This is a genomic window from Colwellia sp. (genome assembly GCF_013214175.1).
GTDB lineage: Bacteria > Pseudomonadota > Gammaproteobacteria > Enterobacterales > Alteromonadaceae > Colwellia.
This window is the reverse complement of record NZ_JABSPA010000004.1, coordinates 115344-282744: the sequence shown is the minus strand read 5'-3', so window position 1 is coordinate 282744 and position 167401 is coordinate 115344. Positions and strand designations below refer to the sequence as shown.

Genomic DNA, 167401 nt, shown 5'->3' with positions numbered 1-167401 from the left:
CGGCCGTTAGCTCAGCTGGTAGAGCAGTTGGCTTTTAACCAATTTGTCGAAGGTTCAAATCCTTCACGGCCGACCACTCCTAATTCAATTGAAAATATCCAAAGACCCCTAGTAATAATTCAAACTTCAGATTCATAAGCCACAGCTTTTAACCGTACAGCTAAGTTAATTCGAAGGTTCAAATCCTTCACGGCCGACCACTCCTAATTCAATTGAGAATATTTAAAGCCCTCCCTAGTGATAATTCAAACTTCAGATTCATAAGCCAAAGCTTTTAACCGTATAGCTAAGTTAATTCGAAGGTTCAAATCCTTCAAGGCCGACCACTCCTAGTTAACTTAAGAATATTTAAAGCCCTCCCTAGTGATAATTCAAACTTCAGATTCATAAGCTAAAGCTCTTAACCGTATAGCTAAGTTAGTTAGAAGGTTCAAATTTTTCACGGCTGACAATACCAAATAAATTAGCTCGTTATCAAATAGAATCCCAAATAATCATTGAAAGTAAGCTTGATATGTCGAGAACTCACCTAGTTACAACATCTTATTAGCACGTCTTGATATATAGATGATATTTACTCTATAACGAAGCGCCTATACAGACCATTATCTACTACACATTAGTGGCGCTTTGCCTTATAATTGTCGCGTTTTTACGTGTCCAGATTTAGAGAGAATCCATGAGTGTAAGTAATACCGCGGTAGATTTTGATTTCCAATTCCCAGCTAAGCCAAAGCCTTTAGAAAATGATGAAAAGGTGCAATACATAGAGAAAATTAAACAGCTCTTAGTAGAAAAAAATGCTGTCCTGGTTGCTCATTATTATACTGACCCTGTAATACAAGCGCTTGCCGAAGAAACCGGTGGTTGTGTTGCCGATTCTCTTGAAATGGCCCGTTTTGGTAAGCAGCACTCAGCAGAAACGTTAATTGTTGCCGGTGTTAAGTTTATGGGCGAAACCGCTAAAATATTAACACCAGAAAAAACTGTATTAATGCCTGAACTTGAAGCAACCTGTTCGTTAGATTTAGGTTGCCCTATTGAAGAGTTTTCTGCTTTTTGTGATCAACACCCTGATCATACCGTTGTCGTTTATGCAAATACCTCTGCTGCAGTTAAAGCGCGAGCTGACTGGGTGGTAACTTCAAGTATTGCCCTTGAGATAGTCGATATGCTTGATAGTCAGGGTAAGCCTATCTTATGGGGTCCTGACCGCCACCTAGGCGCATATATAGAAAAAGAAACAGGAGCCAAGATGCTGATGTGGCAGGGCGCTTGTATTGTCCATGATGAGTTTAAAGCCTCGGCATTACGTGACCTTAAGTTGCAATACCCTGATGCTGCTGTATTAGTGCATCCTGAGTCACCTGCTAATGTTATTGAATTGGCAGATGCGGTTGGTTCAACCAGCCAATTAATCAAAGCTAGTCAAGAAATGCCTAATGAGCACTTTATCGTTGCAACCGATAAAGGCATTTTTTATAAGATGGAACAAGCTAACCCAGAGAAGACTTTTGTAGCCGCACCTACCGGCGGTAATGGCGCAACATGTAGAAGCTGCGCTAATTGCCCTTGGATGGCAATGAATGGCCTTAAATCGATTCATGACGCGCTAGTAAGTCCAATAGGTAAAGAAATCAACGTAGAGCTCAGCGTTGCCGAAAAAGCATTAGTACCATTAAATAGAATGCTTAACTTTGCTGCAGAGAATCAGTTAAAAGTTAAAGGTAATGCTTAACTTAATTGCAAAAATTATTCATTTATCTAGATTTATGAATAAATAAGCAGCAGTTAAACTATTTTATCAAAATTAAACAGCGTTTTAGCTAAAATAGCCTTGCACCCGCGAGGCTTTTTTTTTACCATAGCGCTTGTTAAACAACAGTGCTGATAACACTTAAAATCTCATCACAAAATTGGTGAGCTGGCCGAGTGGCTGAAGGCGCACGCCTGGAAAGCGTGTAAAGGTTTATCCCTTTCGAGAGTTCGAATCTCTCGCTCACCGCCATATTTAATAAACGGGCACCTCATTAGAGGTGCCCGTTTTGTTTCAAAAAAGAACTTTCCTAAAGTTAATAAAAGCTAACAACTGTTCATCCGATTTAGTTTTTTGTATATTAGCAAATGAAAAACTAAACGTTGACGTGATCGCTGTAGACAACCCACCTTAGCTAGCCAGATCCCTAAGTATGGTTCTCATTATATGTTATGAAGGTGTACTCACATTATCGTTATTGAGGCACTAGCCTTAATATCACTATTCATTTAAGTTCCCCTTGATGCTATCACTAAAGCTGATGTTGTTGAAAAGCAGTCTAGACAACTCAAGTTACGACAATTGATTAAAATACAATAGAACTCAATATCGCTACAATACTCGTGAGACATTACTGTTCGTGGTGATAAAGGAGGCGATGTGCTTAGCGTTTAAAGGAGCAATGAGTTTACCATTAAAGTTCTTATGGCTATCCACCTGATTAGGCTGCCTTGGCTTACACAGGTATTAGTCAACGGCTTGCAATAAAAGTAACTGTGATGTTTTTGATACGAAATGATCATAAATTACGTAATCTTTCCCATGCCTGCCGATGTCAGTAATAAAATCATTAGTTGTTAGGGTAAAGAGCTCTTTTGGAGTCTCCTGGACCATTACACCCAGAGGAGTCGACATCACCTGAATACTTGTTGGTTTCTGTTCAACATAATATAAATGGTCGCTGTTATTATTTATCTTGATACTGTGTGGCCTGAATTGTAAAGCAACTCCCTTAAAGTCTTTGATAATTGACATGGTGCCATTTGCTTTCTTTACCATTAATTTTTGGCTTTTTATGTCACCGAAAATGAAACTTTTATCTTCTTGCTCCTCTGCTATGAGGCCCGCCGCGAGTAATATTTTTTTAGACTCTTTACTAACTATATTGAATTGCCAAATATCGTAGATGTTTTCGCTGGCAATGCTCATGTAAATAGAGTTACCTTTAGTTGACCAAGATAATAAATGCACCTCTTTATCAATGTTTTGATTAACTGTGAGCTGCCCAGTAGCTATATCATAGATCATAAGTTTGAGCTGATTATTTTTAGCAGCAACGAAAGCCAGTTGGTTTTTCTTCTCGTTTAAAATAGGTCGTCTAATACTGTCAGCCTGAATGCCGGTAAGTTTAGTATTCTTATGTCGGTTATGACTCCAAAGTTCATAGCTACCAGTGCGTTGTGATACAAAGTAAAGCGTATTGGTTGGTCTGGACCAAATGGCATTTAAGTCATTTGCATAACTATTAACTTGCTTTAGATCAATATGGTTAGCTAAACCTTGCGCACCAATATTAATGTTTGAGCTTTTTTTAAGATAAAACAATAGTTGTGACGATTGACTTGAAACCAATTCATATGCGTGGGTATTTGTTGGTATAGAAAGCGCTTGTGAAATTTCATTGGTGTTAAGGTTGAAGCGCCAAACCGAATATAGGCTGTCAATTTGACCGGCAATAAGCAAGTTAGCATCATCTTCTGAATGCAAGCTAGTGACTTTAGAGAATTTAGTAGAAATTATCCTACTGTGTTGACTTACTAAGTTGTAGCTATTGATTGTTGAGTGTGAATCTTTTTGTTGAACATAAAAAATAGCAGGCTCGATATTGTTAAATGTTGCTGCATAGTTACTTGCTTTATTATCAAGCTTTATCGGCACTTCTCGTTGTGAATCTAGCGATAATAGGGAGATAGACAGACGGTGTTTATTTATTGCTGTTAAAGCTAATGTTTTACCCTTTGCTGATAGCTTAATCGTCTTTAAACGCTTATTGGTTTTATATACCACTTGTAACTTGCCTGTATCGACAAATAGCTTATTTATCTTACATTCAGAGGTATTACATTGAATAAAATACCCTATATTATTTTTCTCAGTCCAAATAACTGAGCGGTACATCTCAGTACCTTTTTGTAAGATTGAATATTTATGGCTTTTCACATCTTTTAGTATCAATACTGATTCATTGGACTTGGCATCAGTTTGTATATAAAGCACTTTGGATCCATCAGCAGAAAGTGCAGCCGATTGAATGTTTTCTATACCGTCACTAAGAATAGTGGCTTGATAATTTTCTGGTTTTGTATTGCTGATTTGAAAATTTTTGAATAGTGCAATTGGGCTGATAAGTAAGAAGAAGGTAATAATAGTGAGCAGTAAGGCTGTCAATATTGCACTTTTATGGCCAAGTTTAACCAATAACAAACTGGGTAAATATGCTTGGCTTTTAGCTTTATTAATAGGCTCAGCCTTTCCTATAAAGCAGTAACCCTTTCTCGCTATTGTCTCTATATATTTCGGATTTTTAGCGTCATCGTTAAGCACCTTTCGAAGCTCAAAAATTGCACGAGTTATTACCTCTAAACCGACAATAGTATCAGGCCAGAGATTATCAGCAATATACTCTCTACTGAGAACTTCACCCTGGTGATGAACCATAAAACAAAGTACTTGAATTATTTTAGGTTCAAGAATTGTCACCTTATTTTCATTGGTGATTTTATTATGTTTAGGGTAAACCCTATAGTGATCTAGAAGGAAATTAACATTCATGACTTTTTAAGCTTTTGATTTTATGGATGAATAAAAAAATAATAACAACATTATAACACCCTAATTACACATATATATTAAATAGGATAGAAAATAATCCCCTATAAAAAAAGACATTGAAAATATGAATAAATTAATTTTGAAAGCGATAACCTTAAGTTGCCTCATTGGTACAAACTTCACTAGCATGGCGTTTAATGTAAATTTAGAGATAGTAGGTCAGGGACAAGTTGAAGCGCTGGATAAGACCTGTTCAAGTAACTGTAATTTCGCAACGGATAAATCTACTCAAACCTTAGTGGCTAAGGCATCCCCTGGCTGGTATTTTTCCGGTTGGCAAGGTCAAAAATGCGACATGGGAAACGGGGTGATTATCCCGTCAGAACAGACAGATATTAAAGGTATTGGCACTGCAAGTGGAGGGGCTAAATCATTAGAGACCTTAGACTTTAATAATGATGGTCTAGATGACCTGATAGGTATCAGCTTGTTTAATGGCCAAGTGCACAGTTATGAAAATTTAGGGAACGGTACTTTCGCGAGTAAAACTATTATTTCAGAACTCTCTTATCCATCATCCTTAGACAGTTTTGATTGGAATAATGATGGTTATAAAGACTTATTTGTCGCTGAGTTTAGTACAGACAACCGAGGTATTAGGTTGTATCTAAATAATGGTAATGGCGGCTTTATTTATGAAAAGACCTTCAAGTTTGAAAATTCTCACCCTTACTCTTTTTCTGTAATTGATTATGATTTAGATGGTTTACCTGATTTTGTTATCTCTTCGTTCGATGCTGACATTAGTGGCGATCTTTTTGTACTTGTTAAAAGCATAACCAATGAAAAAATAACTTGGTTCAAAAATACGACCGAAGGGCTAAAAGAACAAAAAATTATTGCTGAAAAAGCAGCGATAACATTAGATACTTTTCAAGCATCTCCAAATGCCATTCCACAGATCTTGACTGCAGAAATAAAACTAGGGGAAATTGCCATTTACTCTAATGAGAATGGTAAAGATCGAAAGGTCGTTTCAACTCAATGGGCAAGTTATGGTGCAGCCTTTGGGGATATTGATGAAAATGGGCATGTCGATATTTTAACGGCTCATTATCAACCTTCAAGACTGAGTTTGATTTATGGTCAAGGAGAGGGGGAGTACTCAAAACCTGTAGAGTTAGCTCGGCCGACAGAGGGACTAACTGCTACTGCCTTTGGGGACTTCAATAATGACTCCTTTATCGATGTCGCAACAGGGGAGTTCAATATTAAGCAGTTCTATTATTATGCAAGTGGAGGCTTTGAGCAGTGTATTGTTAAAAAATCATCTAGTTTAGAGTTAATTGCTACCTTTATACAAGTTGAAAGTATATCGAGTGATGGTGAAGAAAAGTCAGCAGGGGGTCTGCTTTGGCTTTTATATTTATTATTTCCTTTAGTGGTTGTACGATTTTTAGTAAGGAGTGATCACAGCCAAGTAGGGTGATTTGTCAGTGAATCGCTACAGCCATTTTATCATGTGCTGTAGCGATAATAGTGTTATTTTTCTATACTGGGTACCTGATAATGCATTGGTATAAAGGTGTAATTCACTACCATCACCACCTTTAGTTTCCCAACTGCTTAGTACTAATCGGAAGCGCTCTAATATATTATTTTTGCTAGCAGGTAACGTTGTTAAATTTTTGATTAAGTGCTCACGCCTTTATCTACACTCCCAGCTAAGGCATTGTGCGAGGTTTAACTTAATAATAGGCAAGGTATAAGAGGATTAGTGTCATGATATAAACCTGATAATTAATTTATTTGTTTAACCGATTCATTACTATGGCTAGTCTATGTGGCTGGTAGGTAGCTTGTTGATAAATAATGAAAAGTTGTTATGTTTGATGACAATGACAATGACAATGTCAATGTCAATGTCAATGTCAATGTCAATGTCAATGTCAAGGTTCAGGTCAAGTGGTCACTGTTTCTGGGAGCAAGTTCATGGCGCGATCTTAATTTCTGCTATGTGATAGTTATAAGTATAATGTTCAGAGTTCTTAGCTAGATGTCTGTATTTCTCTTGTTGTAGCGACTATGTAGTCAGACTGTGATTTTAAATTGTAATATTGCTATTTTTTAGCTAGTATGAAATTCAATCAATAATTGTATTAATGGAATAATAACAATGATTTATCGAAAGCTGATTTATATAGTAGCAGCTCTTACCTTAAGCACCATATCTCCAGTAACTCAGGCTATTCCGGTAAAGTCATGTATGGAAGATAGTTGTGTCATATTTTTCAATAAATGGCAGTCTATGGTTAAAGTGAAAGGAGCTCTAGCTCTTTCAGCGCTAGGTGAGCTTTATTACCAAGGCTACGGCACAGAAAAAAACCTGGAAAAATCGATTAAAAGCTTTCGTAAAGCCTCACATTATAAATTTGCCCATGCACAATACCGCGCTGGTGTGTTTTATTTAATGGAGGATAACTTTATTGATAATAAAGAGGGTATTAGATATTTGAGGAAGGCGGCCAGAAATGGTCATACAGAATCAGCTTTTTTATTGGCTATTATTTTTGGTACCGGCGAATTTGGCATCAAAGATGTTGGCGAATCAGACAAATGGCTGGGTAAAGCATTAAAAAACAAGCACTATGTGGCGCAACAATATGCGAGCTATTTATATAAAAGTGGTCAAGTAGATGAAGGTCACTATATTAAAGTAAACGAAATTATTAGTGAGTTACAAGCTAATATTCTTACCGGTAATAGTACCAGTACCGGTTCAGAGGGAAATATTGCTAAAACATTGGCTGAAATCCCTTGGACTAATCATGCTAATAAAACCACCAATATACCATCAAGCCCTTCGTTTGAAGATATGTTTGACCCTGAAGCCTTTAGTTTTAAAAGTACAAAGCTAGAGGCTGGAACTGCCTTAAGATCAAACAATAGAAGTTGTGAAAAAATATTTAGTTGCTACAAAGTGGAACAAGATGATTTTTGGCTGTCTGCACACTAGCCAGTGGCAGCAATAAGTAATTAAAAGACCAACCACACAAACTAGAATTAGCAAGTTTGTGTGATTCGCTTGAGCATTATTATTGTCGCATACTTATTTTAACTCACTAGCAAACCATGCAACGATGGTTTGTGTTAACTGTTTATCACTCTCAAGTAATGGATAGCCATGCATGCTGCCTTTATAAGAGATCATTTTACTCTTGGGATGTTTAGCGGCTGAAAATAGCAGTTTGGCACTGGTGAAGGTTCTACCATCGTCTTCTGAAGCTATGATAAGTGTAGGTTTTTCAACTAGTGTTTTACTATAGCGAGCAATATTTTCATCACGCTGGGATGAAGAGAAAAAGCTAATAGCACTAATACTTTCTTTTTCAGCTAGGGTGATGGCTTGGCTACCGCCGCAACTAGCACCAATTATGCCCACTTTACCATTTGTAGCTATTTTACTTTTTAAATAATCAAAGGCTATCTGTACGTCTTCGGGCCAGTGTGCTGACATTTTTGACCAAGCCTGTCTTCGCTCTGCTTGCGGTAATTTTTGGATTACATCGACGTTGTATTTTTCACTAATACTTTCGCCAAAACCTCTAAAGTCTAGACTAAGCGCATGAATGCCGCGTTGTGCTAATTGCTCGCCAATGGCGTTGTACATAGTGCGATTGTAATTACACTGATGCAGCATTAATACGGCGCGATTACTTAGTTTTTTCGTAATATTTTCCCCTGGATAATAATCCGCTTTCAGGGAGAAATTATCTGAGGTAGTTAAAATGATTTCAGTAGCGAAGCTAGTTACCGAAATAAGCAGACCGCTTAGTAATACCGAAGTAAATAAACGTGGCATAAAAATTCCTATTCTGGTGTTTTTATATTCTAGCCATCACGTTATTCTTATTATTCCAACTGTGACAGTTGAATGCGGCCAAGTGTTCTTTTAGTAAGCTATATAACCAATTTAATCTGTTTAATCTCAAACTAAGCAGCATACAGGTTAAATAAAAACAGATAGTATGAAAGTGCCATTGTTATTGCTCAAAGAGTATTGTCATAATATCGCCTTCTGGCGGACTGACTTTGAAAAAAATAGCTTTGGTGCCATTTGCATTAAAGTCAGTTACTCGAGACCAGTTAGGTAAGTCCATCAATATCTTACTGCGAGGAGTTTGATTATCATTTGTTATGGCATACCTCTCTATCTTTCTTTTAGGCCCGTCTTTTTTTACAGCAAAAATAGATTGTTCAACCGCTTTTAGTTCTCCAGGTCGTAGAAACTCTAAATTAGAAATTGAGCTGCTAAGTTGCGATATTGTACCATTAGTGATGTTTTTACTAATTAAGCCGCCTATCTTGTAATCAATAAATGTGAGACTTTCCCCATTGGTACTCTCTTGGGCAAAAAGCCCAGCTCTAGATTGTATTAATTTTGCTTTTAAAGTAACACTGTCGTATTGGTATATATTAACGTGTTTTTTGTGTTCGCTAATATATATGCTTTTATCATCTTTACTCCATATTAATGGGTATTTCATACTGGGAATTTTACTTTCATTCACAGGTTCCCCTGTAGTTAATGAAATTATGGAGAGCCATAACTCTTCTTTTTCATAGACAACAGCAAGCAGTTCTTCAGTATTAGATAAAGCGGGCTTATATATAAAACTTGCCTGTAATTGAGTCACTTGTGTGGTTATCTGAGAGTTAACGTTATAGGACCATAGCTCATAATAGCCGGTGCGATTTGAAACAAAATAAATTGTTTTATTGTCTTTTGAATAAATACCATAATATTCGTTGGCATCACTATTGAGTTTTGGTAAAAAATCAAAAGTTTGCTGTTTAATATCCGCTATTACTTGATTAGCCGAAGCTTTATAAGTGGCATAATAAATTTGACCTTGTTTGAATTTTGCTCGAGTAATGCGTTGTCCACTAGAGCTGGGTAGTAGACTTTTAATAGAATAGTCACTTAAGTTTAGCTGCCAAATACCCTTAGTTGCTGACACCTCTCCTGAAATAAGTAAGTTTCCTGAATCAAGCAAAGCTATATGTTCGACCCAAGAGAACTTGTTGGTGAGCGTTTTGTATTGGTTGCTCTTTAAATCTAAAGAGACAATTTCTTTTACCTGATCACTGTTGTTAAAAAAATAAAGAGTCTGACCGTCTAAAGAGTAGATCTGATATCGAATATCACTCGGTAAATGCAGTGTTGATTCATGTAAATAAGTTACTTTATTATTAATAAAATTTATTGATTTAATTTCATGTAATTTATTATGTTGGTAATTATCGTATTCAATAAAACTTATGGTAAATGGTGCATTTTCCCTTAGTGCTAAATTAAAAATGGCGTTATCAGATTCATAAATAACTTCAGCATTTTTTTGGAGAACATGACGGATAATTTGGAATTGGCCTGACTTTTCTCGGATATAGGTAAGCGTGTTTTTATCTAACCATAAGGGTGAATATTCAACCCAATCATCATTGGTAATTTGCTCTGAGCGATTTTGGCCTAATGTCTTCAAGTAGAGATCAACCCGTTTTTCCTGAGAGCTTATATAAACCATTTTTTTATGGTTTTCATGAAAGCTAAAATCACCTTCAACACCTATATCTTGGGTGACAGGCAAAATGTTCTGAATTTTTAAGTTAATAATACTCTTCTGTAAGTTGTCATTACTCACCAACCAAGCATAAAAAAATGGTGTGATTAATAGTAAGAAAATACTTACTAGCCATTTTCTGTTCAAACTAACTCGGTTGTTATTAGCCAAAATATTTGTTCTTTCTTTGCTCTCTATCGGCGTGATTTTATCTGTATTGGTTACTTTTATTTCGGCAATAAATCGATAGCCTTTTTTGGGGATCGTTTCGATATATTTTGGATTTTTTGCATCGTCAGCTAGCGCATTTCGTAATGAGTAGATGAGCTGGGAAATGACTTCATCACCTACGACAATATTTGGCCACAAAGCCGCTAAAATTTCACTACGTGTAACAACCTCACCACTTTTGCTAGCCAGTAGAATTAATAAGGACATCACTTTAGCTTCAAGGCGTTTTTTCTGTGATCTTTTAATTAACAAATTAGCTTGTGGGATAACTTTAAACTCACTAAAACTGAATTCATCATTAAATTTTGTTGTTGTCAATGTATGTAACCACTTGAATTAAAGGTAAATAAAATAATGATTTATTCTTTATTTTTTCATTATGTATTTTTACATCACATTAACACAAAATCGAATTGTGATATTAATTTTTATCAAATTCATTCACACAAACATTACGCGAATAGTATTAAGTTCGGAATTTATTAAATAAAATAGTCTACAAAAGGAAGTTAAATGAACATAATCAAGCTTGTTAGTATCATATTATTGTTAGGTGTTACCGCCTGTGCAGAGGAAGAAAAAGCCAATAAAGTTGTGGTTGAACAAATTTATACGGATGTGATTAATGGTTTAAATACCGGGTTAGTTACTTCCTTATATGCAGAAGATTTTATTCAGCATAATACCGAAATTGTAGCGGGTGTTGCAGGGCAAGAAGAGTATTTTGAGGCAATGATTACTAATAACCCGAATCATGTCGCCACGATTAAGCATATTGTTGCCGATGGCGATTATGTCGCAGTACATTGGCACTATGCACAAGATGTTGATAATGAGTTTATTGGAAGTGCTAGAGTTGACTTATATAAATTGTCAGACAGTGTTATTACGGAACATTGGGATGTTACTATGACTCCCAATATGAATACGGCAAGTGGTAACTCTGTTTTTAGCGATTTATATATTTACCCGACCAATACCTATGCTAATACCAATAGGAGTGTTGAAGAAATAAATAAACTTATAATTACTGATTTTTATTTGGACTTATTCAACAATAAGAACCTTGATTTAATTGATGAATTAGTCGACCCAAGCTACTTGCAGCATAATTATTGGGTTCCTAATGGTAGTGATGGATTGTATAACTTCGTTAGTGGCGGGGGAACTGGAGGTTTATCAATCTTTTTGACCTTGGCTGAAGGTGATCTAATTTGGACATTTTCGGGACCGGGAACCGATAATTTGCAAACGGTAGATTTATGGCGTTTAGATAACAATATTAAAAAAATTGTTGAGCATTGGGATGTGTTTTAAAAGCTAATCGAATAGCTATTGTATATCGGGTAAATTTAGTTTTTATAACCGGAATATATATAGTATTTGAAGGTAAAAAGGATGCTGAAGCATCCTTTTTACTCGTGTAACCTAGTTTAATTTAGCTAACGATAGAATACATGAACGTTACTAATCAGCTTTTATTGCAGGGCTCGGCTCGGTAGATAAATCACTGTAAAAATTCATCACCTGTTTACCTTGCTTGTTCTTATCAATAGTGAAATAGGACAGGCTGCCTTCATAGTAGAAACTATTGTCAGACATTGGCTTAATTACCCATTTACGGCCGTCATCACGTTGTGAATAAACGACATTATTTTCAAACGTTAATGTGCGTTGTGATTCACCACTTACTTGATAAGTACCCATCATAGTCTTTATTTTATGGCCTGCTAGCGTTATCGCTTTAAACTCAGGGATATTTAAATTTAGCGCTTTTGCTGCAAGCAGTAAGGCTATATCACGTGGATTACCATCAGAATCACTATTATTTAATACGGCGACATAAAGATCTTCTTCGGGTAAGTAAAAAGCGTGAGTAACAAAACCGTGAATACCACCGCCGTGACCAATTGCTGTGTACTTATTGACTTTAAACATGCCTAAGCCATAACCATACTCAGAGGTGCTTTTATCATTAAGCACAAAGGGCGTGATCATCTTTTGATAACTCGCTTTAGAAATTAAGGTGCCGTCGCGAAGGGCAGTAAACCAAATATTTAAATCATCAACGGTGGATAATAATGAACCAGCTGCGTGCGGCCACATCATATTAATAGGGTCAGCATTAACGACACTTTGCTCTGAACGAGAGTAACCATTAGCTCTATTCGTAATAAGTTGAGTGCCGCCAAAGTGGCTATTTTTCATGCCTAATTTGGCAAATATATCTTGTTTAATAAAGTCAGCATAATATTTTTTACTGGCAACTTCGATAATTTTACCTAATAAAACATAACCAGTATTTGAATAACGCATTGCTTCGCCGGTTTTTAATGGCATAGGATGTTTGGCAAACTCTTTCAGCATGTCATCAAGCGTTGTTTGTGTCGGGATCAGTTTATTCCAAACATGTTCATCTTCGGTATAATTTGCTATGCCTGAGGTATGGCTCAATAGGTTGGCAATAGTGACAACTTGATCTTCAGTTGGGAAATCAGCTACGTATTTATGAATATCATCATCAATAGATAATTTTCCTTGCTCAGCGAGCATCATAATAGCAGTAGCGGTAAACTGTTTAGTAATAGAGCCAAGACGAAAAATACTGTTGGTTTTTAAGGGGACTTGCAGCTCTATATTAGCCATGCCTAGCGCGCCTTTATAAAAGTACTTTACCGTGCTGGCTGACGATAGCGGCTGCACCTGGTCCTTTTGCATCGACAAAGGTAGACAAAACCTTGTCATAACTGGCTTTACTTATGTTTTTACCCGGTTGAGTTGCAGACGCGACATTCATACTAAGTATAAGTACAGCGCATAGTGTTATTATTTTTTTCATTTGAAATTCCATCTTATGTTATTAAAGTCTGATCAAAACGATTCACGATGTCACATCAGTACACAGGTGTTCAAGGCGTTTTTTGTCGCTAAATATTTCAACCGTTTCAATTTTATTGTTGAGGAATAAACAAATAAAAAGCAGATGAAAATATAGCTGCTTTTTGACTACAAAAGATAAAGTCGTATTGTTATTTAATTAAAGCTATTTCCATACAGAGGGAAGAATTATAGTTACCTTTAAGCCACTTCCAGGCTGATTTTCTGCGTATATCTCACCTTGATGTAATTGGATCGCTTGTTGGGCTATGGCTAGACCTAAACCTGTACCACCGCTACTGCGCTCTCTGCCATCGGCAACACGAAAAAATGGCGTGAAAAGCTTTGTTATCATTTCATTTGGCACACCAGGGCCATGATCAGCAACACTTAGCATTACTTGCTCATCTTGCTGGCTTAATTCAATAGTCACTACTTGCTGAGCGGGTGAATATTTCACCGCGTTATTAACTATATTGCTGATAGCACTGACGAGTAGTTTACTGTCGGCTAAAATAAAACCGCTAACTTTCCCTTGTAACGCTATGGTGACCCCCTTACTTGTAGCAAAGTATTGGCAGTCATTAACAACGTGTGTAACCAACCCTTGTAATTCGACCTCTTCGACAGTAAAGGTATTATGGCTATGCTCTAGTCTTGAAAGAGTCAGTACATCGGCAATCATTTCATCTAAACGATCGACTTCCTTTTCACAGCGGTTTAAATGCTTCTGTTGCTCAGCGTTATTGCCCATGTTTTTTTCGGCTAAAGCGACGGCTAACTGTAGACGAGTTAATGGCGACCTGAGTTCATGGGAAACATCGGCTAACAAACGCTGATGGGCGCTAATATTGCTTTCTAATTGCTTGGCCATTTGGTTAAAGCTACGGGCTAGATCGCCAAACTCATCAGAGCGTTGGTCAAATTGTGTTATACGGGTTGCCAACTTACCTTCACCTAATTCTCTACTGGCTTTTTGCAGCGCTATTAAAGGCTTAGTAAAGCTTTTAGCTAATAACCAGCAACATAAAAAGCTAATGGTTAATAAGAAAAAAAGACGTAAGGCAATAGGTAATTGGGAGACTAAACTCACTAAACGTTTTCTGTGTAACTCATTGGCTATAAATAGTTGAAACTGTTCACCATTAATTACTATGGGCTGAGAAGAGGTAACCTTAGTAAAATCAAAATCAATAGTAACCGGGTTATTAAGGGGGTGCCTTTTTAAGTAGTCTTTTACTTGTGACCAGCCGCGATTTCTCGGCGCATAAACCTTGTTAGTAGCTACTTTTTTTATGAGTAAATGTTGCTGATGTTTTCGGTGGAATTTGTGTTGTAATGCTTTAAGTTTTACGTGTGTTTTACCAGCTAGTCTTTGCTGATAAAGTGTTAATAATTTCAATTTTTGTGGATTAGCCTGTTCTTGGCTTGGGCTATGCCTAAATTGCATGGTGATTAAATAGCTAATCAGCACTGAGGTGATTATCACTAACCAAAAAGCGATAAATAGCTTTAAGCTAATACCTAAGGCAAACTTGTTCTGCCCTTTATTTTGTTTAAGCACTGTTACTGCTCTCCTTGTAAAAAGACATAACCTGCGCCACGCACTGTTTTCATCTTGTCTACTGGGTCTATAGCGAGCAACTTTCTACGGACATTGCCGACATGTACATCAACGGTTCTATCATATGGACTGAGTTTCCGTTGCAGTACTTGTTCAGATATCTCAGCTTTACTGATAATTTGACCGTGATGTTCAAGCATATAAACCAGCACTAAATATTCAGTACCGGTTAATTCAAGTAAGGTCTTTTGACAAAATATTTCACGGGTCGCTTGGTTAATCCTAACTTGGTTGACAATAAGTTGTTCTGTTGGCTCTTTTATCTCGGTAGTACTCTGGCTTTTGACAATGGTGATGCGTCTAAAAATGGCGTTAATACGCGCTAATAATTCCCTATGTTTGAAGGGTTTTGCTAGGTAATCATCGGCGCCTAATTCTAGCCCTAAGATTTTATCATTATCATCGCCCCTAGCCGTTAGCATTAAAATTGGGGTTTTATGGTTACCGCCCAGTGCCTTTAACACTTCAAAGCCATTGAGTACCGGCATCATGACATCTAGTAGTATCAGATCAAAACAATCATCAAACGCTTTTGCTAAACCACTAGCACCATCTAAACAAGAGGTTACCTTAATGTTTTCACAGGCGAGGTACTCGGTAAGTAACTCGGCAAGTTCTTGGTCATCATCTATTAATAAAATGTGTTTAGTTTGAGTAATGGCTTGGGTCATATGAGTACTACTTTATTAAGAAGAGGCATGACTGCCTGGATTTTAATTCGTTTCCTAGCAATTAGTTTACGTGATCTTAGCGACACAGAACATAACTTTACATAGCTTTACACAGCCTTGCACTGCTTTGCAAAATACCTAGATATACTAAAGCTGAACTGAAAAACCACTTAAGACAACTTAATTGAAGTTAATTTAACTCTTTGCCAAGAGGGTTAAAAATAGCTAACAAGGAAATATCAAATGAAAACTACCCTTAAAAATATTGCCATTGCCACGTCACTTTGTTCAGCTTTGGTTTTATCGCCTGTTAGCTTTGCTGGTAGCGATAGCAATCATAACCACCATAAAAGTGGTGATAGAAGCTATCAGAAAATGAGTGAAAAAAAATTCGCCAAGCTGACTCGTAAACTGGATTTATCAGAAACTCAGCAAGCAGATATTAAAGCACTTAAAAGTGAAGCTAAGGTGCAGATGCAAGCATTAAAACCAGCAATGGAAGCTTTTCGTCAGCAAGTTAAAACATTAATGTCTGCAGAGACCTTTGATGAGCAAGCTTTTAGTCAATTACATGCGAGTAATCAAGATGTCTTTGCTGCGATGGCATTAGTGAAAGTAAAAAGTAAATTTGCCATGAAGAGTGTATTAACAGAAGAGCAGTTAGAAAAGTTTTCCGCTATGAAGCATAAACGTTCAAGTCGTTAATACGTTGAAATAAGCTCATGTTCGTTAAGGCTGAAACAAAAAATCCGACCTAGTGTCGGATTTTTTATACATAATATTTGTCAGTAAAGTAGCTTATTCTTCAGGAATAACTTTACCAATATAAGGCAGGTGACGATATTTTTGTGCATAGTCAATACCTACACCAACGACAAACTCATCAGGAATTTCAAAGCCAATCCATTTTACCGGAACATCTTTTTCACGACGACTCGGTTTATCTAATAAGGTACAAATTTCAATTGAATTAGGAGCACGTAAACTTAAAATTTCGACAACTTTACTTAAGGTATTACCGGTATCAATAATATCTTCTACCAGTAAAACATCTTTGCCTTCAATATTATCATCAAGATCTTTTAGTATATGAACGTCACGAGAGCTTTCCATGCTATTGCCGTAACTCGATGCAGTCATAAAATCAACGCTATGATTAACGGTAATCTTTCTGGCTAAGTCGGCCATAAAAACAAAAGAACCACGTAGCAAACCGACCATGACTAAATTATCGCTGCCTTGATAATGTTCACTGATCTGCTGGCCAATTTGGGCAACGCGTTCTCTGATTTCTTCTTCTGAGATCATGACCTCAATAGTATGTTTCATCGTTATTTCTTTCTTGTTGGTTAATTAATAAATTCAGCGATTAGCTGTTCGTTGGGTATTGAAACTATATGAATAAAAAATTACAAATGCTAGGGCTGTTGAACTTTTACTGTCGAAATATTATACAAAGCAACCGTTTTATAATCATGCTAAGCAGATACCGCTCAACAGCCTCTTACTTTTTCTAACTATTGTACATGCAAAAAAAAGCCTTTGTGAACAAAGGCTTTTTTAGGTTTAGCGAATATTGTCTTTAGTTTAAGAAAATAAACTTAGCAATAAATAAAACAGTTAACGCCCAAACACCGTTAGATACTTGGTCTGATTTACCCGTACCTACTTTTAATACAGTGTAGGTGATAAAACCAAAGGCAATACCGTTAGCGATAGAGAAGGTAAACGCCATCATAATCGTAGTACACACGGCTGGTGCGTATTCCGTTAAGTCGTCCCAATCTAAGCCTTTAAGTGAGCTCATCATCAACATAGCTACATAGATAAGCGCGCCATCAACGGCAAAGGCAGGTAGCATTTTGGCTAGTGGCAAGAAGAACATACCAACAGCAAATAATAAGCCGATAGTTACCGCGGTTAGACCAGTACGGCCACCAGCAGCAACACCTGCAGCAGATTCAACATAAGAAGTTACCGGAGGACAACCAAAACCTGTACCAATAACAGAAGCGATTGAGTCAGCTTTTAAAGACTTGCTTAAGCCTTCAATCTTGCCATTTTTGTCTTGCAAGCCAGCACGCTCAGCAACACCCATTAAGGTGCCCGCGGTATCGAAAATGTTAACGAATAAGAAAGTTACAATAACAGGAATTAACGCTACTTGAAAAGCGCCGGCAATATCGGCTTTCCATAAGATAGGCTCAAGAGCAGAAAACTCAGGAACAGCGAGTATGCCACTATAAGAAACAAAACCAGATGCAGGAGCAAAAGATTTAGCTGCTTCAGAAATAACGAAGAAATCAGCAGGTAACACCCAAGTCATAACAAAAGCAAGTAAGGTTACTGTGGCAATACCAATGATTACCGCACCAAATACTTTACGATAGCTAAGCACCGCAATAAGTAAGAAACTTAAGAAACCTAATGCCGGTGCTTCTGGACCAAATTGACCAAAGCCAAAGTGAGTCATGTCGCCAAGAGCAACTACGTTATCAGGACTAGCAACAATAATGCCGGTGAAACGTAAGCCGATGAAACCTAAGAAAAGCCCAACACCTGCGGTCATGGCAAGTCGTAAGCTCATGGGAATACTATCAAGCATCCATTCCCTTAGTCGGGTAACACTCATGAATACAAAGAGAACACCGGAAAGGAAGACCGCACCTAGGGCAATTTCCCAACTGTAACCCATGCCGCCGACGACGGAGAAAGTGAAGAAGGCATTTAAACCCATGCCTGGCGCAAGGCCAACAGGCCAGTTAGCATACATACCCATTAATATAGTGGCAATAGCAGCACCTAAACAGGTGGCTAAGAACAAACCATCAAATGGCATGCCCGTATTTGACATAATTACCGGGTTTAAAAACATAATATATGACATGGTCACGAAGGTCGTAAGACCCGCCATAAGCTCAGTTTTTATCGATGTATTATGCTGTGATAGTTTAAAAAGACGTTCTAACAGACCTAAGTCTTTAGCTTTATCTTCTTGCTCTTCTTGCTTCTCGTAAGATTTACTAACCTGTTCCATAACTACAGTTCTCTCGTTGATTGATATTTAAGGTCGTTTATTTGTATTTTTAAAGTTGACCTACTTGTAATAATTTTAGTTATTGACCTTTTTGTTGCTGTGCTACCGATAAACTCGATAATGCCAGCGCTTGCTAGAAAGAGGCTGTGTTGGACCCAATTTCTGTTTAGCTGTATCATTAATACATAAATAAAAGTTAAAGTTAATAAGTATAGTTGCTTGTTAATTCCATATGGTGAAACTCTTCTGGACTATAGGATATTCGCGATACCCTATAAATTAAAGTTAACTTGATAACACGGTGAAAAGTAAAACATGCAAATTTCACCTGGTAAAATCAAGGTATATTCAATTCTGAATAATCCGAAGGTTTCAGCATAGCTCCCAGAATTTAGTTCTCGCAAATGTCATTATTAATTTTTGCTTTTTGTCTCATGAACAACACTTCATCCTATCCTTAAAACAGAAAACTTGTCAATAGTGTCAAGAAATGCTTTTTTAGTGTACAATTCCCCGTAAGCCTCATTCGAGCGACAGCAGTTTTGCTGTAAATCGTTTAGCAAGAGGGTTTTTCACGGCATTATTTGAGAAAAGTACGCGATATCAAATAGGCGGTAATACTTTCAGGTAAGTTAATGTCATTAACCATAAAATTAAATTAGGTAGCCATGCTCTCTCTAGCACATTTTAATCGACAAACCATTAAAGGTGATGTTTTTGGTGCGTTGACATCAACAATTGTTGCTTTACCTTTTGCTTTAGCTTTCGGGGTTACATCGGGAGCGGGCGCCAGCGCAGGTATTTATTGTGCAATTATAACCGGTTTATTTGCTTCTTTGTTTGGCGGCACTAATCAACAAATTTCTGGCCCCAATACGGGTTTAACCGTTGCCATGGTGGCCATATTAACTAGCTTTGTCGCGCAATCGCCCGATAATGGCATTGCGGCAGCATTTACCGTGGTAACACTTGCTGGTTTGTTTCAAATGTTATTTGGCTTTTTTAAGCTAGGTAAGTATTTTATTCTCGTATCATACCCGGTTATATCAGGCTTTACCTCGGGTATTGGCGTATTAATCATTCTTTCTCAAATCGAGCCATTATTTGGTCACTCTTTACCCGAATTACAGCTTTCGTTAGGTACCTTAACTAGCACTAATACCTTATTGGGCTTGGCTTGTTTAGCAATACTCTTTATCTGGCCGCAAAAATTTAGTCGTGTGGTACCAGCCAGCATTATTGCGGTAGCAGGTGCAACATGCTTTTATATCTTTTCTGGCGCTGAAATGCCCGTTGTTGGCGCGATTGCCAGTGAATTACCTTCTTTTAATATGCCGGTGTGGGAAAGCTCTTTAGCCAGTGAAATGATTAAATCGGCGTTATTAATTGCCACCTTAAGTACGCTTGATTCATTAATGACTTCATTAACAGTGGATAGTATTACCAATGAATTACATGACTCTGACCAAGAGTTGGTTGGTCAAGGCATAGGTAATATGGTTGCTGGATTATTTGGCGCATTACCTGGTGGTGGCGCAACTATGCGCACAGTAACCAATTTAAGGGCTGGTGGTACTACGCCTTTATCGGGCATTCTTCATGCGCTGTTTATCTTAGCTATCGTCTTATGGGCAGGGGAATACACCGCCTATATTCCAGTGGCTGTGTTAGCGGCAATTTTGACCCATGTTGGCATCAGTATCATTGATTGGAACTTCCTTAAACGCATCCATCAAATACCCTTGTTTAGCGTTGGTTTGATGATCTCTACCATGGTTATGTCGGTCGCCTTTGATCTAGTCACTGCGGTATTAGTTGGTGTGTTTTTAGCAAACCTAGTCACTATTCGCCGCTTATCAGAAATCCAACTCGATAATATAAAGCTCTGCACTGCTAAAGAAGCTGAACATTTAACTATTGCGGAAAAGCAATTATTTGAAGCGATGGATGACAGTGTATTATTGCTTAATATTTCTGGACCTATTGGTTTTGGTGTTGCTCGCGGCTTAAAACAAAGTGTTTCAGAGACGGATCAAAATAAAACTCTACTCATTGATTTAACCGATGCCCGCTTTGTTGGCATTACCAGTACTATCGCCATTGAAGAAATTATTGTCAGTTATCGAAATCAAGGACGAGATATTTTACTGTCAAATGTCTGTGAACGGGTACGTAATGATTTTAATAAATTGAAGCTGCTCGATAAAATACCAACAGAGCATGTTTTTGCTAATCGATTAGATGCACTTACTTACCTTAAAGAAAGAGTTAAAAACAGAGCTTAAATAACGTTCCTAAAGAAATAGTTTCGTTACCATCGGTTGTTTAGCAAAATGTGGTAATGAAACACTCGCTATTAAAGCTCTTTAGTAAAAGAAAACAGTGCACCACCTAAATACGATTCAGAGACGACAATTTTACCGGCCATTTTTGTCGCTGCAGCTTTTGCTATAGGTAGACCAAGACCTAAACCGCCAGTTTTTCGGCTGCGACTCTTATCCAATCGGGCAAAAGCAATAAAGATGGTCTCTCTGTCATCAAGCGGAATACCAGCACCATCATCTTCAACAGTTATAGACAATTGCTGATTACCATTAAAGCGAGTGACCTTGGCAGAAATTTTTATTTCACCTTGGGCATAGTTAAAGGCGTTTTTAATAAAGTTATCAACTAACAACCTTAGATAGAAAGGGTTGGTCGTTAGCTCTAGTGATTCACCAACGATTAAGCTGTACTCTTTGTTTTGGTTTTTTGCTAAAAGCTGCAATCTTGATTCGATAAATGCCTTTAGTTCAATCGTTTGAAACTGATCTACCTCACTTTCACTCTTTGAGATTGAGCCAGCAACGATAGTTGAATTTATTTTTGAATATTCCACAATCTGACTTATCAATTCATTAATATCGACCACATAGTTATCAACGTCATCAACTAATGCCAATATATCTAAATCAGTACTTTTTCTACGAATTAACCCTGATGCTAATTGAATACGACTTAATGGCGTTCTCACTTCATGAGGAATGGCTTGGGAAAAAGTATCACGCTCTTTTACATTGTCAGCGATTGCTTGCGCCATGTCATTAAAGCTATGAGCAAGCTTATCTAAAGGTTTTTGGATATCTTCATTGGCCTTAGCCTGCATATCTCCGGAGCCAAATTGCTGGTGAGTATCAATAAGTGCTTTAATTTGGTTTTGGAGATTTTTGATTGGCCAATAAATGGCAATGCCAAGAAATAATGAAGTGACCAGTATCAATGACAGGAATATCAAATCAATCTCCTGACCATATATTATACCTTCAGCTAATTCTTCCGCCAATTCTTCAGCTAAGTCTTTAGGTAAGTCCTCAGGGTTGAGTTCACTATTACTTTTCTCAATAATAATGATATTACTTTTTGCGTTAGGTAGTTTAAATTCGACTAAATACCCGCCATCATGTCTTTGATAATAATAAGTATTGTTAATGCTAGTGATTAATTGACATGAAGGGCAAACCTCACTATTCATTTCGGGATTAACGAGTTTAGCGCTAAGAAAGTTATCCAATGGAAAACCGAGTGGAATATCTTGTTGAGCACTATTTATTTGTCTTTGGGCATTTACCGAAATTTCTTTGAAAATAAAATTCATTTCAGCAACAAGCTCGTTAAAGTCTTCTTGCTCCTCAAAGCTATTCATAAAATATTTGGTTAATGAAATACTAATAATTACTGAAATAACAATAACTAAATAAAGGCGAGAGAATAAAGAAAGCGATAGGCTTTTTATTGCTAATTTACTCATTAATTAACTTATAACCTTGGTTTCTTATGGTAGTGATAACTTGATAGGGCATTTGATCATCACCTAATTTTTTTCGCAAAGCTGATATACGCATGTCGATAGAGCGATTACTAAAGTCATAATCTATGCCTCTTAGTGCCTGACAGCATTGTTCACGTGAAATCACCTTACCGACATTTTTGTGAAGTAATTTTAGCATTTCATATTCCGAGCCAGTAAGCGTTAATAACTTGCCTTGAAAGGTGACTTTATTACTGGCTTCACTGATTGTTAAAGCGGTTGCTGCAGCTGCTTGATTAGTTTGGGTACGTCTTAACAATGCTTCTATTCTGGCTACGAGCACATGCGGGCGTAAGGGTTTAACTAAATAATCATCGGCGCCCATTTTTAGTAAACTGACTTCACTGATATCATCATCACAAGCGGTGAGAATTAATATTGGTTGCTGGTAAAATTCTCGGGCTGCTTTACATATCTCAATACCGCTCATGCCGGGTAACATTAAATCAAGAATTATTAGATCAGGTTTAGTTCTTTTTATTGCCGCTAAGGCCAGTGAACCATCATCAATAACGGCAACTTGATAACCTTCAACGTCTAAATACATGGCGGTTAAGCGTGATATTTCAGCGTCATCTTCAATCAGTAATATTCGTGTTTTGTCCATTGTTTTTCTCTTTGTTTTCTTTTTTTTCAAAACAGGATGCAAATTTAACGTAAAAGTTCCCGCTAATAAAGTCTAGCTTACATGTGCTTACATAGGTTGGTTATTGCTTACACTGGCTTACTTTGTAAGGGGGGGAACAACCATGCTGCTCAGCCATACTGATTGAGAATTTATTTAGCCTTAAGCCTTACCTTTTAGCTAGGCGCGTAACTAAAAGCTCTTTCTATTGCTGACTTAGCAATCCTTTCTTATGCTACCATGACTACCATTAATTGATGCATGGCCTTATGGAGAAGATTCTTTGCATAATCAAAATTATCAGCAATTAATCGATAGCTGGAATAAAACCCTTGCGGTAGTTGCTAAACTTGCCGAGGTACCCGTTGCCTTAGTTATGAGAGTAGATCAGGAGCAGATTAGCGTTTTTAGCAAAAACGATTCTAGTGAAAATCCCTATAATATTGGTGATGCTGAAGTCCTCAATGGCTCAGGACTTTATTGTGAGCACGTTATTAAGTCTCAGCAGCAACTCCATGTGCCAAATGCCCTCATTGATGAAAAGTGGCAGAATAACCCTGACATAAAACTTAATATGGTGGCCTATTTGGGCTTACCCATAGTTGATGGTGAAGGTAGCCCCTTTGGCACTGTCTGTATTTTAGATAACAAAGAGCATGTTTTCTCAGAAACAACCATGGAGTTATTGGCAGCCATCAAGCAAAGTTTTGAGGTGCAATTGCAGCAATTACATTTTCAACGTATTGAAGATGAAAAACAGCAGCTTGAAGATATTACTATGTTGATCCAAGGCATTTCTCATGAAATTAATACCCCATTAGGGGTAGGAATTACCACTGCGAGTATTATCGAGTCAAACATAGAAAACATTCAGCAAAAATTAAATGACAAATCACTTAACCAAAAAACGCTAATTAACTGTCTTAATACCATGCAAGCAAGTGCCAAACTTCTTAGTAAAAGCTTAGGGGATTCTGCCGAGAAAGTAACGACATTAAGGGAACTATTAGCGAATGATTATTCAACCACTGGTAAGTCCATAGCTTTATATCCCTTAATAAAAGGTGCGCTAGATAAATATAAGAATGAGCTGAATAGTCATCAAGTAAAGTATGACATTGAGCATAATGAAAACCTTGATACTCAGGCATTTATTTCAGCTGAATTATTCCTGAAAGTTTTACATATCCTCTGCAAAAACTCCTTTGAGCATGGCTTAGTTGGCGTAGAAAATCCGGCAATAGAAATTAAATTTAAAAATTACCCTAAGGTTATCAAGCTACATTATTTAGATAATGGTAAAGGTATTGATGAGGCAGACCATAAGAAGATTTTTTCCCCATTCTATAGTACAAACCGGACGTCAGGCTGTATTGGTTTAGGGCTTAGTATTGCCAAAAGCATCATCACCCAGCAGTTACATGGCGACATATCAATATTAAAATCTGCTACAGGGGTACACTTTATTATTAGCCTACCCAAAGTGACTGCTCCAACAGCAAGTTAACCATGTTAGAACAGTTGTATCAGCAAAGTAGCCAGAGAAAATCATCATGCTAAGGCGGGTATCAGCTGTGATTGTATAGATGAAGTAATATCGTTTTGTTTAGCGTACAAATCACCGCGATTTATCAAGCACTTTAGCTTCTTTTCACTGAAACCCCCTCTATCTCATTGAATGCAAACAGCTAACCAAGTGCTTACAAACGCTTACTTGCGCTTACCCTAAAGCCCCTTTAAATAATTGATAATAACTCATCGCTTTTGTTGCGAATAACAGCTTTGCAAAAACACTATTGCAAACGACTAGGGCGCAACTATTAATTAGTAATGAAGGATATCTATCAATGATTAAAACAAATAAATCACTTATTGCTTTGGCAGTAATGACGACAAGCATATTAACTGCTTGTGGTGGCTCTGATGCAAAAAAAGAAACCACAATCACACCAACTGTTCCTGAAGTTAGCGCATATAAAGACGTTGAATGTAAGGATATGCTGTCAGCGCCACAATTATCACTTTTAACCTCAGGATCTAGTTGTGGATATCTGACAGTGCCAGAAAAACACGCCATATATGGCAAACCAGCCTCAACGAAAAATATTGAAATAGCGGTAATTAAACTAGCGTCTACTTCAGCCAATAAAAAAGCCGACCCTGTTGTTTATCTAGCAGGTGGGCCGGGTGGCAGTGCCAGCTCCAGTATTGCGCAAGTCGTTGCAACTGGCACCTTTATCAACGACAGGGATGTCTACTTAGTTGACCAACGTGGTACCGGTTATTCAAAACCAGCATTATTTTGTAGTGAATTTGAGGAAGCCGGTACAGCAGAGCAGTTAACAGCCTGTAAAACAAGGCTTGAAGCATCAGGTATTGATTTAGATGCTTATCGCAGCGTGCAAAGTGCTATGGACTTTGTTGAGTTAAGAAAGGTCTTAGATATTCCACAGTGGAATTTATATGGTATCTCATATGGTACTCGTCTTGCCACCACGATTATGCGAGAAAATAGCGAAGGTATTCGCAGTGTTATTCTCGATGGCATGTTCCCGATAGAAGTTAACGGTATTACGGATACGCCGTGGGCAAATTATGAGTCGTTAAATCAAATAGTAAAAAACTGCGACAATTCAGCTGACTGTCCTGCTGATGAGTTCAAAATGGTTATCGAAGATATTATTGCCCGTATGCACATTGAAGGCATGATTGATGAGAGTCGAGAGTTTATTCAAATATTACTTGAGCTTGGTACAGAGCCGGTAATTGTTGATTACTTATTAGCCGTGAATGAAGATGTTAGCAGCTATTTGTCTGTCATCGAAACTATGATGGCTGAGCAAGGTATGGGGGAAGGTGAAGGCTCTGCACAAGCCTCTGCACAAGCCTCTACACAAGATAACTCTCAAGATGAGGAACAGGGCTCAGAAGACAGATTTTACAACGCTATGGGTTTATCCACTATCTGCGCTGAAGAATATCCATTTTTAAATATTACCGCCTTAACGGGTGATAATAGTCAAGGTTGGTCGACAAGTATACAAGTTACGGTAGCTGATATGTACCATATGGGCTTTGATCAGGCTTCTTGTAACGTTTGGGATGTTACCCCAGCCAACGATATTGAGATACATGCCGTTAACAGTAACTTACCGGTATTAATGCTTAATGGTTTACAAGACACACAAACACCAGCAGCGTGGGGCACATTGGTTGCTAAAAATATGCCTAATGCGCAAAACATAACTAACCCACAAGGTGGTCATGGACAGCTGTTTTCTGACTCTAGTTGTTTTAATACTCTGGCTAGTGACTTTTTAGCTGAGCCAAATAAAGCGCTTGATACTAGCTGTGTAGATAAAATTCCAGCGTTAACTTATGAAAGTGAAGACGGTGGGGATGCAGCATTAGAGCAAGCCTTTTCGAAGAAAATTTCTGTATTTGGTATTCCAATTTACGGTACCGAACAAACCCCAGATGAAGCGATGTTACACGCCGCTAACGTGATGGCGCAATACCTAGATAATGATGGAGATGGTCAGCCAGATAATGCCTTAGTGGTAGAGCACATGCTTGAGCAAGGCGCGACCTTAATCATGACTAAAGATGAAGCGGAAATAGAGACTTTATTTGAAAAAATACCTGAGTCAGAAGCGTTACAAGATTTGTATGCCAGCGAAGTGGTTATTGCGGGGGCAGATGGCGGTTTTGATGCAACGATTGAAGAAGTTTTACACCTAATAACTCATGTTGGTTATGCTGGTGTTTACCCTGAAGTATTTGGTGAAGCGATAGGCTCAGACATCGCTAATGCTATGGATATCGCTCGTGGCGGTCAGTTTGAAACTATTCCCTCAAGCTACCCAGGTAGCGCTTGGTATACCTATGATGATGAAACTTGTAATTACAGCTGTATGGTCACTGAATATATGTATTGGTCATTAACCTCTATTTTAGGGGCTCAAGTAGGCGATGAACGTTTGGCTCAAATCAATAATGAGTGGCAGTTAAACACGCTGGAAAAAGTACAAAGTAAAGATCTAACGGTGCATGCTTTATTAACGAATGCTGAATATGGCTTGGCAACGTCATTACCAGATGGAAACTATTCAGCTCAAGATTTTATTATTAGCCCAACTGAAGCGGATACTGACGAAGGTGGCGGTGAAGAGGACTTTAAAGCGGCTTACTTTACTTTTAAAGACAATGATACTAGTTCAACTACAGTTTATATGAATGGTGTTATCGGCACTGATACTTTAGCTGTTATGCAGACATTATTTTCTACCTACCCACAAATTAACACGCTGGTAATGCAAAACGTGCCTGGCTCTATGGATGATGAAATTAATTTATTAGCGTCAATGGAAATTAGAGACCGCGGTATCAATACCCACATTCCAGCGGATGGCATGGTTGCCTCTGGCGGCACAGATATGTTTTTAGCGGGCGTCAAACGTTCTATTGCCCCCGGCGCTAAAATAGGTGTTCATTCATGGGATGATGGCAGTGGTAAGGCTGCATTAGATTACCCTCGTGATCATCAAGCGCATGTGAGCTATCTTGATTATTATAATGCTATCGGCATAACGACTGACTTTTACTGGTATACCCTTGAAGCTGCTCCAGCTGAGAGTAACCATTGGATGACAACAGCAGAAATGGTTTTATATGGAGTGTTAACTGAGTAATCATATTCATTACGTTGTTTTCAATCAGTAAAGGTGTGTATTTGTGTTTATTATATAATTAAATCGCTATTTATTGACTTCGGTGTCAGGTTATTTTACAGTTTATTTTGGTTGATGGCGCAATTGATTCCATGATTATCATAGGTCGTTGTAAGTAAAGCAAAAAAATAACTGGCACGAACTGTGCTAATGCCTAGGTGTTCTTAATATATAAGGCTCACTGTGTTCTTTGTATGTTGAAACGCACCTTTGGGGTGCTAATTAAATTATTGCCTATCAACTTTATCGATAGCTTTTACATGGAAACTTAAATGAAAAATACATTTTTAACCCTTGCTTTTGCAAGCTTCACCTTGTTTGTTAGTGGTGTGGCCAATGCTACACTTATCCAATGGGAATCTGCTGATGGTGGTAATGACCATTGGTATGAATTAACGACTGAAACAACAAATGAATTTGATGCTAGGATTATTGCGCTAACTAGTCGCCATAATGGTGAATTTGGTTATCTAGCAACAATTACGTCTCAAGAAGAGCAAGATTTCATTAAAGCATTAATTGGTAATACTCGAGCATGGATAGGAGCTAGTGACGCTGCTAGTGAAGGAAATTGGATTTGGATGGATGGCCCTGAAAGAGGACTGGCATTAAGTTATACTTTTTGGGCAGCAGGTGAGCCAAATAATTGGTCAAAAGGAGAAGATTACGCTGCAATTAATTGGAAGTCTAATGGTAGGTGGAACGATTGGGGAACTCCAGCTAGTCATCAATCCGTAGCTTCGGTAGTTGAATATAACAATTCAGTTGCTGTGCCAGAACCATCAAGCCTTGCTATTTTTGCATTAGGCATGATTGGTTTAGCATCACGTCGTTTCAAGAAGCAAGCTTAATAATTTTTAACTAAGCGCTAAGAAAACACCAAATTTAAAATTCTCAAGCCCTTTACTCTGGTTAACTAATCAGCCAAGTAAAGGGCTTTTTTATGACCACAGCCCGAAAGTCGCTAATTAGCAGTAATTAACTAGAGCACTCAACATAAATTTTATATCAATTCGATCAAGCCGATCTTTATCTCGCTACTAACCCTTTTGGCTGATTTTCTGCCCCATTCAAAATGATAAATACTGTCAATTTATTTCTCAGTTGCAAGCGTTTGTTTTAATAGATATATTCCAAGTGAGGTCTGGTTGCCTCTGGCGCCAAGATAGGTATTTACTCATGGTGTGACGTAGAGATAAGGCTGCGTTAGATTACCTTTCGCGGCATCGCTTACAAACGCTTACTTGCGCTTACCCTAAAGATTGTTCAAATAGTAGACAATGATTTATCGGTTAACACCGAGTACTTACTTTTGATTACGTTTGAATAGTTTTGGAGAAAATAATGACCCTAATGAATAAAGGCCCTTTGGCTAAAGGTTTTACAACATCTTTTACAAAAGTTGCTCTTGCCATTGTAATCAGCACAACGTTAGTTGCATGTGGTGGTTCAAGTAGTGATAAAAAAACAACCGCTGAGGAAACAGTAACGCCTCCGGCCACTATTACGCCAACAACTACACCAGCCAGTAATGATTTGGGCATTTCTGTAGTGCCAGATGAATTAAAGAATACTTATAGCGCGGCATTAAAGTTTGATCGCTATACCAAGGTTAATACCCCAAATGGCGGCGTAATTCATATCATTGCTCAAAATGAAATTATGGAAAATCAAATTGTTCGTGCCCGTGGCATTTTGCAGCACTATTTAACCGATTTTCCAGGATCTACTTATGGTGCAGACAAAAGTGCCGTTGCCAATAAAATGGCCGAGAATGGTGCGATATTATTACTGCTAAACGGTGTTGACGATGGGTCTAATGCCGGCGCTGAACTTGATGGCCAGCCATTATATTATGGTGAAATGCAAGTAGAAGGTCACAGCTGGTATATCACGCAAAACTATGAATATCGTGATGCTTCGTTTGAGGAGATTTTACACCTAGTACATGATTACGGCATAGGTGTTGACCAAGGTGCTGAATTTGATGGCGCGTTACCTAAATATCAAGCTGACATTCGCGCCGCGCAAGTAACAGCACTATCCGGAAAGCTTTGGGCTTGGTCAGCAGGTGAAGCAAGTTGGATAGCTGAGTTAACCGCTGAAAATAGTTTGTCACAAGAATATTTAGCATCAGTAGTTGATAGTTATTATGGCCTATGGGGCGCATTTACTGGTAAATATGGCATGTGGGGAATGTACATTGCTAAAACCCGCAGTGATATGGCTGAAAAAGACCCACAAGGATCTGCAATAATGGCTAATCAGTTTTTCCATCCTTACCTTACTTATAACGCCAGAATAGATGCAAGCTTTGTTGGTGATTTTAGCTTGAAATTTAACAGCAGCTTGTCTTATACCCATCACGCACAATATCTTAAAGATGTCACTTTGACCGGCAGCAAAGATAGCAATGTGGTGGTGAACCAATTTGATAACAATATTACCGGCAATGCTGGCGTAAATACCGTGGTTTTTGCTGGCCAAGCAGCGCAATATCAAATTACCAATAAAAATGGTGTAGTTAAGGTAGAAGACTTACAAGATGATCGCGATGGCATGAATACCTTAGCAGATATCGAAAAGTTACAGTTTTCAGATAGTACTATTGAAGTCTCTTCTCTTTAGTAAAGGTCTCTTTAAAAACTTAGCCAAATAAGCCTGAGGAAGTAAGCGCTATTTCATCGAGAAATCGCGCTTTAGGCAATTTATTTCATTATTGCTTAATTAATCCAAGACTAATGGCGCAAAAAATCCGATAATTAGCGCCATTAGAACCAGTCTATCGATTGGCTGCATACAACTTCGGAAATATATCAATGGAAATCAAAGTTAACTTTCTCGACAATCTTAGACTTGAAGCCAAGTTTGACGATTTTAGTGTCATCGCTGATCAACCTATTCGTTATAAAGGTGACGGCTCAGCACCAGGTCCTTTTGATTACTTCCTTGCGTCATCGGCTATGTGTGCAGCGTACTTTGTTAAGGTATATTGTAATTCTCGTGATATCCCAACCGATAATATTCGTTTATCACAAAATAATATTGTTGACCCAGAAGATAGATATAACCAAATATTTCAAATTCAGGTCGAGTTGCCTGACAGTATTTCTGAAAAAGATAAAAAAGGTATTTTAAGGTCAATTGACCGCTGTACCGTGAAAAAAGTCGTGCAGAAGGGACCAGAGTTTAAAGTTGAGGCCGTTACTAGCCTTGAAGAAGATGCTCAAGCTATGCTGATGCAACAACCGGAAGATGGCGCTAGCACTTTTATTTTAGGTAAAGATTTACCACTGGAAGAAACCATTGCCAATATGTCCGGCCTGTTAGCCGACCTTGGCATGAAAATCGAAATCTCTTCGTGGCGCAATATAGTACCTAATGTTTGGTCTCTGCATATTCGTGATGCCGCATCTCCTATGTGTTTCACTAACGGTAAAGGTGCAACGAAAGAAAGTGCATTGGCTTCTGCTTTAGGCGAGTTTATTGAACGCCTTAATTGTAACTTCTTTTATAACGATCAATTCTTCGGTACTGATATTGCTAACAGTGATTTTGTTCATTACCCGAATGAAAAGTGGTTTAAACCGGGGGTAGATGATGCACTGCCAAGTGATATTTTAGATGATTATTGTTTAGCTATTTACAATCCAGAAGACGAACTACGTGGTTCAAATTTAATTGATACCAACTCAGGCATGACAGAGCGCGGTATTTGCTCAATCCCTTATGTACGCCAGTCTGATGGTGAAACGGTATATTTCCCTTCAAATTTAATTGAAAACTTGTTTTTAAGTAATGGCATGAGCGCAGGTAATAACTTACCGGAAGCGCAAGTTCAATGTTTGTCAGAAATATTTGAACGCGCGGTCAAAAAACAAATTATCGCCGAAGAAATTGTTTTACCAGATGTACCAAAAGAGGTTATCGCTAAGTACCCAGCTATTTTAGCTGGCATTGAAGGGCTAGAAGCGCAGGGTTTCCCTGTAGTCGTTAAAGATGCCTCATTAGGCGGTAAATTCCCGGTGATGTGCGTCACTTTGATGAACCCAAAAAATGGTGGTGTATTTGCCTCGTTTGGTGCCCACCCAAGTTTTGAAGTCGCGTTAGAGCGTAGCTTAACTGAATTATTACAAGGTAGAAGCTTTGAAGGGCTAAATGATGTGCCTAAGCCAACGTTTAACAGCATGGCGGTGACTGAGCCGGAAAACTTTGTTGATCACTTCATTGATTCAACCGGTGTTATCTCATGGCGTTTCTTTAGTGCTAAGCACGATTATGATTTTGTTGAATGGGATTTCTCCGGCACCAATGAAGAAGAAAATTCCGGTTTAATGGCCATTTTAAAAGACCTTGGTAAAGAAGTGTATATTGCTGAATTTAATCAACTTGGTGCTACTGCCTGTCGCATTCTAGTACCTGATTATTCAGAAGTTTACCCGGTAGAAGACCTTATTTGGGACAATACCAATAAGTCGCTTGCTTACCGCGAAGACATCTTAAATCTGCATCGCTTAGATGAAGCGCAATTAACCAGTTTGTTTGACCGTTTAGAAGAAAGCCAGCAAGATAACTATATCGACATCAAAACTTTAATTGGTATTGAATTTGATGAAAATACTGTTTGGGGCCAGCTAACTATTCTTGAATTGAAAATTCTTATCTGCTTAGCCCTAGGCGCGCTTGAAGATGCCATTGAGTTAGTAGGTGAATTTTTACAGTACAACGACAATACCGTAGCGCGCGGTTTATTCTATCAAGCGGTTCATGCTGTGCTTGAAGTTACTATCGATGAAGAAATGGAACTTGAAGACTTTATCGGTAACTTCAATAGAATGTTCGGTGAAGAGAATATGGCTAATGTTGTTGGCTCAGTATTTGGCGACGTTAGATTTTTTGGGCTAACACCAACGAGCATGAAACTAGAAGGTTTAGATAAACATCAACGTTTGATTGAGAGCTACAAGAAACTGCATCAAGCACGTAAACTTGCTGCAGAAAAATAGTCGAACTCCCTAGTTATTAGGGCAGGAATAGATAAAGCCAATACTTGCTAACAGGTATTGGCTTTTTTTTACTTTTTTTCATCTAACTCTTTTACTAAATAGATTTTCATTTTGTCATCCAAAATGGAATTAAACTTCACTTACTCGATTTTTATTTATCCTATCAATACACTGCCAATAACCTTTAATTGTCATCATTAATTCAAATTTTATAGTAGTCAATTCATCACCATCATTCGTAAACGTAATAGCGAAAAAGTTAGCAGTATTGTCATTCATAACGATACTGTGTATTTATGTGGGCAAGTAGCCCTGATGTGACACAAAATATGGCAGAGTAAACCAAGTCAGTTTTTCACGTATAGATGAGTACTTAGCAGAAGCGGGCAGTGATAACTCAAAAATATTATCAGCGCTTATTCATGTTAAAGATAACAAAGATGTACCTTTATTCAATGAGCTATGGAATGCCTGGTTACCGGAAGGTTGTGCCCCAGCACGTTCATGTGTGCAATCAACTATGGCGCGAGATGTAGTGTTAGTGGAAGTTACCATCATTGCTGCGTTATAAATACCGATAAAAGGGTAATATTTACTGAAGCTCGTTGATTCAAGCTCAATTTTTTAGTCACTGGTTTGAGCAATAGTTAGATTTTAAGTGGTAAATTAAGACAATAAAAAAGCACCAAACTTGCGAGAGGTGCTTTCTGATCTATTTACTGATCTGTTTATTTTAAAAAAATAGATCAGTAAATAGTTAATTAATTAGTTCAGCTTACTACTTTTTACTTACTAGCATTGAATCGTCGAGAGACTAAACCCATAAGTCCTAAGGCGAAGATGGCAAGGGTAGTTGGCTCTGGTACTTTTTCAACAGCAACTAAGCTTGAAAAATTAATATAATTTGTTCCACCAGATTCACAACAGGAAGCGGTAAGTTTAAACGTTAAAGTATGCACTCCTTGACTTAAAAATATGTCAGTTGAACTCCCTTTAAAGTAACTACCTACAGAAGTGATTGAATCCCAGGCATACAAAGAGTTGTCCACATATAAGGCGAATTCATCACCTGGGGTATAGTTATCTTGAATAGAGACCAAAGACAAAACAGAATCTGTTGATACATTCCATTGCCATTGATCATTAACAAAATTTAAGCCGCTGCCCCAGTCAGTTAATAAACCAATATACTCAGTATCTTCATCCATAATAATCAGCCCTGCATTGGCCAAACTACTAACAGATAAAACTAACCCAGTAGCAGCCGCTTTTAACATTTTTATATTCATATTAAATTCCTCAGTATTATTTTCTAATAAACATTGTGGTCTTTAATCTTTCGGTACTTGGTTTGTTACGCATCAATTATGCCAAAGAATAAATATCCTTTTGTTCCAAATAGATAGTGACTTTGGTTTTTTATTTAATTCAAAAGTGTAAAGTAATTAGACATAAGTATGATGATAAATAGGCTTACTTCCAATAGTTCAACAAACCGCTTGGCTATTTATAGCTAAAGCCTAATAAATTTCACTACTAAAATACTTTTCATTTTGTCATCCAAAATGGAATTAAACTTCACTTACTCGATTTTTATTTCTCCTATCAATACAATGCCTATAACCTTTAATTGTCATCATTAATTTAAATTTTATAGTAGTCAATTCATCACCATCATTCGTAAACGTAATATCGAAAAAGTTAGCAGTATTGTCATTCATAACGATACTGTGTATTTATGTGGGCAAGTAGCCCTGATGTGACACAAAATATGGCAGAGTAAACCAAGTCAGTTTTTCACGTATAGATGAGTACTTAGCAGAAGCGGGCAGTGATAACTCAAAAATATTATCAGCGCTTATTCATGTTAAAGATAACAAAGATGTACCTTTATTCAATGAGCTATGGAATGCCTGGTTACCGGAAGGTTGTGCCCCAGCACGTTCATGTGTGCAATCAACTATGGCGCGAGATATAGTGTTAGTGGAAGTTACCATCATTGCTGCGTTATAAATACCGACAAAAGGGTAATATTTACTGAAGCTCGTTGATTCAAGCTCAATTTTTTAGTCACTGGTTTGAGTAATCGTTAGATTTTAAGTGGTAAATTAAAACAATAAAAAAGCACCAAACTTGCGAGAGGTGCTTTATGATCTGTTTATTTTTAATAAATAATTCAGTAAACAGGTTAGCTTACTGCTTTTTATTTACTAGCATTGAATCGTCGTGCAGCTAAACCCATAATCCCTAGCGCGAAGATGGCAATAGTTGTTGGTTCTGGAATTGCTTTAGTAGTGAAGCTAAAGTTATCGAAAACAACCCCATCTCCCGACACTGATGATATTTGAGAAAACTCAACTCGTCTTATTCCGCCAACGTCCAATGTTAATAAATGATTAGTTCCAACCCCTACTCCTGGACCTACAAAAGATATACTTTGCAAAAGGTTGCCACCAACTTGTGCATCAAATGCTTTCATAATAAATCCATTAGCACCAACGTCATAACCTGTAAGGCTAACTGAAGAAATTAAATCGCTAAATATGGCTACAATTGGGTTATCTTGGAAAAATTGATAATCACCTAATCTATTAATGCCATTCGGAGCTGACATTCCCGGAAGGCCTATTGAAACAATAGTTGCATCAACAAATTCCACACCCTGACTAATGTAATTAGCCCCAACAATTGTACCTGACGATAAATTATCAAAATCTATTTCAATCAATCCCGCATTGGCAAAACCACTAATAGATAAAACTAAACCAGCAAAAGCGCCTTTTAACATTTTCGAGTTCATATTTACTTCCTTATTAATACATTCTCAAAAAAGAGCTGCATTGTAATTATTGTTACCCTCCATAAGCATTTATTGCGCCAAAAAATAAATACATAATAATATCAAGGGTATGAATTTTTTTTAAAGTTATTTAACTAATGACTGTAAAGTAATCGGACACTCACACAATCGTAAGTCATTATATTTGCAGTAATTATTTTACCTGTGCAATAACTACCACACAATTCAGCATTGCTGTATAATCTCGCGCATTAAACGCTATCTTATTAAACGTCCTCAGTTTGTAATAACGATAACTAAACCATCACTTATTTAGCTTTAATTGCTCTTTTTAGAGATGTTAAAGTAGTAGAGCAGAATATGTCCGTAGAACAATTTGATCCACAAAGCCCAGAAAAAACAGTTACTAAAGAAACTTCTAAGGCAAGCAATAACATTGCTAAAGTAACCACAACCCTTGAAACACCTGTCAAAGTGATAGCAGAGCAAGAAATAAACACTAACAGTGAAGGCAAAGGTGCGAAAATCGGTTTTGTTTCACTAGGCTGCCCCAAAAATTTGGTTGATAGTGAGCGCATCCTAACTCAGTTACGTACTGAAGGTTACGATGTTACTAATAGCTACGATGATGCTGAGTTAGTGATTGTAAATACCTGTGGTTTTATTGATTCGGCAGTACAAGAATCTTTAGATACTATCGGTGAAGCATTAGCCGCAAATGGCAAAGTGTTGGTAACCGGTTGTTTAGGTGTTAAAAAAGATGAGATTATCGAACTTCACCCCAATGTATTAGGTGTTACTGGCCCACACGCTTATGATGAAGTATTAACACAAGTGCATAAACATGTAGCTAAACCAGTACATAACCCATTTATAGATTTAGTGCCTCCACAAGGGGTGAAGCTTACTCCTAAGCATTATGCTTACTTAAAAATATCGGAAGGCTGTAATCATCGTTGTACGTTCTGTATTATTCCGTCAATGCGTGGCGATTTAGATTCTCGTCCTGTTGGCGATGTATTAGGGGAAGCGAAACGCTTAGTTGATTCTGGTGTTAAAGAATTGTTAGTTATTTCTCAAGATACTTCTGCTTATGGCGTTGATGTTAAACATAAAACAGATTTTTGGGACGGTATGCCTGTTAAAACTCACATGCAGCAGTTATGTGAAGAATTAGCGAAGCAGGGCGTTTGGATACGTTTACATTATGTTTACCCTTATCCACATGTTGATAAAATTATTCCATTAATGCGTGATGGTAAAATACTGCCTTATTTAGATATCCCATTTCAGCATGCTAATAAACGCATCTTAAAATTAATGAAACGTCCTGGTAGCTCAGACCGAGTATTAGAGCGCATTGCTAAATGGCGTGAAATTTGTCCTGAATTAGTGATACGTTCAACGTTTATCGTCGGTTTTCCGGGTGAAACAGAAGAAGAATTTGAAGAGTTATTAGATTTTTTAGAAGAAGCACAATTAGACCGTGTTGGCTGTTTTAAATACTCACCTGTTGAAGGTGCTACTGCTAATGCTCTACCTGACCATGTTTCTCCTGAGGTAATGGAAGATAGATTACAGCGCTTTATGACAGTACAAGCGAAAATCAGCGCGGATAAATTACAAGCACGCATTGGTCAAGAATATCTCATTCTTGTTGATGAAGTTAATGATCTTGGTATTGTAGGACGCTCTTATATGGATGCACCAGAAGTTGATGGCAAAGTGTATTTGTCGGATGATTTTGATGCTAAGCCGGGCGATCTAATTTGGGTACAAATTATTCATGCAGATGAACATGATATTTGGGGCGTTCGCGTCGAAGATGAAGAGGTTTAGCTTTAGTCATTTAGAAAGGCTTAGCTACTCAGCTTAAGCCTAACTATTAAATTTATTAAAGCTATAAATTTAATAGTTTCAATTGTACTTAAAATGCTCACGAAATGGATTTAGATAAGGCTGCTATATGAACGTTATAGAGTTTATTAGAGAAAAAAGAAGAAATTTACAACACCAAAACGATCAGTTTATCGCCAAGTTAGAGCCTAAATTTAAGAATTTATCAAATTTATTCAATAACAAAATCACCATGCCGTTTCGAAATACGCTAAATAACCCCTGGTTCTCTCAATTTAGCCCTGTTGATGCTGAAGAAAGTAAAACCGAAAAGGTATTGATACAAGTACCTGAGGCAGAAAAAACCTACAAAAGCCTGCTTGAAAAAATGGATACAGTAACCTTTGTCGGCGAATGGCACGCGGTAGAGCAAGAGTGTATTGATCAATTTGCAGAGGTCACAGGTGACAAACAATGGATTCATACAGACCCTATACGTGCAGCGAAAGAGTCGCCCTTTAAAGCGACCATAGCACACGGATTTTTAACCTTATCATTAATCCCTAAATTAACTAATTCAGTTGATTTAGATAATAACCCTTATCCTGAAGCCAAGATGGTTATTAATTTTGGCTTGAATCAAGTACGCTTTCCATATCCGGTTAAAGCGGGTACACGTGTTAGGGCCAGTATTAAACTTGTTAACTTAGTGCCTATGAAGCGTAGTATCGAAGTTGTTAATGAAGTAAGTATTGAAGTTGAAAACAGTAAACGCTTAGCTTGTGTGGCTGAAACCGTCTTACGTTTATATTTTTAGTACTTATTTTCCTAATAAAATGGCTCAAGTTTTTAATCGAGTCCTTTTATTTCTAAGCCAAGCCTGACGATCAAATTTGGGTACAAATTATTCATGCTGATGAACATGATGTTTGGGGCGTAAGAGTAGAAGACTAATTCAAATGTCATAAATTAATACCGAGTAATAACGCTGGCTTGTTGCTTGGTATTATTGCTTTCGTTTCAAATCTTAGTACATATTTTATATGTTAACTCTGTAATACACAGGTCATAGTTTTTAGCATCGGCGAATCAATAACAATATTATTGTGTAAGTATTTCATTAAATACAACAATAGTTAACACTAAACACACCATAATAAAAAACATCGACAGCCACTTTCCCCTGCGCATATTTTTACTTGCAGCTCGCCAATATTTCGCTTGTGGTTTAGCTTCTTCTCTATTCACTTTCGCTATTCTCATACCGTATAGGTAAGTACCAGTTACAGCTAAGTTGCTTAAAATAAGACCAAAAATAAAATATATAATTTTTGAGGGAATACCGGAAAACGTACCAAAGTACCGGAATTAAGCGATTCTGTTGCTTATGAAATTCTTGTATGAATTGATAAACTTTCACCACGATTAAGTACTAATTGCTCACCAGAAATAAGATCAAAACTGATCCTGTTAGCGCGGGGGCGTACTAATTTGTGCTCGCTCTCCCTTGAAATATTACGCCGGTGCCATTGATCAGGGCTAAGAAAACTTTTGTGATTTCAAGATTAGGAAATTGTAGTCTCGTGGTAGCGAGCATTGTATTAAATTACAGCCAAACTCGGCATTGTTACTTCATCGTGGTTTCGCTGGTCTTGTTGGATATGCTGAGACAGTACTTTTCCGCGCTCAGGGTAGTTTGCTTTTAGCTCTAAGGATTCGACTAAATACCAGATACCGGTAATTGATATAACCAATACCAACCATAAACTCCACAGGCCAAATAAACGGTGGATATCAGCCCAGAAAAATTTACGGTGGCTGCGGCTAGCTTTCTGAAAAAACCTACCACCATCGTCGATACACAATCAAACGTGTGAACAAGAAAATTATCATCAGTATTGCGACAGTACTAACAATAGCTACGCCAATTTCTGTTGGTGGCATTAAATGACGATGAAAGCTATTTTTAGTTTTGTAGTAAACTATTTCTGCGCTAAACCATGGGTCTAAAGGAGCTTGAATATACGGGTTTTTTATCGGGATGTTGCGTTTTTATTTGTTGGTAAATGGCTGAGCAATTGGCTCTTTCTACTGCTGAACCATTTACAATTGAACCCTCTACGGTTGAAGTATCTAATCGGATTTCTGGATTTTCTAGCCAGTTAATTTAATGAGACAACACTGCTAAGATGCCGGTAATTAAAACAAAAAAAATAAATATAGAGAACTTAAACCTCACCCAAATGTGTACTTTGAACCATTTTGCTCTATTCACGTATTCTATTCATGGCGTTATTTACTTTTTGCTTTGTTTATACCAATTTAATTAAATTTCTTCCCAACTCAGAGCTATGCTCGATGTTCAATAACAAGGCAAGTTTTTTTCGGTTTAGTCATTATAAATCAAATAAACTTAACGACGTTAATGGGTATCGAGCAAGCTCCCAAAGGGTGAGTTTAAAAGGCTTACATGCGGCGTTATTGATTTTGCACAAGGGAGGAACCATTACCTTCAGTCAATGCCTTGCCTCTAAGCCTTTTAATTCTCACTGGGTGGGAAAGAACTTAATCAACTTGGTATCATTCATTGCGAAAGGTTAATTAGGCTAAATAATAAGACCCTAATTAATAGGGTCTTATTCACTCGCTAGCTTAAACTTAATAGCTTGGGCTATCGAACTTAGCTATTATTCAAAATGATAGGTAACAGACACGCCCACTTGACGAGGTGCTCCACCACGTACAAAACGGCTATCACCATTACCAGCAGAGTTCATTTGTAAGTAAAACTTGTCTGTGAGGTTAGTTACATAGGCGTCAATAGAAAAACTCTCTCCTTCATAACCGGCTTTTAAGTTAACCAGAGTACGAGCATTTAATTTAGTGGTATTGCTAAAATCAGCCCACATACTGTCTTGATAATTTATATTACCACTTAGGTAAAATGCCTCAGTTAAGTAAACACGAGTACCGATAGCAGCGGTTAAGTCAGGTGAATAGACAAAGTCTTTGCCACTAAGGTCACCTTCGCTTGGGCTAAAAAATTTAGTGAATTCATTGTGGGCATAACCGGTGCTTGCAAATACACTAAAATCATCAGAAACACTATAATGCAGCTCGGCTTCAAGACCGTATATTTCAGATTCACCAGCATTAACCGTTACACAGTCAAAAACATTATTTGGATCACATTGCGTAACTTGTTGGTCGGTCCAATCGCCATAATAAGCATTGGCATTAAAAGTAAGATCACCCTGTAACCACATTGAGCGGTAGGCAATTTCAAAATTATCTAAATACTCAGGTGCATATTCATTTTGATCGCCTACTAGTGTTAATTCAGCGCCCCCGGCACGGTAACCTTTTTTATAAAAAGCACTAAGCGACATATCTTCGTTTATGTCATAAGTAACACCTATTTGCGGTAAAAAGGCATCATATTCTGCATTACGTTCAGGAAAATTTGTTGCGCTAAGTTGCGAGCTTAACAGTGCATTTACTTGAGTAACACCACCTTGTACAACAGGACCTAAATCAGCTCCCGGAAATAAAAAATCAGCCATCTGGCCAGCTTCTACTGGATCTGGCAGCTCGCTACCCACAGCGAGAGTATTCGTCGAGTTAGAGAGCGAGTCTTGTGATTCGTTGTCATAACGGAAACCGGCAGATAAGGTTAAATTATCAAATAATTTATAATCCCACTCGGTAAAAAAGGCATAGTTAGTCGTTTGTTGTTCAAATGGATTTTGACGATTAATTTCTAATACGCTTGGATAAAAAGGTAATAAAGTCGCTGGTACACCAACCTCTGCAGGTAAAATATTAATTAAACCTCGGGTATCGTTAATTAACTCCACTTCGGTATAATACAAGCCAACTACACCTTGTAACTTGTCTGAATTGAAAGTTAAACGTAGCTCTTGTGCCCAGTTTTTATCTTGAGCCTCACGGCCTCGATAAGCATTACCACCTTCAGGGCCTTCATCATCATCGTCTATACGTGAATAATCACCATCAAGAAATGAAGTAATAGCAGTTAAGTTAAAGTGTTGGCTAATTTGGTAATCAAGCGCAAGCGAGCCAGTTGTTGCATCATAATCTTCTTTTGCAGCAATATTAGCGCTGCTGGTAAAGCTATCTTCTGGCTGTAAGTCGGCACGATAAATGTCTTGCCCACGCTTAGTGCTTGCATGACCTAAAGTTAAGTTGGCATTAAAATCTTCATTAAACTCAACATAATACTGAGCACGAATATTGGTATTTTCACGGGCATCAAACTCATCATCATCTAAGGTGACGTTATTGATGTAACCATCAGTTTTATACATTTGCGCCGAAATACGTAAAGCAGAATTATCAGTAATGGCAATATTGGCCATGCCTGAGCCCGTTTGTGAACCAAAAGTTCCTAATTCTAGTTTGACGCTTGCATAATTAAGGTCAAGCTCTGGGCTTTTGGTTTTTACTACCATAGCACCAACTAAAGCGTTACGACCAACGTTGGTTGATTGCGGACCTCGTAAAATTTCAACTTGTTCAACATCCCATAAATCTTTTGGATTAAAACGGGTTGAATAACCTGTGTAGGCAACATTATCAATATAAAGTGTACCTAAGGCACCATCGCCACCACCAGTTGAGGCTGAATTTTGAGAAATACCACGTAGACCAAAAGATTCACCGCCGCCCAGTGTAAAAGCATTCGGGGTAATATCGAGTAAATCACTAAACTGCACTACCGGCATATGTGCAATTGCATCGCTAGTAATAACAGAAACACTTTCTTTAGTTTCTTGTAATGAGCGTACAATTTTCTGACCTGTAACGATAATCGTTTCAATATCGTTTTCATCAGGAGTATTGTTTGTTGCAGCAAAACTTATTTGACTGGTTGTTGCTACTAAGGTTGCTAGTGCAAGCTTAGATAAAGTGAAGCGTTTCATGGGTACTGCCTTTAGTTTTTTTGTTTGAAAGTGATTTTGGCGAAATTGTACCATTGTAACATTAATGATAATAGTTGTTATTTTCATTCGTTTAATGTGTCAAAGTGTGCATTTATGCTAATACTCCATACCACACAGCATCAGTTGAATTTTTACTAGCCAAGGTTTAACCAATAATTAGTTCGATAAAACTGCACTAAAAATCCGGAACACTGCAAAGTTATCACTATGGAATTTTCGTGTGACATTAATGCAGAGACCCATTTTGAACTGATTATTAATTTTATATTTATTCTTTACTTAGTAGTGTAGGGGAGTGGTGTTATTATCAATTATAACAATGGTTTAGTTGTGTATTAATCGGATAGATATTACAAATCCCTAATAATAAACCTCTCCCTATAGGGCTGCTATAAGTATGTTCGGCTGCCCAAAAAAGTCTTGTTGACAGTGAACGTATTTTAAAATTATTGAAACGTCCAAGTAGTTCTGAGTGTACCTTAGAGCGTATTAATAAATGGCGTGAGATATGCTCTGAGTTGGTTATTCGCTAAATTTCATTATTGGTTTTCCGGGTGAAACCGAAGAAGAGCAATTAGACCACATTGGCCAAGAATATTTAGTTTTAGTTGATGAAGTGAATAGTGAAGGCGCTATCGCACGTTCATATATGCATACGCCAGAAGTTGATGAGTAAAGTCTATTTAACTGATGTGCAGCCAGGCAATATGATTTGGGTAGCAATTTTCATGCTGACGAACATGATGTTTGCGGCGTTAGAGTAGAAGATGAAGAAGCTTAACTATTAAGTTACCTCCTATTAATCTACTTCCAGTTAAGTCAAAAACCTTTTTGACAGCCAGGTATTTGAGTGATATCAAACTCATCTAGCTGGCTGTTTTCTAAATACTGTTTAGCAAATTTCAAATAAACTTCTTTTTCGATAAAAACATCAAATAAGTCAGGATCAAGATGATCGCCTAACTTCATACGGCCCATAATAGTAAGGGTTTCGGATAAGGTTTTAGGGTCTTTGTACGGACGATCATTTGCTGTTAAGGCTTCAAATACATCGGCAATGCCCATTATCCTTGCTGGAATAGACATTTCATCGCGCTTTAATCCTTTCGGGTAACCTGTACCATCCATTTTTTCATGATGACCACAGGCATACTCGGGTACACGTTTTAAGTGTTTTGGAAAAGGCATTGATTCAAGCATTTCAACTGTCACATCCATGTGGCCATTTATCACCCGTCGTTCTTTCGGATTTAAAGTGCCACGTTTGGTAATTAAGTTGTAAACCTCATCGGCGTTTACTATGTCTTGTTTTACCCCTCTAATTGTTACCTGATAATTTTTGGCTATTTTATACACCCGTTCTATTTTATCTTCATCAAAAAACTCGCCGCCAGTGTTGGCAAGACAGATGAAATCACGATCAGACTCCAATATTTTCAATAACAAGGCCTTTTGATTATCAGTATGTTTATCAGAAGAATAAATATCCCTAGCCGCTATTTCAAAACGAGCACTTACTAGCTCAATTCGGTCAAAAATGGTTTCAAGCTTCTTGGCTTTGTCCATAACATATTCAGGGGTAGCAACCTTGCCACAGTCATGTAGCCAAGCCGCAACACCCAATTCATGAAAGTCCTCTTTGCTCATGGAAAAACTATCGAGCGGGCCATCATTTATTTCATCACAAGCTTCAGCCAACATCATGGTGATTAAGGGCACGCGGCGACAATGGCCACCAGTATAAGGTGATTTTTTATCAATAGCGGAAGCAATGAGCTTAGAAAAAGCTGAAAATAAGTTCTCCATTTCATCAATAAGCTGTTTGTTGGTAATAATGACGCCAGCTAAAGAAGACAGCGCATGGATTGTTTTCTCGATTTCTTGGTCAAAGGCAATGATGTCACCTTGCTCATTGCTAGCATTGAGTAGTTGAATAACGCCGTTAAGATCCCCTTGATGGTTTTTCATGGGCAAAGTTAATACCGACTGAGTTCTATAACCGGTTTTTTTATCCATTGCTTTAGCGGCACTTAAGTCGTAATCCGGGCAATGATATACATCTTCAATATTAATGATCTCCCCTGTCTTGGCGGCGATAGCAACAAGGGCACTGTCATTAACTTCGCCATACTTTAATAATGAAATAGGGGGGAAGTTGATTTCATTATTTGTGGTACCACCCAAATGAAGCGCTAAGGTGTTATTGATGATGGTTTCAAAAACTAATTCTTTGTTGTCTGATATTGAATAGATGGTGCCACCATCGGCATTGGCTAGCTCCATGGCACTTTTAATTATCTTCTCTAATAGTACACGGTGATCTTTCTCTGACGATAAAGCGATGCCTATTTCTATAAAATGTTCAATGCTATTCATCATATGTCCTGTACAAAATTAACCGCAATGAGTTAATCAAAAGTATAGGATCGGCACAAAAAAAGTGTAAAAGTTATCAATAAAAACATAGCAACACTGGTAAATGCGTTACAAGGTGGGCGAATGTAGCAAAATATTGTTCATTTCTACTCTATACTTTGCCAATGAAAGGATTTCACTTATATAAAAGTTATTAGGCTTTAATGGGTGTATTTATGAAAAAATTATCTATAGCGGTAACTACTTGTCTTCTATTATCGACAACCGTCGGTGCTGAAAAGGGTGAATGGGTAGAATGGTTAGCAGATGTCCAACTATCCTATGCTGATATTGAAAACCTTAACCTGTCAGCTTTTGACGATGACTCCCATCAAGATCAACGCTTAGCACTCGACGCTGTCATTGGCCGTTTCTATCAACTTGATGGTCTTAGCCGCATACACATCGCCCTTGAATTTGAGGCACAAAAGCATCAAGAATTTGACAGATTGGATGATGTTTTTTTAGGGGCAAATTTTGGTTTCAGATATAAGTTCGGCTTGGGTTTTTATCAGCCTTATTTACAGTTCAATGCCAATTATGGTCATAAAGAAGTGGACTACGATGTTTATTCAAGAGATATCTTTTCTAGCGGTATTGAGCTGGGTCAGCATATCAATAATCAATTATCTATTGCGGCAAGTATCGATTTTACCTCCACTGATGGTGAGTCAGGGCCAAACGTAGTGCCTGAATTATCAAGTGATGTTTTTAGTCAAAGTTATTTCAGGGCCTCTATTTATGCAGATTATATACTTGCTCAAGATTGGTTGCTATCGGCGAGTTATGCACGGCGAGAAGGTGACTTTCACTCAGCCTGTAATACGGTAAATGTAGCTAAGGTGCTAGAGGTTGAAGAGGTCAAAGCCATCACCAAGGACAAAATATTTGTTGGTTGTGTTTACAAACTTGATGGTAGCAGTAATATTTTTTCAGCCTCGTTAAGTTATAGCCTGACCAGGCACTCCGCTATTAATTTATTTATAGAGCGTTATCAAGGTCATGCTGATGTATTGGAATATAAAAACACATCATACTCGTTAAGTTATAACTACCGATATTAAGGGAAATCAAATGAAATCATTTCAGTATGTTACTTTTGCTCTCGGTGGTTTTTTGTTGATGTATTGTTGGCAAAGTCATGCTCAAAGCCTGCAAGTGACTGTGCTAGACAGTAAACAAAAGCCAATAGAGTTTGCCGTTATTTATATCAATGAAGTGCTGCCAAAAATAAGTGACCATTCAATCATCATCGACCAAGTTGATAAAGAATTCATCCCTTATGTCACCGTGGTGCAGCGAGGTAGCGCGATAAACTTTCCGAACAATGATGATATTCGTCATCAAGTTTATTCTTTTTCAAAATCAAAGCAGTTTGAATTACCACTGTATAGTGGTGATCCCTCCGCGCCAGTAATGTTTGATAAAAGTGGTGTTGTTGCTATGGCTTGTAATATTCATGATTGGATGAAAGCTTATGTTTTTGTCGTTGATACCAATAAGTTCTCAATTTCTAATAAAGCCGGCAAAGCGGTATTAACTGACCTTGACAAGGGGCAATATGAAGTCGTTGTCTGGCACCCAAAGTCGAAAGGTAGTGAACAACTCAATACACAACAAATAGAGATTAATGAAGATGAACAAAAGTTAGTATTTACCGTTAGGCAAAAAACACAGTTCAAAGCATGGCGCTCACCCAAAAGTGTTAGACGAAGAGGTTATTAAATTCAGGGCAGTAACCTTTCCTTTGAGAGCTAAAGCTTGTGAAGTCAAAACTTTGAATTAACAGCCTTAAATATTTAGCTGCCCAGTATTGGCAATGCTGGCGATAATGAGAGGGATGGTAATCAATAAGCTTTTTAGGTTTTCACACTTTCGCAGTAGAATTATTGCTTTTGTGCTGGTGATTTTTGTGCCAATACAATTAGCATTATTTATTGTTATTCGTGATGCCAATATAGCGACTGCAAGAGCTAATATTGATGAAGCTCTGCAAGTCACTGCCGATGTTTTTGTCAAATCATTAACGCAGCACCGCGATAGTTTGCTGGCAAAGGTAAGAGCTTTATCTTCTGATTACGCCTTTAAACCTGTTGCTAATACTAACGAGCACAAAACAGTATTATCCACCTTAATAAGCTATCAACAACGAGTAGAGGCAAGTGTAATGTTGCTACTTTCGATGGATGGCAACATTATTGCTGATACCAGCCACCCTAACTTAACCGCTCGACCCTTTTATTTACCCCAGTTAATTGAGCAAGCAAGCAATAGTGAATTTGGCGAAGCCGACTCTATTGCCTTTATTGATGAGCAACCCTATTTATTAGTGGTTGTGCCATTATTTTCACCCGAGCCCAGTCATTGGATTGTCATGGGTTTCTTAATCACCGACAGCTTCGCGGAAAACTTGCAGAAAACCACTAAATCACAGGTTTCAATACTCTATGGTAGTACCTTAAGGGACATTAATAATCAATGGCAGCAATTAGCATCAACATTACCGACTGAAACGCGGCTGTTATCTGAGCAAGCGTTAACAGAACAAAGTTGGGGTTTTAAGAAAAACTTTGATTTGTTAATGGACCAACAACACTATATCTCTGTCGTTCTGCCTATCCAATATCAGCATGATGAATACTTTATTGCTTTGCTGCAGCGCTCTTTAGCACAAGCGCTGCTTCCCTATGACCAGTTACACTTTATTGTTGCCACAGGCTTTGCTATCGCCTTATTACTACTGATAGTGGGTGGTAATTTCATTGCCAGAAAAATAACTCAGCCGGTGACTGTTTTGGCACAAGGGGCAAAAAGGATTGAACAAGGCCACTATGATTTAACTATCGAGGTGAATCAAAAAGATGAGCTGGGTCAACTGGCAAAACGTTTTAATGCTATGGCTAAAGGTTTAGCAGAGCGAGCAAAAATACGCAGCTTGTTGGGGAAAGTTGTTTCACCAGCCATTGCGGAGCAGTTACTGAGTAAAGGCGTTGAACTAGGCGGGGAAGAGCGACAGGTAACTATATTGTTTAGTGATATCAGAAACTTTACCAGCTTATGTGAAACTCATGATGCCAAAGAAGTGCTGACCTTGTTAAACCAACTGCTAACTCGACTCAGTAAAATTATCGATAATCATCATGGCGTTATCGACAAGTATATTGGTGATGCGGTTATGGCGTTATTTGGCGTGCCCATAAACGATGATTTACAAGCACAAAACACCGTCCTTGCTGCGTTAGCAATGCAACAAGAGTTAGTACTCATTAACCTAGAGCTGGTAGAGCAAAAGTTTGCTGCAATCGGTTTAGGTATTGGTATCAATAGTGCCAATGTTATTGCGGGCAATATGGGCTCAGCCACTCGACTTAATTACACTGTTATAGGTGATGGCGTTAACTTGTCTTCGCGCCTTGAAGGGTTAACCAAATATTATGGTGTCACTATTTTAGTGAGTCAGGCGACCAAGTCACAGTGTAAAGGCATTATATTTCAAGAAATAGATACGGTGAGAGTCAAAGGAAAGCAACAAGGCTTAACCATATATCAACCTCTGGGATTATTAAGTGATTTTAGTCAAACAGAGCTGGCACAAGTTCAACAATTTGAGCAAGTATTAAAGCATTATAAGCAGCAAAATTGGCAAAAGGCCTTAGCGCTGCTAACTTCATTAATAGCACATTCGCCAGTTACTGTTTATCAACAAATTTATCTTGATCGACTAAGATCTCAACAAGGGAACGTTTTTGATGAAGGCTGGGATGGCATATTTACCCACAGTCAAAAATAAATAAGATAATCTAATTTTATCTTAACCTATTTTAGCAACTAGCAAGAAGCATAAAGCAAGCAGTCATTAGTATTAAAGATATGCTATTAACAGTATGACTTTGACACCTTCGCTTTAACACTTTCGTTTTAGCATTGGGCTTTAACTCGGGTACAGAGCTTATGATATTATCCAGGGTAAAAATATCATCATTACTTATCGTTGTTTTCTTAATCACCTCCTACCTTGTTGCTCAGCAAAGTAAGCTTTTTAAAACGGCAGACTTTGCTATTTTTGATCGCCAGTCTCGATATTTAGCAGCTCAATTAGACGTTGATAACGATATCGTCGTTATTGCTATTGATGATCACAGTTTAAAGCAAATGAATGCTGTGGCAGGGCGCTGGGTATGGCCTAGAACAGTACATGGACAAGTTATCGAAGCGCTACAGCCATTTGCTTTATCTGCCATAGTCTTTGATGTTTTATTTGCCGAGCAGGATATTTATCGACCTGATGCAGATACCTATTTTAATGAAATATTGGCAAATTCAACTGGCATATATTTTGCGACCTTAGAGCAAAATCTAGTTGCTGGCGGTGGTGTATTACTTAAAGATCTGCCCAAGGAGTTGGGTTTAATAAAAACACCTTTAGCGCATGAAAATGCCAAAGGAAGTTTCATCTTACCCTTGGCTATCAATCGACAGTATTGGCAGCTGGGCAGTATAAATTTTAATGCCAGTATTGACGGTGTTGGACGCAGTTATGATGTCTATAGAAACCTTTCAGGCTGGCATTTTCCCTCTTTACCGGCAAAGTTAATAGGCTCATTGGCTTTACCATTACCAGAGCGTCAGAAAATTTTATTACAATGGCGCGGCGCTGCTGAGAAACCTTATCCCACCTTAAGCTATGTCGATGTTTATCAGGCAGTAGTTAACAATAATAAAGATTTTTTACAGCAACTATCAGGCAAGATTGTTTTAATTGGTGCTACCGCATCAGGGTTATATGATGCGAGAGCAACCCCATTAAGCGACCAACTCCCCGGCGTTTATATGTTAGCAACTGCCATAGATAACCTTAAAAATGAACAATATTTAATACCGGTGAGTGATTTCAGCCAAGCCGTTATAGGTGTCATGGTGATTACCCTTACTTGCTTAGTGTTTATATTAGTCAGTGGCTATGTAAGGCAAGTTGGTTATACCTTGTTATTGATGGCCGCAATAAGCTTAATACTCACCAGTATTAGCACTGCGTTATTAAAGCAGCAACAGCTATTGTTTATTGGCGCTATATTGCTGGTTATGTTAGTTAGCTTCCTCATCTTTTCTTTTTTTTATGGCTACTTAGAATACCGACGACGCCAACAAGCCCTAGCCATGTTTGGCCGGTTCTTAGACCCGCAAGTCGTTTATAAACTTCTCGAGGAGGGAGCTCTATCACCTGAACAGCTAAATAAAAAACAAACACTGACAGTATTGTTTTCTGATATTAGAAATTTCACTCAATTGGCCGAAAATAGTGATGCCGAAGCCGTGGTTAAGCTACTCAATCAATATTTTAATCAACAGGTGGCTATTATTTTTCAACATCATGGCACCCTAGATAAGTTTATTGGTGATTGTGTAATGGCCTTCTGGGGCGCACCTATACAGCGTAAACCTGAGCAAGATGCCGTGGCGGCTATTAATGCAGCACTAGCTATGGAGCAAGAGTTATTACGCTTTCGCAAAAGCCTACCAACAGACTTACAAAGCTTTGATATTGGTATTGGTATTCATACTGGGGAATGCATTGTTGGTATGATCGGCGCCGACTTACGGCTCGACTATACTGTTATTGGCGACACGGTAAACTTGGCAAGTCGAATTGAAGGACTGACTAAAAATAACGCTCGAATATTAGTTTCCGAACAAACTAAAAAGATTTCCAGTCATGCTTTTGATTTTAGTTACCAAGGTGAGCACCAAGTCAAAGGTAGGCAGGGCAAGGTTCATTTGTATCAACCTCAAAGGAGAGATAAGTAATGTCCAAAGTTCTTTGTGCTTACCTTGCAATAATAGCTACTAGCCCATTCATTATGGCAACTGTTCTTTTTGTCCTAACAAGTTTAAATATCAGTTTTGCCTTTGCAGCAAATCCAGTCACACAAAAACCTAACAATGTTCGTGCGGGGCAGATGATAAAAAAAGTTAACTTGTTAAAGCAACCTAGTTTTCAAAGTAACATTACCGGCTCTGTTGCTGCTAAAGAAAAGATTAATATTCAAAGTAGAAAAAGTGCTTGGTACTTTATTTCAACAGCAAGCCTGCCACAAGCCGGTCAGCTTTCTGGCTGGGTCAATATGTTAAATGTCAGATTTATTTCTTCGGCAAAACGAGAAGGAGAGTTAGGCGTTAAGTCGCTTTTTTCAAGTGTTAACAATGATAGTTTACCGACAGTATCAACCGGGGTTCGCGGCTTTGATGTCGATGATTTAAAAAAAGCAAAAGCTGATTTAAAGCAAGTCGATTTACTTAATAGCTATAGTGTCTCAGCCGGAGCAGCAGCAAGGTTTGCCAAGCAGGGCAAACTTAAAGTAAGCCTTATAAAAGTGAAAGAGGACTAGAAAAATGAAGTATTTAACTCATTTAACTTGTTCAAGACCAACAAGTCACACAACAAGTTATGCCATTTGCCTAGCTCTGATCTTAAGTTGTTCACTCCTTGCTTGTAAAAGTACCGGTTTGAAAATTGGTAACTTTGAACTCGGCCAGTTAATAGACCAAGGCATTAAGGTTTTTAATGCCAATAGTATTAATCAAGCTCAAGAAATTCAATTTGGTGAAAATATGTCGGCAGTATTATTGGGCACTCGACCTTTGTATGAAAATGAAGCCATTAATATTTATGTTAATAAGGTCGGTATGTGGCTGGCCGCTAATAGCTCAAGACCTGAATTACCTTGGCAGTTTGGTGTGATTAACAGTACGGCAATTAATGCTTTTGCCGCACCTGGAGGTTTTGTTTTCATCACTTCAGGCATGTTGATGCAATTGGAAAATGAAGCGCAATTAGCTGCGGTATTAGCTCATGAAATTGTCCATATCACCGAATATCATTATTTAAAGGCGATTAAAGATGATGCTAATAGAAGTGCAGTCACCGAGACCCTATTTATTTCAGCACAAGCGTATCAAGACAATACCGCAGCAAGTAATGAAGATAATGATTATCGAGATTGGGCAAAAAAAGTAACGGGTATGGCGCAACACTTATATAGCAAAGGCTTAGATCGAGACGATGAGTTTCAGGCGGATCAATATGGCATACGTCTATTGGCTAAATCGGGCTATGATGCTTTTGCTTATGTAGATAATTTACAAGTCTTAGCATCATTTTCCGCCGATGATAGTGCTTTAGCCTTGTTGTATAAAACCCACCCAACACCCTCACAAAGACTAACAGCCTTAGCTGAACAGCTTGATAAACTGGCGATGAATGAAGGGCTGTTACTTACTAAGCGTTTTGCTCAAGCAATGAAGTAAGTCATTAGTTAAAGCATTTGGTTAACACTGGTAGTTAAAGTAAGTTGGTTAAAGCGATACCGATACCAAAGCGTCTTTGGTTAACATTATAATCAATTAAACTTTCGCCATAGCCACTACTCATTTGGGCATAGCCTTTTAGCTTACCCCACAAAGGAAAAGTCACGCCAAATTCAACAAAGCCTTTATGAGTGGCAAAATTATTGCGACCTTTAAAGGAGAATTCATAAGCTGAGTCGTATTTATACATCAAGCCTAACTCGAAATGGCCCATATAATCTAAAATATCCGGGTTATCATCACCTTGGCCATCTGACGGAGATTCCTTCTCACTCTCGGGTATGCGATACCATGGACGAAATGATAAGGCGAAATTACGCTTTTCATAAAGGTAATTAACATAAACACGGTTCCAACTTCTTGATAACAGCTGTGAACGACCATTCGATTGATGCTCTGCGCCAACAACTAGGGCAGAATTACCGCCAAAAGGATGAAAACTAATGGGGGTGAAATAGAAAATTTCTGGCTGGTAATTGGTTTCACGAAAGGGTTTTGAAATTTCTTCCGAGTAAATTTGCCACCAGGACTGCAAAGTAAAACCAAAATATAGTTGATCGCCTTGTCTAAATAAACTGTCAGTGAGCAGTGGTACTTTTAAACTGAGTTGAAACTTTGCTTCGACATCTTTTAATTCATCAGCCCAATCAGAAAACCCTTGATAAGCCGTGCGGTTAATTTCATCGACCATAGATAAAGGCAGAATGTAATTCATTTTGTGTGGTGTGAGTACATAGGGGTCGGCAGCGGTTCTTTTTTCGCGGATCACTCTGTTGGCTAACACGCCTAACTCAACACTTTGGCCACTGTTTTTACTAATAACTTTTTCAGCAATCTGTTGTTCACAATAATGCTCAATCTCCGCTAACGTAGCTGTTTTATCGGCACTTTTAATCGCTTTAAATAAGCACATCTCGAATAATGCTTTATGAGATGGCAGCTCGGCTTTATCCGTTTTATTGTCAACTGAATTGGCTTGAGCGATAAATGATAAAGCAAATAAGAGTAGAGGAAGTAAACGGGAGATTAAGGATATCATGATAGCCGACTGTTTTAGCTGAAGTTGCTGGCGATTATAGCCTATCGGTCTGTCAATCAATAGTCAGAGCTCACCATAATAAGTCACTAATACCAGATCTACTTCAAGGTCCCGCTTGAAGTAAATCTGGTATATATCAGGGCAATTCTTGCTGGCCTGTAAAGCTTTACTTATCAGAGGTGATTTATTAAATGCTAACGTGTGTCAAAATCATCACAGTTATGTCTAATTATTTCAGCTAATTTCAAAGCATTTCTCTGAGGTTATTGGTCGTGTTTTTATCTCGATTAACCGCAAGTCCACTTACTTTATTAGCTTACCCTTGTATCTTATTTGTTAATTAATGTAATCCAATGATGGAATCACCATGAAACTCACCAAGAGCGCTTTAACTAGTCCAGCAGCTGTCGCTGTCGTTGTCGCCTTAACTCTACTTGTAGGTATGCTCAGCTTATTTAAACTGCCAGTGCAATTATTTCCTGATATTGAACGTCCACAAATTGGCATACAAACCTCTTGGCGAGCGGCATCCCCTAAAGAAGTTGAATCTGAAATTATTGAACCACAAGAGCAAGTCTTACGTGGTATTCCGGGCTTAGATTCAATGAATGCTTATGCCAATCGTGGCGGTGCTTACATTAATTTATCTTTTGGTGTCGGCACTAATATGGAGCAAACCTTAATTGAAGTGATTAGCCGCATGACACGTGTCGCTAACTTACCCCAAGATGCTCGGCCACCACGAATTATGCTTGGCGGTGGTCGTGGCAATACTCCAGCACTGACGTTTTTCTTTTTACAGGCTTTACCGGGTAATGGTCAAGATATTAGCCAGTATATTGACTTTACCAATGATGTTATTAGACCGCGCTTGGAATCGATTGAAGGTGTTGCCAGTGTGGAAACTTTTTCGGAGCAAAACCGAGAAGAGCTGCAAATTCGCTACGACCCCATTAAAGCGGCTGAATATGGTATTTCAATTCCAAGACTTATTTCCTTAGTGTCTGCCAGTGATGATATTTCGGGTGGCTTTATTGACGTAGGTAGACGTCAATACACTTTACGTTATAGCGGTAAATATAGCGTTGATGACTTATCACAATTAATGCTTGAGTCCCGCGGTGGGCGAAATATTCGTTTAAGTGATATTGCCACCGTGGAAGTGAGCCGTAGGGATAGGGAAGGTATGGCGGTGCAAAATGGTAATCCTGCATTTTCCATGCGTATTAATAGAGCTAATGGCGCTAATGTTTTAGAAACGTTAAACCGAGTCAAGGAAGAGGTCGCCTTACTTAATAGTGAACTGCTGGCAGATAAAAAACTCATTATGGTGCAATCTTTTGATGCCTCGGTGTTTATTTACCGCGCCATTAACTTAGTCACCAGTAATCTATTTGCTGGTATTGTTTTATCGCTGTCAGTGTTGTGGTTTTTTATTCGCCGGATGCGCGCTACGTTAATTATTGCTACCGCTATACCGGTTAGTTTGTTAAGTACCTTTATTGTTTTGGAAATTACCGGTCGTTCACTTAACGTTATTTCTTTAGCTGGTTTGGCTTTTGCGGTGGGTATGGTGCTCGATGCCGCCATTGTTGTTTTAGAGAATATATTACGCATGCGTGATAAAGGCCTTAATGAACATGACAGTTCAGAGCAAGGTGCAGAGCAAGTATGGGGCGCTTTACTGGCCTCGACCGCTACAACGGTAGCGATCTTCTTACCGGTGTTTTTCTTAAAAGATATAGAAGGGCAGCTGTTTGGTGATTTGGCCTTAACCATAGCCATTGCAGTTTCTGTATCGCTTATTGTTGCTGTGGTACTGCTACCGGTTTTAGCAAAGTATTTACTGAAACAAGAAAAGGTTATTGATCCTAATAAAATGCTTTGGCAAAAAATAACCCGCTTTGTTATGACTTGTACCAATAACCGTATTAAGCGTTTGTCACTTGCTACTAGCCTATTAATATTACCGGTTGTCATAACACTCGTTGCTATGCCTAATCTTGATTATTTACCACCGGTTAAGCGTGATGCCATTGATGCAAATTTACGTTTTCCACCGGGCTCTAATGTTAAAACTATTGAAAAAGAAGTTATTCAACCTATTGTTGAACGCTTAAAGCCCTATATGGATGGCACTAAAGAGCCGGCCTTGAAAAATTATTATATTTTTGGTGGCGCGTGGGGCGGTAGTTTGGGCGTTCGAGTAAAAGATCAAGACAGAGTAGATGAGTTACTTGAAATTGTTAAAAATGAAATATTAATTGACCTACCCGACACCCAGGTTTTTGCCAGGCAGGGTAACTTATTTGGTGGCTTTGGTGGTGGTAGACAAGTGCAGGTTCATCTGCAATCGAAAGATACCCAAGCATTACAAGAAGTGGCACGCCAAGGTATAGATTTCATCAAAGCAGCCATTGAAGGCGCAAATGTAAATGCTAATCCTGGTCTTGCTTTGTCAGAGCCCGAAATCAACTTAACCCCTAAGGACCGTAATATAGTAGAGCAAGGTTGGAATCGTCGTGATGTTGGTCGTGTAGTCAGAACATTAGGTGATGGCCTCTATGTTGGTGAGTATTTTAATGGCAGTAAACGTATGAACATGATTTTGCGTGCCGATGGCTGGAATGATCCCGATAACTTAGGTGATGTGCCTGTGGTTACCGGTAATGGCAACATTACACAATTATCAAACTTAGTGGCTATACAACGTACGGTTGGCCCGAGCCGCTTAACACGTATTGATGGCCAGCGTACTATCACTTTAAATGTTAACCCACCTAAAGGTTGGTCGCTGGAAGAAACAATTTCAGTATTAAAGTCACAAGTAGAGCCTAAATTGCGAGATATTATGCCAGATGGTGGCAATATCCAATATGGTGGTAGTGCCGATCAGCTAGAAAAAGCTATCGGGGTGATGGCAGAAAATTTTGCTTTTGCTTTAGTCATTCTATTTCTATTAATGGCTGCTCTGTTTAAATCAATTAAAGACAGCTTACTCGTGGTAATTACCATACCGCTAGCAACTGTGGGCGGTATTTTAGCACTGCAATTGCTTAACCTTACTGTCTTTCAGCCTCTTGATTTACTGACCATGATTGGTTTTATTATTTTACTGGGCTTAGTAGTTAACAATGCAATTTTGTTGGTTCATCAAACTCGCTTAGGTCAAGAAGATGGCCTTGAGCGCTCACAAGCGATTGAACAAGCATTAATCTTACGTTTACGACCTATTTTTATGAGTACAGCAACAAGCTTTTTTGGCATGTTGCCGCTATTACTTATGCCGGGAGCGGGCAGTGTTATTTATCGCGGTTTAGCGGCGGTGATTGTCGGCGGTTTAGCCTTTAGTACCCTATTTACCATAGTGTTACTGCCATGTTTGTTAAGGCTATCTAAGTATGACTTTTTACCTGGAGCTAATAAACAACCAGCTGTACAACAATTACCAAGTGCGCGCGTTAAAGCGTAATGACAACTCAACAGATTAAGGGACAAATCATGAATAACTTAATGTTAACCAATGTGACACCAGAAAAACTTATGCCTTCAAAAGTTATGTCTTCCAGAATTAGGTCTTCAAAACTGAAATTTACTATGAAAAAGTCCGCAACAGCAGACATTTATAGCTCAGCGATAGTAACGTTTGCATTTATCTCAATAATTGGCTTACTTAGCTTTAGTCAACAGGCCAATGCGGCGGAAGAAGAAAAACCTGCCCACCTCGTTAGTGTTGAGTCGGTCAAAAAAGAGCAAGTAAAGCCAAGTATTTGGTTGCCTGCCAATGTGATAAGTCGAAAAAATGCCCCTATATCTGCCGAACAAACTGGGCAGTTGCTGTGGATTGAAGATGTCGGCAGTCAAGTTAGCAAGGGGCAATTATTAGCACAAATTGATGATCGTCACCTGAAATTACAATTGGCTCGTCAACGAGTAGAAGTGAAGCAATATCAAGCCGAGGTTGATTACCTTACCGGACAAAAAGCCCGCTTTTTAAAGTTACGTGAAAAAAACAATTCAGCCTTGAGTGAATATGAACGTGTTAATAAAGATCTTACCATTGCCATTAACGAAGTCGCTGCTTTGAATATCTCGGTAGAGCAAACCTTACTTGCTTTAGAGAAAACCATGATTAAAGCGCCTTTTGCCGGCAATATCAGCCAACGATTTGCCCATGTTGGTGAACTGATCACTATAGGCCGTCCGTTAGTGCAGTTAATTGATACCAAACATCTTGATATTAAAATTGCTGCGCCAATTGCCATTGCACCCTTTTTACAACGAGGCAGTAAAGTGATGGTCAAATGGAACCAAACCTTACTTGAGTTACCTATTCGTACTTGGAGTCAGGCGGGGGAGCAAGCCTCACGTACTTTTGATGTCAGACTTTCTGCTGATGGTATAGCAATCTTAGCAGGTACCGCCGTGACGGTTTCTTTACCTAAGCAGGCCCCTAAGGAAGCCATTTTAGTACCACGCGATGCCTTGATATTACGGGAAAACGAAACCTATGTATTGACCATTGATGATGAGCTAAAAGCACAAAAAGTTTCGGTATTAGTAGGTCAAGGTGTTGATAGCTGGATTTCAGTGACGGGCGCTTTATCCATTGACGATAGTGTTGTTGTTCGTGGCGGCGAGCGCTTGCAAAGTGGTGAAAAAGTGCGCTTTCTTAGCGATAAAAAGTCTGATCTTATCGCCAACCTTAATTAATCGAAAGCTGGTAATACCATTAACTTTCTATACGGATTAGTATTATATAAAAGCTAACTAGTTTTGCTTACGAAGGGCTGTTGAACATCAATAGTCACTCAATTTATGTAAGCTAAGCCGACTCGTGTGGCCACTTGTCGGCTTTTTTATTTGTGCTTATTGTCTTGCCTAGTCTTTTGTTGTTAGCTCAAGCCAAACTAGTCGATGATCTGATGAAGCACTTCTATCTTTTATTAAACGGTAACTTTCATCGCCTTGTAACGGCCAAAAAATCCCGGAATCATGAACGTTAAAGCCATAAGACGAAGGTAATACATAATCGACTCTCATACCCCAATTTGAAGTATGGTGCTTAGCATTAACGTTATCAGGTTTATGTAGCTTTCCCGCTTGACTCTGCGGCATAACATCTTGAATTCTTTCATTGTTTAATAGTGAAGCAATACCGGCTTTAATGGCATTGCCATCAACGGTAGTGGCATTAAAATCACCTAACATAACGAAGGCATGCTCGGCTTTAAGGCCGCCTTTGGTGCCTTTGTCATCATAAATATAACCCGCTAACTCAGGGGTAATATAATCATGCCAAAAGCGAACCTCATCGTGATTACGTTTACCATTTCGATCTTCTGGACCATCAAAAACTGGCGGAGTTGGGTGGCTTGCTAGTATATGAATGGTTTTACCATTAACCTTAACAGGCACATCCCAATGAGATTTTGATGATAATCTCAGCGCTTGCCATACATCCTTGCTGTACCACGGTTTATTGGTTTCGGGATCAATCGGCATAAGTGCATTTGGCATATCATGCCATTTAAAGTGTTGAAAGCTGCGAATGTTAGCAATATCTATAGGATATTTTGATAACAAGGCCATACCATAGTGACCAGGGAAGTGACCATAACCGTAGCCATCGCCGGGTAATTTGCCTTTCTCACCGTTACCATCAAGGTCTAAACCTGAATTTACGCCGGTATTAACTGGACCTTGGTAAAAATAAGGGAAGTTAATGCTCTTTTGACCCTGCTGGCTTTTATTTAAGTAGTTAGCAATAAAGCTTTTTAAGGCTTGGTTGTTATCATCAAGATAATCAAATTCATTAAGCAGAATAATATCAGGATTAATTCTTTGTATTATTTCGGCAATGTTTTTGATCTGTTGATGTTGACTGGCTAAGGCCGTTGCCAGTGTATTGGTCGAAACATTTACCGGTTCGCCGCGTTTAGCTTCAACATAATTAAGTGCTTCCATGCTGACATTAAAGGTGGCTATTTTTAATGTGGTATCTTGTGCAATTGTCATATTAGAAAAAACCAAAGTAAACAAGGTAAGGAGTAATTTTTTATTCATAATTTTTTCTTAAAGTAATTTCTTAAATTGATTAAATTAAGCCGCAGCCTCGTAAAATAATGTCACACAGAAAAGCGATGACCTGTTCAACATCATCTTCTTCGAAGTCTGCACGATTCATTATCGTTAAAATTTGTGTTTCAAAATCAGCGTAGTGCTGAGTAGCTGACCAAATAAGAAAAATAAGATGCACAGGATCAACATTGACCATTTCACCGCTATCTATCCACTGCTGAAATAATTTAGCTTTTTCTCTTACCCACTGTCGTTGATATGTACGGGCATAGTCTTTTAAATGTTGTGCGCCTTGAATTATTTCCATAGCGTATATCTTTGATGCTTCAGGGTGCTTAAATGACATCCTTACTTTCGCAGCAATAAATTTTTCTATGGCGACTTTAGGACCTTCATTTGCTTCAATATCACCGATGCCTTCATCCCACATCTCAAGAGTATGCTCAAGCACGGCATGATAAATGTTTTCTTTGTTTTTGAAATAATAAAGAATATTGGCTTTTGGCAGCTCTGCTCGATCAGCTATAGATTGCACCGTTGCGCCCCTATATCCCTGTAAAACAAATTCGGTTCTAGCGGCGGTTAGGATCTTAACTTTACTTTTCGCTCGAATATTGCCGGTTTTTTTTATTTGATTAGCGCTAGTCATATTCTTTACTCAGAGTTCGTTATTGTCTTCATTGTTTTTCACCATGCTTTTTGATTATGGTGCTGTCATGATTATTTTAATCTAGCTTTTTACCAGTCGTATCGACATAAGTCACACATTTTCTTCATTTATTATTAACCAGCTAGTCAGGTGGCCAAACGTGGACATTTATCAACTGACTAATTATCTAAGCTACAAATGTAATTTATTGAAAAGGAAAGGTACACTATATAGCCATCTGGTTACAAGTTTGTGGTAAGTAATCTAAAACAGACTGTTTTATCTTTTCACTATAATCACTATTCTAAAATAAATTTAAATATATTGTTTTAAGTCAGTATTTTATTACTTCAATATTGCTTTATATAAAGGCTATCAAGGGATTTTACGCTCATTTGTTGACCATATGGATAGTTTCTTATATTAAAAAGTGATTAAAACCATACCTTTCGATAACAATATTTTATATATAAAATTATTAAGTGAAATAATCGAAGGCGATAACATGTAATTTCATCTTAGTAGGCTGATTTTAAAGGAATATAATTAAAATCAGCCTGTTTTGTTTTAACTGGTCTGACATTTTTGTTTTTGCTAGTTGTGTTACTATGTGAAAAAATGTAATGAAACTGCAATGAAAGTCTGGTCTAATTTTAATCGAAATGAAAAACAGAGCAACTGGTTAACTTTTATATCGTTTATAAATAATAAAAATAAAGACCACTTTAAACAAAACAAAAAACAAAAACATAGGAATAACAGATGAAAAACTATCGTCTATCACATATAGCTAGTGCGTTAGTCCTTGCGCTTGGGCTATCAACTTCAGCAATAGCAAATGAGACATCTTCGGGTATCGCAGGACAAGTATTCACTCCTAAGGGTGAAGCTGCTGTCAATACAACGATTATTGTAACTCATATCCCAACGGGTACCGTTAAACGAATTAAAACCAATAGTTCAGGTAATTATAGCTTGAGAGGTCTTCGTGTTGGCGGCCCCTATAAAGTTGTGATTGATTCTGAAGTATATAAAGATCAAGTTCACACTAATGTGTATCTACAAGCCGGTAAGCTACAGCGTTTATCTATTGATTTAGAAAATGTTGATAGAGAAGTTATTTCTGTTGTTGGTAGTCGTGCGGTTGGCTATACCAATAGCGGTTCTTCAGGCTCTTTTGGTGTTGATGATATCGCGAATGCTGCGGGTGGTGAACGTGATCTTAAGGGTGTGTTACGTTTTAACCCATTAGTTTCTATTGGCAGTGGCGATGGTGCGCCGATGTCAATCGCTGGTTCAAACCCTCGCTTTAATAGTTTCTCTGTTGATGGTGTTCGTCAAAATGATGACTTTGGTTTGAACGGCAATGGTTATCCAACCCAGCGCTCACCAATATCGATTGATGCGGTTGAGCAGGTTAGTGTTGAAGCAACGCCTTACTCTGTTAAAAATGGCGGGTTTTCTGGCGGTCAAATTAACGTAGTAACCAAGTCAGGTACCAATGAATTTCATGGTAGTTTTTTCTATGAAAAAGAATCGGATGACTGGGCCGGTACCCCTATAAATTTAGAGGGTGAAGACATCCCATTAGAGTTTGAATCAACTACTTTTGCCGCTACTCTTGGCGGACCCATTATTAAAGATAAGTTGTTTTTCTTCGCATCATATGAGAAGTATGATCAACCTACCAGTGTTGAGTGGGGACCTGCAGGTGCAGGTGCAGGCAATGATACCAAGTTTACCGAAGCAGAATACCTTCAAGTTAAAGAGATTGCTGACCGAGTTTACGGCGTTGATATAGGTACTTACAGTGCCAATCCTGAAGAAAAAGACGAAAAAATCTTAATTAAACTTGATTGGAACATCAATGAAGATCATCGTGCCGCATTTACTTATCAAAACACTGAGGGTAACTCAACACGTAACATGACTTCTAGGTCAAGTGAACTGAAAACCTCTACTCACTGGTATGATAAGGATGAAAACTTAACGGCCTTTTCTGGGCACTTGTACTCAGATTGGAGCGCTGATTTTACTACTGAAATAAAAGTAGCCTATAAAGATGTTGATACTAAGGCAGCTCCTCAAAATAAAATGATGGGTGATGTTACCGTACGAGGTGAAAGTGGCGATATCGCTTTTGGCCCTGATAGAAGTCGCCATGGTAATGAGCTAAGCAACCAGACCTTGTCATTACGTTTTTTAGGTGAATATTTATATAACGACCATGAAATTACCTTTGGTGTCGAATATGAAACCATAGATGTAAGGAATTTATATGCACCTGACTCATTAGGTACATGGAATTTTGAGAGCATTGCCGACTTTGAAAATCGTTTGGCTGATGACTTTGATTATGCCAATGCATACACCAACGACGTGAATGATGCAGCAGCGAGCTTTAAGTTCTCAACAACAACATTATTTATTGAAGATGCGTTTAATATTACCGATTCGGTATTGTTAACCGCCGGTGTTCGTTATGAGGTGGTGGGCTCATCAGATAAACCAACTCATAATGCTAATTTCCAAGCAAGATACGGCTACTCAAACTCTGCTAATATGGATGGCGAAAGTATTTTCCTTCCTCGTATTAGTATTAACTGGGAAGCAACCGATGATTTAGTCGTGCGTGGTGGTATTGGTCGCTTTAGTGGTGGTCGCCCCAATGTTTGGCTTTCAAATGCCTACAGTAATGACGGAACTACCTACGTTACTTCTGGTGATACTGGTGATCACCTAATTAATGCGGATATTACTAAGATCCCTCAAGCGGTACTTGATGGCATGGAAGCAGGAGACGGTAATGTAAACTTCACCGATCCTAATTTCAAAACGCCTTCAGACTGGCGTACCAATATTGCACTAGAGTATCGTTTCGATATCCCAGTAATGGGTGATGACTGGATGTGGTCGGCAGAATTTATTCATATAGAGAAAGAAAACGACCCATTTTGGCAAGATGTTAGCCGTAGCAAAACTGGCGAAACAACTGCTGGTGGCCGCCCAATTTATGAAGCAGATGACACGGATCGTTATGATCTCATGTTAACTAATGCCGCTGATAATGGTGAAAGCAATATCATCACTACCAGCTTAAACAAGACGTTTGATAGCGGCCTTGCCTTTAATATATCTTATACCAATCAAGATATTACCGAAGGTACACCAGGGACTTCTTCAACAGCTACTTCTAACTTCCAGTACCCGGTCACATTAGAGCGTGGCCGTGCAGAAGTTGGTCGTGCCAATTTTGAAATTGAACATAGCTTAAAAATTAACTTAGATTACCGTGTTGAGTTTGTTTCTAACTATGCTACTAAGTTTAATCTATTCTTTGAACGCCGCTCTGGCCAGCCACTTAGCTGGGTTATGGGATCACACAAAGATGGTGCCTTAGGTGATCAAGACGCATTTTATAAATCAGATGCTTACTTGCCTTACATTCCATCGGGCGCCGGTGATCCAAACGTAGCTTACCAATACGGTTTGACCTATGATGAGTTGAAAGGCTATATAGACCAAGCAGGTTTAGGTAAATATGCCGGTGGTTATGCTGAAAAAGGCTCTGGTAGCCAACCTTGGCAAACCACGCTAGACCTACGTATTGCTCAAGAAATCCCAGGTTTTATGGAAGGTCATAAAGGTGAGTTATTCCTTAGTGTGCGTAACTTACTTAACCTTATCGACGATACTAAAGGCCAGAAAAAGCGTAGCCAATACGGTACTAAAATCCTTGCCGACTTCGACCTAGATGATCAAGGCCGTTACGTATATTCTACACCATATGGTGGCTTCGACGCCGCTAATGCCGATACAGTTGATGCTAAATACTCTGCATGGGGTATCAAAATTGGTGTTCGTTATACTTTCTAAACTAAACTAAACTAAACTAAAAATCGAGGATACTTGCATTGTAGTAGACCGGTTTGATAGAAATAAAAGGCTGCATTTTTTGCAGCCTTTTTTATTGGCTATTTTTCATTATAGTTGTTGTTAATTCATTGAATAAAATAACTTGACCACATGGTCAGCAATGATATGCTGAAGCTATCAATATTACTCGTGACAGGGAACATAATGAACGAAATACCAACAAAATTAATGGATGAAGTAATCGCTGCTGCGAAAGCTGCTTATCAATTGGCCTATGCGCCATACAGTAACTTTCATGTCGGTGCTGCTGCGTTAACAACCAATGGCAACATAGTCAAAGGTTGTAATGTCGAAAACGCTTCATACGGCTTAACTGTCTGCGCGGAGCGTAATTGTATTAGTCATGCAGTAATTAATGGCGAGCAACAATTTCAACTAATTGTTATTTATACCGAACAAGATAAATTGACGCCACCTTGTGGTGCCTGTAGGCAGGTTATTGCTGAGTTTTTTGAACAATCAGCACCAGTACTTACAGTAAACCATAAAAATGAACGAAAAGTTTGGACTGTGCAGGCGTTATTACCTGATGCATTCACCCCAAAAGATTTATTAGACTTATAAGGATTTAGCTAATGTCAGTAACCAATAAAATTATCCCACAAGAAATTATTCGACTTAAACGTAATGGTCAAATACTCGACGAACAATCGATTAATGGTTTTGTTTCAGGCCTAGTCGATGGCAACTTTTCAGACAGCCAAGTTGGCGCAATGGCGATGGCTATTTTTCAAAATGGCATGTCGATTGATGAAAGAGTCAACTTTACCAAAGCTATGATGAATTCAGGCGATGTCATAAGTTGGCAAGGCTTTGATGGCCCTATCGTTGATAAACATTCAACCGGTGGTGTCGGCGATAAAGTTAGCTTTATGTTGGCTGCTATTGTTTCTGCTTGTGGCGGTTATGTACCGATGATTTCGGGTCGAGGTTTAGGTCATACCGGTGGTACTGCAGATAAACTAGAAAGCATCGCTGGTTTTAATGTCCAGCCAAGCATCTCAGAATTTAAGCGCATAGTGAAAGAAGTTGGTGTTGCTATTATTTCTCAAACAGACAATTTAGCACCGGCAGATAAGCGTTTGTATTCGATTAGAGATGTTACTGCAACCGTTGAGTCTATCCCCTTAATTACCGCTTCTATCTTGTCTAAAAAGCTTGCTGCGGGCTTAGATGTGTTAGTGATGGATGTTAAGGTAGGCAATGGCGCTATGATGAATAATCTAGCCGATGCTAAAGCACTTGCTGATAGTATCGTTAGCGTTGCTAATGGCGCGGGTGTTAAGACACAGGCTATTATTACCGATATGAACCAAGTCTTGGGTACCAGTGCTGGTAACGCTATAGAAATGTATGAAACGGTTAAATACTTAACCGGCAAGCAAAGAGAGCCGCGCTTACATAAAGTCGTACAAGCACTTGCCACGGCTATGCTTGTTAATACCAAGCTAGCAAGTGATGAACAAGATGCCCATAAAAAAATCGATAAAGTATTAAGCACAGGTTTGGCAGCAGAAGTGTTTGATCGTATGGTGGCAGCATTAGGTGGGCCGAAAAACTTCGTAGAAAAACCTTGGGATTCTATGAGCAAAGCGAATGTGATTATGGAAGTTAAAGCATCACAGCATGGCTATATTGCACAAATGGATACCCGTGCTGTTGGCATGTCAGTTGTTGGTTTAGGTGGCGGTAGAACCGCACCGACACAGCAGGTAGATCACACGGTTGGTTTTGATAGGATATTACCACTGGGTGTACACGTCAATCGTGGTGAAGTGATTGCCCGTGTTCATGCCAAAGATGAAGACTCAGCTAATAGAGCTATTGAGCAATTTAATAATGCGCTGAGTTACTCAGAAGAGAGCCCTGAATTGCCGCCAGTGATTTATTCGTAGTCGCGGTTAGTTAAAGTGAATAAGCACTATTGTTATTAGCTAGTAGACAATCAATGTATGTTTGCTCTCATAAAAAAACGCCTTATAACTGAGTTATAAGGCGTTTTCATTTAATGAAATGTGATTTGCAATGGTGATAATAAACCGAAAGTAGCCTCTTTTATTAGGCAGTAAGCACTAATCAAGGTTGATGACACTGTTTTTAGCGGCCACCCTAGACTTCAAGCCTGACAAGTTGCTTAAAGTGAGCGCGACACAGGGGTTCATAACGCTCATTACCCCCTACTTCTACTTGCTCGCCCCCTTGCATAGCTTTACCGTTAGCGTCTTGTCTGATAACAAAGTTAGCTTTGCGGCCACAGTGACATATGGTTTTTAATTCTACCAGTTTGTCTGCCCAAGCGAGCAGGGCAGCACTACCTGAGAAGGTTTGTCCTAAAAAGTCAGTGCGTATGCCATAAGCGAGAACAGGGATGTGCAATAAATCAACGATATCAGTAAGTTGCTTAACCTGCTCTGTGGACAAAAACTGTGCTTCGTCGAGGAGTACACAAGCAAGCTTCTCAGCTTGATTTTTCTGCTCAACATCTTTGAATAGGTTAGTTTCATCGTTAAACAAAAAAGCGTCGGCATCAATGCCTAACCGCGAAGCAACCTTGCCTTTAGCAAACCTATCATCAATTTGCGCGGTATAAATAGCCGTGGCTAAACCACGCTCTTGGTAGTTATAAGAAGATTGCAGCAAGTGAGTTGACTTGCCTGCATTCATCGATGAAAAATAAAAATAAAGTTGTGCCATCTTTCTGCTTTCTTTTTAAAGTTTGTCTTATTGAAGGTATCGCTATAGTTTTACTTAACTAAACGCTATTTTCAATTATTTAGTTGCTACTTAGTCGCTATGGTAATAGAAACTTAGTAGCTACTTGAACTTTTAGAGTTACTTTCATGACCTAGGGTTTCCAATAAACTGGTTAGTAAGCTGCTAGCACCAAAGCGAAAGTGATTCGCATCGGCCCATTCATCCCCTAATATGCTATCGGCTAAATCAAGATAAATACCGGCATCTTCGGCATTTCTTACCCCTCCAGCGGGTTTGAAGCCGACAGCAGTGTTCTTGTGTTTTATTACTTCTAACATTATTTGTGCTGCGGTTGGTGTAGCATTTACCGCGACCTTACCTGTCGATGTTTTAATGAAGTCAGCTCCGGCATTAATGGCAATTTCACTGGCTTTTCGAATTAACTCTTCAGATTTTAACTCACCTGTTTCAATAATGACTTTAAGCTTTGCTGAACTTTCGCAGGCTTGTTTACAGACCTTGACCATGTCAAAACCAATGGTTTCGTTACCTTGCATTAACGCGCGATAAGGGAAAACTAAGTCTACTTCATCGGCACCATAGGCTACTGCTGCTTTAGTTTCGGCTAAAGCAATGTCAATATCATCATTGCCATGGGGGAAGTTCGTCACCGTTGCTATTTTTACCTGTGGAGTTTGCTGCGCTTTAAGTGCCTTTTTAGCAATAGGAATAAAGCGCGGAAAAATACAAATAGCAGCTGTTTCGCCCGCAGGTGACTTTGCTTGTCGACAAAGGTCAATAATCTCTTGCTCAGTTTCTGTATTGGTAAGGCTAGTTAAATCCATCAATGACAGGGCACGCTGAGCTACCGTTTTAATATCAGACATAAGTTTAAATTCCTGTTTGTTTTCTTGGTGATTATTTATGTTTATTCGTTACTACAACGCAATGAAAATGCCGGCAATTGCTGCACTCATTAAGTTTGCTAAGGTAGCAGCAAGCATTGCTCGCAGACCTAATCTAGCAATATCGTGGCGACGGCTTGGCGCCATAGAGCCAAGACCACCGAGCAAAATTGCGATAGAAGATAAATTGGCAAAACCACATAAAGCAAAGGTAACAATCGCTTGCGTCACAGGGCTTAAGGTATCTCTTATTTCGACAAAATTAACATAGGCAAAAAATTCATTGACGATGACTTTTTGGCCAATAAAACTTCCTGCTTGCAACATTTCATGTGCGGGCACGCCAATAATATAAGCAAAGGGGGCAAAGAGGTAACCTAAGAAAAACTCAATGGTGATATTTTCATAACCAAATAAGCCAGCAACACCACCAACAATAGTATTTAACAATGCTATTAGAGCAATGAAGGCAAGTAACATAGCGCCGACGTTAACCGCAAGCTTAAGGCCGGATGCAGCGCCAGAAGCTGCGGCATCAATAACATTGGTTGGTTTATCGTTATCTTCGTCATAATCCACTGGCTCTTGAACTATTTTATCGTGTTCAGTTTCAGGGTATATAATTTTAGCCATTAACAAACCACCTGGAGCCGCCATAAATGAGGCGGCGATAAGGTACTTTAATTCGATGCCAAGGCCAGCATAACCCGCAAGAATGGAGCCGGCAACAGAGGCTAAACCACCCACCATAATGGCAAATAATTCAGACTGAGTCATTTTTGCAATATAGGGGCGTATTACCAGAGGCGCTTCGGTTTGACCAACAAAAATGTTGGCTGTAGCGGAAAGTGATTCAGGTTTACTGGTTCCTAAAAGCTTTTGTAAGCCACCACCAATGATCTTAATAACCCATTGCATAACGCCTAGGTAATACAGCACAGCAATTAATGATGAAAAGAAAATAATGTTGGGTAATACCCTGATAGCAAAAACAAAACCAACACCATTTTCATACATGGCATCAGTGCCTAAACCACCAAAAAGGAAGTCAATGCCTACTTTTGCGCTGTCGATAACACTTTGTACACCGTTGGTCATAGACAGTAAAAAATCTTTGCCAAAAGGCACATACAAAACAAATGCTCCCAGCAGAATTTGCAGGGTAAACGCTAAGCCAACCGTACGTAAGTTAATGGATTTTTTTTCACTTGATAATGCGTAGGCTATTCCTAGCAATACGAATATACCGATAACACCTCTGAGTGCACCTAGTTCCATGAAGACCTCTTTTGTTTTATTGTTATTTTATTCTATTTTATCTTAATTTAATTCTTATTGTGTGGGGAGCTGTGATAGTTGACGAATTTTTGCTTTGAGTACTTCAATGGCCATTCTATTTTTACCGCCTCGGGTAATAACAATATCAGCCCAAGCTTTTGATGGCTCGATAAATTGATGGTACATGGGTCTTACTGTGGCTAAATATTGGTTGGTAACTGACTCAACACTGCGATTACGCTCAACGAGATCTCGTTTAATTCTTCTGATCAGGCAAATATCTAACGGGGTATCCATATAAACTTTTATATCAAAACAGTCTCTCAGTTCTTGATTAGACAGTAGTAATATACCTTCAACTAGAATGATTTTCGTTGGTGAAAATGTCTTGGTTTCATTAAGGCGAGTATGAGTTTTGTAGCAATAAACAGGGCTATTAATTGTTTTGTTGTCTGTCAATTTCTTTAAATGTTCTGATAATAGCTCATGTTCAAAGGCATTGGGGTGATCATAATTTGTTTTTTCACGATCAGACATAGATAAATGAGATTGATCACGATAATAAGCATCTTCATAAATAATTGAAATGCCATTTTCACCTAGCTCGGTTACAAGTTCGTCATGAATTGTTTGAGCAAAGAGTGTTTTCCCTGATGCTGATGGACCAGCGATAGCAATAATGGTTGGTTTAATTGGTTTCAATGTTCAGCCTATTGTCAAAGAAAATATTAATAATTCAATACTAGTTTTTATAGTGAGCAAAACTACCTGTAGCTGACAGGTATTAGCTATATTTTATTTTAGCATTGTAAGGTTAATAAACTAAAGAGCCGGTAAATAATTAGCGAGTAGAAAATGCTCTATTTACCCTTTTTTAGAAAGGTGATAAATTAACACAACTTGACCAGTTGGTCATATTATTTATCAGATTATTTCAATATTTGTTATCATTTGTAATTATAATCTTAAAATATTAAAAAAAGGAAACATTATGGCTCGTGCAATAATTTTGGTTATTGATAGTTTTGGTATTGGTTACTCTCCGGATGCAGTTGATTTTGGTGATGTTGGTGCAAATACGTTAGCTAATTTAGCACGTGCGTATTTTGATGAAACAGGCAAAAAGATTGCTTTACCCAATTTATCGGCACTGGGCTTAATAAAAGCCTGTCAGCAGGCATCTAATCAGGACTTTCCTTATGAAGGAGGAGCACCAAGTAAAGGGGCTTATGGCTTTGCCGAGGAAATTAGCACAGGTAAAGATACCCCGAGTGGTCACTGGGAAATGGCAGGAGTACCAGTGCTCTTTGATTGGGGCTATTTTACCGATAAAGAAAATAGTTTTCCTAAAACATTAATTGACAATATTAACCAAACAACAGGTTTTGACGGCATATTAGGTAATTGTCATGCTTCGGGCACTGAAATACTTAAGCGTTTGGGTGACGAGCATATTAAAACAGGTTTGCCTATTTGTTATACCTCGGCAGACAGTGTTTTTCAAATTGCTGCCCATGAGGAGCATTTTGGTTTAGATAACCTCTATAAGTATTGTGAAACTGTACGTGAACTGCTTGGTGACTTAAATATAGGGCGTGTTATCGCCAGACCTTTTGTTGGTGACAATCCAGATAACTTTGCCAGAACAGGTAACAGAAGAGATTACTCGGTATTACCCCCTGCGCCAACGGTATTAGATAAAATATCTCAGGCAGGTACTCATGTTATCAGTGTTGGCAAAATTGCCGACATCTTTGCCCATCAAGGTATTGATGAAAAGACAAAAGCCACTGGTTTAGATGCGCTTTTTGATGCCACACTTAGCCATATCAATACTGCTCAAGATAATTCACTTATTTTTACTAATTTGGTTAATTTCGATCAAGACTTTGGTCACAGACGTGATGCCATCGGCTATGCAAGAGAGCTTGAGGCACTAGATGTTCGTATTCCAGAGCTCTTTGCGGCTATGTCTGCCGATGATGTATTATTCTTCACTGCTGACCATGGTTGTGACCCAACTTGGCCGGGCACTGAACATACCCGAGAATATGTGCCTATTATCGCTTACCATCAACAGGTCGGATCTGTTAATATAGGTAACCGAAAAACTTTTGCTGATTTAGGGCAAACAATCGCAGAACTATTTAAGGTCGAGGCAATGGATTACGGAAGTAGTTTTTTATTAGATTTAAATTTTAAACCTAAACATTAAACTATTAATTTTTAAGGTAAATTTAAAAATTTAAACTACACTGGAATAGTTCATCAATCGCCGTTTAGAGCGAGCTATAACTAATTTGATTAATATCTGGGGAATAACAACTATGCACACTTTTAAAAAAAAATCGCTATCGCTATGTATTAGCGCGGGCATCCTCGCCACCGGTGGCGGAATTACTTCAATGGCGCAAGCTGAAGAAGCGGGAAAAAATAAACTTGAAGTGATTGAAGTTACTGCACGTAAACGTGTTGAAAATGTACAAGAAGTACCGGTATCAGTGTCGGCTTTACAAGGCGAAAACCTTGATGCCTATAGTTCAGCGGGTATGGATATTCGTTTTATGAGCGCTCGTATCCCAAGTCTTGCTGTTGAATCTTCATATGGCCGAAGCTTTCCTCGCTTTTATATCCGTGGTTTAGGTAATACTGATTTTGATTTAAATGCCTCGCAACCTGTTTCTTATATTGTTGATGATATTGTGCAAGAAAACCCAATTCTAAAGGGCTTCCCTGTATTTGATGTTGAACGTGTAGAAGTACTTCGAGGACCACAGGGCACCTTGTTTGGTCGTAATACACCTGCGGGTTTGGTGAAGTTTGACTCAATGAAACCATCACAGTCTTTTGATGGTTATGCCGCTGTTTCCTACGGTAGTCGTGGCGCAATTAATTCATCTGCAGCGGTTGGTGGTGGCTTGACTGATACTTTATCGGTTCGTATTTCAGGTTTACATCAATCAAAGGATGACTATATTGATAATCGGGCTGTTGGTTTTGAGCAAAAAGATCAACTAGGCGGTTATGATGATAATGCAGCCCGTATTCAATTTTTATATGAAGGTAACGATTTTAGTGCCTTATTTAATTATCACTTTAGAGATCTCGATGGCTCACCTATTACTTTTCATCCAAATATTGCTACGCCAGGCACTAATAATATTCGCCCTGATTTTGAAGCCGATGTCGTTTATCAAGATGCGGGTCAGTTTGCTACTCAACAAGTTAGTACCCAAGGTAGTAGTTTAAAACTTGAATGGGATATTGAAGATTACACTCTTACCTCTATAACTGGTTGGGAAAGTGCCGAAATATACTCTAGAGCCGATGTGGATGGCGGTTATAATGGTTTTCCTCCTGCTGGTGATCCAAATGCAGTATGGTGGGGTGCCCAAACAGCTGATGAAATCCCTGATCATAACCAATACACTCAAGAGCTGCGATTAGCGTCAAATTTTGTTGGTCAGTTTAACTATCAAGTGGGGCTTTTTTACTTCAATGAAGAATTAACGATTAATACTTATGACTTCTATACTCGTGACGCTACCTCAACACCATCGGATCCGGCACATGGTGCGCAGAACGGTGAGTCAACGCAACATCAAGAAACAACTGCTTGGGCTGTATTTGGCTCTGTTGATTACGACTTTACAGATGACTTCTCGTTAACTGTAGGTTTACGTTATTCAGATGATGAAAAAGACTTTACTGCTGAATTATTAGACCATCCATTTATACCCGGTGCTGATGGTGGTAATTATTCTAAGTCGGTAAACCCAAGTGATAGTCACGTAAGTTGGGATATTAGCGGTACTTATAAAATTAACCAAGACGTTAATTGGTATGCCCGAGTAGCAAATAGTTTTCGAGCACCAAGTATTCAAGGTCGCGTGCTTTACGATCAAAATGTCAGTGTTGCGGACTCTGAAACGATTACCTCATACGAAACCGGTATAAAATCTGATATTTTAGACGGGCAAGGTCGAATTAATGTCTCAGTGTATTATTTTGATATGGATAATCAGCAATTAACTGCTGTGGGTGGTACTTCGAATTCAAACACACTATTAAATGCAAACGGCACCACGGGTTACGGTATTGAGCTTGATTCTGAGTGGATTTTAACTGATAACATTATTGCTACTTTTAATATTAGTTACAACAAAACTGAAATTGATGACAAAGGTCTTGCTGTTGCCGCTTGTGGCTCTGGTACTTGTACAGTAACCGATCCTACTTTCCAAGTTCCGGGTGCCTTTGGACCGCTTACCATGGCGTATATTGATGGCAATAGTTTACCTAACGCGCCAGAGTGGATATCAAACTTAACCTTAAGTTATGTAAAAGAAGTTGGTGAGGGTGAGTTCTTTGCTCATACTGATTTAACTTATCGTGGTGAAGTTGACTTCTTTTTATATAGAGCAAAAGAGTTTGAAGGTGACGCCCTAGTAGAAATTGGTGCTCGTACTGGTTATAACTGGATAGCGGGAGATAATGAGTATGAAGTCTCAGCTTTTGTTCGTAATCTGACTGATGAGCAAGTCATTATTGGTGGTGTTGATTTTAATAACAACTCTGGCATGGTTAATGAGGAGCGTTTTGTTGGCGCAGCATTTAAAGTTTCTTTCTTCTAAGAGGCTTTTCTTATAAATAAGCGGTACTTGTATATCGCATTTTATTAGACAAAAAAGGGTTAGCAAAATGCTAACCCTTTTTTTATGTTCAATAAAACTGTACTTGAACGCTTATAACCAGACTTATAGTATGCTTTCTAGGGTAAGTTCCATCATATCTTTAAAGGTTGTTTGTCGCTCTTCAGCAGTGGTTTGCTCACCGGTTTTAATATGATCACTAACGGTTAATACCGTCAGTGCTTTTTTACCGTATTCCGCAGCTACACCATAAAGACCAGCAGCTTCCATTTCCACCGCTAAGACACCGTATTTTTCCAAGGTGGCGAATATTTCCGGTTGCGGTGTATAAAATAAATCAGCAGTGAAGATATTACCTACATGCACAGCTTTACCCATTTTTTCTGCCGTATCAACAACACTTTTCAATAAAGAGAAGTCAGCACAAGCGGCAAAATCTACATTGCTTATTCTTTGTCTGTTTACGTTTGAATCAGTGCTAGCAGCCATACCAATGACAATATCGCGAATTTTGATGTCATCACGGATGGCGCCACAAGAGCCAATGCGAATGATTTTTTCAACGCCATAATCTCTATAAAGCTCAGTGGCATAAATAGATATACTGGGTACACCCATGCCTGAGCCCATCACTGAGATGCGTTTACCTTTGTAAGTACCGGTGTAACCAAACATATTACGTACTTTAGTGACGCACTTTACGTCATCGAGAAAGTTTTCGGCGATAAACTTGGCTCTAAGTGGGTCGCCTGGCATTAACACTGTTTCAGCGAAATCACCTGCTTGAGCTTCGATATGAGGGGTTGGCATAAGAGTTATCCTTTTAATGTTGTAAGCCAGTAAGTTTCTAGCCAGAATAGAATTATTCATGCAGCTATCAAGGATTTTTTACTGATAAAGTTGATGTTTACTTTGTTAGGCACTATTTATCAACATCGTAATAAGTAGTGCATTAATAATAATGCTAATGCATTAATCGTTCAAGTTGCTAATGCATAGCTAAACGATTTAAGTGTAAAGGCAGCACCTTTATTCATTATTTCCAAAGCTAGTTCAAACTCAAACTTAGCTTAAGTCTGGACTAGATTTTTGTCTGGTATATTTTCTTTAACAGAGCTTTATTGCTCCTAGCTTTATTAAACCGCGCTTTGTTTAATATTGAGCAAAGCTTTCTTTTCTGCGGCTGATAAGAAGCTCATTTCGACTGCATTACGCTGTAACTGACTTATTTGTTCGCTATCAAAGCCAAGTACTTTACTGGCAACTTCAAATTCACCTTCAAGCTCTATATTTTCAACGGCAGGATCATCAGTATTTAAACAAACCATCAGCTCGTTTGCTAAGAAGGTTTTTACTGGATGTGTTGCTAGGTCTTTGATAGTACCGGTTTGATAATTAGAGGTAAGACAAGACTCAAGACTAATTTGATGATCGCGCATATAATCCATTAGCTTTTGATCTTTAGCACAAGCGACACCATGACCGATTCGTGTGGCGCCTAACTTTTCAATAGCATGCCAAACACTCTCTGGACCTGCGGCTTCTCCCGCATGTACACTAACATTTAAGCCTGCATCTCTAACTTGTTTAAAGTGGCTTTCAAAAAGACTGCCTGGAAAGTTATATTCATCACCCGCTAAGTCTACGGCAACTAAGTTGTCTTTATAGGCGAGTAGGGCGTTCAGTTCCGTTTGACAGTGTTCGATACCAAAAGTACGGCTTAAAATACCCATTAAGTTAATCTTGGTGGAAAATTTGTTTCTGCCCTGATTCACGCCTTCAATAATTGCTTCAACCACACCTTCTATTGGCAGCTTGTGTGTCATAGCGATGTAATAAGGCGAAAATCTTAATTCAGCATAATCGATATTAGCGTTGTAAACATCTTCGACATTCTCAAAACCAATACGAACCACATCATCAAGGGACTTTAATACACCAACACCCCAATCAAGCTTTTTCAAAAAGGCCAACAGGTCAGCTTCACTGTCAGTGATTTGCACGTGAGGAATAAACGCCTCGAAGCTGTTAGTAGGTAATTTGATATTGTTTTGTTGCGCCAGTTGCCAAATGGTTGCTGGGCGAATGTTGCCATCTAAGTGTCGATGTAAATCAATGAGGGGAAGTTGCTTGTTAAACATGATAAAGGTCCTAAGTGTGCAAACTTAGTTGGCACAATCGCTGATTTACAGGCGAGAAACCACTAAGTTGTGTTTCTTGTTAATTATAGACGTAGAAAAACAATGATAAAGTTTAGTAGTTTAACACGTCCATTGCTTAAAACGTTGTGCTTAAAGCTTAAGTCTTACCGAAATAGGGCAATGGTCGCTCAAGTTTTGTGATAATTTTTTAGTGTATTTTGGTTTAAAAATTAATTGCTCAAAGGAAGCATCAATATAGAGCTCTTTAGCTGTAGGACTAAAAAGAATATGATCTATATAGTCTTTATAATAACCACCCCAACAGTCAGAATTAACCGCCGTTGTTGGCGTCCAAAGCGCGGCTTGGCCACCATCATTTAATGCTTGCCATAAACCTTTATCTTCAGAGTAATTCGAGGCCATATCTTGGGTGAAACGACGATTGAAATCGCCTAAGACTATATAAGTAGAGCCTTGTGTCGCATGTGCATCAATCCATTGCTCTAATGGCGCTATTTGTTTACTCAGTTTTTCACAGGCTTCTTTACGTCTTGCTTCTTTGTCGTTGGTACTTGGCATTGCATTTATGCTGGTATTATCTAATGGATCTGTAAAACAGCCAGACTTTAAATGTACGGCGAGTAGATGTAAGGTTTTATCGTTTTTCGTTAGGGTTATATCCATACCATGGCGTACTCTACCAACATCTAATGCTTTATATTCTTCAGCTTTAATCTTAAAGCCTTGGGACTTTTTAATGGCTACACCAACACGTTGTACCCAATCTTTAGTAGAGAAGTAATAATCATAGTCATCGCCAAAAACCTTACGTGCCCAGTACTCACTTTCAACTTCCTGTAGGGCAATAACATCTGCATCTAGGGCTTTGGCATAATCGGAGAGTTGCTGATAATCGGCCTCAGTGCGTTGATTATATTCATGTGAGCCAAGCCAAGCGATGTTCCATGAGGCTACTTTTATTTCATTGGCTTGAGTTGTCGTTGCTATCAGAGCATCACTTTCTGGTGCAGCGTCCGTAGTTGAATAACTACTACAGCTAGCAATAGCTAATAATAAAGTGCTCAATATTAATTTTTTCATCAAACGTCTCTTTAGTTTATTGCTTATGGTTTTATCTAACCATACGGTCAGGATTGTATGTAGATTGCAACATTACACTAGTTCTATGTTAACAAACAACTAAATAGTATTGAATTAGGGATTAATTATTACAACCAATATGAGGTAAATTAGCGTTAATTAGACCGTTAATAATAAATGGTTTTTCTGGTGATTCTTTATTAAAAGTGACCTTAGTTGCATCAAGGTATCGAAAGTCACCCGCAGCATTTAAATGCCATAAATTATTGTCTAATTTTTCAAAGCAAAAATCTCCAGTATCACCGTGGGCAATTAATACCGGCTTCTTTATTCGTTTGGCTAACTGTTTAAAGGCTTGGCGATAGTCAGCAAAAGCATCACATGTCTTTAACGATGTACTGTCACAGTCGCCACTTTGTAAAACCTTTTGTTGATAAATATCTGCTTGAAAGCCGATGATTACGGCATCAAATTTATTTGCTTGCGCCTCAATGTTTTTCAGCCAAGCAAGGTTAGCTTTGTCTCGCTTATCCACGGTTTTGATGGCACTTTCTTGATCAGACATACCAATATGAACACGACCGTTACTGGTGCCAACTAGGTGAAGTGTACTGATTGCTAGGCGTTCATTAATCCAAAACTTGTTTTCTATTTGCATTGCTTGGCTCGTAAGCGAGCTTAAATCCTTGGTTAATAGTGGCGGATTCTGGTACATCAATGTTATTAAATATTCGAGTCTTTCTAATTCATTAAAGCTGTGGACTAGTGAGGTACGATCACAATCAGTCCAATCGTTGTCACCAGGTGTGTAGATAACTCTACCGGGATAGATTTGCGCCAACAGCGCTTTATGTTCATTTAATAAGGAGTCAGTGCATGACTTGCCACCACTCTTAAAATCACCAAGGTGCATAACAACACTAGGGTTTACTTCATTGATGAGACGAAATAATAGGCCATTTGGGCCTTGCAACATATGTTTTTCTTTATCGCTGTATGGCGTGTCAGCAAGTACCACGACTGTTTGTGCCGATAATGTTGAGCTAATAGTGGTTAAAAATAAAAAAGCTAAGGAGTAACAACTTTTTTTCCATATATTAATACTTATAATCATCAATAGCCTTTTCACTTTACCAAGAATAAAAGTTAAGCTAGCGAATGAAGGTGATTTTTGCAAGTTTTCTTTATACTTTAAATGACCATTTGGTCAAGTTTTTTGGCTTGAGGCTGTTGAACAAAACCGATAAAAGAGTAAAATCTCTTTATTGGTTTAAAGCGTTCCTTCAAAGAGAATTAAATTATGCAAGTACAAGTTGTCGATTACACAGCAAAAGACGCGGCTGAAAAATTTGTTAAAAGCTTACGCGAAACTGGCTTTGGCGTACTTATTAATCACCCAATCAAACAAAGTTTAGTTGAGTCAATTTATAAAAACTGGCAGGAGTTTTTCTTAAGCGAAGAAAAACATTCGTTTGCTTTTGACCCAGAAAAACAAGATGGCTATTTTTCTGCAGAGATATCTGAAACGGCTAAAGGTCATAGTAAAAAGGATATTAAGGAATATTTCCATGTTTACCCTTGGGGTCGTATTCCTGAAGCGCTTAAAGAAGAAATTCTTGAATATTATCGATTAACATCACAGCTGGCCGCTGAGTTACTGGACTGGGTAGAAGTGCACTCTCCAGTTGATGTTGCTGATAAGTATGCTGAAGCTTTATCTCATATGATTAAAGATACCCCGAATACTTTATTGCGCATATTGCATTACCCACCGCTTACCGGTAATGAGGAAGCTGGTGCGGTTAGAGCCGCGGCCCATGAAGATATTAACTTATTAACTATATTACCCGCAGCTAACGAGCCAGGTTTGCAAGTACAAGGTCAAGATGGCGAATGGATGGATGTACCTTCTGATTTTGGTAATCTAATTATTAATATTGGCGATATGTTACAAGAAGCATCAGGAGGCTACTTTCCATCAACAAGCCATCGCGTAATTAATCCAACAGGTAAGGGCAGTGATAAATCTCGTATTTCTTTGCCTTTGTTTTTACATCCACGTAGCGAAGTGGTGTTGTCTGAGCAACATACTCAAGCGAGTTATTTATTAGAGCGATTACGTGAGTTAGGCGTAAAAGTTTAACCTAATTCAATTTAACTTAACGAGTTTCACTAATTTTTATCGCTATGTTCAGCCGACCTGTGTCCCCACTGGTCGGTTTTTTTATGCTATTTAATATGTTTATTGTTAAATAAGTTACTACTTCAACAACTTAGTTTGGGTATATAATCTTTATATCAATGAGAAAGGGTAAGCTGGTGCTTAATTAGAGCAGCTACTTAATTAGAAAAGCCATGGCGAACGCTGATGAAGATAAAATTAAACTGTGATTTAGGTGAAAGCTTTGGCGCATGGACCATGGGTCACGATAGTGAGGTTATGCCTTATATTGATCAAGCCAATATTGCCTGCGGTTTTCATGGCGGTGATCCCTTGGTGATGCAAAAAACATTGGCACTCGCTAAGCAACATCAAGTAAGTGTTGGCGCCCATCCGAGCTACCCTGACTTAGTTGGCTTTGGTCGACGTTCAATGGCTTGTTCCTCTGAGGAAATTATTGCCCTTATCCATTATCAAGTCGCAGCGTTAGACGGTATGGCAAGTGCACAAGGCTTGTCGATAGATTATGTTAAGCCACATGGTGCGCTTTATAACGATATGATGGCTAAAGCTGAAGTATTTACCGCTATCTTAGCGGCGTTAAGTCAATATCCGAAAAAACTAACCTTGATGTTACAAGCTACACCTGAGTTGGCGGCATTTAAAGCACAAGCGAATGAATTTGGTATAGCGGTGTATGCAGAGGCCTTTGCCGATCGCTGTTATGACGATGACGGCAGGTTAGTCGCTCGCAGCCAAGCGGGCGCAGTGTTAAATAAAGCCGCAATGCTAGCGCAAGTTAAGCAGTTAACAGAGCAAGGCACTGTTACTACCTTATCAGGTAAAGTACTTAAGCTTAATGTCGATAGCATCTGTGTTCATGGTGATAATATTGCAGGCTTACAAGCCATTGGCGAAATTAAAGCTTTGCTGCGCTAATATTGAAGGTACTTTGTTGAAGGTAGCTAGGTCAAAGGTAGCTGATGTCTAGGGTAATTAACGTTAATGATACATGCAGCCTATGAAAATTAATGATTCAATTCACCTTGAACTTGCCGGTGAAAATGCTCTGATACTTTACTTTTCTGATAATGAGCAGACAACAGCAGTCATTACTCCAGAGATTAGCAGTAAGGTTGAGCAAGCAGAGCAACTTATACGTCAAAATTTATCAGCAGAAATTGTTGATCTTATCCCATCATATGCCTCTATTTTAGTGGTGTTTAATTTACTTGAAATTGACCACCATCATTTACGCAACGAACTGAAAAAACTATTAAAACCACATGACCACAGCAATAGTAGAGCGAGCAAATTAATTGAGCTGCCGGCTTATTATTCACTCGAATCGGGTGTGGACTTGGCGCGAATTGCCAAGCACGCTAAGCTCAGTGTCGAGCAAGTTATCGACTTACATCAAGGTCAAGAATATCGTGTTTATGCCATCGGCTTTGCGCCAGGGTTTGCTTATTTAGGGGAAGTTGATAAGCGTATTGCGATGCCAAGATTAGCTACACCCAGATTAAAAGTCCCAAAAGGCGCTGTCGCTATTGCTGATAGACAAACAGCTGTTTATCCTGCCGAGTCCCCAGGTGGTTGGAATATCATAGCTTTATGTCCACTTGATATGTTTAATGCTCAAGCAGAGCAAATAATGCCGGTTGCGGTAGGTGATAGAGTTAAATTTTTCGCCATTGATAAGCAGCAGTATCTTGAGTTAGGCGGTAAATTACCTTGATGTTTATGAAACATAGCCAATATCAATTCAAAATGGTTAAGCGAGCAAGTGAGTGCTGAAATGAAGGTAATAGCTGTATGAAGTATATTTATGACTAAGGTAATAGCTAAAGCGAGTAATAACGCCCTGGGACTTTTAGTCACTAACGCTGGTGTGTTGAGCTTGGTTCAAGACTCAGGTCGATATGGTGCTTTTAATTTAGGACTCACCAACGGCGGCCCTGCAGACTCATTAGCCTTTTATTGGGCAAATAGACTTTGTGGTAATGAACTCAATAGCACAGCCATTGAAATTAATTTAGGCGGCTTAGAGTTAACCGCACAAGTTGATTGTGTCATTGCCGTTACTGGTGCACCCATGCCGCTGACAATCAATGGTCGACAAAGATTACTGTGGCAAAGTTTTTCTGTTAAAGCAGGGGATACTATCAAATTAGCTTATGCCCCCGTTGGTGTACGTTGTTATTTAGCGGTAGCGGGTGGCTTTGTTATTAAAGCCAGCTTTGGCAGTACAGCTACAGTATGTCGAGAGTCAGTAGGTGGCTTAAATGGCGATAAACTCGCCGTCAATGATGTCTTACCCTGCCACACCATGTTGAGAGATGACGATAAACTTAAACAGCTAATGTTAGCTGAGCATCAGCAACCACACTATAGCAATGAGGTGGTGTTACACACAATATTAAGTTATCAGCAGCGGCATTTCTCGGCGATAGAGAAAAAACTGTTCTTTGCTAATGAGTATCAAGTCAGTAAACACTGGGACCGTATGGGTTATCGTTTGCAGGGGCGAGCGGTAAAGGCAGATGTTAAGGGCATTTTATCCGAAGGCATTTGTTATGGCGCGGTACAAATACCGGCAGACGGTCAGCCAATAGTATTACTTAATGACAGGCAAACTATTGGTGGTTATCCTAAAATAGGCGCGGTGATTTCAACAGATTGCGCTAAGCTTGCGCAATTACGTCAAGGTGATAGCGTGCGTTTTGAGCCTATTTCTATGTCAAAAGCCGATAACATGTTTCATCTTAATTTAAGCCGCTTTAACCAAACACAGCTTATACCAATTTAATTAAATTATTGCCCACTTGTACTGGTTAAAATACTTCAAGGCGGCGTTGCTCTCAATCCCAATAGCCAGCTATTGTTCAATCGAGCGCCTTGCTTTGATTTTTTCCTACGCAAAACAAGATCACAAACTTAATGAAACTAGTATTATTAGTTTTTAGCGAAAAAAATATTAAGCGAAGTATATAGAAAAGGGCTAACTTATTAAGTTTGCCCTTTCGTTTTCATATTAATTGTCAGTGTAAGCTTAATCAGCAAGTGGTGACACATAACCGTCGGGTTTTAGTGCCAGTACATCACAGTTTAATTGGTCTATAACATGCTCTGCAGTATTGCCTATCAGCGCTGCGGAAATTCCCGTGCGGCCAACAGTGCCTAAAATAACTAATTCGGCATCAATTTCTAAGGCTACTTGCTCAATAACTGTTTCTGGTAACCCTTCTTCAACATGAGTGTTAGTTAAAGGTATATCAAAGCTATTAGCATGCTTGTTCATTGCCTCTTTATGGTGTGCTTGCATGGCATTATTGTATTCACTGGCATCAAACTCTGGGATTTCAATAGCAATATTTACTGGGGTACCAGGGTAGGAGTTAACTAAGTGCACATTAGCGGTAATTAACTGAGCAATATTTTTTGCTTGTTTGGTAATGGTATTGTTTAAAGATAAATGTTCAGTCTCATCACTACCGACATGAAGAGCGGCGAGAATATTGCCTTGCTCTGGCCATTCATGCTCTTTAACCAATAATACCGGACAAGGACATTTTCGCAGAATATGCCAATCGGTTGGCGTAAATATTACAGATTTAAATTTATCATGCTGGTGGGTGCCCTTCATTACTAAGTCATGATTGTGATCAATGACTTGGCCAATAATGGCTTCAAAAGGACGATTATGCCATACCACTTTACTGGTGATGTCTATTTGGCTATTCGTGGCTGAGATAACATCATCTAGCCAAAGTTGTTTTTCTTTAATAACCATTTGGCGCATGGTATCGCGCTCGCCACTGGATAAAATAGTGGTCATCTCATAAGAGAAATCAAAAATGCTAAAAAAAGCAGTAATATTTATTTGATGGTCAGCATTCGCGGTAGTAATTCTTGAGGCAAGCTCGATGGCTCTTTTAAGGGCTTTTTGATCTTCTGTTGTTGGATCAATGACAACAAGGATATTTTGATACATTTCCATAGCAACCTCTGGCAAACTAAAAATAACGTTACGTTATTTATAGCAAAGTTGACAAGTTAATGCTTGTTTTAAATCAAGATTAGTTAAGATTAGTTAAGCTTAGTTTTGCTATGGCTTAATTATTTCTTAATCAAAATAAACCATAGCAAGGAGATAGCTAAAGAGTTATAGCGCAGCGGTTTCGCAAAGTTTGTCATTATCTAGTATTGCAATTAATTTACCATCGACTTTGATTAAGCCACTTTTATGAAAGCGATTTAATAAACGGCTAATAGTTTCAACGGTTAAACCAATATAATTACCAATGTCACTGCGGGTCATGGTTAAGCGAAACTCTGACGCAGATAAACCACGGGCATGATAACGCTCACTTAAGCTGACGATGAAAGTAGCGACACGTTGTTCAGCATTCTTTCTATTTAGTAGGGTAAGCATTTCCTGATCGGTTTTAATTTCGTTACTCATCAAACGTAATACCTGCTTTTTAAGCTTAGGCATAGTATTAGATAATTCATCTAAGTTTGCATAAGGGATCTCACAAACCATCGAGGTTTCTAGTGCTTGGGCAAAACTAGGGTGAGAGTTTTCAGCAATGGCATCAAAACCAAGTAAATCGCCAGCTAAATGAAAGCCAGTAATTTGTTCTTCTCCCTGTTGATTAACGGTAAACGTTTTAAATGTGCCTGAGCGTATCGCATATAAAGCATGTAATTCTTGACCATCATGAAAAATTTTATCGCCTTTATGAATAGGGCGCTTACGGTCAATTATATTATCAAGGGTATCAAGTTCTTTATCATTTAAAGTAAACGGTAAACATAGCTCACTAATACTACAGTTTTGACAGTTGATATGTTGTGTCGCAGGACAACTTTTATTTTGCATGATATTACTCTTTGATGTAGCTATTTTAGCTAACTTTAAGACGAGTATGTTATACCAATTGAATTAATGAGTACACCACTTAGCGAGAATTAAAAGGCTTAGAGGCAAGGCATTGATTGAAGAGAATGGTTATTCAGGAGAATATGCTCAGAATAATTGCTCCTGCATTATCTAATAAGGTACTACCTGTACCGTTCTGGTAAAAATCAATAACTTAGCATATAAGCCTTTACCTTTTATTAGATACTCGCCCTTTGGGAACTCAGAAGCAAACTGATAACATCACAAAATTAATAAAATATAGATCAACTATGTTTAACTCATTTTGTTTGTTCTAACCTCGTTACTGAAGCTCTAAGTTGGTCGATTCATTATTTCAATTGGTATTATTAGAACGTTAGTTGAAATGCAACAGTAAAACTATATACACCATAGCCGATAAGAGAGATTGCCATGGCTTTTCTAAAAGCGTTTTTAACCAGTAGTTTTTTTATACTACCGATACCAAGTGATAATGCGATTAAGGCCGGTAAAGTCCCTAAACCGAAAAAAAGCATGATAGTGGCGCCGGTTAAGCTACTGCCACTAGCAAGTGACCAGGTGAGGGTTGAATATACCAAGCCACAAGGTAACCATCCCCATAAAGCACCTAAACCCAGGGCTTTTTTGCGATTATCAACAGGAATAACATGTTTAGCCATTGGCGATAAATAACCCCATAAACCTTTACCTAGTGCTTCAATGCGGTTGAGCCATAAAAGCCATTTTCCAATATATAAACCCAGTAAAATGAGAAATACGGCAGCAAGCAAACGTAAACCGGCAATAGGTATACCAATATTTTTAGCGGCTATTGAGCCTGTGAAACCGACGATTGCGCCAATTAAACAATAACTAGCAATACGTCCAATATGGTAAAAAAAGACTAAGTTCAAGCGAAATGTATAGGGTGAGCAGCTTGGCTGAGGTGAAGTTACATTGACCGGGATATCGCCTTGGCCGCTGGCTTTAGCAGTGCGCATATTTACAGGCTTATCAATAGCCGAAGTGAGCATAGTGGTAATGCCACCACACATAGCTAAACAGTGACCAGAGCCAAGTAAGCCGATGATAAAAGCGGAGAACAGATCTAAGTCCATTGGTTATTTGAGGTTTTCCTGCTGTTTTGTACTGTTTTCTACTTCATCCTCTTGCTTTTCTTTGCTGATATTATTTACTGGTTCATCATCAAAAAGAATACTCATGCCTTGCTTTTCAAGGTCATCAAATTGTTCAGCTTTCACTGCCCAGAAAAACAGATAAATGCCCAAAGCGGTTAATAACACGGCGACAGGGATTAAAATATAAATAATGCTCATTTTTTTGCTCACAACTGATTAGTTCATAAATTATGCATTGATAACTAATCTATTCACAACAAGGTTACTTGTTTACCTGTCGCTGACTAGTTACCTTCAACTTATTCTTTAGCTTTCTTTTTAGTTTACTATTTCGTTTAGTCTTTAAGTAAACGTAAAGAATTGGTAATCACTAAAATCGAGCTCGCCGACATGCCAATTACGGCCATATAAGGTGTGATATAACCTGACACAGCAAGGGGTAATACAATAGCATTATAACCAAAGGCCCATAAGTAGTTTTGGAAAATTATTCGACGGGTGCGATGAGAGACTTTTATCAAGATATTGATGCTACTTAGTTTGTTATTAAGTAAAATTACATCGGCGCCACTTTTGGTGATATCTGCGCCACACCCCATGGCTATTGATACATGTGCGGCACCAAATACTGGTGAGTCGTTAACTCCATCCCCTGTCATAGCTACTTTAAAGCCTTGTATCTGGGCATGTTTAATCTGCTGCATTTTGTCTTGGGCACTTAAACCGCCCAACACGGTATTAATGGGCAGCTTTTGCGCGATATTGTCACAGGCTAGTTGACTATCACCGGATAATAATAAGGTCTTGTGTTGCTTATTGAGGTTAGCAATTAGCTCAAAGGCCTGCTCACGAATTTGATCAACTAAGTAAAAGGCAGCAATAATTTGCTTATTTGCCACTAAAATACAGCTGCTATCCTTTAAATACTCTGCTTGGTCACTGTCTAACTGAACACTTTTTTGCAACCAAGAGAATTTACCAATGGCATAGTTAACATTATCAATAGTGCCGCTAACACCTTGACCAGAATGCACTTTCACTTCTTGTGCCCTTAGGTTGTAATTTCTATGTTCGGCAAAAGGTTTGGCAATAGGGTGTTCAGAGTGCGCCTCTAATGCTGCGGCAATGGCGAGTACTTGTTCTTGGCTGTATTTTTGGTCAGTATCCTTTGAGCTGTTGTCGATTAACTCAAGTTTATCAATGGTAAATTCACCTGTGGTTAAGGTGCCAGTTTTATCAAAGGCAAAACAGCTTATTTTTGGCATGGTCTCCATAACATGACCGCCTTTAATCATGATGCCAGCACGATTTAAACGTATGGTTGCACAGGTTAAACCGGTTGGTGTTGCTAATGAAAGGGCACAAGGGCAGGTAGCAACTAAGACGGAAAGAGTAATCCAAAAGGCTTCTTCTGGCAGATGTTGCTGCCAGTAAATGGCCGTAGCAATAGACGTTAATAGAATAAGCGCAACAAAATACTGTGCTATTTTATCCGATAACTTAGCTATCTTAGGTTTGTGGGCTTGTGACTGCTCACTTAAACGAATGAGTTGGCTTAAAAAAGATTGGCCGGTCGCCTGCTTTACCTGCACCGTGATATTGCCATCGCCGTTGATTGTGCCAGCAAAGACACTGTCATTTATTGTTTTACTTATAGGTAATTGCTCGCCCGAAAGCATGGCCTCATTTAATTGGCTAGTACCTGAGGTAATCACACCATCAGCGGGCACAACTTCACCGGGTTTTATAATAACGGTATCGCCTTTAATCAACAGCTTTGCCGCAACTAAGACTTCCTTAGTGTGAGTCTCTTTATTTAGTAATGCTTTACTTTGTGCATCGGCGTTATCGTTGACAGCAATCACTTTAGTCGCCGTCATTGGCATTAGTTTTAATAAATTAGCCGAGACTTGTGCGGCACGCGAACGGGCTCTGAATTCAAGAAACTTACCAATAAGAAGCAGGAAGGTAAACATGGAGACAGACTCGAAGTACACTTCCCCTTGCTGAGTAATGGTTGCCCAAGCACTGGCAGTAAAGGCTAAAATAATAGCAATAGAGACGGGCACATCCATGGATAAGCGTTTTGCTTTAAGGGCTGTTATCGCCCCTGTGTAAAAGGGCAATGCACCATAACAAATAATAGGCGTTGCCAAGATAAAGCTGACCCAGCGTAAATAGACTTTATTGTGCTCATTCATATCAGTAAATGCGCCAAAATAAAGACCAACAGCAATCATCATGATTTGCATCATTAATATACCGCTAATGCCTAAACGTTTGATAAAGGCTTTACTTTGTTTTTTGTTATTTAATTCTACATCGTTAGCTTTAAAAGGCAGTGCCTGATAGCCGATGTTTTCGATAGCTAATAAAATAGCACTTAACTTTATCGCACTATCTTGCCATTTAATCGTTGCTCTTTGAGTGGTCGCATTAACGGTTATACTGATTAAACCTTGCAGTTTATCTAGTTGCATTTCGATAAGCCAGGCACAGGCAGCACAACTCATGCCATCAACGCTTAATATCGCTTCTTTGCTATCTTTGTCCTGACTATCACTTTGAAAAACAAACTCACTTTGGAACACTGTTTCATCAAGTAATTTGTTCTTTTGCAACTGTTCAGGCACAAGTGACTGTGCCCTTTGAGCCGGCTCAGTTCTAACAGAGTAATATTGCGTTAAACCATTATCAACTATGGTTTGTGAGACAGCTTGACAGCCAATGCAGCACATAGCTCGGCTGATTTTATTGATGGTAACAAATAGGTTAATACCTGAGGGGATAACTTCACTACAATGGAAACAGTTACTGGTCATGGCTTACTTTCTAATGAAAGCAAACGCTAGCTTAGCGTATGCTTATGTGAGAGGAGTGGATATATATCCTATACCGCTAAACTATCAGGGTAAGTTATTGCGCTCTGGTTGGATCGGGTACAATATCGATAAAGTCATTTTGCGGTAAATAAATGGTATTTTGAATCTTCCAGTCACCTTTGAAAGAGCTCAGTGTTAGTTTCCATTTACCGTTAACCGGATGGTCGAATTGGTGTCTAAAATGTCCATTACCATCAGGGGTTAAGACTAAGTTAAAGTCTCTGCCTTCCAAAGTGGGGTGGAAAAAATTGGCCTTGAGTACAGGGAATACTTTTTCTATGCCTGTTGGTTTGATAATTAATTCATTACCAGTCATTTTAAGGGCAAATTTCATGCCTAGTTTTTGTGCTAATTTGACCTTAGATACTTCCATATTAATATATTTACCCTTTTTATAGTAATCCCCGATTACTATGGGATCAGGATTGGTATTGGCAATAATATAGTAAGGGATACCAACAACAATAGCCTTTAAAGGTAAAAGGAATACTACCCAAGCCCAAGGCTCACGATACCAATAAGAGATTTGCTCTGGTTCAGATGTTTTCATAAGATTAGATGAAGCCATAATAAATAATAGTAGGTTGAATGTGTGGTATGGAAAGTGCGTAGATTATAACTTTATTCTGAGCGGGCAGCTAGTTTTCAGTCCGGTAAATAGCATAAAAAAACCCTTAGTTACAAAGTGTAACAAGGGCTTTTTTTAAAGTGTAACGTTAGCTCAAACAGTCTTACATGAACTGTTGTGAGCAAACACGTTCAATATCAATGATCTTACTTATTAATCTTGTGAAAGACTATAAACATAAGCACTGATTAAGTGAACTTTTTCTTCACCAAGAATGTCTTTCCATGGCGGCATAACACCAGCACGGCCATAACGAATAGACTCTTCGATTACACGTTTTGAACCACCATATAACCAGGTGTTATCGGTTAAGTTTGGCGCGCCCATTGGTAAACCTAAGGCTAAGCTACCTTGACCTTCGGAACCATGACAACCAGCACATAAGGCAAACTTACCTTTACCCGCTTTGGCTAATTCAGGGTCAACAGAGCGACCACTTAGGCTGATAACGTAAGCTGCAACTTCTTTAACACCTTGGTCGCCGCCTAATGCGCCTTCCCAAGCCATCATGCCAGTAGCAATACGACCATTCATAATGGTCTCTTTAATTACTTCAGGTGTGCCGCCATATAACCAGTCTTTATCAGTTAGGTTAGGGAAGCCGGTAGTACCACGAGCATCAGAGCCATGACATTGTGAACAGTTTTGAATAAACAAACGTTGGCCCACTTTCAATGCTTCGCCATCGGTTGCTAAATCTTCAATACTACGCGCAGCGTAAGCGTCAAAAATCGGACCGTACTTAGCATCAGCAGCGGCAACTTCACGGTCATATTGAACTAATACACCAGAGTCAGCCTTAAGATACTCTAAGGTTTTAGCTTTTGATTCCGCTAGGTTTAAAATACCTTGGTTTGAGCTTTTCCAACCTAAAAGGCCACTCCAACCACCCAAACCATAAAGTGCGATAAAACCAAATGCCCAAACGATAGTTAATAAGAAAAACGTACTCCACCATTTAGGTAAAGGATTGTTTAACTCTTCAATGCCGTCAAACGAATGACCCATTGATTCGCCTTCTTCAACGCCTGCAAAGTTCGTTAAGCACCAACGTAGTAGTAAGAAACAACCTACTAAGGAGCCTAGGGTAAGAACCCAAACCCATATATTCCAGAAGTTAGACATTATTATTCGTCTCCTGTTTGCTATCTTTATCAATAGCGCGTTTTTTATTTGCTGTATCTACTTTGTCTTCATCAAAAATAGAGTTTGCGACATCATCAAATGAGTCTTTACGCTTTTTTGAATAGGACCATACAACGATGATAATAAACAACGCCAATATAAGGAGGGCAACAAGCCCTCTAAGTGTTCCGTAATCCATGATTACTCCAACTGTGGCTACTTCAATGCATGGCCAAGTGATTGTAAGTAAGCAATCAAGGCACTCATTTCAGTTTTACCTTTAACCGCTTCTTTAGCACCATCAATTTCTGCTTGAGTATAAAGCGGAATTGCCTTGCCATTTTCGTCTTTATGACTACGGTTACGTGTTAAAAAGTTAAATGTAGATAGCTTTTTACCCGTTAACTCACCATCAAGAGTATTGGTGTTTAACCATTTATAAGCGGGCATGTTTGACTCTGGCACCACTGAACGAGGATCCGTTAAATGGGCAATATGCCAAGCATCACTGTAACGTCCGCCAACACGGGCTAAATCAGGTCCAGTACGTTTTGAACCCCATAAAAATGGATGTTCCCAAACGTGCTCACCAGCAACACTGTAGTGACCGTAACGCTCTGTTTCCGCTCTAAAAGGGCGGATCATTTGACTATGACAGTTACTACAACCTTCACGGATATAAATATCACGACCTTCCATTTGTAGGGCAGTGTATGGTTTTAAGTTATCAACAGGCGTTGCTAATTCTTTTTGGAAAAACAACGGCGTAATTTCAACTAAACCACCTATGCTGATTGCAAAGACAGTAAATAAGAAGAACAAGCCAACGTTCTTTTCAACTTTTTCATGTGCATTTTTCATGTGTGTTCTCCTTATTCAGCTTCAATAGGCTTAAGACTTCCATCTTTCGCATAAATGGTTTTAAACATGTTGTAGGCCATTAATAAGAAACCAGCAACGACTAGAATACCACCGATGAAACGCATGAAATAGAAGGGGTAAGATGCAGTTAAACTTTCAACAAAACTGTACGTTAACGTACCGTCACTGTTTACAGCTCTCCACATTAACCCTTGCATGACACCTGAAATCCACATCGCTACGATATACAGTACTACGCCTGAAGTGTGTAACCAGAAATGTACGTTAATCAGACGAATGCTGAACATACGGCCCTGATTGAATAATACTGGGATTAAATGGTACATAGCACCAATTGATATCATGGCAACCCAACCTAGCGCGCCTGAATGTACGTGACCAATAGTCCAGTCAGTGTAATGAGATAAAGCATTTACTGATTTAATCGCCATCATTGGGCCTTCAAAGGTAGACATACCATAGAAAGATAATGAAACGATTAAGAAACGTAAAATAGGGTCAGTGCGAAGTTTATGCCAAGCACCAGATAAAGTCATAATACCGTTGATCATACCACCCCATGAAGGTAGGAATAATACGATAGACATAACCATACCAACAGACTGTGCCCAATCAGGCAGTGCCGTGTAATGTAAGTGATGTGGACCAGCCCAGATATATAATGAAACTAATGCCCAGAAATGCACAATAGATAAACGGTAAGAGTAAACTGGACGCTCTGCTTGTTTAGGGACGAAGTAATACATCATACCTAAGAAACCAGCAGTTAATAAGAAACCAACGGCGTTATGTCCATACCACCACTGCATCATGGCATCGATAGCACCAGAGTAGATAGAGTATGATTTCATCGCCGAAATAGGGATTACCATTGAGTTACCAATGTGCAATACCGCTACGGTAATAATAAAACCACCAAAGAACCAGTTAGCCACGTAAATATGAGAAGTTTTACGTTTAATTAAGGTACCAAAGAAAACAATGGCGTAGGAAATCCATACCACTGCAATGAGGATATCAATTGGCCATTCTAGCTCTGCATACTCTTTTGATGAGGTATAACCTAAAGGTAAAGTAATTACCGCGGCTACGATAACAGCTTGCCAACCCCAAAAGGTGAAGGCTGCTAATTTACCGCCAAAGAGTCGGGTTTGACAGGTACGTTGCACAACGTAATATGATGTGGCAAATAAAGCACTTGTACCAAAAGCAAAAATTACAGCATTAGTATGAAGTGGACGAAGACGGGAGTAGGTTAACCAAGGTGTATCAAAGTTTAACGCAGGCCAAATTAATTGTCCCGCGATAAGTACACCTACAAGTGTACCAACGATTCCCCAGATTACAGTCATTACAGTAAACTGACGTACAACATCGAAGTTGTAGTCTACTGCTGACGTATTACTTGTGGTCATGTTAAGAATTCCGCAGTGTTATTATTAATCGATAGTATTTCTTGCTGTAATACCTAAACGTGAAAAGCCTTAGATATAGGACACAATTTATACTAACTCTATGTGTTTGCTCATTGAGCTGTGAGATATGTCACATCGCTGTAAGCAAATGTGTCAAAACCTCGACAATTTTACCCTTTGGGGAGGATATAAATCAACAACTATGCGCGTTTAAATTTGATGTAGATCAATAAAAGACAATTGGCCTTTATCATGTGTGGGTATTAGCTGAACAATAAAAAGACAATAGTAACTCAATGAGTTAGCAAATATTCAAGACGGATTGCTTTCTATCAATTCATAAATAATACCACGCACAGGAGTAACCTTATTTATAGACGTTTTTCTGCAAATTAACAGTGTAGAGCTATTTAGTTGTGAGCTAGCTTTCAGTAAGCTTTTTTAAACTTTCTAGGCACAAAAGCGACAGCTGTTTGTTATGGAGGGTAATGAGTTGTTCTTGTTGGAGTTTTGATAATAATCGACTGACAGTTTCACGGCGAATACCTAAGAAACTAGCAATATCATGACGACTAATACTCAATTCTAATTCAGTCGCACTACCTGAGTGTTTAGCACTGCGCTGACAAATATTGAGTAAAAATGCGACCAGTAAAGATTCTGCTGATTTTTTACCAATAAGGACTTGAGTATTATGTTGTTGCTCAAAGCTTTGTTTAGTTAATAGCTGAATTAAATTATGCTGTAATTCAGGAGCTAATTTCGAACATGCGGAAAATTGTTCGATAAAAACCTGACAAACTGAGTTGTCACCTAAGGCAATTGCGCTGTAGTTATACTTAGCTAAGTATAAAGCGTCTTCTGCCATCAATTCACCAGGGAAGCGAAAACCTACCACTTTTTCAACACCTGCTGCGGTTCGCTGACATAATTTAAAGGTGCCAGAGCAGACCGCATATATTGCTGTTAGAGGTTGTTCCTGTTCAAACAATCTTACGCCAATTGCTTGAGTCAGTTGTGGTGACGAACTTTGATCAGTATTAACCTCAACGTGTCTTGTTAAATAGTTACTGGTTAAGTCAAGGGCTTGTTCTTTAGAGCCTATTGGTTGGCAAATGGCTTGCATTGAACAACTATTGCAGTTTACATATTGTTTTGTAATTGGCATTGCAGCTTTACTGGTTATGGGCATGATAGGAGCAGGTACTAGATCAGGTAGCTAAGACTAATAGTGGCTAGTTTACTGGCGTTAGTGGATAATAACAACTTTGTCATAGATGGTAGGCTTTAGCGTGTTAAAACAACTCTCCTTTATCGGTTTTTTATTACTTATTAGTGCTTGTAAACCAGCAAGTGAACAGGGCTCAGTTAATACTCTTAAGCCTTTAGTACCATTGTGTATTACTAGTCAGAGTCAATGCCAAGTTAATACCGAGCTTGCTAATTTTAGTATTAAATTCTCGCAACAACAGTTATCAGATAAGGTTAAAACTGAATTACCTTTTTTCATTGAATTAACAGAGTTAATCGAATTAACTGAATCAGCTGAGTCACCTCAAGCGGAACAAATTACTAAGAAAAACACCACTAACATAACGGCTTATCTAGAAGGTAAAGATATGTTTATGGGCAAGGTGCCGGTTTTTTTTGAACAATCAGGCAAAGAAGGTGTTTACTTAGCGCAAAGCTTACTAGCCAGTTGTAGTGATGAACAGATGGTGTGGCGTTTGTGGATTACCGCTGATATATCAGGAAAAACGCAAACATTTTTTGTCGATTTTACCAGCCAGCGGTTATAGTTTGCGTTTACTCTGCAGGGTTTATCTTTTGTATTGATAATGACTCTTTTAAATTTCACTAAAAGTACTAAAAAAATCACAAGAAAAAAGCGAGCTACATAGCTCGCTTTTTTGAAAGTAGATTCAGGCACTCAGCGCTAAATATTATTGGTAACATCTACCGACAGTTTTAATCTTTGTCCAGGTTGTAAATACTTACTTCTATCAAGGTTATTCCAGCGTTCAATATCACTGATACGGACATTAAACTTATCTGCTATACGAGCAAAAGAGTCACCACGGCGTACCTTATAAGTAATATTACGAATTATGGCATTTTCTACCCTATTACCAGTTTTACTCTTGGCATAGCTTGTACCGGTATCCTTTTGCCAAATCACTAGTTTTTGACCTAGTTTTAAGGTATCCCTTGGGGCAAAGCCATTCCACTTAGCAATACTTTTGCCATTGACTTTATATTTACGACCGATATCCCAAAGGTTATCACCCGACTTTACCGTGTGAGTAACTTTTTTACCCTTTCCTGGTCTACTTTGTTTTTTGGCTATACGTTGCTCTTGCGAAAAAACATAGCTATCGAGTGACTTCGCGGCTACCGGAATAAGCAAGTGTTTACCCGCACGAATTTGATTACCTTTGATGTTGTTAACTTGCTGGATTAAATCAACACGGGTATTAAATTTATTAGCGATAACACCTAAGTTATCACCGCTTTTAATTTTATAACGTTGCCACGCTAAACGGTCGTTTTTACTGAGCTTACTTAAGCCTAGCTGAAATTTTTCTACAGTATGTGTAGGTAACAATAAGCGGTGAGGGCCATCAGGATCCGTTGCCCAACGATTAAAGCCAGGGTTTAAGCGTTGTAGCTCGGCTAATGACAAACCGGCTAAGGTTGCTGCTTTCGCTAAATCAAGTTGTGATGTAATATCGATTAGACTCAAAACACTTTTATTATCAATAGAGTAAAGTGTTAAATTAAAATCTTCAGGGCGCTTTATAATATCGGCTAGTGCTAATAATTTAGGTACATAAGCACGGGTTTCTTTAGGCAAATCTAGTGACCAAAAATCGGTAGGTTTACCTAAGCGTTTATTTTTCCTAACCGCATTTCTTACTCGACCTTCACCTGAATTATAAGCTGCAAGTGCTAACATCCAGTCGCCATCGAAAAATTTATTTAAATATTTAAGGTATTTTATGGCACCTTCGGTTGAGGCAACGATATCTCTTCGGCCGTCATACCACCAGTTTTGCTTCATGCCAAAGCGTTCACCCGTGGCAGGGACAAATTGCCACATGCCTGAAGCGCGACCGTGAGAATAGGCAAAGGGGTCAAAAGCGCTCTCAACTACAGGTAACAACGCCAGTTCAATGGGCATGTCATTTTTTTCTAATTCTTCAACAATATAATAAAGAAATGGCTCAGCGCGTTTAGCGACACGCTTCAGGTAACTTGGATGTTTTGCATACCAATTACGCTGGGCTATAAGGCGCTTTTCTTCTGGAATATCAAAAGTAAGTTGGCTTTGAATTCGTGGCCAAATATCATTCTTGGCAAGGGATTTTTTATCTTTTAAAGAGAACTCTACATCAGCAATTGGGTGGGTCACATCAATGCTTTCATCGGCTAATAGCGCTTGATGGATTTCAACGGCATTGGCAGTTTCAATATGCGTGTTAGCACCGGAGTCACTGTCGGCATTATCACTTTGGGAGAGGCTTTGACAGCCAGCTAAAAGAACTACAGCAGGTAATAATAAATACTTCATGAATAACCAGTAAAATCAGCGAGAAAGAAAAACGATGCAGCAGATTAGCATATTTAACTTGTGGGTGAAAATAAAACCCGTTAAAGCAGAGCCGCTAGAAATTATCTTTCCACGCTCTAATTACCGCAAAAACGTCACTGTCGGAACCTTGTTTTTGGTTAGTGTAGGCTAGTGCAGCAAGTTTAACTGTTGGTTCTTGGCAGCGTAAAAAAGGATTGATTTTCCGCTCTAACCCTATATTACTTGGGATGGTTGCTTGGCTTTGCTGACGTTTGAACTTTACCTGCTCTGCATAGTTATGCAGGTCGAAGTTTTCTGGCTCAACGGCTAAAGCAAAGGCTAAGTTTGCTTGGGTATATTCATGGGCACAGTAGATTAGAGTGCTTTTTGGTAAATTCGCTAACTTAGTCAGTGAACTATGCATTTGCTCAGGTGTGCCTTCAAATAATCGACCACAACCACCCGAGAATAAGGTGTCGCCACAAAACACCATGTCATTGTTATAATATGCAATGTGGCCTTTAGTATGACCAGGAAGGTCGAGTACGTTTAACTGACAATTGAGCTCTGCTAAGGTGACGATATCGTTTTCTTTGAGGGTGACATCGAGCTGAGAAATACGCTCATTAGCGGGGCCATAAACAGTCACTGACCAGGCATTTGCTTTGGCATATTCAAGTAGCTTTTCTATACCGCCAACATGATCGCTATGATGGTGGGTGATCAAAATGGTTGAAAGGGTTAAATTATTTCTTTCTATATAGTCGATACATACTGCGGCATCACCCGGATCAACTAGGGCGATTTGATTATTGTTTTTACTCGCTAGCGCCCAAATATAATTATCATTAAAGGCATTGATTGCGGTAACCATAGGGTGAGCGTTAGACATAGGAGATTTTACCTTTAGTTCGTTATATACTTAGTTCGTTAAACATTTATTTTGTTGATGAGATTTAGCATGCGCAGTTTCGCTAGCACCATGATAACAATTACCCTCATTATACGCTTAAAACAATACACCTAAAAGAAGACTCTATGAAACCAGCGTTAGCTTTTCGACAACCGCATTATCCTAGCTCATGGCAGGCTTTACCTAATGGTGAAGTCATTAAAAAAGCGATAGAGCAAGAGCTGGCACCTTGGTGGCAAAAATTCTTCGGTTATCATTTAGTTAAATTGGGTGCATTAAGTAGTGAAATAGAGGTAAATAATTGCACTATAAACCATCAAGTAAGTATCAGCAGTAAAGGTAGCTTAGTAAATGTTGTTGGTGAAATTGATGATTTACCCTTGCAAGAGCACAGCGTCGATGTTTGTTTGTTAAGTCATGCCTTAGAGTTCTCTCTTGATCCCCACCATGTGATACGTGAAGCTAACAGGGTATTGATCCCTAATGGCTATTTAGTGTTAACCGGTTTTAATCCGTTAAGTCTTGTCGGCTTAAACCGACTGTTACCTTACCGGCGCAGTAAAACACCCTGGAATGAACATTTTTTCTCTCCGATGCGAGTTAAAGATTGGCTGCATTTAATGGGCTTTGAAATTTTAGCCGATCAACGTTGTTTACATAGCGGTTTAACCGGAAAGTTGACCACTGACACCTTAGATAGTAGTTGGCATAATTTTGCTAAAAACTATTTGCCAGCTTTGGGCTCTGTTTATGTGATTGTAGCCAAAAAGCGGGTCTTGCCACTAACGCCAATTAAACCTAAATGGAAAATACGGCCAGAGTTTAATCCGGTAAAAGTACCTACTATGCGTTTGCATAAGAATACTTCCAGACATAATAAATAATTATAAAAAAGCCGCGTTATGCGGCTTTTTATTATTTAACCATAGTTTAAGTTATTTATATTATTGCCTTACTTAGAACTTATAAGTTGCTTTTACATAAGTAAAGCGACCTTGGCTATTGTGAACATTAGAAAAACTAGTCCAGCTATGGTAACTAAACGGTGGTTTTTCATTTAATAAATTAGTGGCACCAAGGGTTAATGTAATATCGTCAAAACCTATGAAATTCACAGCCGTATCAACTGTCACCATAGACTCTACATCATCCAAAATCACGGTCTCGATAACATTACCATCATCGTCTTTAACTTCCTGTATTCTTACCGCATTATCTTGTTTAAACTCGCCGATATAGTTAACAGCAATATTAGCGCTCCAATCATCCATTACCCATGAGGTATTGAATGTCCAGCGAATTTCTGGCTGTTCAAAGTCACCTTCTTGTATCTCAATACGTCTTGGTCCCGATGAACCATCTTCATTAGCCGTTGGTCTTGAATCTTCATACTCTAAGATATAATTGAGGGCGTAATTAAAGGTAAAATCACCAATGTTACTAGCAAGTTTATAACTAAGGTCAAAATCTAAACCCGAGGTTTTAACATTACCAATATTTTCATATTGATCAAAAATCCTAACAACTTCACCAGGATCGCCAGCCACGTTTGAAGGTAGACGTTCTACCACAGTTGGATCGTTACCATAGGTTGTAAATTTGAACTGAGTATCTTTAGTGATGATATTTTCAATGTCATAACTATAATAATCAAGTGAGAAGTCAATATTATCGCTAATTTGATAAATAATCCCTACATTGATACTTTCAGACTCTTCTGGCCCCAAATCTTGGTTACCTGATAACACCGCAGTATATTCTTGTAAATCACACGCTTTATTGACATTACCAACGGCATTACATCGTACGGTATCGACGAGCTCAGGTGACTCATCGGTATTACCTAAGCCAATTTGATGTAATGATGGCGCACGGAATGCTGTACCCCACGAACCACGAAGCGAGATATCATCGTTAACGCTCCAAATAAAAGCTACTTTTGGATTGGTGGTTGAACCAAAATCACTATAATCTTCATAACGAACAGCAAGTTGAACTTCAACGTTATCCATAACAGGGACTGCTAACTCACCGTATATGGCTAAATTATCGCGAGAGCCATTGGCTTGTGTTGCTTCAGTACCAAAAACCTCACCGCGTAAAAATTGGTCATCAGGGTTATCGCTGATTGACTCTTCACGATATTCAGTACCAACGGCTATTAGCAAGTCACCACTAGGCATTTCCATTAGTGGACCCGATACGGTTAAATCAAAAGATTTATTGGTAGACTTACCAAAACGCGTTGTTTGAGTTTCTATAAAATCTAAAGCTTCTTGAGTATTAGTCGAGGGTTCAAAAGGGTTCCATAACTCGCTATCTATTGCTTCTTGAGCTCGGCGAGAGTTAGGAAAACCGTCAACACCACGTTCAATAGATTCACTTTTGATATAGCTATAAGCTGCTTCCCATTCCCAATCACCAATTTCACCGCCTAAGCCAATTACGCCACGGTAGTAATTTGAGCTCACTTGTTTTTCGCGGTTACCAATATCAACCATTCTGCGTCGCATAGTCAGGTCTTGCTGGTAAAAGTCATGTTCTGGAAGATTGGCCATAGGGTGGTTAGCATTATCGCCAGACATAAATAGCTCGTTGAAACTAGGGCTAGCTGCGCCTCTTATAACTGTTTTTGAGTTTTGACCATTAATATCGGCAAAACCACGAAGCGTATCATTGATTTCATATTTTCCCGTATATATAAAACTAAAACGTTCACTTGAGGGAACAGCACTACCAAAAGGAGCATAGTCATAACGACATAAAGTGCCAACAATATCTTCTGGAGCACAAACATCATTGCCAAAAGTGTCTGGCGTACGAATGCTTGCATCAGAAGCTAATGCAATTGTCCCTGGGTAGCCTGAAGAACTACGACCATCGTTAGCAAATCTGAGCCCCGTACGTGCTGCTTGATTCGCCGTAGCGGTATAGTCACGGTCACTGTTCATTATTTCTTCACGATCGAAATAATCTAAAATAAAAGTATGACTCGCTTTTTCAGAGGTATTTCCCCAAGCTAAACTTATATTTGTTTCTTTACCACCACCATCTGCGGTATCACCAACTTTGGCGGAAAGCTCCGCTCCATCATAATCATCTTTCAAGATAATATTGATAACGCCCGCAATTGCATCTGAGCCATAGGTGGCTGATGCGCCATCTTTTAAAATATCGACTCTTTTGATTGCCGCAAGTGGTATGTTGTTAATATCAACAAAGGCAGTGGAAATTTCATTGGCAAATGGTGATACGGCGATGCGTCGACCATTAATCAAGATTAAAGTAGAGTCTGCGCCTAAGCCACGTAATGAAACACTTGACCCCCCGTTTCCTGTGCCATCACTACCATTACCTTGAGTAGAAAAGGTTCCTTGGCCTGCTGCAGGTAACTTAGTGAATAAACCAATTAAATCAGTTACACCCGTTCTGGCTATGTCTTCTGCGCTCATTGAAGTGACAGGTGATGGCCCTGCCATATCACCTCTTTTAATATGTGAGCCGGTTACTTCAATACGTTCAACCTCCTCGATTTCTGCAGCTAATGTGCTGAAACTTTGGCCTGTTAATAGTGCGGTTGAAATACTTAGCGCAAGTAAATGTTTTTTCCTCATACAAAATCTCATAGCAGCTTCCTTTTGATATAGTTATTTTTATTGAGTATCAATGTCTTTAAATCGCAACAAACTGATAACAGTTTGTTATCAAATGTAAAGCTTGATTTGAAAGTTATATCAAAAACTTTCATGCTGTGAAACAAAAATATCGCGTAATAAAGGAACCAAACAAGAGTATAATGTATACACATTTGCTGGTTGTGAATCTTGCAGGCCTTAACAATAGATAAAATACCTAGCTAGGGCTGTATTTTCTGAGGTGTAAATAAAACCGGTGATCAAGTATGATAATTAAAATTTATGACAGAGTTAACATATATGCTTACAAATGAACTAGAGCACTATCTCAATGGCTTGTTAAAACCAGAGCAAATCAAAGACTTCACACCGAACGGCTTACAAATTCAAGGCTGTAATAATATTACTAAAGTGGTTACTGGTGTTACCGCCTCTAAAGCACTTATTGAACGGGCAATCAGTGAACAAGCCGATGCCATATTGGTGCATCATGGTTATTTCTGGAAAAATGAATCTTATGTGATTCGTGGGATGAAGCATGACCGCATTAAGTCTTTATTGGTCAACGATATCAACTTGTTTGCTTATCATTTACCGCTTGATATTCATCCAACTTTGGGTAATAACGCCCAACTGGCCAACCTTTTTAACATTGAAGATGTAGCTCCGTTAGAGCTTGGTAATCCCCTAAGTGTAGCTATGCAGGGCAGTTTTAAGCAAGAGTGGCGCGGTGAAGACTTTGCCAAGCTAATCAATACTACCCTTGAACGTGAATGTTTACATATTGCGCCACCGAGTAACAAAGCAATAAAAACTATTGCTTGGTGCTCTGGCGGCGGTCAGGGTTATATTGAGCTGGCGGCAGAGCAAGGTATAGATGCCTTTTTAACAGGGGAGGTTTCTGAGCAAACTACCCATATTGCCCATGAAATGGATATTCACTGCTTTGCCGCAGGTCACCATGCTACCGAGCGTTATGGCATAAAAGCCTTAGGGGAGCATTTGGCTAAAGAGCACGGGCTTGAAGTAGTCTTTATTGATATTGATAATCCCGTTTAATAGTTAAATATATTTTAAGTTGCCATTCAAAAAAAGGGCTTTAGTTAAGATAATTATTTCCGGTATGAAATTTTAACTAAATAACGACTTAAACCATTGCACTATTAACCCTAAACTTTCATACCAGGCAATAGTGCTCTGCTGTAATTTTTTACTGCTAGGTGTGTAGTGAGCCCAACTTTTACTGCTGTCTGGGTTTTTTACCCAGTAACCGGTAGGCGCCGCAATAGGGTAAATTCCTTGTGCCTGAAAGTAATTTATTGACCTGGGCATATGATCGGCATTGGTGATTAGTACTACTTTTGTGCCTTGTACCCTAGGTGCAATAAGCTCTGCTTCCTCTTCAGTATCTTTGGGGAAATTCTCAGTAATAATCTTTTGTGCTGGTACGCCTAAAAGTACCAATGATTGTTTGACGGTTTCAGCATTAGACACTGGGTTATGCCCGCCATAACCAGAGGTGATTATTCTTGCCTCTGGATGTAGTTGATAAATACGTAGTGCTTCAACCATGCGCTGTAATGAGCAGGTCGCTAATTGACTGGTTACCGGTAATTTAGCATTGGTATTGTGGCCGCAACCTAGTACGACAATATAATCGATACTTGCTTCTGTTTTAATATAAGGCGGGTAATCGTTTTCAATCGCTGTCATTACTGTATCTGAAAAGGGCGGGAAAGCGCTGACAACTAGGATTACAATTGCCGCTAATAAACTTTTCATACTTTTCTTAGGGTTTTTACCATGCATAAACAGGGCAAAAATAAGTAATAACAGCACTATATTAATAGGCATGATAAAGACAGTGATGATCTTTTTAAGAAGAAATAAATCCATATGATTTAGCTAAGTTACCTACTACATTGAGATTTATTTACTATATCAACTATTGCCTTAGGCTGCTTAGCTTATTAGACCTTATTTAATGAGACTTTATTCTTTGATAAGTGCTAACAGCGCTAAGCGAGTTTTTTATACTCCCTTCTTAAACCTAAAAACAAGCCAAGACACATAATAATTAAGAGTACTGTGAACGGCAGCCCTACCGTGATAGCTGCCGCTTGTAATGCGCCCAGCGCATCTTTGCCGCCGCCAAATAACAATGCGGCAGCAATGACACCCTCCATCGAAGCCCAAAAAATTCTTTGCTGCACAGGCACATCTAATTTTCCACCCGCGGTAATACTATCGATTACCAAAGAGCCTGAATCAGAAGAGGTGATAAAGAAAACTAACACCAGGATAATGGCTAAAAAGGAGGTGATGTTGGCTAATGGCAAGTTCTCCAACATTTGGAACAGCGCTAAAGAGCTATCAGTAATTCCGTGAGCCAATTGACCTACGCCATTTTGAACCTGTTCAAGGCCCATGCCGCCAAAAGTTGCCATCCATATTGACGTAAGTAAGGTGGGCACAAATAATACCGCCAAGATAAATTCCCGCACGGTTCGACCCCGTGAAATCCTAGCGATGAACATGCCGACAAAAGGTGACCAAGAAACCCACCAAGCCCAATAGAATACTGTCCAGCCATGATAAAAGGTCTCATCCTCACGGCCGATCCAGTTACTTAAGGGCATGATGTTTTCGGCATAAGAGAGCAGGGTAGTGCCAACACCATTAATAATTGCGATAGTAGAGCCGGTAATCATCACAAATAACATTAAGACTAATGCTAGCGACATATTGATATTGCTTAATAGTTTGACTCCGCCATCTAAACCTCTTGAAACTGAAAATATGGCAACAATAGTGACAGCAAAAATAATGGCAATTTGAGTGTTTATGGTATTGGGCACATCAAATAAAAAGTTTAAACCACCAGCCGCCTGTTGTGCACCAAAACCTAAAGAGGTAGCTAGTCCAAAGATGGTGGCTAAAACAGCGGTGATATCAATGATGTTACCGGGCCAGCCCCAAACTCGTTCACCTAATAAAGGAAAAAAAGCCGAACGAATGGTCAATGGCATGTTGCAGTTAAAAGTGAAGAAAGCTAAAGACAAACCGACGACAGCATAGATAGCCCATGGATGTAGGCCCCAATGAAACATGGTTGCAGCCATCGCCATTTTGGCAGCCTCGGCAGTGCCTGCAACGGTATTTAAAGGTGTACCATACCAATTGGTAAAATAACCAACGGGCTCTGCGACACTCCAAAACATTAGCCCTATGCCCATTCCAGCAGCAAATAGCATAGAGAACCAAGATAACCGGCTAAATTCCGCTTTGGCTTCGGTGCCACCGAGTCTAATTTTACCTAAGGGGGAAACCACTAATGCCAAACAAAACAGCACAAAAATATTACCACTAACGATAAATAACCAGTCAAAGTGATTAATAGACCAACTTTTTGACGCATCGAAAGATTGCTTTGCTAAGTCAGGAAACACTAAGGTGAGTATGACAAAAAAAACAATCAATGAAGCTGAAAAAAAGAAAACAGGATTATGTAAATCCATGCCCATTATTTCTACGTTATGCTCGCCAGCTTTGTGGTTTGTTTGGTAAACAGGATCTTTAATCATACAGTTTTTCTTATCACTCTTTTTAATTTCACTCATTATGGTTTCCTATACAGTTCTTATAGAATAAGGCGAGCTTTGAGTCTTAATTAACATTATATCGTGTTTACCAAGTAATCACTTACTTGAACTACATATTTGGTAAATAAACCGAGTATTCACGTGATTAATCTAGTGTATGTTCCAGAGTTTGTTAGCCGTTTTAGTTTTAGGCACAACGATTAAATCATGCTGGTTTACTATTTCATTACTGCAATAACAAAGTGCGATGGCTGACAACCTTCAGCGATGGATTTTAAAGTTTGGCTTAGTTATTGGTTCTATCTTTATCAATTAAATTGCAGTTCGTTATACTATTCGATGTAGTAAACAAAATTGCGATGAATCTCTTGGTGAAGGATACCAATAATAACAAAGACCATAAGCAGCTGGGAATTTACAATAAATTGCTTAAAGTCCTGTTGCAATAATGGTCAAAATCGGGTCTAATAATTCCGTATTATGGTTTAGGGTCAATACTCTAAACATAATACACCAGAAGAGGTGCGAAACTTAGGTAGAAAACGAGAGGAACCACATTTCCTATTACCGTTTTTGAGGGACGTTATCGCCGAGAGTATTTAAGGGTGGACTTAAATATTCGGTCATTAAGGTTGAATCCTTATGGCTGTCACCTGACGTATTTGTTAAATATTGCTTATATTATTAGGCATCATTAGGCATTGAATAAAAGGTGGAGAGCTTCTGGCTGAAAAAGTTTCGTTTTTTTTGCCGTTTTATTAGCTTAGTCTGCTAAAAAGGTAAAATACTCCATTCGCTAACTACTCAGTCATGCTCTTCCAATAGCTAACTTACTCAATAGAGCTCAGTAGCTAGTGTTTTTATGGGAGAAATTTGTGAATTCAGTACAATCTACATCATCAATAACCGTAGCCAAGTTTGGCGGCACCAGTGTTGCCGATTTCCAAGCCATGTTACGCTGCGCCAATATCATTAAAAACGATACCAGAAATCGCTTAGTGGTTGTTTCAGCCAGTGCTGGCGTAACGAACTATCTGGTTCGCTTAAGTCAGAAAAATGTTGCTGTAAATGAGCAAAAAGACATTATTGCAAGTATTGGTGTTATTCAAGTGAATATCACTCAGCACTTAGCCAAAGAGGTTGAAGCAGACCTTAATCAACAAATAAGCAGTTTGCTTGATGAACTAACCCTGCATGCTTTAACGCAATCACTACAATATACCAGTAAAACTACCGATGCTATTCTGGCTTTTGGTGAGCAATTAAGCTCACGTATTTTTGCGCAAGTTTTACAATCGATTGGCGTTTCCGGTGAGTACTTTAATGTACAACAAGTGATGAAAACCAATAGTTCACATGGTAAAGCTGTAGTGGATATCACCCAGCTAAGTGAGCAAAGTGCACAACTTTTAGCGCCTAAACTTCATGATAAAGTTATTGTTACCCAAGGGTTTATTGGTCAAGACAGTCAAGGTAATACTACTACCCTAGGGCGAGGCGGCTCAGATTATTCAGCTGCGTTACTTGCAGAAGCATTAAATGGTGATAATTTATCAATTTGGACCGATGTGGTTGGTATTTTCACTACCGACCCACGTATTACCGATCAAGCTCGAGCAATTAAAGAGATTAGCTTTGGTGAAGCGGCCGAAATGGCCACTTTTGGCGCAAAAATATTACATCCGGCGACACTCATTCCGGCAATGCGTCGTAATATTCCTGTTTTTGTCGGCTCAAGTAAGGAGCCGGAAAAAGGCGGTACGCAAATAAAGCAGAAGGTAGCGTCAAATCCCACCTATCGCTCAATTGCTTTGCGACGTGAGCAAACCTTGGTGACAGTAAAAAGCCCAGCAATGCTACATGCCAGTGGTTTTTTAGCGAAAGTATTTACCGTCTTAGCAAAACATGAACTAAGTGTTGATTTAATTACCACCAGTGAAATCAGTGTTGCCTTAACCTTTGATAATCCAAGTGGTTCAACGCAGTCATTGATTACCAATACCGTTGTTGCAGAATTAGAGCAACTTTGTGAAGTGAGTGTAGAACATGGCTTATCGCTTGTTGCTGTAATCGGCAATGGCTTAACGTGTGCAAAAGGTATCGGTCAAAGCATTTTTGAAACGATAAATGATATAAATATTCGTTTGATTTGTCATGGCGCTAGTGCCAATAACATATGCTTTTTAGTTGCTGAAGCTGATGCTAATTCTGTGGTCGAGAAATTGCACAATAACTTGTTTTCCTAAGGCATAATTTTTAAACGTTCATTTAGCCCAAGCCTTAATTCTAATGTCTTGGGCTAACAAGAATTTAACTCGCCGTGTATTAATCTTTTTAATCGCCTAAATTATCAATAAGCTGGTCAAGTGTCAGGTTCAATGCTTGCAGCTTCTCTGGGGATAAGCCGGTGACGGCAAACATTTTAGCAGGAATATGCTCCGCGCTTTGTTGTAACTCGATTCCTTTTTGAGTGAGCTTGATAAGGACAACTCTTTCATCTTTTGTATCGCGTTCCCGCTTGATAAGCGTTTGCTTTTCCATACGTTTTAATAGCGGTGAAAGGGTGCCTGAATCTAAATCCAGTTTAGCGCCCAAATCTTTAACAGAAATGCCGGCTTTATATTGCCATAAGACCATCATCACTAAATATTGCGGATAGGTTAACGCTAAATCTTTTAGTACCGGAGCATAAAGGCGGCACATTAATTTATTTAAGCTATAAAGGCGAAAACACAATTGCTTTTCCAGTAATAGATTATTATTCATTGCTTACTCTCAATCGCTCTTCAGCTGTGCTCACAACAGCTTTTCAATATCAGCAGTTATTGCTTCTGGTTTAGTTGTTGGCGCATAACGCTGTACTACTTCACCTTGGCGATTAACCAAAAACTTAGTGAAGTTCCACTTAATTGATTTTGAGCCCAGAATACCGGGCGCTTGCTGTTTTAAATAGTTAAATAGCGGATGAGCGTTATTTCCGTTGACCTCTACTTTATTAAATAAAGGGAATTTTATGTTGAAGTGTAAATCGCAAAATTGCTGTATTTCTTCATTGCTACCACTTTCTTGTTGCTTAAATTGGTTACAAGGAAAGGCTAAAACTTCAAAACCTTTTTCTTGGAAAGAATCGTGTAGTGCTTGTAATCCCTGATATTGTGGGGTGAAGCCACAGTTACTGGCAGTATTAACGATAAGTAATACTTTATCGGTAAACTGAGTTAATTCAATAGATTCTTGTTTATTGTTCTCAACTGAAAATTGATAAATATTACTCATATTCGTTATCTCCTAAAGGTAAAATAGCAAGCTAGTGTAACTAGCTAGTCGATATTATAGTATTAAACTTGATTTTGTGCAATTGTATTGCGTACAATCTAATTATGGTTCTAAATTAAAATGACGGGTTTGCAAAGTTGCTAGAGCAAAATAGTAAACTATCGTAAACTGACCCAATTGTATAAATTAACGAATTAATGACTTAAAAGGTTGGAATATGAAAGTAGCATTTATTGGTTTGGGCGTCATGGGCTATCCAATGGCAGGGCATTTGAAAAAAGCGGGTCATCAAGTTTGTGTATATAACCGTAATAACGAGAAAGCGCTCGCTTGGCAGCAAGAATTTGACGGCGATATTGCCGCTACACCAGCGTTAGCGGCTCAAGGTTGTGACATCGTTTTTTCTTGTGTCGGTAATGATGATGATGTTCGTCAAGTGGCTTTAGGTGATGAGGGGATTTTTGCCGGTCTTGCTAAAGGTAGTATTTTTGTTGATCATACCACAGCCTCAGCTGAGCTTGCCATTGAGCTTGCTGCCATTGCCGATAACAATGAGCAATACTTTTTAGATGCGCCAGTTTCTGGTGGTCAAGCAGGTGCGATAAATGGCATATTAACGGTAATGGTTGGTGGCGATGAAGCTGTATTTGAAAAAGCTGAGCCTGTGATGGCTGCATTCGCCCGTTTTAGTCAATTAATGGGTAAAGTTGGCTCAGGGCAATTAGCAAAAATGGTCAATCAAATTTGTTTTGTTAATACCGTGCAAGGTTTAGCCGAGGGTTTGAATTTTGCACAAAAGGCCGGTTTAGATACGACTAAACTACTTGAGACTATAGGTAAAGGCGCTGCAGGGTCTTGGCAAATGGATAACCGCGGTAAGACTATGTGTGCCCGTGAGTTTGATTTTGGCTTTGCTGTTGATTGGGTCAGAAAAGATCTTGCTATTGCTTTTGACGCAGCTGAAAAATTAGGTGCTGACTTAACGGTAACTAAGCAACTTGATGGTTATTATCAAGAGATTCAAGAAAGTGGCGGTAACCGTTGGGATACTTCAAGCTTAATTTCACGATTTAAACGTTAAGCTACCTTTTACTTTAAAGTGCTTATTATAATGTAGTGACTTTTAAAGATTTCTTTAATAAGAACTATCAAAAAAGGCGCTTAATTGCGCCTTTTTAATATCAAGCTGATTTTTATATAAACAGGGAATTAACCTTGAATATATTCATACAGGGCTTTGAGTACCGACATTTTAGCTTTATCTTTTTCATGCTCGTGCGCTAAGTTTTCAATTTTCATCATGAACTCATCGAGAGATAAAATTCCTTTACCGCCGTATTGCAGTTTGTTCTGGCAATACTGCTGCCATTTTTGTTGTTCTTCAGTAGATAAAGTGTACGGGTAATTTCTAGCTCGATAGCGGAATAATAATACGCTTAAACGCTCATCTTGAAATTGAAATGGATGGTTAGCTAATTGCTCTGGTGTTAAACCGCGTAAAATGTCCATTTGCGCTTTATCGCTATGACTAAAGAAACTACCGCCATATAGCGCTTGTTCAGCATCAGTGTTTTCATTATCAAAATCTGATGTGGCAAAAACATCGCTTAGTTTGTCTCTTAGTTCAGCATGTTTCTTTAATAAAGCTAAATTTTCTAGACAAAAATCTCGGGGTATTGCTAAACGCTCGGCATTTTCAGGTAGTAATGTTTTTGCTGGTGCTATCACCGGACATTTATTTACATGAATAAGCTTAACAGGTATTGGTTTTTCGTCTGGTGCTAAATCATCATGTCGGGTATATAAACGCGCTTTTATTTCTTCACTGCTAAGCGACAATAAAGGTGAAATATCTTGGGCCAAATCGACACAAATTACTGCATTTTTATTGACTGGGTGATAAATCACTGGCGCAAACCAACTTGTACAACCGTGTACCGATGATATTTTACTTGAAGTGTGCACAACCGGTGTCATATCTGCGGTATTGATCAAATCTTTAACTTGGTTTTTATTTTTTAAGTTAAATATAAACTCATAGAGCTTTGGCTGTTTTTCTTTAATCAATTTTGCCATAGCAATGGTGGCATATACATCACTCATAGCATCATGAGCGGCTTCATGAGCAATGCCATTAGCTTTGGTTAATAACTCTAGACGAAAGCTAACTACTTCTTCGCCGTCGCGCTCAACGGTTGGCCAGTTAATACCTTCAGGACGCAGGGCATAAGTGGCCCGCACCATATCAATAATATCCCAGCGGCTATTGCCATTTTGCCATTCACGGGCATAAGGGTCATAAAAGTTACGATAAAATAAGTAACGGCTGACTTCATCATCAAAACGAATATTGTTATAGCCGGCGACACAGGTATTAGGTGCGGAAAATAATTCATGTACGCGCGCAGCAAATTCCGCTTCGGTTAAACCTTCACGTTGTGCTTTTTGCGGGGTAATGCCTGTTACTAAACAAGCTTCCGGGTGCGGTAGGTAATCTACTGGCGGTTGACAATAAAACATTTGTGGTTCGCCGATGATATTTAAATCGAGATCGGTACGAATGCCGGCAAATTGAGAAGGTTTATCAAACTTTGGCGATATGCCCCAGGTTTCATAATCGTGCCAGAACAAAGTTGGCTGTATACCGCTATTTTCTTGTTGATTCATGCTGTTTCTTGTCTATGTAAAAGCAAAGGTGTGTATCAAAACGTGTATTAATTTTTTATCAAGTGTGTATCAAGTTTATTATGCTCAATAAGTCTAAAAAATGAACTGTTTAGCATGTGACTGAAATACAAGAAGTATACACCCTTCAATGACCTGAGCATATAATACAATATTATATAGTACCCGACGTTTCATAATCGTTACCTTAAAACGCCCGGTGTTTCATAATCATTATGGATATGAACTCATTTGAATAAATTATTGCATGTTTTTTTATGTCTTCATTGTGCGCAATATAGTCTTTTCAGTCTGAATAAACCTATAATCAGGATGTTCAGATCATGTACCTATTTCATACGAATATTGTGCGCTCATTATCTTGATGATTTCCGCTTTGCTTTCGATGAACCTAGGTACGCCTTAGCTCAATAACGAATACTCAGGGCTTGCCCAAAAACGCTATCTATATTGCTTTCGAAGAGTTTTGGCATACATGCTGACAATAATGATTGGAGGTAATTATGACTAAGTTTTCAGGTAACTATTCTGTTTATATTGGTATTGATTGGGCAAATGACAAACACGATGTATGTGTTCAAGTTGCTAATTCAAGTACGAGAAATTTTAAGGTAATTAAACACTCAGCGAATGCGATTAATGATTGGATAACCAATATACATAAGCAATATAAGGGGAAAATAGCGGTTGCTGTAGAGCTATCTAAAGGGCCGATTGTTTATGCACTTCAAAAGTTCGATTTTGTCACTATCCATCCGATTAACCCATCTATGTTAGCTACGTACCGTAAGGCATTTTCTCCTAGCGGAGCAAAAGATGATCCAACGGATGCCGAACTTGCATTAGATTTAATGCTGAATTATCTGAATAAAATTAAAGCCTTAAAGATGGAAAGTGAATCGGTTAGGAAGTTAATGTATTTAGTGGAGCAACGTCGTAGGTTAGTAGAAGATAGAAGACGATTTAGCAATCGATTAATCAATACGCTTAAGAAGTATTACCCACACTTACTCGATTGGTTTTCACATAGAGGGTCGGGTCTTTTTTGTGATTTCATTACACGATGGCCAAATCTCCAAAAGGTTAAAAGAGCTAGGCCTGAGACCTTGAGAAAGTTTTTTATTTCACATAAAGGCCGTAGTTCTGGTTACACGGAGCAACGAATTCAAGCTATTAGTGAGGCAGAGCCGCTTACCCTTGATAAAGCAGTGATTGATTCGCATCAGTTGCTTGCGGTTGCTTTAGCTAAGCAAATGCTTGTAGCTGTTGAGGTGATTAAAGTGTTTGATACTGAAATTAATGAGTTATTTGAAACCTTACCAGATGCCGAACTTTATAAATCATTACCAGGTACAGGCCCATGCTTAGCGCTAAGGCTGTTAGTAGCGATGGGAGAAAATAGAAGTCGATTTAATAGTGCATCAGAAATACAAATGTATTCAGGAATAGCGCCCGTAACAGAGCGTAGTGGACAAAATAGCTGGGTTCATTGGCGATATCAGTGCTCTAAATTTAACCGTCAATCATTTATAGAATGGGCAGCTAAAAGTGTTCACCAATCCTATTGGGCTGGTCTGTATTATCAACAACAAAGGGGCAAAGGTAATACACACCAATCATCAGTGAGGTCATTAGTATTTAAGTGGATACGTATCTTATATCGTTGTTGGAAAACGAAAGTGCCATACAGTGAAGCAAAATATTTGAAAGCATTGAAAGAAAGAAATTCACCATTACTTTTTAAAGAAAAAGCTTGTTAAAGGTCTCAGGGCGTAGAGCGGAAGTAAATATTTGATAGTGTCATATTTTTTTACAGTCAACTGAACATCAGTTAGTTGACCTAAGCAGATAGGCAGGCAACTTAATAATCTTTGGCAAAGCGGACGTTCACAAGATCGCTTTTTAGACTAATTTTATGATCACAAAAGCAACTTATGCTTATGTTCTAGAGCATCATCTATGTCTGCTGCAAGCTCTTACCGGACGGTGGAGTTTCATTTCTAAATGCTAATTTGCCTCATTACAGCTAAACCTATGGCTAATTTGTTCTTTTTCACATTTTGAAAGTAGAAAACCTTTAAATAACCTGAACACCAGTGGCTACATTTGGCCGTTTGTGACTTAAATCATTACCTGCTAGTCACAACTTGCCCTGTTAAAAAATGACAAGTTTATGAGTGTTCCACTTTGGCCCTGCTTGAATTAACCTTGTTTGCAGTGACATCATGGCTCTACACTACCACCATCTTCGATATCCCAACCGAAGTCATAGGTTAAAATATCTCTTGCCGCTTGTGAGCTAGGGGAATATTGGCTATCAACGTCAAATTCAACACCACCTTGCAAGTCTTGCAAACTCCAACTATTAAGTAATTTATCGTAGTTGGTTATTGAAAAATTGATTGGTGAGAATTCGCTGCCGGTTAAGATATTCTCCATATCAATAACAAAGCTGACATCCCATGCACTAAGATCTTGGTTAAAGGCAGTAGCATACCGAAACATCGAACTCATATCCGTAACAGAGCTGACATCCCAAGCGTTGAGCGCCTGATTAAAAGAATCTGCAGAAGAAAACATCGAACTCATATCCGTAACAGAGCTGACATCCCAAGCATTGAGCTCCTGATTAAAAGAATGTGCGGCCCAAAACATGAAACTCATATCCTTAACAGAACTGACATCCCAAGCGTTGAGCTCCTGATTAAAAGAAACTGCGGTTATGAACATAAACGTCATTGTTGTAACAGCGCTAACATCCCACTCATTGAGGTCTTGATTAAAAGCCCAAGCGCTGTCGAACATACTACTCATATCAGTAACAGAGCTAACATCCCAAGTGTTGAGTTCTTGATTAAAAGACTTAGCCCAATGGAACATACCACTCATATCAGTAACAGAGCTAACATCCCAAGCGTTGAGCCCCTGATTAAAAGAAGCTGCGCTAGAAAACATCCAATTCATATCTGTAACAGAGCTAACATCCCAATGATTAATATTTTGGTTAAAGTTAGTCGCGTGCCAAAACATGCTTGACAGATTGGTCACCTGATCGAGTATCGGCGCATCTTCTGCATTGACCACTAAGTTGGTACAATAATAAAAAGACTTATACATTGATAACCACTCAATGTCGCCCCATTGCTCAACACTGAGTATTTTATTATTGTCATAGTTAGCCGAATGAAAATATATTTGCGGAAAATCACCGGTAATTTTTACGGTGTAAGTGCCAATTTCATCATAACTATGGTTGGCATCACCTGTTTCTTCGGTACTAATGCCATCACCCCAATCTACACGGTAGTTATAACTACCGCTGTGGGTGTAGCTGTCAGTGCTAATCATAATGCTATAGTCATCAGTAAGACCTTCGTTGTCTGTTTTCCAGGTGCTAATAAACGGGCGAAGGTTGACTACCTCAATTGTACGAATAACTGTGGTTACATTGCCAGCAAGGTCGGTGGCACTATAGGTTAATTGGTATTGGCCAAGGGTATTATGGTCAAGCTCTCCTGTCGGCTCACCAACAATAACGTCGCCATCAACATAATCAAAGGCGGTGGCGCCCAATTCATTATAGGTAAAGTATTGCGCTAGGGTGATGTTGTTACCGCCATTTAAGGTAATAACCGGGCCCGCCAAATCAGCAACGTTCACCGTGCGTATTAAACTGTTTTCATTGCCTGCATCGTCAGTAGCGCTATAGGTCAAGGTATATGTGCCGATGACATTGCTATCTACTGCACCTGTCAGGGTAACGGTAATGTCACCATCAATATTGTCTATTGCCGTGGCACCTAAATCATTGTAAGTATGACCAGCATTATGACTGATGGTATTCTCACCCTTTAAGGTGATTTTGGGCGCTGTAGTATCAGCGTTATCTGGGGTGTTTTGACCACCACCGCCACAGGCAGACAAGACACTAACCGTTAATAACAGTGCGGCAGTATGTGATGATTTTTTAATGCTGATTGATTTTATATTCGCCGCTATTGGTTGAATACAGTTGGCAAACCCTGAAAACCCCAAAGCCTTGGTTAGCAATGAGAGTTTAATGCCTGCTTGTTTTATAAATTTCTTTTTAGCATAGCGGATAATAGCTAAAGTAAAATCGACCAGTTTCATAATGAAATGTGTCCTTGTTCTTTAATGCGGTTTATGTGCAGCCAGTGTGCACTTGAACATGGTAAAAACCAGCGAAAAAACTAACATATTTGCCGTGTTTTATCAAAGTGAATTACCGAAAATTGGTCGGATTATCAACATCAAACGGTGTTGATTGGGTGGTGAGTATTGTTTATGTTGATTGTAGTTATTATACATAATAATAAATGACAGACATCCACTCAAATTATTCTAAATGATTTAACCCCAAATGTTTGTTCATGGCACTTTGAATCTACACCAAACCAATTAAGTGAACGACCGCTTTGGTGGCTTAGTTCACATTAATGCTCTTTGCTGAGCAGTGTAATTTATACGAGGTCTTCTTTTCATAACTACGCTCCTTTGTATTAAGGATAGCGTTGCATTCACCAATTGAACTCAAGGGTAGTTCCTGACTTAATCAATTGGATTTTTAATTTTAAACATCTCCAAGTGCGAGACATAATATAAGACACCTCAGATCATGATATTTACATTAATTTTTACCTTTTTATAAATAAAATAAATTCACCCTTGTCTCAGGTTAACCTGTTGATATGAATGAATATTAGTTTATTTTTTATGGTGTTTTTAATAGGTGGTGTGTGTATAAAAACGTGTATAAAGGATTTTTACAAATTTGAATTTATCTTTGTAAACAACTAGTTATAAGAAAACGAATACTTCGTGCCAAAGGATCGATGGTTGTTCAGATATATTCATTAGCGTCGCTCTTATCTTTTTATTTCTTTTAATCAAGGTGTCTAATTTTATCGTTACTTGTTTTTCGCACTTAGGAACAATGACCCTTCAATATTTTTACCATGATAAACCATCTCGCATTGCATTGGCACGTTATCCTTATATTTCATTGAAACGAGCGAGTGATAATTACGAAAATTCATCAATGGTGTTTCAAGCCTGAGGTTCAAACAAAATGCTATAAAAGCCAATCAAACTCTCCTACAAATGGCATGTTTCAATAGTGTCAGTGTAATTGGATTTTGAATTTTTCTAACCTGTCACTTGTTGGATAAATTGACTTAAAGATGAGGGAAATACCCCAAAACCTATGACTAAAAATAATATAAGTAGATTAAGTGAAAGGCTACTGCCATCGGATTTTATATCGCTAAACTTTAATTCATCCACTGGTGTTTTTAACATCGCCATAATGACTCTTAAATAATAGAATAAACCAATAATACTGCTGATCACTAACGCAGTTAATACCAGCCATAATTGCTGACTGACGGCTGCCATAACTAAGTAGAATTTGGCCATAAAGCCTAAGGTTAATGGAATACCCGCTAATGAAAGCATTAACAGCATTAGCGTGATGGCAATAACAGGTTTGTGCCAGAATAAACCACTTAAATCATCGAGTGTTTTTATTTTTGGCAATTGCATGAAGACAGAAAACACACCGACCAGGGTAAATAAATAGGCCACTAAATAAAAAAATAGGGTTTGTTCGTTAAAGCTTTGACTTGAAAATGAAATGGCATGGTTATTTATTAATAACAACACTATTAATAAATAACCAAAATGGGCGATAGAAGAGTAGGCAATTAAACGTAATAATTTTTTTTGTAATAAGCCCAAAAAATTACCGATAAACATAGATGTAATCGCTACGATAGATATGATATCTATAATAATTTGATATTGTTGCCAATGCCCTAAAGTGACTAATCGCCATAATATAATGAACACAGCTAACTTTGATAAAGTGGCTAACATAGCCGCAGTCACCAGCGGTGCACCTTCAAATAGGTCAGCAATCCATAAATGGCAAGGTACTAAAGAAAGCTTAAAAAATAGCCCGGTAAAAATAAAGATGATCGCAGTTATAATCGCCCATTGAGGTAAAATTTGACTCGAAGAATCTTGCAGTAATGCTGAAAAAGATAAAGAGCCAAATTGAAGATATAAAAGTGCTGCGCCCATTAAAATAAAGGCGGAAGCGATGGCTGATAAAATTAGATATTTAATACCTGCTTCTTGTGCTTTTTGATCATGGCCACAATAAGCAATCAAGCCAACAAACGACAGGCTCATTAATTCTAAGCCGAGAAAAAAGCTGGCAAAATGATTACTCGATACCATTATCAAACCACCCATGGTGGTTAATAAAAACAGTAAATAATATTCCTCATTTTGCTCATTTTGCTCGTTTATGGTTTTAAGCCAATGATAAAGTTGTGCCCAAATTATGATGACCACCATTAATAACAACAGCGAGACAAAGCTTGTTTCGGCATTAAAAACAAATAAAACATCGCTGCTAATAGATTGATTATTAATTAGATTATTAGAATGGGTTTGTAAATAGATTTGCATGATTAAGGCCGCCAATAAGCTGAGCCCTGAGGTGATATAGCTAAGGACATGGCTTCTTTTAAAGCAAAGCTGAATTAATATCAGTAAGGCAGCAAACATGACAATGAATGCGGGGTAATAATAAACATTCATAATGAAGCTCCAATATCGGCGGGTATAAAGCTAAGCTTCATTAAGGTAACGGGCACTAAATCAAAAAATGGCTGCGGGTGCAAACCTAAGTAAATGAGAATAAAACACATAGAGATGAGGGTGCACCATTCTTTGGTATTGGTGTCTGCTATTTTATTATCATGAGGAAGTTTTGTTTGGCCAAAAAAAGTTTTATAAATCAATAATAATGAATAGACCGCAGCTAATATTAAGCCTGATGCTGCTAATATTGTCAGTTTAGGGTAATGTTCGAAACTGCCCACTAATATCAAAAACTCTGCGACAAAGTTACCCAAACTTGGCATACCTAAAGAAGCAATACCAAAAAACAAGCCAAAAGCACTGAGTTTAGGTAAATTAATCCATAAACCGCCTAGCTCATTGAGATCTCGGGTATGGTATCTATGTTGTATCATGCCAACCAAAACGAATAATGCCGAGGTACTAATGCCATGGGCTAACATTTGCATAACAGCCCCTTGCAGCGCATAAATATTCAAAGCAAAGCAACCTAATAAGACAAAGCCCATGTGACTGACACTTGAATAGGCAACCAAACGTTTTAAGTCAGTTTGCACAAAGGCCATCATAGCGCCATAGATGATGCCAATTACACCAATAAACATCATAAAGGGAGCAAGTTGTATTGATGCATCAGGAAATAATGGCAGCACAAAACGAATAATGCCGTAACCACCGGTTTTTAATAATACTGCAGCGAGTATGACACTGGCGGCTGTGGGCGCTTGAGTATGGGCATCAGGTAACCAGGAGTGAAATGGTAAAGCCGGTAATTTTACTAAGAATGCGATGGTAAACCCCAATGCTACCCAAAAGGCTAAGTCACCGCTAATAGGGTTTTGTATTAAAATAATATAGTCAAAGCTTAATATGCCGGTTTGCTGGTAGTGAATACCTACTAATGCGCATAGGCTTATGAGCATTAATAGTCCACCTGCTTGAGTGAAGATAAAGAACTTAAATGCTGCATAGTGTCGGTGTTCATATCCCCAAATTGAGATCAAAAAGTACATAGGTACTAACATGACTTCCCAAAAGACAAAAAACAGAAATAGGTCAATCGCTAAGAATACCCCTAAGACACCGGCTAAAGTCCAAAGCAGGTTTAAATAAAACAAACCAGTACGTTTGGTAATTTCATGCCAAGCTGAAGATAGGGCGACTAATCCCATTAACAGTGTCAGCACAATTAATAGAAAACTAAGACCATCTAGCGCTAAATGAGCACGGATATTAAAAAGCGGGATCCAACTATAAGATTCATTGATAAGCCATTGTGATGTGCCTAAGGCACTGGTATCAAACGGCATACTATTAAGCAAGGGAATTAATGGCAACCAGCACATAAGTAAAGATATAACAGCTATTTTTTTTGGTAAATCTGCATTAAACCTTTCACTATACCAAGCAAGTAAACCACCCATTAATGGGATAGATATAAGTATAAATAAGCTCATAATATTAACTCCCCACTTATAAACCAGGCAAAAGCTAAAATGCAAAATATGATCAGGCTGGCGTTATAACTTCGTAATTGTCCATTTTGAAATTGGCTGAATGTTCTATGTAATGTACAGCTAGTTCTTTCTATTAATCGATAAAATGAATCAATCAAATCATCTTTGTTTAATTGGCATAAAGTGTTAAGAGGGAAAACAAAAATAGTTTGATAAATGTGGTCAAAAGCCCAACCACTTTTAAGTAACTGATGTATAGCTTGCAGAAAAGAAGAAACTATAGGTTTGCCAAAACGTTTTGTTTTGAACAGCCACCAAGCAAATGAAATCGCAATAAAGGGTAAAATAATAGGTAGCCAATGTTGTAAAGTGCTTAATCCTTCAGTGTTTAGTTGTGGCATTAACGCTTTTAATCCTTCTGGTTGTATGCCGCCAAATAATGACAATACTCCTAAAATAACCAGTGCTAAGCTCATCGACTTTGTTGGCATGGCATTAGGTGATAACTGTGTTTGACCTAAAAAGACAACAAAAAATAATCTGGCACTATAAAATGCGGTGATAAAGGCGCCTAATACTGCGGCCCACCATAATCCCGTATGACCGGAAGCAACGACTTGCGCTAAAATTAATTCTTTACTGACAAATCCTGAAGTGAAAGGTAGCGAGGCTAATGCTGCACAGCCAATGGCAAATGACATCGCCACAACAGGAAGTTTTTTAAGTAAGCCGCCCATTTTAAAAATATTATGTTCGTGATGTAGGCTATAAATAAGCGCGCCAGCGGATAAAAATAGTAGGGCTTTAAAAAACGCATGGGTCATTAAGTGAAAAACGGCACTTGCCCCCGCGCCAACACCTAAAGCTAAAAACATATAGCCTAATTGACTAATAGTTGAATAAGCCAATATGCGTTTTAAATCAGTTTGCACCATGGCGGCGCTGGCACCGAGCAATAAAGTAAAAGTGCCAATGAGGGCGACTAAATAAAGCACATCGGGAGCAAGTTGAAATAATTGACTATTACGTGCTATCAAATAAATACCTGCGGTAACCATAGTGGCGGCATGGATTAAGGCACTTACTGGTGTTGGGCCAGCCATCGCATCGGGTAACCAGTTTTGTAAAGGTAACTGCGCTGATTTACCAACAGCGCCACCTAATAATAATAAGCAACATATACTTGCCATAGTATTGTTATCATTGTTAAGTGACCAAACCGAGTGCGCTTTAATTTGAATTTCTTGTATGTCTAATGTGCCCAATTGGGTGAATAATAAAAACAAACCGATAGCCATGGCGGTATCGCCAATTCTTGTCATTAAAAATGCTTTATTGGCGGCTAAGTTATTGTTTCGATCTTGATACCAAAAGCCAATGAGTAAGTAGCTACATAAACCAACACCTTCCCAGCCTAAATAAAGCAGTAAAAGATTATCTGCGAGTACTAAAAACAGCATGGCAGAAACAAATAAATTCAAATAGGTGAAATAACGTTTAAAGTCATTTTCTTGGTACATAAAGCCTATTGAATACAAATGTATTAAAGCACCCACGCCCGATACAATGGTGATCATGACCAAAGATAAAGGGTCTAAATATAAACCAAAGCTTATCTTTAATTGGGCTATGTTAATCCAAGTACCTAAACTGGCTGTTAAGATAAAATCGCTTTGTTGCCAAAAGATAAAATTTAGAAATAAGCTGATAAAAGCAACACCGGCAACGGAGCCGACCGCTAAAATTGATACTCCTAATTTAGGTAAATTTGAAAACAATAAAATTAGGGCGCTAAATAACGGTAGCAGTGGAATAAGAGCTAATAAACTTGAATATTGCGTCATATTAATCCCTTAACTTATTAAGTTTATCTATATCTAAATGATGATGTTGACGGTACATATGGATGACTAAACTTAAACCAACGGCAATCTCAGATGCCGCTAATGTCAGTACTAACAGATACATTATTTGGCCATCACTATTTGCCATTGAAGCAGAGTGATAGCGACTGGCAGCAATAAATACGATTACCACCGCATTTAACATTAACTCTAAAGAAATCAAGATGAATAACAGGTTTCGTCTGGCTAATACGCCAAAAATTCCAATAGTAAATAAACTTAAACTGAGAAATAAAACCCAAGAAATAGGGATCATAAATTGTGCCCCTTTGTCTTTATCTCAATAGTCGCAGGGCTTTTACTGATATGGATGGCGGTGATCAATGCACTCAGCAGCATTAAAGCGCTGATGACAACGAGTAATGAATACGGGCCATATAATTGTACTCCTATTTGTTTCACTGTGATAAAGGCTGATGATGGCGCAGTTACCGTACTCTTTTCGGTATCTGCAGACGTAAAAAATAACATAAAAATCAATTCAAAAAAGAGCAGGCTAGATAAAAGTAAAGCGGTTATTGAGGTGGAAAAGTGAAATAAATGTCGTTCTTGCGCTAAAGACTTTTCGCCTTGATGCAACATCATGGTGACAAATATGAATAACACCATAACGGCACCCGCATAGACAATAATTTGCAAAGCTGCGGCAAATGAAGCGCCTAAAATAAAAAAGACTAAAGACACGGCTAACATAGTGATAACTAAATATAACAGGGCGTGCACCACATTATGCGCAGTGATAGTCAAAAGCGCACTGATTAAAATGATGGTAGCGGTAATAATGAAAATGGTGTCTAACATATTATCTAACATAACAAGTAAGCCTTTGATTTCAAGGTAGTAAACTTTTAATATTTATCGGTGGTGCTTCGTTATTCGCTTGCCCTTTGGCTTTTCCTTCAATGGCTTTACCACATACCTCGTAGAAGTTGTAATCACGATATTTTCCAGGTCCGTCAATTAATAAATGTTCTTTCTCGTATACTAGGTTTTGCCTATCGTATTCAGCCATTTCAAAATCGGGCGTTAGTTGTATGGCGTGTGTCGGGCAGGCTTCCTCACAAAATCCGCACATAATGCATCGGGAAAAATTGATCCTGAATGTTTTAGCTTGCCAGCGACCACCTTGAGTTTCATCTTTTTCAACTAAAATACAATCAACAGGGCAGGCAGCTGAACAAAGATTACAGGCGACACAGCGCTCATCGCCATTAGGATCTCGCGTTAACACGATACGACCTCTATACCTTGGCGATAAATAGGGCTTTTGCTCGGGATATTGCACCGTGTCTGGTTTAGTAAAAGTATGTTTGAGTACTTTTAATAAGGTTCTGATTTGGCTCATCATAAGAAATGCTCCTGTTAACCTAAAATACCTAACTTAACCGCACCTGTGACTAATAGGTTCAGTAAAGACAAAGGTAATAAAATATACCAAGCGAATACCATTAATTGATCGTATCTAGGCCTTGGTATTGCCGCGCGTAAAAGAATGAAAAACATAACAAAAAAACCAGTTTTTAATATAAACCATAATAAAGGCGGTAAGAATGGGCCTTGCCAGCCACCAAAATACAAAGTGGTGATTAAACTTGAAATTAAAATCACGCCTAAATATTCACCGATGAAAAACATGCCAAATTTCATACTAGAATATTCGGTATGAAAACCTGCGACGATTTCTGTTTCCGCTTCAGGTAAATCAAACGGCGCACGATGAATTTCTGCTATACCGGCAATGAAAAATAAAACAAAACCTAATGGCTGATAACAAATAAACCAAACATCAGCTTGTGCTGCAACGATGGCAGATAAACTAAAATCATCGGCTAAAACCACCACGCCCATTAACGCTAAGCCCATAAATACTTCATAGCTGATCATTTGAGCAGCGGTGCGCATAGCCCCTAACAGCGCATATTTACTATTCGATGAAAATCCCGCCAGCATAATGCTGTAAACAGATAATGAGCTGATGGCTAATAAAAATAATAAGGCATGATCAAATTGGGCAATTTGTATATTAGGCGCAAAGGGAATAATGGCAAAACCTAACAATGTCATGATCATGACTATCATAGGCGAGATGATAAATAGCACTTTATCAGCAAAAGGCGGCACCCAATCTTCCTTGGTAAAAATCTTTATCATATCGGCAACGACTTGCAGTAAACCAAAGGGACCGACACGATTTGGTCCTAATCTGTCTTGCCATAAAGCCAGCACTCTGCGTTCTAGCCAAATAGACCATGCGCCTAACAGGAGCAAGACGATTAAAATAATCAATGGCGTTAACCAGCTAGTCATTACATTCTCCCTCAAGGTTATTTAACGAAGGCTGGATATTTTTAGGCGCTTGCCAAAAAGATATAAATCTACGTGTTAACCATGTAGACCAAGCAGCTAATATGAAGAGCAAAACGATTAATATGATTAAGGGTGTTAACCAGCTATCCATTTACATCTCCATTAGTATTCCCAGCAGAGTAATTAGATGAAACCTGCTTGTTAGCTCCCAAGCGCATGAATTCAGTAAAGGGTACTAAAACAACTTTGTCTGCCAGAGTATTATTAATAAGGCAGGGCAAAGAAATATTATAATTATTAGAGGTTATAGTGAGGTTTTCACCAGATTTAATGGCTAAATCGTTTGCTTGCTTTTGATTAAGGGAAATTACCGGATCAGGTCTTAGTTGCTGAATGCTTGACGAATAATCGCTGAGTTCGTCATTACTATAAATATGATGATGAGGACAAATACTTATGTTAGTTAATGGCTGACTTGGTGAATCTATTTTAGAAGCAGGTACTTCAAACCTGTTTGTATTGATATGGTCAAATATTTTTAAGCTTAAGTTCAAGTCTAAGTTCAAGCCTATGTCTAAATCTGCTTTATCTTGAACGCTTGATTCATTTAAGGTGTTACTTAAGGTTTTATTCACCGCTTGATTTGAATTCCATTTAGGTGACCAGACACCCGTCACTGGCGTGGTTATTTTATGTTGGCTATTATTCAGTGTTTGTTGTCTAAAACCAGCAACCCCTTCCATGGAAAAGGTCAAATTGGATTTTTCATCACGTTTAGGCGCATATTCTTTAACATCGATATTGGCAAAAAAAGCCGTTCGAGCCGATGATCGCATTGGCTGGCTAGCGACGGAAAAGTCACTTTTATCCGCTGTGTAAAATTGCATTATTGGTTGCAAAAGAGGGCTGATATTTTGAATGTAGCGATAAAGGTTATGCTCATCATCAAGCGAGTTATGTTGTGCTAACCATTGCACTGGGGTTTGTCTCATTTCACTTGCGGGCATAACGGCATAAGCACGTTGTAATCTAGCTTCATTATTTAACCAGCTGCCATGTTGTTCAGCAAAAGAGGCGGCAGGTAATACCAAATCTGCCATTTTCACTGTATCGGTTAGGATTTGCTCAATAACAACAATATGCTTAATTTTATCTAAATAAGTGGTTAGTTTTTCATTTGAGCAATACCGGTATAAATCAGTTTCCATAATGATAAGTAATGTCGGTGGCTTAGATTTTATATTTTCTATTAAGCTATCAAGGTCATGAGCAATATCATCATCAGGCTGTACTAATAAAGACAGTCCTAAGGCATTAATAGCCGATGTTGCACAATAAAACCCTGCATTTTCTTTTTGATCTTTTAATAAAATACTGACTCTTAAACATGCTGATAACAAGGTAATATCAAAACTATGGGTGCCAGTGACAACGACGGGGTTATTTGCTGTAAGTAATTCATTGGCGATAGCTATGGCGATGTCAGAACTTTTTGTTTCAGACAAAAGTGTTGCAGAAAAATGTGTTTTAGCGTCTTCATTAGTCAGATAAGCTTCAATTTCTAAAAGTAGTTCAAGCTGTTTATTCGGGGCTAAGTTTAGGTTATGTTTTGCCACATCAGCTAATTTAGTTTCATGAGTATTGATAATAATAAGCGGTGATTTTTCATCTTGACTGATATTTCTTACGGCTTCATCTTGCCAATGTTTTATCCCCATTTTAGCCGCTTTAGCAATGCCGGCATTTTTAGTCATTTGCCTTATAGATAAGGCTAATCTAGGTGCTGTTTGTGTTACATCTTCGCCCACTAAAAGTACCGCATCACTTTGTTCTATGTCATTAAGAGAAACTAAAGAAAGCTGATTACTTTTATAGGTTTTAATTAATAACTGCAGTTGACTGAATTCGTCACTGGCTATACCAGCATAAAAATTATTGGCGCCAACTAACTTATGTAGAGCGGCATTATTTTCAATGGAGGAACGGGCAGAGCCAATACCTACGACTTGCGCATCAGCTTCATTGAGCCATTGGCTGAATTGACTATGTGCTTTTTTATCATCCAAAACATGGGTTTGTTGGCTTTGACTATTTTGTTGCTGAGCACGAGACCATACTTGGGTTAATTTACTTTCATGATTGACATGTTGATAAGCAAACCTGCCACGGTCACATAAAAAATGGCCATTTATTTCTTCATTATATCGATTGTTAATCTTGCGTATAATACCGCCACGTTCAGTGACATAAGTATTACAACCAACACTGCAATGGCTACAAATTGACGGCGATGATTGCAGATCCCATTTGCGAATGTAGTGCTGGCTAAACGGTTTATCGGTAAATACGCCGGTAGGGCATACTTCAGCTAAATTGCCACTAAATTCATTCTCTAAAATGCCTGGTTCAGCACGACCAAAATAAATGTTGTTTTTTGAAGAGAAAACATTTAAATCATTACCGCCACAATAATCACGATAAAATCGCACGCAGCGATAACAACCGATGCAGCGATTCATTTCATGATTTAATAAAGGCCCTAAGTATTGATTGTTATGAGTACGTTTTGTGCCAGGATAACGGCGTTTTATATGGCCACTGAGCAAAGTCATATCTTGTAAGTGACAGTCGCCGCCTTCTTCACATACCGGACAATCATGAGGATGATTTGTCATAATGGCTTCTATATTTGTCGCTCGAAAGGTTTCGGCTTTTTCATTGTTAAATGATAATCGCATGCCCTCAGATACAGGCGTCATGCAAGACATGACTAATCGACCCCTGGTATCGTCTTCATTTTGATATTGCATTACCGCACATTGACGACAAGCACCGACAGATCCCATCGCGGGGTGCCAACAAAAGTAGGGTATATCCAACTTTAAACTTAAACATGCTTGCAGCAAGTTAATATCATCAGCTACTTGATAGGGTAAGTCCTCAATAAAAATAGTGACCATGTTAGTCATGAGCTGCCTCCGAATGGTCTTGAGCGCAATAAGGGCATGACTTCTGTTCTATATGTTGTTCAAAATCATCTCTGAAATAATTGAGGGCACTTTGTAAGGGTTCAACTGCACCGGGTGCAAGTGCACAAAAAGTATTACCGGGGGCGGCAAATTTACATAAATCTTCAAGCTGTTCAATGTCAGTTAACTCGCCTTTACCTTGTTCTATTTTCTCAAGTAATACCGCAGCCCAAGGCAAACCATCCCTGCATGGTGTACACCAGCCACATGATTCTTGAGCGAAAAATTTAACTAAATTTAACACCATAGCCACAGGGCAGTATTTATCATCTAAAACAATAATTGTGCCTGTGCCCATACGACTTCTTTGTTTACCTATTTCGTCATAATCCATCGGGGTATCGAAGTGTTTTTCTAGTAAAAAATCGGTTGAGCCTCCGCCAGGTAAATATCCTTTTAATTTATAACCATCAGACATACCGCCGGCGTAATTCTCAATGATTTCACCAATAGGCGTGCCCATAGGCAACTCCCATAAACCGGGGTTTTTAACCCGACCACTGACACCAAATATTTTTGTCCCGGAATCTTTAAAGCGTCCCAAAGATTTAAACCAATCGGCACCAAAATTTATAATATGAGGTAAATTACAAAAAGTTTCGACATTGTTCACTATGGTAGGTTTACCCCATAAGCCAGCCACTTGTGGAAAGGGCGGTTTTGCTCTGGGGGTTGCTCGTTTTCCTTCAAGGGAATTGATTAAAGCGGTTTCTTCGCCGCAAATATAGCGTCCTGCACTGGTATGGATATGTATTTCAAAATTAAAGCCACTGCCAAGAATATCTTTGCCTAATAGGTTATTGTCGTAACATTCTTTCAGGGCGATTTCTATATGTTGGATAGCGGTATAATAATCACCTCGAATAAAAATATAGCCTATGTCGGCATCTAAGGTATAACCCCCTATGAGCAAGCCTTCTATGATTTGATGTGGTGTTTTTTCTAATAATAATCTGTCTTTAAATGCGCCAGGTTCCATTTCATCGGCATTAACTATCATGTATTTTGGACGAGGTGCGTCATCACCTTGCGGCACAAAACTCCATTTTAATCCGGTAGGAAAACCCGCCCCTCCGCGGCCTCTGAGATTAGACGCTTTTATTTCATCGAGTACTGCAGTATGAGAGAGTGTTAAAGCGTGTTTTAAACCATCATATCCACCTAGATTTTGATACTGGCTTAACTGCCAGCAGTTATCATCATCGGTGATAAAACGTGTTAAAGGTTTTGTCGGCTTAGGGCTTTGCTCTCTACCTTGTTCTGTACTTTGCTCGATACTTTGTTCAGAGTTCATTTAGATGTTGCCTCTGTTAAGTTATTTAAAATCAAAGGCAAACTTTCTTCTTGTATTAGCTCAAATAGTATTTGGTTGGCTATCATTACTGGTGCTTTATCACATGCACCTAAGCAAGGCAGGGGTATCAGGGTAAATTGATTATCCTCTGTAGTTTGGCCATTAGTTATTTTTAGCTGTTTGTTAATGCACAGTCTGATTTTCTGTCCACCCATAAGATCGCAACTAATGCCATCACATGGGTGCAATACCACTTTACCGACGGGCTGGCGAAAAATAAGGTTATAAAACGTGGCAACGGAATCTAGATCCCCTAGGGGTAAATTTAAATAAAGAGATAAAGCTAACAGGCTGGTATCGCTGACCCAGCCTCGGTGGCTTTGTATTATTTTCAAGGCATCAATACTCGCCCCAGAGGTATAGGGTGTTTCAAGTAACAATTTATCAATTTGGGCTTTTTCAACATCACTGAGTTCAACTGTTTGATTAGTTGGAATCTCGTTATGTAATGTCATAGAGCATCTCCTCGTTTATTTTTACTTGCATACTTTTTATATCATCAAGATTTACTTCATTAACTTTGTACTTACCTACAAAGTTCACATATCAATATCATCTATCAACATCAGCCATAACAAAATCTATACTGGCGATAATGACGATTAAATCGGCAAGCATTAAACCTTTCGATATTTCAGGAATCATTTGTAAATGTGGAAAAGAAGGGGTTCTGATGCGTGTACGATAACTTGAGCTGGTGCCATCACTGATGATGCTATAACTGTTGATGCCTTTAGTGGCTTCAACGGCAAAAGATGACTCGCCATTTGGCATTACAGCTCCCCAACTGGTATTTAAAAAGTGTTGTATTTGTGTTTCGATATCATTTTTACTGAGGTTATTCATCGGTGGCGTTGTGCAAGGATGTTCTGCTTTATATGGCCCTTGTGGCATATGTTTAATGCATTGCTCAATAATACGGATACTCTGGCGCATTTCCTCTACCCTAAGTTTACAGCGAGAATAGGCATCGCCTTGATCATCTAGTGGTACGGTAAAGTCGTAGTTTTCATAACCGCTATAAGGTGATTGTTTTCTTAAGTCATAATCACAGCCAGTCGCGCGTAAACCTGCACCCGTAACGCCCCAATCAATGGCTTGTTGCGTGGTATATTTACCTATGCCGATACTGCGTCTTTTAATAATACTATTTTGCATTACCATGACTTCGTATTCATCTAATCGTTTAGGAAAATAATCAGTGAATTCAAGCATCATTTTATCCCAACCTTGGGGTAAATCTTGGGCTAAACCGCCGATACGAAACCAGCTAGGGTGCATTCTTGCCCCCGTGATAGCCTCAATAATGGCAAATAATTTTTCTCTATCGATGAATAAATAAAATATAGGTGACAACTGACCAATATCTTGGGCAAAGGTACCAAAAAATAGCATATGACTTAATATTCGAAAACATTCCGACAACATGACGCGAATGCACTTAACCCGTTCAGAGACTTCAATACCGGCTAATTTTTCAATCGCTAAAATATAAGGGAAGTTATTCATTACTCCACCTAAATAGTCGATGCGATCTGTGTAGGGAATAAAACCATGCCAGGTTTGACGCTCTGCTATTTTTTCAGCGCCTCTATGATGGAAGCCAATATCGGGTACTGCATCGATAACACGTTCACCATCAAGTTGTAATGCGATGCGAAATACACCATGAACACTCGGATGGTTTGGTCCTAAATTAAGGAACATGTAGTCGTTATCATCGTTACTTTTTTTCATGCCCCATTGCTCAGGAATAAATTTTAATGCTTGTTGTTCCTTTTGTAGTTTTTGTTCATCTAAAGTAAAGGGGTCATTTTCTGTCGCTCGACAAGGAAACTCTTTACGCAATGGATGACCTTTAAAGGTAGGGGGTAATAAAATACGGGTTAACAGTGGGTGATCGATGAAGGTTATACCAAACAGATCCCATGCTTCTCTTTCATACCAATTGGCATTTTTGAATAAGTGCGTGCTGGTGGGAATGTGCAGTTGGGTTTCATCTAAGGCAACTTTAAATCTAATATGTTTATTTCTTTTAATTGATAATAGTTGATAAACAATAGTGAAATCTAAAGCGGGGTATAGATTTTTATCTAAACGCAGCCTTTCATCAACAGCATATAAATCGTAAAGCATATCAAAGGGTTCAGTGATGGTTTTCATAAAGGATAATATAGAAATTATCATTTTACTGGAAACCCATAAGGTCACTATGTCGTCACAGGTACTTTGAGCTGAAAAATTCTCTTTATTGAATTGATTAAACAGTTCAGGAATTTGTGCTAGTAGCTCATCGTTTATCTTATTATTACGCTCTGATGTCATAAACTAGACTCCATCGGGCGTTCGAAGTGTCGTTACGGCCATACGAGAATCGTTTTTTTCATCTCTCATATTACGAGCTGCAAAATTTTCTATTTCTTCTGGTGTAATAATGCGATTCAGCGGTCTTTGCTGTTTGGTGTAACCATCTTTGATGGCCTGTTGTAGTAATGTTAAACCATACATTAAGGCTTCAGGGCGAGGAGGGCAGCCTGGTACATAAACATCAACAGGCAGAAATCGATCTGCGCCTTGCACAACACTATAAACATCATACATGCCGCCAGAATTGGCACATGAACCCATGCAAATAACCCATTTAGGCTCAAGCATTTGCTCATAAAGGTATTGTATAACGGGCGCCATTTTTAAAAATACTGTACCTGATATGACAATTAAATCAGCTTCTCTTGGTGTTGCACGTATTACCTCGGAGCCAAAACGGGCGATATCATGACGACTGGTAAAAGAGGTGGCCATTTCAACGTAGCAGCAAGATAAACCAAAATTATATGGCCACAGAGAGTTACCTCGGCCCCAAGCCACTAGGTCATCAAGCTTGGCTAAAAGTAGGTTTTTCTCAGTAATTTCTTCAATGCCGGCAACTTGAGTATCAATTACTTGTTCTGGTTTCGTTAATTTCCAGCGCATATTAAGCCTCTTTACTTAACTGATTTGGCACATTTTTAGCGGGGCTTTTCTCACCCCAGAGAAAGGCGCCTTGTTTGATTTCATAGAGTAGGGCGATTAATAATATGAAGATGAAAAAAGAAGTGATAAAAAAACCTTGCCAACCCGCTTCCATTACCACGATTGACCAAACATACAAAAACACTGCTTCTATATCAAAAATAACAAATGAAATAGCCACCAAAAAGTAATTTATATTCCATCTGATGTCAGTGCTTCCTTGACCAACTATACCTGATTCGAATGGTTCATTATTTGTTCTTTTGGGGACTTTAGGGTTGAGTAAATGGGACACCAATAACATGGTGATAGTTAATAATATAACGGCGATAAAATAAACTATAAAACTGGTTGAAAGCATAAGTCACCTTAACCTTTATTATTCTTTATTATTTCAAATCAACTAAAAATCAATTGAATATGAGGAAGTTACAGCACTTGATAAAAGCATAGTATAAATTTTCAACAAACCAAGTCTGAATAAATAATTTATTTATGAATTATAAACACTGTTCTGATTTTAAATATTCTGACTGGTTAACTAATACCAATTTGATAAAGTTTGTGATCTTATTGTGCGAAGGAAAAATAAACCAAGTTAAGGCACTAGATTGAGAAATAGCTGGCTATCGGTTGTGAGAATAACGCAACCTTGGAATTTTTTAGCCAGCACAAGTGAGCAATAGTTTAATTAAACGGATATAACAAGCTCTGCAAAAAACAGAGTAATCTTACCCCGCTTTAACGGACACCAAAATCTAACTAAAGATGAGGTGTTCTATGCCAAAGTACAACAATCCAAGACGAACTTGGAAGTATTCAAATGAGTTCAAAGTTAACGCTGTTCAACTGAGTTTTGTTGTCGGTGTCACAATAAAATCTGTCGCACTAAAGCTCGACATTCACCCGTTCATGCTGTCACGATGGCGAAAAGAATATCGCGAAGGAATAATTGTGGCTGATAAACGTAAAAAAGTAGCAGGACACTCGAAAGCAAAAAAACAACTGACCAACGAACAAAAACTTGAGCGTGAAAATAAACAGCTTAAGGAGGAGTTGTACGTGCTAAAAAAGTGGCAACGGTTTCTTGCCGAGGAACATCAGGACGATATAAATTTATCGAAAAACTCAGAGTCGAAGTAAGTGTTAGGTCATTAATTAATTTACTTGGTGTATCCAAAAGTGGGTATTACGATTGGAGAAATCGTCAACCTAGCGCACGTGAAATTAAGGATGATGAGTTGAAGGTTAAAATTCAACAAATCTTCAACGACAACAAAGGACGATACGGTAGTCCTCGCATTTTTAAGGCATTACAAAAGCAAGGGTACAACATAGGTAAAAAACGCGTAGAACGTTTATATCGTGCACTTGGCCTGGTCGCTAGAGTGATGCGCGTGACTACACGTTCGGCCGCTTATAAACGTTTTCTCGTTGCAGAAAAAAATTTACGTCCAGAAGGAGATGTACCTAAGGCGGTAAATAAAGTGTGGGTTGCAGACGTTACTTACTTAAAAGTGAGGGGGTATGGCGGTATTTATCAGTGATCATTGATCTCTATTCACGACGCATTATAAGTTGGAGTTTAGATAAGAACAGAACAATGGACGTAACAAAACGGACGTTACAAAATGCCATTAAAAAGAGAAAGCCAGAAAACAATTTAATGCTACATACTGATAGGGGGGTTGAATATCGTGGTCAGGTCTATCAAAAAGCATTGAAACGAAATGGGATAGTTCATAGCTTGAGTCGAGCAGGAAAGTGTACGGACAATGCTCACATGGAGTCATTTTTCCATTCAATGAAAACGGAAGTTATTCGTGGTAATGACTTTAAAAGTGATGCACAGTTACGTGGAACACTTGGCAGTTATATTAACAAATACTACAATGCGACGAGGATGCATTCTGGTATAAATTATTGCTCACCAATAGAATATGAAGCAATAGCAGCGTGAAATAAAATGTGTCCGTTTTATCGGGGGAAGATCAGAGCTTAAAAATATTTTTAAGCTCTGCTTTAATAATTAAAAGGAATGACTTTATTTTGTGCAGTAATCCAACATTGATATAAACAACTTAATTTTATCCGTGCAGACTGGCCTAAAAACTTTATAGCCAACGTCTCTAGATGCCTGAAACGATTGCTGTTAGGTAGTTTTGTCAGCTATTTATACCAGACGGTCATGGCCTTTTTCATAAAATGAGCGTAGGTGAATATCTATAGCTTTTAAAATATCGCTTCTAGTAATAATGCCTAATAACCTTTTACTCTCATCAACCACAGGATAAAGCTTCGGTTTGTTTTTAGTCATTTGTTGTGCTAAATCGAGTACAGAGTCTTCACAACCTACCGTTAGCACATCGGTTCGCATCATATCTTCAACAGTCGCGTGAGGCTCACTTAAATAGGTATCTTCAAGCAGATGAGTTAAGCATTCTTGCTCGGATACAAAACCAATAACATGTTGGTAAACATCAAGTACTGGTGCACCGTTTTGAGGGGAGTGAATTAATTTTTCTGAAGCTTCTGCAACTGACATGTTAATAGTAAAGGTTACAGGGTGCTTGTTCATGTAATCCGCTACTCTAATGGATTTCATTTGTTTCTCCTGATCTGTTTTTATTCTTTTGAAGGTAATGTTTTATATAACTAATCTTAGTTGCGTTTTAATATTTTGCATTAAATTCTTTAGAATTAAACTTTTACAACATTCTTCCTGTGTCAGGTATTGAAATATAGGTACTAAATGTTTTATATGACACAGCTAATGATAATGAGTCTTTTTATCTCAAGTAGCTTATAAATCCCCTACTTTGCTCACACTTCATTTGTACCTGAATACAGCACTAATGATAGAATAACCATTCTCGTGTTTGTATCTTTTCTATATTTGGGTTTGTCTTGTAAATGAAATGTATATCTTCAAGTGTTTTTGGCCGGTTTATTGGTATTCCCACGGTAATAAAAATCACTGAACGTGGCTTAGCCATTAACGTTGATAATCGCTTGCTCAACATTCAATGGCAAGAGCTGATAGGTCCACCTGAATTTCACCTGAGTTTCTTCGGCCAAATCCTTACCTTTAAAACAGCCGATAAAAACTATGTCTTTACTATGCTTGCCTATAATTCAAAGCGTAGGCAAAAGAATAACCTTGATCAGCTGTGGGCATCAGCCAATATTAATCGTGTTGACACCTTGTTAACGGCGATAAAAAAAATCATTTCAAATCGATATTTACGGCAATCAACTATTGAACGTATTCAGTTATCGGCAAAGCAAGAATGTAAGCGTTGGTTGCCTTGGTTTAACTCAAGTAACTTAAGCAAGTTAAGTAAATCAAGTAAGGCATTGGCCGAAGTTGCTGAAAAACTGCAATTACTATTCTTTTACCAACGTTGGACAGAGCAGGGCATAGTGGATTGCCGTGAGGGCTATATCAATAAACAACTGCAAGTGCATCGTAGTTATTTTGATACTGTTGAGTCTAACCCGTTAACACCACGTCAGCGCAGGGCCTGTATTATCGATAATGATAATAATCTGTTGTTAGCTGGCGCTGGAACAGGCAAGACCAGTGTTATGATTGGTCGCGCAGGTTATTTATTAACTAGTCAACAGGCGGATAAGGGCGAAATATTACTGTTAGCTTATGGCCGTAAAGCGGCTGATGAAATGGATGAAAGAATTAAAGATAAGTTATCGACTGATAAAATCAGTGCTACTACTTTTCACAGTCTTGGGCTTAGTATTATTGCCCAGGTCGAAGGGAGAAGACCTAGCTTATCGGAATTTGCACAAGATGAAAAAGCAAAGTCTAAATGGACTCAAAGATGTTTTGAAAAGCTAATTAGTGAGCAGGTGCTGTATCGTGAACTAGTCCTCGAGTACTTCAGTAAGCACTACTACGTTGAAAAGAGTGACTTCGACTTCAAAAATCTGGGTGAACGCCACCAGTACTATAATGACAATGATATTCGCACCTTGAAAGATGAAAAGGTTAAAAACTTTGCTGAGCTTTATATTGCCAATTGGCTGTTCTCTCACGGTATAGAATATCAGTATCAAGCAAACTATGTTTATGAGGTTAAAACAATAGAACTCAGCCAATATCAACCTGACTTCTTCCTTCCGGAACTAAATACTTATATTGAATATTATGAGATAGATAAGAATGGCGATACTGCTACTTATATAGATAAAGATGAGTACCATGAAAGTATGCAGTGGAAACGAGATACTCATAGTCACTTTGAAACTGATTGTCAGGAATTTACTTATGCACAGCACAAAGAGGGTAAATTACTAAGCTCATTAATGGCATCATTGACTGCGCGACAAAAAAAACTGGGCTTATTACCGGCCGAAGTATTACCTACCGAGCTAATACTGGCAACACTTAAAGAGCGTGGCAGAATAACAGCCCTTGCCCAGATATTTTGTCAACTGGTTGGGCTTTATAAAGCCGCTTGTTTAGACAGTACTTCAGATGGTGTGTTAGATAGTGCTTTCGAAAATACTTTAACAGAGAAAGTTATCTCTAACTCGGATAATCCAAAACAGACAGAAAAATCTTTAGAATTACTTAAGCCTATTTTAAATGCTTATGGACAGCAGTTAAAATGTCATGGTGAAATTGATTTTGAAGATATGATTAATAAAGCGTTAGCGTATGTTCAAGCAGGTAAGTTTCATTCGCCTTGGCGTTATATCATGGTAGATGAATTTCAAGATATATCAGAGCCACGAGCGCGTTTAGTAAAAGCTTTACGTGATAATAATAAAGAATGTTCCGTTTTTGCCGTAGGCGATGATTGGCAGGCTATTTACCGTTTTAGCGGTGCGGATTTCACCCTGACGACTCACTTCGCAAATTATTTTGGCGCAACCACGCAATCAGAGTTAGACCTAACCTTTAGATTTAATAATCAAATTGGTAAAGTCGCCACCTCTTTTATTAGTAAAAACCCGGCGCAAATTAGTAAAACCATTAACTCTTTGCAGCAAGTTAAAGCACCAGCTGTTTCACTGCTCAAACGAGATAGCGGTAAAGTAAATTCACAAAAAACAACTGTTATCGATGAAATGGAAAATGGTGCAATTAATGATGTATTATCATCTATTTCAGCTAAAGTATGTCAGCCCGTTAGCGTTTACTTACTAGCACGGTTTTGGTTTCTTTTACCTAGCAAGATAGACCTTAAAAAATTAAATGATAAATACCCCTTACTAACTATTGAATCGCAATCTATTCATGCCTCAAAAGGAAAAGAGGCTGACTATGTAATCATAATGGGGCTGAAGAAAGGAGTTCAAGGCTTTCCTTCGGAAAAAACAACACCAGCACTGCTTGATGCACTACTCGCGAAAAAAGAAACCTTTAAATATGCTGAAGAACGACGTTTATTTTATGTCGCGCTCACTCGAGCTAAATACCGAGTCTATATCATTGCTGATATGACAGATGTTAGCCCTTTTGTTAAAGAACTAGTGGAAGATCATCAAATTGAACTTGATGAATTTGACAGCACGGTTAGCCAATCATTTGTCGATGACATTAATTGTTTAGTTTGCGAAACCGGCATATTAAAAAAACGCATTGGCCAATATGGTACTTTCTACTCATGTTCTCATTTTCCTCGCTGTGAGCATAAAGAAACATCATGTGCTAAATGTGAAAGCCCAATGACACGAAAGCGTTATTCTGGTTTTAAGTTTTGCTTAAATGAGTCATGTAAAAGCCTGATTCCTACTTGTGGTAAATGTAATGCAGAAATGGTTTTTCGTGCCAGTAAAAATGGTGAGTTTTGGGGTTGTCGAAATTATAAGGGAAATGAGCCAATGAGTTGTAAAAACGCTGTTGACCATGCAAAAGTAAATTGGCCTGAATTAGTCGATTAAAGCACGAAAAATATGAGTAATAGATAAAATTAAAGGGAATATCACAAAAGATGAAATATATAGGTTTTGGAGATAATGATTTTAACTTTGCAGTATATATCGCAAATAAGCCTAACATGCTTGAATATCATAATTTGAGTACAGTTTTGCCATTGGTTGATGGTGAAATTAACGCTATTAACCAATCATGTGGGAATGGCTGGCGCAAAGTCTTTAATGTCTATGCAAAGTTACTGTACGCTTTAGATAAAGAATATTTTTATTTTTCAAAGCAAGCGCCAACATGGCAAGACTATCGTGATCAATACCTATTAAAAGCACGGAGCAAAACAGCCTTACTTTTTTCAGCGCCACGATTAGATCCAAGTAACGAAATAGTACATATAATTTGTGGTAAAGGTCATGCCAAAGCATTAATCAGTAACGGTAATCTTAATGCTAATTTAGTTTGGTTAGATGAAGAATTTGCTATTGATAGCCAGAATAAACTTATCGTATGTCCGTACCTTGATTATCGTCAACTGAGTAATATTAAAATAGAGCGCTTGGCAGAATTATTACGCCGCTTACAAAAGCTATAGAAGACCCAAAGGTAATTATCACCACCGAGAAATTTCGAATAAGGATCAGATGCGTTTTGCGCTACACAGAGGAAGTGACTTCAGTTTATTACAATTATCAGCGTTTTGTTTTTCTCTTCTCGATGTAGTGACCTCTGTGGTAAATAAACCAAACAACCGTCATTCCCGAAGTCTTTGATCGGGAATCCATTTTCTATTTTTATTATTAACAAGACCAAGCACTTTCCCCCTTTAACTTTGTTAGAATTCTTCGTATAATGCGTCAAATTTTATTGTTGTTCGTTAAGCTAATAAAGCGAATACGACCAACATTAGCCAATCGGATATGGTGAAAAGTGTCAAAGTCAGTAGCTCATTCAGAAGATAAGTCAGCCGAAAATTCAATCACAAAACCTCAAGCAATGCCAAATGATGCCAATATACAATTGTTGCAACAGCAGTTACTTCAGCAGCAACGACTGCTACAAACTACGCAAAATCAAGACGATGAAATTGACTTATCCGAGCTTTGGCGTGCGATTTGGGCCGGTAAATTTACCATCATCATTATCAGCATGATTTTTGCCGTGGCTTCAGTTTTTTTCGCATTATCTAAGCCAGATATCTATAAAGCTTCAGCAATACTCGCCCCAGCTTCAAGTGAAGGTGGCGGTGGTTTAGGCGCCATGGCAGGTCAACTTGGTGGCTTAGCCAGCATGGCGGGAATTAGTCTTGGTGGAGGAGGTGGTGTTGATAAAACAGGATTAGCCTTAGAAATATTAAAATCACGTTCTTTTATCGAAAACTTCATTACAAAGCATGATTTGTTAGTACCATTAATGGCATCTAAAAAGTGGGATATGGCAACTGACACCTTAATTATAAATGAAGAAGCGTATGACATAGTAAATGATAAATGGCTTAGAGAAGTTAAAGCCCCTAAAAAGCCGGAACCATCAACATGGGAAACGTATAAAGCATTCTCAAAGTTAGTAAAAGTAACTCAAGATAAAATCAGTTCTATGGTTTATATTGATATTGAATTTTATTCTCCAACAATAGCGAAGCAATGGTTAACTTGGTTAATTCAAGATATTAACGAGTTTATGCGTGAACAAGATAAAATTGAGGCAAAAGCTTCAATAGACTATTTAACTGAGCAGTTAGTTAACATTAAAGTGTCAACCATGGAAACGGTTTTTTACCAGCTGATTGAAGAGCAAACTAAAAATATGATGTTAACTATGGTTAAAAAAGAATATGTACTTAAAACTATAGACCCAGCACAAGTTCCTGATACTAAAACTAAACCTCAACGTGCTTTAATTGTAGTGTTAGGTACTGTATTTGGTGGCATGTTGTCGGTATTCATCGTACTTGTCCGCTATTTTACTACAAAAGATAATTAACTGATGCTTGGTCCGACAAAGACAAATTATTCAATAGGGAAGCTCGCATTATTGAACAACGACTTTGAAGTGTGATAGTTCAAAAGTAGTTAATCCTCAGTAACTAGTGACAATGATTGATCTGTAGCCTTAATACCATTATTGGTTATCCAGTTGAAAGAGTTTTTGGACTTTAATTACTCGTGTTATTTTAGAAATAATTAAATATAGAATTATCTATAACTGATATTAATAAGAAAAATTAAAATATATATATGGTGGTTTATCTAAATAAAATAGTGTTTTTACTGGTTTTTATGTCTTATTACAGTATAATTTTGCAATTGAAATTCCCTGTAGCAACAATATTTAGTTATTAAAATATGATATTAGCAGTATTTATTTCTGATGGCAGATGTAGCCTATTATGACTACTGATAAGTGCGCTACACTCGAAACAATTTTTACTTTAAATTAGTGAAAGTACCTCATTACAATAAAAATTAATCATTTAGATAGTAATTGGTTTCGAAGGTCAACTTAATGTTGATCACTGTCAGTTTAAAGTTAATTTTATCTTCTCAGTGGTTTCTCGATAGTCAGGATTAATTTCGAAGGTAGCAGAAGTCTTATATTCTGCATCATTATGTGTTTTTTAAAGTAGGATTGAATGATGTTAAAGTGTGTATATACATCATATTCAGTTGCTATTTTGAGTGTTATAAAGGTAAAAAAATGACTTCTATTTTGTCTTTGATAGGCCGTGAAAAAGAACTGTTTACAAGTGATGTTACAAATAACAATTTACAATTAATGGATATTGTTTCTCGCTCAACATTCCTTGTTTTGGGTGGGGCAGGTTCCATTGGGCAAGCAGTCACAAAAGAAATATTTAAACGTAACCCTAGAAAACTTCATGTTGTTGATATCAGTGAAAATAACATGGTTGAATTAGTTCGTGATATTCGTAGCTCACTTGGTTACATTGAAGGTGACTTTCAAACATTTGCCTTAGACATTGGTTCTGTTGAATATGATGCTTTTATCAAAGCGGATGGTAAATACGACTATGTACTTAATTTATCGGCATTAAAGCACGTTCGTAGTGAGAAAGATCCCTATACTTTAATGCGAATGATTGATGTAAATATTTTTAACACTGAAAAAACAATGAAACAAGCGGCAGAAAAAGGCAGTAAAAAATATTTTTGTGTTTCTACTGATAAAGCTGCAAACCCTGTGAATATGATGGGAGCCTCGAAGCGAATCATGGAAATGTTTTTAATGCGTCGTAGTGCGGATATTACTATTTCAACAGCCCGCTTTGCCAATGTTGCTTTTTCTGATGGTTCGTTACTTCATGGTTTTAATCAACGCATTCAAAAACGCCAACCCATTGTTGCCCCCAAAGATATCAAACGTTATTTTGTTACGCCACAAGAGTCAGGTGAATTATGCTTGATGTCATGTATCTTTGGAGAAAATAGAGATATATTTTTCCCTAAACTCAGTGAGTCATTACACTTAATAACCTTTGCTAATATCGCTGTAAAATATCTTGAAAAGATGGGCTATGAACCCCATCTTTGTAAAACTGAAGATGAAGCAAGAGAGTTAGCCAAGACATTACCTCAAGAAGGTAAGTGGCCTTGTTTGTTTACTGATAGCGATACCACAGGTGAAAAAGATTTTGAAGAGTTCTTCACTGATAATGAAACGCTGGACATGGAACGATTTGAAAACTTAGGCGTGATTAAAAATGAGGCAACATTTGATCCTCAGTTGGTTAAAGAATTTGAAGAAACTATTGCCGCGCTTAAGCAAGATACAGCTTGGACCAAAGAACAAATCGTAAAGCTGTTTTTCAAAATGCTCCCTGATTTTGGGCATAAAGAAACAGGTAAGTACCTTGATGGTAAAATGTAACGCACTGAAGAGCTAGAATACATGCATAATAAATTAGTTAAGTTTGTTCAAGACATATACCAAACCAAAGAGTTTATCCCTCTTCACGCCCCTACGTTTGCTGGTAATGAAAAAGAATACGTAAACAATACACTCGATAGTACATTTGTTTCTAGTGTTGGTAAATATGTCGACCAGTTTGAACAGCAAATTGAAGCGTTTACCGGAACGGCTAAAGCCATAGCGACAGTTAATGGTACCGCTGCTTTGCATACAGCGTTATATATGGCGGGTGTAAAATCAGGTGACCTTGTTATTACTCAGGCATTAACTTTTGTTGCTACCTGCAATGCTTTGTATCACATGGGCGCAGAGCCTGTATTTGTAGATGTGTCTAAGATAAGTTTAGGTTTATGCCCTAAAGCGTTAGATAGTTACCTCGAAGATAATGCTTTTATTAATAATGATGGATTCAGTCAACATCACGTTACTCAACAGGTATTTCGTGCTGTAGTCCCTATGCATACTTTTGGTCACCCCGTAGAGCTTGATGAACTAATGGCTGTTTGTGCTAAATGGAATATTGCCCTAGTAGAAGATGCTGCGGAAAGTTTAGGATCATTTTATAAAGGGCAACACACAGGCACTTTGGGTTCTTTCAGTGCCATTAGCTTTAATGGTAATAAAGTTATTACCACAGGTGGCGGCGGTATGGTTTTATGTAAAAACTATGACGAAGGCATGCATACTAAGCATGTAACCACCACAGCCAAAGTACCTCACCCTTACGAATACTTTCATGATGAGCCGGGCTTTAACTACCGTTTACCTAATTTAAATGCTGCGTTAGGTTGTGCACAAATGGAAATGTTACCTACCTTTTTAAAGCAAAAAAGAGCATTAGCGCTGCAATATAAAAATTTATTTAAGGACTCAGATTTTAAATTTATTGAAGAGCCTGAATATGCCCAATCAAATTATTGGTTAAATGCGATAATTTGCCCTGATGTGGCTAGCCGTGAAATATTAATCAAAGAAACCAATACCAATGGCGTTATGACTCGTCCAATATGGAAATTAATGCACAGGTTGCCTATGTTTGAAAATGCCAAATGTGGTGATTTACCTGTGTCAGAATGGATTGAATCTTGTTTAGTAAATATACCAAGTTCGCCTGTAAATAATGGACAATAAAATGAAGAAAATAGCTGTTTTTACAGGGACTCGTGCTGAATATGGCTTGTTATATTGGTTGATAAAAGATATTCAATCAGATAACGATCTTAAACTACAGCTATTGGTCTCTGGAGCGCACTTATCGCCAGAGTTTGGTAATACTTATACACAAATTGAACAAGACGGTTTCACTATTGATGAAAAAATAGAAATATTATTATCTTCTGATACAGCAGTAGGCGTTGCCAAAAGCATGGGATTAGGTGTGTTAGGCTTTACGGACGCGTTAAACCGCCTTCAGCCAGACGCTTTGGTTATTTTAGGTGACAGGTTTGAAGCCCTTGCTGCTGCACAAACGGCAATGATATTACGCATTCCGGTTGTTCATTTACATGGTGGTGAAATTACTGAAGGTGCTTATGATGATGCAATACGTCATGCAATAACTAAATTAAGTTATATTCATTGTACGTCCACAGATGAATCCCGAAATAGAGTTATTCAATTAGGTGAAACACCATCAAGAGTTAAAAATGTTGGGGCAATAGGTCTTGACCATTTATCACGTAGTCATTTTATGACAGTTGCTGAATTATCTAAATCACTTTCTTTTTCATTAACTAAGCCCTTTTTATTGGTGACTTATCACCCTGTTACTTTGGCGGATGAAGAGCCTGTAATCTCTTTTCAAGAATTACTTGATAGCTTGGATGAATTCCCTGAGTTTCAGGTCATTCTTACTTATCCAAATGCCGATGATGGCGGAAGGAGTATAATTCCTTTACTAGAGAATTATGCTAAAACTAATCCAAAAAGAGTATTAGCAATTCCATCGCTAGGCCAAACAAGATACCTCAGTGCAGTTAAACACTCAGCGGCTGTAATTGGAAATTCATCAAGCGGTATTATCGAAGTACCTTCTTTTGATATTGCTACGATTAATATAGGCATGCGCCAAAAAGGCAGGTTATCTGCAAAAAGTGTCATTCATTGTGAACCTATTAAAAAAGATATTGTGGAAGCTATCGATTTAGGGATTAACAAAGCATATAAAAGTAACGATGAAATTATTTTTAACCCTTATGGACAAGGTGATGCATCAGGTCAAATAATTACGTTACTCAAAGAATTAAGCGTAAGTCCATTGAAGTCTTTCTATAACTTAAACGTGGAAACATAAGATGACATTAATTATCGCGGAAGCGGGTGTAAACCATAACGGTAACGAAAAACTTGCATTTCAGCTTGTAGATGCTGCACATAAAGCGGGTGCAGATATCGTTAAATTCCAGACTTTCAAAGCATCTAAGTTAGTAACGGCAACTGCAGAGCAAGCTGATTATCAAATTAAGAATACTCAAAAGAAAGAATCTCAACTTGCAATGCTTAGCCGGTTAGAGTTAAGTTTTGAATTTCACCTTGAATTGGTCGAGTACTGTAAAAAAATAGGAATTGAATTTTTATCAACAGCCTTTGATTCTGAAAGCTTAAAATTCTTAGTAAATGATTTAAAATTAAAAAGGCTAAAAATCCCCTCTGGTGATTTAACTAATGCTCCTTTAGTGCTTGAGCATGCACAAACAGGGTGTGATTTAATTGTTTCTACAGGAATGGCTACTTTAGCTGAGATAGAAACGGCATTAGGAGTAATAGCCTTCGGATATGTAGCAAAAGAAACAGATAAGCCAAGTATTCAAGCTTTTGAAAAGGCATATTACTCTGAACTTGGACAAAAGTTACTTAAAGAAAGAGTAACTATTCTACACTGTACAACTGAATACCCAGCCCCTTTGCAAGATATTAACCTCAAAGCTATGGATACTTTAGCTAATGCATTCAAATTGCCTGTAGGTTATTCAGATCACAGTGCAGGGATCAATATCCCTATCGCTGCTGTGGCTCGTGAAGCAACGATAATAGAAAAACACTTTACTTTAGACCAAAATATGGAAGGTCCTGATCATAAAGCATCACTTGAGCCTGATCAGTTAAAAGCAATGATTGAAGGAATTCGAAATATTGAATTAGCACTGGGTGATGGGCTAAAAGGGCCTAGACCTTCAGAGGTCAAAAATAAAGCGGTTGCAAGAAAAAGCCTTGTTGCTGAACAAGTGATTAAGAAAGGGACTCTTTTTAGTAAAAAAAATATGACTACAAAGCGTCCTGGTTCAGGGGTAAATCCAATTAATTACTGGGGATTGCTTGGCAGTGAAGCAAAAAATGATTATCAAATTGGTGATTTAATTAATGAATAATGGCGTTTTATTAATTGGTTCTGGAGGACATGCGTCAGTTCTATTAGATATGTTAATCGAGCAAAAGATTAATGTACTTGGCTATGTATCTCCACTTCTGGCAGTTAATGAAAAGTTATTTTCAGGTTTTCGTTGGTTTCAATCCGATGAAGACATTTTGCAATTTGATAAAGCAACGATTAAATTGGTCAATGGTATTGGCTCATTGCCAGGGAATACATTAAGAGCGGATTTTTATAATAACTATAAAAATTTAGGTTATAGCTTTGCAACACTTGTCTCAATAGATGCTGTTGTGTCTAGGCATACTATTTTAGGAGAAGGTGTACAAGTGATGTGTGGTGTTATTATACAAACAGGAACAAGTGTTGGTTACAATAGCATAGTAAACACGGGTTCAATACTTGATCATGATTGCTCTATAGGCAGCAATAATCATATCGCACCAGGAGTTACGCTTAGTGGACAAGTTACCTCTAAAGCAAATGTTCATTTTGGCACTGGCTCTTCAGTTATTCAGTCAATAAATGTGAATGAAAATGTTATTATTGGTGCGGGTGCCACCATCACTAAAGATGTAGATAAAAATACTATTTGTTATCCCGCACGTATTTTCAAAAAGGTTAAAAATTAATATGAGTCATAATTGGAAAAATATTCTTGTTTCACCAGCCGCAACTATACAAGAAGTTCTAAAAATTATAAATGGAGAGGCTCTTCAACTCGCCTTAGTCGTGGATACTGAAAATCGCCTGTTAGGTACAGTAACAGATGGTGATATTCGTAGAGCATTAATTAGTGAGCTACCTTTAACTCATCCTATTTCTGAAATTATGTTTACTTCACCTACTGTTGTTGATTCAAGTATTTCTAGAGCTCAAATATTAGCTTTAATGAATGCTAAGCATCTTCATTCTATTCCAATTATAGATGACGGTGTGGTAGTTGGTTTAGAGACCATTCATCACGTTACACAAAAAACTAAATACGATAACCCTGTATTTTTAATGGCTGGCGGTTTTGGAACAAGGTTAAAACCTTTAACAGATAATTGCCCTAAACCTTTATTGAAAGTGGGTGATAAACCAATTTTAGAAACAGTACTATTACAATTTATAAAATCAGGTTTCTACAATTTTTATATCTCTACACATTATTTACCTGAAATGATTGAAGAGCATTTTGGAGATGGTAGTAAGTGGGGGGTGACAATAAACTATGTACATGAAGATCAGCCTCTTGGTACAGGAGGAGCATTAGGGTTATTGCCTAAGGACTTACCTGATCTACCCGTTATCATGATGAATGGAGATGTACTGACTAAAGTTGATTTAGAAGCTTTACTTGCCTTTCATGATGAAAATAATGCCGATGCAACCATGTGTGTTCGAGAATATGAATACCAAGTACCGTTCGGTGTAATCGAAAGTGAGGGAAAAAACATCAAAAGTATGGTGGAGAAACCTATACAGCGCTTTCATGTTAATGCAGGTATTTACGTTGTTGGCAGGGAAATAGTTGATAGCGTAAAAGAAAACGAGCTTGTAGATATGCCGACGTTGCTAGAAAGGTACCTTAATAAGCAAGTTTTAAAATACCCATTTTATGAATATTGGCTAGATATAGGTCGAATGGCTGATTTTGAACGCGCTCAACAAGATTACGCTTCTTTGAGGATGTAGAATGATTAATGGTAATAAAGTCTTAGTTATAGTACCGGCAAGGTCTGGAAGTAAGGGACTTAAAGATAAGAATATACTCGAAATACATGGTAAACCCTTATTGGGCTGGCCTATAAATGCAGCATTAAAAAGTAAATATATAGATGAAGTTGTTTTGTCTACAGATAGTGAAGAGTATAAACAAATAGGTTTAGAACAAGGAGCAAATGTACCATTCCTACGTCCCGTAGAGTTTTCTGGTGATAAAGTTGCGTCAATAGATGTTATTTTGCATTGTATTGAATGGTTAGAAGGTCAATCTAAGGTATTTGATATATTAGTTTTATTGGAACCCACCTCACCAATGACCGAAACTATTGATATAGATACAGCTTTAGAAAAATTAGTTGCTGCCCCTGAAAGCACTTCAATTGTTGGAGTATCAAAAGCTGAATGCAATCATCCTATATTTGCTTATAAAAAAGATGAAAAACTTCTTTTAAGACCATTCATTGAGCAAACAGGGCATGCAGTTAGACGTCAAGAATTAGACGATGCTTTTTATTTAGATGGCTCTCTTTATATTTCTTGTATTGAAGCTTTGAAAAAAGAAAGAACTTTTTATACAGAAAGTACTCTGGGTTTCGAGTTTCCCAAGTGGAAAGCATTTGAAATCGATGATGAAATAGATTTTGAAATTGTAAAATTATTAATGAAGAAATATTCAAATGACAGATTATAAAAATAGACTATTAAAAGCCATCCCCGGTGGTGCTCACACTTATTCTCGTGGTTATGATCAGTACCCTGAAAATGCACCTCAAATTATGCATAAAGGAAAGGGGGCATATACTTTTGATGATCAAGGCAATAAATACTTAGATTATGGTATGGCGTTACGAGCGGTTAACTTAGGTTATGCTGATGATCAAGTTGACCTTGCTGCTTTTGAGCAAATAAGAAACGGTAATAATTTGACTCGTGCTTCTTTAATTGAATTAGAAGCTGCAGAGCTGCTAATTGATTTAATAGATTCTGTAGATATGGTCAAATTTACTAAAAATGGCTCCACGGCTGTATCTGCTGCAGTAAAATTGTCGCGAGCCTATACAAATAGAACACTAGTTGCTAGATGTTCTGATCATCCATTTTTTTCATATGATGACTGGTTTATTTCTTCTACGCCAATAAAAAAAGGCATACCAGAGAACGTACTTAATCAAACTAAACAGTTTAAGTACAATGATATTGAATCATTAAAGTCACTGATAAACGAATATCCGAACGACATTTCTTGTGTGATTTTAGAGCCAAGTAGCCTTGAACACCCTGCCGCCTCGAAAACCCATGCGAATGAAACTTATCTTCACGATGTAAAGCGTCTGTGTAATAAACACGGAATTGTTTTTATTCTCGATGAAATGATCACAGGTTTTAGATGGGATCTTAAAGGGGCTCAACATTATTATAATATCCAAGCTGACCTCTGCACCTTTGGTAAAGCAATGGCTAATGGTTTTTCTGTTGCTGCAGTAGCTGGGAAGCGAGATATCATGGAGCTGGGCTCTATTGAATTTGAAGGTCGAGAAAGGTTATTCTTACTATCTACTACGCACGGAGCAGAGATGTGCGGCTTAGGTGCCTTTGTGAAAACTGTTGAAGTACTTAAGCAAGATAATGTAATTGAACACTTTTGGTCATATGGACGAAAGTTAATCGATCTTATGAATAGAAAGTCAAAGGAAGCAGGGCTTGAAAAATACTTTGTTGCCGGTGGTGTAGAATGTTCTCCCTGGTATGCAACATATGGTACAGATGAAAAAGTTTCGTTGGCATTCCGAACCCTATTTTCTCAAGAAATGATTAAAAATGGTGTGTTAATGCCGTGGATAGCGCTGACAAAAGCCCATGGTGAGAAAGAGTTAATATTGACAGCTACAGCACTTGAGAATACTTTTGCAGTCTATAAACAAGCAATAGATGCTGAAACAACTGACGGATTTTTAAAAGGTGACTCTATCCGCCCTGTATTTAGAACTCATAATTAATGAAAATAGCGTTAGTTTCATTAGATCAAAAATGGGAAGATAAAAAAGGGAATCAAGATCAATGTAGCTTGATTTCAAAAAGAATATCAGAACAATTCCCTGATATTGATCTAATTATATACCCTGAAATGACTTTAACTGGCTTCTCTGTTACGAATGAAGCTATTTCTGAGTTTGAAAATAACTCTGAGTCGATTCGTTTTTTTCAAGAGTTATCTGCTGTTACGCATATAAGTCATCTATTTGGTCTTGCTGTAAAAACTACTAATAATCAACATTATAATAGGTGTTGTTATATTAATGAAAATGGACAGATGTTAGCTCAATATGACAAAATGCATACATTTTCTTTTGCTGGTGAAAATGAATTATATTCTCGCGGTAATAAGCCTGAAGTAGTGGAGGTTAATGGGGCTAAAATTGGATTAAGTATTTGTTTCGATTTACGTTTCTCTCCTCTTTACTCTTATTATAGAAAACTGTGTGATTTAATGGTCAACATCGCAAATTGGCCTGATACTCGTAGAAGTCACTGGCTTAATCTATTACAATCTAGAGCCATTGAGAATCAAGCCTTTGTAGTGGGGGTTAATCGTACAGGCTTTGATGGTAATGGTTTGTCGTATGAGCAAAGTAGTGTAATTTATGATCCCTTAGGTGACATGGTGACTCCCGTATATTCTGATAAGGAATCTGTGATTTACGATATCAATCTACAAGATGTACATAAGGTTAGGTCAATATTTCCTTTCGCAGACGATTTACGCACTGAATTATATTCAAGTTTTTAAGAGACAATTTATTTTATGGATTCAATAATAAAAACGTTCATCATTATAGGTGGCGCAGGTTTACTTGGTACAGAATTTTCCAAAATACTCTCGGAAAATGGCGATAATGTAGTCGTTGCCGATTTCAATATTGATGCTGCGACATCTGTGTGCGATAAGCTAATTTCAGCCGGTGTTGAACAAAGCCAATTAATGGCAACTACTATAAATATCGTGGAAAAAGATTCTATTTTGATGCTTATCAACAAAGTACAACAACGCTTTGGCTCTATTGATGGCGTTGTTAATACCGCTTACCCTCGTAATGCAAACTACGGCAGGAAATTTGAGCAGGTAGAATTTGCTGATTTTTGTGAAAATACCAACCTAAATTTAGGCGGATATTTTCTTGTAGCACAACAATTTGCCGAGTACTTTTCTAAAAATAATGGTGGAGATATCATTAATATTTCATCAGTTTATGGCGTTATAGCGCCAAAATTTGAAATTTATGATGGTACACCAATGACAATGCCTGTCGAATACGCAGTGATAAAATCAGGATTAATTCATTTAGGGAAGTATATAGCAAAATATTATCGTGGTAAAAAAGTTCGAATCAATACGATAAGCCCTGGTGGTATTTTTGATAATCAGAATGAATCTTTTGTTTCTCGGTATAATGACAACTGTAATAGTGTTGGAATGTTGTCCCCAAAAGAAATAGCCAACGTAGTCCAATATATTTTTTCTAGCTCATCTCACGGAATTTCAGGTCAAAATATTATCGTTGATGATGGATTTACTTTATGATTGCTTCTTTTTTTATAAAACGAAAATTTGATTTGGAAAGTGACCGATTAGGACCTGATTGCCCATTTACTCACTGGCGATTATTTTTTAAAAAATCGATGATTGCTATATCAAAAAGAAAGTTTAAATACTTTTCAGATTCTGCAGAATTCCGCTCTGGAGCATACGCCATAGCTTGTTCAAAAATATCTATTGGAAAAAATGTGGTGATTAGACCTAATACAATGCTTTTTGCTGATCCTAGAAAAGGAAATGATGGCAGTATAATTATTGAGGACGATGTAATGCTGGGATCCGGTGTGCATATCTATGTAGGCAACCATCGCTTTGACTTACCTAACAAAAATATAATTGATCAAGGGCATAGTGCTGCTAAAACTGTTGTATTGAGAGAAGGTTGTTGGCTAGGAGCAAACTGCGTCATTCTGCCAGGAGTGACAATTGGCAAAAACGCTGTTATTGGAGCCGGCTCTATTGTCACAAAAAGCGTGCCTAGTAACGTGGTGGCTGCAGGGAACCCTGCGCGTATTATAAAGACTATTAGATAACATTATGGATAACGACCTTCGTAATACTATTTTAGAGTCCCTTGAATACGAATTAGATATGATTCATGATAAATGTAAAGGCGGGCATAAACTATACAATCCTAATCAAAAGTCTAACACTCTTATTAACAGTATCTTAGACTACTTAATGGGGATTGTATTCTTACTTTTTTCACCTGTATTACCTTTTTTAAATCTTGCTAATAGATTTAGAGTGCATGAAAATTATAACTCTAATGTATTGAATTTTATAACATCCCCTAATATTACAAGCTCGGGTGATGAAAATGTGCTTGGTTTCATCAAGAGCGGCAATCAATATAACTTTAAGATTAAGTATTACATCGATTACCTTAAATTAATCTATAGAATAATGCTAAAAATTGGGTTTAAAGCTTGGTATTATCAATGTGTAATTAAGCTCCCTGAAATAATCATGGTCCTTGACTTCATTTCAGCAACAAACATTAAAACAGTTAAAATTTCAAACCACTATGATCGGTGGGCATATCTATTTTCAATTCTGTGTGTTGAAAACAACATGAAATTAGTTGTTTATCAGCATGGGATAGTTTTTAATCCCGAGAATGAAGGGTGGAAGCCTAAAAAGAAATTACCACGGGTGGATGAGCTATTTTGTTATGATAAAAAAAGTGCAAATTATTTTATTGAACATATTTACGTTGATGTGGATAGTGTAAATTATTTTAAAAATAAGGTTCATTATAAGGATGTTGATAGTGTAGAAGTAAACTTTTTACTTATTGGCTCTGGATTTTTAGAATGTGTTAAAAAAGAAATACACATTTCAAATTATATTGCGAAAGCATACCCCAATGTAAATATTTTTATTAAGCCACACCCTAAATTTAATTTTTCGTATAGTCGATTAGATGTCAGTACAGGTGCGAAAACTATTAACTTTAACATTAAACCTGATGTAATGGTCCATTTTGGCAGTACGCTGGCAAGCGATATTAAGTTAGAACATAATAACGTAATTGATCTAAACGTTGCCTCATTAGGTTTAGAACAATCATTGTTAATAATCGATAAAGTAATGCAAAATATTAAATGACCTATATTCTCTACCTCTCTATTTACATATTATCTTTAACACTTGTAACTGCTCCCGTTGCAGTTAAACGGTTTGGTATTTTCTTCGTTGTTATTTTTATAATCGTTCTCTTTGGATTAAGAGTGGATGTAGGTCCTGACTATCCTAACTACTTGAAGATATATCAGGGGTTAGTAAATGGCTCTGGCCACCTTTACGATCATGTTATATCTAAGACTGAATTTGGGTATGTATACCTGAATATTATTATTATTAAATTAGGTTTAGGGTATCAAGCTGTTGTGTTTTTTGTTTTTGCGACAACTTTTATATTATATTACCTAGCTGGTGCTAGGTATGTGCAAGATAGAGCACTACTACTGATTTTCCTATTAGGCTTGGGACTATTAGTAATTCCGATAAACCTTTATCGGCAAGGGTTAGGGATCGCTCTAGTCTATTGGGGCTTTCGATACCTGCTAAAAAGAGAATATTTCAAATATTCTATTATCGTGTTATTGGGATGCACTTTTCATTACACAACATTATTAGCGTTTCTTTTTATAATCATATCGTTATTAAAGCAATCTAGAGTGTTAGTTTGGACTTTATTTATAATTTCAATAATCATCAACAGGCTTACACATTATGTTGATGTTATAGGTTTAGTTTTAAGGGCAATCAATGTGCCTGACATATATAGTAGCTATTTTATTCCTACAGAGGCTACCGAAGTAGGATTTGGTTTTAGAATTTATATTGAACTTTTTTATATTGCTTTTTGTTTTTTTATGATTTACAGGCATAAGCTCGATAAGATTACATTGTTCTTCTGTTATTCTTTCCTATGTGGATTATTTATGAATATTGCCTTAGCAAACTTGGGTATATTTACTCGTTTAAGTATGATCTTTTACTATACAGGTTATATTGCTATTCCATTACTGATTAGTAATAGGTTTCATGATAAATGGAGAAAGGTTATTTGGGTGTGTTTACTCGTAATGAGTTTTTCTTTTTACGCTAGAGACGCTACTTCACCAAATTATTTTCCATATTGCACGCTGAACCTCTCTCAGGAGAAAATATGCTTAGATTAAAATATAAGTTTACCGAAGCTAAAGGTGCTTTGAATAACGTTTTTTAATTTAGATAAGTTTTTAAGTTTCATAGGACTGCATATTCAGCATCTTTATTGAGTGTTATTTATAGTTTTTCTATTTTCATGAAATTACTTTCTTAGTGATTGTTTTTCAAAGGCACATCTTCGATAATACTATCTAAAAAAACTCGTTTACTTGAGGGTATTGACCCGCTTGCTCAGTACCCTTAGATATTTCAACTTTAACGACAAAATTTACGAAAAATCAAGCAATAAAACTAAGTATCGACCTAGTTAACTGACGTTAAATAAACACCATATAATCAAGAGAGTAGTAAAATGAAATTTAGACATGATATAAATGGACTAAGAGCTATTGCTGTCTTACCGGTTATTTTTTTTCATGCTGGGGTTAGTGGGTTTAGCGGCGGATTTTTAGGGGTCGATGTTTTTTTTGTTATTAGTGGTTTTTTAATCACTGCAAATATTATAAAAAGCCAAAAAGGTGGCGATTTTTCATTATTAAGTTTTTATGATAAGCGAGCAAGAAGAATTCTACCTCCTTTAATTCTCACTTTACTTCTAACAACGATACTTTCATTTGTATTTATGCTTCCTTATGATCTAAAGAATTTCGGACAATCTTTAGTTTCAACTTCAATTGGTGCAAATAATGTTTTACTATATTTAACATCAGGTTATTGGAGTTTAGCTTCTGAATTTAAACCTTTATACCATACTTGGAGCTTAGGTGTTGAAGAGCAATACTATTTTATAATTCCCGTTATTTTTATCTTGCTTTTGAAAAAGCAAAAGCTCCTTAAGACTACAGTGATTCTATTTTTCGTTATCAGTTTTTTATCAAGCTATATAATTGAAAATAAGGAGTTTAATTTTTTAATGATCATAACAAGGTTTTGGGAGCTTTGTGCAGGTTCGTTACTAGCGATGTACATGAGTGAGCGAGTGACAATTAAAAGTGATATGCTATCAACAATAGGTTTGTTTTTGATTTTATTTTCCTATTATAACCCATATATATTATCGAATAACTCAGCCATTATTAATTTAGCTCCTGTTTTAGGGGCGCTAATGGTTATCGCTTTTACGACATCTAATAGCTTAATTTATAAAAGTCTTAGCTCAAAACTCATAATTATTATCGGATTATCAAGCTATAGCATCTACTTATTACACCAGCCTATATTATCCTTTCTAAGGTTAGCTACCGAAACACATGTTGAAGTTTATAAACAATTGATGTGGACATTACTTGCAATCCCTTTAGGTTACTTATCTTGGCGATTCGTAGAATCTCCATTTAGAAATAAAAATATAGTGTCAAATAAAGTGTTTTATAGCCTAATTGTATTTTCTTTTGTGTCTTTTATATCACTAGGGCTTTATTTAAATAAATCATATGGAATGCATCAGTATTATGTATTCAGTAAATATTCATATGGAATAAACCCACAAGCTTATGCAGACAGACCATATTCTTTAGCTAAAAACAATTTCGAATCTGATAGTAAAAAAATGTTAATCATAGGAAACTCTTTTGCTAGAGACTTCTACAATGCCCTAGAAGAAAACGATGCAACAAATGGATATGAAGTCATTTACCTTTCTAATTACAATAAAGACATAAACTTATCGAGGAATCTACTAAGGCATGCAGACGTGACTTTTTTAGTGTCATCCTCAGGGATGGCCAATAGAAAAATAAGCCCTGAAATATTAAAAACTAGTGCGATCGAAAAGAAAAATGAAATGGATCACTACTCAAATGGTAATTATTTTTATATCGGAACCAAGAATTTTGGGTTTAACAATAACTTCATAAAGCAAATCGATTGGGATAGTTCAAAAAATTATATGGTTGACATAAATAAAAGTAATATTGAAGCTGATAAAATAGAGTCAACTATATTCACTGATAATTATATAAGTTTATTGACATTATTTAGAGAAAACAATAAAACAAGGATCTTTACTGATGACCATCGATTTATTAGTTTTGATACAAATCATATAACTAAAGATGGCGCCCTATTTTTAGGGAAACATGTTTTAAAGACAACTAAGCTTAAAAGTATAATCTTATAATGCTACAATTAGCTCTTGTTCTTATAGACGTTTTACAGTTCAGACTTGAGTATGTTTAATAATTGTCCTGTCCTGTTCTGTTTTGTTTACTTCTTCTTTTTTCAAAGGACTTACATGCGGTAACTTTACCTAAAGCGCTTGATAACTTCGTCTATTGAAGATACTAGTCATCGTATGACTGCCGTGCGTACGGAATGTTTGCATTTACTTGTTTAAAGTAACCAGACCTTGCAATTGAATGTATGAATAAGGAAGATACATGAAAAATTAGGTAAAAGACTCCAGAGAAGATTTAGCTACAGTATAATCACATGGGTTTCTCTGATCAAATATCATTAAGTCTTTTAGACTAGTTTTTTGATTTAGAAGGGGTCATAATATTGCCCGTTATTAAAGAGGCGATTTTTCTTTTAAAATTATTTTTTGCTTTTTCGCTCGAATAGATTCTTCATTTAATTACTTCATGCATCGCTCATTAGGTTTCTCTCAGGAAAAATATGTTTAGATTAAAAAATATAGCTAGCGAACCGAAAGGAATCTTGAATAACGTATTTTTTAATTTTGCCAAGATTTTTCTAAATATTGGCGTTCCACTCATAACTATCCCTTATGTTTCACGCGTTTTAGGTGTTGAAGACTTTGGAACTGTTAATTATTATATGGCAATAATAGCTGTATTGTCAGTTTTAAGCTCATTTGGTTTACCAACTTATGCAGTGTCGAAATTGAATGTAGATTTATCAAGGGATGAAGTAGAAGATAAGGCGCTACATATACTTAGGTTAAGGATTAACTTGTTTTCTGTTTTTTCCTTTTTTCTGGTATCGTTTTTTGTGTTTAATGATAGTGGGTTGTTAATTCCAGTTTTCTTAATCTTGATAGCTGTTTTTGGTGAAATAATTTCTTGCGATTGGTTTTTTATATCGATGCGACAACAAAAACTGGTTTTTTTAAGAACGCTTTGTAGTCGAGTCGCTTTTGTACTACTAATTTTTGCATTTGTTGATGGTAGTGATGGTGCACTGAGGTATTTAACCATATTCTCATTATTGTCATTATTGATTGGTCTTGTATCTTTTTTTATAATATTTGAATTTCAAGATAAAACGAAAGCGCGAACAAAAGTAAGCGTGAGGTTCAAGGATGTATTTTTTATTTTTATTGCTATATTATTAAGTTCAATTTTTGGTAAGTTTGATTTAGTCTTATTATCTAGTTTGATAGGCGAAATACAATTTGGATATTTTTCATCAGCCTATAAGCTGATTGCAATTGTATTAACTATAGTTACTAGCATTTCTATGGTTGTTATTCCTTTTTTAAATGACAAAAAAGATTCTTCACCCACTTATAATTCACTTGTGACTAGTATTATTTTTCAGGCCTCAATTTCTATATTTTTATTTTTTTGGTTTTTTAATATTGAAATTGTGAATCTTGTTTATGGACAGTCTTTCCATGAAGCCTCTGCATATTTAAAGATTTTATCTTTAATGATTATTTTTGTTCCATTTTATAATGCGGTTATTTATCAAGTTTTATTGATAAATAAAAAGTTACATATTGCTATAGTTTTATTTTTTATTGGCATTGTTACAGGTTTTATATCGCTCATTTTTTTAAATGATATGTATCAATATACATACGCAATTATTATTGCGAATTCGGTTATTTTCGTTTTGTCATTAATTTATTACTTTTTATGTGGTTTTCGAATGTATTTTTCGCTTGGAATTGTTTTTTCTATACTAGGTATGGCTGTAATTAACTCTTATGAAAACTTTGATTTATATAGCCGACTAGGTTTTTCTATATGTTTCTTAATGTTAAATTTTTATTTTACTACCCACTTTAAAACTAAACGAATAAGGCAATAACTTTGATCAGATTTAATATTGTTTCAGCGAGTGATCTTGCTGATCCTAATGGAGTTTCAAAATTCATACATAACTTCATCACTAATATAGACTCTTCTGATGTGTCACTATCTAGAGTTTACGCTAGATATAAGAAGAGAGTAATCTCTGTAGAACCTTCAGAATATAAAGATTTAATTGATAAAGTAGAAGATGCGGGCCATAACTCTAGAAAAGAAAAGATTAAGGTTAATAATAAGATTAAATCTTTTATATTGGGAAATAGTTTATTCAGTTTATTGTATTTATTTTACGCCATCATATGGGACATTTTAAAGATATCAGTTTCAATAAAACGTAAATTTGAATCTGGAAAAGATGTATATGTATTTCAAGATTTTATTACTCTTTCTTTTTCGTCTCTAATAAATAGTAAAACAAAAAATATTTTGGTTTTACATTGTTCTGATGAACCATTATCACAATATTATATTAACTCCCCTGGCCTGAAATCGTTCATTGGTACTCGTTTTTTGAATTGGCTCTTTCAAAATTCAGTTCGACATAGTGAGTATGTTGTAACTTTGGGGGAGGATATTGCAAAAAAACTCAATGTAAAATTTAATACAAATAAATTTATTAGTATCCCAAACGGAGTCCCAAAAGTTCAATGTTGTTTTAGCGACAAAAGTTTGTTTAAAGATTCTGCTATATTAAAAATTTGTAGTGTTGGTTCAGTTACGAAGCGTAAAGGACATGATATTTTAATCAAGGCATTAGTAATACTATCTAATGAAGGATACAAAAATATCGAATGTGATATATTTGGTCCTGGTAATGCTGATTTTATTCATAAATTAGATGACTTGGTACGCGTCAATAAATTAAACGTTAGCTTTAAAGGTAGTGTAGTCGAGCCCTTAAGCAGGGAGCATTTTGATTTATTTATATTACCTAGTCGTAATGAGGGGCTCCCATTATCTATAATTGAAGCCGCGAGTATCGCGCTGCCTATTATATCTACCGATGTTGGCTCCATTAAAGAAGTTTTTGGAAGTTCGTTGATTTACGTTTTACCTGAACCGAAATCTGTTGCGAGTGCAATTTCAAGTATTATGCAAGATAATGAAATTTTAAATGATTATAGTCTTAAAGTTTCTACTTTATATGAAGAAACCTTATCCTTTAAAATTATGCAAGATAAATATATAACATTGATAAAAAAGGTTTAGCATGTTTAAGAATAAAAATTTATTAATTACCGGCGGAACAGGTTCATTTGGTAATGCAGTCCTTGACCGTTTTTTAGCAACTGATATTAAAGAAATTCGTATCTTTTCCCGTGATGAGAAAAAACAAGATGATATGCGCAAGAAATATAATTCACCCAAATTAAAGTTTTACATTGGTGATGTGCGAGATCCACAAAGTATCTCTGTAGCGATGCGTGGTGTTGATTATGTTTTTCATGCAGCTGCACTAAAGCAAGTTCCTTCTTGTGAGTTTTACCCGTTAGAAGCGGTAAAAACTAATGTATTTGGCACTGAGAATGTTTTAGAATCCGCAATCCAGCACAACGTAAGTCGCGTAGTTTGTTTAAGTACAGACAAAGCGGTATACCCAATTAATGCAATGGGAATTTCTAAAGCAATGATGGAAAAAGTGATAGTCGCTAAAAGCCGGAATTTGGAAGGAACTAATACCGTCATTACTGGTACACGTTATGGCAATGTAATGGCTTCACGTGGTTCTGTTATCCCACTGTTCATCCGTCAAGTTATTGAAGATATACCACTTACTTTGACCGATCCGTCAATGACACGCTTTATGATGACATTAGATGATGCCGTTGATTTAGTACTTCATGCTTTTGAGCATGGTATAAATGGTGATATCTTTGTTCAGAAAGCACCTGCAGCAACAATTGAAGTGATGACACAAGCTATCCTTGAAATGATTGGTAAACCAGATCATAAAGTTAATATCATTGGTACACGTCATGGTGAAAAATTATTTGAAGCATTATGTAGCCGTGAAGAGATGTTTGTAGCACAAGACCAAGGTGACTATTACCGAATCCCGGCTGATAATCGTGATTTAAATTATGCACAATATACAGAGGAAGGTGAAAAAGACCTTTCGGCAATTGAAGATTATAACTCGCATAATACTGAGCGCTTAGATGTTGAAGGTATGAAAGAGCTTTTACGGAAACTTGATTTTATGCGTGATATTGAAGCGGGTAACCTAATTGTACCTGAAGGTGTATAAATGAATATTTTGGTGACAGGTGCAGCGGGTTTTATTGGTCAGAATTTATGTGTATTTTTACTCGAAGCTGGTTTTGATAATATTGAAAAAATCACTCGTGATGATAGTGAAGAAAGTATTGTTGAAAAGGTAAAGTCTGCTGATTTTATTTACCACCTCGCGGGTGTTAATCGCCCTAAAAATGATGAAGATTTTAAAACGGGTAATACTGGTCTAACTCAAAAAGTCCTGAATACGTTAGCTGAAAATGGACGTAAAACACCTATTTTATTAACTTCATCAACGCAAGTTGAATCAGATAATCCGTATGGCGTGAGTAAGGCTGGTGCAGAACAAGCTGTTGCTGAATATCAGCAAGAAACTGGTGCTGAGACTTATATTTATCGTCTGCCTAATGTGTTTGGTAAATGGTGCCGGCCAAATTATAACTCTGCGGTTGCTACCTTTTGTTATAACACAATCAATGATTTACCTATCACAATTCATAAATCTGATGCTGCGTTGGATCTTGTTTACATTGATGATGTTTGTAATGAATTTGTTAGGCTATTATCGACTACCGAAAAAAAGGAGCAATACTGTTGTGTTGCCCCTGTTTATCAAACTACGGTAGGCAAAGTAGTTTCATTGCTTACTGAGTTTAAAGAAAGCCGTGAAAGCTTGATTTCAGCTAAAGTAGGTGAAGGTTTCGTTCGTGCCCTTTATTCAACCTATGTAAGTTATTTAGCGCCTGAGCAATTTTCTTATTCAGTTACTCGTCATAGCGACGAGCGTGGTACTTTTGTTGAAATGCTGAAAACCAAAGATTCTGGTCAGTTTTCATTTTTCACTGCACACCCAGGTATTACACGTGGTGGCCATTATCATCATACTAAAACAGAAAAGTTCTTAGTGATTAATGGTAAAGCTTCATTTAAATTTCGCCATATTTCCACTGGTGAGTCTTATGAGTTGATTGTTGATGGTGAGGAATCTAGTATTGTCGAAACAGCTCCTGGCTGGTCACACGATATAACCAATATTGGTGATAATGAATTGGTTGTTATGCTTTGGGCAAATGAAATATTTGATCGTGAGCAACCAGACACTGTAAATTTTAAGGTTTAATAATGAAAAAATTACATGTAGTAAGTATTGTGGGTACTCGCCCCGAGATTATTCGGTTATCTCGTGTTTTTGCAAAATTAGATGAGCATTGTAAGCATACCATTGTGCATACAGGTCAAAATTATGATTATGAACTCAACCAAATATTTTTTGATGATCTTGGTGTTCGTAAACCTGACTATTTTTTAAATGCAGCTGGTAAAAATGCAGCACAAACAATAGGTCAGATTATTATTGCCGTAGATGAAATTTTAGAAAAAGAGCAACCTGATGCTCTGTTGGTATTAGGTGATACTAATAGTTGTTTAGCTGCAATTCCTGCAAAACGACGTAAGATACCTATCTTCCATATGGAAGCAGGTAATCGTTGTTTTGATATGCGCGTACCTGAAGAAATTAACCGGCGAATCGTTGACCATACAGCTGATATCAATCTTACCTATAGTGATATCGCGCGTGAATACTTACTAGCAGAAGGTTTACCTGCAGATAGAGTGATTAAAACGGGTAGCCCAATGTGTGAAGTACTCACTCATTATGCTGATGTGATTGAAGCCTCTGATGTTTTAACTCGCCTAGACCTAATTCCAGGTAAGTACTTTGTTGTTAGTGCACACCGAGAAGAAAACGTTGATTCAGATGTTAATCTCAATAAATTAGCCTTAACACTCAATACGGTAGCCGAAACTTATGGCGAACCTGTGATTGTTTCTACTCACCCTCGTACGCAAAAACGTATTGATGCCCAAGAAATTAAGTTTCACCCTCTTGTACAATTGTTAAAGCCATTAGGTTTTAGGGACTACGTTAAGTTACAAAAAGAAGCACGGGCAGTGCTTTCGGATAGTGGCACAATCAATGAAGAGTCATCTATCTTAAACTTTCCAGCTTTAAATCTCCGTGAAGCACACGAACGTCCAGAGGGGATGGAAGAAGCCGCTGTTATGATGGTTGGATTGGAGCCTGACCGGGTTATGCAAGCTTTACAAGTACTTGAAACGCAAAGCCGTGGTGAAGAGAGAACTTTACGTCAAGTGGCTGATTACTCTATGCCTAATGTATCGGATAAAATTGTACGCATTATACATTCTTATACTGATTACATTAACCGTGTGGTTTGGAAAAAATATTAAATAGCATAAGGAGCTTATATAAGTATAAGCTCCTTGCTTAATGGATAAGCAGTGAAAATTCTTATAGTTACACAGTGGTTTGATCCTGAACCAACTTTTAAAGGCTTACTTTTTGCGAAGGAGCTAGTTAAAGCAGGGCACGAAGTTGAAGTTATTACCGGGTTTCCAAATTACCCAGGTGGCATGGTATACGACGGCTATAGTATTAAATTTCATAGTAAAGAAGTTATAGATGGTGTCATTATTCATCGTGTCCCTCTTTACCCTGCGCATGACAGTTCTGCAATAAAGCGTATTGCAAACTATATCTCTTTTGCCGCATCGTCATGTTTATGTGGATTGTTTTCAGTGTCTAGGCCAGATGTTATTTATAGTTATCATCCACCCTTAACTACCGCGTTATCAGCTACATTAATCTCTTTGTTTAGACGTGCACCATTGGTTGTTGATATACAGGATCTTTGGCCAGATACTCTTGCCGCGACAGGTATGTTAAATAATAAGAAAGCACTTTCTCTTATTGAAGTTTTCTGTCAACTTGTTTATAAAAGAGCGTCTAAAGTTGTTGTTTTATCACCAGGTTTTAAAAAACGGTTACAAGAGAGAGGAGTACCAGTAAGTAAGCTTGAAGTTATTTATAACTGGTGCGATGAAGAAGCTTTAGAAGGGGGCGTTGAAAGCACTTTGCGTTTGCCTAATAATGGACGATTAAATCTACTCTTTGCTGGTAACTTAGGTAATGCTCAAGGTTTACCTTCAATTATAGATGCAGCTGATATACTTCAAAGCAAGCAGGCTAATATTAATATTGTATTTTTAGGAGCTGGTATTGCTAAAGATAAAGCGGTACAACAAGCTAAAGAGCTGGCCTTAGATAACGTGTATTTTCTCCCAAGAGTGCCAATGCAAGAAGTTGGGGGTCTTCTCAAGAAGGCGGATATACTTTTAGTGCATTTGACTGATGATGAACTGTTTTCCATCACAATCCCATCTCGTACTCAAGCATATTTAGCAATTGGAAAGCCAATTGTCATGGGGGTAAATGGTGATGCGTCAGATTTAATTAAACAGGCGAAAGCTGGTGTAAGCTGCAAGGCAAACAACTCAACCTCACTTGCAAATGCACTTATTACGCTTGTAAACAAAAGTGCAGAAGAACGTGGGGTAATGGGAAGTAATGCACTTAATTTTTATCAGAGTGAGTTAGCTGTTGCTGTAGGTGTTAAAAAATTCATTTCCGTATTTGAGGAGGTTAAGCGATGAAAAGGATCTTTGACATTATCATCTCTATATTGGCATTGCTTTTTTTGTCTCCATTTGTATTAATTACCGCTTTATTGGTTCGAGTGAAACTTGGTTCTCCAATTTTATTTACTCAAGAGCGTCCAGGTTTAAACGGAAAATCTTTTAGAATGATGAAGTTCCGAACTATGATAGATGCCGTAGATAAAAATGGTGAGCAACTACCTGACGAACAACGTTTGACCCCATTTGGTGTTTTATTACGTTCTACTAGCTTGGATGAGCTACCGGGTTTACTAAATGTAATCAAAGGTGATATGAGTTTAGTGGGTCCTCGCCCACTTCTCGTTGAATATTTACCTTTATACTCTAAAGAACAGGCGAAACGCCATAATGTACGTCCAGGTATAACAGGCTGGGCACAAGTGAATGGCCGTAATGCTATTTCGTGGGAACAGAAGTTCAAACTGGATACCTGGTATGTTGAAAACCAGGGCTTGTGGTTGGACATTAAAATATTGTTGCTGACGGTGAGTAAAGTCCTTAAGTCTGAAGGGGTATCACCGACAAACGAAGTAATTATGCCACGTTTTCAAGGCTCTACTCATCTGGAAGACAAATAATATCATTATGCATACACCAATCCGTTCACAAGTAAGCCGTTTGGCACCTGATACTTACCTCAACAAAAAAATAGCTGTTATTTCTGATCTGCACAGTAACTTTGACTCGCTCAGTTGTGCCGTCGAAAAAATCCGTCAACATGATGTTGATTTGGTGGTGATTCTGGGCGATTTACTCAGTTATGGCGCTCAGGTTGATGAAGTGTTAGCTTTACTTAAAACGCTCGCACAGCAACTGCCGTGCTGGTTTGTGATGGGAAACCATGATGAGTTTTATTTTGATTTACAGAGTGGACAAAGCGAAACCCGTTATAAAATACCGGACTTTATTAAAGAGTCGGTGCAATGGAATTTAGATAAACTGAACCAGTCTGATGTTGTGTTGCTAAATCATTTTGATTGGCACTCCGCCATTGCCTTGGGCCCGGTATTGTTGTCTCATGCCAATCCTTATGGACTGGGAAACTGGAGTTATTTGAATCAGCCAAATGAGTGTTTAAAAGCTGCTAGGGTATTGCGTGAAGGGGATTATCAGGTGGGCATTTTTGGCCATACCCATCGTAAAAAAGTATTGTGTTTCATTGGTGATGAATTGGCTGATGAACCTGCGGATACTTTGCATTATAAGCAACACCCCAGTCATTGTTATATTGTTAATCCTGGTTCATTGGGGCAACCTCGTGGTGAAGGGGCGTCGTTATTGTTTTTTCAGATAACTGAACATAGCGTGGCGCTAGAACATATTACAATTCACCCTGATTTAACCCGTTACTTTAGTCAACTGGTAGACAGCAACTTGTCAGATACTACGACTGAAAAATTACTATCGTATTTTGGAGATATAAAATGATAACCGTATTAGTGACTGGTGCCGGTGGTGGCGTAGGTCAGGGCATTATCAAATCGCTTAAATTAATTAAAGACCTTGAAATAAAAATCGTTGCAGCGGATATGAGCAACCTAGCGGCGGGTATCTATGCTGGTGATGTATCACGCATTGTACCTTCGGCTTCGTCGGATGATTATCTTAAACGCCTTGGTGTAGTTTTTTGTGAAGAATCGATTGATTATTACTTTGCCGGGACAGATGTTGAGTTGCTGTTTTGTGCCAACAACAAAGCTTATATCGAACAGGAGTATGGAGTTAAAGTTGTGGTTTCACCGCTATCAGCCATTGCTATCTCTGATGACAAACATAAAACAGCTGAATTTTTAAAGCAACATGACTTTTATTATCCACAGACTTGGCTGCCTAGCGAGGTGGATGTAGACTCCCTGGAATTTCCTGTGATCGTCAAACCTGCCGTGGGTTGTCGTTCTATTGGTGTTGGCATTTCTCGTGACAAAGCACAACTGATGCAGCGCCTTGATAATGAAGAGGGTCTAGTGATTCAGGAGTTGGTAGGTACTGATGCAGATGAATACACATGTACTATTGTTGTGATTAACGGTGTGGCTTCTGATGTGGTGATCTTGAATCGTACTTTACGTGCCGGCGATACCTTTAGAGCTGAGCCAGTGGATAATTCTGTGATCTCTGAATATGTCACTAAAGTGGCACTGGCCATGGACATTCACGGCTCATGTAATTTTCAGCTACGCCTTGATAAAGAAGGTATCCCAAAAATTTTTGAAGTTAACTGTCGTTTCTCTGGCACCACGCCATTTTGTGCACAGTTGGGTTTTAATCCGGTTGAGTATTACATCAAGAAAACTCAGGGGCTAGAGTATAGCGGAGCGATTAACTTTGATGCCATGGTCTTGCGACACTGGCAAGAGGTGGTGGTAAGCAAGTCACAAATGGCTGAACTAGCTCAAGCCGGACGTCTTGACCCAAGAGTGCTAAAAAATGCGGCTCTTTTTTAAAATTAGATAATGGGTATCAAATGAAAATTGCATTGACTGGTAGCTCTGGTATGATCGGGTTACATATGAAAGCGTTGCTTAAACAGCGCGAAATAACTTGTGTTGAAGTCAATCGCAGCCGTTGGGATTTAGCGCATTATAAAACCCCTGAACAGCTGGATGAGGTCTTTGGTAGTGTAGGTGCAGTATGCCATTTTGGTGCATTTGTACCACCGTCAGCTTCAGACCCTAATGCAGAAAAAATCCAAACTGGTAATTTATTTGATGCCAATGTACGTTCTTGTTTGGCTTTGGCTGAGTGGGCGACGTTACGTAAAATACCCGTGGTGTTTTTATCTGGCTCCACGGTCTATAAAGACCCTCATCTATCATCTATTAAAGAAGGCGATGAAAAAGTTGTGTGTGGTTTTGGCGGTTTTTATGGTTTTAGCAAATGGCTGGCTGAGAATGTGTTTGAACATTATCGCGCTCAGGGCTTACAGTTGGTAACGCTGCGGCCCTCATCGGTTTATGGCACTTTTATGCCAACAAATAGATTGGTAGCTAACTTTTTACAAACTGTCAGTGAAAACAAAACCATCACTGTGGTTGAGCCAGTCGTTAATAAGATCAATCTGGTTCATGCTGCTGATATTGCTTTGGCCAGTTTAACTGCACTGCAACAAAAAGCCTGGGGTATTTATAATATTGGTGGCCCTAGTTGTGTGACTATTCAGCAAATTGCTCAACAGTGTGTGGCGGCAGCCGGTCAAGGCACCATTGAAGTGGTTGATAATAAAACCGGTGTTGAACCATTCAACCGTTATAACCTGTGTTGCGACAGAGCATTTGCTGCGTTCGGTTATCAACCTAAGGTAGGTCTCAGTCAAGGTATTGCGGCGATGGCTAGTAATAGCTTGCTTACCCTTGATTAGTTTTGTTACTAGGTTTGACAGATAATCTCTCGTTAATACACATTATCTGATGAACACCGAATTACGCTATATTTGCGAAGTTCATACAGTGGTAAGCTTTATCGTGATGGCGATTTTACTAAAGTTTTATCACAGGCTTGAGTATTCTTAAAGCACCTTTAATTCATTCCTCTCCGAAACACAGAAAATGTCGGCGATTCTGGCGGATATATTAGTCGGGTGAGGAGCTAATCGAAGAATAGCGTTCGCTTGTCAATAAACCCCTGCGGGATTATTGACAAGCACAAATTTTGCTGGAGTTTACTTTTTAGTTGGGGCCTACAGCAAAATACTGGGTTTACTTTCCTTAACCTTAACTTTAGTTTTGTTATTTATATTTTATTCTCTTTTTATATTCCAAACAGGTGGTGGCAATTATGTTAAATGGACCTTTTTCTCCTTGGCCCAGTTTTACCTCAGAAGAAGCTCATAAAGTATCTTCTGTCTTATTATCAAATAAAGTTAACTATTGGACAGGTCAGGAAGGTCGCGAATTTGAAAAAGAATTTGCTACTTTCGCTGATAGTAAATATGCCGTTGCTTTAGGAAATGGCACCTTAGCGTTAGATATTGCTTTAAAGGCAATGGCTATTGGCGCAGGTGATGAAGTAATTACCACACCACGAACTTTCTTAGCATCGGCTTCAAGCATAGTTACCGCAGGTGCAAAGCCTGTTTTTGCTGATGTCGATTTGAATAGCCAAAATATTACCGCAGCAAGTATTGCCGCGGTACTAACGCCACAAACTAAAGCGGTGATAGTGGTTCATTTAGCGGGTATGCCTGCTGAAATGGACGATATAATGGCATTAAGTAAGCAACATGGTTTTTATGTTATTGAAGATTGTGCACAAGCACATGGCGCTAAATATAAAGGCCGCAGTGTTGGTTCAATTGGCCATGCTGGTGCGTGGTCTTTTTGCCAAGATAAAATTATGTCTACTGGCGGTGAAGGAGGCATGGTAACCGCCAATGATGAAAGCTTATGGAAAAAAATGTGGGCTTATAAAGACCATGGTAAATCGTGGGATGCTATTTATAACCGAGAACACCCACCCGGCTTTAGATGGTTACATGAAAGTTTTGGTACCAATTGGCGTATGACAGAGATGCAAGCTGCTATTGGCCGTATTCAACTTACTCGCATGGAAGCTTGGACAGGGAAACGCCAAGCTTATGCTAAGCAACTAGATAAAGCTGCTGAAGAGTTTGAGTTAATTCGCTTAGTCGAAGTACCCGAATACAGTGAGCATGCGGAATATAAACATTATATGTTTATCAAGCCTGAATTTTTAGCTGATGGCTGGAACCGAGATCGGATCGTTAATGAAATAGTGGCTGCAGGTGTACCTTGTTTTCAAGGTAGCTGCTCTGAAGTTTATTTAGAAAAAGCTTTTGATAATACTGGTTTTAGGCCCGAGACTCGCTTAGCTAATGCCAAAGAACTTGGTGAAACAAGTTTGATGTTTTTAGTACATCCTACATTGACAACAGAAGAGTTAGCAATTACCTGTAACGTGCTTTTTAAAGTACTAAAAATAGCTAGTAATAAATAATTTATAATAAAACGGCATAAAGAGTATTGCTTGTGTATAATATCTGACATTATTTCCAATGCTCTTTCTAATAATTTACCGTAATTATTAGAAATCTCCTAGACGTAAGCAATATTTTTATATGAATTTTTTATTTCAAGCATCAAAGCCTGTAAAACGTGTAATTTCTCTTTTCTCAGATCTTATTTTCGTTAGTGTTGCTTTTTGGGCTGCAATGCTTGTTCGTTTAGATACACTAACTGTTTTTTTACATTCACCTTCATGGGTATTACTTGCTTGTCTGTTGCCGATTTCCCTAATGGCTAATGTTAAACTTGGTCTATATAGAGCGGTTCTAAGATATATAAATAGTAAAGCAGCTATAAGTATTGCTTTGTCAGTATGCTTCACTACAGTGGCTTTGATTTTCTTATCTTTCTTTTTAAATATAGATTTGCCTCGTACTGTACCTGTAATATTTTCGGCCTTTTTATTGGTTTTAGTCGGAGGCAGTCGCTTTTTGATGCGAACATTATTAGCAACGTCATCAATAAAAAATAAGTATAAAGAAAAAGTTATCATCTATGGTGCGGGTTCTGCGGGAAGACAGCTTGCTCAGTCTCTACTGCATGGAGATGAATACTATCCCGTAGCCTTTATTGATGATGATGTAAAAATTCAAAAAAGAATTGTCCAAGGTATAACGGTATATAGCCGTAACGATCTTCCAGGCTTGATTGCAAACACTTCAGCTTCACGACTTTTACTTGCAATGCCTAGAGAGAGTAAAAAGTGTATCGCTCGTGTTTTAAGCGAAATCGAAGCCTTACCCGTTGAAATATTATCTATTCCCGGCTCCGCAGATTTAGTTAGTGGTAAAGCTAAAATTGATGAACTTCGTGAGGTTTCCATCGAAGATCTACTTGGCCGTGATTCAGTTGCACCTAATCATGATCTTCTTAAAGATAATATAACTAATAAAATTGTTATGATTACGGGGGCTGGTGGCTCCATAGGCTCTGAGTTATGTCGCCAGATACTAGGGCAGAGACCTAAAAAAATAGTTTTATTGGAACTCTCAGAATTTGCGCTTTACAGTATTAATGGCGAATTACAAAATTTAGCGAATAAACTTGATTACGATTTACAAATAGTACCTCTACTTGGTTCTGTCCAGCATAAGAATCGTTTGCTAACGGTGATGAGGACTTTTAGGGTGCAAACTATTTATCATGCTGCAGCCTATAAACATGTACCTGTAGTAGAACATAATGTTATAGAAGGAGTACGAAATAACATATTTGGAACTTTGTTCGTGGCTGAAGCAGCTATAGAAGCTAAAGTAGAAACATTTGTACTCATTTCTACAGACAAAGCAGTAAGACCAACCAACGTTATGGGGACAACTAAACGTATGGCTGAGCTCGTTCTACAATCATTGGCGGAGAAAACTAAACAAGTAAATGGAAGTACACGTTTCTGTATGGTTAGGTTTGGTAATGTACTTGGTTCATCTGGGTCTGTTGTACCATTATTTAGAAAACAAATAAAGAATGGTGGTCCTATTACCGTTACACACCCTGAAATAATTCGTTATTTTATGACAATCCCAGAAGCTTCCCAGCTAGTTATTCAAGCCGGTGCGATGGGAAAAGGTGGCGAGGTTTTTGTTTTAGACATGGGTGACCCTGTAAAAATAACAGACCTCGCAGAAAAAATGATTAGATTATCGGGATTAACTGTAATGGATAAGCTTAACCCTGATGGCGATATTGCTATTGAATATACAGGCTTGCGACCAGGTGAAAAATTATTTGAAGAGTTACTCATAGGTGATGATGTTACTCAAACGGAACATCGACGTATTCTATCTGCTCATGAAGCTTGGTTACCGTGGAATGAATTAGAAAAAATATTGGTAAAACTAGATGACGCTTGCCATCAGTTTGACCATGAGCAGATTCGTCGTTTACTGCTTCAAGCACCTACAGGTTTTGTTCCTAAAGATGGTATTTGTGACTTGGTTTGGAATGCTAAAGAACAAACTGTTTGATTGCCTGCGAGCTTACCTAAATTTGTATGAATTATAGATGTTGATGATAAGACTAATAAGTAATTCCGACCAAGATAAGTGGCTTATTAATTTCTATGTGAAATCGTTCGTTTATTGAATACGGCTTGTGTCATCCTGTGTTGGCTGATGAGCTTAGGGCTTATTTGCAATAGATAGTGAAAGGTTAGGGGTTCTGTTTTC

Annotated in this window: 129 protein-coding genes, 2 tRNA genes, 2 pseudogenes and 1 riboswitch; of the genes and pseudogenes, 71 read left to right on the top strand and 62 right to left on the bottom strand. The window is 38.0% G+C overall.

The window, feature by feature from the left end:
• From HRT55_RS12420 to HRT55_RS12410, 3 genes are all read left to right on the top strand, one after another.
• A tRNA-Lys gene (locus HRT55_RS12420) sits at positions 1 to 76 on the top strand.
• Between the two features lie 603 nt (positions 77 to 679).
• Entirely contained in the window at positions 680 to 1738 is a 1059-nt protein-coding gene (gene nadA, locus HRT55_RS12415) for a quinolinate synthase NadA (RefSeq protein ID WP_291621677.1), read from the top strand.
• A gap of 180 nt (positions 1739 to 1918) precedes the next feature.
• Positions 1919 to 2008: transfer RNA gene (locus HRT55_RS12410), tRNA-Ser, on the top strand.
• Between the two features lie 495 nt (positions 2009 to 2503).
• Here the strand turns inward: HRT55_RS12410 and HRT55_RS12405 are convergent.
• Positions 2504 to 4516 (bottom strand): winged helix-turn-helix domain-containing protein, encoded by a 2013-nt coding sequence (locus tag HRT55_RS12405; RefSeq protein ID WP_291621675.1) that lies wholly within the window; start codon positions 4514 to 4516, stop codon positions 2504 to 2506.
• 196 nt (positions 4517 to 4712) lie between these two features.
• On the opposite strand from HRT55_RS12405, the gene HRT55_RS12400 reads away from it, so the two are divergent.
• Both HRT55_RS12400 and HRT55_RS12395 read left to right on the top strand, forming a co-directional pair.
• A complete protein-coding gene (locus tag HRT55_RS12400) occupies positions 4713 to 6077 on the top strand; it encodes a VCBS repeat-containing protein (protein WP_291621673.1) in 1365 nt (454 codons plus the stop codon).
• Between the two features lie 687 nt (positions 6078 to 6764).
• Positions 6765 to 7604: a tetratricopeptide repeat protein gene (locus tag HRT55_RS12395; RefSeq protein WP_291621671.1), complete on the top strand. Its 840-nt coding sequence runs from the start codon at positions 6765 to 6767 to the stop codon at positions 7602 to 7604.
• 93 nt (positions 7605 to 7697) lie between these two features.
• Here HRT55_RS12395 and HRT55_RS12390 read toward each other — a convergent pair whose 3' ends face one another.
• Both HRT55_RS12390 and HRT55_RS12385 read right to left on the bottom strand, forming a co-directional pair.
• Complete coding sequence (locus HRT55_RS12390) at positions 7698 to 8450, bottom strand: alpha/beta hydrolase (protein WP_291621669.1); 753 nt, start codon at positions 8448 to 8450, stop codon at positions 7698 to 7700.
• A 181-nt stretch (positions 8451 to 8631) separates the two neighbouring features.
• On the bottom strand, positions 8632 to 10758 hold the full coding sequence (locus tag HRT55_RS12385; RefSeq protein ID WP_291621668.1) for a winged helix-turn-helix domain-containing protein: 2127 nt from the start codon (positions 10756 to 10758) through the stop codon (positions 8632 to 8634).
• Between the two features lie 195 nt (positions 10759 to 10953).
• Between HRT55_RS12385 and HRT55_RS12380 the strand changes: the two genes are divergently transcribed.
• The gene (locus tag HRT55_RS12380) at positions 10954 to 11757 is read left to right on the top strand and encodes an ester cyclase (RefSeq protein ID WP_291621665.1); all 804 of its coding nucleotides are present in this window, start codon (positions 10954 to 10956) and stop codon (positions 11755 to 11757) included.
• A 150-nt stretch (positions 11758 to 11907) separates the two neighbouring features.
• Here HRT55_RS12380 and HRT55_RS12375 read toward each other — a convergent pair whose 3' ends face one another.
• The 4 genes from HRT55_RS12375 to HRT55_RS12360 form a co-directional block, all read right to left on the bottom strand.
• Positions 11908 to 13086: a serine hydrolase gene (locus HRT55_RS12375; protein ID WP_291621663.1), complete on the bottom strand. Its 1179-nt coding sequence runs from the start codon at positions 13084 to 13086 to the stop codon at positions 11908 to 11910.
• A 13-nt stretch (positions 13087 to 13099) separates the two neighbouring features.
• Positions 13100 to 13279: a hypothetical protein gene (locus tag HRT55_RS12370; protein WP_291621661.1), complete on the bottom strand. Its 180-nt coding sequence runs from the start codon at positions 13277 to 13279 to the stop codon at positions 13100 to 13102.
• A gap of 204 nt (positions 13280 to 13483) precedes the next feature.
• Positions 13484 to 14881 (bottom strand): ATP-binding protein, encoded by a 1398-nt coding sequence (locus tag HRT55_RS12365; protein ID WP_291621659.1) that lies wholly within the window; start codon positions 14879 to 14881, stop codon positions 13484 to 13486.
• Between the two features lie 2 nt (positions 14882 to 14883).
• Entirely contained in the window at positions 14884 to 15612 is a 729-nt protein-coding gene (locus tag HRT55_RS12360) for a response regulator transcription factor (protein WP_291621657.1), read from the bottom strand.
• Positions 15613 to 15855: 243 nt separating this feature from the next.
• On the opposite strand from HRT55_RS12360, the gene HRT55_RS12355 reads away from it, so the two are divergent.
• The gene (locus HRT55_RS12355) at positions 15856 to 16317 is read left to right on the top strand and encodes a Spy/CpxP family protein refolding chaperone (protein WP_291621655.1); all 462 of its coding nucleotides are present in this window, start codon (positions 15856 to 15858) and stop codon (positions 16315 to 16317) included.
• A gap of 93 nt (positions 16318 to 16410) precedes the next feature.
• On the opposite strand, the gene hpt is transcribed toward HRT55_RS12355, so the two are convergent.
• The gene (gene hpt / locus HRT55_RS12350; RefSeq protein ID WP_291621653.1) at positions 16411 to 16941 is read right to left on the bottom strand and encodes a hypoxanthine phosphoribosyltransferase; all 531 of its coding nucleotides are present in this window, start codon (positions 16939 to 16941) and stop codon (positions 16411 to 16413) included.
• Positions 16942 to 17194: 253 nt separating this feature from the next.
• Positions 17195 to 18526: an NCS2 family permease gene (locus HRT55_RS12345; protein ID WP_291615998.1), complete on the bottom strand. Its 1332-nt coding sequence runs from the start codon at positions 18524 to 18526 to the stop codon at positions 17195 to 17197.
• Between the two features lie 791 nt (positions 18527 to 19317).
• On the opposite strand from HRT55_RS12345, the gene HRT55_RS12340 reads away from it, so the two are divergent.
• Positions 19318 to 20934: a SulP family inorganic anion transporter gene (locus HRT55_RS12340; RefSeq protein ID WP_291621651.1), complete on the top strand. Its 1617-nt coding sequence runs from the start codon at positions 19318 to 19320 to the stop codon at positions 20932 to 20934.
• A gap of 71 nt (positions 20935 to 21005) precedes the next feature.
• Here the strand turns inward: HRT55_RS12340 and HRT55_RS12335 are convergent, their stop codons facing one another.
• On the bottom strand, positions 21006 to 22436 hold the full coding sequence (locus tag HRT55_RS12335; protein ID WP_291621649.1) for an ATP-binding protein: 1431 nt from the start codon (positions 22434 to 22436) through the stop codon (positions 21006 to 21008).
• On the bottom strand, positions 22429 to 23103 hold the full coding sequence (locus HRT55_RS12330) for a response regulator transcription factor (RefSeq protein WP_291621647.1): 675 nt from the start codon (positions 23101 to 23103) through the stop codon (positions 22429 to 22431). The genes HRT55_RS12335 and HRT55_RS12330 overlap by 8 nt, the downstream gene beginning before the upstream one ends.
• 301 nt (positions 23104 to 23404) lie before the next feature.
• Here HRT55_RS12330 and HRT55_RS12325 point away from each other — a divergent pair, with 301 nt between their 5' ends.
• From HRT55_RS12325 to HRT55_RS12300, 6 genes are all read left to right on the top strand, one after another.
• A complete protein-coding gene (locus HRT55_RS12325) occupies positions 23405 to 24628 on the top strand; it encodes a GAF domain-containing sensor histidine kinase (protein ID WP_291621645.1) in 1224 nt (407 codons plus the stop codon).
• A gap of 340 nt (positions 24629 to 24968) precedes the next feature.
• On the top strand, positions 24969 to 27812 hold the full coding sequence (locus tag HRT55_RS12320) for an alpha/beta fold hydrolase (RefSeq protein ID WP_291621643.1): 2844 nt from the start codon (positions 24969 to 24971) through the stop codon (positions 27810 to 27812).
• A gap of 311 nt (positions 27813 to 28123) precedes the next feature.
• Positions 28124 to 28702 (top strand): lectin-like protein, encoded by a 579-nt coding sequence (locus tag HRT55_RS12315; protein ID WP_291621642.1) that lies wholly within the window; start codon positions 28124 to 28126, stop codon positions 28700 to 28702.
• Positions 28703 to 29195: 493 nt separating this feature from the next.
• Entirely contained in the window at positions 29196 to 30479 is a 1284-nt protein-coding gene (locus HRT55_RS12310; RefSeq protein WP_291621640.1) for a hypothetical protein, read from the top strand.
• 191 nt (positions 30480 to 30670) lie between these two features.
• Positions 30671 to 32857 (top strand): OsmC domain/YcaO domain-containing protein, encoded by a 2187-nt coding sequence (locus HRT55_RS12305; protein ID WP_287206615.1) that lies wholly within the window; start codon positions 30671 to 30673, stop codon positions 32855 to 32857.
• 361 nt (positions 32858 to 33218) lie between these two features.
• Positions 33219 to 33428 (top strand): Rid family hydrolase, encoded by a 210-nt coding sequence (locus HRT55_RS12300; RefSeq protein WP_367241218.1) that lies wholly within the window; start codon positions 33219 to 33221, stop codon positions 33426 to 33428.
• 214 nt (positions 33429 to 33642) lie between these two features.
• Here HRT55_RS12300 and HRT55_RS12295 read toward each other — a convergent pair whose 3' ends face one another.
• On the bottom strand, positions 33643 to 34146 hold the full coding sequence (locus HRT55_RS12295) for a PEP-CTERM sorting domain-containing protein (RefSeq protein ID WP_291621637.1): 504 nt from the start codon (positions 34144 to 34146) through the stop codon (positions 33643 to 33645).
• Between the two features lie 514 nt (positions 34147 to 34660).
• Here HRT55_RS12295 and HRT55_RS12290 point away from each other — a divergent pair.
• Complete coding sequence (locus HRT55_RS12290) at positions 34661 to 34870, top strand: Rid family hydrolase (RefSeq protein ID WP_367241217.1); 210 nt, start codon at positions 34661 to 34663, stop codon at positions 34868 to 34870.
• Between the two features lie 190 nt (positions 34871 to 35060).
• Here HRT55_RS12290 and HRT55_RS12285 read toward each other — a convergent pair whose 3' ends face one another.
• A complete protein-coding gene (locus tag HRT55_RS12285) occupies positions 35061 to 35657 on the bottom strand; it encodes a PEP-CTERM sorting domain-containing protein (protein ID WP_291621635.1) in 597 nt (198 codons plus the stop codon).
• A gap of 474 nt (positions 35658 to 36131) precedes the next feature.
• Here HRT55_RS12285 and rimO (HRT55_RS12280) point away from each other — a divergent pair, with 474 nt between their 5' ends.
• Both rimO (HRT55_RS12280) and HRT55_RS12275 read left to right on the top strand, forming a co-directional pair.
• Complete coding sequence (gene rimO, locus HRT55_RS12280; RefSeq protein WP_291621851.1) at positions 36132 to 37496, top strand: 30S ribosomal protein S12 methylthiotransferase RimO; 1365 nt, start codon at positions 36132 to 36134, stop codon at positions 37494 to 37496.
• Positions 37497 to 37623: 127 nt separating this feature from the next.
• Entirely contained in the window at positions 37624 to 38310 is a 687-nt protein-coding gene (locus HRT55_RS12275; protein WP_291617178.1) for a MaoC family dehydratase, read from the top strand.
• 284 nt (positions 38311 to 38594) lie between these two features.
• On the opposite strand, the gene HRT55_RS12270 is transcribed toward HRT55_RS12275, so the two are convergent.
• From HRT55_RS12270 to HRT55_RS12260, 3 genes are all read right to left on the bottom strand, one after another.
• Complete coding sequence (locus tag HRT55_RS12270; RefSeq protein ID WP_291621633.1) at positions 38595 to 38741, bottom strand: hypothetical protein; 147 nt, start codon at positions 38739 to 38741, stop codon at positions 38595 to 38597.
• Positions 38742 to 39094: 353 nt separating this feature from the next.
• The gene (locus HRT55_RS12265) at positions 39095 to 39358 is read right to left on the bottom strand and encodes a PepSY domain-containing protein (protein ID WP_291621631.1); all 264 of its coding nucleotides are present in this window, start codon (positions 39356 to 39358) and stop codon (positions 39095 to 39097) included.
• Positions 39359 to 40180: 822 nt separating this feature from the next.
• Positions 40181 to 42436 (bottom strand): TonB-dependent receptor, encoded by a 2256-nt coding sequence (locus tag HRT55_RS12260; RefSeq protein ID WP_291621629.1) that lies wholly within the window; start codon positions 42434 to 42436, stop codon positions 40181 to 40183.
• A 449-nt stretch (positions 42437 to 42885) separates the two neighbouring features.
• On the opposite strand from HRT55_RS12260, the pseudogene rimO (HRT55_RS12255) reads away from it, so the two are divergent.
• A pseudogene (gene rimO / locus HRT55_RS12255) lies at positions 42886 to 43238 on the top strand (30S ribosomal protein S12 methylthiotransferase RimO); the annotation flags it as partial.
• A gap of 38 nt (positions 43239 to 43276) precedes the next feature.
• Here the strand turns inward: rimO (HRT55_RS12255) and HRT55_RS12250 are convergent.
• A complete protein-coding gene (locus HRT55_RS12250; RefSeq protein ID WP_367241216.1) occupies positions 43277 to 44836 on the bottom strand; it encodes an HD domain-containing phosphohydrolase in 1560 nt (519 codons plus the stop codon).
• Between the two features lie 212 nt (positions 44837 to 45048).
• Here HRT55_RS12250 and HRT55_RS12245 point away from each other — a divergent pair, with 212 nt between their 5' ends.
• The 6 genes from HRT55_RS12245 to HRT55_RS12220 all read left to right on the top strand — a co-directional run bounded on the left by HRT55_RS12245 (position 45049) and on the right by HRT55_RS12220 (position 52177).
• The gene (locus HRT55_RS12245; protein WP_291621627.1) at positions 45049 to 45936 is read left to right on the top strand and encodes a hypothetical protein; all 888 of its coding nucleotides are present in this window, start codon (positions 45049 to 45051) and stop codon (positions 45934 to 45936) included.
• A 10-nt stretch (positions 45937 to 45946) separates the two neighbouring features.
• Entirely contained in the window at positions 45947 to 46597 is a 651-nt protein-coding gene (locus tag HRT55_RS12240) for a methylamine utilization protein (RefSeq protein ID WP_291621626.1), read from the top strand.
• 187 nt (positions 46598 to 46784) lie between these two features.
• Positions 46785 to 48662: an adenylate/guanylate cyclase domain-containing protein gene (locus HRT55_RS12235; RefSeq protein WP_291621624.1), complete on the top strand. Its 1878-nt coding sequence runs from the start codon at positions 46785 to 46787 to the stop codon at positions 48660 to 48662.
• Positions 48663 to 48823: 161 nt separating this feature from the next.
• Positions 48824 to 50677, top strand: a complete 1854-nt coding sequence (locus HRT55_RS12230) for a CHASE2 domain-containing protein (RefSeq protein ID WP_291621622.1) — start codon at positions 48824 to 48826, stop codon at positions 50675 to 50677.
• Positions 50677 to 51258: a hypothetical protein gene (locus HRT55_RS12225; RefSeq protein ID WP_291621620.1), complete on the top strand. Its 582-nt coding sequence runs from the start codon at positions 50677 to 50679 to the stop codon at positions 51256 to 51258. Before HRT55_RS12230 ends, HRT55_RS12225 begins: the two co-directional genes overlap by 1 nt.
• A gap of 4 nt (positions 51259 to 51262) precedes the next feature.
• Positions 51263 to 52177, top strand: a complete 915-nt coding sequence (locus tag HRT55_RS12220) for a M48 family metalloprotease (protein ID WP_291621618.1) — start codon at positions 51263 to 51265, stop codon at positions 52175 to 52177.
• A gap of 34 nt (positions 52178 to 52211) precedes the next feature.
• On the opposite strand, the gene HRT55_RS12215 is transcribed toward HRT55_RS12220, so the two are convergent.
• Positions 52212 to 53276, bottom strand: coding sequence for a phospholipase A (locus HRT55_RS12215; protein WP_291621615.1), 1065 nt, complete (start codon positions 53274 to 53276; stop codon positions 52212 to 52214).
• A gap of 367 nt (positions 53277 to 53643) precedes the next feature.
• Between HRT55_RS12215 and HRT55_RS12210 the strand changes: the two genes are divergently transcribed.
• Together HRT55_RS12210 and HRT55_RS12205 are read left to right on the top strand one after the other, a co-directional pair.
• Complete coding sequence (locus tag HRT55_RS12210) at positions 53644 to 56748, top strand: efflux RND transporter permease subunit (protein WP_291621613.1); 3105 nt, start codon at positions 53644 to 53646, stop codon at positions 56746 to 56748.
• Between the two features lie 29 nt (positions 56749 to 56777).
• Entirely contained in the window at positions 56778 to 57989 is a 1212-nt protein-coding gene (locus HRT55_RS12205; RefSeq protein WP_291621611.1) for an efflux RND transporter periplasmic adaptor subunit, read from the top strand.
• A 168-nt stretch (positions 57990 to 58157) separates the two neighbouring features.
• Here HRT55_RS12205 and HRT55_RS12200 read toward each other — a convergent pair whose 3' ends face one another.
• Both HRT55_RS12200 and HRT55_RS12195 read right to left on the bottom strand, forming a co-directional pair.
• Entirely contained in the window at positions 58158 to 59342 is a 1185-nt protein-coding gene (locus HRT55_RS12200) for an endonuclease/exonuclease/phosphatase family protein (RefSeq protein ID WP_291621609.1), read from the bottom strand.
• Between the two features lie 31 nt (positions 59343 to 59373).
• Positions 59374 to 60006, bottom strand: a complete 633-nt coding sequence (locus HRT55_RS12195) for a TetR/AcrR family transcriptional regulator (protein ID WP_291621608.1) — start codon at positions 60004 to 60006, stop codon at positions 59374 to 59376.
• 762 nt (positions 60007 to 60768) lie between these two features.
• On the opposite strand from HRT55_RS12195, the gene HRT55_RS12190 reads away from it, so the two are divergent.
• The 3 genes from HRT55_RS12190 (at position 60769) to deoA (ending at position 65837) form a co-directional block, all read left to right on the top strand.
• Positions 60769 to 63882 (top strand): TonB-dependent receptor, encoded by a 3114-nt coding sequence (locus HRT55_RS12190; RefSeq protein ID WP_291621606.1) that lies wholly within the window; start codon positions 60769 to 60771, stop codon positions 63880 to 63882.
• 204 nt (positions 63883 to 64086) lie between these two features.
• Positions 64087 to 64506: a cytidine deaminase gene (gene cdd, locus HRT55_RS12185; protein WP_291621604.1), complete on the top strand. Its 420-nt coding sequence runs from the start codon at positions 64087 to 64089 to the stop codon at positions 64504 to 64506.
• 11 nt (positions 64507 to 64517) lie between these two features.
• The gene (deoA, locus tag HRT55_RS12180; RefSeq protein ID WP_291621603.1) at positions 64518 to 65837 is read left to right on the top strand and encodes a thymidine phosphorylase; all 1320 of its coding nucleotides are present in this window, start codon (positions 64518 to 64520) and stop codon (positions 65835 to 65837) included.
• 214 nt (positions 65838 to 66051) lie between these two features.
• Here the strand turns inward: deoA and HRT55_RS12175 are convergent, their stop codons facing one another.
• The 4 genes from HRT55_RS12175 to udk all read right to left on the bottom strand — a co-directional run bounded on the left by HRT55_RS12175 (position 66052) and on the right by udk (position 69512).
• Positions 66052 to 66636, bottom strand: coding sequence for a thymidine kinase (locus HRT55_RS12175; protein ID WP_291621601.1), 585 nt, complete (start codon positions 66634 to 66636; stop codon positions 66052 to 66054).
• Between the two features lie 113 nt (positions 66637 to 66749).
• Entirely contained in the window at positions 66750 to 67523 is a 774-nt protein-coding gene (deoC, locus tag HRT55_RS12170; protein WP_291621599.1) for a deoxyribose-phosphate aldolase, read from the bottom strand.
• Positions 67524 to 67574: 51 nt separating this feature from the next.
• A complete protein-coding gene (locus tag HRT55_RS12165) occupies positions 67575 to 68819 on the bottom strand; it encodes a NupC/NupG family nucleoside CNT transporter (RefSeq protein ID WP_291616283.1) in 1245 nt (414 codons plus the stop codon).
• Between the two features lie 54 nt (positions 68820 to 68873).
• Positions 68874 to 69512 (bottom strand): uridine kinase, encoded by a 639-nt coding sequence (gene udk / locus HRT55_RS12160; RefSeq protein WP_291621847.1) that lies wholly within the window; start codon positions 69510 to 69512, stop codon positions 68874 to 68876.
• Positions 69513 to 69810: 298 nt separating this feature from the next.
• Between udk and HRT55_RS12155 the strand changes: the two genes are divergently transcribed.
• Both HRT55_RS12155 and HRT55_RS12150 read left to right on the top strand, forming a co-directional pair.
• Complete coding sequence (locus HRT55_RS12155; protein ID WP_291621597.1) at positions 69811 to 71034, top strand: phosphopentomutase; 1224 nt, start codon at positions 69811 to 69813, stop codon at positions 71032 to 71034.
• A gap of 112 nt (positions 71035 to 71146) precedes the next feature.
• On the top strand, positions 71147 to 73453 hold the full coding sequence (locus HRT55_RS12150) for a TonB-dependent receptor (RefSeq protein ID WP_291621595.1): 2307 nt from the start codon (positions 71147 to 71149) through the stop codon (positions 73451 to 73453).
• A 123-nt stretch (positions 73454 to 73576) separates the two neighbouring features.
• Here the strand turns inward: HRT55_RS12150 and deoD are convergent, their stop codons facing one another.
• The 4 genes from deoD to HRT55_RS12130 form a co-directional block, all read right to left on the bottom strand.
• The gene (deoD, locus tag HRT55_RS12145) at positions 73577 to 74281 is read right to left on the bottom strand and encodes a purine-nucleoside phosphorylase (protein WP_291621593.1); all 705 of its coding nucleotides are present in this window, start codon (positions 74279 to 74281) and stop codon (positions 73577 to 73579) included.
• A 326-nt stretch (positions 74282 to 74607) separates the two neighbouring features.
• A complete protein-coding gene (add, locus tag HRT55_RS12140) occupies positions 74608 to 75612 on the bottom strand; it encodes an adenosine deaminase (RefSeq protein ID WP_291621591.1) in 1005 nt (334 codons plus the stop codon).
• Between the two features lie 150 nt (positions 75613 to 75762).
• On the bottom strand, positions 75763 to 76713 hold the full coding sequence (locus HRT55_RS12135) for an endonuclease/exonuclease/phosphatase family protein (protein ID WP_291621589.1): 951 nt from the start codon (positions 76711 to 76713) through the stop codon (positions 75763 to 75765).
• Between the two features lie 121 nt (positions 76714 to 76834).
• The gene (locus HRT55_RS12130; RefSeq protein ID WP_291621587.1) at positions 76835 to 77827 is read right to left on the bottom strand and encodes a hypothetical protein; all 993 of its coding nucleotides are present in this window, start codon (positions 77825 to 77827) and stop codon (positions 76835 to 76837) included.
• Between the two features lie 186 nt (positions 77828 to 78013).
• Between HRT55_RS12130 and HRT55_RS12125 the strand changes: the two genes are divergently transcribed.
• From HRT55_RS12125 to HRT55_RS12110, 4 genes are all read left to right on the top strand, one after another.
• Positions 78014 to 78856 (top strand): 2OG-Fe(II) oxygenase family protein, encoded by an 843-nt coding sequence (locus tag HRT55_RS12125; RefSeq protein ID WP_291621585.1) that lies wholly within the window; start codon positions 78014 to 78016, stop codon positions 78854 to 78856.
• Positions 78857 to 79087: 231 nt separating this feature from the next.
• Positions 79088 to 79813 carry a 5-oxoprolinase subunit PxpA gene (locus tag HRT55_RS12120; RefSeq protein WP_291621845.1) on the top strand — a complete coding sequence of 242 codons (726 nt, stop codon included), beginning with the start codon at positions 79088 to 79090 and terminating at the stop codon, positions 79811 to 79813.
• Between the two features lie 82 nt (positions 79814 to 79895).
• Complete coding sequence (gene pxpB / locus HRT55_RS12115) at positions 79896 to 80612, top strand: 5-oxoprolinase subunit PxpB (RefSeq protein WP_291621583.1); 717 nt, start codon at positions 79896 to 79898, stop codon at positions 80610 to 80612.
• 90 nt (positions 80613 to 80702) lie between these two features.
• Positions 80703 to 81683, top strand: coding sequence for a biotin-dependent carboxyltransferase family protein (locus HRT55_RS12110; RefSeq protein ID WP_291621581.1), 981 nt, complete (start codon positions 80703 to 80705; stop codon positions 81681 to 81683).
• Positions 81684 to 81926: 243 nt separating this feature from the next.
• On the opposite strand, the gene uspE is transcribed toward HRT55_RS12110, so the two are convergent.
• The 11 genes from uspE to HRT55_RS12055 form a co-directional block, all read right to left on the bottom strand.
• The gene (gene uspE, locus HRT55_RS12105) at positions 81927 to 82874 is read right to left on the bottom strand and encodes a universal stress protein UspE (protein ID WP_291621579.1); all 948 of its coding nucleotides are present in this window, start codon (positions 82872 to 82874) and stop codon (positions 81927 to 81929) included.
• A gap of 165 nt (positions 82875 to 83039) precedes the next feature.
• Complete coding sequence (locus HRT55_RS12100; RefSeq protein ID WP_291621577.1) at positions 83040 to 83759, bottom strand: FNR family transcription factor; 720 nt, start codon at positions 83757 to 83759, stop codon at positions 83040 to 83042.
• Between the two features lie 389 nt (positions 83760 to 84148).
• A complete protein-coding gene (locus HRT55_RS12095) occupies positions 84149 to 84898 on the bottom strand; it encodes a sulfite exporter TauE/SafE family protein (RefSeq protein WP_291621575.1) in 750 nt (249 codons plus the stop codon).
• 3 nt (positions 84899 to 84901) lie between these two features.
• Positions 84902 to 85117: a cbb3-type cytochrome oxidase assembly protein CcoS gene (gene ccoS / locus HRT55_RS12090; RefSeq protein ID WP_291621574.1), complete on the bottom strand. Its 216-nt coding sequence runs from the start codon at positions 85115 to 85117 to the stop codon at positions 84902 to 84904.
• 137 nt (positions 85118 to 85254) lie between these two features.
• Complete coding sequence (locus tag HRT55_RS12085) at positions 85255 to 87741, bottom strand: heavy metal translocating P-type ATPase (RefSeq protein ID WP_291621572.1); 2487 nt, start codon at positions 87739 to 87741, stop codon at positions 85255 to 85257.
• A 94-nt stretch (positions 87742 to 87835) separates the two neighbouring features.
• The gene (locus HRT55_RS12080) at positions 87836 to 88351 is read right to left on the bottom strand and encodes a FixH family protein (protein WP_291621570.1); all 516 of its coding nucleotides are present in this window, start codon (positions 88349 to 88351) and stop codon (positions 87836 to 87838) included.
• 231 nt (positions 88352 to 88582) lie between these two features.
• Positions 88583 to 89554 (bottom strand): cytochrome-c oxidase, cbb3-type subunit III, encoded by a 972-nt coding sequence (gene ccoP / locus HRT55_RS12075; RefSeq protein WP_291621569.1) that lies wholly within the window; start codon positions 89552 to 89554, stop codon positions 88583 to 88585.
• Positions 89547 to 89753 carry a CcoQ/FixQ family Cbb3-type cytochrome c oxidase assembly chaperone gene (locus tag HRT55_RS12070; RefSeq protein WP_291621568.1) on the bottom strand — a complete coding sequence of 69 codons (207 nt, stop codon included), beginning with the start codon at positions 89751 to 89753 and terminating at the stop codon, positions 89547 to 89549. The genes ccoP and HRT55_RS12070 overlap by 8 nt, the downstream gene beginning before the upstream one ends.
• A gap of 17 nt (positions 89754 to 89770) precedes the next feature.
• Complete coding sequence (gene ccoO / locus HRT55_RS12065; RefSeq protein WP_291621566.1) at positions 89771 to 90415, bottom strand: cytochrome-c oxidase, cbb3-type subunit II; 645 nt, start codon at positions 90413 to 90415, stop codon at positions 89771 to 89773.
• 11 nt (positions 90416 to 90426) lie between these two features.
• Positions 90427 to 91851: a cytochrome-c oxidase, cbb3-type subunit I gene (gene ccoN, locus HRT55_RS12060; RefSeq protein ID WP_291621565.1), complete on the bottom strand. Its 1425-nt coding sequence runs from the start codon at positions 91849 to 91851 to the stop codon at positions 90427 to 90429.
• Between the two features lie 421 nt (positions 91852 to 92272).
• Positions 92273 to 93019 (bottom strand): Crp/Fnr family transcriptional regulator, encoded by a 747-nt coding sequence (locus tag HRT55_RS12055; protein ID WP_291621563.1) that lies wholly within the window; start codon positions 93017 to 93019, stop codon positions 92273 to 92275.
• A 124-nt stretch (positions 93020 to 93143) separates the two neighbouring features.
• Between HRT55_RS12055 and HRT55_RS12050 the strand changes: the two genes are divergently transcribed.
• Positions 93144 to 93650: a hypothetical protein gene (locus HRT55_RS12050; RefSeq protein WP_291621561.1), complete on the top strand. Its 507-nt coding sequence runs from the start codon at positions 93144 to 93146 to the stop codon at positions 93648 to 93650.
• 137 nt (positions 93651 to 93787) lie between these two features.
• Here the strand turns inward: HRT55_RS12050 and HRT55_RS12045 are convergent, their stop codons facing one another.
• Both HRT55_RS12045 and gloB read right to left on the bottom strand, forming a co-directional pair.
• Positions 93788 to 95422: a LysM peptidoglycan-binding domain-containing protein gene (locus tag HRT55_RS12045; RefSeq protein WP_291621559.1), complete on the bottom strand. Its 1635-nt coding sequence runs from the start codon at positions 95420 to 95422 to the stop codon at positions 93788 to 93790.
• A 94-nt stretch (positions 95423 to 95516) separates the two neighbouring features.
• Positions 95517 to 96314: a hydroxyacylglutathione hydrolase gene (gene gloB / locus HRT55_RS12040; RefSeq protein ID WP_291621556.1), complete on the bottom strand. Its 798-nt coding sequence runs from the start codon at positions 96312 to 96314 to the stop codon at positions 95517 to 95519.
• Between the two features lie 146 nt (positions 96315 to 96460).
• On the opposite strand from gloB, the gene HRT55_RS12035 reads away from it, so the two are divergent.
• Positions 96461 to 97219: a class I SAM-dependent methyltransferase gene (locus HRT55_RS12035; RefSeq protein ID WP_291621554.1), complete on the top strand. Its 759-nt coding sequence runs from the start codon at positions 96461 to 96463 to the stop codon at positions 97217 to 97219.
• 72 nt (positions 97220 to 97291) lie between these two features.
• Here the strand turns inward: HRT55_RS12035 and HRT55_RS12030 are convergent, their stop codons facing one another.
• Positions 97292 to 99961: a TonB-dependent receptor gene (locus HRT55_RS12030; protein WP_291621553.1), complete on the bottom strand. Its 2670-nt coding sequence runs from the start codon at positions 99959 to 99961 to the stop codon at positions 97292 to 97294.
• Between the two features lie 309 nt (positions 99962 to 100270).
• On the opposite strand from HRT55_RS12030, the gene HRT55_RS12025 reads away from it, so the two are divergent.
• Entirely contained in the window at positions 100271 to 101029 is a 759-nt protein-coding gene (locus tag HRT55_RS12025) for a Nif3-like dinuclear metal center hexameric protein (protein WP_291621550.1), read from the top strand.
• Between the two features lie 72 nt (positions 101030 to 101101).
• Here the strand turns inward: HRT55_RS12025 and HRT55_RS12020 are convergent, their stop codons facing one another.
• Entirely contained in the window at positions 101102 to 101866 is a 765-nt protein-coding gene (locus HRT55_RS12020) for an ElyC/SanA/YdcF family protein (protein WP_291621548.1), read from the bottom strand.
• Positions 101867 to 101988: 122 nt separating this feature from the next.
• On the bottom strand, positions 101989 to 103590 hold the full coding sequence (locus tag HRT55_RS12015; protein WP_291621546.1) for a BCCT family transporter: 1602 nt from the start codon (positions 103588 to 103590) through the stop codon (positions 101989 to 101991).
• A gap of 491 nt (positions 103591 to 104081) precedes the next feature.
• A riboswitch (Lysine riboswitch) is annotated at positions 104082 to 104303 on the top strand.
• Positions 104304 to 104447: 144 nt separating this feature from the next.
• Here HRT55_RS12015 and lysC point away from each other — a divergent pair.
• Complete coding sequence (gene lysC / locus HRT55_RS12010) at positions 104448 to 105818, top strand: lysine-sensitive aspartokinase 3 (protein ID WP_291621544.1); 1371 nt, start codon at positions 104448 to 104450, stop codon at positions 105816 to 105818.
• 88 nt (positions 105819 to 105906) lie between these two features.
• On the opposite strand, the gene HRT55_RS12005 is transcribed toward lysC, so the two are convergent.
• On the bottom strand, positions 105907 to 106338 hold the full coding sequence (locus HRT55_RS12005; protein WP_291621542.1) for a MarR family winged helix-turn-helix transcriptional regulator: 432 nt from the start codon (positions 106336 to 106338) through the stop codon (positions 105907 to 105909).
• A 30-nt stretch (positions 106339 to 106368) separates the two neighbouring features.
• Positions 106369 to 106848, bottom strand: a complete 480-nt coding sequence (locus tag HRT55_RS12000; RefSeq protein ID WP_291621540.1) for a glutathione peroxidase — start codon at positions 106846 to 106848, stop codon at positions 106369 to 106371.
• 217 nt (positions 106849 to 107065) lie between these two features.
• On the opposite strand from HRT55_RS12000, the gene HRT55_RS11995 reads away from it, so the two are divergent.
• A complete protein-coding gene (locus HRT55_RS11995; protein WP_291621539.1) occupies positions 107066 to 107929 on the top strand; it encodes an NAD(P)-dependent oxidoreductase in 864 nt (287 codons plus the stop codon).
• A gap of 128 nt (positions 107930 to 108057) precedes the next feature.
• Here the strand turns inward: HRT55_RS11995 and sbcB are convergent, their stop codons facing one another.
• Positions 108058 to 109515 carry an exodeoxyribonuclease I gene (gene sbcB, locus HRT55_RS11990; protein ID WP_291621537.1) on the bottom strand — a complete coding sequence of 486 codons (1458 nt, stop codon included), beginning with the start codon at positions 109513 to 109515 and terminating at the stop codon, positions 108058 to 108060.
• 521 nt (positions 109516 to 110036) lie between these two features.
• On the opposite strand from sbcB, the gene HRT55_RS11985 reads away from it, so the two are divergent.
• Positions 110037 to 111293 carry an IS110 family transposase gene (locus HRT55_RS11985; protein WP_291621535.1) on the top strand — a complete coding sequence of 419 codons (1257 nt, stop codon included), beginning with the start codon at positions 110037 to 110039 and terminating at the stop codon, positions 111291 to 111293.
• A gap of 463 nt (positions 111294 to 111756) precedes the next feature.
• Here HRT55_RS11985 and HRT55_RS11980 read toward each other — a convergent pair whose 3' ends face one another.
• The 14 genes from HRT55_RS11980 to HRT55_RS11915 form a co-directional block, all read right to left on the bottom strand.
• Entirely contained in the window at positions 111757 to 113664 is a 1908-nt protein-coding gene (locus tag HRT55_RS11980; protein ID WP_291621533.1) for a BspA family leucine-rich repeat surface protein, read from the bottom strand.
• Positions 113665 to 114699: 1035 nt separating this feature from the next.
• Positions 114700 to 116160, bottom strand: a complete 1461-nt coding sequence (locus HRT55_RS11975) for an NADH-quinone oxidoreductase subunit N (protein WP_291621531.1) — start codon at positions 116158 to 116160, stop codon at positions 114700 to 114702.
• The gene (locus HRT55_RS11970; RefSeq protein WP_291621529.1) at positions 116157 to 117659 is read right to left on the bottom strand and encodes a NuoM family protein; all 1503 of its coding nucleotides are present in this window, start codon (positions 117657 to 117659) and stop codon (positions 116157 to 116159) included. Before HRT55_RS11970 ends, HRT55_RS11975 begins: the two co-directional genes overlap by 4 nt.
• On the bottom strand, positions 117656 to 119503 hold the full coding sequence (gene nuoL / locus HRT55_RS11965; RefSeq protein ID WP_291621527.1) for an NADH-quinone oxidoreductase subunit L: 1848 nt from the start codon (positions 119501 to 119503) through the stop codon (positions 117656 to 117658). Before nuoL ends, HRT55_RS11970 begins: the two co-directional genes overlap by 4 nt.
• A gap of 1 nt (position 119504) precedes the next feature.
• Positions 119505 to 119819, bottom strand: coding sequence for an NADH-quinone oxidoreductase subunit NuoK (gene nuoK / locus HRT55_RS11960; RefSeq protein WP_291621525.1), 315 nt, complete (start codon positions 119817 to 119819; stop codon positions 119505 to 119507).
• Entirely contained in the window at positions 119816 to 120376 is a 561-nt protein-coding gene (locus tag HRT55_RS11955; RefSeq protein WP_291621523.1) for an NADH-quinone oxidoreductase subunit J, read from the bottom strand. The genes nuoK and HRT55_RS11955 overlap by 4 nt, the downstream gene beginning before the upstream one ends.
• Positions 120377 to 120395: 19 nt before the next feature.
• Complete coding sequence (gene nuoI, locus HRT55_RS11950) at positions 120396 to 120911, bottom strand: NADH-quinone oxidoreductase subunit NuoI (protein ID WP_291621521.1); 516 nt, start codon at positions 120909 to 120911, stop codon at positions 120396 to 120398.
• Positions 120912 to 120925: 14 nt separating this feature from the next.
• Positions 120926 to 121870 (bottom strand): NADH-quinone oxidoreductase subunit NuoH, encoded by a 945-nt coding sequence (gene nuoH, locus HRT55_RS11945; RefSeq protein WP_291621519.1) that lies wholly within the window; start codon positions 121868 to 121870, stop codon positions 120926 to 120928.
• A 143-nt stretch (positions 121871 to 122013) separates the two neighbouring features.
• The gene (nuoG, locus tag HRT55_RS11940; RefSeq protein WP_291621517.1) at positions 122014 to 124839 is read right to left on the bottom strand and encodes an NADH-quinone oxidoreductase subunit NuoG; all 2826 of its coding nucleotides are present in this window, start codon (positions 124837 to 124839) and stop codon (positions 122014 to 122016) included.
• Entirely contained in the window at positions 124832 to 126193 is a 1362-nt protein-coding gene (gene nuoF, locus HRT55_RS11935) for an NADH-quinone oxidoreductase subunit NuoF (RefSeq protein ID WP_291621515.1), read from the bottom strand. Before nuoF ends, nuoG begins: the two co-directional genes overlap by 8 nt.
• On the bottom strand, positions 126190 to 126708 hold the full coding sequence (nuoE, locus tag HRT55_RS11930) for an NADH-quinone oxidoreductase subunit NuoE (protein WP_291621513.1): 519 nt from the start codon (positions 126706 to 126708) through the stop codon (positions 126190 to 126192). Before nuoE ends, nuoF begins: the two co-directional genes overlap by 4 nt.
• A 97-nt stretch (positions 126709 to 126805) precedes the next feature.
• Positions 126806 to 128578 carry an NADH-quinone oxidoreductase subunit C/D gene (gene nuoC, locus HRT55_RS11925; RefSeq protein WP_291621511.1) on the bottom strand — a complete coding sequence of 591 codons (1773 nt, stop codon included), beginning with the start codon at positions 128576 to 128578 and terminating at the stop codon, positions 126806 to 126808.
• A 3-nt stretch (positions 128579 to 128581) separates the two neighbouring features.
• The gene (locus tag HRT55_RS11920) at positions 128582 to 129226 is read right to left on the bottom strand and encodes an NADH-quinone oxidoreductase subunit B family protein (protein ID WP_291621509.1); all 645 of its coding nucleotides are present in this window, start codon (positions 129224 to 129226) and stop codon (positions 128582 to 128584) included.
• Position 129227: 1 nt separating this feature from the next.
• The gene (locus tag HRT55_RS11915; protein WP_291621507.1) at positions 129228 to 129626 is read right to left on the bottom strand and encodes an NADH-quinone oxidoreductase subunit A; all 399 of its coding nucleotides are present in this window, start codon (positions 129624 to 129626) and stop codon (positions 129228 to 129230) included.
• Between the two features lie 419 nt (positions 129627 to 130045).
• Here HRT55_RS11915 and HRT55_RS11910 point away from each other — a divergent pair.
• Positions 130046 to 131225, top strand: a pseudogene (locus HRT55_RS11910) (IS3 family transposase).
• A gap of 213 nt (positions 131226 to 131438) precedes the next feature.
• Here the strand turns inward: HRT55_RS11910 and HRT55_RS11905 are convergent.
• Entirely contained in the window at positions 131439 to 131870 is a 432-nt protein-coding gene (locus HRT55_RS11905; protein WP_291621505.1) for a CBS domain-containing protein, read from the bottom strand.
• Between the two features lie 308 nt (positions 131871 to 132178).
• Between HRT55_RS11905 and HRT55_RS11900 the strand changes: the two genes are divergently transcribed.
• The 29 genes from HRT55_RS11900 to HRT55_RS11760 all read left to right on the top strand — a co-directional run bounded on the left by HRT55_RS11900 (position 132179) and on the right by HRT55_RS11760 (position 167200).
• Positions 132179 to 135172, top strand: a complete 2994-nt coding sequence (locus tag HRT55_RS11900; protein ID WP_291621504.1) for a UvrD-helicase domain-containing protein — start codon at positions 132179 to 132181, stop codon at positions 135170 to 135172.
• A gap of 50 nt (positions 135173 to 135222) precedes the next feature.
• A complete protein-coding gene (locus HRT55_RS11895) occupies positions 135223 to 135753 on the top strand; it encodes a hypothetical protein (protein ID WP_287202097.1) in 531 nt (176 codons plus the stop codon).
• 335 nt (positions 135754 to 136088) lie between these two features.
• Positions 136089 to 137141: a Wzz/FepE/Etk N-terminal domain-containing protein gene (locus HRT55_RS11890; RefSeq protein WP_287202095.1), complete on the top strand. Its 1053-nt coding sequence runs from the start codon at positions 136089 to 136091 to the stop codon at positions 137139 to 137141.
• Between the two features lie 714 nt (positions 137142 to 137855).
• Complete coding sequence (locus HRT55_RS11885) at positions 137856 to 139046, top strand: UDP-N-acetylglucosamine 4,6-dehydratase (protein WP_287202094.1); 1191 nt, start codon at positions 137856 to 137858, stop codon at positions 139044 to 139046.
• A gap of 21 nt (positions 139047 to 139067) precedes the next feature.
• Complete coding sequence (locus tag HRT55_RS11880; RefSeq protein WP_287202093.1) at positions 139068 to 140219, top strand: LegC family aminotransferase; 1152 nt, start codon at positions 139068 to 139070, stop codon at positions 140217 to 140219.
• A 1-nt stretch (position 140220) separates the two neighbouring features.
• Positions 140221 to 141381, top strand: a complete 1161-nt coding sequence (gene neuC, locus HRT55_RS11875) for a UDP-N-acetylglucosamine 2-epimerase (RefSeq protein WP_287202091.1) — start codon at positions 140221 to 140223, stop codon at positions 141379 to 141381.
• A 1-nt stretch (position 141382) separates the two neighbouring features.
• Complete coding sequence (gene neuB, locus HRT55_RS11870; protein WP_287202088.1) at positions 141383 to 142456, top strand: N-acetylneuraminate synthase; 1074 nt, start codon at positions 141383 to 141385, stop codon at positions 142454 to 142456.
• Complete coding sequence (locus tag HRT55_RS11865) at positions 142449 to 143090, top strand: acetyltransferase (protein WP_287202087.1); 642 nt, start codon at positions 142449 to 142451, stop codon at positions 143088 to 143090. The genes neuB and HRT55_RS11865 overlap by 8 nt, the downstream gene beginning before the upstream one ends.
• Position 143091: 1 nt before the next feature.
• Positions 143092 to 144138, top strand: coding sequence for a nucleotidyltransferase family protein (locus HRT55_RS11860; protein WP_287202085.1), 1047 nt, complete (start codon positions 143092 to 143094; stop codon positions 144136 to 144138).
• Between the two features lies 1 nt (position 144139).
• Positions 144140 to 144859, top strand: a complete 720-nt coding sequence (locus tag HRT55_RS11855) for an acylneuraminate cytidylyltransferase family protein (RefSeq protein ID WP_287202082.1) — start codon at positions 144140 to 144142, stop codon at positions 144857 to 144859.
• Positions 144846 to 146165 (top strand): glutamate-1-semialdehyde 2,1-aminomutase, encoded by a 1320-nt coding sequence (locus HRT55_RS11850; RefSeq protein WP_287202080.1) that lies wholly within the window; start codon positions 144846 to 144848, stop codon positions 146163 to 146165. Before HRT55_RS11855 ends, HRT55_RS11850 begins: the two co-directional genes overlap by 14 nt.
• Complete coding sequence (locus tag HRT55_RS11845; RefSeq protein ID WP_287202078.1) at positions 146165 to 146956, top strand: nitrilase-related carbon-nitrogen hydrolase; 792 nt, start codon at positions 146165 to 146167, stop codon at positions 146954 to 146956. Before HRT55_RS11850 ends, HRT55_RS11845 begins: the two co-directional genes overlap by 1 nt.
• 15 nt (positions 146957 to 146971) lie before the next feature.
• Positions 146972 to 147748 carry an oxidoreductase gene (locus HRT55_RS11840; RefSeq protein WP_287202076.1) on the top strand — a complete coding sequence of 259 codons (777 nt, stop codon included), beginning with the start codon at positions 146972 to 146974 and terminating at the stop codon, positions 147746 to 147748.
• The gene (locus HRT55_RS11835; protein ID WP_287202074.1) at positions 147745 to 148296 is read left to right on the top strand and encodes a DapH/DapD/GlmU-related protein; all 552 of its coding nucleotides are present in this window, start codon (positions 147745 to 147747) and stop codon (positions 148294 to 148296) included. Before HRT55_RS11840 ends, HRT55_RS11835 begins: the two co-directional genes overlap by 4 nt.
• Positions 148297 to 148300: 4 nt before the next feature.
• Positions 148301 to 149374: a hypothetical protein gene (locus HRT55_RS11830; RefSeq protein WP_287202072.1), complete on the top strand. Its 1074-nt coding sequence runs from the start codon at positions 148301 to 148303 to the stop codon at positions 149372 to 149374.
• The gene (locus tag HRT55_RS11825) at positions 149371 to 150453 is read left to right on the top strand and encodes an EpsG family protein (RefSeq protein WP_287202070.1); all 1083 of its coding nucleotides are present in this window, start codon (positions 149371 to 149373) and stop codon (positions 150451 to 150453) included. The genes HRT55_RS11830 and HRT55_RS11825 overlap by 4 nt, the downstream gene beginning before the upstream one ends.
• A 341-nt stretch (positions 150454 to 150794) precedes the next feature.
• Positions 150795 to 152561 carry an acyltransferase gene (locus HRT55_RS11820; RefSeq protein WP_287202068.1) on the top strand — a complete coding sequence of 589 codons (1767 nt, stop codon included), beginning with the start codon at positions 150795 to 150797 and terminating at the stop codon, positions 152559 to 152561.
• A 497-nt stretch (positions 152562 to 153058) separates the two neighbouring features.
• On the top strand, positions 153059 to 154438 hold the full coding sequence (locus tag HRT55_RS11815) for an oligosaccharide flippase family protein (protein ID WP_287202066.1): 1380 nt from the start codon (positions 153059 to 153061) through the stop codon (positions 154436 to 154438).
• A gap of 2 nt (positions 154439 to 154440) precedes the next feature.
• Complete coding sequence (locus tag HRT55_RS11810; RefSeq protein WP_287202064.1) at positions 154441 to 155649, top strand: glycosyltransferase family 4 protein; 1209 nt, start codon at positions 154441 to 154443, stop codon at positions 155647 to 155649.
• 1 nt (position 155650) lies between these two features.
• Positions 155651 to 156688 carry a polysaccharide biosynthesis protein gene (locus HRT55_RS11805; protein ID WP_287202063.1) on the top strand — a complete coding sequence of 346 codons (1038 nt, stop codon included), beginning with the start codon at positions 155651 to 155653 and terminating at the stop codon, positions 156686 to 156688.
• Entirely contained in the window at positions 156689 to 157795 is a 1107-nt protein-coding gene (locus tag HRT55_RS11800; RefSeq protein ID WP_287202061.1) for an NAD-dependent epimerase/dehydratase family protein, read from the top strand.
• Between the two features lie 2 nt (positions 157796 to 157797).
• Positions 157798 to 158928, top strand: coding sequence for a non-hydrolyzing UDP-N-acetylglucosamine 2-epimerase (gene wecB / locus HRT55_RS11795; protein WP_287202059.1), 1131 nt, complete (start codon positions 157798 to 157800; stop codon positions 158926 to 158928).
• A gap of 51 nt (positions 158929 to 158979) precedes the next feature.
• Positions 158980 to 160191, top strand: coding sequence for a glycosyltransferase family 4 protein (locus HRT55_RS11790; protein ID WP_287202057.1), 1212 nt, complete (start codon positions 158980 to 158982; stop codon positions 160189 to 160191).
• Positions 160188 to 160793: a sugar transferase gene (locus HRT55_RS11785; protein ID WP_287202056.1), complete on the top strand. Its 606-nt coding sequence runs from the start codon at positions 160188 to 160190 to the stop codon at positions 160791 to 160793. Before HRT55_RS11790 ends, HRT55_RS11785 begins: the two co-directional genes overlap by 4 nt.
• A 7-nt stretch (positions 160794 to 160800) precedes the next feature.
• Positions 160801 to 161643: a metallophosphoesterase gene (locus HRT55_RS11780; RefSeq protein WP_287202055.1), complete on the top strand. Its 843-nt coding sequence runs from the start codon at positions 160801 to 160803 to the stop codon at positions 161641 to 161643.
• Positions 161640 to 162659: an ATP-grasp domain-containing protein gene (locus tag HRT55_RS11775; protein ID WP_287202053.1), complete on the top strand. Its 1020-nt coding sequence runs from the start codon at positions 161640 to 161642 to the stop codon at positions 162657 to 162659. The genes HRT55_RS11780 and HRT55_RS11775 overlap by 4 nt, the downstream gene beginning before the upstream one ends.
• A gap of 20 nt (positions 162660 to 162679) precedes the next feature.
• Positions 162680 to 163573 carry an NAD(P)-dependent oxidoreductase gene (locus tag HRT55_RS11770; RefSeq protein ID WP_287202051.1) on the top strand — a complete coding sequence of 298 codons (894 nt, stop codon included), beginning with the start codon at positions 162680 to 162682 and terminating at the stop codon, positions 163571 to 163573.
• Between the two features lie 416 nt (positions 163574 to 163989).
• The gene (locus HRT55_RS11765; protein WP_287202049.1) at positions 163990 to 165168 is read left to right on the top strand and encodes a DegT/DnrJ/EryC1/StrS aminotransferase family protein; all 1179 of its coding nucleotides are present in this window, start codon (positions 163990 to 163992) and stop codon (positions 165166 to 165168) included.
• Between the two features lie 121 nt (positions 165169 to 165289).
• Entirely contained in the window at positions 165290 to 167200 is a 1911-nt protein-coding gene (locus HRT55_RS11760) for a nucleoside-diphosphate sugar epimerase/dehydratase (protein ID WP_287202048.1), read from the top strand.
• Positions 167201 to 167401 lie beyond the last annotated feature (201 nt).

What these genes read in the sequence shown, in the direction of transcription:
- HRT55_RS12225 (WP_291621620.1), top strand. Translation starts at nt 50,677, where the DNA reads ATGTCCAAAGTTCTTTGTGCTTACCTTGCAATAATAGCTACTAGCCCA.
- HRT55_RS12370 (WP_291621661.1), bottom strand. Translation starts at nt 13,279, where the DNA reads ATGAAAAAAATAATAACACTATGCGCTGTACTTATACTTAGTATGAAT.
- HRT55_RS11985 (WP_291621535.1), top strand. Translation starts at nt 110,037, where the DNA reads ATGACTAAGTTTTCAGGTAACTATTCTGTTTATATTGGTATTGATTGG.
- nuoC (WP_291621511.1), bottom strand. Translation starts at nt 128,578, where the DNA reads ATGACATCAGAGCGTAATAATAAGATAAACGATGAGCTACTAGCACAA.
- HRT55_RS12250 (WP_367241216.1), bottom strand. Translation starts at nt 44,836, where the DNA reads ATGATGAATAGCATTGAACATTTTATAGAAATAGGCATCGCTTTATCG.
- HRT55_RS12080 (WP_291621570.1), bottom strand. Translation starts at nt 88,351, where the DNA reads ATGAAAACATCTGAACCAGAGCAAATCTCTTATTGGTATCGTGAGCCT.
- HRT55_RS12395 (WP_291621671.1), top strand. Translation starts at nt 6,765, where the DNA reads ATGATTTATCGAAAGCTGATTTATATAGTAGCAGCTCTTACCTTAAGC.
- HRT55_RS11885 (WP_287202094.1), top strand. Translation starts at nt 137,856, where the DNA reads ATGACTTCTATTTTGTCTTTGATAGGCCGTGAAAAAGAACTGTTTACA.
- neuC (WP_287202091.1), top strand. Translation starts at nt 140,221, where the DNA reads ATGAAGAAAATAGCTGTTTTTACAGGGACTCGTGCTGAATATGGCTTG.
- HRT55_RS11825 (WP_287202070.1), top strand. Translation starts at nt 149,371, where the DNA reads ATGACCTATATTCTCTACCTCTCTATTTACATATTATCTTTAACACTT.
- deoD (WP_291621593.1), bottom strand. Translation starts at nt 74,281, where the DNA reads ATGCCAACCCCTCATATCGAAGCTCAAGCAGGTGATTTCGCTGAAACA.
- HRT55_RS11905 (WP_291621505.1), bottom strand. Translation starts at nt 131,870, where the DNA reads ATGAAATCCATTAGAGTAGCGGATTACATGAACAAGCACCCTGTAACC.
- neuB (WP_287202088.1), top strand. Translation starts at nt 141,383, where the DNA reads ATGACATTAATTATCGCGGAAGCGGGTGTAAACCATAACGGTAACGAA.
- HRT55_RS12340 (WP_291621651.1), top strand. Translation starts at nt 19,318, where the DNA reads ATGCTCTCTCTAGCACATTTTAATCGACAAACCATTAAAGGTGATGTT.
- HRT55_RS11830 (WP_287202072.1), top strand. Translation starts at nt 148,301, where the DNA reads ATGGATAACGACCTTCGTAATACTATTTTAGAGTCCCTTGAATACGAA.
- nuoK (WP_291621525.1), bottom strand. Translation starts at nt 119,819, where the DNA reads ATGATCCCTATTTCTTGGGTTTTATTTCTCAGTTTAAGTTTATTTACT.
- ccoS (WP_291621574.1), bottom strand. Translation starts at nt 85,117, where the DNA reads ATGAGCATTATTTATATTTTAATCCCTGTCGCCGTGTTATTAACCGCT.
- nuoI (WP_291621521.1), bottom strand. Translation starts at nt 120,911, where the DNA reads ATGATGAGCCAAATCAGAACCTTATTAAAAGTACTCAAACATACTTTT.
- HRT55_RS11840 (WP_287202076.1), top strand. Translation starts at nt 146,972, where the DNA reads ATGGATTCAATAATAAAAACGTTCATCATTATAGGTGGCGCAGGTTTA.
- HRT55_RS12305 (WP_287206615.1), top strand. Translation starts at nt 30,671, where the DNA reads ATGGAAATCAAAGTTAACTTTCTCGACAATCTTAGACTTGAAGCCAAG.
- pxpB (WP_291621583.1), top strand. Translation starts at nt 79,896, where the DNA reads ATGAAAATTAATGATTCAATTCACCTTGAACTTGCCGGTGAAAATGCT.
- HRT55_RS12360 (WP_291621657.1), bottom strand. Translation starts at nt 15,612, where the DNA reads ATGACCCAAGCCATTACTCAAACTAAACACATTTTATTAATAGATGAT.
- HRT55_RS12195 (WP_291621608.1), bottom strand. Translation starts at nt 60,006, where the DNA reads ATGACTAGCGCTAATCAAATAAAAAAAACCGGCAATATTCGAGCGAAA.
- HRT55_RS11805 (WP_287202063.1), top strand. Translation starts at nt 155,651, where the DNA reads ATGTTTAAGAATAAAAATTTATTAATTACCGGCGGAACAGGTTCATTT.
- HRT55_RS12055 (WP_291621563.1), bottom strand. Translation starts at nt 93,019, where the DNA reads ATGCCAATTACAAAACAATATGTAAACTGCAATAGTTGTTCAATGCAA.
- nuoE (WP_291621513.1), bottom strand. Translation starts at nt 126,708, where the DNA reads ATGACATTACATAACGAGATTCCAACTAATCAAACAGTTGAACTCAGT.
- HRT55_RS12230 (WP_291621622.1), top strand. Translation starts at nt 48,824, where the DNA reads ATGATATTATCCAGGGTAAAAATATCATCATTACTTATCGTTGTTTTC.
- HRT55_RS12150 (WP_291621595.1), top strand. Translation starts at nt 71,147, where the DNA reads ATGCACACTTTTAAAAAAAAATCGCTATCGCTATGTATTAGCGCGGGC.
- HRT55_RS11820 (WP_287202068.1), top strand. Translation starts at nt 150,795, where the DNA reads ATGAAATTTAGACATGATATAAATGGACTAAGAGCTATTGCTGTCTTA.
- HRT55_RS12030 (WP_291621553.1), bottom strand. Translation starts at nt 99,961, where the DNA reads ATGAGATTTTGTATGAGGAAAAAACATTTACTTGCGCTAAGTATTTCA.
- cdd (WP_291621604.1), top strand. Translation starts at nt 64,087, where the DNA reads ATGAACGAAATACCAACAAAATTAATGGATGAAGTAATCGCTGCTGCG.
- HRT55_RS11915 (WP_291621507.1), bottom strand. Translation starts at nt 129,626, where the DNA reads ATGCTTTCAACCAGTTTTATAGTTTATTTTATCGCCGTTATATTATTA.
- HRT55_RS12155 (WP_291621597.1), top strand. Translation starts at nt 69,811, where the DNA reads ATGGCTCGTGCAATAATTTTGGTTATTGATAGTTTTGGTATTGGTTAC.
- HRT55_RS12275 (WP_291617178.1), top strand. Translation starts at nt 37,624, where the DNA reads ATGAACGTTATAGAGTTTATTAGAGAAAAAAGAAGAAATTTACAACAC.
- HRT55_RS12135 (WP_291621589.1), bottom strand. Translation starts at nt 76,713, where the DNA reads ATGAAAAAATTAATATTGAGCACTTTATTATTAGCTATTGCTAGCTGT.
- nuoH (WP_291621519.1), bottom strand. Translation starts at nt 121,870, where the DNA reads ATGACTAGCTGGTTAACGCCATTGATTATTTTAATCGTCTTGCTCCTG.
- HRT55_RS12165 (WP_291616283.1), bottom strand. Translation starts at nt 68,819, where the DNA reads ATGGAACTAGGTGCACTCAGAGGTGTTATCGGTATATTCGTATTGCTA.
- HRT55_RS12100 (WP_291621577.1), bottom strand. Translation starts at nt 83,759, where the DNA reads ATGCAAAATAAAAGTTGTCCTGCGACACAACATATCAACTGTCAAAAC.
- HRT55_RS12390 (WP_291621669.1), bottom strand. Translation starts at nt 8,450, where the DNA reads ATGCCACGTTTATTTACTTCGGTATTACTAAGCGGTCTGCTTATTTCG.
- HRT55_RS11955 (WP_291621523.1), bottom strand. Translation starts at nt 120,376, where the DNA reads ATGTTAGATAATATGTTAGACACCATTTTCATTATTACCGCTACCATC.
- HRT55_RS12070 (WP_291621568.1), bottom strand. Translation starts at nt 89,753, where the DNA reads ATGGATTACGGAACACTTAGAGGGCTTGTTGCCCTCCTTATATTGGCG.
- HRT55_RS11860 (WP_287202085.1), top strand. Translation starts at nt 143,092, where the DNA reads ATGAGTCATAATTGGAAAAATATTCTTGTTTCACCAGCCGCAACTATA.
- HRT55_RS11880 (WP_287202093.1), top strand. Translation starts at nt 139,068, where the DNA reads ATGCATAATAAATTAGTTAAGTTTGTTCAAGACATATACCAAACCAAA.
- HRT55_RS12295 (WP_291621637.1), bottom strand. Translation starts at nt 34,146, where the DNA reads ATGAATATAAAAATGTTAAAAGCGGCTGCTACTGGGTTAGTTTTATCT.
- HRT55_RS12020 (WP_291621548.1), bottom strand. Translation starts at nt 101,866, where the DNA reads ATGGATTTATTTCTTCTTAAAAAGATCATCACTGTCTTTATCATGCCT.
- HRT55_RS12375 (WP_291621663.1), bottom strand. Translation starts at nt 13,086, where the DNA reads ATGGCTAATATAGAGCTGCAAGTCCCCTTAAAAACCAACAGTATTTTT.
- HRT55_RS12220 (WP_291621618.1), top strand. Translation starts at nt 51,263, where the DNA reads ATGAAGTATTTAACTCATTTAACTTGTTCAAGACCAACAAGTCACACA.
- add (WP_291621591.1), bottom strand. Translation starts at nt 75,612, where the DNA reads ATGTTTAACAAGCAACTTCCCCTCATTGATTTACATCGACACTTAGAT.
- HRT55_RS11975 (WP_291621531.1), bottom strand. Translation starts at nt 116,160, where the DNA reads ATGAATGTTTATTATTACCCCGCATTCATTGTCATGTTTGCTGCCTTA.
- HRT55_RS11765 (WP_287202049.1), top strand. Translation starts at nt 163,990, where the DNA reads ATGTTAAATGGACCTTTTTCTCCTTGGCCCAGTTTTACCTCAGAAGAA.
- uspE (WP_291621579.1), bottom strand. Translation starts at nt 82,874, where the DNA reads ATGGAAATGTATCAAAATATCCTTGTTGTCATTGATCCAACAACAGAA.
- HRT55_RS12320 (WP_291621643.1), top strand. Translation starts at nt 24,969, where the DNA reads ATGATTAAAACAAATAAATCACTTATTGCTTTGGCAGTAATGACGACA.
- deoA (WP_291621603.1), top strand. Translation starts at nt 64,518, where the DNA reads ATGTCAGTAACCAATAAAATTATCCCACAAGAAATTATTCGACTTAAA.
- hpt (WP_291621653.1), bottom strand. Translation starts at nt 16,941, where the DNA reads ATGAAACATACTATTGAGGTCATGATCTCAGAAGAAGAAATCAGAGAA.
- wecB (WP_287202059.1), top strand. Translation starts at nt 157,798, where the DNA reads ATGAAAAAATTACATGTAGTAAGTATTGTGGGTACTCGCCCCGAGATT.
- HRT55_RS11800 (WP_287202061.1), top strand. Translation starts at nt 156,689, where the DNA reads ATGAATATTTTGGTGACAGGTGCAGCGGGTTTTATTGGTCAGAATTTA.
- HRT55_RS12125 (WP_291621585.1), top strand. Translation starts at nt 78,014, where the DNA reads ATGCAAGTACAAGTTGTCGATTACACAGCAAAAGACGCGGCTGAAAAA.
- nadA (WP_291621677.1), top strand. Translation starts at nt 680, where the DNA reads ATGAGTGTAAGTAATACCGCGGTAGATTTTGATTTCCAATTCCCAGCT.
- HRT55_RS11850 (WP_287202080.1), top strand. Translation starts at nt 144,846, where the DNA reads ATGACAGATTATAAAAATAGACTATTAAAAGCCATCCCCGGTGGTGCT.
- HRT55_RS12210 (WP_291621613.1), top strand. Translation starts at nt 53,644, where the DNA reads ATGAAACTCACCAAGAGCGCTTTAACTAGTCCAGCAGCTGTCGCTGTC.
- HRT55_RS11980 (WP_291621533.1), bottom strand. Translation starts at nt 113,664, where the DNA reads ATGAAACTGGTCGATTTTACTTTAGCTATTATCCGCTATGCTAAAAAG.
- HRT55_RS11920 (WP_291621509.1), bottom strand. Translation starts at nt 129,226, where the DNA reads ATGCGCTGGAAATTAACGAAACCAGAACAAGTAATTGATACTCAAGTT.
- sbcB (WP_291621537.1), bottom strand. Translation starts at nt 109,515, where the DNA reads ATGAATCAACAAGAAAATAGCGGTATACAGCCAACTTTGTTCTGGCAC.
- HRT55_RS12400 (WP_291621673.1), top strand. Translation starts at nt 4,713, where the DNA reads ATGAATAAATTAATTTTGAAAGCGATAACCTTAAGTTGCCTCATTGGT.
- HRT55_RS11895 (WP_287202097.1), top strand. Translation starts at nt 135,223, where the DNA reads ATGAAATATATAGGTTTTGGAGATAATGATTTTAACTTTGCAGTATAT.
- HRT55_RS11760 (WP_287202048.1), top strand. Translation starts at nt 165,290, where the DNA reads ATGAATTTTTTATTTCAAGCATCAAAGCCTGTAAAACGTGTAATTTCT.
- HRT55_RS12015 (WP_291621546.1), bottom strand. Translation starts at nt 103,590, where the DNA reads ATGAGTGAAATTAAAAAGAGTGATAAGAAAAACTGTATGATTAAAGAT.
- HRT55_RS12045 (WP_291621559.1), bottom strand. Translation starts at nt 95,422, where the DNA reads ATGAAGTATTTATTATTACCTGCTGTAGTTCTTTTAGCTGGCTGTCAA.
- HRT55_RS11845 (WP_287202078.1), top strand. Translation starts at nt 146,165, where the DNA reads ATGAAAATAGCGTTAGTTTCATTAGATCAAAAATGGGAAGATAAAAAA.
- HRT55_RS11775 (WP_287202053.1), top strand. Translation starts at nt 161,640, where the DNA reads ATGATAACCGTATTAGTGACTGGTGCCGGTGGTGGCGTAGGTCAGGGC.
- HRT55_RS12190 (WP_291621606.1), top strand. Translation starts at nt 60,769, where the DNA reads ATGAAAAACTATCGTCTATCACATATAGCTAGTGCGTTAGTCCTTGCG.
- HRT55_RS11900 (WP_291621504.1), top strand. Translation starts at nt 132,179, where the DNA reads ATGAAATGTATATCTTCAAGTGTTTTTGGCCGGTTTATTGGTATTCCC.
- HRT55_RS11785 (WP_287202056.1), top strand. Translation starts at nt 160,188, where the DNA reads ATGAAAAGGATCTTTGACATTATCATCTCTATATTGGCATTGCTTTTT.
- HRT55_RS12005 (WP_291621542.1), bottom strand. Translation starts at nt 106,338, where the DNA reads ATGAATAATAATCTATTACTGGAAAAGCAATTGTGTTTTCGCCTTTAT.
- HRT55_RS12200 (WP_291621609.1), bottom strand. Translation starts at nt 59,342, where the DNA reads ATGAATAAAAAATTACTCCTTACCTTGTTTACTTTGGTTTTTTCTAAT.
- HRT55_RS12205 (WP_291621611.1), top strand. Translation starts at nt 56,778, where the DNA reads ATGAATAACTTAATGTTAACCAATGTGACACCAGAAAAACTTATGCCT.
- HRT55_RS12380 (WP_291621665.1), top strand. Translation starts at nt 10,954, where the DNA reads ATGAACATAATCAAGCTTGTTAGTATCATATTATTGTTAGGTGTTACC.
- HRT55_RS12035 (WP_291621554.1), top strand. Translation starts at nt 96,461, where the DNA reads ATGAAACCAGCGTTAGCTTTTCGACAACCGCATTATCCTAGCTCATGG.
- HRT55_RS11855 (WP_287202082.1), top strand. Translation starts at nt 144,140, where the DNA reads ATGATTAATGGTAATAAAGTCTTAGTTATAGTACCGGCAAGGTCTGGA.
- HRT55_RS12335 (WP_291621649.1), bottom strand. Translation starts at nt 22,436, where the DNA reads ATGAGTAAATTAGCAATAAAAAGCCTATCGCTTTCTTTATTCTCTCGC.
- HRT55_RS12260 (WP_291621629.1), bottom strand. Translation starts at nt 42,436, where the DNA reads ATGAAACGCTTCACTTTATCTAAGCTTGCACTAGCAACCTTAGTAGCA.
- nuoG (WP_291621517.1), bottom strand. Translation starts at nt 124,839, where the DNA reads ATGACTAACATGGTCACTATTTTTATTGAGGACTTACCCTATCAAGTA.
- nuoL (WP_291621527.1), bottom strand. Translation starts at nt 119,503, where the DNA reads ATGACGCAATATTCAAGTTTATTAGCTCTTATTCCACTGCTACCGTTA.
- HRT55_RS12175 (WP_291621601.1), bottom strand. Translation starts at nt 66,636, where the DNA reads ATGGCACAACTTTATTTTTATTTTTCATCGATGAATGCAGGCAAGTCA.
- HRT55_RS12315 (WP_291621642.1), top strand. Translation starts at nt 28,124, where the DNA reads ATGAAAAATACATTTTTAACCCTTGCTTTTGCAAGCTTCACCTTGTTT.
- HRT55_RS11770 (WP_287202051.1), top strand. Translation starts at nt 162,680, where the DNA reads ATGAAAATTGCATTGACTGGTAGCTCTGGTATGATCGGGTTACATATG.
- HRT55_RS12025 (WP_291621550.1), top strand. Translation starts at nt 100,271, where the DNA reads ATGCTTACAAATGAACTAGAGCACTATCTCAATGGCTTGTTAAAACCA.
- HRT55_RS12245 (WP_291621627.1), top strand. Translation starts at nt 45,049, where the DNA reads ATGAAAAAATTATCTATAGCGGTAACTACTTGTCTTCTATTATCGACA.
- HRT55_RS11835 (WP_287202074.1), top strand. Translation starts at nt 147,745, where the DNA reads ATGATTGCTTCTTTTTTTATAAAACGAAAATTTGATTTGGAAAGTGAC.
- nuoF (WP_291621515.1), bottom strand. Translation starts at nt 126,193, where the DNA reads ATGAACTCTGAACAAAGTATCGAGCAAAGTACAGAACAAGGTAGAGAG.
- HRT55_RS11815 (WP_287202066.1), top strand. Translation starts at nt 153,059, where the DNA reads ATGTTTAGATTAAAAAATATAGCTAGCGAACCGAAAGGAATCTTGAAT.
- HRT55_RS12000 (WP_291621540.1), bottom strand. Translation starts at nt 106,848, where the DNA reads ATGAGTAATATTTATCAATTTTCAGTTGAGAACAATAAACAAGAATCT.
- gloB (WP_291621556.1), bottom strand. Translation starts at nt 96,314, where the DNA reads ATGTCTAACGCTCACCCTATGGTTACCGCAATCAATGCCTTTAATGAT.
- HRT55_RS11865 (WP_287202087.1), top strand. Translation starts at nt 142,449, where the DNA reads ATGAATAATGGCGTTTTATTAATTGGTTCTGGAGGACATGCGTCAGTT.
- HRT55_RS12310 (WP_291621640.1), top strand. Translation starts at nt 29,196, where the DNA reads ATGACCCTAATGAATAAAGGCCCTTTGGCTAAAGGTTTTACAACATCT.
- HRT55_RS12130 (WP_291621587.1), bottom strand. Translation starts at nt 77,827, where the DNA reads ATGATTATAAGTATTAATATATGGAAAAAAAGTTGTTACTCCTTAGCT.
- deoC (WP_291621599.1), bottom strand. Translation starts at nt 67,523, where the DNA reads ATGTCTGATATTAAAACGGTAGCTCAGCGTGCCCTGTCATTGATGGAT.
- HRT55_RS11970 (WP_291621529.1), bottom strand. Translation starts at nt 117,659, where the DNA reads ATGAGCTTATTTATACTTATATCTATCCCATTAATGGGTGGTTTACTT.
- HRT55_RS12095 (WP_291621575.1), bottom strand. Translation starts at nt 84,898, where the DNA reads ATGGACTTAGATCTGTTCTCCGCTTTTATCATCGGCTTACTTGGCTCT.
- HRT55_RS12110 (WP_291621581.1), top strand. Translation starts at nt 80,703, where the DNA reads ATGACTAAGGTAATAGCTAAAGCGAGTAATAACGCCCTGGGACTTTTA.
- HRT55_RS12330 (WP_291621647.1), bottom strand. Translation starts at nt 23,103, where the DNA reads ATGGACAAAACACGAATATTACTGATTGAAGATGACGCTGAAATATCA.
- ccoO (WP_291621566.1), bottom strand. Translation starts at nt 90,415, where the DNA reads ATGAAAAATGCACATGAAAAAGTTGAAAAGAACGTTGGCTTGTTCTTC.
- ccoP (WP_291621569.1), bottom strand. Translation starts at nt 89,554, where the DNA reads ATGTCTAACTTCTGGAATATATGGGTTTGGGTTCTTACCCTAGGCTCC.
- ccoN (WP_291621565.1), bottom strand. Translation starts at nt 91,851, where the DNA reads ATGACCACAAGTAATACGTCAGCAGTAGACTACAACTTCGATGTTGTA.
- HRT55_RS12085 (WP_291621572.1), bottom strand. Translation starts at nt 87,741, where the DNA reads ATGACCAGTAACTGTTTCCATTGTAGTGAAGTTATCCCCTCAGGTATT.
- HRT55_RS12215 (WP_291621615.1), bottom strand. Translation starts at nt 53,276, where the DNA reads ATGATATCCTTAATCTCCCGTTTACTTCCTCTACTCTTATTTGCTTTA.
- HRT55_RS11780 (WP_287202055.1), top strand. Translation starts at nt 160,801, where the DNA reads ATGCATACACCAATCCGTTCACAAGTAAGCCGTTTGGCACCTGATACT.
- HRT55_RS12285 (WP_291621635.1), bottom strand. Translation starts at nt 35,657, where the DNA reads ATGAACTCGAAAATGTTAAAAGGCGCTTTTGCTGGTTTAGTTTTATCT.
- HRT55_RS11995 (WP_291621539.1), top strand. Translation starts at nt 107,066, where the DNA reads ATGAAAGTAGCATTTATTGGTTTGGGCGTCATGGGCTATCCAATGGCA.
- HRT55_RS12345 (WP_291615998.1), bottom strand. Translation starts at nt 18,526, where the DNA reads ATGGCGGGTCTTACGACCTTCGTGACCATGTCATATATTATGTTTTTA.
- HRT55_RS12355 (WP_291621655.1), top strand. Translation starts at nt 15,856, where the DNA reads ATGAAAACTACCCTTAAAAATATTGCCATTGCCACGTCACTTTGTTCA.
- HRT55_RS12240 (WP_291621626.1), top strand. Translation starts at nt 45,947, where the DNA reads ATGAAATCATTTCAGTATGTTACTTTTGCTCTCGGTGGTTTTTTGTTG.